This window comes from Ottowia thiooxydans DSM 14619, from assembly GCF_000422885.1.
GTDB classification, from domain to species: domain Bacteria; phylum Pseudomonadota; class Gammaproteobacteria; order Burkholderiales; family Burkholderiaceae_C; genus Ottowia; species Ottowia thiooxydans.
The window spans coordinates 112,952-343,637 of the sequence record NZ_KE383943.1; the positions used below are offsets into that span (position 1 = coordinate 112,952).

At 57.3% G+C, this 230,686-nt stretch carries 200 protein-coding genes, 3 tRNA genes and 1 pseudogene (2 of these 204 cut by a window edge); 129 read left to right on the forward strand and 75 right to left on the reverse strand.

Going from position 1 to position 230,686, the window contains the following annotated elements:
* Nucleotides 1-107 carry the start of a DUF192 domain-containing protein gene (locus tag G518_RS0129790; protein ID WP_036596705.1) on the reverse strand. It extends 367 nt beyond the left edge of the window, so the window shows 107 of its 474 coding nt (coding positions 1-107); the start codon lies at nt 105-107; its stop codon lies beyond the left edge, outside the window.
* A 161-nt stretch (nt 108-268) separates the two neighbouring features.
* Between G518_RS0129790 and icd the strand changes: the two genes are divergently transcribed.
* A complete protein-coding gene (gene icd, locus G518_RS0129795) occupies nt 269-1,522 on the forward strand; it encodes an NADP-dependent isocitrate dehydrogenase (RefSeq protein ID WP_028605587.1) in 1,254 nt (417 codons plus the stop codon).
* A 269-nt stretch (nt 1,523-1,791) separates the two neighbouring features.
* Here the strand turns inward: icd and G518_RS0129800 are convergent, their stop codons facing one another.
* Together G518_RS0129800 and G518_RS37635 are read right to left on the reverse strand one after the other, a co-directional pair.
* Nucleotides 1,792-3,945 carry a hypothetical protein gene (locus G518_RS0129800; RefSeq protein WP_028605588.1) on the reverse strand — a complete coding sequence of 718 codons (2,154 nt, stop codon included), beginning with the start codon at nt 3,943-3,945 and terminating at the stop codon, nt 1,792-1,794.
* A 517-nt stretch (nt 3,946-4,462) separates the two neighbouring features.
* Nucleotides 4,463-4,741, reverse strand: a complete 279-nt coding sequence (locus tag G518_RS37635; protein ID WP_051237555.1) for a cold-shock protein — start codon at nt 4,739-4,741, stop codon at nt 4,463-4,465.
* Between the two features lie 274 nt (nt 4,742-5,015).
* Between G518_RS37635 and clpS the strand changes: the two genes are divergently transcribed.
* The 5 genes from clpS to sbcB all read left to right on the forward strand — a co-directional run bounded on the left by clpS (nt 5,016) and on the right by sbcB (nt 11,014).
* On the forward strand, nt 5,016-5,393 hold the full coding sequence (clpS, locus tag G518_RS0129810; RefSeq protein ID WP_028605589.1) for an ATP-dependent Clp protease adapter ClpS: 378 nt from the start codon (nt 5,016-5,018) through the stop codon (nt 5,391-5,393).
* A gap of 104 nt (nt 5,394-5,497) precedes the next feature.
* Nucleotides 5,498-7,828 (forward strand): ATP-dependent Clp protease ATP-binding subunit ClpA, encoded by a 2,331-nt coding sequence (gene clpA / locus G518_RS0129815; protein WP_028605590.1) that lies wholly within the window; start codon nt 5,498-5,500, stop codon nt 7,826-7,828.
* Between the two features lie 132 nt (nt 7,829-7,960).
* The gene (locus tag G518_RS0129820) at nt 7,961-8,533 is read left to right on the forward strand and encodes a hypothetical protein (RefSeq protein WP_156909601.1); all 573 of its coding nucleotides are present in this window, start codon (nt 7,961-7,963) and stop codon (nt 8,531-8,533) included.
* Between the two features lie 84 nt (nt 8,534-8,617).
* Nucleotides 8,618-9,481, forward strand: a complete 864-nt coding sequence (locus G518_RS0129825; protein ID WP_028605592.1) for a hypothetical protein — start codon at nt 8,618-8,620, stop codon at nt 9,479-9,481.
* A gap of 87 nt (nt 9,482-9,568) precedes the next feature.
* Nucleotides 9,569-11,014, forward strand: a complete 1,446-nt coding sequence (gene sbcB / locus G518_RS0129830) for an exodeoxyribonuclease I (protein ID WP_028605593.1) — start codon at nt 9,569-9,571, stop codon at nt 11,012-11,014.
* Between the two features lie 165 nt (nt 11,015-11,179).
* Here the strand turns inward: sbcB and serB are convergent, their stop codons facing one another.
* The 3 genes from serB to mfd form a co-directional block, all read right to left on the reverse strand.
* The gene (gene serB, locus G518_RS0129835; RefSeq protein ID WP_028605594.1) at nt 11,180-11,929 is read right to left on the reverse strand and encodes a phosphoserine phosphatase SerB; all 750 of its coding nucleotides are present in this window, start codon (nt 11,927-11,929) and stop codon (nt 11,180-11,182) included.
* A 115-nt stretch (nt 11,930-12,044) separates the two neighbouring features.
* Nucleotides 12,045-12,722, reverse strand: coding sequence for a L,D-transpeptidase (locus G518_RS37640; RefSeq protein WP_156909602.1), 678 nt, complete (start codon nt 12,720-12,722; stop codon nt 12,045-12,047).
* A 31-nt stretch (nt 12,723-12,753) separates the two neighbouring features.
* The gene (gene mfd / locus G518_RS0129845) at nt 12,754-16,257 is read right to left on the reverse strand and encodes a transcription-repair coupling factor (protein WP_028605595.1); all 3,504 of its coding nucleotides are present in this window, start codon (nt 16,255-16,257) and stop codon (nt 12,754-12,756) included.
* A 226-nt stretch (nt 16,258-16,483) separates the two neighbouring features.
* Here mfd and ispD point away from each other — a divergent pair, with 226 nt between their 5' ends.
* Nucleotides 16,484-17,254 carry a 2-C-methyl-D-erythritol 4-phosphate cytidylyltransferase gene (ispD, locus tag G518_RS0129850; RefSeq protein ID WP_245598202.1) on the forward strand — a complete coding sequence of 257 codons (771 nt, stop codon included), beginning with the start codon at nt 16,484-16,486 and terminating at the stop codon, nt 17,252-17,254.
* 68 nt (nt 17,255-17,322) lie between these two features.
* Nucleotides 17,323-17,817: a 2-C-methyl-D-erythritol 2,4-cyclodiphosphate synthase gene (gene ispF, locus G518_RS0129855; RefSeq protein ID WP_028605597.1), complete on the forward strand. Its 495-nt coding sequence runs from the start codon at nt 17,323-17,325 to the stop codon at nt 17,815-17,817.
* A gap of 185 nt (nt 17,818-18,002) precedes the next feature.
* Here the strand turns inward: ispF and G518_RS37645 are convergent, their stop codons facing one another.
* Entirely contained in the window at nt 18,003-19,466 is a 1,464-nt protein-coding gene (locus tag G518_RS37645; protein ID WP_051237556.1) for a sensor histidine kinase, read from the reverse strand.
* Nucleotides 19,467-19,488: 22 nt separating this feature from the next.
* Complete coding sequence (ompR, locus tag G518_RS0129865) at nt 19,489-20,220, reverse strand: osmolarity response regulator transcription factor OmpR (RefSeq protein ID WP_028605598.1); 732 nt, start codon at nt 20,218-20,220, stop codon at nt 19,489-19,491.
* Nucleotides 20,221-20,378: 158 nt separating this feature from the next.
* On the opposite strand from ompR, the gene G518_RS0129870 reads away from it, so the two are divergent.
* The 7 genes from G518_RS0129870 to G518_RS0129900 all read left to right on the forward strand — a co-directional run bounded on the left by G518_RS0129870 (nt 20,379) and on the right by G518_RS0129900 (nt 28,445).
* Complete coding sequence (locus G518_RS0129870) at nt 20,379-20,711, forward strand: hypothetical protein (RefSeq protein WP_028605599.1); 333 nt, start codon at nt 20,379-20,381, stop codon at nt 20,709-20,711.
* A gap of 241 nt (nt 20,712-20,952) precedes the next feature.
* A complete protein-coding gene (locus tag G518_RS0129875) occupies nt 20,953-21,684 on the forward strand; it encodes an SIMPL domain-containing protein (protein ID WP_028605600.1) in 732 nt (243 codons plus the stop codon).
* Nucleotides 21,685-21,858: 174 nt separating this feature from the next.
* Nucleotides 21,859-22,797, forward strand: a complete 939-nt coding sequence (locus G518_RS0129880; protein WP_028605601.1) for an alpha/beta fold hydrolase — start codon at nt 21,859-21,861, stop codon at nt 22,795-22,797.
* A complete protein-coding gene (locus tag G518_RS0129885; RefSeq protein ID WP_028605602.1) occupies nt 22,794-25,007 on the forward strand; it encodes a RelA/SpoT family protein in 2,214 nt (737 codons plus the stop codon). The genes G518_RS0129880 and G518_RS0129885 overlap by 4 nt, the downstream gene beginning before the upstream one ends.
* Before the next feature lie 33 nt (nt 25,008-25,040).
* Nucleotides 25,041-25,117, forward strand: a tRNA-Val gene (locus G518_RS0129890).
* A gap of 271 nt (nt 25,118-25,388) precedes the next feature.
* Nucleotides 25,389-25,943, forward strand: a complete 555-nt coding sequence (locus G518_RS0129895) for a GNAT family N-acetyltransferase (RefSeq protein WP_028605603.1) — start codon at nt 25,389-25,391, stop codon at nt 25,941-25,943.
* Between the two features lie 435 nt (nt 25,944-26,378).
* A complete protein-coding gene (locus G518_RS0129900) occupies nt 26,379-28,445 on the forward strand; it encodes a hypothetical protein (RefSeq protein ID WP_156909604.1) in 2,067 nt (688 codons plus the stop codon).
* A gap of 360 nt (nt 28,446-28,805) precedes the next feature.
* Here G518_RS0129900 and G518_RS0129905 read toward each other — a convergent pair whose 3' ends face one another.
* Nucleotides 28,806-29,669 carry a LysR substrate-binding domain-containing protein gene (locus G518_RS0129905; protein ID WP_028605605.1) on the reverse strand — a complete coding sequence of 288 codons (864 nt, stop codon included), beginning with the start codon at nt 29,667-29,669 and terminating at the stop codon, nt 28,806-28,808.
* A 168-nt stretch (nt 29,670-29,837) separates the two neighbouring features.
* Here G518_RS0129905 and phnD point away from each other — a divergent pair, with 168 nt between their 5' ends.
* The 10 genes from phnD to G518_RS0129955 all read left to right on the forward strand — a co-directional run bounded on the left by phnD (nt 29,838) and on the right by G518_RS0129955 (nt 40,539).
* Complete coding sequence (gene phnD / locus G518_RS0129910; RefSeq protein ID WP_028605606.1) at nt 29,838-30,716, forward strand: phosphonate ABC transporter substrate-binding protein; 879 nt, start codon at nt 29,838-29,840, stop codon at nt 30,714-30,716.
* Nucleotides 30,713-31,540, forward strand: a complete 828-nt coding sequence (gene phnC, locus G518_RS0129915; protein WP_028605607.1) for a phosphonate ABC transporter ATP-binding protein — start codon at nt 30,713-30,715, stop codon at nt 31,538-31,540. The genes phnD and phnC overlap by 4 nt, the downstream gene beginning before the upstream one ends.
* Nucleotides 31,537-32,352 (forward strand): phosphonate ABC transporter, permease protein PhnE, encoded by an 816-nt coding sequence (phnE, locus tag G518_RS0129920; protein ID WP_028605608.1) that lies wholly within the window; start codon nt 31,537-31,539, stop codon nt 32,350-32,352. Before phnC ends, phnE begins: the two co-directional genes overlap by 4 nt.
* Complete coding sequence (gene phnA, locus G518_RS0129925; protein WP_028605609.1) at nt 32,353-33,594, forward strand: phosphonoacetate hydrolase; 1,242 nt, start codon at nt 32,353-32,355, stop codon at nt 33,592-33,594.
* 8 nt (nt 33,595-33,602) lie between these two features.
* Nucleotides 33,603-34,712, forward strand: coding sequence for an iron-containing alcohol dehydrogenase PsrA (gene psrA, locus G518_RS0129930; RefSeq protein ID WP_028605610.1), 1,110 nt, complete (start codon nt 33,603-33,605; stop codon nt 34,710-34,712).
* Nucleotides 34,709-36,154 (forward strand): phosphonoacetaldehyde dehydrogenase, encoded by a 1,446-nt coding sequence (gene phnY / locus G518_RS0129935; RefSeq protein WP_028605611.1) that lies wholly within the window; start codon nt 34,709-34,711, stop codon nt 36,152-36,154. The genes psrA and phnY overlap by 4 nt, the downstream gene beginning before the upstream one ends.
* Nucleotides 36,155-36,453: 299 nt before the next feature.
* On the forward strand, nt 36,454-36,810 hold the full coding sequence (locus tag G518_RS0129940; protein WP_028605612.1) for a PRC-barrel domain-containing protein: 357 nt from the start codon (nt 36,454-36,456) through the stop codon (nt 36,808-36,810).
* Nucleotides 36,811-36,949: 139 nt separating this feature from the next.
* A complete protein-coding gene (locus tag G518_RS37650) occupies nt 36,950-37,522 on the forward strand; it encodes a tetratricopeptide repeat protein (protein WP_051237558.1) in 573 nt (190 codons plus the stop codon).
* 123 nt (nt 37,523-37,645) lie between these two features.
* On the forward strand, nt 37,646-38,665 hold the full coding sequence (locus G518_RS0129950; RefSeq protein WP_342663792.1) for an Lnb N-terminal periplasmic domain-containing protein: 1,020 nt from the start codon (nt 37,646-37,648) through the stop codon (nt 38,663-38,665).
* Complete coding sequence (locus G518_RS0129955; protein WP_342663793.1) at nt 38,662-40,539, forward strand: esterase/lipase family protein; 1,878 nt, start codon at nt 38,662-38,664, stop codon at nt 40,537-40,539. The genes G518_RS0129950 and G518_RS0129955 overlap by 4 nt, the downstream gene beginning before the upstream one ends.
* Before the next feature lie 102 nt (nt 40,540-40,641).
* Here G518_RS0129955 and G518_RS0129960 read toward each other — a convergent pair whose 3' ends face one another.
* From G518_RS0129960 to G518_RS0129975, 4 genes are all read right to left on the reverse strand, one after another.
* Nucleotides 40,642-41,244 (reverse strand): nitroreductase family protein, encoded by a 603-nt coding sequence (locus G518_RS0129960; RefSeq protein ID WP_028605615.1) that lies wholly within the window; start codon nt 41,242-41,244, stop codon nt 40,642-40,644.
* A gap of 132 nt (nt 41,245-41,376) precedes the next feature.
* Entirely contained in the window at nt 41,377-41,889 is a 513-nt protein-coding gene (locus G518_RS0129965; RefSeq protein WP_051237559.1) for an anthrone oxygenase family protein, read from the reverse strand.
* Between the two features lie 36 nt (nt 41,890-41,925).
* Nucleotides 41,926-42,480 (reverse strand): Crp/Fnr family transcriptional regulator, encoded by a 555-nt coding sequence (locus G518_RS37655; RefSeq protein ID WP_156909605.1) that lies wholly within the window; start codon nt 42,478-42,480, stop codon nt 41,926-41,928.
* Between the two features lie 48 nt (nt 42,481-42,528).
* Nucleotides 42,529-42,789: a DUF2789 domain-containing protein gene (locus G518_RS0129975; protein ID WP_028605617.1), complete on the reverse strand. Its 261-nt coding sequence runs from the start codon at nt 42,787-42,789 to the stop codon at nt 42,529-42,531.
* Between the two features lie 627 nt (nt 42,790-43,416).
* On the opposite strand from G518_RS0129975, the gene G518_RS0129980 reads away from it, so the two are divergent.
* From G518_RS0129980 to G518_RS38935, 16 genes are all read left to right on the forward strand, one after another.
* On the forward strand, nt 43,417-44,910 hold the full coding sequence (locus G518_RS0129980; protein ID WP_028605618.1) for a mannose-1-phosphate guanylyltransferase/mannose-6-phosphate isomerase: 1,494 nt from the start codon (nt 43,417-43,419) through the stop codon (nt 44,908-44,910).
* A 4-nt stretch (nt 44,911-44,914) separates the two neighbouring features.
* Entirely contained in the window at nt 44,915-45,718 is an 804-nt protein-coding gene (locus tag G518_RS0129985) for an ABC transporter permease (RefSeq protein ID WP_028605619.1), read from the forward strand.
* The gene (locus G518_RS0129990) at nt 45,718-46,932 is read left to right on the forward strand and encodes an ABC transporter ATP-binding protein (protein ID WP_028605620.1); all 1,215 of its coding nucleotides are present in this window, start codon (nt 45,718-45,720) and stop codon (nt 46,930-46,932) included. The genes G518_RS0129985 and G518_RS0129990 overlap by 1 nt, the downstream gene beginning before the upstream one ends.
* Nucleotides 46,929-48,191, forward strand: a complete 1,263-nt coding sequence (locus tag G518_RS39640; RefSeq protein WP_084652398.1) for a class I SAM-dependent methyltransferase — start codon at nt 46,929-46,931, stop codon at nt 48,189-48,191. Before G518_RS0129990 ends, G518_RS39640 begins: the two co-directional genes overlap by 4 nt.
* A 14-nt stretch (nt 48,192-48,205) precedes the next feature.
* Nucleotides 48,206-51,925: a glycosyltransferase family 4 protein gene (locus G518_RS37665; protein ID WP_051237560.1), complete on the forward strand. Its 3,720-nt coding sequence runs from the start codon at nt 48,206-48,208 to the stop codon at nt 51,923-51,925.
* Nucleotides 51,926-52,022: 97 nt separating this feature from the next.
* Nucleotides 52,023-52,742 carry an NAD-dependent epimerase/dehydratase family protein gene (locus G518_RS0130005; RefSeq protein ID WP_028605621.1) on the forward strand — a complete coding sequence of 240 codons (720 nt, stop codon included), beginning with the start codon at nt 52,023-52,025 and terminating at the stop codon, nt 52,740-52,742.
* Nucleotides 52,732-53,664, forward strand: a complete 933-nt coding sequence (locus G518_RS0130010; protein WP_051237561.1) for a glycosyltransferase family 2 protein — start codon at nt 52,732-52,734, stop codon at nt 53,662-53,664. Before G518_RS0130005 ends, G518_RS0130010 begins: the two co-directional genes overlap by 11 nt.
* A complete protein-coding gene (locus tag G518_RS0130015; RefSeq protein WP_028605623.1) occupies nt 53,661-54,494 on the forward strand; it encodes a glycosyltransferase family 2 protein in 834 nt (277 codons plus the stop codon). Before G518_RS0130010 ends, G518_RS0130015 begins: the two co-directional genes overlap by 4 nt.
* Nucleotides 54,491-55,114, forward strand: a complete 624-nt coding sequence (locus tag G518_RS0130020; RefSeq protein ID WP_028605624.1) for a class I SAM-dependent methyltransferase — start codon at nt 54,491-54,493, stop codon at nt 55,112-55,114. Before G518_RS0130015 ends, G518_RS0130020 begins: the two co-directional genes overlap by 4 nt.
* Nucleotides 55,111-55,488, forward strand: coding sequence for a GtrA family protein (locus G518_RS0130025; protein WP_028605625.1), 378 nt, complete (start codon nt 55,111-55,113; stop codon nt 55,486-55,488). The genes G518_RS0130020 and G518_RS0130025 overlap by 4 nt, the downstream gene beginning before the upstream one ends.
* 27 nt (nt 55,489-55,515) lie before the next feature.
* Complete coding sequence (locus G518_RS37670; RefSeq protein ID WP_051237562.1) at nt 55,516-57,747, forward strand: hypothetical protein; 2,232 nt, start codon at nt 55,516-55,518, stop codon at nt 57,745-57,747.
* 657 nt (nt 57,748-58,404) lie between these two features.
* Nucleotides 58,405-58,530: a hypothetical protein gene (locus G518_RS41385; protein ID WP_281170574.1), complete on the forward strand. Its 126-nt coding sequence runs from the start codon at nt 58,405-58,407 to the stop codon at nt 58,528-58,530.
* Nucleotides 58,531-58,816: 286 nt separating this feature from the next.
* A complete protein-coding gene (locus G518_RS0130040) occupies nt 58,817-60,745 on the forward strand; it encodes a hypothetical protein (RefSeq protein WP_028605626.1) in 1,929 nt (642 codons plus the stop codon).
* 6 nt (nt 60,746-60,751) lie between these two features.
* Nucleotides 60,752-61,765, forward strand: coding sequence for a glycosyltransferase family 2 protein (locus tag G518_RS37675; RefSeq protein WP_245598204.1), 1,014 nt, complete (start codon nt 60,752-60,754; stop codon nt 61,763-61,765).
* 110 nt (nt 61,766-61,875) lie between these two features.
* Nucleotides 61,876-62,511, forward strand: coding sequence for a class I SAM-dependent methyltransferase (locus tag G518_RS39645; RefSeq protein ID WP_036596596.1), 636 nt, complete (start codon nt 61,876-61,878; stop codon nt 62,509-62,511).
* A 271-nt stretch (nt 62,512-62,782) separates the two neighbouring features.
* Nucleotides 62,783-63,379, forward strand: a complete 597-nt coding sequence (locus G518_RS38935) for a hypothetical protein (RefSeq protein ID WP_156909606.1) — start codon at nt 62,783-62,785, stop codon at nt 63,377-63,379.
* On the opposite strand, the gene G518_RS0130060 is transcribed toward G518_RS38935, so the two are convergent.
* The 4 genes from G518_RS0130060 to earP form a co-directional block, all read right to left on the reverse strand.
* A complete protein-coding gene (locus G518_RS0130060) occupies nt 63,334-64,239 on the reverse strand; it encodes an LOG family protein (protein WP_028605627.1) in 906 nt (301 codons plus the stop codon). The two genes, G518_RS38935 and G518_RS0130060, sit on opposite strands and share 46 nt — an antisense overlap.
* Before the next feature lie 295 nt (nt 64,240-64,534).
* Entirely contained in the window at nt 64,535-65,035 is a 501-nt protein-coding gene (locus tag G518_RS0130065; RefSeq protein ID WP_028605628.1) for a YcxB family protein, read from the reverse strand.
* A 180-nt stretch (nt 65,036-65,215) separates the two neighbouring features.
* Nucleotides 65,216-65,770: an elongation factor P gene (efp, locus tag G518_RS0130070; RefSeq protein WP_028605629.1), complete on the reverse strand. Its 555-nt coding sequence runs from the start codon at nt 65,768-65,770 to the stop codon at nt 65,216-65,218.
* Nucleotides 65,771-65,946: 176 nt separating this feature from the next.
* Entirely contained in the window at nt 65,947-67,071 is a 1,125-nt protein-coding gene (gene earP, locus G518_RS0130075) for an elongation factor P maturation arginine rhamnosyltransferase EarP (RefSeq protein WP_156909607.1), read from the reverse strand.
* A 31-nt stretch (nt 67,072-67,102) separates the two neighbouring features.
* Here earP and uvrC point away from each other — a divergent pair, with 31 nt between their 5' ends.
* The 6 genes from uvrC (at nt 67,103) to G518_RS37690 (ending at nt 73,420) form a co-directional block, all read left to right on the forward strand.
* Nucleotides 67,103-69,085: an excinuclease ABC subunit UvrC gene (uvrC, locus tag G518_RS0130080; protein ID WP_051237564.1), complete on the forward strand. Its 1,983-nt coding sequence runs from the start codon at nt 67,103-67,105 to the stop codon at nt 69,083-69,085.
* A 152-nt stretch (nt 69,086-69,237) separates the two neighbouring features.
* Entirely contained in the window at nt 69,238-69,804 is a 567-nt protein-coding gene (gene pgsA / locus G518_RS0130085; protein WP_028605632.1) for a CDP-diacylglycerol--glycerol-3-phosphate 3-phosphatidyltransferase, read from the forward strand.
* Nucleotides 69,801-70,703: a DMT family transporter gene (locus G518_RS0130090; RefSeq protein ID WP_028605633.1), complete on the forward strand. Its 903-nt coding sequence runs from the start codon at nt 69,801-69,803 to the stop codon at nt 70,701-70,703. The genes pgsA and G518_RS0130090 overlap by 4 nt, the downstream gene beginning before the upstream one ends.
* 252 nt (nt 70,704-70,955) lie before the next feature.
* Complete coding sequence (locus G518_RS0130095) at nt 70,956-71,228, forward strand: HU family DNA-binding protein (protein WP_028605634.1); 273 nt, start codon at nt 70,956-70,958, stop codon at nt 71,226-71,228.
* A gap of 18 nt (nt 71,229-71,246) precedes the next feature.
* Nucleotides 71,247-71,322 (forward strand) — tRNA-Val (locus G518_RS0130100).
* 154 nt (nt 71,323-71,476) lie between these two features.
* Nucleotides 71,477-73,420, forward strand: a complete 1,944-nt coding sequence (locus G518_RS37690) for a SurA N-terminal domain-containing protein (RefSeq protein ID WP_036596728.1) — start codon at nt 71,477-71,479, stop codon at nt 73,418-73,420.
* 240 nt (nt 73,421-73,660) lie between these two features.
* Here the strand turns inward: G518_RS37690 and G518_RS0130110 are convergent, their stop codons facing one another.
* Nucleotides 73,661-73,927: a PsiF family protein gene (locus G518_RS0130110; RefSeq protein WP_028605635.1), complete on the reverse strand. Its 267-nt coding sequence runs from the start codon at nt 73,925-73,927 to the stop codon at nt 73,661-73,663.
* A gap of 361 nt (nt 73,928-74,288) precedes the next feature.
* On the opposite strand from G518_RS0130110, the gene G518_RS41390 reads away from it, so the two are divergent.
* Both G518_RS41390 and G518_RS0130120 read left to right on the forward strand, forming a co-directional pair.
* Nucleotides 74,289-74,411 carry a hypothetical protein gene (locus tag G518_RS41390; protein ID WP_281170575.1) on the forward strand — a complete coding sequence of 41 codons (123 nt, stop codon included), beginning with the start codon at nt 74,289-74,291 and terminating at the stop codon, nt 74,409-74,411.
* Between the two features lie 187 nt (nt 74,412-74,598).
* Entirely contained in the window at nt 74,599-75,564 is a 966-nt protein-coding gene (locus G518_RS0130120; protein ID WP_028605636.1) for an arsenic resistance protein, read from the forward strand.
* Nucleotides 75,565-75,680: 116 nt separating this feature from the next.
* On the opposite strand, the gene G518_RS0130125 is transcribed toward G518_RS0130120, so the two are convergent.
* The 3 genes from G518_RS0130125 to G518_RS0130135 are packed head-to-tail and all read right to left on the reverse strand — an operon-like array spanning nt 75,681 to nt 79,987.
* Nucleotides 75,681-76,898, reverse strand: coding sequence for an MFS transporter (locus G518_RS0130125; protein WP_028605637.1), 1,218 nt, complete (start codon nt 76,896-76,898; stop codon nt 75,681-75,683).
* The gene (locus G518_RS0130130) at nt 76,891-77,958 is read right to left on the reverse strand and encodes a class I SAM-dependent methyltransferase (RefSeq protein WP_028605638.1); all 1,068 of its coding nucleotides are present in this window, start codon (nt 77,956-77,958) and stop codon (nt 76,891-76,893) included. The genes G518_RS0130125 and G518_RS0130130 overlap by 8 nt, the downstream gene beginning before the upstream one ends.
* 13 nt (nt 77,959-77,971) lie before the next feature.
* Entirely contained in the window at nt 77,972-79,987 is a 2,016-nt protein-coding gene (locus tag G518_RS0130135) for a TonB-dependent receptor (RefSeq protein ID WP_051237565.1), read from the reverse strand.
* Nucleotides 79,988-80,128: 141 nt separating this feature from the next.
* Between G518_RS0130135 and G518_RS37695 the strand changes: the two genes are divergently transcribed.
* Nucleotides 80,129-81,121: a helix-turn-helix domain-containing protein gene (locus G518_RS37695; protein WP_051237566.1), complete on the forward strand. Its 993-nt coding sequence runs from the start codon at nt 80,129-80,131 to the stop codon at nt 81,119-81,121.
* A gap of 28 nt (nt 81,122-81,149) precedes the next feature.
* Here the strand turns inward: G518_RS37695 and arfB are convergent, their stop codons facing one another.
* On the reverse strand, nt 81,150-81,548 hold the full coding sequence (gene arfB, locus G518_RS0130145) for an alternative ribosome rescue aminoacyl-tRNA hydrolase ArfB (RefSeq protein ID WP_028605640.1): 399 nt from the start codon (nt 81,546-81,548) through the stop codon (nt 81,150-81,152).
* A 180-nt stretch (nt 81,549-81,728) separates the two neighbouring features.
* The gene (dbpA, locus tag G518_RS0130150) at nt 81,729-83,129 is read right to left on the reverse strand and encodes an ATP-dependent RNA helicase DbpA (RefSeq protein WP_028605641.1); all 1,401 of its coding nucleotides are present in this window, start codon (nt 83,127-83,129) and stop codon (nt 81,729-81,731) included.
* A 453-nt stretch (nt 83,130-83,582) separates the two neighbouring features.
* On the opposite strand from dbpA, the gene G518_RS0130155 reads away from it, so the two are divergent.
* From G518_RS0130155 to rimO, 6 genes are all read left to right on the forward strand, one after another.
* On the forward strand, nt 83,583-84,671 hold the full coding sequence (locus G518_RS0130155) for a LacI family DNA-binding transcriptional regulator (RefSeq protein ID WP_051237567.1): 1,089 nt from the start codon (nt 83,583-83,585) through the stop codon (nt 84,669-84,671).
* A gap of 110 nt (nt 84,672-84,781) precedes the next feature.
* Entirely contained in the window at nt 84,782-86,635 is a 1,854-nt protein-coding gene (locus G518_RS0130160; protein WP_051237568.1) for a serine hydrolase domain-containing protein, read from the forward strand.
* Complete coding sequence (locus G518_RS37700) at nt 86,632-88,530, forward strand: serine hydrolase domain-containing protein (protein WP_051237569.1); 1,899 nt, start codon at nt 86,632-86,634, stop codon at nt 88,528-88,530. The genes G518_RS0130160 and G518_RS37700 overlap by 4 nt, the downstream gene beginning before the upstream one ends.
* A gap of 187 nt (nt 88,531-88,717) precedes the next feature.
* Nucleotides 88,718-89,518 (forward strand): enoyl-CoA hydratase-related protein, encoded by an 801-nt coding sequence (locus tag G518_RS0130170; RefSeq protein WP_036596600.1) that lies wholly within the window; start codon nt 88,718-88,720, stop codon nt 89,516-89,518.
* 460 nt (nt 89,519-89,978) lie between these two features.
* Nucleotides 89,979-90,494 (forward strand): polyhydroxyalkanoate synthesis repressor PhaR, encoded by a 516-nt coding sequence (phaR, locus tag G518_RS0130175; protein WP_084652400.1) that lies wholly within the window; start codon nt 89,979-89,981, stop codon nt 90,492-90,494.
* A gap of 102 nt (nt 90,495-90,596) precedes the next feature.
* The gene (gene rimO, locus G518_RS0130180; protein ID WP_028605646.1) at nt 90,597-92,003 is read left to right on the forward strand and encodes a 30S ribosomal protein S12 methylthiotransferase RimO; all 1,407 of its coding nucleotides are present in this window, start codon (nt 90,597-90,599) and stop codon (nt 92,001-92,003) included.
* Nucleotides 92,004-92,268: 265 nt separating this feature from the next.
* Here rimO and G518_RS0130185 read toward each other — a convergent pair.
* A tRNA-Leu gene (locus G518_RS0130185) sits at nt 92,269-92,353 on the reverse strand.
* 19 nt (nt 92,354-92,372) lie between these two features.
* On the opposite strand from G518_RS0130185, the gene rnr reads away from it, so the two are divergent.
* Both rnr and G518_RS0130195 read left to right on the forward strand, forming a co-directional pair.
* On the forward strand, nt 92,373-94,682 hold the full coding sequence (gene rnr / locus G518_RS0130190) for a ribonuclease R (protein WP_028605647.1): 2,310 nt from the start codon (nt 92,373-92,375) through the stop codon (nt 94,680-94,682).
* Nucleotides 94,683-94,822: 140 nt separating this feature from the next.
* Nucleotides 94,823-95,584: an SDR family oxidoreductase gene (locus G518_RS0130195; RefSeq protein ID WP_028605648.1), complete on the forward strand. Its 762-nt coding sequence runs from the start codon at nt 94,823-94,825 to the stop codon at nt 95,582-95,584.
* Nucleotides 95,585-95,736: 152 nt separating this feature from the next.
* On the opposite strand, the gene G518_RS0130200 is transcribed toward G518_RS0130195, so the two are convergent.
* Nucleotides 95,737-97,212, reverse strand: a complete 1,476-nt coding sequence (locus G518_RS0130200; RefSeq protein WP_028605649.1) for a bifunctional ADP-dependent NAD(P)H-hydrate dehydratase/NAD(P)H-hydrate epimerase — start codon at nt 97,210-97,212, stop codon at nt 95,737-95,739.
* An 89-nt stretch (nt 97,213-97,301) separates the two neighbouring features.
* Entirely contained in the window at nt 97,302-98,564 is a 1,263-nt protein-coding gene (locus G518_RS0130205; RefSeq protein WP_028605650.1) for a D-amino acid dehydrogenase, read from the reverse strand.
* Nucleotides 98,565-98,842: 278 nt separating this feature from the next.
* Between G518_RS0130205 and rpsB the strand changes: the two genes are divergently transcribed.
* The 21 genes from rpsB to G518_RS0130310 all read left to right on the forward strand — a co-directional run bounded on the left by rpsB (nt 98,843) and on the right by G518_RS0130310 (nt 122,492).
* Nucleotides 98,843-99,604 (forward strand): 30S ribosomal protein S2, encoded by a 762-nt coding sequence (gene rpsB, locus G518_RS0130210; RefSeq protein ID WP_028605651.1) that lies wholly within the window; start codon nt 98,843-98,845, stop codon nt 99,602-99,604.
* A 114-nt stretch (nt 99,605-99,718) separates the two neighbouring features.
* Complete coding sequence (gene tsf / locus G518_RS0130215; RefSeq protein ID WP_028605652.1) at nt 99,719-100,609, forward strand: translation elongation factor Ts; 891 nt, start codon at nt 99,719-99,721, stop codon at nt 100,607-100,609.
* A gap of 308 nt (nt 100,610-100,917) precedes the next feature.
* Nucleotides 100,918-101,640 carry a UMP kinase gene (pyrH, locus tag G518_RS0130220; protein ID WP_028605653.1) on the forward strand — a complete coding sequence of 241 codons (723 nt, stop codon included), beginning with the start codon at nt 100,918-100,920 and terminating at the stop codon, nt 101,638-101,640.
* 103 nt (nt 101,641-101,743) lie between these two features.
* Nucleotides 101,744-102,304, forward strand: a complete 561-nt coding sequence (gene frr, locus G518_RS0130225) for a ribosome recycling factor (RefSeq protein WP_028605654.1) — start codon at nt 101,744-101,746, stop codon at nt 102,302-102,304.
* A 47-nt stretch (nt 102,305-102,351) separates the two neighbouring features.
* Complete coding sequence (uppS, locus tag G518_RS0130230; protein WP_036596603.1) at nt 102,352-103,092, forward strand: polyprenyl diphosphate synthase; 741 nt, start codon at nt 102,352-102,354, stop codon at nt 103,090-103,092.
* Between the two features lie 8 nt (nt 103,093-103,100).
* Nucleotides 103,101-103,961 carry a phosphatidate cytidylyltransferase gene (locus G518_RS0130235; RefSeq protein ID WP_028605656.1) on the forward strand — a complete coding sequence of 287 codons (861 nt, stop codon included), beginning with the start codon at nt 103,101-103,103 and terminating at the stop codon, nt 103,959-103,961.
* Complete coding sequence (locus tag G518_RS0130240; protein ID WP_028605657.1) at nt 103,958-105,148, forward strand: 1-deoxy-D-xylulose-5-phosphate reductoisomerase; 1,191 nt, start codon at nt 103,958-103,960, stop codon at nt 105,146-105,148. The genes G518_RS0130235 and G518_RS0130240 overlap by 4 nt, the downstream gene beginning before the upstream one ends.
* Before the next feature lie 21 nt (nt 105,149-105,169).
* Nucleotides 105,170-106,546 carry an RIP metalloprotease RseP gene (gene rseP / locus G518_RS0130245; protein WP_028605658.1) on the forward strand — a complete coding sequence of 459 codons (1,377 nt, stop codon included), beginning with the start codon at nt 105,170-105,172 and terminating at the stop codon, nt 106,544-106,546.
* A 45-nt stretch (nt 106,547-106,591) separates the two neighbouring features.
* On the forward strand, nt 106,592-108,889 hold the full coding sequence (bamA, locus tag G518_RS0130250; RefSeq protein ID WP_028605659.1) for an outer membrane protein assembly factor BamA: 2,298 nt from the start codon (nt 106,592-106,594) through the stop codon (nt 108,887-108,889).
* Nucleotides 108,889-109,404 (forward strand): OmpH/Skp family outer membrane protein, encoded by a 516-nt coding sequence (locus G518_RS0130255; RefSeq protein ID WP_028605660.1) that lies wholly within the window; start codon nt 108,889-108,891, stop codon nt 109,402-109,404. The genes bamA and G518_RS0130255 overlap by 1 nt, the downstream gene beginning before the upstream one ends.
* A 5-nt stretch (nt 109,405-109,409) precedes the next feature.
* The gene (gene lpxD / locus G518_RS0130260; protein WP_028605661.1) at nt 109,410-110,390 is read left to right on the forward strand and encodes a UDP-3-O-(3-hydroxymyristoyl)glucosamine N-acyltransferase; all 981 of its coding nucleotides are present in this window, start codon (nt 109,410-109,412) and stop codon (nt 110,388-110,390) included.
* Between the two features lie 154 nt (nt 110,391-110,544).
* Entirely contained in the window at nt 110,545-110,988 is a 444-nt protein-coding gene (gene fabZ, locus G518_RS0130265; RefSeq protein ID WP_028605662.1) for a 3-hydroxyacyl-ACP dehydratase FabZ, read from the forward strand.
* 90 nt (nt 110,989-111,078) lie between these two features.
* Nucleotides 111,079-111,867 carry an acyl-ACP--UDP-N-acetylglucosamine O-acyltransferase gene (gene lpxA / locus G518_RS0130270; RefSeq protein ID WP_028605663.1) on the forward strand — a complete coding sequence of 263 codons (789 nt, stop codon included), beginning with the start codon at nt 111,079-111,081 and terminating at the stop codon, nt 111,865-111,867.
* A 43-nt stretch (nt 111,868-111,910) separates the two neighbouring features.
* On the forward strand, nt 111,911-113,119 hold the full coding sequence (lpxB, locus tag G518_RS0130275) for a lipid-A-disaccharide synthase (protein ID WP_028605664.1): 1,209 nt from the start codon (nt 111,911-111,913) through the stop codon (nt 113,117-113,119).
* On the forward strand, nt 113,091-113,720 hold the full coding sequence (gene rnhB, locus G518_RS0130280) for a ribonuclease HII (protein ID WP_028605665.1): 630 nt from the start codon (nt 113,091-113,093) through the stop codon (nt 113,718-113,720). The genes lpxB and rnhB overlap by 29 nt, the downstream gene beginning before the upstream one ends.
* A gap of 12 nt (nt 113,721-113,732) precedes the next feature.
* Nucleotides 113,733-114,518, forward strand: coding sequence for a TrmH family RNA methyltransferase (locus G518_RS0130285; RefSeq protein WP_028605666.1), 786 nt, complete (start codon nt 113,733-113,735; stop codon nt 114,516-114,518).
* Nucleotides 114,519-114,605: 87 nt separating this feature from the next.
* Nucleotides 114,606-115,601 (forward strand): Bug family tripartite tricarboxylate transporter substrate binding protein, encoded by a 996-nt coding sequence (locus tag G518_RS0130290; protein ID WP_028605667.1) that lies wholly within the window; start codon nt 114,606-114,608, stop codon nt 115,599-115,601.
* A gap of 153 nt (nt 115,602-115,754) precedes the next feature.
* Nucleotides 115,755-116,924, forward strand: a complete 1,170-nt coding sequence (gene carA, locus G518_RS0130295) for a glutamine-hydrolyzing carbamoyl-phosphate synthase small subunit (RefSeq protein ID WP_028605668.1) — start codon at nt 115,755-115,757, stop codon at nt 116,922-116,924.
* A gap of 28 nt (nt 116,925-116,952) precedes the next feature.
* Complete coding sequence (gene carB, locus G518_RS0130300; protein WP_028605669.1) at nt 116,953-120,249, forward strand: carbamoyl-phosphate synthase large subunit; 3,297 nt, start codon at nt 116,953-116,955, stop codon at nt 120,247-120,249.
* 289 nt (nt 120,250-120,538) lie between these two features.
* On the forward strand, nt 120,539-121,312 hold the full coding sequence (locus G518_RS0130305; protein WP_028605670.1) for an Lcl C-terminal domain-containing protein: 774 nt from the start codon (nt 120,539-120,541) through the stop codon (nt 121,310-121,312).
* 202 nt (nt 121,313-121,514) lie between these two features.
* Nucleotides 121,515-122,492, forward strand: a complete 978-nt coding sequence (locus G518_RS0130310) for an Lcl C-terminal domain-containing protein (protein WP_281170578.1) — start codon at nt 121,515-121,517, stop codon at nt 122,490-122,492.
* A gap of 15 nt (nt 122,493-122,507) precedes the next feature.
* Here the strand turns inward: G518_RS0130310 and G518_RS0130315 are convergent, their stop codons facing one another.
* The gene (locus tag G518_RS0130315) at nt 122,508-123,215 is read right to left on the reverse strand and encodes a carbonic anhydrase (RefSeq protein WP_028605672.1); all 708 of its coding nucleotides are present in this window, start codon (nt 123,213-123,215) and stop codon (nt 122,508-122,510) included.
* A 347-nt stretch (nt 123,216-123,562) separates the two neighbouring features.
* On the opposite strand from G518_RS0130315, the gene greA reads away from it, so the two are divergent.
* From greA to kdoO, 3 genes are read left to right on the forward strand one after another with little or no spacing between them, the layout of a single operon-like run.
* Nucleotides 123,563-124,039, forward strand: coding sequence for a transcription elongation factor GreA (gene greA / locus G518_RS0130320; RefSeq protein ID WP_028605673.1), 477 nt, complete (start codon nt 123,563-123,565; stop codon nt 124,037-124,039).
* Nucleotides 124,040-124,048: 9 nt separating this feature from the next.
* Entirely contained in the window at nt 124,049-124,504 is a 456-nt protein-coding gene (locus tag G518_RS0130325; protein ID WP_028605674.1) for a DUF4149 domain-containing protein, read from the forward strand.
* Nucleotides 124,501-125,394 carry a Kdo hydroxylase KdoO gene (kdoO, locus tag G518_RS0130330; protein ID WP_028605675.1) on the forward strand — a complete coding sequence of 298 codons (894 nt, stop codon included), beginning with the start codon at nt 124,501-124,503 and terminating at the stop codon, nt 125,392-125,394. The genes G518_RS0130325 and kdoO overlap by 4 nt, the downstream gene beginning before the upstream one ends.
* A gap of 315 nt (nt 125,395-125,709) precedes the next feature.
* On the opposite strand, the gene G518_RS0130335 is transcribed toward kdoO, so the two are convergent.
* Both G518_RS0130335 and G518_RS0130340 read right to left on the reverse strand, forming a co-directional pair.
* The gene (locus G518_RS0130335) at nt 125,710-126,435 is read right to left on the reverse strand and encodes a hypothetical protein (RefSeq protein WP_051237627.1); all 726 of its coding nucleotides are present in this window, start codon (nt 126,433-126,435) and stop codon (nt 125,710-125,712) included.
* Nucleotides 126,436-126,542: 107 nt separating this feature from the next.
* Nucleotides 126,543-127,016: a YhbY family RNA-binding protein gene (locus tag G518_RS0130340; protein ID WP_028605677.1), complete on the reverse strand. Its 474-nt coding sequence runs from the start codon at nt 127,014-127,016 to the stop codon at nt 126,543-126,545.
* Between the two features lie 20 nt (nt 127,017-127,036).
* On the opposite strand from G518_RS0130340, the gene G518_RS0130345 reads away from it, so the two are divergent.
* From G518_RS0130345 to G518_RS0130365, 5 genes are all read left to right on the forward strand, one after another.
* Nucleotides 127,037-127,714: an RlmE family RNA methyltransferase gene (locus G518_RS0130345; RefSeq protein ID WP_028605678.1), complete on the forward strand. Its 678-nt coding sequence runs from the start codon at nt 127,037-127,039 to the stop codon at nt 127,712-127,714.
* 251 nt (nt 127,715-127,965) lie between these two features.
* Nucleotides 127,966-129,882 carry an ATP-dependent zinc metalloprotease FtsH gene (gene ftsH / locus G518_RS0130350; RefSeq protein WP_028605679.1) on the forward strand — a complete coding sequence of 639 codons (1,917 nt, stop codon included), beginning with the start codon at nt 127,966-127,968 and terminating at the stop codon, nt 129,880-129,882.
* Between the two features lie 60 nt (nt 129,883-129,942).
* Entirely contained in the window at nt 129,943-130,800 is an 858-nt protein-coding gene (gene folP, locus G518_RS0130355) for a dihydropteroate synthase (protein WP_028605680.1), read from the forward strand.
* Nucleotides 130,801-130,893: 93 nt separating this feature from the next.
* Nucleotides 130,894-132,255, forward strand: coding sequence for a phosphoglucosamine mutase (glmM, locus tag G518_RS0130360; protein ID WP_028605681.1), 1,362 nt, complete (start codon nt 130,894-130,896; stop codon nt 132,253-132,255).
* 3 nt (nt 132,256-132,258) lie between these two features.
* Complete coding sequence (locus G518_RS0130365) at nt 132,259-132,759, forward strand: GNAT family N-acetyltransferase (protein WP_028605682.1); 501 nt, start codon at nt 132,259-132,261, stop codon at nt 132,757-132,759.
* Between the two features lie 182 nt (nt 132,760-132,941).
* Here the strand turns inward: G518_RS0130365 and G518_RS0130370 are convergent, their stop codons facing one another.
* From G518_RS0130370 to G518_RS0130380, 3 genes are read right to left on the reverse strand one after another with little or no spacing between them, the layout of a single operon-like run.
* Entirely contained in the window at nt 132,942-133,910 is a 969-nt protein-coding gene (locus G518_RS0130370) for a tripartite tricarboxylate transporter substrate-binding protein (protein WP_028605683.1), read from the reverse strand.
* 48 nt (nt 133,911-133,958) lie between these two features.
* A complete protein-coding gene (locus tag G518_RS0130375) occupies nt 133,959-135,389 on the reverse strand; it encodes an amidase (protein WP_028605684.1) in 1,431 nt (476 codons plus the stop codon).
* Nucleotides 135,386-135,826, reverse strand: coding sequence for a RidA family protein (locus G518_RS0130380; protein ID WP_156909608.1), 441 nt, complete (start codon nt 135,824-135,826; stop codon nt 135,386-135,388). Before G518_RS0130380 ends, G518_RS0130375 begins: the two co-directional genes overlap by 4 nt.
* A 48-nt stretch (nt 135,827-135,874) precedes the next feature.
* Between G518_RS0130380 and G518_RS0130385 the strand changes: the two genes are divergently transcribed.
* Entirely contained in the window at nt 135,875-136,780 is a 906-nt protein-coding gene (locus tag G518_RS0130385) for a LysR family transcriptional regulator (RefSeq protein ID WP_028605686.1), read from the forward strand.
* Between the two features lie 55 nt (nt 136,781-136,835).
* Here the strand turns inward: G518_RS0130385 and G518_RS0130390 are convergent, their stop codons facing one another.
* Genes G518_RS0130390 through G518_RS0130400 form a run of 3 tightly spaced genes read right to left on the reverse strand, consistent with a single transcriptional unit; the run spans nt 136,836 to nt 139,414 of the window.
* Nucleotides 136,836-137,567 (reverse strand): ABC transporter ATP-binding protein, encoded by a 732-nt coding sequence (locus G518_RS0130390; protein ID WP_028605687.1) that lies wholly within the window; start codon nt 137,565-137,567, stop codon nt 136,836-136,838.
* Between the two features lie 12 nt (nt 137,568-137,579).
* The gene (locus G518_RS0130395; RefSeq protein WP_028605688.1) at nt 137,580-138,422 is read right to left on the reverse strand and encodes an ABC transporter permease; all 843 of its coding nucleotides are present in this window, start codon (nt 138,420-138,422) and stop codon (nt 137,580-137,582) included.
* Nucleotides 138,423-138,424: 2 nt separating this feature from the next.
* Nucleotides 138,425-139,414 carry an aliphatic sulfonate ABC transporter substrate-binding protein gene (locus G518_RS0130400; protein WP_036596607.1) on the reverse strand — a complete coding sequence of 330 codons (990 nt, stop codon included), beginning with the start codon at nt 139,412-139,414 and terminating at the stop codon, nt 138,425-138,427.
* Nucleotides 139,415-139,666: 252 nt separating this feature from the next.
* Here G518_RS0130400 and G518_RS0130410 point away from each other — a divergent pair, with 252 nt between their 5' ends.
* From G518_RS0130410 to G518_RS0130445, 7 genes are all read left to right on the forward strand, one after another.
* Nucleotides 139,667-140,857 carry an amidase gene (locus tag G518_RS0130410; RefSeq protein WP_028605690.1) on the forward strand — a complete coding sequence of 397 codons (1,191 nt, stop codon included), beginning with the start codon at nt 139,667-139,669 and terminating at the stop codon, nt 140,855-140,857.
* A 161-nt stretch (nt 140,858-141,018) separates the two neighbouring features.
* Nucleotides 141,019-141,777, forward strand: coding sequence for a class I SAM-dependent methyltransferase (locus tag G518_RS0130415; RefSeq protein ID WP_028605691.1), 759 nt, complete (start codon nt 141,019-141,021; stop codon nt 141,775-141,777).
* A 39-nt stretch (nt 141,778-141,816) separates the two neighbouring features.
* Nucleotides 141,817-143,583 carry a GspE/PulE family protein gene (locus G518_RS0130420; protein WP_028605692.1) on the forward strand — a complete coding sequence of 589 codons (1,767 nt, stop codon included), beginning with the start codon at nt 141,817-141,819 and terminating at the stop codon, nt 143,581-143,583.
* Between the two features lie 216 nt (nt 143,584-143,799).
* Complete coding sequence (locus tag G518_RS0130425) at nt 143,800-144,288, forward strand: tripartite tricarboxylate transporter TctB family protein (protein WP_028605693.1); 489 nt, start codon at nt 143,800-143,802, stop codon at nt 144,286-144,288.
* Nucleotides 144,289-144,301: 13 nt separating this feature from the next.
* Nucleotides 144,302-145,816: a tripartite tricarboxylate transporter permease gene (locus G518_RS0130430; RefSeq protein WP_028605694.1), complete on the forward strand. Its 1,515-nt coding sequence runs from the start codon at nt 144,302-144,304 to the stop codon at nt 145,814-145,816.
* 276 nt (nt 145,817-146,092) lie between these two features.
* Nucleotides 146,093-146,965 (forward strand): DMT family transporter, encoded by an 873-nt coding sequence (locus G518_RS37705; RefSeq protein WP_245598224.1) that lies wholly within the window; start codon nt 146,093-146,095, stop codon nt 146,963-146,965.
* Between the two features lie 36 nt (nt 146,966-147,001).
* Entirely contained in the window at nt 147,002-147,799 is a 798-nt protein-coding gene (locus G518_RS0130445) for an SDR family oxidoreductase (RefSeq protein ID WP_028605696.1), read from the forward strand.
* Between the two features lie 251 nt (nt 147,800-148,050).
* On the opposite strand, the gene G518_RS37710 is transcribed toward G518_RS0130445, so the two are convergent.
* The 8 genes from G518_RS37710 to G518_RS0130485 all read right to left on the reverse strand — a co-directional run bounded on the left by G518_RS37710 (nt 148,051) and on the right by G518_RS0130485 (nt 155,740).
* Nucleotides 148,051-149,127 (reverse strand): beta/alpha barrel domain-containing protein, encoded by a 1,077-nt coding sequence (locus tag G518_RS37710; RefSeq protein ID WP_051237570.1) that lies wholly within the window; start codon nt 149,125-149,127, stop codon nt 148,051-148,053.
* 120 nt (nt 149,128-149,247) lie between these two features.
* Nucleotides 149,248-150,336 carry a Bug family tripartite tricarboxylate transporter substrate binding protein gene (locus tag G518_RS0130455; protein ID WP_051237571.1) on the reverse strand — a complete coding sequence of 363 codons (1,089 nt, stop codon included), beginning with the start codon at nt 150,334-150,336 and terminating at the stop codon, nt 149,248-149,250.
* Between the two features lie 23 nt (nt 150,337-150,359).
* Complete coding sequence (locus G518_RS37715) at nt 150,360-151,235, reverse strand: IclR family transcriptional regulator (RefSeq protein WP_051237572.1); 876 nt, start codon at nt 151,233-151,235, stop codon at nt 150,360-150,362.
* 15 nt (nt 151,236-151,250) lie between these two features.
* Nucleotides 151,251-152,204: a DUF6282 family protein gene (locus G518_RS0130465; RefSeq protein ID WP_028605698.1), complete on the reverse strand. Its 954-nt coding sequence runs from the start codon at nt 152,202-152,204 to the stop codon at nt 151,251-151,253.
* A gap of 18 nt (nt 152,205-152,222) precedes the next feature.
* A complete protein-coding gene (locus tag G518_RS0130470; protein ID WP_028605699.1) occupies nt 152,223-152,588 on the reverse strand; it encodes a cupin domain-containing protein in 366 nt (121 codons plus the stop codon).
* Between the two features lie 27 nt (nt 152,589-152,615).
* The gene (locus tag G518_RS0130475) at nt 152,616-153,380 is read right to left on the reverse strand and encodes an HpcH/HpaI aldolase family protein (protein WP_028605700.1); all 765 of its coding nucleotides are present in this window, start codon (nt 153,378-153,380) and stop codon (nt 152,616-152,618) included.
* Nucleotides 153,373-154,359 carry a Bug family tripartite tricarboxylate transporter substrate binding protein gene (locus G518_RS0130480; RefSeq protein ID WP_036596611.1) on the reverse strand — a complete coding sequence of 329 codons (987 nt, stop codon included), beginning with the start codon at nt 154,357-154,359 and terminating at the stop codon, nt 153,373-153,375. The genes G518_RS0130475 and G518_RS0130480 overlap by 8 nt, the downstream gene beginning before the upstream one ends.
* Nucleotides 154,360-154,810: 451 nt before the next feature.
* Complete coding sequence (locus G518_RS0130485; protein WP_051237573.1) at nt 154,811-155,740, reverse strand: DMT family transporter; 930 nt, start codon at nt 155,738-155,740, stop codon at nt 154,811-154,813.
* Nucleotides 155,741-155,810: 70 nt separating this feature from the next.
* Between G518_RS0130485 and G518_RS0130490 the strand changes: the two genes are divergently transcribed.
* The 6 genes from G518_RS0130490 to G518_RS0130515 all read left to right on the forward strand — a co-directional run bounded on the left by G518_RS0130490 (nt 155,811) and on the right by G518_RS0130515 (nt 162,000).
* Nucleotides 155,811-156,791: a quinone oxidoreductase family protein gene (locus tag G518_RS0130490; RefSeq protein ID WP_028605703.1), complete on the forward strand. Its 981-nt coding sequence runs from the start codon at nt 155,811-155,813 to the stop codon at nt 156,789-156,791.
* A 527-nt stretch (nt 156,792-157,318) separates the two neighbouring features.
* Nucleotides 157,319-158,302 carry a Bug family tripartite tricarboxylate transporter substrate binding protein gene (locus G518_RS37720; RefSeq protein ID WP_156909609.1) on the forward strand — a complete coding sequence of 328 codons (984 nt, stop codon included), beginning with the start codon at nt 157,319-157,321 and terminating at the stop codon, nt 158,300-158,302.
* 23 nt (nt 158,303-158,325) lie between these two features.
* Complete coding sequence (locus G518_RS0130500; protein WP_028605704.1) at nt 158,326-159,075, forward strand: SDR family NAD(P)-dependent oxidoreductase; 750 nt, start codon at nt 158,326-158,328, stop codon at nt 159,073-159,075.
* A gap of 20 nt (nt 159,076-159,095) precedes the next feature.
* Nucleotides 159,096-159,938, forward strand: coding sequence for a shikimate dehydrogenase family protein (locus G518_RS37725; protein ID WP_084652401.1), 843 nt, complete (start codon nt 159,096-159,098; stop codon nt 159,936-159,938).
* Between the two features lie 162 nt (nt 159,939-160,100).
* Nucleotides 160,101-161,165, forward strand: a complete 1,065-nt coding sequence (locus G518_RS0130510) for an LLM class flavin-dependent oxidoreductase (RefSeq protein WP_028605705.1) — start codon at nt 160,101-160,103, stop codon at nt 161,163-161,165.
* Nucleotides 161,166-161,199: 34 nt separating this feature from the next.
* Nucleotides 161,200-162,000, forward strand: coding sequence for a flavin reductase family protein (locus G518_RS0130515; RefSeq protein WP_028605706.1), 801 nt, complete (start codon nt 161,200-161,202; stop codon nt 161,998-162,000).
* A 66-nt stretch (nt 162,001-162,066) separates the two neighbouring features.
* Here G518_RS0130515 and G518_RS0130520 read toward each other — a convergent pair whose 3' ends face one another.
* The 4 genes from G518_RS0130520 to G518_RS37740 form a co-directional block, all read right to left on the reverse strand.
* Nucleotides 162,067-162,978 (reverse strand): LysR family transcriptional regulator, encoded by a 912-nt coding sequence (locus G518_RS0130520; RefSeq protein ID WP_028605707.1) that lies wholly within the window; start codon nt 162,976-162,978, stop codon nt 162,067-162,069.
* 210 nt (nt 162,979-163,188) lie between these two features.
* Nucleotides 163,189-164,361 carry an alpha-hydroxy acid oxidase gene (locus G518_RS37730; RefSeq protein WP_036596612.1) on the reverse strand — a complete coding sequence of 391 codons (1,173 nt, stop codon included), beginning with the start codon at nt 164,359-164,361 and terminating at the stop codon, nt 163,189-163,191.
* Nucleotides 164,358-164,792 (reverse strand): nuclear transport factor 2 family protein, encoded by a 435-nt coding sequence (locus G518_RS38940; protein ID WP_051237576.1) that lies wholly within the window; start codon nt 164,790-164,792, stop codon nt 164,358-164,360. Before G518_RS38940 ends, G518_RS37730 begins: the two co-directional genes overlap by 4 nt.
* On the reverse strand, nt 164,789-165,715 hold the full coding sequence (locus G518_RS37740) for a TauD/TfdA dioxygenase family protein (protein ID WP_051237577.1): 927 nt from the start codon (nt 165,713-165,715) through the stop codon (nt 164,789-164,791). Before G518_RS37740 ends, G518_RS38940 begins: the two co-directional genes overlap by 4 nt.
* 239 nt (nt 165,716-165,954) lie before the next feature.
* Between G518_RS37740 and G518_RS0130540 the strand changes: the two genes are divergently transcribed.
* The 3 genes from G518_RS0130540 to G518_RS0130550 all read left to right on the forward strand — a co-directional run bounded on the left by G518_RS0130540 (nt 165,955) and on the right by G518_RS0130550 (nt 168,872).
* A complete protein-coding gene (locus tag G518_RS0130540) occupies nt 165,955-166,734 on the forward strand; it encodes an SDR family NAD(P)-dependent oxidoreductase (RefSeq protein WP_036596615.1) in 780 nt (259 codons plus the stop codon).
* Nucleotides 166,734-167,735 carry a D-2-hydroxyacid dehydrogenase gene (locus G518_RS37745; protein ID WP_051237578.1) on the forward strand — a complete coding sequence of 334 codons (1,002 nt, stop codon included), beginning with the start codon at nt 166,734-166,736 and terminating at the stop codon, nt 167,733-167,735. The genes G518_RS0130540 and G518_RS37745 overlap by 1 nt, the downstream gene beginning before the upstream one ends.
* Before the next feature lie 147 nt (nt 167,736-167,882).
* Entirely contained in the window at nt 167,883-168,872 is a 990-nt protein-coding gene (locus G518_RS0130550; protein WP_028605709.1) for a Bug family tripartite tricarboxylate transporter substrate binding protein, read from the forward strand.
* Nucleotides 168,873-168,884: 12 nt separating this feature from the next.
* On the opposite strand, the gene G518_RS37750 is transcribed toward G518_RS0130550, so the two are convergent.
* The 4 genes from G518_RS37750 to G518_RS0130570 all read right to left on the reverse strand — a co-directional run bounded on the left by G518_RS37750 (nt 168,885) and on the right by G518_RS0130570 (nt 174,458).
* On the reverse strand, nt 168,885-169,802 hold the full coding sequence (locus tag G518_RS37750; RefSeq protein ID WP_051237579.1) for a LysR family transcriptional regulator: 918 nt from the start codon (nt 169,800-169,802) through the stop codon (nt 168,885-168,887).
* 43 nt (nt 169,803-169,845) lie between these two features.
* Entirely contained in the window at nt 169,846-170,361 is a 516-nt protein-coding gene (gene lspA, locus G518_RS0130560; RefSeq protein ID WP_028605710.1) for a signal peptidase II, read from the reverse strand.
* A gap of 63 nt (nt 170,362-170,424) precedes the next feature.
* Entirely contained in the window at nt 170,425-173,259 is a 2,835-nt protein-coding gene (gene ileS, locus G518_RS0130565; RefSeq protein WP_028605711.1) for an isoleucine--tRNA ligase, read from the reverse strand.
* A gap of 176 nt (nt 173,260-173,435) precedes the next feature.
* Nucleotides 173,436-174,458: a bifunctional riboflavin kinase/FAD synthetase gene (locus G518_RS0130570; RefSeq protein ID WP_028605712.1), complete on the reverse strand. Its 1,023-nt coding sequence runs from the start codon at nt 174,456-174,458 to the stop codon at nt 173,436-173,438.
* Between the two features lie 199 nt (nt 174,459-174,657).
* Here G518_RS0130570 and G518_RS0130575 point away from each other — a divergent pair, with 199 nt between their 5' ends.
* A complete protein-coding gene (locus G518_RS0130575) occupies nt 174,658-175,215 on the forward strand; it encodes an HNH endonuclease (RefSeq protein WP_028605713.1) in 558 nt (185 codons plus the stop codon).
* A 90-nt stretch (nt 175,216-175,305) separates the two neighbouring features.
* Here the strand turns inward: G518_RS0130575 and G518_RS37755 are convergent, their stop codons facing one another.
* From G518_RS37755 to G518_RS0130590, 3 genes are all read right to left on the reverse strand, one after another.
* Nucleotides 175,306-176,280 carry a tripartite tricarboxylate transporter substrate-binding protein gene (locus tag G518_RS37755; RefSeq protein ID WP_036596618.1) on the reverse strand — a complete coding sequence of 325 codons (975 nt, stop codon included), beginning with the start codon at nt 176,278-176,280 and terminating at the stop codon, nt 175,306-175,308.
* Between the two features lie 60 nt (nt 176,281-176,340).
* Nucleotides 176,341-177,495, reverse strand: coding sequence for an acetylornithine deacetylase (gene argE / locus G518_RS0130585; RefSeq protein ID WP_028605714.1), 1,155 nt, complete (start codon nt 177,493-177,495; stop codon nt 176,341-176,343).
* A gap of 198 nt (nt 177,496-177,693) precedes the next feature.
* On the reverse strand, nt 177,694-178,560 hold the full coding sequence (locus G518_RS0130590; RefSeq protein WP_028605715.1) for a LysR substrate-binding domain-containing protein: 867 nt from the start codon (nt 178,558-178,560) through the stop codon (nt 177,694-177,696).
* Between the two features lie 101 nt (nt 178,561-178,661).
* Here G518_RS0130590 and G518_RS0130595 point away from each other — a divergent pair, with 101 nt between their 5' ends.
* Both G518_RS0130595 and metC read left to right on the forward strand, forming a co-directional pair.
* Nucleotides 178,662-179,252 carry a cysteine dioxygenase family protein gene (locus tag G518_RS0130595; protein ID WP_028605716.1) on the forward strand — a complete coding sequence of 197 codons (591 nt, stop codon included), beginning with the start codon at nt 178,662-178,664 and terminating at the stop codon, nt 179,250-179,252.
* Nucleotides 179,253-179,586: 334 nt separating this feature from the next.
* A complete protein-coding gene (gene metC, locus G518_RS0130600; protein ID WP_051237580.1) occupies nt 179,587-180,768 on the forward strand; it encodes a cystathionine beta-lyase in 1,182 nt (393 codons plus the stop codon).
* Nucleotides 180,769-180,827: 59 nt separating this feature from the next.
* Here metC and mdtD read toward each other — a convergent pair whose 3' ends face one another.
* Nucleotides 180,828-182,252 carry a multidrug transporter subunit MdtD gene (mdtD, locus tag G518_RS0130605; RefSeq protein WP_028605718.1) on the reverse strand — a complete coding sequence of 475 codons (1,425 nt, stop codon included), beginning with the start codon at nt 182,250-182,252 and terminating at the stop codon, nt 180,828-180,830.
* Nucleotides 182,253-182,602: 350 nt separating this feature from the next.
* On the opposite strand from mdtD, the gene G518_RS0130610 reads away from it, so the two are divergent.
* Nucleotides 182,603-182,920 (forward strand): hypothetical protein, encoded by a 318-nt coding sequence (locus G518_RS0130610; RefSeq protein WP_028605719.1) that lies wholly within the window; start codon nt 182,603-182,605, stop codon nt 182,918-182,920.
* Between the two features lie 138 nt (nt 182,921-183,058).
* Here G518_RS0130610 and G518_RS0130615 read toward each other — a convergent pair whose 3' ends face one another.
* From G518_RS0130615 to G518_RS37760, 3 genes are read right to left on the reverse strand one after another with little or no spacing between them, the layout of a single operon-like run.
* Nucleotides 183,059-184,174, reverse strand: a complete 1,116-nt coding sequence (locus G518_RS0130615; RefSeq protein WP_028605720.1) for an acyl-CoA dehydrogenase family protein — start codon at nt 184,172-184,174, stop codon at nt 183,059-183,061.
* Nucleotides 184,175-184,214: 40 nt separating this feature from the next.
* On the reverse strand, nt 184,215-185,423 hold the full coding sequence (locus G518_RS0130620) for an acyl-CoA dehydrogenase family protein (RefSeq protein WP_028605721.1): 1,209 nt from the start codon (nt 185,421-185,423) through the stop codon (nt 184,215-184,217).
* Nucleotides 185,423-186,121 carry a YceH family protein gene (locus G518_RS37760; RefSeq protein WP_051237581.1) on the reverse strand — a complete coding sequence of 233 codons (699 nt, stop codon included), beginning with the start codon at nt 186,119-186,121 and terminating at the stop codon, nt 185,423-185,425. The genes G518_RS0130620 and G518_RS37760 overlap by 1 nt, the downstream gene beginning before the upstream one ends.
* A 31-nt stretch (nt 186,122-186,152) precedes the next feature.
* Between G518_RS37760 and purN the strand changes: the two genes are divergently transcribed.
* The 4 genes from purN to G518_RS0130645 all read left to right on the forward strand — a co-directional run bounded on the left by purN (nt 186,153) and on the right by G518_RS0130645 (nt 190,786).
* Nucleotides 186,153-186,734, forward strand: coding sequence for a phosphoribosylglycinamide formyltransferase (purN, locus tag G518_RS0130630; RefSeq protein ID WP_028605722.1), 582 nt, complete (start codon nt 186,153-186,155; stop codon nt 186,732-186,734).
* 80 nt (nt 186,735-186,814) lie between these two features.
* A complete protein-coding gene (locus G518_RS0130635; RefSeq protein WP_028605723.1) occupies nt 186,815-188,098 on the forward strand; it encodes an RsmB/NOP family class I SAM-dependent RNA methyltransferase in 1,284 nt (427 codons plus the stop codon).
* Between the two features lie 248 nt (nt 188,099-188,346).
* Nucleotides 188,347-189,567, forward strand: a complete 1,221-nt coding sequence (locus tag G518_RS0130640) for a DesA family fatty acid desaturase (protein WP_036596622.1) — start codon at nt 188,347-188,349, stop codon at nt 189,565-189,567.
* Nucleotides 189,568-189,655: 88 nt separating this feature from the next.
* Nucleotides 189,656-190,786, forward strand: a complete 1,131-nt coding sequence (locus G518_RS0130645; protein ID WP_028605725.1) for an NAD(P)/FAD-dependent oxidoreductase — start codon at nt 189,656-189,658, stop codon at nt 190,784-190,786.
* Nucleotides 190,787-190,792: 6 nt separating this feature from the next.
* Here the strand turns inward: G518_RS0130645 and G518_RS40270 are convergent, their stop codons facing one another.
* Nucleotides 190,793-190,915, reverse strand: coding sequence for a helix-turn-helix domain-containing protein (locus tag G518_RS40270; RefSeq protein ID WP_156909623.1), 123 nt, complete (start codon nt 190,913-190,915; stop codon nt 190,793-190,795).
* A 358-nt stretch (nt 190,916-191,273) separates the two neighbouring features.
* Between G518_RS40270 and G518_RS0130650 the strand changes: the two genes are divergently transcribed.
* Entirely contained in the window at nt 191,274-196,694 is a 5,421-nt protein-coding gene (locus tag G518_RS0130650; RefSeq protein ID WP_028605726.1) for an FG-GAP repeat domain-containing protein, read from the forward strand.
* A gap of 34 nt (nt 196,695-196,728) precedes the next feature.
* Nucleotides 196,729-196,956 (forward strand): annotated as a pseudogene (locus G518_RS41220) (FAD-dependent oxidoreductase); the annotation flags it as partial.
* A 95-nt stretch (nt 196,957-197,051) separates the two neighbouring features.
* On the opposite strand, the gene G518_RS0130660 reads toward G518_RS41220, so the two are convergent.
* The 3 genes from G518_RS0130660 to G518_RS0130670 form a co-directional block, all read right to left on the reverse strand.
* Nucleotides 197,052-197,681, reverse strand: a complete 630-nt coding sequence (locus G518_RS0130660) for a Crp/Fnr family transcriptional regulator (RefSeq protein ID WP_028605727.1) — start codon at nt 197,679-197,681, stop codon at nt 197,052-197,054.
* Nucleotides 197,682-197,806: 125 nt separating this feature from the next.
* A complete protein-coding gene (locus tag G518_RS0130665) occupies nt 197,807-198,451 on the reverse strand; it encodes a response regulator (protein ID WP_028605728.1) in 645 nt (214 codons plus the stop codon).
* A complete protein-coding gene (locus tag G518_RS0130670; RefSeq protein WP_028605729.1) occupies nt 198,448-200,628 on the reverse strand; it encodes a sensor histidine kinase in 2,181 nt (726 codons plus the stop codon). The genes G518_RS0130665 and G518_RS0130670 overlap by 4 nt, the downstream gene beginning before the upstream one ends.
* Before the next feature lie 496 nt (nt 200,629-201,124).
* Between G518_RS0130670 and G518_RS40560 the strand changes: the two genes are divergently transcribed.
* The 5 genes from G518_RS40560 to G518_RS0130695 all read left to right on the forward strand — a co-directional run bounded on the left by G518_RS40560 (nt 201,125) and on the right by G518_RS0130695 (nt 206,672).
* Complete coding sequence (locus tag G518_RS40560) at nt 201,125-202,012, forward strand: hypothetical protein (RefSeq protein WP_028605730.1); 888 nt, start codon at nt 201,125-201,127, stop codon at nt 202,010-202,012.
* Between the two features lie 322 nt (nt 202,013-202,334).
* Nucleotides 202,335-203,642 carry a replication-associated recombination protein A gene (locus tag G518_RS0130680; RefSeq protein WP_028605731.1) on the forward strand — a complete coding sequence of 436 codons (1,308 nt, stop codon included), beginning with the start codon at nt 202,335-202,337 and terminating at the stop codon, nt 203,640-203,642.
* A 152-nt stretch (nt 203,643-203,794) separates the two neighbouring features.
* Nucleotides 203,795-205,993 carry a hypothetical protein gene (locus G518_RS0130685; RefSeq protein ID WP_051237583.1) on the forward strand — a complete coding sequence of 733 codons (2,199 nt, stop codon included), beginning with the start codon at nt 203,795-203,797 and terminating at the stop codon, nt 205,991-205,993.
* A 95-nt stretch (nt 205,994-206,088) separates the two neighbouring features.
* Nucleotides 206,089-206,355, forward strand: coding sequence for a YlcI/YnfO family protein (locus tag G518_RS0130690; protein ID WP_028605733.1), 267 nt, complete (start codon nt 206,089-206,091; stop codon nt 206,353-206,355).
* Nucleotides 206,352-206,672: a type II toxin-antitoxin system RelE/ParE family toxin gene (locus G518_RS0130695; protein ID WP_028605734.1), complete on the forward strand. Its 321-nt coding sequence runs from the start codon at nt 206,352-206,354 to the stop codon at nt 206,670-206,672. The genes G518_RS0130690 and G518_RS0130695 overlap by 4 nt, the downstream gene beginning before the upstream one ends.
* On the opposite strand, the gene G518_RS38950 is transcribed toward G518_RS0130695, so the two are convergent.
* Nucleotides 206,641-207,696: an AraC family transcriptional regulator gene (locus tag G518_RS38950; protein ID WP_028605735.1), complete on the reverse strand. Its 1,056-nt coding sequence runs from the start codon at nt 207,694-207,696 to the stop codon at nt 206,641-206,643. The two genes, G518_RS0130695 and G518_RS38950, sit on opposite strands and share 32 nt — an antisense overlap.
* Before the next feature lie 318 nt (nt 207,697-208,014).
* On the opposite strand from G518_RS38950, the gene G518_RS0130705 reads away from it, so the two are divergent.
* From G518_RS0130705 to G518_RS0130720, 4 genes are read left to right on the forward strand one after another with little or no spacing between them, the layout of a single operon-like run.
* Complete coding sequence (locus tag G518_RS0130705) at nt 208,015-208,944, forward strand: branched-chain amino acid ABC transporter permease (RefSeq protein WP_028605736.1); 930 nt, start codon at nt 208,015-208,017, stop codon at nt 208,942-208,944.
* Between the two features lie 11 nt (nt 208,945-208,955).
* The gene (locus tag G518_RS0130710; protein WP_028605737.1) at nt 208,956-210,149 is read left to right on the forward strand and encodes an ABC transporter permease subunit; all 1,194 of its coding nucleotides are present in this window, start codon (nt 208,956-208,958) and stop codon (nt 210,147-210,149) included.
* A 5-nt stretch (nt 210,150-210,154) separates the two neighbouring features.
* Nucleotides 210,155-210,928: an ABC transporter ATP-binding protein gene (locus G518_RS0130715; RefSeq protein ID WP_028605738.1), complete on the forward strand. Its 774-nt coding sequence runs from the start codon at nt 210,155-210,157 to the stop codon at nt 210,926-210,928.
* 54 nt (nt 210,929-210,982) lie between these two features.
* Nucleotides 210,983-211,699, forward strand: a complete 717-nt coding sequence (locus tag G518_RS0130720) for an ABC transporter ATP-binding protein (RefSeq protein ID WP_028605739.1) — start codon at nt 210,983-210,985, stop codon at nt 211,697-211,699.
* A 48-nt stretch (nt 211,700-211,747) separates the two neighbouring features.
* Here the strand turns inward: G518_RS0130720 and ribD are convergent, their stop codons facing one another.
* The gene (gene ribD / locus G518_RS0130725) at nt 211,748-212,869 is read right to left on the reverse strand and encodes a bifunctional diaminohydroxyphosphoribosylaminopyrimidine deaminase/5-amino-6-(5-phosphoribosylamino)uracil reductase RibD (protein WP_036596625.1); all 1,122 of its coding nucleotides are present in this window, start codon (nt 212,867-212,869) and stop codon (nt 211,748-211,750) included.
* Between the two features lie 84 nt (nt 212,870-212,953).
* On the opposite strand from ribD, the gene hemH reads away from it, so the two are divergent.
* Nucleotides 212,954-213,961, forward strand: a complete 1,008-nt coding sequence (gene hemH / locus G518_RS37775) for a ferrochelatase (protein WP_036596758.1) — start codon at nt 212,954-212,956, stop codon at nt 213,959-213,961.
* Nucleotides 213,962-213,996: 35 nt separating this feature from the next.
* Here the strand turns inward: hemH and G518_RS0130735 are convergent, their stop codons facing one another.
* From G518_RS0130735 to G518_RS0130765, 7 genes are all read right to left on the reverse strand, one after another.
* Complete coding sequence (locus tag G518_RS0130735) at nt 213,997-214,878, reverse strand: alpha/beta fold hydrolase (RefSeq protein ID WP_036596627.1); 882 nt, start codon at nt 214,876-214,878, stop codon at nt 213,997-213,999.
* Nucleotides 214,879-214,917: 39 nt separating this feature from the next.
* A complete protein-coding gene (locus G518_RS0130740; RefSeq protein WP_028605742.1) occupies nt 214,918-215,991 on the reverse strand; it encodes a branched-chain amino acid ABC transporter permease in 1,074 nt (357 codons plus the stop codon).
* A gap of 34 nt (nt 215,992-216,025) precedes the next feature.
* Nucleotides 216,026-217,009, reverse strand: a complete 984-nt coding sequence (locus tag G518_RS0130745) for a branched-chain amino acid ABC transporter permease (protein ID WP_028605743.1) — start codon at nt 217,007-217,009, stop codon at nt 216,026-216,028.
* Between the two features lie 52 nt (nt 217,010-217,061).
* On the reverse strand, nt 217,062-217,787 hold the full coding sequence (locus G518_RS0130750; protein WP_028605744.1) for an ABC transporter ATP-binding protein: 726 nt from the start codon (nt 217,785-217,787) through the stop codon (nt 217,062-217,064).
* The gene (locus tag G518_RS0130755) at nt 217,784-218,569 is read right to left on the reverse strand and encodes an ABC transporter ATP-binding protein (protein ID WP_028605745.1); all 786 of its coding nucleotides are present in this window, start codon (nt 218,567-218,569) and stop codon (nt 217,784-217,786) included. The genes G518_RS0130750 and G518_RS0130755 overlap by 4 nt, the downstream gene beginning before the upstream one ends.
* 192 nt (nt 218,570-218,761) lie before the next feature.
* On the reverse strand, nt 218,762-219,961 hold the full coding sequence (locus G518_RS0130760; RefSeq protein WP_028605746.1) for a substrate-binding domain-containing protein: 1,200 nt from the start codon (nt 219,959-219,961) through the stop codon (nt 218,762-218,764).
* A 183-nt stretch (nt 219,962-220,144) separates the two neighbouring features.
* Nucleotides 220,145-221,629, reverse strand: coding sequence for a sigma-54 interaction domain-containing protein (locus tag G518_RS0130765; protein WP_028605747.1), 1,485 nt, complete (start codon nt 221,627-221,629; stop codon nt 220,145-220,147).
* 364 nt (nt 221,630-221,993) lie between these two features.
* Between G518_RS0130765 and G518_RS0130775 the strand changes: the two genes are divergently transcribed.
* Together G518_RS0130775 and G518_RS0130780 are read left to right on the forward strand one after the other, a co-directional pair.
* Entirely contained in the window at nt 221,994-222,602 is a 609-nt protein-coding gene (locus tag G518_RS0130775; RefSeq protein WP_051237585.1) for a DUF2239 family protein, read from the forward strand.
* Nucleotides 222,599-223,999, forward strand: a complete 1,401-nt coding sequence (locus G518_RS0130780) for an MATE family efflux transporter (protein ID WP_084652404.1) — start codon at nt 222,599-222,601, stop codon at nt 223,997-223,999. The genes G518_RS0130775 and G518_RS0130780 overlap by 4 nt, the downstream gene beginning before the upstream one ends.
* 222 nt (nt 224,000-224,221) lie before the next feature.
* Here G518_RS0130780 and G518_RS0130785 read toward each other — a convergent pair whose 3' ends face one another.
* Nucleotides 224,222-225,277: a zinc-dependent alcohol dehydrogenase family protein gene (locus G518_RS0130785; RefSeq protein ID WP_028605750.1), complete on the reverse strand. Its 1,056-nt coding sequence runs from the start codon at nt 225,275-225,277 to the stop codon at nt 224,222-224,224.
* A gap of 118 nt (nt 225,278-225,395) precedes the next feature.
* On the opposite strand from G518_RS0130785, the gene G518_RS0130790 reads away from it, so the two are divergent.
* Nucleotides 225,396-226,328 (forward strand): LysR family transcriptional regulator, encoded by a 933-nt coding sequence (locus G518_RS0130790; protein WP_028605751.1) that lies wholly within the window; start codon nt 225,396-225,398, stop codon nt 226,326-226,328.
* Nucleotides 226,329-226,439: 111 nt separating this feature from the next.
* On the opposite strand, the gene G518_RS0130795 is transcribed toward G518_RS0130790, so the two are convergent.
* The 3 genes from G518_RS0130795 to G518_RS0130805 form a co-directional block, all read right to left on the reverse strand.
* A complete protein-coding gene (locus tag G518_RS0130795; protein WP_028605752.1) occupies nt 226,440-227,933 on the reverse strand; it encodes a tripartite tricarboxylate transporter permease in 1,494 nt (497 codons plus the stop codon).
* A gap of 12 nt (nt 227,934-227,945) precedes the next feature.
* Nucleotides 227,946-228,506, reverse strand: a complete 561-nt coding sequence (locus G518_RS0130800; RefSeq protein WP_084652405.1) for a tripartite tricarboxylate transporter TctB family protein — start codon at nt 228,504-228,506, stop codon at nt 227,946-227,948.
* 315 nt (nt 228,507-228,821) lie between these two features.
* Nucleotides 228,822-229,784, reverse strand: a complete 963-nt coding sequence (locus tag G518_RS0130805; protein ID WP_028605754.1) for a Bug family tripartite tricarboxylate transporter substrate binding protein — start codon at nt 229,782-229,784, stop codon at nt 228,822-228,824.
* A 190-nt stretch (nt 229,785-229,974) separates the two neighbouring features.
* On the opposite strand from G518_RS0130805, the gene G518_RS0130810 reads away from it, so the two are divergent.
* Nucleotides 229,975-230,403: an RNA-binding S4 domain-containing protein gene (locus G518_RS0130810; protein WP_036596760.1), complete on the forward strand. Its 429-nt coding sequence runs from the start codon at nt 229,975-229,977 to the stop codon at nt 230,401-230,403.
* A gap of 8 nt (nt 230,404-230,411) precedes the next feature.
* On the forward strand, nt 230,412-230,686 hold the 5' portion of the coding sequence (locus G518_RS0130815) for an alpha/beta fold hydrolase (RefSeq protein WP_028605756.1). The gene runs 610 nt beyond the window's last position; only the first 275 of its 885 coding nucleotides appear in the window; it begins with the start codon at nt 230,412-230,414; its stop codon lies off the right edge, out of view.

Consider the following 230,686-nt stretch of genomic DNA (forward strand, 5'->3'; position numbering starts at 1 on the left):
GGAAGTTCCAGCTGGGGATTGCCCACAGGCTCGCGTTGCGCGAGAGCCGGCAGGGTGGCCACCAGGCTGGCTGCGGCCAGTATGAAACTGCGGAGAAGAGTAATCATGTGGATCATCTAGGAAATGATGGTCTGTTCAGGCCATGCACGGGTTTGCTGTCACTCCAGGCTGCATTGTGGCGGCTAGAATCATTTTTCTTCGGCGGGTCTCGTTAAGAGTACGGGCTTGCCGCCAGTGGCTCACTGCCAGCATAGCGGAGACAGCAAGCATGTACCAGCACATCAAGGTCCCCCAGGACGGCGAAAAAATCACCGTCAACCCGGATTTCACGCTCAACGTTCCCGATCATCCCATTATTCCTTTTATCGAGGGAGACGGAACCGGTGCAGACATCACTCCGGTGATGATCAAAGTCGTTGATGCCGCGATCGAAAAAGCCTACGCAGGCCGTCGCAAAATCCACTGGATGGAGGTCTACGCTGGCGAGAAATCCACGCGCGTTTATGGTCCTGATGAATGGCTGCCGCAGGAAACGCTTCATGCCGTGCGCGACTATGTCGTTTCCATCAAAGGACCATTGACCACGCCTGTGGGTGGGGGCATTCGTTCCTTGAACGTCGCGCTGCGCCAGGAGCTCGATCTGTACGTCTGCCTGCGGCCCGTACAGTACTTTGAGGGTGTGCCTTCGCCGGTCAAAGAGCCGCAGAAGGTCAATATGGTGATCTTCCGTGAAAACTCTGAAGACATCTACGCCGGGATTGAGTACGAGGCCAAAAGCCCGAAGGCCATCAAACTGATCGAATTCCTCACCAAGGAAATGGGTGTCACCAAGATTCGCTTTCCTGAAACTTCCGGAATTGGCATCAAGCCGGTGTCCATCGAGGGCACTGAGCGCTTGATGCGCAAGGCCATCCAGTACGCCATCGACAACGGCAAGCCCAGCGTGACCATCGTGCACAAGGGCAACATCATGAAATACACCGAAGGTGGTTTCCGTGATTGGGCTTACGCCTTGGCGCAAAAAGAGTTTGGTGCCGTGCCGATCGATGGCGGCCCCTGGTGCAAATTCAAGAATCCCAAGACTGGCGCAGACATCGTCATCAAAGACGCCATAGCGGATGCCTTTCTGCAGCAAATTCTTTTACGCCCGGTGGAATACAGCGTCATCGCCACTCTGAACCTCAATGGCGACTATATTTCCGATGCTCTGGCCGCACAGGTGGGCGGCATTGGTATTGCCCCCGGCGCCAACATGAGCGATAGCGTGGCCTGCTTTGAAGCCACACACGGTACCGCCCCCAAGTATGCCGGCAAGGATTATGTGAACCCCGGTTCCGAAATTCTCTCCGCCGAGATGATGCTGCGCCACATGGGCTGGACAGAAGCCGCCGACTTGATCATTACCAGCATGGAGCGCGCCATCGACAGCAAGCACGTCACCTACGACTTCGCGCGTCTGATGGACGGTGCCACGCAGGTCAGCTGCTCGGGTTTCGGGCAGGTGATGATCGATCACATGTAATTGCACGTGTTCCCGGCGCGCCGGGTTTGTGCAAGACCTCACTTCCTCTGGTCGTGGGGTTTTTTAATGTCTGCTGTTGTTTGAGGGCGCAGTGGAAGGCAGCCCGGCTGGGGCCACCAAGCTCCGGTGGGGCAGGCGGTGCAAAAAAAAGCCACCTCTAAGGATGGCTATTTTTTCGCTGTGTTCGCCTCATAGGCACCGTGTGCGTGCCGTAGATCTCATCAACGTGTACGCGGCTTAGTGCGTGGCCCGTAACACCGTGCGGAGGTTCAACCCCCTGTGCGACGACGCACGCGCGCCATACCAAACACACCCAGCAAGGATGCAAGCGAGCCGAGGCCCAACCAGCCCAGCACCGGGACTGGTGCATGCGATGGTGGTGATACGGTCACGGTTGCTGTCGTGCAGACCGACTCATTCGGCGCTGCCAGGCAGACGTTGTATTGGTAGGTCACCGGCGAAGTGAGCCCGCTGGCTGGTGGCGTGTAGGTGCAGACACCAGTAGCACAGGCGACTGTACCGACTGGCGGAGGCGTTGCCACAGTCACCGAGTTTGGATCGACCGTGCCCATGATTCCGGTGTCGTTGGTGGTCACCGTGGTCACGCCGGGGCTCGTGTTGGTTAGCAAGGTCACGGCATCGTCGGTGGCCACAATCGTGGGCGGCGGTGTCACGGTGACCGTGGCGGTGGTGCAGACCGATGCGCTCGGTGCCTCCAGGCAGACTTCGTATTGATAAGTCACTGGCGCGGTGAGCCCACCGGTCGGCGGTGTGTAGGTACATACGCCTGCGGCACAGGCGACCGTGCCGACTGTAGGTGGCGTTGCCACTTTCACCGAGTTTGGATCGATGGTGCCCATGATGCCGGTGTCGTTGGTAGTCACCGGAGTCACACCTGGGCTGGTGTTGGTCGGCAAGGTCACAGCGTCATCTGTTGCCACAATCGTGGGCGGCGGCGTGACTGTCACCGTTGCGGTGGTGCAGATGGTGCCGTTCGGAGGGGTGAGGCAGACGCTGTATTGATAGTCTACCGGTGCCAGGAGTCCGCCAGCCGGTGGCGTGTAAGTGCAGACCCCCGCAACGCATGCAACACTGCCTGCTGGAGGCTGCAGAGCCACGGTCACCGAGTTCGGGTCAACGGTTCCCCCTACACCACTGTCATTGGTGGTGACGGTAGTAGCGCCCGTACTCGTAGACGTTGACAGGGTCAGTGAGTCGTTACTCGCAGTAATTGTGGGCGGTGCCAGACTGACTGTGGCCGTATTGTTGGTGGTGATGGGGTCAGTAGGGCTAGTTGTGGTGGGCAGTGCGCTGATGGTGTGTGTGTCTGGCGTTGTCACACCAGGGCCCGTCCAGGACACGCTGTAGACCGCTGTTTGTCCGGAAAGCAAAGCTTGGTTGGGGTTGTTGATGACACCCGCGCCCGACGACGCGTTGCAAGCGCCCGCCGGATTTTGAAGCGTACAAGTCCATGTGACCGTACCAGGGGGTACCGTCGTCGGCAGTCCGTCTGAAATGATGGCGGTCGTTGGATCTGGTCCGTTGTTATACACATCGAATGTGTAGTTGTAGTTGTTTTCAGTGCCGGCGGGTGTTGGGGTGGCCGACACTGTGCTTGCCGACACAACAATCTCCGCCAGGGCCTCGCGGCTCATTGTGAACAAGGTGTCGTCCCATGAAGCCCTGCCATCGGTGTTGCCGCTTGCGCGGTGCAGATAAAACCGCAGGGTGTAGGCGGTCCCTGGCTGCAGCGTAAGGCCTGGACCGGGGCCATCTTGATTCCGCACGAATTCAAAACTTGTGCCAAGGCTCGTTCGTACATCAGCGAGGCTTGCTATCTCCCCGCCAACGTGGTTGCCGCTCCCGTCTACGATGTAAGCGGCGTAGCCAAATGCACGGGGATTACTATTGCCGTTCTGATTCCAGCGCTGTGCAGTGGTGATCAAATTGATGTAGAACTTTGCGGCGGAGGCTGTTGTATCCGCGTAGTACATCGTACCCGTCGTAAACGGGAACTCGATGTACTGATTTTCGGCAATTGCCATCGCGGCGGATACGTTGGTCGGCGACAGCCCATTAATTATCTGAAAGTCTTGAAGTGCGGGGTCCGGGCTCAGGGAGGTCGTCATCGACGGCGCAACCCTCTGTGCACTGGTGCTCGCCAGAAAAGTCGTGTCGTGCGTGTCGGTGATTGCGTAGTTGGTCACCTGTGAAGCGGTGGTCGATCCGGGGTACCAGTCCTGATTTAGCGTGCCTCTCGGCATGTTGCTCATCCAGCCGGCTGTCCATCCGCTGAAGCCGAAAAATGTGGCGGGCGCGTAAATGAATTGCTCCGCAAAGCTGGGACCTGATGCAGTAGCTAATAAGAATGTGCCAAGGATCAGTTTAAACCGCTGGACTAAACCAAAACGCTTCGAATTCATGTAAAGGGTCTCCTGGATTGCACCAGTGTAATCGAATGTAAATAAGTGATTTACATAGCCTTTATTGGAGCGGGTGGCGCCGAGGCTGGCATTGTTCCCGCTGGCGACGAGTATTCAGGTCGCGGCCGTGTCTCAGGAGCTATGTATACAGGAGTTAAGTCTACTATCGGCGTTCCTCAGTGGTGAGGTGCCTATTGGTGTGATTTTTCGCATATGCGAGAAGGCATTGCGCGACACTCTTGTGATGGCCCACTGTTCGCGGCCGCTGGTTTGCTGGCTGTGTTGCTCTCCTGACCACGCAGCAGAGCCCATCCACCGCATAGAAGCTGGGTATACCAGCTCCACCTCGGTTGCAGGATTTGGCTTGATTTCTTAGAGCGTCCCGCTGCTTGAACGCGAGGTCATGCGGCGAGATTGACCTACAGCGTCATCACGATCGCTCAATAACTCAGACTCGAAAAAACCAAAAACACCTTGTTAGGGTGTTTCCTTACAAGGCGTGTTGAATGCCTTAGGTTTAAACCCCGGCCTCGACTTGCGCATCTCCGCCAGGGGCGCTTGCCGTCGCTTCGGTCGGTGTCGGGGTGTCTGAATGCTCAGCCTGAATATGGAGCGCCAGCAGGCCTTTGGGCCCCTGATCCAGCTCAAAACTCACCCGGGAGCCTTCCTTGAGTGTCTTGAACCCATCCATCTCAATCGCCGAGAAATGGGCGAAGGCGTCGGGGCCGCCCCCGTCGGGCTCGATGAAGCCGAACCCCTTTAGGTCATTGAACCACTTGACTTTTCCGCTGGGCATACCCTGTCTCCTTTACTGCCGTTCTTATTAGTACAAGTTTGCGTAACAGCTTCGCACTTGTCAACATTTGGCAACTAATTGCTTTTTGGGGCCTAAAAGTGGCACGGCCCTTGCATTTCTCTGGAGTGATCCTCATTTCCTTTAAAACACGTTCAAGTGACTCATGGGTACCTGTTGTTTTCATTCAGGACACGTTCTAAGCCTCAGGCGTTGAATCAAATCTTCCGTCCCATTGTTTCCACGCATTCGGTGTGGCATCAGCCAGCCCGATAAAATGATTTTCATGGCCACATCCATTCCGATCAGACCTCCGGGTCAACCTGCCCCCCCCGCACCCGCTCAACCTCCGGAGCGGGGTGGTGATGTTGTTTTGGAGCGTGTTCCCCAGAAAGTCAAGCCACCGCAGATGCACCAGGTGCTGATGCTTAACGATGATTTCACCCCCATGGAATTCGTCGTGGTCGTGATTCAGGAGTTTTTTAACAAGGACCGTGAATCAGCCACCCAGATCATGCTCAAGATCCACCTCGACGGAAAGGCTGTTTGCGGCGTGTATTCACGCGACGTAGCAGCCACCAAAGTTGATCAGGTCATGGACGCAGCCCGGCAATCCGGGCACCCCTTGCAGTGCGTCAGCGAGCCCGTTGATTAACGGACTGTTGAATATCACCGAACTTCCCCCATTTTTGATTATCGAAACGCCGAGACACTATTGCAGATCGGTAGTAAGGTAACGGCGTAAACAAGGAAACCATCATGATTGCCCAGGAACTGGAAGTCAGCCTGCACATGGCCTTTGTCGAGGCACGGCAACAGCGCCATGAATTCATCACAGTCGAGCATTTGCTGCTCGCCCTGCTGGATAACCCCAGCGCGGCGGAAGTTTTGCGCGCCTGCTCGGCCAATATTGACGATTTGCGCAAGTCGCTTGCCAATTTCATCAAGGACAACACCCCTCAGGTGGCCGGCACCGACGATGTGGACACTCAGCCTACGTTGGGTTTCCAGCGTGTGATTCAGCGTGCCATCATGCACGTGCAGTCCACCGGCAATGGCAAGAAGGAAGTCACTGGCGCGAACGTGCTTGTGGCGATCTTCGGCGAGAAAGACTCGCACGCCGTGTATTACCTCCACCAGCAAGGCGTCACGCGCCTCGACGTGGTCAACTTCATTGCCCACGGCATTCGCAAGAGCGATCCGCCAGAAGCCGCCAAGCCGGCTGAAGGCCAGCCCGGTGCGAGCGAGGGCGAGGAAAGCAGTGAGAAGAATGAAAAAGCTTCTCCGCTGGAGCAGTACACCCAAAACCTGAACCAGGCGGCCAAGGAAGGCAAGATCGACCCTCTGATCGGGCGCGACTACGAAGTTGAACGCACTATTCAGATTCTGTGCCGCCGCCGTAAGAACAACCCACTGTTGGTGGGCGAAGCAGGCGTTGGCAAGACCGCCATCGCCGAGGGCCTGGCCTGGCGCATCACGGAAGGCAGCGTTCCGGAAATCCTAGCTGAGGCCAATGTTTACTCGCTCGATATGGGCGCGTTGCTGGCAGGTACAAAGTACCGTGGGGATTTCGAACAGCGGCTCAAGGGCGTTCTGAAGAACCTCAAAGACAAGCCCAATGCCATCTTGTTCATCGATGAAATCCACACGCTCATCGGGGCCGGTGCGGCTTCGGGCGGTACGCTGGATGCCTCGAACCTGCTGAAACCCGCTCTTTCCAGCGGCCAGCTCAAGTGCATCGGCGCGACGACCTTCACGGAGTACCGCGGTATCTTTGAAAAAGATGCGGCACTTTCACGGCGCTTCCAGAAGGTGGATGTGGTGGAGCCCACCGTTTCTGAAACTGTGGACATTCTCAAGGGCCTGAAATCCCGGTTTGAGGAGCACCACAGTGTCAAGTACGCTCTGGCTGCCTTGCAGGCTGCGGCCGAGCTTTCGGCCAAGTACATCACGGACCGTCATTTGCCTGACAAGGCCATTGACGTCATTGATGAGGCTGGCGCCGCGCAGCGTATTGCCCTGGCGTCCAAACGCAAGAAAACCATTGGCAAAGCCGAGATCGAAGAGATCGTGGCCAAAATTGCACGCATTCCTCCGGCCAATGTCAGCAATGACGACCGCAGCAAGCTGCAAACGCTGGAGCGCGATCTCAAATCGGTCGTGTTCGGTCAAGACCAGGCGCTGGATGTGCTGGCCTCCGCCGTAAAAATGGCGCGCTCAGGCTTGGGTAAAGGCGACAAACCAATTGGTTCGTTCCTGTTCTCTGGCCCCACAGGCGTCGGCAAGACCGAAGCTGCCCGGCAGTTGGCCTACATCATGGGTGTCGATCTGATCCGCTTCGACATGTCAGAGTACATGGAGCGTCACGCCGTCAGCCGTTTGATCGGTGCGCCTCCCGGCTATGTTGGTTTTGACCAAGGCGGTCTTTTGACCGAGGCCGTCACCAAGAAACCGCATGCCGTGCTACTGCTCGATGAGATCGAGAAGGCTCATCCGGACATCTTCAACGTGCTGCTCCAGGTGATGGACCATGGCACCCTGACCGACAACAACGGACGCAAGGCCGACTTCCGCAACATCATCGTCATCATGACGACGAATGCGGGCGCCGAGACCATGAACAAGGCGACCATTGGCTTCACCAACCCGCGGCAAGCGGGCGACGAGATGGCCGATATCAAACGCCTGTTCACACCTGAGTTCCGTAACCGGCTGGACGCCATTGTGGGCTTCAAGGCGCTGAACGAGCAGGTCATCTTGCGCGTAGTCGATAAGTTCCTGCTCCAGCTTGAGCAGCAACTGGCTGAGAAAAAGGTCGATGTCACGTTCAGCGACAAGCTGCGCAAGTACCTGGCCAAGAAAGGCTTTGATCCCCTGATGGGCGCACGCCCTATGCAGAGGCTCATTCAGGACACTATCCGCAAGGCACTGGCAGACGAGTTGCTCTTCGGCCGCCTGACGGACGGTGGGCGCCTGAGTGTGGATCTGGACGATAAAGACGAAGTGCTGCTCGACATTACCCCTACTCCCAAACGGGATCGGGCGCGTGCTGAGCCTGCGGAGCCAGAAGAGGAAGTCGCGGCGGATTAAGGTTTTCCCTTGATCTCCATGAAAGCCGGTCAGTTCAGCTGACCGGCTTTTTTCTTGGTGTCCGCATACCAGCCTCCCTGTAGCATTGACGATGTTCGCAGCAACAGCGGCTGCATTTTTAAGGATCAGGGCGTGAAACTAAACCAGGGCATGACTTTCGCAGCGGTATGCACCAGCCTAGGCGTGGCGTTGATGGTATTTAGCGCCACCAGCGGCGCCGAATCCCGCAGCGACCGGGACATTACGGCCAAGGCGCCTCGCGTATTTTCAGTGCAGGCCAAAGGCTCCACATGGGAGCTTGGCGATGATGAACTGGATAGTGACGGTGATCCCCGATTCACACTGGATCACCGGGCGACGAGCGGTGACATCAGTTTCACGCTGCAAGAACAGAAACTGGAAAATGACCCGCCCCGACACAATGCATTTTGGCGAGCCTACGTTAAGGGCGCCAAGAAGCGACTGGCGGTTTTTGTTGAAGTGCCCGTACCGCCCGAACTCAAGATGCCGCTCGGCTTTGAATGCCACGCCAGCGAAGAACCATTAATCAAGAAAGACGTACTGGAAGTCACCCATATAACTTGCACCACCGCTCGCTCAAAAACGCATGTCCTGCTGCACATCTGGTTAGACAAGGAGATAGAGTGGAAAAAGTATGCGGCTGACGTGAATGACTTGCTGGCCATGGTGACACCGAAGCAGTAAAGACCGCTTCCTGGTTGTCTCAAGGTCGCAGGGCAATGCCCGCCTGTGGCACCATCGACTCTTCAAATTACCCCAAGTCTCTCCATGCTGGATGACCAAGCCTTGCGCCAGATGCACCCCGTCGTGATGACGCCTAGTCACGACGGCAAGTACTTCCACAACTACGTGCTGTCTTTGCTGAACTTCAGCCACGTTTGTGGAGGGGTGGGGATGCCCCTGCAGGTCTACCTCACGCACGGCGAAAGCCTTGTGACGCGGGCGCGGAACAACGCAGTAGCGGAATTCCTGGCGAATCCGACATGGACGCACTTGTTCTGGATTGATTCGGACATTGGTTTTTCCCCTGAGGCCGCCTTGCGCTTATTGCGTTCGGGCTACGACGTGGCTGCTGGCGTGTATCCGCTCAAATGGCAGGGCTGGCCCGATGGTGACCCTTCAACCCGCCTGAGTCGCGAGGAATACGAATTGCGGAGCCGGCGGTATACGGCCAATACCAAGCGGGGTGAGAAGCCAGACCGCGTGGACTTGAAGGTCCAGGAAGATGGCTTCATGGAAATGGAAGAAGCGCCGACCGGCTTCATGGTCATCAAGCGCAGTGTGTTCGAACGCATGATGGCGGCCTATCCGGATCTGCAATACGTACCGGACTCTCGCGGCACCGTTGACCGCGGCCTGCACTACCTTTTCTTTGACACGAGCGTTGACCCTGTTTCCCGCCACTATCTCTCCGAGGACTACCACTTCTGCCGATTGTGGAACCGCCTGGGAGGCAAGGTGTATGTGGACGCTTGCTCCAATCTCTCACACCAAGGGGCGAAGCTGTTTACAGGCAACTTTGCTCAGACCTTGGCAGGCGCGCCAGAACTGGCGGTCGGTGCGCCAGCGGGTAGTTTGCTTCATACATTCGGCCTGGAACACTTGCGTACCAATCCGCCCGGTCCTGCGTGATGCTGTAAAAAGCACACGGCGCTTGATGGCTTCATTGGTCGGCATCACTACAGTTCACGTCCCTTTACCGCTTGAATAGAACATCGAATGAGTCAGCTCACTTTTCTCTGGCACGACTACGAGACCTTTGGGGTCAATCCGCGCCGCAATCGGCCATCGCAGTTTGCTGCTGTGCGCACGGATGCGGAGCTGAACGAGATCGGCGAGCCCATGATGTGGTACTGCCAGCCGCCAATCGACGCATTGCCTGAGCCCGAGGCCTGCCTCATCACCGGCATTACGCCTCAGCAGTGCCTGGAGCAGGGCATGCCTGAGCATGAGTTCGCGGCCAGGATCAACGCCGCTCTTGCCGAGCCCGGTACCGTGGGTGTTGGCTACAACTCCATCCGCTTTGATGATGAGGTGACACGGCATCTTTTTTGGCGCAACCTCCGCGATCCCTATGCGCGTGAATGGCAAAACGATTGCGGACGTTGGGATCTGCTTGATGTGGTCCGATGCGCCCACGCACTGCGCCCCGAAGGCATCCAGTGGCCCAAGGGCGAGGATGGCCTGACTTCATTCAAGCTGGAGCGGCTCAGTGCTGCCAATGGCCTTTTGCATGAGGCCGCGCATGACGCGCTTTCCGACGTGCGTGCCACCATCGCGCTGGCGCGTCTTTTGCGTCAAGCCAATGAGAAATTGTTCGATTTCTGCCTTTCTCTACACAAGAAAGACCGTGTAGCCCAGGAGCTGCGCTTGCCAACTACGCTGGCCAATGCGCGGCCGTTTTTGCATGTCTCGGGCATGTTCGGCTCCGCACGCGGTTGCTTGGCCCTCATGGCGCCCTTGGCCATGCACCCGAGCAACAAGAATGAGCTGCTCGCCTGGGACTTGTCCGCCGATCCTTCCGAGTTGGCCGACATGAAACCGGAGATCATTCGCCAACGCATGTTTTCTGCAGCAGCGGATTTGCCTGAAGGGATGACTCGCTTACCCATCAAGAGCGTGCACCTGAATAAATCGCCCATCGTCATCAATAACCTCAAAATCCTGAGCCCGGAGTTGGCAGCTCGTTGGGGAATTGACATGGCCAGCGCTGAACGGAACTTCGAGCGCTTGCGGGCACTGCCTGACATGAGCGCACTCTGGCCGCAGATCTATACGCGGCCAAAAAGCACAGAGCCCGTGGACGTGGATGAAGATCTCTACGGTGGTTTTGTTGGTAGCGGTGATCGCCGCCGCCTGGACGGACTACTGCGCCTACCTCCGGCCGAGCTGGCGTTGGCTCGCACGGGTTTCGATGATGCGCGCCTGGGCGAATTGCTGTTTCGCTACCGCGCTCGTAACTTTCCAGAAACTCTAAACGAAGCAGATACAGAGCGCTGGCGTGCTCATCGTGCGGCAAGATTGATTGATGGAGAAGGCGGCGCGCTGACTGTGCAAGGCTTGTTCGATCGTATCGACGCGCTCAGCGAGACGGTAGAGGATGAACGCGGGCAGGGCGTTTTAGAGGCTCTGTATGAGTGGGGGGAACATGTTGCGCCTGAATGATTCAAGGCGTGCCACACGCTAACCCTGGCACGAGGTTCAGTGGTTTCTGTCAAGTAGTGAGTAGCGTTGAAACCAGGAACACCTTCTGAGCTTGTCGAAGCCTCTCGCAGTGCTTCGACAGGTGTCAAGCTCGAAGGGTGTTTATCTAACGAACACCATTCAGAATTAAACGCGCGCCACTTCCAGCAACCGATTCAACCCGCCTGAATTGATCGCCACCATGGCCTTTTCGCGCACCGCAGGCTTGGCGTGGTAAGCCACGGACAGACCCGCCACGCTCATCATGGGCAGATCGTTGGCGCCATCACCCATGGCTATTGCCTGCTTGGGATCAATGCCAAGTTGTGCGCAAGTGTGAAGCAGCATCTTCTGCTTTTCTTCGCCATCGCAGATGTCACCCCAAGGCTGATCGACCATCCGGCCTGTGAGCACGCCGTTCTCTACTTCCAGCACATTGGAGCGCGTGGAATCGATCCCCAGGCGGTCTCGGATCCTATCGGTGAAGAAGGTGAAGCCACCTGAGACCAACAGGGTCTTCAGCCCTGCTGCCTGACAGGCCGCCACCAACTCGGCTGCGCCGGGGTTGAGCTGCAGGCGCTCGTCATACACCTGCTGCATGTGGGCCACTGTCACGCCTTTGAGCAGAGCCACCCGGCGGCGCAGGCTTTCCTTGTAGTCCGTGATCTCTCCGCGCATGGCGGCTTCGGTGATGGCCGCCACTTCAGTCTTGCGGCCTGCTGCATCGGCAATTTCATCCACGCACTCGATGTTGATGAGCGTGGAGTCCATGTCGAACGCAATCAGTCGGAAGTCCTTCAGATTCAGCGGCGGAGCGAAGCCTTGGCAGACAAGCCCATCCGTGTCTGAAGCCTGGAGGGCGTTTGCTTGAAGTGCGGAATTTGGCGAGTTGGTCATGTTGCAGTCAATCAGGTAGCTCAATCTTCCCCGATTATCCATGTCGAACCAGAAAACGTGAGTCTGGATAGATCGTCAACGCACTTGATGAGACGTCCTGCGAGTGCTCATTTTTTCAGCGATTCCTGGGCCTTCGATAAGCATCGGTGGCAAAAGGAAATACCTCCGAGACTGTTTTTCCCTCAGGCAGCACGTAGATCACACCTGGGCGCTTCCCGAACATGGGCTGGATGTGCTTGTCGTAGAAGTCTGCCGGAACATTCACACAGCCATATGAAATACGGTTGTCCGCCACATCTGCTGAGGCCAGCCGCTTGGTGCGGTTTTCGCCCGGTACGTTACGTACCCGATGAATAGACATTGCCGAGTCGTAATCGAGCCAGACAATGTCTTCTCCGCTGAGGTTCCGGCCTGCTTCAGTGACAAAGCGGCCGCTCGCCGTGATCTTTTCGTGCGGGCGTACCTGGTTCAAAGGTCGCGTACCGATGTCGGCAGGTGCTACGTCTCCCCGCGCCTGCCCCACCAACACCGGGCTACGGTCCAATAGCCGGCCTTGTGCATCGAACACCCAAAGAGTTGCTCGTGGTTTGTCGACGACTCCGAATGAGCGCCCTTGCGCATCATCCGATCGAATGACGTCGGCAGCGAAATCCTGTATCAACGAGGGTTGTTCGGCAATTTCCACCGCCCATCCACTTGCACCGAAGCCCAGCAGGCACAAGCACAACAGAGCTTGAGCAAGCTTCAAGGCTGGCTTTTTCCTGGAGGTTTGCCCGGAAGGGATGAAGTACATGTCGCCAATTCTTTAAGAAAGTAAACAGGTCTTAAGCCGCTACGGTCGTGGGTTTCCCCAGGTTCCTCAACACGTCTCGAACCATTTGAGCACGCGCATTGGGTTCAGGCAACTCACGCTCAATCCGCAACTTGTCATTGCCCGCCAGCTTGATGTGCCGGTTCTTCTGGATCATTTGGATGATGGCCATCTGATCGATGGGCGGGTTCGGTTTGAAGGTGATGCTGATGGCGTTCGGCCCCGCATCCACTTTTTGCACGCCATAAGGCTGTGAAAGCACACGCAGGCGGTGCACATCGATCAGCGTCTGAGCCTGCGCCGGAAGCTTGCCGAAACGATCGACAATCTCTTCCAGCAATGAATCGATCTGCTCGTTGGTCTTGGCCGTGGCCAGCTTTTTGTAGAACGACAGGCGCAAGTGCACGTCTCCACAGTAGTCGTTGGGCAGCAGGGCAGGCGCATGCAGGTTGATCTCAGTCGTGGCTTGCAGCGGGCTGAGCAAATCCGGCTCTTTACCGGCTTTGAGGCTATTGACGGCCTCAGACAGCATCTCGTTGTAGAGCTGAAATCCAATCTCCATCATGTTGCCGCTCTGGTTTTCGCCCAGAACCTCGCCCGCACCCCTGATTTCGAGATCGTGCATGGCCAGGTAGAAGCCACTGCCCAGCTCTTCCATTTGCTGAATGGCGTCCAGCCTCTGGGATGCCGCCTTGGTGAGCCCGTCGATCTCAGGCACCATCAGATAGGCATAGGCTTGGTGGTGGCTGCGCCCCACGCGGCCACGCAGCTGGTGCAACTGCGCCAGGCCAAACTTGTCGGCTCTGGCGATTACGATGGTGTTCGCGGTGGGCACATCGATGCCCGTCTCGATGATGGTTGAGCACAGGAGCACGTTGAAGCGCTGCGCCACGAAGTCGCGCATCACGCGTTCAAGTTCGCGCTCAGGCATTTGCCCGTGGGCGATGGCGATGCGTGCCTCAGGCAAGAATTTCTCGAGCGCTTGGCGGCGGTTTTCAATCGTCTCCACCTCGTTGTGCAAGAAATACACCTGCCCGCCGCGCTTCAATTCGCGCAGCACCGCTTCGCGGATCACACCCGTACCCTCATTGCGCACAAAGGTCTTGATGGACAGCCGCCGCTGCGGCGCGGTGGCGATCACACTCAGATCGCGCAGGCCTTCAAGGGCCATGCCCATGGTGCGCGGAATCGGTGTGGCCGTCAGCGTAAGCACGTCGATTTCTGCGCGCAACTGCTTCATGGCCTCTTTGTGGCGCACGCCAAAACGATGTTCCTCATCGATGATCAGCAGGCCAAGGTTCTTGAACTTGGTCTTTTCGGAGAGCAGTTTGTGCGTGCCCACCACGATATCCACACCGCCATCGGAAATACCCTTGAGGGCGGCGGTCACTTCCTTGGCAGAACGGAAGCGGCTGATCTCCGCCACTTTCACCGGCCATTTGGCAAAACGGTCTTGCAGGGTTTGATAGTGCTGCTCCGCCAGCAAGGTGGTGGGGGCGAGAAACGCTACTTGTTTGCCGCCCGTCACAGCTACAAAGGCAGCGCGCAGAGCCACCTCGGTCTTGCCGAAACCGACATCACCGCACACCAGCCTATCCATTGGCTGCGGGCTGATCATGTCCTGGATGACCGCATGAATAGCGGCCTTTTGATCCGCAGTTTCCTCAAACCCGAAATCGGCCGCGAACTGCTCGTAATCTTGCGGAGAGTAACGGAACGCGTGGCCTTGGCGGGCCGCACGGCGAGCGTAGATGTTCAGAAGCTCCGCTGCAGCATCGCGCACCTGTTCGGCCGCCTTGCGCCTGGCTTTTTCCCATTGACCGCTTCCCAGCTTGTGCAGCGGGGCTTCATCGGCCGAAACGCCGGTATAGCGACCAATCAGGTGCAACTGCGATACCGGCACGTACAGCACGGCATCGCCTGCATATTCGAGATGCAGAAATTCCTGCACGGCGGGGGAGCCATCAGGGTTCTTGCCCCCTAGATCCATGTTCACCAACCCGCGGTAGCGTCCGATGCCGTGCTGGGTATGGACTACTGGGTCACCCACCTTGAGCTCACTCAGATCCTTGATGAGCGCCTCAACGTCGCTCACCTGTTCCTGCTTCTTGCGCCTGCGTGTGCTGGAGCCGGTAGCGAATAATTCGGTTTCCGTGACCAGGTCGATGCCGCCCTCGATCCACGCAAAGCCCTGGGCCAGGGCCGCTTTGGCGATGCCGATTTTCTCGTCGCGCGTGGCTTCGAATTCCGCGAGCGAATCGAAGGCAGGGGGATTCAGGCCTGAAGCGCGCAGGAAGTCCAGCAAGCTCTCTCTGCGGCCATCACTCTCGGCGAGCAGCAGTACCCGCTGAGGCGCGGTGGCAATGTGAGCGTGGAGCCGCGCCAGAGGATCGTCGGCTCCCCGTGCTACCGTGAGAGGGGGAAGCACCTCGAATTCGGCAAAGGCGCTGCCGCCTTCATCGGAAGAATGCCCTTGAAGCGGCGTGGCCGCCGTCAAGGAGGGGCGCAATGCCAGCTGCGCATGCGGTTTAGCCGCTAAATAGAAGCCTTCAGCATCCAGAAACAGTGTTTCGGGCGGAAGCACCGGACGCTCCGGATCGCCCTGTGCCAACCGGGAGCGCTCACGGGTATCTTGCCAAAACTGCTGGAATGAGGCTTCAAGATCGCCGTGGAGGGCTAACGTGGCGCCTTCTCCAAGATAGTCGAATACGGTGGCAGTCTGATCAAAGAACAGCGGCAGGTAGTATTCAATGCCCGCCGTGGCCACACCATTTCCCATATCTTTGTAAATACGGCTTTTGGTGGGGTCGCCTTCGAGCAGTTCGCGCCAGCGGTTGCGGAATTTGGCCCGCGCGGGCTCATCCATCGGAAATTCCCGGCCCGGTAGCAGTCGTACCTCAGGCACTGGAAAGAGGCTGCGCTGAGTGTCTGGGTCGAAGCTGCGGATGGAATCGATTTCGTCGTCAAACAGATCCACCCTATAGGGCATGAGGCTGCCCATCGGGAAAAGATCGATCAGGCCGCCGCGCACGGCGTATTCACCAGGCGCCGAAACCTGCGTCACATGCGTGTACCCGGCCAGCGTCAGCTGCGATTTGAGTGCTGCCTCATCCAGCTTCTGCCCAGTCTTGAAGTGAAAGGTGTAGCCGGCCATGAACTCTGGCGGCGCAAGGCGATATAGCGCGGTGGTGGCTGGCACGAACACCACATCCGCTTCGCGCTGTCTGATCGCCCACAACGTGGCCAGGCGCTCGCTGATCAGGTCCTGGTGAGGGGAGAAGCTGTCGTAGGGAAGCGTTTCCCAGTCTGGAAACATGGCCGTGCGCAAGTCAGGGCCAAAAAATGCCAGTTCGTCCTGAAGTCGCCTGGCGTCGGCGGGATCAGCTGTGAAGATCGCGGTCAGTCGGCCGGCAGCTTTTTCCTGCCGCGCCAATTGCGCCAGCATTAAAGCATCGGCCGAGCCTGGGGGGCGAGGCAAGGTAAAGCGCTTGCCTGGGGTAAGTTTGGGCAGATCCATGGGTGCGGGAAGAAACGACAAAACCCCCGGCCAGGCTGGACGGAGGTATAAGCTCGAATTTTACGGAATCGCGCAAGAACGTGTTGGCCGTACAAGTTACTGTCCAAGAACGAGCGCGCCATGCTCAGGCGGTCGGCCACTTGGGCCAACCGCGCGCTATGTGCGGAGTCTGGCGTTTTCAAGATTCATCAGGGGCGGCTTGCCTCTATAGTTCAGTATGAGCGCCATGGAAATGCAACCGGAAAATCCGATCACCCGTACGAACGACCCCCGAAAATGCTATGCGCTCCTCCCGTGCGCCGGGGTTGGTTCGCGCGCGGGCACTGCTCAGCCCAAGCAGTACCAACCAGTAGCCGGCCAGCCCATGGTGGTTCACACCTTGCAAGCTTTTGCGGTCGTAGAACGTATTGCGCACGTCTTGGTAGTGGTTGCGGCGGGCGATCCTTTTTTCGAAACACTCCACCTGCCGGTGCCAGGAGGCGGTCAGACTCGGAGCGCTGATAGTCTCCTGGTCGCTGATTGTGGCGGCCAGACCCGCGCGGAGAGCGTCTTCAACGGTTTGGAGTGGCTGCTGGCGCAAGGCGCTAACGCGGGCGATTGGGTGTTGGTCCATGATGCGGCGCGCTGTCTCATCACGCCGGCTCAGATCAATGCCTTGATCGATGCTTGCCTGCCAGACTCCGTGGGCGGCTTATTGGCGCTTCCGCTGCCCGACACGCTCAAGGACGAGCAAAGCGGCCGAGTGAGCGCTACCATCGACCGTAGCCGCAAGTGGCTGGCGCAAACCCCCCAGATGTTCCCCATTGGTGCACTCAGACAAGCTTTGGTTTCGCATGCCGCCACGGGGTTTTCCGGTATTACCGATGAATCCAGTGCGATCGAGGCGGCAGGCCGGCACCCGTTGCTCGTCGCTGGCAGTGCGAGTAATTTCAAGGTGACTTATCCTGAGGATTTCGCTCTGGCTGAAGCTGTTCTGGCTGCCCGGGCAGACTCTTAAATTATTCCTTCATCTCTCCATACTGCAGGGGAGTGAATCACACGCTTCTCTCGGAAAAGAATTCACAAATGAACGTTAGCCCCAATCCCCCCTTTCGTATCGGCGAAGGCTGGGACGTGCACGCCATGGTTCCAGGTCGTGAGCTGATACTTGGCGGTGTGCTCATTCCTCACACGCACGGCCTTCTTGGTCATTCGGACGCAGATGCCCTGTTGCATGCCATCACCGACGCACTGCTGGGCGCGGCAGGTCTGGGAGACATCGGGCGGCATTTTCCGGACACAGACCCAGCGTTCAAAGGCGCAGACTCTGCGGCCCTGCTGGCTGAGGCTGGGCGACGCGTGCGTCAAAACGGCTGGCATATTGGCAACGTTGATAGCACGATCGTTGCACAGGCCCCACGCCTTGCGCCGTACATTGAGGCCATGCGCCAGCGAATCGCCGAAGTGCTGGGAGTCGCGCCAGCGCAGATCAATGTGAAAGCCAAGACCGCCGAACGTCTGGGGCCGGTGGGGCAGGGCGCGGCGATCGAGGCGCGTGCTGCCGTGCTTATTTTTTCCTAGGCGCTGACTCTGCCACGCGCGCTTAGAGCCTGTTCAAAGTCTCCTCGCGGTCCCCTTGCGCCCGAACAACCGCGTCTGCGGCGTTGAAAATACTCGCGATACCACAAGGTATCCCTGCGTTTTTCGCCTTGCAGCCACAGCTTTTCGAACACAATGGCCCTCGCGCAGAGACTTTGAACAGGCTCTTAGCGCTTTTTCTTCTGAGCCGAGCGCTGGTCCGCGGCTTGTTGCAGGCGAATGGTGGCTACCAACCCCCCGCTGGAGCTATTGCTCAGCACCAGGGTGCCGCCCATGTGCCCAACCATCTTCGTGACAATGGATAAACCCAATCCAGCGCCAGTGGCGGAGGTGCGGGCAGTATCGCCGCGAAAGAATGGACGGGTGAGTTGGGGAAGCATTTCCTTGCGTACACCAGGGCCGTAGTCGCGAACCCGCAGCGTTACCCAGTGCTCGCGGGCGGCCGCGATGATATGCACGTGCGTGACGCCTGTTTCGGGGCTCTGCCCATAACGGCGCGCATTCTCGAGCAGGTTGGAGAGCACGCGTGAAAGCTCAATTTCGTCGGCCATCACACGCAACTCGGCCGGCACCTCAATTTTGACGTGCATGTCTTCGCGCGAGGTAAAGGGCAAAACACTCGCGGCGACAACATGCGCTAACGGTATCGCTTCCAGATTGACATGGTCGGGCCGGGCGTAGTCAAGGAACTTGCCAATGATGGTGTCGACCTGCGCGATGTCTCCCGCCATGTGCTCGCGGGCTTCGGGGTCGGGCACACTCATCTCGGTTTCCAGGCGCAACCGCGCCAAAGGTGTGCGCAGATCGTGCGAAATACCGGCTAGCATCTCGGCGCGGTTTTGTTCGATCATCGACAGCTGATCTGCCATCCGATTGAAGCCGATATTGACCGCACGTACTTCGCTTGAGAGCACACCCTCATCTAGCCGGCCTTGCAGATAATCACCATCGCGTACGCGTGCCGCGGCAATGGACAAGAGGCGCAGCGGCCGATTGATCAGGCGGGCGAGCAGTGCCGCACCAATGAGCGAAAGCACGCCGAGCGAGGCCAACCACAACAGCCAGGTACTGCCGCCCAACAGAGCTCCAATGCGTGAGCGGTCCATCAGCAGCCAATAGGAGTCGCCCTCAATACTGAAGCCGACCCAGAGGCCGGGTTCGTTATTGACACTACCTGCCACGACCGTACCGGGGCCAAGCCGTGCAATCAATTCGCGGCTCATGCGTTGCTCAAGTTCGGTATGTGCAAACAGGTCGAACTTGTCCCCGGGCTCATGCGGAAGAATGCGAACCTTCTCCTGGTCCGCCAATGTCTTGATGAGCGAGACCCTGGCAATTGAATCGGAGTGCACCAGGGCTGCACGGGATAGATTCACCAGCGAGGCCACTTGCCTGGCGTTGTCTATCACACGAGGTTCGTACTCTAGCGTGCGAAAGAGCTGATACCAGCCCACGGAGGTACCTAGCAGCAAAAGGCTTAGCAGGAAAAACGTTCGCCAAAACAGGCTGAAGCCTCCTCTGGCGATTCCTGAAGAAGGCCCCCCGTCCAAAGGGGCGTTCAGCGAATCCAACGGAGATGCCTCCGGCTCATGCGAGACGCTGGATTCGTAAAAATCGGATGCCGCCGCCATTGGACTGCCTCAATGACCAGTGTCAGCCGGCACCATCGGGTACGAAGACGTAGCCGACCCCCCAGACTGTCTGAATGTAGCGTGGGCTCGCGGCATCGTGCTCGATCAGCTTGCGCAAGCGGGATATTTGCACGTCAAGGCTTCGATCAAACGGTTCGAACTCCCGGCCACGAGCCAGTTGGGCCAATTTCTCGCGTGAAAGCGGCTGGCGAGGGTGGCGCACCAGAGCTTTGAGCATCGCAAATTCACCCGTGGTGAGTGAAATTTCTTCGCCATTTTTGTGCAGAGTCCGGGCGCCCAGGTCGAACTGGAAGGGTCCGAAGGCCACGCTTTCGTTCTCTGCGGAAGGCGCGCCAGGGGCCTCCTGTGGGGGGCGGCGTCGCAAAACGGCGTGAACGCGTGCCAGCAGTTCACGTGGGTTGAATGGTTTGCCCAGATAGTCATCAGCTCCTACCTCCAGCCCCACGATGCGATCTACATCCTCGCCTTTGGCAGTGAGCATGATGATGGGCGTCTTGTCTCCCGTCGCCCGTAAGCGGCGGCATACTGAAAGACCATCTTCACCTGGCATCATCAGATCAAGCACGATCAGATCGATCGTGTCACGCAGCATGATGCGTGAAAGCGCCTTGGCGTCTTCCGCCACTATCACTTCAAAGCCTTCCTGCGACAGGTAACGCCGCAGCAAGTCACGGATTCGGGCATCGTCATCAACGACGGCAATCTTGTCGGTTCGGTGTGCAACCTGGCTCATAGGTGTCCTCGGTCGAATTTGTAACAGGCCCATTGTTACAGTGAAATCCTCAGCATTTGGGGTTTTCCCTTGCAGGTTTTCATAGAGTTACAAATGTTGCCCTACCCAGGGCACTTTAAGAGGAAAAATACGCAGGCTTATGCGAAAGTTCTAGTGTTATGACAAACAAAGTCGTTAATGTTTTCGTAAGTGCCGCTGCGTTGGCCCCGATGGCCATGGCGCAGCCTATGGGGGAGTCCGCTTTGAACACGCCACATTCGCAAGAGCAGGCGGCGCAATTTCAGCCTATTCATCGAAGCGCTTTGTGGACAGCAGTGCAGACTCTTCAGCGCGAGGTCAACGTAGAGCCGGCCTTGGAAGGGCGTCGGCTCACACCTGCGGAGCGGTCCGAATTAAGAGATCAGGTGCGCCGCGCAGCCGGACAAGCGGAATCGAGCCGCAGCTCCGGCGAAGTTCTCACCGGACCAGACGGCTTTTCCGCACGGCGCTGAATTCCTTCACAGAACGCGGGAATTTTTACCGCGTACTCTGTCTCTAATCTTCCTCCCGCATTCGTTAATTCTCTTCTCTATGCTCGTGGATGGTTGTGCGCATTGCGGCGTGCCCACAACACGAGTCATTTCATTCTTTTCATGAACGGATCACGAAGTGAAAAAAATCCCCTACGCTTTCCCGCTTCGCGAGGTTCGCTGCTCCCCGACGGAGCGATTTCGTCTTGGGAGCGCCCCGGCGATGAAAATTAACCTTGGCCTTCGCCCGCTCCTGCTGGGCCTCGCGCTTTTTACTTCCGCAGCAGTCGCACACGCGCAGGGTTCACCTTTGGCTCTAAATTCCTCTCAGAACGTATTCCATCTTTCTGCCGCCGGTCAGGTAGAAGTGGTGCAAGATACCTTGATGCTTTCACTGGTCGCCACGCGTGAGGGGTCGGAGGCCGCTGGCGTACAGGCTGAGTTGCGCAAGGCGCTGGATAGCGCGCTCGCCGAAGTCAAAAAATCTGCGCAAGCGGGAGACATGAATGTCAGCACCGGTACTTTCAGTGTCAATCCTCGCTACGGCAAGGAAGGCAAAATCAATGGTTGGCAAGGTCGGGCTGAGCTGATTTTGGAAGGCCGCGATTTCCCACGCATTACCCAGGCGGCGGCACGTGCCACGTCCATGCCTATTGGCAATATCGCCTTTGGCCTTAGCCGCGAGCAGCGTGCCAAGGTGCAGACCGAAGCCCAGGTTCAGGCCATAGAGCGCTTCAAGGCACGGGCGGCTGAGATCACCAAGGCTTTTGGATTTGCAGGCTATGGCTTGCGCGAGGTCACGGTCGATGCCAGCGACTCGGGCTTCCCAGGCCCACGTCCGATGGCTATGGAGGCACGCGCCTTCTCAAAGTCAGCTGATGCCGCGCCAGTGGCGGTAGAGCCTGGAAAGAGCCTTGTGCAGGTCACCGTGTCGGGGTCAGTTCAGGCACGGTAAGGCCTGATCTGACTCTGTGCGCGCCAATCACCCTTCGAGGGAAGGGGCACCGGCGACGCAGATGGACGGAGAAGGGGTAGCTTTGCCCATTTTTGGCCTCAACAGAGTCCCCTGGATAAAACGGCCTCGGCAATTGAATTACGATTCCGAGACGCTAGTTAATTTCGCCTCATCATGACCGAGCCCACACTTCATCACGTTCCCTGCTCAGATTCCTCTGGGGGGCATCGAATGGCCTGGTGGCAATGGGGCGACCCAACGGCATCGCGCCTGGTGGTTTGCGTGCACGGCCTCTCACGCCAGGGGCGCGATTTTGATGTAGTGGCACGGGCGCTCCTCCAGCGAGCTGCAGACACGGGCCAACCACTGCGCGTGGTTTGCCCTGACGTTGTGGGCCGAGGCGAGAGCGATTGGCTGAAAGACCCTATGGGCTACCAGTTCGTCACGTACGTAGGCGATATGCTGGCCATGCTTTCGCAGCTACACCGCAGCGCACCCTTGGACACGCTCGACTGGGTAGGAACCAGCATGGGCGGCATTATTGGTCTTTCGCTGGCGGGCATGCCCAAGCTACCTCTGCCGGTGCCCATTCGCCGCTTGATACTCAACGATGTGGGTCCCGCTATCGAATGGGCGGCTTTGGAGCGGATTGGCCAGTATCTGGGCAGGAGCGGTACTTTCGCGACTATCGAGCAAGCTGCCGAGGCCATGCGTGCCGTCTCTACCAGCTTTGGACCGCACACCGATGAGCAGTGGCTCGCCCTCTCTCGCCCCATGCTCAAAGCCCTTCCTGAGGGCGGCTTTCGTTTGCACTATGACCCAGCCATTGCCGTACCTTTCGCCCATGTCACGCAAGAGGCATCGGTACAAGGGGAAGCCGCGCTGTGGCAGATTTACGATCAGATTACGGCCGAAACCCTGGTGTTGCGTGGTGCGGATTCCGATCTGCTTTCAGTCGCCACTTCGCAAGCCATGCAAAAACGGGGGCCACAAGCGCGCGTAGTGGAGTTTGCCGGTGTCGGCCACGCGCCTACCCTCGTGGCGCTTGACCAGGTGCTTACGGTGCTTGATTTTCTGTTGCCGGCCTCTACTGATACGCCTCAGCCTTCATGAAGCAGACGCCCACTCTCTCGCCGGGCCCCGGCCAACCCGTTGCCGACGTCATTACGGCCACGACACGAGCCATGCCTTCCCAGGAGGGCGTACGGGCGCGTGCCCGTGCATTTGCGGAGCCGCTCATCGGAGATGAAGTCGCCGGTTCCGGAGAGAACCTGCTGGCCCATGCGGATGCCGTGGCCAATATTTTGGCGGAAATCGGTGGCTCGGAAGCCATGCAGGCGGCTATCTATCTCAGCTACGCAAGCCCCCAGCTCAATCGTCCAACGGAAGTGATCGGCAAGGCTTTTGGCGACAGCTTTGCCCGGTTGGCGGTGGAAACCGCCAACCTGGAGCGCGTGCAGCAGCGTTCACGAGCAAGCCGGCACGAACTCTCAGCAGATTCCGATCAGGCCGGCCAGCAGACCGAGAACGTGCGCAAGATGCTGCTGGCCTTCAGCCGCGATTTGCGCGTGGTGTTGCTGAGGTTGGCCTCACGTCTGCAAACGCTGCGTCATTGCGCGGCTTGCCGGCAACCGCCGTCGCCCAGCCTGCTGCGCGAGTCGCACGAGATCTTTGCTCCGTTGGCCAATCGGCTGGGCATCTGGCAGATCAAATGGGAGATGGAAGATCTTATCTTCCGGGCCCAGGAGCCGGACACCTATAAGCTCGTCGCTTCATTGCTGGACGAGCGCCGTGTAGAGCGTGAGGCTGCCATGGCGCAGCGGCGCGACTACATAGAAACCACGCTACGTGCTCAAGGTATCGCCGCTCAAGTGTCTGGGCGGCCCAAGCACATCTCCAGCATCGTGAGGAAGATGCGTGGGAAGGCGCTGGATTTCAATCAGGTGTTTGATGTGCGCGCGTTGCGGGTACTGGTACCCACCGTGGCTGATTGCTACGCAACGCTTGGCTGGGTGCACGAGCACTACACCCCGGTTCCAGACGAATTCGACGATTACATCGCGCGACCCAAGATTAACGGCTATCAGTCTTTGCACACCGTCGTGCGTGATGAAGATGAACTTGCCTGGGAAATACAGATTCGTACGCCCGAGATGCACCAGCACGCAGAACATGGCGTTGCCGCGCACTGGGCTTACAAGGAGGCCGGTACCAAAGGCTATACAGGCGTCTCTGCAGCCAGCGAATACGACGCCAAGATCGCCGTGCTGCGCCAGTTGCTGGCGTGGGAGCGTGACCTGACGGGTGGTGAGCCACAACAGGGCTTGTTCGATGAACACATTTATGTGCTCACACCCGAGGCGGCTATTGTCGAATTGCCGGCGGGTGGCACACCTGTCGATTTCGCCTATACGCTGCATACCGAATTGGGCCATCGTTGCAGGGGCGCGAGGGTGGATGGCGTGATGGTGCCGCTTAACACCCCGCTTCAGAACGGCCAGACGGTGGAAGTCAACGCGGCCAAGGAGGGCGGGCCCTCGCGCGACTGGCTGAACGCTGATCTGCATTACCTTGCCAGCGCTCGAGCCAAGGCCAAGGTGCGCGCCTGGTTCAACGCCCAGTACACCAGGGAAACGGTGGCTCGCGGGCGAGAGATGGTCGAGAAGCTTTTGCAGCGAGAAGGACGCACAGCGCTATCGCTCGAGCAGTTGGCGACGGACCTTGGTTTCAAAACAGCGGACAACCTGTTTGAGACGGTAGGCAAAGACGAGTTCTCACTGCGCAATATCGAGACCGTTCTTCGTCCACCTGAGCCTCAACCCGATCCAGACGAGCAGGTGCTGCTGCGCAAACCACGCCCTGCCAGCTCTACGCGAGGCGGCGTATTGGTGGTGGGCCTGGATTCCTTGCTCACTCAGCCGGCACGCTGCTGTAAACCCGCACCACCAGATGACATTGCGGGCTTCGTCACCCGTGGCCGGGGCGTTAGCGTACACAGACGAGATTGCTCCAACTTCCGCGACCTGATGTCGCGTGACCCTGATCGTGTGATTGAAGTGGGCTGGAGCGATTCCGCCGCGCGTCAGAGCCTGGCTTACCCCGTGGACGTGGCGGTAGAAGCCACGGACCGCCAAGGCTTGTTGCGAGACATCTCCGACGTTTTCGCCCGAGAAAAAATGAACGTGATCGGCGTGAAGACCCAGTCCGTCAAGGGCTGGGCGTGGATGACGTTCACCGTCGAAGTGGCCGATACCCAGCGCCTTGCGCAGGTGCTGCGTACGGTGCATGACGTGCCGGGGGTGCGGGTGGCTAAACGGCGCTGAAGCTATGCTATACTCGATGGCTTCGAATCTTTCAGGCGCGTAGCTCAGCTGGTTAGAGCACCACCTTGACATGGTGGGGGTCGTTGGTTCGAGTCCAATCGCGCCTACCAACTAACCATTGGTATAAAAGCCTTCTAGGTCAATGACTTAGGAGGCTTTTTCTATGGGCGGGGGTTTTGTCACCTCATCGATGAACTCCGCTTCGTGGGCATTTCCAGGTCTCTAGAAGCTCTCGCAACATGCCTACTGGACAAGTAATTGCGGGAATATCCCGCATTTCGGAGTACTACAGCATGCGGCCGAGCATCCCATCTTGACGGGCATGTGCGTTGGAGCAATGGGCTAGACTTCGGCCGTCGACCAAAAGGTGGCCCTCCAAAAATGCCCTTTCCCACACTAACAACGGATCGATTGATCCTGCGTCAAACGAGCTTGGCTGATGTGGACAGTCTGTTCCGCATGTTTTCAGATCCTGCCGTTGTTGAGTTCTATGACATCGAGGCACTTCAGAACAGAGTGCAAGCCGAAGAAATTATCGATCTTCATCACAGGCTTTTTGAAAGCAAGCGGGGCGTTCGCTGGGGTATTGCGTTACGTGAGTCCGGAACGCTAGTTGGGACTGCCGGCTTTTTCGGGAAAATTGAAGCCTATTCGTCTGCGCTCTTGGGCTACGACCTTTCTCCTGTGCAATGGAGAAAAGGAATTATGGTCGAAGCGTTGCGCGCTATTTTGAACTATGGCTTTTCCCAGTATGGGTTGAATCGCATTCAAGCCACCACAGACTTGGATAGCTCGCGTTCGATTGCCACACTCAAGCGGGTGGGCTTCCAAGAAGAAGGCGTTCTTCGCGAGTCCGGTTTCTGGAAAGGGCAGTTTCACGATGTCCGCTGCTTTTCATTGCTTCGCTCCGAGTGGACAACAAATCGGCCCCTATGAGGCAAATCCCGCATCGCTCGCCAGCAGCACCGAGGCACTTATGGCGCATCACGAATCTACGTTTTACCCGCCTCGGTCTGCTACCGCTCACGGGCGTGCCAACATGGAGCCGACGCTCTTATTCATCGCTGAAGATGCATTTCAGATCACCGGCTTCGGTTCCATTCTTGTCCCTGCTCCATCAGCAGATGCCGGTGGCCAACACTACGCGTCGGCGACCCGATCCTCTTGCCGAAAGCTATCGCCCAGGAACAGATCTCGGTAGGTATCTGGGTTCTCTGATTGCACGCGCGGGTGTTGACTAACCCGTCGCTCCAGCCGGCTGCCTCCCGCAGCGCTGAGTTTCAACAGTAACTCGTATTAATCCGAGAAGTATTAAATTTATATAAATCTAATAATGCTACGACAAAAAAATCACTCGTTACTTCATCTTTATTGTTGTTTGCTTTCGCGGCAATCATTTCTTATGCGTTGCACAAACCCGCCCTGACGGAGTTGTCTAAAAATGGGCTGTTGTGGCCGATCACTTCGAGTCATCAAGAGGGTATAAGTTTATCTACATATGGGAAATGGTTCTTTTATGCGCCGTACCACTATCTAACAGATGCATTTTCCGGTCAAATTCAGGTATTTTATAATTTTGCATCTGATTTGATAATAAATGGATTGGCAAAGCTTTTCTCAGGACCTGCGGCAACAGTGCAGGCAACAATTTATGCGCCCTTGTTGTCATTCTCATTTATTGTTTTAGGATTTCTATCTTTAAACTCGGTATTTAATAACAAGGCCTTATCGTTAGTAATAACATTAGTGGCTTTGCTTGGATCTAACTCCTATCCATATGCATTGGCGAGTCGAGAATGGGCAGGTATTGACGCATTGCTTCATGTTCCGTTCCATGCGCTAGGGCTGGCTACGGGGCAAAGTCTTGGCTGGGTGCTTTTTATACCTGCGATATGCACTTTATATAAAGCCAGAGAAACCAATAAATATTCCTGGATGCTCGCTAGTGGCGCCGTGCTTGGATTGTTATTTCACGTCCACACATTGACATTCATAAATATTTTTTTCATTCATGTTTTTTACTCGATTTTTGAAGTCGTAAAAAATGAAAAATCAAAAAATAGAAAAATATGCATTTTTGTATTTTATACGGCTGCCATTTTAATCACATTTTTCATTAATAATTCGCGAATGAGCTTGGGAAATGCGTTGATGCTGGGCATCGGGTTCACTATTGCAAATGCATTGATTGAGAAGAAGTGGAAATTCTATTTCGTCACCTATGCCACGTCAATGATTGTGGCGCTCCCATTTATATGGTATTTAATAAGCCATAGGCATCAATTGCCAATAGATGCGGCAACGGGCTCCGAAATTGGCCCAATTGAATTGCTGAAGTTCTATTGTCTATATGTAGTTGCTTTGATGGTTTTGGTTTTTGTAAAAAAAGATTCGAATATATCAAATTGGCTGTTTGCGGTTTTTTTTGCCACTCTATTGCTAAGCTTCAATGCGTCCTGGGGATGGGGCAACCATCCGTACAGGTTTGCCATTCATCTCATATTCCCGCTTTCTATTGCACTTGGTTGGTGTATTTTTATAAAATCTCATGTGGTTGTGAGAGCTTTATTGGCTATTTGGCTGATCATAATGATCGGAGCCAACGCGTATGATGTATTTAACTGGAAGAGAATATATCAAAACTACACAATAGGCACAGTGCAAGAGGCGGAATTTTATAAATCCGTGCACAGCAATACAAATTCCAATCCAGGGCTAATAATCAATCCACCGGAATTTCAATACCCAATTGGATCGACACAGTCTGCCATGATATTGAGTTATTCGAGCAATCCAGGGCTAATACCTGACTATCGATATATGCTTGAAAGTTCGATATTCAAAAACAGGATGGATATATTTTGCAACTTATTTCCAAGTTACCCGCATTTTAATTACCATACAGGACTGCGTTCGTGTGGTATACCATTTGATGAATCGTCAGTTGTCATGAAAAATCAGTACCTTAAGAACACAATACTGGATCTATATTCTGTAAGGCATGTGGCTTCTGCTGGAGAGCCATTCGGAGGGATAGTCAGGTCATCAATTCAGAAGTATGGATGGCGAACTATAGCTACCGCCCCGGGAGGATTTGAGCTTGTGGAACCTCGTATGCTTGAGAAAGATGACGTTCTGCGATTGCATTTTTCATTTGCCAGCGATGGAAAAAAATCGATTAAGACGACGGTCGAAAAATCAGGGGCCTACACGTTAGTATTGGCCAGTAGAAATCTAGATGATCTAAATACGTCGGAAATATTAAAAAACGCAAAAATCAAAGGCCACTGGCTAGTAAATTCTTCGAATTTAGATGCTGGCCATCAAGACATTCCATTGAATGAAGAGTTAATTGATTTAATTTCAAAAGATGGAATATATTTTATTGCGTTAATTAATTCGAAAAAGATTAATGAATATTTCGAAATTAATTTTTAAATATTTATCGAATTCGAGATTTTTTTGCGGCATCTAATAAATGCTCATTGATAGCGAATTTTTGATGTTGCGCTCGTATCCCCGTTCCCTTTCAAACGGTCCTCCGCTGGGTGCTGGGTTTCTTGGTGGGCTTCGCCTGTTGGCCTTGCGCTGTATTTCGCGCTGCGGCTGCCCACGACACTGCGCTATTTAATTTTTTAGACACGCACGAAGGCCCAAAAAGCCAGTCATAGCAGCTAATAGGCCGAGTCCCCAACTACCTAACGCTGGCGCCGCCGCGGACGACATTCTGGTCGGTGAGAAGCCTAACTCACGTATCTACGTTTAACTGGCCTCGCTCTGCTGCCGTCCGCCGCAGGCCTAGGAGCCGCTCCCAATAATTTCAAAAAAAGCACGGATCAATCGCATGTCGCGACGTTCGGCCAAGCAGACTACGTGCGCGTAGGTTTTAATTTGAACGTCATTGATGCGGACAGCGTGCAAGCCCGCGCCAGGCACGTATTCGACTTCAGACACTGCTGCAATCCCCAAGCCCTGTACGACAGCTTCGCGGATGATCTCTCTACTGGCGACTTCCATCACCACGGTCGGTTGAACGCCTGCTCCCTTCAGGGCCAACTCGATAGCCTTGCGTGTGGTGGAGCCCTGCTCGCGAAGGATGAGTTTTTCACCCTGAAGCTCCACAGTGCGAATGCTGCGCCGACGCGCAAATCGGTGTTCTGCATTACAGAAGATCACGATAGGGTGCTCGCTGTAGGGTACTGAAACAAAGCGCTTGTCTTTAAGCACTTGCGCGAGCACGCCGACGTCAGCTGAATAATCGAGCAGGCGGGTCAACACATCCTCGGAGTTGCCGGTGCTCACCGAGATGTTGATGGCCGGGTAGTGGTGGTTAAAGGCCGCCAGCATCTTGGTGACATGCGAGGGACCTACCGCAGCCACGCGCAGATGCCCTGAGCGCAATTCCCCGGCGTCCCGTAATACCTGCACAGCCTCCAGCTCCAACCCAAACATCTGCCGAGACAGCTGCAACAGGCGTTCGCCAATTTCCGTGGGCCGTATGCGCCGCCCAGTGCGATGGAAAAGCTCCACCTTATACAGCTCCTCCAGCTGCCGGACCTGTGTAGTCACCGTGGGTTGGCTCACATGAAGAGATTGCGCGGCCCGCGTGAAGCTGCCTTCTGTCGCCACGGCATGGAAGGACCGTAACTGTGTCAAACGCATGACATTTGCCTCCGTGTTATCCCGGGTGAACTATAGGTTAAATGAATGAAATGGTGAAAAAAATTGAATTTGCCAGATAGTGCTGTAGCGCCGACAGTAGCGGCATGCGTCGAGCCTAGCGCGGCATACGCACAAAAGAGGTTCACATTCAACCCATAGGAGACTCCCATGAAATTCACGCGCCGATCTGTGCTGGCTGGCACATCGATGTTGCTGGCTCCACCCCTTTTGAGTCTGGGCGCCGCCGCTCAGACGGCCAACGTCCTGAACGTGGGCCTGATTCCTTCAGAGGACTCGCGAGCCATGATCTCCAACAGCCAGGCCATGATGGATATGCTGTCCAAATCGCTGGGCATGCCCGTCAAACCATTCGTGGCCGCGGACTACAACGGTGTGATTGAGGCCCTGCGTTCCAAGCGGCTCGATGTGGCCTACCTGGGCCCGTTCTCGTATGTGATGGGAACGACCGTGGCTCCCATTGAGGCCTTCGCCGTAGCCGAGACCAAGAAGGCCGGTCGGGCTTTCTACCATTCGCTAGTCATAGCCCGTAAAGACAGCGGGATCAAGACCGTGGCCGACCTCAAGGGCAAGACCTTCGCCTTTGTAGACCCTACCTCCACCTCGGGCCACTTGTTTCCCAAAGCTGGCCTCATGAAGGACGGGTTCAACACAGAAAAGGACTTTGGCCGGGTCATCTTCTCGGGCTCGCACGACTCAAACGCCGTGGCAGTTCAGAACAAGAAGATAGACGCCGTGGCGATTGCCGACCGCATTCTCGACGCTGCTATCGCCAAGGGTCTGGCCAAGCGCGAAGACTTGGTGGTTGTCTGGAAGTCGGACCCAATTCCCGAGTCACCCACTGTGTGGCGAAGGGACCTTGATCCGGTGCTCAAGAAGCGGGTGCAAGCCGCCTTCCTGGATGTGAAAGACATCCCTTGGTCGGATCAGGGAATGCTCAACGGCTTCCACCCTACCAACGACAAGGCCTACGACATCATTCGCGAGACGGCCAAGATACTTAACCTCGATTTGAAGGCCATGAAATGATCAAGATCCGTGGTCTGAACAAGCGCTATGGGGACTTCGATGCGCTGAAAGGCATCGATCTGGACGTGGCCCCCGGAGAGTTCCTGGTCGTCCTGGGCCCCTCGGGTGCCGGAAAGTCGACTCTGCTGCGTTGCGTCAACCGCCTGACTGAACCCACGAGCGGTGAGATCCACATCGACGGCCAGCGAGTAGAGCGAGGCGGCAGGAGCCTGCGCGCGCTGCGCCGTCAGGTGGCGATGATTTTCCAGCACTACAACGTGGTGCCGCGCCTGTCGGTGCAGAAGAACGTGTTGACGGGCCGCATGGGCGCTGTGCCTGCGGTGTTGTCGTGGTTCCAGTGGTTCCCGCGCAAGGACGTAGCCATCGCGCTCGAATGCCTGCGACGCGTGGAGTTGCAGGAAAAGGCCGAGCTGCGCACTGACACCCTCTCGGGTGGGCAGAAGCAGCGGGTGGGCATTGCCCGCGCGCTGGCGCAGCAGCCTAAGGTCATTCTCGCCGACGAGCCCGTCGCCAGCCTGGACCCGAAGACCTCGCGCACGGTGTTGAACTACCTCAAGCAGGCCAGTCGCGAGTTGGGTATCACCGTGGTTTGCAACCTGCACCAAATCGATTACGCGCGCGAGTTCGGCGAGCGCATTGTGGGTGTATCAGGCGGGCGCATCGTCTATGACGGTGGGCCAGAGGGTCTCACGGACGAGGTGCTGCGACGAATCTACCCCGGACTTGACGAGGGCGAAGACCGGAGCCGCGTCACAGCTGTCTCGTCGGTCAGCGCCGCTGCGCCGGCGCTGCGTCAATTGGAACTTGAGGAGGCAGGAGCATGAACGTCGGTTCTTACACCTTTTTAGTGGCCCGACCTAGCGGCGGGCTCGGCTGGTGGCCGCGCATCGGCATCAGCGCGCTATTTCTCAGTGTGTTGTGGTGGGCAGCGCAAGGCGCTCAAGTGAGCTTCGGTGAGCTGGGTAAAGGCCTGCCGTGGATCGGGGATTTCATGGGGCGCATGCTGCCACCCAATTGGGCGTTTCTGGACAAGCTGATCGGCCCTGCGATTGAAACTGTGCAGATTGCCGTGTGGGGCACCCTGCTAGCAGTGATCCTGGCGGTGCCAGTATGTTTCTTCGCAGCGCGCAACCTTACGCCCAACGTCGTGGTCTACCAACTCACGCGGCAGCTTTTCAACTTCACGCGCGGCGTCAACGAGATCATCCTGGCGTTGGTGTTTGTGGCCGCCGTGGGGCTGGGGCCGTTTCCGGGTGTGCTGGCTCTGGCGGTGCATGGTGCGGGCATGCTTGGAAAATTCTTCGCTGAGTCTATTGAAGAAATTGACCAGGGGCCGATTGAGGCATTGCGTTCCACTGGGGCTGGTCCCATTCAGACCATCATTTTTGCAGTGCTGCCCCAAGTGGTGACCGCATGGATCGCTGTAATTCTCTATCGCTTCGAGACCAATCTGCGCCAAGCCACCGTGCTGGGCATGGTTGGGGCGGGCGGCATCGGTTTCGAACTGGTAGGCAGCATGAAGCTGTTTCAGTACCAGGACACCGCTACTTGCATCGTAGTGATCATCGCGATGGTGATGGTGGCCGACTACATCTCGACCCGGCTGCGTGCCTGGATTCAAAAAGGAGCCCGTTAAATGAATGCCGTTATTGATACCGTGCAGGCCAATGGTCGGCACTACGCCTGGCCAGTTCAACCCGTCGTTGTGGTCTGTGTGGATGGTTGTGAGCCGGACTACGTGTCGCAAGCCATTCAGGCCGGAGTCGCGCCCTATCTGGCACGTATGGTGGCACAGGGCAGTTCGCTGACCGGGGATTGTGTGGTGCCCAGCTTTACGAATCCGAACAATGTGTCCATCGTGACCGGAGTGCCCCCTTCGGTGCATGGCATCTGCGGCAACTACTTCTACGATGTAGCTGCTGACCGCGAGGTCATGATGAACGACCCTGAGTACTTGCGCGCCCCCACGCTGCTGGCTGCCTTTGCCGATGCCGGCGCGCTGGTGGCCGCCGTGACGGCCAAGGACAAGTTGCGCACCATGCTTGGCCATGGCCTCAAGGGCATCTGCTTTTCGGCCGAAAAGGCTGACAAGGCCACACTGGCCGAGTGCGGCATTGACAACGTGCTGGAGTTGGTTGGCAAGCCTGTGCCCTCGGTGTATAGCGCTGATCTCAGCGAGTTCGTTTTTGCAGCCGGGGTGCGCCTGCTGGAGACCCGACGCCCTGATCTGATTTATCTCTCCACCACCGACTATGTGCAGCACAAGTGTGCACCCGGTACACCGGAGGCGAATGCGTTTTACGCGATGATGGACAGTTACCTCGCCAAGCTTGATGCGCTGGGCGCGGTCATCGGTCTCACGGCCGACCATGGCATGAGCCCAAAAACTGATGCGGCGGGGAACCCACGCGTCGTCTACCTGCAGCAGGAGTTGGATGAAAAACTAGGTGCTGCCAGCACGCGGGTGATTCTTCCCATCACAGATCCGTACGTGGTGCACCATGGTGCGCTCGGCTCCTTCGCGACCATCTACGTGAATGCCGGTGCCACGCTGGAAGGCGTGAGTAGTGCGCTGAAGGCCCTGCCCGGCGTGGAGGTGGTTCTGACTCGCGAGCAGGCTGCACAGCGCTTTGAACTGGCGGGTGACCGCATTGGCGATCTAGTGGTGGTCTCGGACCATCTCACAGTACTGGGCACCAGTGCCGCCCGGCACGACCTGAGCGGCTTGACTGTGCCCCTGCGATCGCATGGCGGTATCTCCGAGCAGAAGGTGCCTCTGCTGTTCAATCGCCCCCTGCAGGGCGTTGAGCCTAGTCGGCGCCTGCGCAATTTTGACGTGTTCGACCTTGCGCTGAACCACGTTCCTTCCCCAGCTTAGAGGTCGTTATGACACATGAATACTTCAACCCCGTACGCACCGTCTACGGGGCAGGGGCACTGTCGTCTCTGCCAGATCTGATGGGGGGGCGTCGGGCACTTTTGGTCACCTTTCCTGAAGCCCGCGAGCTCGGTTTGGCCGCACGCATCGAAGCTCTGCTTGGCGACCAACTGACTGGGGTGATCGACGATGTGCGGCCCAATCCTGACGTGGCCGAGCTGGATGCGCTGTACAACGCCTTCTGGTCCGGTGGCAGTGCAGGGGCTGACGTGATCATTGCGGTGGGCGGTGGCAGCGCCATCGATACCGCCAAGGCTCTTATGGTGGCAACGCCTAGCGGCCGCTTCAGTGAACTGGTGACGTTGCTGGCCTCTGGCACAGCTTTTACGCCGCCACATGCTAAGACACTGATTGCCGTGCCCACCACCGCCGGAACCGGTAGCGAAGTGACACCCTGGGCCACAGTGTGGGACCGCGAAGCGCAGAAAAAGTACTCGCTGCATCTGCCGCAGACCTGGCCCACCATAGCGCTGATCGACCCCGAGCTCATGTTGTCGTTGCCCGCATCGGTCACGCTACAAAGCGGATTGGATGCGCTGTCGCACGCGCTGGAATCGATCTGGAACGTGAACGCCAATCCCGTGTCCGACACCTTTGCCGTGGCTGCAGTGCATGAAATTCTTGAGGCTTTGCCGCAGCTCATGAAACACCTGGATGACGTAACGCTTCGTGGGCGCATGGCCCTGGCGGCTCTGAAAGCTGGTATGGCGTTCTCGAATACGCGCACTGCCTTGGCGCATTCAATCTCTTATGAGATGACGCTGCGCTATGGCCTGCCGCACGGCATCGCCTGCAGCTTTCCACTGCCCATGGTGTTGGAGCGGGCCATCGGCCAGAGTCAGGAGCGCGACGCCGTGCTGAAGCGCGCACTAGGCGAGCTGTCTGACGCACCCGGGCGGCTGGCGCGTTTTATCGAGCAACTGGGTGTGCGAACGAGTTTTGCGGACTATGGGGTGAGCGCCGACCAGGCACGCCAGTTAGTGGCCTACGCACTGACAGGCGCACGCGGCAAGAACTTCATTGGAACCACGCAAGAATCACTCAAGGAGGCAGCATGAGTTGCATCATGGAAAGCGCGGACTTCCGCGCGGAGGCATTGCGCATCGGCGGTGCCAGGGTGCGCACCGCGCGCACGATTGATGTCATGAACCCCTACAGCGGAGAGCGGGTGGGCACAGTGGGGATGGCCAGCGTGGAGGATGTGCGTCGGGCGATAGACATCGCCAAGGCTTATGTTCCAACGCTGTCGCGTTACGAGCGCTCGGCCATTCTCAATCGGGCCGCTGTGTTGCTGCGTGAACGTACGGAAGAGGCGTCGAATATCATCACAGCGGAGTCGGGCTTGTGCAAGAAGGACAGCCTCTACGAGATCGGGCGAGTGGCCGATGTGCTGAACTTCGGCGCCAACGAGGCCTTGCGCGACGATGGTCAAGTGTTCTCCTGCGACCTCACTCCGCACGGCAAGAAACGCAAGGTAATCACCATGCGCGAGCCGTTGCTCGGAGTCATTACGGCGATCACGCCCTTTAACCACCCCATGAATCAGGTAGCGCATAAGGTGGTGCCAGCCGTGGCCACTAACAACCGCATGGTGCTCAAGCCTTCGGAGAAGGTGCCTCTGTCGGCCTACTATTTTGCCGATCTGCTGTACGAGGCAGGCCTGCCCATGGAGATGCTGCAGGTGGTGACTGGTGATCCCCGGGAGATTGCTGACGAGCTGCTGACCCACCACCATGTGGACTTGGTCACCTTCACGGGTGGGGTATCGATCGGCAAGTACATTGCTTCGAAGGCGGGCTACCGGCGCATGGTGCTGGAGCTAGGCGGTAATGACCCGCTCATTGTGATGGACGATGCTGACCTGGACAAGGCCAGCGACTTGGCGGTACAGGGCTCGTACAAGAACTCGGGCCAACGCTGTACAGCGGTCAAGCGCCTGCTGGTGCACGAGAAGGTAGTGACCGAATTCACCGAGCGCGTCGTGGCCAAGACCCAGGCATGGCGCTATGGCAACCCCATGGACAAGACTAACGAGATGGGGACGGTGATCGATACGGCGGCAGCGCGCCACTTCGAGACGGTCGTGAATGAGGCAATCGCCCAAGGCGCACGCCTGCTGGTGGGCAATGCGCGCGAGGGGGCTCTGTATTCCCCCACTGTGCTGGACAACGTGCGGCCGGAGATGACTGTGGTGCGTGAGGAGACCTTTGGCCCCGTGTCTCCCATCATCAGTTTCTGCGATATTGACGAGGCAATCCGGATCTCCAACGGCACCGCGTATGGGTTGTCTTCCGGCGTCTGCACCAATCGTCTGGACGATATGACCCGATTTGCCAAGGAGCTTCATGTTGGCACAGTTAACCTGTGGGAAGTTCCCGGTTACCGGATCGAGTTGACACCGTTTGGCGGCATCAAGGATTCGGGTCTCGGCTACAAGGAAGGGGTGCAGGAGGCGATGAAGTCGTTCACCAACTGCAAGACCTTCACTATGCCTTGGTAACTCTACGCATGAATGCATCGATGAAGTAGTGCCCTGACATATCCCGCGCGACGTCACTGATGGAACACAAATTGCTGCTAAGGCGTCGCTCGCGCAGGGTAGGGTGCATATATCCCCTGGGCGGTGATGCTTGATAAGGAAATTGTCGCCACGCCCGCTTGGATCATGTCCTACGTTGTTGTGACGATGATGCCTACCCCGGATGGGGGGTGGGCTGGATAGCATGAAAGCATGGAGCAACCCAAGGCTTAGCAAGCCTTGGATTTGCCCTTTCAACCCAGGCTATACAGGAGCGCCACATGACTATGCCCAACACAATTTCCAGCGTTATTTCTTCAGATCGCGTTCAAGGAACGAACGTTTACAACCCCGAAGGAGAGAAGCTAGGTTCCATTGAAAACCTTCAAATTGACAAACTTTCGGGGAAGGTGCGCTATGCGGTTATGGAGTTCGGTGGATTCCTGGGTATGGGTACCGATGTATATCCCCTACCTTGGGAAACGTTGAAGTACGACACTGGCCTTGGAGGCTACGTGGTGGGGCTGACCAAGGATCAACTTGAAGGCGCTCCGCGTTATGGACGGGCGGTTCCCCAGGAGTACGATGAAGCTTATGGACGCCGTGTGAACGAGCACTACGGAGTTCCTTGGATCTAACGACAAGTCCTTCAGGACAAATTCAACGGCCCGCCTCGTGCGGGCTTTTTGTCGGACTCCTTTTGGTGAGGTATCGTTGCGTGGCGGTTTGCTCCTGAGGGTTGCGCTGCTGTCCGTTGATCTGGAGATTGAACACTCAATGCGAATTAGAAGATCATTTGCCACTTTGGCGTTTGTAGTAAGCGGCATTTTGATGCCTGTCTTTGTGGCGCATGCAACCGGGAGCCAAGCTCCAACGGTGGTGGATGGGCCCTCGCTTGACCGGATTTTGAGAGCTGCTGATCAGGGCAATCCACAAGCGCAACTCGCTGCGGGTGACGCGCATATGCTGGGAGAAGGGGGTATTGCCCAAGACCGCAAGCAGGCTTTGGTGTGGTACAGGAAAGCGGCACTTCAAGGCCACACACCCGCACAACGCAGGCTTGGCTATCTTTACAGCAATGGCGAAGCAGTAGAGCGAGACGAAGCAGAGTCGCTGCGTTGGTATCTCATGGCTGCAGAGCTTGGTGACGCTCAGGCGCAGCGTGTTGTTGGCCTGATTTACGGCAAGGAAGGAAATCTCCACGAGGCCTATTTCTGGACATCTCTCGCTGTTCGAAAAGGAAATCTTGAAGCGGTCAAGGCCAAGGACTACATCGCCTCAAAACTCTCGACGCTACAGAAAGCGGAGGTTCAGAAACGTGTGGCAGCTTGGAAACCTAAGCCGAGCTAGCTTGACTTATTTCAACCGAGGCCCGGCCGTGAGGATCTTCGGGAGTCCAAAGCCCTCGCATCGCGCACCGGTGGTCTTTGTTCGACCCAAAGTCGTCGATTTTTGCGATGATCTGCATTGATGATGAAATTTTCGAAAGCGCTGGGGCGATGCCTGCTGACCTTGCTGGTTCTGCTGACCGCGGCCTGGGTGGTGCTTGCGCTGCACTACTGTTTGCCTTGGTCACCGGTCGGCAAGCTCGCTGCTTGCGTGCTGTGGGGCGCCTTCGCGTTGGCCGCTATCGCGCTGCTGTGGCGTGGCGGCGTTGGCCGGGCGCTGCTGGCTTATGGGGTGGCTTTCGCCATGTTGCTGGGCTGGTGGGCGCGCATTGAGCCCTCGGACAGCCGCGCCTGGACTGATGATGTTTCGCGCCACCTTCAGGCCAGCCAGGCAGGTAGCGTAGTTACGCTGGGCAATGTGCGGAACTTCGACTGGCGTGGTGACACCGATTACACGCCGCGCTGGGAAAGTCGGCGCTATGACCTGGATCGGCTGCGTTCGGTGGACGTCGCGCTTTCGTACTGGATGGGTCCAGCTATAGCCCATACGCTGGTCTCGTTCGGTTTCGACGACGGGCAGGGCGGTACCGAGCAGGTGGCCTTTTCCATCGAGATCCGCAAGGAACGGGGAGAGTCATTCTCGGCCATCGCCGGATTCTTTAAGCAGTTCGAGCTTAGTCTGATCGCCGCCGACGAGCGCGATATCCTTCGAGTGCGAACCAACGTGCGGGGCGAAGATCTCTATCTGTATCGCGTGGCCATGCCGCCTGCAGCCATGCGATCGCTGTTTCTGGCCTACATCGCCGAGGCCGACGCGCTGGCGCGCCAGCCGCGCTTCTACGACACGCTTACAGCCAACTGCACCACCATCGTCTATGAGATGGCGCAGACTATCGTCGGCGGCCTGCCCTTGGACTGGCGACTGCTGGCCTCTGGTTATCTGCCCGAATACCTGAACGACGTAGGTGCCCTGGTCCCCGGCCATGCGCTGTCCACGCTGCGCAGCGCAGGCCGTATCACCGATCGCGCGCAGGCAGCCAATGCCGACCCGCGCTTCTCGCAGGCTATCCGGCGTGGTGTGCCAAGCATAGAGGCCACCCCATGATGCGCCGCGGTGTGGCGGGACTGGCGTTTCTCGCTGCCGTGGCGCTGCTCGCTGGCTGTGCCGGCGTGACCGTCACTTCCGTCTCGCCGGTCAAGTACATCGCCGAGCGCCGCGGCGATGCGCTCACCACAGGCAGGCTGAGCGAGACGGCGCAGGAAAGCCTGCGCGTGGTCGGTATCGAGGATTGCCGCGAGCGACCCGTCGCCTGCCGCGAAACCTTGCTCGCCTCGGCGGGGCTCAGCGACGAACAGCGGCTCTCGGCCTTGGCCGAACTGTGGATTGAGGCCGCGTTGGCCGCCGATGCCGCGCAGGTGCCGGAGGACATCGCCCTGGAGGCCTGGCTGGAAACCGCGCGGCATGCCTACGCGTACCTGTTCCACACCACGCGCCGGCCAGGCCAACGTGCCTTCGAGGACCGGCAAACCCAGGTGCGCGACTATTACAACTACGCTGTGCAGCGAACGGTCACCCGGCTGTTCCCCAGCTTTAGAGCGAGCCCCGAACTGATAAACGGCGCGCCGATTGGCGCAGGTGGCTGGCGCGTCGAGGCACATTCGGGCGACTTCGAATTGACCGAGGTCACTCACTTGCCCGAGGAACTGGTTGCCGCCTCTTCATTGCGTTTTACAGGTTTGCGAAATACCTACCGGCGCGACGGTTTCGGCTCCGAACTGGTAGCGGTGATGTCGCCGCCCGGGTCGGGCGTCAGCGCGGAGCAGCCGTTCGATGAGATGCGGTTTCCGGTCTTTACGGCGTTGCTGTCGTTCGAGGGCCGTACGCTGGCTGAGGTACTGGCCACACGCCAAGCCAAGGTGGTGCTGTATGACCCATACCGGAGCGCTCAGGTGACGCTGGCTGGCGAAACGGTGCCGCTGGCCGCCAACTTCACTGCAGGCTACGGTTTGTGGCTGGCTCGCTCAGGATTTGCCAGGCAGTCGCTGCGCACCCTGTTCGGCATGGCAGACGGCATCGTACGGCCGCGCATCGAAATGATGCAGCCCTACGACCCGAATCGGCGCACTATTGTCATGCTGCATGGTCTGGCCAGTAGCCCAGAGGCCTGGATCAACGTGGCCAACGAAGTACTGGGCGATGAACTGCTGCGTCGCAACTACCAGATCTGGCAGGTTTACTACCCTACCAATGCGCCGATCGCGCTGAACCAGAAGACCATTCGTGAGGCGTTGCTGCAGACGCTGGCTCATTTCGACCCTGGCGGACAGGCGCGCGCCTCACAAGAGATGGTGCTGGTGGGCCATAGCATGGGCGGCGTGTTGGCGCGCCTTATGGTGTCGTCAGCCGGCGACAACTTGTGGCCTACGCTGCCGGTTTTGCCGGACGGCACAGATGAATCGGGCCGCGCCGAGCGCGTGCGTCAGCGGCTGACGCCCTATCTGGCCTTTGAGCCGCTGTCCCAGGTCACGCGCGCGATCTTTATCGCCGCACCACATCGCGGCACACCGTTCGCGGGCAATGAACTGGTGCGCCGCCTCGCAAACTTCTTGACCCTGCCCTTGGCCATGCTGGAGTACCTCGGCGACATCAACGCGATGTTTACCCGGCCCGGGCCAAACGGCAACGAGCCTGGGCTCCAGCGCATTCCGAACAGCATCGACAACCTGCGCGACACAGACCCGTTTGTGCGAGCCGCGGCCGAGCTACCGATCGGCCCGCATGTGCGCTACCACTCCATCATCGGCCAGTCCGACCCCAAGTTGCCGCTGGTGGATTCCAGCGACGGCATCGTGCCTTATGGCAGCGCGCACCTGACGGGCGCCGCATCAGAGCGCGTGGTGCCATCGGGGCACAGCGTGCAGGAACACCCGCTGGCAATCCTTGAGATTCGGCGCATCCTGCGAGAACAGTTGCAGTGACTGGTACGTTGCTAGCGTTACCCGCTTGTAGTTATGGCGCTGGCGTGATGCGTGTTCTTGTAGGTCGTCGGTTACAAGCCCGACGACCTTCCGGGATGGCGCTCAGCGAATCGTTTTGAATCGCGCTTCGTCCGCGATGAACGTTTTCTCGGCGAATGGTTTCTCGTTAGAACCGAAGGGCATCTGTGCGCGCAGTTTCCATGCAACAGGTATGTCCCAGGTGCGGCTCACTTCCGCATCAATTAGCGGCGCGTAGTGCTGCAAGCTGGCTCCTATGCCGGCTTCTGCCAATGCGGTCCAGACGGCAAATTGCGCCATGCCAGCAGAGTGTTCGGAGAAGATCGGGAAGTTATCGGCATACAGCGGAAATTTTTGCTGGAGTTCCTTGAGCGTGTCTTGATCTTCATAGAACAGCACCGTGCCTGCACCAGCTGCAAATGAATCCATTTTCGCGTCGGTGGATGCGAATGCATCTGCCGGCACCATGGGGCGCAGCGTTTCTTTGGTAATGTTTTTCCAGAGCTTCTCGCTGGCTGCACCGAAAAGTATGACGGCGCGCGAACTTTGGGAATTGAATGACGACGGCGCCAGACGGATGGCTTGGCGAATGAGGGCGTCCACATCTGCTTCTGGCAGGGGCAGATTTTTTCCCAGTGCGTATTGGGTGCGGCGCGCGGTGAAAAGGGCGATGGCGTGATGGCTCATGAAGGTGCTTCTAAAGGGATGAAAACCCTGTCAATATATTGCACTGCAACAAAATTTGCTTTGCCTAAGGGTTTTCAGTTTCGCCACCGGCAGCATTGGCATTTCCTTGGAGTTCTGCACGATCTAAGAGCGTCATCCACGCCGCTCGTCAATCAGGCGCAAACTTAACAAGCCAAGGCTGACGGCAAACAGAATCGTGCTCAGGAAGGCACGCACAAGATTGGCTCGGTTCCAGGCATCACGCGTCTCATTCCAGTCCATTGGTAGCGTGGCTGGGGCCCAGGATTCGATGAAATAGTTCAAAGGCAGATTCACTTCCCGGGTGAAAAGCACAATGCCCAGCGCATACGCGAGCACCACGCCAGCATGAAGCCCCCACCACCTGCGCCTGCATTCCTTGCAGGCACTCAGCAAGGTGAGCGAGCCGAGAATCAACGGGCCAAAAAAGGCGGAGAAAAATAGAGCGTGTCGAACGTTCCTGTTGAGGGCTGATTGCATCAGCGCATAGGTGGGACCGTCTAGCTCGTGCGTGGCAAGGTTGACATTGGCGCTATAAGTGGCAAAGAAGCCGGCCATTAGCCCGAGGACGAAAACAGTGGCGGCTTGCAGAAACAGGGAGAATTTTCGCGAAAGTAGGGCGTTCATGGGCGCCCAATGTAGGGGCCGCTATGGCGTGCCGCCTTAACCCTGGTTCAGGCGACGGCGGATGCGTGAAAGCGCTACGTCAGTAACACCCAGGTAGGAGGCCAATTGTCGTAGTGGGATACGCTCGGCCCAGTCGGGATGCTGAAGTTTCAAATCTTGGTAGCGTTGGGTCGCTGTACGCTGCAAGAAATGCTGCTCGCGCTGCATCTTTTCTTGCAACAGATTAGCTAACACGCCGCGCTCGAACGTCTGCCAACGCGCAAAATCTTGCACAACCCCCTGCCAGCGAGTCCAGGGTAATGCCCAGACCAGGCTATCTTCCACGGCCTCGACCCAGAACCCGATGGGCTCACTGGCCAGCGCAGGCGTCACCGGCCAGAACAGGGCGCCATCGAGATAGAAGTTCTTGTTGGCAGAGTGGCCGTCGCGGTCCAGATAAAACAGACGCAGAACGCCACGCTCAATCCACCACAGGTTTTCCCATAGATCGCCCGCGCGCATCAAAGCTTCGCCTCTACCCAGAGCAATGCAGCGAGCTTGGCGACTCAATGCATCGGCAGCCGGGGGCAATGGCCCGAGTGTTTCGCTCAAATGGTGAGCCAAACTGGAAGGGCTCGTCAGCACGTTCTGAGGCGGTCGTTAGATCGACTGAGTTTGCCGTTTCACCGCGTCTTCGTGGAGCGACTCGTTCAATTGGTCCACCACTGTGGTCCAGGCCGCATCCGCTTTGATTTGCTCGGTAAGGAACTGGCGCTGCGCCTCATTCCAATAGGGCGCATCTGCAAGGGCGACGTCGCTGTTCAGTTGGTGTGATTTGATGAAATCTGCTATGGCTTGGTCGCTCTCATCCAGCCCGAGCTGAAGGAACAAATTACTCATCCGGGGGACTGCTCTATCCATCAGTACTCCAAAGTTGAAAGCATAGTCACTGGGACCCACTTTCTAGGTCAAAAGTGCATGGTACCGTGCCATGGTATGCGTACTTCCGTACTTTGGAAGTTTTGGTGTCCTGCTCCGGGATTGGTTGAGCAAAAAAGCTCTGGGAGTAGGGGCTCGCCCGAACACTGCACGCGGGCGGTTTTTGGGATTAAAGCCACGCGAATAAGGGATCGTGACGAGACACGGTTGGATGCGCTACAAAGGACAGCTTCCAAGAAATACAGAGAAAAGATCTCTTTTTTCGGGGAATGGAATGTTCTTGGGCAGACCGAATGAAACACGATGTAAAGAGTCGATATCTGCCAGTTCTTACCTGTGTATGGCGCAGGCGAGTGTATTCGGATGGATAGAATCAAAGCGTGTTAAGTACGGATCTGTTCCGGTGTGCCGTGTTGTCTGGTCTTTTTCTCCCTGACGCTGTCAATTCAGTGAGGTGGAGTTTTGATCAGAGGTACTTTAACGAAAAGCCCGAGGGAGCTTTGAAATCCCCGATGTAGTGAAGCGAGGAGGAGTGTTTTTCCTCGCCGCCTAGCCAAATGCATTTCATGTCCGTTGCGCGGGGGGCGAGCGGACATCGTTAATCTTTATATGAAGCATCCTGAACTGATTCCCGTCATCCTATGCGGTGGTAGCGGCACACGCCTTTGGCCTTTGTCGCGTGAGTCCTATCCCAAGCAGTTTTTGGCGCTCCATGGTGCAGGTCAGTCTACGATGCTGCAGCAGACAGCCCTTCGCGTTAAGGGGGTGAATGCCGCGGTTCCGTTATCGGGTCGTCCCTTTGTCATTTGCAATGCCGAGCATCGGTTTCTCACTGCGCAGCAGTTGGCTGAAGTGGGTATTGACCACCCTCGAATAGTGCTCGAGCCCAAAGGGAGAAACACCGCGCCTGCCCTGACACTAGCAGCCCTCGCGGCCTGGTCTAAAGACACCCCCGAAGACGATCCCGTACTGATCGTCATGCCTGCGGACCACGTCATTGATGATGAGCCAGCTTTTTGCCAAGCCGTGGAGACAGCTTGGACAGCGGCTGCGCAGGGCGCCATGGTCACTTTTGGTGTTGTGGCTGACCGCCCTGAGACGGGCTATGGGTACATTCAACAAGCTGAGGGAGACGAAGGCGGTATTCGCTCCATTCGTAGTTTTGCTGAAAAGCCTGATGCGCAAACCGCTCAACGCTATCTGCAAGAGGGCGGATATTTTTGGAACAGTGGTTTGTTCGTCGTGCGTGCGAGTGTGTGGATAGCTGCCATGGAGCGTTTCCGACCAGACATCCTGGTAGCCTGCCGCAGCGCCATGGAAAACGCCACGATAGACATGGATTTCATTCGGCCGGACCCAGAAGTCTTTTCCGCCTGCCCCTCTGATTCAATCGATTACGCGGTGATGGAGCGCCTGCCAACCGACCATGCCAGCGGGATTTCTGCGCGGGTGGTTCCCTTGCAGGCTGGCTGGTCAGACGTGGGTGCTTGGGATGCCCTGTGGCAAGTACTCGACCATGATCTGCAAGGCAACGCCGCCCTGGGTGAAACACTCAGCATGGATTCCCGTAACAGTCTATTGGTCTCCAACGGACGCTTGGTGGTTGGCGTGGGGCTGGACGATGTCGTAGTAGTTGAAACACCTGATGCGGTGCTGGTGGCTGCGAAGTCGCAGACGCAAGACGTTAAAGCGGTGGTTGCCGAGCTCAAGAAACGGGGGCAAGGACTGGCGGAGTCCCACCGGAAAGTGCATAGGCCCTGGGGGTGGTATGACTCCATCGATCGCGGCGAGCGCTTTCAAGTCAAACGCATCGTTGTCAATCCTGGGGCGAGCCTGAGCCTTCAAATGCACCACCATCGTGCTGAGCACTGGATTGTGGTCAAAGGGACCGCCGAGGTCACCAATGGCGAGAAAGTCATGCTGCTTTCGGAAAACGAATCCACCTTCATTCCGATTGGACACGTTCATCGGCTGGCTAATCCCGGGAAAGTGCCACTCGAAATCATCGAAGTGCAATCGGGTAGCTATCTGGGAGAAGATGACATCGTACGGTTCGAAGACACCTATGGCCGAAGCTCAAAAGCCGACGCTGTGAAGGGCTAAAAGCTTGCCTGGACTTCAAATATTCAAGGCGCTGTGGCTGTATCGTAACTTCGTCTGGAGCAGCGTGTTGCGCGAGTTCCATGCCAAGTACCGTGAATCTTTGCTGGGCGCCTTTTGGTCAGTGGCCAACCCGTTGACCATGATCGTCATCTATACCGTTATTTTTGGGCAGCTGATGCGGCCCACTTTGGCCGGTCACGAAAAAACGCCGTTTGCGTTCAGCATCTTTCTGTGCGCAGGGGTGATTACCTGGGGCCTGTTCTCGGAGATGTTGTCGCGCTTGAGCAATGTGTTTCTTGAGCATGGCAACCTGATTAAAAAGGCCAAGTTCCCACGCATTTGCCTGCCGGCCATCGTTACGGTCTCTGCACTTCTGAACTTCGCCATTATTTTTACGCTGTACCTGGCCTTTTTGGCGGTAATTGGTCATTGGCCTGGCTGGGCGCTGCTGGCGGTTATCCCCCTCCTCGCATTGCAAATCCTGTTTGCGCTGGGGCTGGGGATTTTCCTGGGTACCCTCAATGTATTTTTCCGTGACGTTGGGCAGCTCACGGGCATCGTCTTGCAGTTCTGGTTCTGGCTTACCCCGGTGGTGTACACGTTTACGGCTTTACCAGAGTCGGCCCGCGCTGTATTGCAGTACAACCCGCTGATTCCGCTAATAACTGCATATCAAACGGTTTTCCTTGATAAAACCATGCCCCATTTCAGCGCGCTCTGGCCTTTGCTGGTGCTCAGCATTTTCTTTTTGGCACTTGGCGCATATTTCTTCCTGGCTCGTGTGGGCGAACTGGTGGACGAACTCTGATGGGTGCACTCACCGTATCCAACCTCGGCAAAGCCTACAAGCGCTATCCCGGCAAATGGGCGCGAGCACTAGAGTGGTTCACTGGCCGCGAACAGCACCAAAAAACCTGGGTTTTGCGTGACATCAACTTCACCATTCAACCAGGCGAAGCCGTGGGCATCATCGGAGTCAACGGCGCTGGCAAAAGCACTTTGTTGAAAATCATTACCGGCACCACCCAGCCCACGGCGGGGAGCGTCACTGCCCAAGGGCGGGTGGCCGCATTGTTAGAGCTGGGCATGGGTTTTCACCCGGATTTTACTGGCCGGCAAAACGTGTATATGGCGGGGCAACTGCTGGGGCTACGCAGTGAAGAAATCACTGCGTGTATGGGCGAAATAGAAGCTTTTGCAGAGATTGGTAACTACATCGACCGCCCGGTGCGTATGTATTCCAGCGGAATGCAGATGCGCTTGGCGTTTAGCGTGGCCACAGCTGTGCGCCCAGATTTGCTCATTGTGGATGAAGCGTTGTCCGTGGGAGATGCCTACTTTCAGCACAAGAGCTTTGGCAAGATTCGAGAATTCCGTGAACAAGGTACGACCTTGCTTATCGTGTCGCATGACCGCACCGCTATCCAAAGCTTGTGTGATCGAGCTATTTTGCTTGAACGAGGCTTTGTCATCAAAGATGGGCCACCTGAAGAAATCATGGATTTCTACAACGCCCTCATTGCCGAGCGCGAGAACGCTACTGTCGAAGTCAAGCGGCGTGAAGATGGCCGCGTGCAGACAACATCAGGTTCAGGCGAGGCCCGGGTCGAATCCATAGAGCTGTGCAACGAAAAAGGTGAAACCGTCGAGTACGTCAACGTGGGCGAGTCAGTGCGCCTGCAAGTTGAAATCCGCCTGCACGCCGATCTGCCGGAGCTTGTGTTTGGCTACATGATCAAAGACCGTCTGGGCCAGCCGGTGTTTGGCACCAATACGCACCACCTGAAAGTGGAAATGACGCAGTTAAAGAAAGATGAACTGCTGAGGCTGGCGTTCGCCTTCCCCGCCAACATGGGACTGGGTTCGTACTCCGTTTCTACCGCCCTGCATGTGGGCCCAACCCATCTGAGTGGAAACATTGAATGGAGCGATCTGGTGCTGATGTTCAACGTGATCAACCTCAACCGCGCTCCGTTTGTGGGCGTGAGCTGGATTCCACCGGAAGTTGAGTTCCAAAGATGAGTTCAATCGACTTTTATCGTGCATTTGAAGAGCGGTATCGTGGCTCGCGCGAATTGATTCGCAAGCGCCAGGAAGCTTATCTGCCATTTATTGAGCCGTTGCGGGCGATTTATCAACCGACGACTGCCGTGGACCTTGGGTGTGGTCGGGGCGAATGGCTTGAGTTGCTGCAGGGCGCCGGTTTTCAGGCCGAAGGCGTCGATCTTGACGCCGGGATGCTTGCCGCTTGCACGGAACTCGGCTTGTCGGTGAACTTGGCCGAGGCCGTTGCCCACCTGGAATCCCTTGGTGACGAATCTCAGTGCATTGTGTCCGGGTTCCACATCGTCGAGCATATTTCGTTCGACCAACTTCAAGCGCTTGTGATGCACTCGCTTCGGGTGTTAAAGCCGGGTGGTTTGCTTATTCTTGAGACACCGAATCCTGAAAATCTGGTGGTTGGCACCAGTAGTTTTTATCTAGATCCCACGCACCTGCGGCCGATCCCTCCCTTGCTGTTGGCTTTCCTACCCGAGCATCATGGCTTCGCGCGTGTCCATACCGTACGACTGCAGGAGTCGCAGGAACTACACCAGCAAAACGATATCTCCTTGATGGATGTGCTCGGCGGTGTCAGCCCCGACTACGCCGTGGTAGCCCAAAAAGCGGGTGTTCCTGAAATCATGGCTGGCTTTGACGCCGCGTTTGCCACACATTACGGCATCGAGCTGAACGCGCTTTCAGGGCGGTACGATGGCACGCTGCAACGGAGAATGAGTGCGCTGGACCAGCGTATCGCGAACGCTGAAGCACAGGCGGGTGGAATGGTTGATGCCCTGAGGCGCATCACCGCACTGCAAGACCGCCTGCTAGAAGCCAACACACAGCTGACGCGCTTGCAGGAGCAAGAACAGCGTGCCGCAGCTGCAGCAGCGAATGCCAACTATCAACAAAAAAAACGTATCGATGAGCTGAGCTCCACCGCGGACCAATTATTGCAACGTGCTGGCGTACTGGAGGCCGAGCGCGATGCCCTGCGGCAAAGCGCCTCTTGGCGGATCACCGCACCCTTGCGCGTTGTTTTAGCATGGCTTCAGCATTTTGGGCTCGCTTTGAGGGGCGGCGCGAATCGTAGTACTGCGGTGCCCGGTGCGTCTGTGGATTCACTGCAGGTAGTGCGAGTTGATGCGCTCTCAACGCCAAAGTTGGACGACCTCACACCCCATGCCCGCCGGATTCATGCCGATCTTCAGGCAACGATTAAGAATAATAGAGAATAGAGGAGGAACAGTTGATGCGTATCGTCATCGACATGCAGGGCGCACAGACGGAAAGCCGTTTTCGCGGTATAGGCCGCTACACCTTGGCCTTCGCACAGGCGGTGGTTCGCAATCGCGGCGAGCATGAAGTCGTCCTGGCCTTGAGTGGTTTGTTCCCCGACGCCATCGAACCCATTCGAGCGGCATTTGATGGCCTGTTGCCGCAAGAAAATATCCGTCTATGGTCCGCCCCCGGTCCAGTCAGCGCCGAGCACTCTGGTAACGACGACCGCCGTGAGACGGCGAAGCTGATTCGCGAGGCCTTTCTGGCCAGCCTGCAGCCGGACGTGATCCACATCACCAGCCTGTTCGAAGGCTATGCCGACGACGCCGTGACCAGCATCGGCGAATTCGACGCAGATACGCCGGTCAGTGTCACTCTGTACGATCTCATCCCATTGTTGAATCCGGGGCAATACCTCACGCCCAACCCGCGCTACGCCAGCAGCTATGAACGAAAAATAGCGTTCCTGCGCCGGGCCACGTTGATGCTGGCGATTTCGGAACACGCCCGGCAAGAGGGCGTAGATGCGCTGGAGGGGAGCTCTGGCCCAATTACCAATGTCGGCACGGCCATTGGTGATGAATTTCACCCGGTTGACGTCACGCCGGAGCGATCGGAGAGCTTGCTTAACAGGATAGGAGCCACACGCGCAGTAGTGCTCTACACAGGCGGGGCCGACGAACGCAAAAACCTGTCTCGCCTGATCGAGGCCTGGGCGAATTTGCCCGTGTCATTGCGCCAGACCCACCAACTACTCTTTGCAGGGAGAATGCCCCAAAGCAGTGTCGTCGAGCTGCGGCAAATTGCGCATCGCCACGGGCTGCTGGACGACGAGCTGCTGTTCAGTGGCTATGTGAGTGATGAAGAGCTGGTGCAGCTGTACAACCTGTGCAAACTTTACGTATTCCCTTCATGGCATGAAGGGTTTGGACTGCCTGTTTTGGAGGCAATGGCCTGCGGCGCGCCGGTCATCGGGGCCAACACCACCAGCCTGCCGGAAGTCATAGGCCTGGAAGCGGCTTTGTTTGACCCGTTTAAGGTCACGTCCATTCGCGACAAGATCCAGGCAGCTCTGACCGACGAGGCATTTCTAGGCGCGTTACGTACCCATGGTCTCGCGCAAAGCAAGCGGTTCTCCTGGGACGCCACAGCACAGCGAGCCATTGCAGCCTGGGAGGGGGTGGTAGCGTCCACTGCAAGGGGAAAGATCGCTTTGCCCTGCATTGGTGATCACATGCACAAAAATCTGCTCAACGCCATCACTCGTCACCTCGGGGTAGTTGAGGATCAAGCACTGGTTGCGCTCGCTGCGCATCTAGCTCAGAACGAAAATGCTGGTATCGAACGTCAACTGTTGGTTGATATCTCTGAACTTTGCCAGCGCGATGCGGCTACTGGTGTCCAGCGTGTCGTGCGTAGCTACCTTCACCACTTGCTGCGAGATCCGCCTCGCGGTTTTAGAGTGCAGCCGGTATATGCCACACAGACCGACGGCTACCGCTATGCCCAAGCGTACATCGCGAAAATGCTGGATCAGTCAAGGCCAATCGATAAGGACGCACCCATTCGCTGGAAGCGCGGGGACCTTTTCTTCGGACTGGATATGCAGCACCATGTCCAACTTGCGCATGCGGGCACCTACGCCCAAATGCGGCGAGAGGGCGTAATTGTCAAGTTTCTGGTCTATGACCTGCTACCTATCCAACTGGCAGATTTCTTTAAGGACAACAACGCGAAGGCATTGCACGAGCAATGGCTGACGATGATCGCGTCGCAGGATGAAGCGATCTGCATTTCGAAGGCCACCGCCGACGCCTATGAGGATTGGATATCCCGCAACGAGATAAAGGCCGCAACCCGGTTTTCTACAGACTGGGTACACATGGGGGCAGACCTTGAAGGCTCAAACCCTTCTGTTGGTTTACCGCAGGACGCGGCAGGCATCCTGGAGATCCTGAGCTCTCGACCCACCTTTCTCACCGTGTCCACGCTTGAGCCTCGCAAGGCGCAAGGGCAAATTCTCGATGCTGTCGAAGAGCTTTGGGCCCGTGGTACCGACGTGAATCTTGTGTTCGTCGGTCAACAAGGATGGAAAATCGACGCGTTGGTCGATCGCATCGCTATTCACCCTGAGAACGGGAAACGTCTGTTCTGGCTTAAGGGTATTAGCGATGAATACCTTGGCCACGTCTATCAGGCCAGCGCCTGTTTGGTGGCCGCGAGCATTAACGAAGGGTATGGACTTCCACTGATCGAGGCCGCAAGGTACGGCACGCCCGTTATCGCGCGAGATATCCCTGTCTTTCGCGAGGTGGCCGCTGAGTCAGCGTTCTACTTCAACGGCGAAACAGGTGAACAACTGGCCTCTGCGCTACTCGAATGGCTGGAACTTCATCGCAGCGGTAGTGCGCCGCTGTCAATCGATATGCGCTGGTCGACCTGGCAACAGAGTACAGAATCGCTGAAAGCTGCTCTGATCGAACGGCATTATCCTCGGCACCAGCTGTTGGTCGATATCTCTGAATTGGCGCAGCGGGACGCACGAACCGGTATTCAGCGCGTGGTCCGCAGCATTCTGAGTGAGTGGGTAAAACACCCACCTCAAGGGTTCAGTGTGGAACCAGTTTACGCCACCATCGATCAACCGTACCGATATGCTCGGAAATTTACTGCGCGATTCATGGGCGATTCAGAGGTAGAAATTTCCGACGAACCTATTGATTATCAAGCAGGAGATGTCTTTCTTGGACTTGATTTAAATCATATTGTTCCAAAAGTGCATGAAAATTATCTGCGAGGCCTGGATCTCGCAGGGGTTAATGTGCAGTTTCTAGTGTACGACTTACTGCCGATTCAATTTCCGGAGTTTTGGGGGCACACAAACCCGGTCCACCTGGTAGTCGCGGATTGGATGAAACTAGTTGCCAGCTTTGGAGGCGTCGTTTGCATATCGGAAAATGTTGCACACGAGTTTTCAAGTTGGATGAAAAGAAATAACGTAGAGCGCAAAAGAGAAATAAACATTCGTTGGTTTCATCTTGGAGCTGACCACGAAAATTCAGTTCCAAGCCAAGGCCTGCCTGAAAATGCGGACTCCTTCTTGTTGGCCATAAAAAAATGTACGAGCTTTCTTATGGTGGGGACATTGGAGCCTCGAAAAGGGCATCAGCAAGTCCTTGACGCATTTGAGATTCTGTGGAAAACCGAATCAAATATAAGTCTGGTCATCGTTGGGAAGCAGGGCTGGATGGTCGAGGATTTGGTGGACCGTATTCGTACCCATAAGGAATTGGGGAAACGTCTTTTCTGGCTAGACAGCATCAGCGATGAATACCTCGAACAAATCTATGCGTCTAGCAGTTGCTTAATTGCCGCGTCTTATGGAGAGGGCTTTGGTCTTCCATTGATTGAAGCTGCGCAGCATAAACTTCCTGTCATGGCAAGAGATATTCCAGTGTTTCGCGAGGTCGCGGGAGAACACGCCTTCTATTTTGCCTCCGAAAAATCAGAGGAGATGGCAGTGAGTTTGGGAATATGGCTTGCGCTGTTCAATAATGGGCAACACCCAAGATCAGATTTGATGCCATGGTTAACATGGAAAGAGAGTTCCTTGCAACTTGCGCGAATTATTTCCGGCGATTATAAAAATCTAGAGATTGCTCACACATATTCGATAATGAGCGACGCGTAGTTCAGTGAATAAGGCAATGCAAACCGAGGCGTGAGCGCTAGCAAAATTCGTCGCGACACAATTAGTCAATTCGCTGCTATATACCACCTGAATTTAGATGTTTAGAGTAAAAAATTTTATTGTCATTGGTAATGGGATGATTGCCAATGAATTCGTGGAAAACGCTGACAAAGGGCTTTCATTTTGCCTCTATGCAGCGGGCGTGTCAAATTCACAATGCAGAGATGCGAAGGAGTTTGAACGGGATGCAGAGCGCTTATATGAAGCGCTGCAACTGATCCCGAAGGACTTGCCGCTTTTTTATATTAGTACCTGCTCTATAAATGATGCACCTCTTCCTCTGAGCCAGTACATAGCGCATAAAGTACGTATGGAGAAAATGGTTCTGAGTCGTCCTAACGCTCGAATCATCAGGCTGACGCAGGTTGCAGGAGTTTCTCCTAATCCTCATACGCTACTCAATCATATATTTAACAAAATTAAAAATAAAGAGTCCATTTCAGTATGGAGAAACTCCACGCGGAATCTCATAGACGTAAAAGACGTTCGAAGGATCGTGTTGGATATTATTCGTGATGTTCCCATTGAAGAAATCCCAAGTATTGTGAATGTGGCAAATACTTGTGAAATTTCGATTATGGAATTGATAGATAAATTCGAATCAGTATTGGGTATCCCCGCCAGGAGGGAGATTACGGATGCGGGTGATGAAATGAAAGTAAACGTCGATTGGATTCGCCCGATCCTGGTTCGTGGCGGGATAAATTTCGATCGCGGCTATATAGAGAATATGATTAGACACTACTATGCTGAATAATAATTTAAAACTATCAATTGTTGTTCCTGTGTATCGCAGTGAAAAAATATTACATCTATTGGCAGAACGAATCGACTCCGTTTTTGGAGGCTCCAACCCGCAAATGGAGTTGATCCTTGTGGATGATCGAAGCCCTGACGATAGCTGGAGGGTGATAGAGGAACTCTCTCGAACGTATGGATTCGTCCGAGGCGTTCAATTAAGCCGAAACGCAGGTCAGCATAATGCCATCATGGCAGGGTTATCCGTCAGCGTTGGGGAAATTGTTGTTCTAATGGATGATGACCTACAGCACCCACCTGAGGATATACCGCGACTAGTGGCAGAAATTGAGAAAGGAAATGATGTCTGCTACACGCATTATAGAAATCGTAAGCACGAAGCGTGGAAGAAATGGGGTAGCCGATTTAATGACAAGGTTGCCAACTTATTGTTAAACAAACCGGATTGGCTATATCTTTCATCATTCAAAGCTTTGCACCGCCGAGTGGTGGACGAAGTAAAAAAATATAGTGGGCCATACGCATACGTTGACGGATTGATTTTAGGTGTTACAGATAGGATTGCTAGTATAGATATCGACCATGGAAATCGGCATAGCGGTGCGGGAAATTATAATCTGAAAACGTCTATCTCACTATGGCTGAAAATGGCCACCAGTTTTTCAGTTTTCCCTTTAAGACTGGCAACATTTGTGGGATTGATTCTCGCGGCAATAAGTGCACTGATAGCAATATTTATTATTCTTAGAAAAATTTTTCACCCGGACGTTCCCGCTGGATGGTCTTCCCTGATTGTTGTAACGCTATTCATGGGAGGCATTCAGATGGCCTTTCTCGGGCTGTTAGGCGAGTATTTAGGAAGGGCTTATCTGAATCTTAATAAAAAACCTCAGTTTGTTATTAGGCAAATTACAAAATGACGTTGAAACACGAACCATTGGTCTCGATACTCGTCCCTACATATAATGGGGCGAAATACATACGTGCAACGCTCGAGTCTGTTCAGAGTCAGACCTATACGAATTGGGAAGTGATCGTCATGGACGATGCTTCGAATGACGACACAATTGATATTGTTAAAAGTATTGCTGAACCGCGAATTAAGATATTTGATAAAAATGAAAATTTGGGTGCTCAGGGGAATTGGAACCGAGGTTTAAAACAAATTTCCGGTGAGTACTTTAAACTGTTGCCGCAAGATGATCTACTTAGTACGGACTGTCTAGAAGCTCAAGTTCGTGTATTTGCTGAAGATAAAGATCAGTCTATATCTCTTGTTTTTTCAAGCCGCCAAGTGATTGGGCCAAATGGTGATAGCCGGATGATTCGTGGTTTCGGAAGCAGTCCTTCCGGGAGAATCCCTTCTAAGGAAATCGTCCGAAAAAGTATCCGCGCTGGCGGAAATTTAGTAGGAGAGCCTGGAAGCGGTCTAATGAGGGCTGCATTGGTTAATAAAATTGGACCCTATTCATCGGAGTTCCCATATGTTATTGATCTTGATTATTGGATCCGAGCGCTGAAACATGGCGATGGGTTCTATATTGCGAGACCATTGACGTGTTTTCGAGTTTCCCTTGGGGCTTGGAGCGTCAAGTTGGGGAACAAGCAGGTTGAAGACTATCGAAGGCTAGCGGAGAAGGTTTATAGAGACGGTGATTCGGGTATATCACCTCTCGAATTGAAGCTAGGCGTTCTTCGCTCGCGTATAAATTCCTGGCTTCGCTTTGCATACTACAGATTTCTGACATGACCACTACTGAAGAAAAAGATGAGTACGGTAGCGACTATGCCGCCTGGCAAGTCGATCGCTCAAACAGTTTTGTTCGGAGGCTGATCAAAGGGTTTTATATCCGTAAAGTTCTTTCCGAAATCGATGGACCAACAATAGACTTCGGATGCGGCGCGGGTCAAATTTTAAGAAAATTACCCAAACAATCGGTCGGGTTGGAGGTCAACAAATCTTTGGTTGAGTTGCACCGCCAACGGGGACTAGATGTCCGATTTTACGATGCGTTTGCGGACGATTTTTCTTTCTCTTTATTAACGCCCGGTTTTTACAAAACGCTTGTGATTTCACACGTGCTCGAGCATTTTGAAAATGCTGATGAGATTTTAAGAAGACTATGCAAAGGCGCATTGCTTCTTGGGCTAAATAAGATCGTAATCGTCGTGCCAGGAAAGGTGGGTTATGAATCTGATGCGACACATAGAACGTATATTGATGCTGGTTGGGTTGATCGTCATAACCTGCGGCGGGTTGAAAGCTATGCGATTGAAAAGCTGAATTACTTTCCTGTCAATCAACCTTCATTTGGGGATCGGTTTATTTACAACGAGATGCACTTGGTGTATTCGATTGAATCTAAATGATTAACCTGAGCCAAATCGATATACGGCAAATTTTAAGATTCCTGATGGTGGGAGGGCTAAATACAGCCTTCAGCTATTTTGTATATAGCCTGGCATTGTATGTTGGCTTGAATTTTATTTGGGCCAATCTGTGTGCAGTTGTTTGCGGGATACTTGTGAGTTTCAGGACGCAAGGGAAAATAGTTTTTAAGAAAACAGGCTCATACGCATTTATTCGCTATATCGGTTTTTGGTTCGTAATTTGGATTTTAAACATTTCATTGATTTGGGTTATAAAGCAATATATTAATGATCCATATGTGGCAGGGGCACTGGCTCTTGGCCCAATTGTAATTGCCTCGTACTTTATCCAGAAGTATTGGGTTTTTGCGTAAACCAAATTTATTTGTCTTGAATTTTGTATGAGCGCGAGTGCAACAAAAAATATCAATCCAGTATCGGTGTTGATAAAGGAATTGTGGATTTGGTTGCCAGTAGCTGTTTTCGTTTTTTTTCTGGCTAGCATCTTAATGAGCGGTTGGGAAGCAGGAATAATTCCCAATATTGAATACCCGTATTCATTTATTGAGGATTCGCAAGGAGTTATAAATGTAGTGAAAAGAGCGATCGAAGAGCCATGGTTTTTTCAAAATTGGAGAAGCGGCTATCCTTTCGGTTCTAATCACCTGGATTTTCCGAGCAGTGATACCGGGTCGATTGCCCTTCTCAAGTTAGTTGGATTTATCTTCGATGACTCATTTGTTGCTGCTTACAATTTGTATTTTTTGCTGAGTTTTTCGATAATTTTTACTTCCACGTATGTCGTGATCCGAGTACTTGGAGTTGATGTCTTATACGCTTGTGCAGCCGGCATTACATATGCGTTCGCATCATTTCACTTTCAACGTCTTCCTCACTATTTCTATATTTCTTTCTTTTTTGTCCCGATATTTTTTTACTGGGTATTTAGAATTATCGGCGTTGAAACTCAAAGCACGGAAAAAGACTTGACGTTAAAGGAGTGCGTATGGGGAGCCATCATGCTCTTTATTTCCACTTTCTTTGGCGCGTATTACGCCTGTTTTGAATTACTCTGCCTGGCATTTGCCTTGATTTTCATATATTTCAAATGGGGGTTTGGTCGGAGATTTTTATATTGCGCCGGCGCGATGGTTTTTGTTATATCTGGTTTGTTAGTGAACCTCGCTCCTGCTTTGGAATACAGAAAAGAGTTTGGCACTAACTCTGCTGTTGCCGCGCGTCTTATGGGGGAGTCCGAAGTATACGGGCTGAAGATTTCTCAGATGTTAATGCCGCGGGTAGACCACAGAAGTGAATCTCTATCCGGAATTGCTAAGACTTATATGGCCAGTTTCCCGCTGGTGAATGAAAATCATACAGCTAATTTAGGGGTAATTGGTGTAACAGGATTCTCGCTTTCGGTGATTTTTGTCGTCGCCTTGTTGGCTGGTCGAAAGATTGATAATCGAATTCTGTTGCCGAGTGCATTTATAATATTCTTGACAGCCTTCGCCACAGTTGGTGGTGGGGCTGCAATTTTTTCATTGTTGGTGAGTAGTCAAATCAGAGGGTGGAATCGAATAAGTATTTTCATACTATTCCTGGCAATATTTGTATTTTATTTTACATTGACGCGATTTGTTGATAAGTATTTTAGCGACGGAAAAATCAAGAATCTTGTAGCGTTTTGCATTTCTATAAGTCTTTGCGCAATCGCGCTTTACGATCAAACGGTATCCCCCTGCGTCGATTGCGCTAAACAAGATAGACTGGTTTTTCATAAGGAACAGAGCTTTGTGAAAGAAATGGAGAAGCAGCTTCCACCTGGCGCTGCAGTTTACCAATTACCCTACTTATCTTTTCCGGAGTCTGGCGGCATTAACCGATTAGATGACTATGATTTACTTGTTCCGTTCTTTTTATCACGTGATCTGAAGTTCAGTTTCGGTGGAATGAAAGGCCGGCCTGGCGAAGAGTTTTTCTCGCAAATTTCAGTCCTGCCGATTGAGGATCAGGTTGCCGTTGTTAAAAAATTGGGTTTCTCCGCAATATATATTGATCGCCGTGGATATGTTGACGGCGCAGAAAAGCTGGAAGCAAGATTAAGAGAATTGCCAAATATTGAGTTCTTGTTGGAGGATCCTGGAGTGCGTTCCGTCTATAGAATTACTGATCCAAGTCCGCTTGTAGAAGCTGGGACTAATCCAGAAATTATTTTGAAGATGGCAGGTTTTAGTTCGACGCCAAATTTTAGTTTCCTAGGTGAAGCCCTTGGAACATTGCCACGGCAGATTGGTGTGTTCGACGGCAAGTCAATAGCGACAGATGGGCGACCTGGATTCGCGCTGTTTGGTCCTTACAAAAAACTGAAGGCAGGACGCTATAACTTAAAGGTATTCGGGACCGTTAAACATGTTGGCGGTGCATGGGTTGATATCGTTGGGCTGTCAGATGAAACCAAAGTGTTTGAATCCGATTTCAAGGTTTCAGCTTTAGATGAGCCCCATGTTTTGGTGGATCAAAATTTTTCTCTCAAGAAAGATATTTCGAAGTTGGAAGTGCGATTTTTTGCCACAGAATCTAGTGATTTCAAAATCACGGGCTACGAAATTACCGAAGATCGACAAAGGTGACGTTTTCACCACCATTGATACTTCGTTGACCCCTCAGACCGCTTTGTTTTGAACTCGCCCGGCCCGATGCCGGGGGGCGACGATGCCCGACTGCCAGACGCACTCGAAGCCGGCTGCTGCCACATCTAGACGAGCCATCTGGAGCGCGACGGCTCCATTCGGTGGCGGATGTTTCGCGAGATTTCTTGTAACTCCAGTGCTGTCCAGGCTGCAATGCTTCAGTAGTTGAGCCGCGAGGGTGAGAGCGAACTTCCGATTCCCGCCTTCGCCGTCATCAACCCTTCCGCTCAGCGTTGCAGATACGAGCCTCGCAAGTGCTTTCTATAGCTTGAGTAGCGCCCGGACTTTTCGCTTGGTCACGCCGGTTTTTTTGCGGCCTTTTCTGACTCGGCGTATTCGGTCACAACTTATGGCCTCTCATGGAACCAGCGCACGTTACGAAACGTGCGCCGCATAGGGCGGGAGGGACAGCGGAAGCTCTACAGCTCAAGCGCTCCGGAGACGGATTGCTGCAATGCGTGCGACGTTAGGAATGCTTGTTTTGCATACAGGCGTTGCTATCAAGCTTAAAGCTAATTAGGCTCCAGGGCTGCGAGCGAGTACCCAGCGCACGTGTGCGACGGCTGTAGATTTGAACGGCCAACTGGAAAGGGCACCATGTTGGTGAACAGCAACCAGGCCGAACCAACGACGCCATTTGTGGATTCGAACATCATGGCCTGGATGAGGGTACCCGGACTTTGCACGTCGTTGATCGACGCAAGGTACTACTTTGGTATGTGAAAGTAACAGTCCTGACGATTTCCAGTGTTCAAGACAATAATCCCTTTTCAGAAAATACACCGCGTTGAATTCTGTCAACGCTTATTTGAGCAAAGACTGCCTACTGAATCGAGTGCCGGCTACCAAAATGCTGCTAAGCGTGATGAGTAAGAAATGCGTGCAATTCTTGCTTCGGTTTTGTGGCACCCGCGTTAGTTTGGGCACTCTGCAGGAGCCAGCAGAGTTTTCTGTCTTCGTAATCTTACAATTAAATTTACTAAATATAGAGTAGCGGGTAAAGAATTTAATGAGTTATAAGAGCAAGAGTGGTTTTTATATATCAGCGGTTCTGCTATTTATAGTAGCCGTTGCTATAAAGGTTTTGTACATAAATACTGCGGAAAGCTCTTATAACGCGGAAGAGCTGCCATTGGCTGCAATGAGCTTGGCTGCATCGCAATCCACATTGGCCGACATCGCAGTCACCAGACTTTATGGTACGCTGAACATAACGTCCGCTATCTCCATGGCAGCGTTGGGATTCAATGTGTGGGGAGTGAAGCTTCCTAATATAATATTTTTCTTCGCGACTATTTATTTTCTAACAGCCTTTTCTCTAAATTATTTCAAATTTAGTCATAAGTGCTTTGCTCTGTTTCCCGCTGCGTTGTTATGTCTGGGGCCACCGGTTATTCAGATATGGGGCATGAAAAATAGAGGCGGATTCATTGAAAATATATTTGCTCTCACACTGTGTTTATGGATTTGCTCGCGTTCAGATAAAAAGAGTGTAAGCGATTTTGAGAAATTTGCTATAGCCATAATTATCGGATTAGCCACTTGGTCGCAGCCGATGGGTGTTATTTGGGGGGCATGCTTTTTCGTCTACTTTTTTGGAAAGGACGTTTTTCAAAACGATCCCAAAGTTATCATAAAAAGTGTTCTCACCCAAATAGCAGGATTTGTGTTGGGTATCTTGCCGCTGATCGCTCTGAATTTCCTGTTTGATTTCAGAACTATAAACTTTATTGAGGCTGGTGAAGCGATCGGAGGTGTTGACTTAGGGCACATGGGGCGATTTCAACAATTGGTTCTGGATGGCGTTCCTCGCCTCTTAGGATTGAAAGAGCAGTGGCATTCAAATTGGATACTTCCTATGCCATTGTCTTTGATGATGTATACGTTGTTCCTTGCACCCGTCGTCATTGGTTGTTGGAATATCGTTGTGCGTTCCTTTCGGTATCGCGAGATAAATATTGGCCTTCTTGTCATCAGCGTTGGAGGCGCAATTCTTTTAGCAAATGTTTTATCCTCGTGGGGGAACTTTCAATTGGAGCCTCGCCGGCTACTGCTCCTCTATGTGCCGCTGGCGATATTGATATCATATGGCTTGAAAGATAGTAAAAAGTTGCTATGGATATACATTGTTGCGTGGGTTGGCTTTAATATTTTTTCCAACTACACGTATATATCTAGGAATATTAATGGATTTTCAAGCGTTGTCTATAGATCCATGAAAGACGTTGCGGTGTTCTTGGAGGAAGAGAAGGTGTCGGGGGTTTATACGGACATTTGGACTGGAGGCCGAATCACATTTGAGACTGGCGGACGTGTACCATGGTTTCGATCCATCTACCAGGTTACAAGTTATGGTTACGTAGGCGACGATAAGGTTGCCTACAATGAAGCGATGGTTTTTGACGTCGAAACAAGAGCGGGTGTTTTATCGAAAGAACGATTTTTGAAGGATCTAAGTGGATCAGATATTTCTTGTCGTAGCAAAGAAATATCAGGGGTTTATGTGGTATATAAATGTAGTCGAGATTTTAGATTCAGTGATATTGGCTTTGCGCCAAGCGTTAAGGGCGGAATTGCCTTTGAAGGCGATGCATCGGGTGATGATATTAAGGTATTGGCCGGAAAGAAAGTCGGTGAAAAAATCGTTGCTGACGGTAGCGCTGGTTATTTGATCTATGGGCCATATGCGAAATTGCTCGCCGGTAGATATGAGGTGCTCATTTCTGGGGCCGGCTCAAGTGGCTTTGTTATGGATATCGTTTCCGACCAAGGAGAGCGGGAGTATTTCAAACATCAACAATCCGGCGCACTGGGGAATGGTATTCTATTAAGACAGGAGTTCTCACTTCCAAATCCCGTTATGGATTTTGAAGTTCGAGTGCATGTGCCTGCTGAATCTGATTTGGAAATATCGGGTTATAAAATCATAAAAAAATGATATGACTTGGAGGGTATTATTGGATTTTTAGCCGTTGAATTTGTGAAAAAATTAGTTATTCAAATACCTTGTTTTAACGAGGCAGAAACTTTGTCGATAGCGCTATCTGCACTTCCGCGGAAGGTTGGCGGCTTTGACATCGTAGAGTGGCTGGTCATCGATGACGGCAGCATCGACGAGACTGTGGCCGTCGCGCGGGCCTATGGCGTAGATCACGTTGTACGGCACGCTCGAAATCAGGGGTTGGCACGGGCTTTCATGACCGGGCTCGACGCTTGCTTGCACCTGGGCGCTGATGTGATAGTCAACACTGACGCTGATAACCAGTACTGTGCTGACGATATCCCAGCCTTGGTGCAACCGATTCTTGAACAGCGCGCAGAAATCGTTGTCGGTGCCAGGCCAATCGAGACAATCGCACACTTTTCGCCGCTCAAGAAGGCGCTGCAGAAGCTGGGTAGTTGGGTTGTGCGGTTCGCCAGCAATACCGACATACCGGATGCACCCAGTGGATTTCGCGCTATGAGTCGCAGCGCTGCTCAGCGTTTAATGGTGTTTAACGATTACACATACACACTGGAGACCATTATCCAGGCCGGCCAGAAAAACATGGCTATCGTTTCAGTACCTGTTCGCGTTAATGATGATTTGCGCCCCTCCCGTTTGGTCAAAAGCATTCCTTCGTACATCAAGCGGAGTATTGTTACGATCGTGCGTATTTTTATAATATATAGACCATTTAGGTTCTTTGGGACGATTGGCATCACACTGTTTGGTTTTGGATTTTTGCTGGGGCTGCGGTTTTTGTGGTTGTATCTTGAAGGGCAAGGCAGTGGTCATGTGCAATCGCTAATACTAGCTGCATTGTTGATGGGTATGGGATTTCAAGCAATATTAATTGCGTTTATTGCCGATCTGCTCGCTGCGAATAGAAAGCTTACTGAAGATATTCGGTCTCGTCAAATCGAAGACAGGGTTCATCTAACTGGATCGAATATCTCGAGAAATAGTGATAAATGACTTTGGTAAGGCGTCTGAATTGCAAGCGAAAATCTGTACAGGTTTTTGTGTCAAAATCGATTTGCATAAATTCCTGTGCAGATGCCCATAGTTATTGATCAGTGTTGATTATGAAAATATCTAAAGGTCAAGTTGAAGAGGGAATTGTTGTAGGTAACAATTTTGATAAGTATGGGTCCGTGAATCCGCTTGTTCGTTTGATTATGCGGGGCTTCCACGATGCATTGGATGAGCTTTCAAAGAAGGTGGTACCAACATCAATCCACGAAGTCGGGTGTGGTGAGGGATATTGGGCCTTGCGTTGGGTCGCAGAAGGGATTGATGTGAGAGGCAGTGACTTCTCGGTCAAAGTTATTGAGATCGCGAAGCTAAATGCAAAAGCTCAGGGAGTTAATCCTCAAATTTTTTCGTCTAAAAGTATTTATGATCTTCGTACGGAGCGAGATGCTGCTGATCTGGTTGTGTGCTGCGAGGTCCTTGAGCACTTGGAAGACCCTAGAGCTGCGCTAAAGGTTCTGCGGGAAATATCTAAGCCGTATGTCATCCTCAGCGTGCCTAGAGAGCCAATATGGTGTGGGCTTAATATGGCTAGAGGCAAGTATGTTCGCGGTCTGGGAAATACTCCGGGACACATTCAGCACTGGAACAGTCGTGCGTTTGTGCGGCTTGTTTCTGAGTATTTCGACGTATTGGAAGTGAGGAAGCCACTGCCTTGGACGATGCTGCTCGCCCGAACACGAAAATAATATGTCTGAGAGGCTGAGAAAGTCACTTCATCTCCTCGGTGCTGCGCTTGGACTGGCAGGCGTGTTGTTTGTGGCGTTTCGACTCCACACCTATTCACAGTCCATAGAGGTAGGTCGGTTTAGTAAGGTCCAATGGTTTTACTGGCTTGGACTCGCATTTATTTACGGTGCAGGAAATTTGTTGTTAGCCCGAGCGTGGTGGCATCAGCTGAAATATGTGGGAGTCTCAACGGAATGGAGTTGGGCAAGGCGCACATATGGCATATCCCAGTTGGGTAAGTACATTCCTGGCAATGTCTTTCACCTCGCCGGTAGGCAAGCCCTTGGACTGGCGGCCGGGATACCTGCCCGGCCACTCGCGCAATCTATGGCGTGGGAGCTTGGCCTGATTGCGATGGTGGGAGCTTCCTTCGCAATTTTGGCTGCGCCGCTGCTGTTTACCGTGGTCGACCTGCGTGCTGGAGTTCTAGTATTCTTGGCAGGGGTTTGTACGCTTTGGTGGCTGGCGCGCTATGCTTTGGCAGCTTCCATGGCTACAGCTTTGCTTTGGCAGTTTGCATTCCTCGCCGTTTCAGGAGCGACTTTTGCGGGCATGCTTTCGCTGCTCATCGGCTTTGAAAGCTTGCTATCCCTGCTTCCTGCAATAGTCGGAGCTTATGTGGTCGCGTGGCTCGCGGGTCTGCTCACGCCGGGCGCGCCGGCAGGCATTGGTGTAAGAGAAGCTGTGCTGCTCTACCTGCTCTCTCATGCGGTAGCGCCTGCGGATCTTGTGACTGCGGTTGTATTGGGTCGAGGCGCAACTGTCCTGGGCGATTTGGGGTTTTATTTGGTTTGCGCAGCAGCAAGACCTGCGGTCGGCAGATCATAGAAGTCCCTCACGACAGCCCACGCTTCGGCCGCTGTATCTACTTTGGTAAACAGGTTGAGATCTTCCGGGGAAATAGCCCCTTCGTCCATCAGCACGTCAAGCTGTAGCACTCGGCTCCAGTAGTCTCTTCCGCACAAGACGATGGGAACAGGTTTGGCTTTCTTGGTTTGCACCAGGGTGAGTACTTCAAAAAGCTCATCGAGGGTACCGAATCCCCCTGGGAACACGACCAACGCTTTTGCACGCATCACAAAGTGCATTTTGCGCAGAGCAAAGTAGTGAAACTTGAAGCTCAGGTTCGGAGTGACGTAGGGATTGGCGGTCTGCTCGTGCGGCAAAGCGATGTTGAGACCGACCGAAGGCACGCCCACGTCGTGCGATCCACGATTGGCAGCTTCCATCACTCCGGGGCCGCCTCCGGTACAGATGAACAATTTTTCTTCTTGTGGGAGCGGCAGGCTGTGGGTCGCCACCAGGCGCCCGAATTCTCTCGCATGTTCATAGTAGGCTGATGTGCGGACCGCACGCTCGGCCAGCGCGAGGGCTTGCGGGTCGTTTTGCGTGCGGGCCACTTCTAGTTGGGCCTGTGCAACATCTGGGGCCACGAAGCGGGCGCCGCCGTAGACTACGACGGTATTGTGTATGCCCGCAGCCTGTAAGCCCATCTCCGTCTTGAGCAGTTCGAGCTGAAAGCGGATTCCTCGGGTTTCTCGGCGCAGCAGAAATTCAGGGTCCGCAAACGCCAGGCGATAGGCGTCGGGCTCCAGGGGTTCTCCGTGGTCCGAGTGCGCTTGCAGCTCGGCCCATGCGTCTGCCAGAGGTGAGCTTGTGGCTGCCTTGATATCTTCAGTGGTGTCCATATTCGCTATGATAAGAGAAGCTAAAAGACCAATGCCATTAATACTCTGAACGAGTATTGGCCTGTAATCTGAGCGGGAGGGCGCTGTCAACTGCGTGGGCTATTGATGCGGCCTTATGAAGTTTGAAGTCCGTTCGCACCGAAAGGCGTCTCAGCCCCTCGACAAGCTCCGAGCGAACCCTTAATACATCACCCGAGCCGGACCAATAACTCAGCGGGTGCTTTGCGCAGGCTTTTTGGTCAGCTTCGGGATGGGCATTTAGTGTGGGCTGGCAGTGCGTAAGGTATTGGCTCGCTCAGATGGCCGGCCCGACGTGTTGAGTCAGCGCTGTTTTCAGGCGGTTCAGATCGAAGCCTTGTGTGACGACGGTGGTCGGCACAACGTAATAGAGGCGCGGCATGGGATAAATCAGCACGTAGTTTGGGCTGTAGCGCCACTTTAGAATTTTGTCCCAAGAAAGGCGTCCTTGACCGTCTACGGAGGAAAACCGAAGACCATCTTCGTGCAATGACACCGTTTGCTCTTCCTGGATGGATTTGTAGCGCCGGTAGTTTCCGCGCAACTGCCAAGGGATGATGGCGCTGTAGATGGCAAGCCCAAAAACCAGGCCGCCGAGAATGCCTCCTGCCGCTGCGGCACGCAGGTTAGCCGGGCCCCAGACGGCGACTCCTAGCAGCAGCACAAGCAATTGAGCCAATCCAGCCCATTGGCGCTTGGTTGGGCGGGAGAACAAGGCTCCGGCTCTTACGTAGTCACGCTCAGTCAAGCGGAACCGCGCCTGTGTCGTCTCAGTCATTGCTCAATTCTATCCGTGGAGCCGAAAGCACCTGGTGGGTCGAGCACTGCAAAAAAGCTTGAGTTTCGTTGGAGCCTGTGACTGCGCGTCGGCCCTGATTGACGCGGAGTTTGCCAACAAAAAAGGCCCCTTGCGGAGCCTTTGCTTGTACGGAGCGTTTCCGTGTAGTTCGTTTGGTGTTCAGACGCGCTTGCGGTATTCGCCAGTACGAGTGTCAATCTCGATCCTGTCGCCTTGAGCAACAAACAGAGGCACTGGAATTTCAAAGCCGGTGGCAATCTTGGCTGGCTTGAGGACCTTGCCGGAGGTGTCGCCTTTGACGGCTGGCTCAGTCCATGTGACTTCACGCTCTACAGACGTAGGCAGTTCAACAGAGATGGCTTTTCCGTCGTAGAACACGACGTCAACGGACATGCCGTCTTCGAGGTAGTTCAGCGCGTCAGTCATGTTCTCGGCTTCAACTTCATACTGGTTGAAGTCGGCGTCCATGAAGACGTACATGGGGTCGGCGAAATAGGAGTAGGTGCACTCCTTGTGTTCGAGGATGACCTGATCCATCTTGTCGTCTGCTTTGAAGACAACTTCCGTGCCCATGTTATTGAGCAGGGCTTTGAGCTTCATACGGACCGTGGATGAGCCGCGGCCTCCGCGAGCATATTCGGTGCGAAGGACGATCATCGGATCTTTGCCGTGCATGATGACGTTGCCGGCGCGGATTTCCTGGGCGATTTTCATAGCGGTATTCCAGTGAGTAAATGGTGAGCAGCGCTGCTCGTGCACTGGGGGCTGTACATTGATCCGGGCGCGCGCAGCGGAGCGAGGAAACGCAAACATGACCACCTATGTACGCACCAATTAGTAATCGGTAAGCGCGCCAAGGCAACCTGGCATTTTTCGCAAAGCCTTTAATTCTATCGCTTTTCTGCCACAAAGTTAAGCAATTGAGTGGCCAAGTCATCCTGAGCGAGAAGTCGTTGGCGTGCCAATAGCGTGCACTCTTGCCAGGCGATGAGGTTCGGATCAGGGAGTTGTGCATCATGGACTTCATTCCAGACGCTGTGAAATTGGCGCAATGATTCAGGCGCACTCAGCCAGTCGAGGAGTGCCTCAAGCTTGGCATGATGGGCGTTGTCATCCTGGGGGTAGATCTGCCATATGAATGGCTTTGCAGCCCACAGCGCTCGCACGAGAGAGTCCTCTCCGCGAACAAAATTCAAATCGCATGCCCACAACAATTCGTCGTAAGCGCTTTGCGGCAAATGCGGAAGATAGGAGAGTGATAACGATCCCAGTTTGCTGGGTGGTGTCTGCGCGTCTATTGAGCTACCCATCACAGACTCAACCGCCGCCCTTGCGCGGCCGGGCGTCACGAGCAGGCGGGTGGGCTCAGGGCTTCTTGCCAACTGGGTCAGCCAGGCGCCAAGCGCTGCCGGTTCATAGCAAAAAAGCGACACCAGCCTTTCACCCTGCCATTCGATTCCCTTATCGGCCAGCCATCCTGTCCGGTTAAATGCACTCTGGCGCGCCGGCAAATCCGGTTCGCGTAAGAGGCCGCCCGTGCTCGGAGTAAATCCGGGGAAGAAAAACCACTTGGTTTGGCCGACCCCTGGCCCTTGCAGGACGGGCGAAGGCAAGCGGTGCATTCGCTCCACATAGCCCTCGGCGCTGAGGTACTCCAGGTTGATCCATGTGGGCGCAGGAGAATGTTCTGGAGCGGCGCCGGTGAAGTGAGCGATGAACTCATAGGGGATTTCACATCCGAACGCTTCAATCCAGACGTCCGCTACGGGCAAGTCCACCAATCCGTTGGGGAGGAAGGGCTGACTCCAGTGAAGTACCTGCACCCCGGGCCAGCGGCCCTCCAAGGCAGCCGGAGCCATCCAGGACAGGGCACGCGCATCGTCGGCCCACAGTCTCACTCTATGCCCACGTGCGGCCAACTGAGCCGTCAGGCGCCAGCACACACCCAGGTCGCCATGGTTGTCTACTACGCGGCAGAAGATGTCCCAAGTAAGGGGAAAAACGTTGATTGGCACGCGCTGGATTGTGCCGCCATAAACTCAGCTCATGAGCGACCTTCCGCCACCATCCGATTTACCGGCCCCCGCCGAGCCATTGTCACCCCATAGCCCGGAGCTTCTGGCGCAGGTGGCAGGGTTGCCTGGTTTGCCCGGCGTGTACCGTTATTACGACGCCGCTGACCAGGTGTTGTATGTGGGCAAAGCGCGCAATCTGAAAAAACGCGTATCCAGCTATTTCCAGAAAAACCACGGCGGAACTCGCATTGGCCACATGGTGGGCAAGATCGAGCGGCTCGAGACCACTGTGGTGCGGTCAGAGGCGGAGGCGTTGATTCTTGAGAACAATCTCATCAAGACGCTCGCGCCGCGCTACAACATTATTTTTCGCGACGATAAAAGCTATCCCTACCTCAAGATCACGGGGAACGGCCTGAAAACTCCGGAGGATCCTGGTGTTGGTTCGCCGGCGCCCGATGCCTTTGCACGCGTGGCTTACTACCGCGGCGCCACGGATAGACGCCACCGATATTTCGGCCCTTATCCGGGTGCGTGGGCCGTGAAGGAAACGATTTTGCTTCTGCAGAAGGTGTTTCGCCTTCGCACCTGTGAGGACACGGTGTTTGCAAACCGCACACGCCCCTGCCTGCTCTATCAGATCAAACGCTGTACGGCACCCTGTGTGCGCCACATAGGGGTGCAGGAGTACGCCGAGGATGTTCGCCACGCGGAACAGTTCTTACGTGGTGAGACGCAAACGGTGCTGCAAACACTCGAAAACCGAATGATGGCGCATTCGGCTGCACTGGAGTTTGAGCACGCGGCGGAAATACGCAACCAGATGCAGGCGCTGTCCCGTGTGCTGCATCAGCAGGCGGTGGAGGTGGGGTCTGATGCGGATGCAGACATCCTGGCTGTGAAGGTGCAAGGAGGCCGCGCTTGCGTCAATTTGGCGATGGTGCGGGGGGGGCGTCATCTGGGCGACCGGGCCTATTTTCCCGCCCACGTGGAAGATGCTCAGGCTTTGGTGACCGAGCGTGGGGATGAGGAGGCGCCAACTGTGGAGGCGCACGTGCTTGAGGCCTTCATTGCTCAGCACTACCTTGGGGTGCCAGCGCCTGAATCACTGATTACGAGCGAGGCGGTGAGCCCCTTGTTGATCAGGGCGCTGGGAGACCAGACAGGAACGAAGATCAGCGCCCAGCATGCACCGCGCGGCCAGCGCCGGGTCTGGCTGGAGATGGCGCAGCAAAACGCAGCGTTGCAACTGGCGCGGCTGCTGGCAGAGGAGGGTTCGCAACAGGCACGTACCCGCGCGTTGGTGGAGGCACTTGATTTGGCGCCTGACAACATCGATCAACTTCGTATCGAGTGTTTCGACATCAGCCACACGGCAGGGGAGGCCACGCAAGCCAGCTGTGTGGTGTTCCAGGGGCATCGCATGCAGGCTGCGGAATACCGGCGCTACAAGATTGAAGGCATCACGCCTGGCGACGACTACGCGGCCATGCGGCAGGTGCTGCAGCGCCGCTACAGCAAGATATCTGAGGCGATGCAGGCCGTGGACGCCGCAAGCCATGTTCGCATGCCCGATCTCGTTCTGGTGGATGGTGGCAAGGGGCAGGTGACGATGGCGCGTGAAGTATTTGCCGCGCTGGGCCTGGATTTATCTCTCATCGTCGGCGTGAAGAAGGGGGAGGGGCGCAAAGTGGGTCTGGAGGAGCTGGTGTTTGCTGACGGGCGTGAAACCGTTTATTTAGGCATGGACTCCGCCGCGTTGATGTTGGTAGCGCAGATTCGAGACGAGGCACACCGTTTTGCTATCACGGGCATGCGCGCTCAGCGTGCCCGTGTCCGCGTAGGTGGCAGCCGAATCGAGGAAATTGCCGGCATTGGCCCCAAACGTCGTGCGCGTTTGCTGCAGCGCTTTGGTGGCGTGCGGGGCGTGGAGGCCGCGAGCATTGAAGATCTGGCCACGGTTGAAGGAATTTCCCATCAACTGGCCGAAGAGATATACCGCGCGCTGCACTAGGAGCCTGCTCTAAGAATCTGTTCAAAGGGCTTCGCAAGAATACGAACACGTGCTTTGGCCTGATGAGCGAGAAGTGGCTTTTTCTCACCGATTAGTCATTGTGATGCCAAGCTCGCGCACATTGTCTCGGTAGCCGTGCCACAATCGACCGAATGTTTTTCACGATTCCGACGATCATGACCTGGACGCGCATAGTCGCGATCCCACTCATCGTTGGTGTGTTTTACCTGCCTTTGCTGGCTGAGACTCGTAATCTCGTGGCCACCGTGATGTTCATCGTTTTCGCATGGACAGATTGGCTTGATGGCTATCTTGCACGGAAACTGAATCAAACGTCTTCTTTCGGGGCGTTTCTTGATCCCGTGGCAGACAAGTTCCTGGTGTGCGCCTCACTCCTGGTGTTGGTTCACCTGCAGCGTGCCGATGTGTTTGTGGCGCTCATCATCATCGGGCGCGAGATCGCCATTTCCGCGCTGCGTGAGTGGATGGCAAAAATTGGCGCCAGCAAGAGTGTGGCTGTGCACATGCTCGGCAAGGCCAAGACCACGGTACAGATGGTGGCCATTCCATTTCTGCTCTATGACGGGCGCCTGTTTGGCGTGATCGATACGCATGTTTGGGGGACGGTGCTGATCTGGGTGGCCGCCGTTCTTACTGTGTGGTCTATGGTCTATTACCTGCAGAAGGCCTTGCCTGAAATTCGCGCACGTGTGAAATGAAGTCTATCGATGGCCAAGCGCTGATCCGCAGTATGCCGGCGGTGTTCGTGCTGATATGGGCTACGGGCTTTATCGTGGCGCGCTACGCGATGCCGTACGCACCGCCATTTACTTTCCTTCTGCTGCGCTATCTTCTGTCCATTGGATGTTTCGTCATCTGGATTGCGGTGTCTGGCGTGCGTTGGCCGCAGACTGGCGTGGAGTGGATTCATCTTGGCGTGGTGGGCGTGCTGATGCACGGTCTTTATCTTGGTGGCGTGTGGGCGGCCGTCAAGGGCGGTATGGGTTCCGGGCTGTCGTCGCTTATTGTGGGTATACAACCGGTACTGACCGCTATTTGGCTCTCAGCCGCTGCAGGCAGCGGCCATCGCGTCAACGGCCGGCAATGGGTGGGGCTGATACTGGGGTTCGCAGGCTTGGTGTTGGTGGTATGGCGCAAGCTCACCAGCGGAAGCCCGGGCGATCACGTGACGGCGGTCAACATGGCATGGGCGCTTGTCGCGCTCGTGGCGATTACGGCCGGCACGCTGTATCAGAAACGATTTGTGAAGCCGTGTGATGTGCGCAGCGCCAATGCGGTGCAATTAATGGCTGCCGCAGTGCTGACGGCGCCTCTGGCATGGCTGGAGCCGGAGTCAGTGCATTGGAATGCCCAGGTAGTGGGCGCTATGGCGTGGTCAGTTCTGGGACTCACGCTGGGCGGGAGTTCGCTTCTGTATCTGCTTATTCAGCGTGGTGCGGCGGCTTCCGTGGCCAGTCTGATGTACCTGGTGCCGCCCACCACCGCGCTTATTGCTTGGACTTTGTTCGACGAGCCGATCACACTGGCTACAGTTTTAGGCACAGCATTGACTGCGGTGGGCGTCAGTCTCGTGGTGCGGCCTGCGAAAGCAGCGTGAACTTATGCGATATGGTGTTGCTAAGGCGCATAAGCCGTCGTTCAGCGGCGGTGAGGCCGACAATTCAGTCTAGAATGCAACGCTCGCTGGCATTTCAGCGTTCGCTGGCGAATTTCGCTGACGAGCGTTAGCGTATTGTCGTCAGCGCTTATATGGCAGGCCAAGCGACCAGGGCCAAGGCGTATAGCACGTCTTGAAAGCATTTGAAGTCGCTTGACCAGATTCACAATTCTTGAGAAGAGGGGCACCTTTGTGAACAAAACCGAGCTGATCGAACACATCGCCAAAAACGCGGATATTTCAAAGGCTGCGGCAACTCGCGCTCTTGAGGCTACAATCGGCGCTGTCAAGACTACCTTGCGTAAAGGCGGTACAGTTTCGTTAGTTGGTTTCGGCACTTTTGCAGTCGGCAAGCGCGCGGCGCGCGCGGGCCGCAACCCACGTACTGGCGCTGCGATTAAAATCAAAGCAGCCAAGGTACCTAAGTTCCGTCCGGGCAAGGCCCTGAAGGATGCATTGAACTAATTCCGGCATCATCCGGTGGGGTGCTTAGCTCAGTTGGTAGAGCGGCGCCCTTACAAGGCGTAGGTCGGCGGTTCGAGCCCGTCAGCACCCACCACCCCCACCAGTTGAATCAAGGCGAACATTGGTTCGCCTTTTTTGTCGCCAGGCCATCTCAAGAAAATTGCACCGTCGGAGGGTGCAAACGTCGCGAAGCGATGGGGAGCTTGGGAGCCTTTTTCGTTTTTGGCCAGCCAGACAGAGTTTCGTGCATGTTCAATTTCGTTCGTAACAACACCAAGATCATGATGGTGGTCTTGTTCCTACTGGTCATCCCTTCGTTCGCGTTGGTTGGCCTCGATGGGTACACCAGTTTTAACGAGAGAGGCAACAAGGTTGCGCGCGTTGATGGCAAAGACATCACGCAGACCGAATGGGACAATGTCCATCGGCAAGAGATCGAGCGTGTGCGCGCCTCCAATCCGAATGTTGATGTGGCGCAGCTCGATACGCCGGCAATGAAATACGCCACGCTCGAGCGGATGGTGCGAGACCGCGTTCTGGCTGCTGCTGCCAACGCCGAGCATCTTTCAGCCACGGACCAGCGTTTAGCGACAGAACTCCAAAACGATGCTTCCATCGCATCGCTGCGCAAGCCCGATGGAACCCTCGATATGGAGATGTACCGTCAGCTTCTGGCGCGCCAAGGCTTGACTCCAGAAGGATTTGAAGCCAATGTTCGGGCGGAACTCTCTGCACGCCAAGTGTTGGGCACTGTGATGACCAGCGGAGTGGCAAGTCAGGCCCAGTCAGATGTTGCGCTGGGCGCCTTTCTGGAGCAGCGTGAAGTGCAGGTAGCCCGTTTCTCGCCCGCCGATTTTGCCAGCAAAATTAATCCAACTGAGGCAGATTTAGAAGGCTTCTACAAGGCGCATGCAGATCGGTATCAGGCACCTGAGGCGGCTAGCGTCGAATACATCGTTCTCGATTTGGCCAGTGTCAAGAAAGCGGTTGCCTTGAGCGAGCAGGATCTCAAAACCTACTACGATCAGAACGCAGCCAGCTTTGGTACCAAGGAAGAACGGCGTGCGAGCCATATCCTGGTCATCGCCTCCAGAGATGCTTCCGCCGCTGACCGCGAGAAGGCGAAAGCCAAGGCGCAGGAGTTGTTGGCTGAAGTGCGAAAAACACCGGGTAGTTTTGCTGCAGTTGCCAAACGGGCCTCCCAGGATGATATGAGCGCTCCGAGTGGGGGCGACCTCGGGTTTTTCCAAAGCGACAAAGGTCTTGATCCGGCTATCAACAAGGCTGCATTCGGCTTGGCCAAAAAGGGCGATGTCAGCGACGTTGTAGAGAGCGAATTCGGCTATCACATCGTTGAGCTGACGGATATCAAGCCAGCGGTGATCCCGACTTTCCAGGAATTGCGTGCCAAGCTTGAAGACCAATTGCGCACAGAGCAAGCGCAGCGTCAATTTAGCGAGTTGGCAGACACCTTCACCAACGGGGTGTTCGAGCAAGCGGACAGTCTCAAGCCCATCGCTGAGAAGCTCAAGCTGCCTATCCAGACGGCTAGCAACATTGCCCGCACGCCGGCTCCTGGTGCGAGCGGGCCTTTGGCATCTCCTAAGTTTCTCTCAGCGCTTTTCTCTTCTGAATCGCTGAGCAAGAAGCGCAATACGGAAGCCATTGAAGTCGGTCCGAACCAATTGGCCGCTGGCCGTGTGACTCAATATACCGCTGCCCACGCTCGCCCATTCGCGGAAGTGAAGAGCGAGGTGCAAGCCAGATACATCAGCGTGCGCGGGGCGGAGATGGCGCGCAAGGAAGGTGAAGCTCGTTTGGCCGCTTGGCGCGCCCAGCCGGCTAGTGCGACTACTTTGCCTGCTCCAATTGTGATTTCGCGCGAAAACCCGCAAGAACAGCCTGCGGTGTTGTTGGAGGCTGTGCTGCGAGCAGACGCCACCAAGCCTCCCGTTTTTGTGGGCGTAGATTTGGGTCAAGCAGGCTACGCAGTAGCCCGGGTGAATAAGATTGTCCCGAGAGCGGTTTCTGCGGCTGACGCAGCGGCCCAAGAGCGCTTGCGCTATGAGCAGCTCTGGGGATCGGCTGAAGCCAAAGCTTATTACGACTTGCTGAAAACCCGCTTCAAAGGCGAGATACTCGTACCGGCCGTGACCGCAGGGATTCCGGGCGCTGCGAGAGCTCCGCAGTAACAGCGCTAACTTCCTGGGACCGAACTTGGTCTAAAAAAAGCCACCTTGAAAGGTGGCTTTTTTGCCTCTGAACCGTCTCATTCCGAATTGCGTTGAATCGATAAATAAACACCGTTCGGGCTGCCCGGAGCCTGTCGAAGGGGCGAAGCCTCGCGCTATGGATGCCTATCTTGTGGGGTCAGCACCGTTCACGCGTAATAGGGCGGTCCCGTACCAGTTCGATCCCAGTGTTTCAGTGAACTAGCCCTTGCTCAAGCATTGAGACATGAATGCCTTGCGCTCATCGCCCTTTTTACCGGTTGCATCTACGTTGCAGATTTTCATTTTTTCCTGCTGCGCTTTCCGGCCATCGGAGAGGCAAGACTTCATGAAAGCTTTCCGTTCATCACCTTTTTTACCCGTAGCAGAGGTGTTGCAGGACTTCATGACGTTTTGCTGCGAGTTGGCGGCGAATGTCGGGCTAGCGAACGCAGTTGCAATGGCCGCCAGGATCAGGAACTTACGCATGGAGATCTCCAGATTAGGCCCAAAGTTGGGCGCACCAGTTTATAGGCGGAATTCTCGTTTTCCAAGCGTCGCGTGGAATGGGGTGCGGTCTTTTCACACGCCGTTCGCGTTATTTGCGCACCTGCTGATCGCTCTTGGTCTGCTGGTCAGCACGCCCGCGTTTGCTGAGGTTTATCGCTGCGGGAACAAATATCAGTCTTTCGCATGTTCTGACGGGCAAGTAGTCGATGTTCGGAGCCCGGTTTCTACCGCTCCTACAACTCCTACGGCTTCGGCAGATACGTCAGTGGTGTTCTTATGTAAGCGTTACAGCGGAAGGCGCTTCTGGGCGAGTCGGCCATGCGATCAATATGAGCGTTCCATGCTTGAACGCCAGGTGCGTGTGCCTGCCGGCCTGAAGTGGAAAGAAAAGCTCGCCTACGCCACTCGCGAGCGACACAAGGCTGACGCTTTGCAAACGCCGCCCGGGCTAGTCAAGCGGTGACGGTTTTGTTTTTGACGCTAGTCGAGCATCAGTCGAAGGGAGCACCGATAGGCAAGTTTCCTGGTTTTAGGAGAAAAGCGGGAGGTACTGGCGTATAAGGCAAATCGAGCGCTAATTTGGCCCACTCGCGTCACCCACTACTCCTACAGTGCCTTCCACCTTCATCCATTAACCCTTTTCAGTAGTCATGCCCGACGTCCGAGAGCGCCTGGAGACACATCAGGTCCTAATCTATTTCACCGCGATTGGCGCTGCAGCGCTGTGCGCCTTGGCTCTGCCGGACACCAGGAGCCTGGAGCCCTTGGTGAACCCCGCGCTTGCGTTCATGTTGTTCGTGACGTTCCTTCAGGTGCCTATGTCTGAATTGACGCGGGCATTCTCCCGTATTAGATTCATAGGCGCCTTGCTGTGTGCAAACTTTGTCGCCATACCTCTCGTCGTGGCTGGGCTGCTCCGATTCGTTCCGGACGAACCCCTGGTTCGGCTTGGTGTGGCACTGGTGCTTTTAGCTCCGTGCATTGACTATGTGGTGACCTTCTCCCATCTGGGACGAGCCGATGCGAAGCTGTTGCTGGCCGCGACGCCCGTATTGTTGATTTTCCAGATGGTGCTGTTGCCGGTGTATCTTGGGCTGTTGCAGGTAGATGGTTCTGGGGGACTGGTTCGCTTTGGGCCATTTCTAGACGCGCTCTTGTGGCTTATCTTGGCCCCGCTGGTGTTGGCTGCGCTGCTGCAAAAATGGGCGATCCGTAGCTCGGTAGGCCGTGACATTTCTATTCGCCTCGGGCTTGCGCCGGTACCAGCGACAGCACTGGTTCTTTTTATCGTGGTGGCGGCGGTGATGCCTCAGATGGGAGCTGCCTTGGAGACGGCTGTGCGCGTGATGCCTGTCTACCTGGCGTTTTCTGCCATCGCTCCTCTGGTGGGCTGGTGGGTTGCGCGAGGGTTCGGCTTGGCGGCTCCCGCAGGGCGATCAGTTGCATTCAGTGCTGCCACACGAAACTCTTTGGTGGTTCTCCCACTTGCGCTCGCTGTGCCGGGCGCCGTTCCCATATTGCCGGCCATCATCGTCGCTCAGACCATGGTCGAACTGGTGAGTGAACTGATTTATATCCGCCTTATTCCTAAACTTGGCCAGGCCCATGCTCGTTAGCCATGAGGGCTCCGCGCCCAGCCGAGCGGGCTTCGGAATGCTTGTTTGGGCGCATGACAATGAGGTGCCTGAGAAGCTTTGAACGCCAGCCTAGCTTGCTATGCTATCTTGAACGCTTATGTGTCAGGCAGATCCTTGGCTCGCCACACGCAAAGAAAACACACGCCTAGCATGGCAATGGCCAGGCTGGTCAGAAGCCCCGTTCGACCTATTTGGTCTAGCAGGAGCCCGCCTATGGCGGGCACCAGCAGACGACTAAGTGAGAACAGGCTTGATTGCAGGCCGTAATCTGTCGCGGCTGCATTCTGCCTTGCAAAGTGCATGGTGAGACCAAAGGCCAGCGCAGCGATGTAGCCCATGGCGATCGCGACGCACGCGGCCGAGGCGATGATGAATGAAGGCGCTGGCCGCGATGTGGCAGCTAGTGCCAAGGCGCTTAGTGCAGCAAAGCCTAGCCATGCGCCGGCCAGAACAGCGCGCCGCAGGCCAATGCGGCGTGCCAGGTATACGGCGGTGACGCTGGACGCCGCTGCGGCCAATCCGCCCCCCACTCCTACGATCTGGGCTACGCGCTGGGCATCGAAGCCCAGATCCAGCATCAGCGGCTTGAGGTAGAACCACGCCGTCCCTACAAACGGAAAATAGAGCATCAGCAGCGCCGTCCATGTCCGCGCGCCGGGTTGGGCCAGGTAGTTTTGAAAGTCCTTTAAAGCGGAGCTGGGCGCGCGTGGCGACGAGTACAAAGGCCCGGACTGATCGCGAGTACTCATCGCGGCCAGTAACAGGGCACCTATCACGAGCATGCCTGCGAGTGCCACGAAGGGCGCGCGCCACCCCCATTGCAATTGGACCATCAGCATCACGCCTCCGCCCACGATCGCTCCCAGTGACAGGGCCGCAGAACGCAAGCCGCCTGCCCGGAGGCGCTCGTCAGAGGGAAGGTAGCGGATGGCGAGTGCATTGATGGGGATGTCCGCCCAAGTTGCCAACCAAGCGGCAGCGAAGGCTAGTGCGAACAACTGCAGGGGGCTTGCGAGCAAGTCGCTCCAGCCGATCAGCAGCAGGATGGCTGCCAGTGACAAGATCAGGAAGAATGCCCAAGCACGGTAACCGCGCTGAGGAGTCGCCCCACGTTCCATTGGCCTGGCCAGCAGGAACTTGAAAACGGCGGGCAATCCGGCCAGCTGGAACAAACCGATGTCCACGCCGGACCAGCCGTGTTGGCGCATCAAAAGTGGCAGGCCCAACCAAAGATAGACGCTAGGCGCGGTCAAAGCCAGGTTTAGCCAGGCGAACAGCGCTTGCAGGCCGATGAGGCGGGTACGTTCAGACATTGCTGGTCTCTGAGCGTTCTGATGCCTGTGGCTTACGACCCACTACAACCTGCACCGGCGACATGGGGAAATCTCCTGAAGCGAAGCTGTTGATGCCAATAAATCCTGCGTCTGCCATGAGCGCCGCGGTCGTGCCTTCGGGCACCACATGACGACCCACCATACGCATGGGCAGGTAGAAAGGCATCACCCTTGCGGCTTCTTCGGCTGTGGGCGGAAGCTCCGCGTGCACGAAGATGAACAAACCGCCTGGCGCCATAGCTGCCATCACTTTGGCGAGCACAGCCTGGATGTCAGGCACGAAGTGCAATACCGAGGAACACCACACCAGGTCATAGTTTTCACCTAGTGAATCGACAGCCACGTCGCCTCCCTGTGCGCTCAGGCGTCTGGAGAGGCCTGAAGAGTCGATGTTCTCCTGCGCCACGAGGGCCGTCTCCGGCCAGTCGAAAACAACCCCGCTCAGATTGGGAAGGTGGCGCGCAAGTTCGATCGCAATCCATCCAGGGCCACCACCAAGGTCCAGCAAGCGGCGAGAAGCTTGGGCTTGAGGCAATTGGCCCACAATACTCAGGGCGCCGGCTGCACTGATGGTGCGTTGCTCCTGCCCAATTTGTGCACGTGCTGCGGCAGCCCATCCGGCGCCGGTGGCTGACTGAAAAGCGGATTGGGGTAGTTGAGGGCCTTGCTGAACATGGGCACGCAAGCGGCTCGCCATGCCGCGTAGCGACGTGAGTCTGTAGCGCCATGCATCACCGCAATATCCGGGCGCCTCGCGTACCAAAAATTCACGGGCTGTGGCGCTAAGTTCATACAGATCAGGCTCTGCGTCGTGTCGCTGGCGCCGCAACAGTCCCATGCTCCAGAGCAGCTCCAGTAGATGGCTGGTGTTCAGGGGGTGTAGGTCACGGCGAGCTGCCAGCTCGGCTGCCGTCGAAGGTTCAGTGAGCGCGTCGAAGAGTTTTAATTCCAAGGCCGCATCCAGGGCTTCGGCGCGTACCGCCGAGGCTGCCAGGTCCCAGCAGGTGTTCAAGGGGTGGAGGGGTAGGTTATTGCTCATGTCTATGCCTTTTTCACAGCCGCCATGTCAGCCGCACACCGAATTCGCGCGGGGGACTGTAGACGGTGACAATGCCGTTTTGGTAGCCCACGGCGTCGTAGCGTTTGTTGGTGGCATTTCGGACGTAGCCACTGATTTCCCAAGGTCCAAAGCTACGCCCTGCTTGCAGATTGACCATTCCATAGCCGTTGCGGCTGTACCGGTTGGCTGCGTCCAGATAGACCTTGCCTACGCCGTACATCTGAGCTTGCACATGCCATTTCGCGGGCGCGTCGTAGCGGAGACTTACATGGCCCGACGCATCGGGTGCAAACGGGTTGCGGTTTCCGTCGTAGATGTTGGTACCGTCCTGGAAACGGTCAAAACGTGTGCGGTTGAGCGCGAGACCGGATTTCAATTGCCAGCCCTGGCCCATGACCCAGTCCAGCTCAAACTCCGCGCCCGTGGAATGGCCAGAAGCCGCGTTGGTGATGTAGACCATGCCGGGCATGGGCATTTGCTGCACCTGCATCTGGCGCATCTGCATGTAATAGAGCGCGGCCGAGTAGCGTAGGCGCTGACCGGCTAAGGTGCCTTTGATCCCGATCTCGAACGAACGCAGCTTTTCTGGCGTGTAGGCGGCGTAGTCAGCTGCGGGCACGAAGACGTTGAAACCACCCGTGCGCACGCCCTGGCTGATGCTGGCATAGGCCTGCGTCGAGGGCGTGAATTGGTATTGCAGGGCGAGTTTGGGCGAGACGCTCGTGTTACCTGCAGACTGGCTGGCGCTTCCAGTGGGTGTGAAATCGATCTCGGTGCGCTCCACACGTGCACCTGCTTCCAGGGTCCATTGGGGCCCGAGAGGAATCGTCCAGTTGGTGAACAGAGCGGTGCTTTGGCCGCGCAAGGAGGCCGCTGATCGGGACACTGCTGCGGGAAGCTTTTGCGTGTTGAGCAAGTCGTGGTCGTCGCGGTCGGCATACAGGCCCACCAGCCATCGGGAGGTGCCCGCCCGGCCTTCGAGCCGAAGCTCCTGAGAAAGGTTACTGAAACGGTGGTTGCGGGCTATGTAGAGCATCTCAGCGGGCTGGAAGTCTGTGTCCTGCTGGATGCGGTCGTGAAAGCTGTTGTAGGCGGTGATTGAACGAAGCTTGATACCCCCGCCAAATTCATGGGCTACATCCAGTGCCAGGGTGTCACCGGTGGAGCGGTTCCAGCTTGGTGTGTTCGAGCGGACCGTGACACGGGGGGAGGAGGGCGATCCCCATAGTGCCGCGCCATCGTGGAATTCCTGCCGCGCAAAGCGCAATGTGGCGTCTGTGCGGGTGTCGGGTGTCCAACGCAGTGCCAGCTTGACATTGCGGCGCTCGCGATCGTCTTCGCGTTGGCCAGTCGTTAAGTTGTTGATGAATCCGTCCTGCTGGCGCCACTCGCCGGAGATGCTGGCGTACAAGGTGTCCTTCACCAGGGGACGGCTTAAGCTGAAGCGCAGCGCGCGGCCGGAGCGGCTGGATAGTTCGGTTGACAAGGCAGCACGCGGGGTGTTGTCTGGTTTGCGCGTGTGGATGCTGATCACACCGGCTTCGGCGTTGCGCCCGTAGAGCGTTGACTGGGGTCCCCGCATTACCTCCACGCGCTCAAGGTCCAGCAATCCGTCGTCGAAACCTTGGGCCATCAAGGTGGGCACGCCATCCACCAGCAACAGTGTGGACGACGAGAACGAGAAAAACTGTGCTGAGACGCCACGCATGACAGGGGAGTTAACACCCCCCTGGCCGAACGGCTGGAAGGTCAAACCTGGCGTGATCTGCTCCAGAGATTCGAGTCTTGTGACGCCTTCTGCCTCAAGCGACTCGCCATCATGCATCGTCACGCTGGCCGCTATGGCATCCAATGCTTGAGATTGTTTCCCCACAGTCACTGTGACGGTGGGGAGTGTCTTTTCTTCAGGAGAGTCCGAGGGTTGTGCCTGAGCCGCAGGGCTGAGACCAGCGATAGCCAAGGCACCAAGGATGCCAGGAAGGCGGTAGGAAAACGGATGTCGAGTCATGAAGGAGTTCTTTCTTGCGGTGCAAAGTCTGCTGCTGGGAAGCCCTTCTGAGTTTGGTTTTAAATGAGAATGTTTATCATTTGATTTATTCTGCGGTTAGACCAATTTCTTCTGCATTCGGTCCGCCCAAACTAATTGCCGATGAACGACCGCTCTCTCAACACTGCACACTCTCGTCAAGAAATGCCGGATTCAGCCAGTGCGGGATGGGTACGTTTGCCCGCAGTTGGAGCGACGGCTGGCAGTACCGTGGATCGATTGCAGATTGAGCCTGGCCTTGCAGTCGTGCGTTCCAGCTTCCTGTCGCAGCGAGATGTTCGGGAAGTGAACGCCAACTTGCCTGAGCGAGGTGTACTGGTGCTGACCTTTGGTCTGGACGGGCGATCGCTCTACCAGAGCGCGGAGGGTGAGCGATTGGGGTTTGCCGCAGGTTTTACGACGGCGGCAGCGTTCATGGGTAGCGCTGGCGAGCGACGCTATGCGGCGGGCGAGCGGGTCGTTCAGTTGCGCTTGTTGATTGACGAACAAGCGGTGACGCAGTGGCTTGGACGAGACATCTGCGCAAGGCTTATGCCTGCGTGCGGAGTGCGTTCGCTGGCAACTGCACGAACTTCTGCTGCCAGCGCCAGCCACGCGCAGGCGCTTTACCGAAATTCAGATGCCACTGGCTTGGCGGCGTTGGATTGTCGAATCCATGCCCTTAGCCTGCTGGTAGAGGAGATCCGGGCGCTCGGGTTGTCTTCCCAGGTGCCTGCGCAGCAACCCCGTAAGCCCGATCAAGACCGGTTGGCCCGCGCGCGAGATCTGATGCGCATGCAGTTGGATCGCCCTCTCACCGTGGCGTACCTGAGCGCCGAGGTGGGTATGAGCGAGACACGCTTTAAGGCAGGGTTTCGAGATGCATTTGGCGTTCCACCCGGACAAATGTTGCTGCAATTGCGGATGGAACGAGCCCGGGTGCTGCTGGAAGGCGGCTGTCAGGTGGCTCAGGCCGCTTGGCAAGTCGGCTATGCACATCCGGGAAACTTCAGTACGGCGTTTGCACGGTATTTTGGCCGTGCCCCAACGCGGCATGTGGCATCGAGCGCAGCCGCGGTGAAAGGTCTTGAGGACGCGGTAGTGTCGAAGGGGTGAACTCAGGCGTTGAAGCGCAGCGACAAGTCTATTCGTCTACCTTGCGGCGCGTGGCCTTGACCTGTGAGCGCTGAGACTTGCCTTCCAGCCGGCGCTGTTTTGACCCATAGGTGGGTTTCGTCGGGCGGCGAATCTCCGGGACCTGCGCCGCCTCTGTCACGATGCCTTGCAAGCGTTCCAAAGCTATCGACCTGTTCTGCTCCTGGGTTCGGGCAGATTGGGACTTCAATAACAGAATGCCTTCCTTGGTGACCCTCCGGCCAGGCAAGGCCAGCAAACGTTCCTTCAACGCCAATGGGAGCGAGGAAGCTCGGATGTCGAAGCGCAGGTGGACCGCAGTGGAGACCTTGTTGACGTTCTGACCGCCCGGGCCTTGCGCCCTGATGGCCGTGATCTCGACCTCGTTTTCCTCCACCCAGCAAGCCATGACTAGTGTCCTGACACAGAGGTATCGGAACAAGATGAAAGTGATGGATTCGTTCCCAGGCCTAGGCGCAAACCGCAGCCATAGCCGTAGCTATGGAGACGAATTGCGCTGCAGGCGTAGGCAACGACGGCATGGGTGCGAAGACGCGCTTGCATGTTTCGATACCTCTGGGTCGGGGTGCTAATCTTTCAGCAGTCGCGCCTTCACGGAACGCCCCTTGATGCGTCCCTCGTTCAGGCGCCTGACGACCTCATGGGCGATGTCTCGCCCTACGGCTACGTAGGTGGCGAATTCGTTGATATCGATCTTACCGACCTGCTCACGGGTGTAGCCGAGGTCGGCCGTGAGCGCGCCCAGCACGTCTCCCGGGCGGATTTTGTCCTTGCGCCCAGCTTGAATGTGGACAGTTGTCATAGCGGGCAACAGGCGCTCACCTGGCGTTGGGGTGAGGTCCGCAAGCGGATACCAGACCGAAGCGTGCCCCTGCAACTGTTCGATGCGGCCAACCGCGCCCATCTCATCCATGGATGAGAGGCTGAGTGCCAGGCCGGTCTCCCCAGCGCGGCCAGTACGGCCAATACGGTGCACGTGCGCTTCCGGGTCTGGTGAGATATCTACATTTATCACGGCAGCAAGACCCGCTACGTCAAGCCCACGCGCTGCGACATCCGTGGCGACCAGAATCGAGCAGCTCCCGTTGGCGAAGCGCACCAGCACTTGATCACGGTCTCGCTGCTCCAGCTCGCCATGCAGCGCGAGCGCACTATAGCCCTGTGCCTGCAGCATCTCGGCCAGCGCGCGGCAACGTGCCTTGGTGTTGCAGAAAGCAAGCGTGCTCGCTGGCCGGAAATGTTCCAGCAATCGAGCGACTGCGGGTAGTCTCTGGTCTTCGCGCACCTCGTACCAGCGCTGCTCAATCTGACCCTTGTCGTGACGCGTCTCTACCTTCACCGTCACGGGGTCACGCAGGAACTGGGCAGCGAGTTTAGCGATGCCCTCCGGGTAGGTTGCCGAGAACAGCAGGGTCTGCCGTTGCGCGGGGCATTGGCGAGCGATCTTCTTGATGTCGTCAACAAAACCCATGTCCAACATGCGGTCCGCTTCGTCCAGCACGAGCGTCGCAAGCGAGTCGAGCTTCAAGTGGCCGCGATCAAGGTGATCCATCAAGCGCCCTGGAGTGCCAACGACCACATGGGCGCCTCGCTCCAAGCTGGCAGTTTGCCCGCGTAAAGGAACGCCGCCGGAGAGCGCGACGACCTTGATGTTGTCTTCCGCACGTGCCAAACGCCTGATCTCCATGGTGACCTGATCAGCCAATTCACGGGTAGGGCACAGCACCAGCGCTTGCACAGCGAAGCTGCGTGCATCAAGCTTGGCCAGCAAAGCCAGCGCGAAAGCAGCGGTTTTACCGCTACCTGTCTTGGCCTGAGCGATCAGATCGCGCCCTTGCAACGCGGGAGGGAGGCTGGCGGCCTGGATGGCCGTCATCTCAAGGTAGCCAAGCCGCCGCAGGTTGTCCTGAGCAGCAGGGGAAAGAGGGAGTTTTTCGAAACTATTGGACGATGCAGGGAGAAGAGTCATCCCGGCATCTTAAGCACAGAAGCAGATCGATTCCACCTTAGAACGTGTTCATGATCTTTTCGGGGCCCTGAAAAGATCATGAACACGTTCTAAGAGGCTGCGGGAATTGCAGAACCCACATCAAAAGTGGATTAACGCGGCAGACCGCCCGGGGTCAGTGATCTGGCGTTGTGAGGGGTTTTGCAGAGGTTCCCTAGGCGAATGCGTGGCGGCGGCATTCAAGGCAGGGCCGTTGCACGAACCGATCGGCGGATATAAGCAGGGCAAAATGCAAAGAAAAGTCTGACAAGTCTCAGCATGTTATGAGTTCTTGAGCTATGAATAGCTTTAGCGTTATATATGCTCGCGATATCGCCCCAAGTGCCTGCGGCTTGGCCTTCTAATCTGCGGCGCACCGCGTGGCGCAGGCTTGTCCAAAGCCGCCCTTGTTTAAATTGTCGATTTCAAGAGAAGATGAAGTCATCGCGCACCGTTTCCACGAGAGCCACTGAACCCGTGGAGAAAGCCCTTGCCCGCGAAGGCAAGCAAGTAACCACGCCTCAACGCAGACCTACGCAACGCGACATTGCAATTGCCACGGGTATGTCGCAGACGGCTGTTTCTTTGGCGCTCAATGATGTGGAGTCTTCGACCGTCTCCCGGGAAGCGCGTGCCCGTATTCTTCGCGCAGCCGAGAAAATGGGATATGTGCCCAATCGCATGGCCCGTAACCTCCAGTCAACGCGCACTCACACACTGGCTTGCGTGGTGCCTGATCTGACCAACCCAGCGTATCCCGCGTTGATCAGAGGGTTTCAGTCTGCCGCCGAAGCGGCGGGTTACGACACCATGATTTTTGATACGGACGGTACGTTAGAGAGGGAGAAGCGCGCACTCCATTGGTTGGCACAAGGTCACGTGGATGGCGTGATGGCCGTGTTCTTTCATGTGAACGAAGCTGCGGTGCTGAAGGCCGTGCGGACAGGAATGCCCGTAGTGCAGATGGAAAGCCAAACCTATCGTCCCTCCAAGATTATTGACAAGGTCTACATCAATAATGCAGCTGCGGTCCAGGCCATGACGCAATTGCTGTTGGGCAAAGGGCATCAGCGCATCGTCATGCTTTCCTGCCATAAAGGCCCTGGTGCTGAACGCGAACGAGGCTTTCGTGAGGCTATGCGCGGTGCCGGCTTTCCCGCTCGGATCATTGAGGCGGAAGACTTCACGCAGGCTGCGGGCGAGCGCGCCATAACGACTGCGTTGGCTGCTGGGTCCCAATTCAGCGCCGTCCTCGCAGCCAACGATCTACTGGCCATAGGAGCCATGGCAGCCTTGCGAGTTTCAGGAAAGCGTATTCCGGAAGACGTGGCGTTGGCTGGATTTGATGACATTCCCGCAGCGCAACTATTGCACCCGGCATTGACCACGGTGCGCAGAGACGAACAGGACATTGGCCGTTTCGTAGCGGAGCTGCTCGTTGCGCGGTTGGGGGGATCAGATTCGGATCTACCCGGGCGCGGCTTCGAGATGACATATCAATTGATCACGCGTGAATCGACGTAGTTTTTCATTTGCATATAATACGTATTATGTTTTAATGAGTGAAATAGTCCACTAACTTGCCGGTCCTGCACGTGTGACGGGGTTGTGGTGATTTATCTACGGAATTTTTCATGACCATATCGGCTGACGACATGATGAGCGCTCCCACTCCCGGCGTGAGCCGACGCGATTACCTGACCTGGTTAGCCGCGAGCGCTGCAGTCCCCTTCATGGCAGGGTGCGGTGGAGAGGGGAGTGATTCCAAACCTGGCGAAGACCCGGAATCGGTGCGCTGGTTTCGCGATACCGTTCGCACGGCATTAAACCGCCCGGGCATCAATGTGACCGCAGTGTCTGTTGCGTTGATGGTGGATGACCGTGTGGTGTGGGCTGAAGCCTTTGGCTATGCGGATCGAGAGAAGGGGGTTCAGAGCACGCCAGACATGCGTGTGAACATTGGTTCTGTAGCCAAGATTTTCGCTGCGTTAGCGGTCATGATCTTGCGCGATCGCGGAAGGCTCACCCTGGATCAGCCTTTGGCCCAGTTGCTTCCCGCGTTTCACATGCTCTCTCCTGGATTCAATCGCATCACGGTACGGCATTTGATCTCGCATGCCAGCGGAGTTCCGGGCACCAACGCACGCAATGTCTTCAACTTCACGCCTAAGCTCGATTACGCGCAAGATGCCTTGCGGGCGCTGGCCAATTCACGCCTGAAGCATGAGCCGGGTGAGTTGTCGGTCTATTGCAATGATGGCTTCACCATGGTGGAGTTGCTCGTGCGCGAGCTCACCGGGCTTTCCTACCCCGAATTTATCCAGAAGGAAATTCTGGATCCTCTGGGAATGAGTTTGAGCGGCTATGCGCTGACACCCGCTGCCGAAGGTACGTTCGTACACCCTCATTACGAGGGAAGGCGCCTGCAACAGGAAATGCCCGCAGCATTCGCTACTGGCGGGGTCGTGAGCACGCCTACTGACATGATGAAGCTCGCGCGCATGCTGATCGATCAAGGCGTCTTCAACGGAAAACGGATCGTTTCTGCGGAAGGCATTCGGGACATGGGTATCGATCAGGGCCCGCTCGCCCGCATCAACCTCACGCCTTCCAATGTTCGTGTGGGTCTGGGGTGGGACTCCGTGAAACAACTGGGCATGGAAGCCGCAGGCCTGAATGCATGGTCCAAGAACGGTGGTACTACCTTTTTCCTGACTGAATTCATCGTTTTGCCTGGAGCTCGAATGGCCATGATGGTGAACGGAAATGGCCACGACTATGCCTCGCTGCTGCTGGCTGAAGGCTTGTTGCTTCGTACTGCGGTTGAACGCAAGAAAATCCAGAAGGTTCCTGCTGCGGTGCAGCTCAAGGTGCCGCCTCTTTTGTCGCCCGCTCCTGATCGCACAGACCTGGCTGGTGTGTACGCCTGCCATACCTCGCCTTTTCAAGTGCTCGCTGGGAGCGATGGTTCGCTGACGCTGCGCAGATTAGGTGAGGACGGCTGGGTACTGGTTCAAGCAGGTTTGCGTGCGCGAACTGATGGCCACTGGTGGGCCGACACCGAGTCGACTCGCTGCTACCGCTTTGCATTCACTGAAGGGCGCCGCTATCTGGTACAGCGCGAGATTTCTTCCAGCGGCTTGTATTGGAACGAAAATCCACTTGGGGAATGGTTGCCGCCTCTGGACACTCCATTACCGAAAGCCTGGCAAGACCGGGTGGGAAGCAAGTGGATTTGCACCAACGATACATCCGTGTTGCGAGAATTTGGCCCGCTCACATGGGAGATCAATGCGCTATCCGAAATGCCGGGCTACCTGATGTGGGACCACGACCAATTGCTCCGCGTCATCAATGACAACGAGGCTGGTATGACCGTGAAAATCCCGGTCAACGCCGGCCGCGACCTGGTTGAATGGAAAATAGTCATCGAGGGCGGGAAGGAGCAGCTTCAAAGCGGTGGTTTTGTATTTGAGCGGATGGCATGACGTACTCAAACTTGAAATCGAATGCAGGCTCGGGCGTGTCGCGCCGCCTTTGTTTGGGCTTGCCTCTCGCGGGCTTGGCCGCACCCTGGTTGCAGGCCTGCGGCGGTAGCTCCGATGACAAGGCGCCTGCCCCTCCTGATTGGGCTGATTCAAAAGCGGTCCAATGGGGCAGAGAGAGTATTCGCGCGGCGCTGGCCAGGCCCGGCGCCGCCACGACGGCGATCTCCGTAGCCTTGTTCGCGGATGACCGTGTAGTTTGGCGCGAGGCTTTTGGGTATGCCGACCGCGAGAAAGGCGTACCCGCTACGGTGGAGACGATCTTCAACGTTGGCTCTGTTTCCAAGGTGGTGACCACCTTGGCCGTGCTGATATTGCGAGATCGCTCAAAGTTGAAACTCGATCAACCGCTGTTCGAGTTGCTTCCGAGCTTCCGTATGCTCTCGCCGCAATTCACACGGATCACTGTGCGGCACCTGCTTTCTCACAGCTCAGGTTTTCCTGGCAACAACATGCGGGATAACGGTACATTCGCGCCGTACCTCGGCTATGCAGAAGATACGCAGAAGGCTCTTGAACGTTCGCACCTCAAGCATGAGCCAGGCGAACTCGCCGTTTATTGCAACGATGGGTTCACCATAGTGGAACGCCTCGTCGAAGCGATTGATGGCCGGACATTCCCTGAGTTCGTTCAGCAGGAGATATTTACCCCCCTTGAGATGCACTCGGCTGGTTACCCGGTGAAACCATCCCCGGAAGGCAGCTATGTGCACCCGTACTTCAAGGGCCGGAGCCTGCCGCAGGAAATGTCGACGCCATTCGCGACCGGCGGGATTTTCACCAACGCCGCGGACATGTTGAAATTTGGGCAGATGTTGATCGATCACGGCGTTTACCGAGGCAGACGCATAGTCTCGGCCGAAGCCATTCAGGAGATGGCTGTCAATCAGAGCGTGCGTACAGCGATCAACCCCGCCGCTGAATCCTGGAAGTGGGGCCTCGGATGGGATTCAGTTCAACAAGCGGGCATGAACGCGGGAGGCGTGCGCGCCTGGAGCAAGAACGGTGGCACAACCTTTTTTGCCAGCGAGTTCTTTGTTTTGCCAGAGCTTCGAATGGCGATGTTGATTGTCGGAAGCGGACACGACTACGAATCGGGCAAGCTTGCAGAAGGTTTGCTCCTCAGGGCGGCTGTGGAGCGCGGGGCGGTTCCAGGTTTGCCTAATCCTTTGGCCCCTGTGATTCCACCAGTCGCGGTGCCAACACCGCTCTCGGCTCCTGGCACAGCGGCGCGCCCCGGGGTTTATGCCAGTTCCACCCCGCCCTTGCAGGTGACTTCGGAGCTCGACGGATCAATCGCTCTGCTCAGTTGGGATGGTTCAGCCTGGGCAGCGTTACATGGCCCGCTACGCTCGCGTACCGATGGCAACTGGTGGGCAGAAGGGAATTCCCAGGTGAACTACCGTTTCCAGACGGTGGGAGAGCGTCACTACCTTATCCGCCGGGAGCTCACAGGTAATGCCCTGAGCTGGGGTGAATCACCGATAGGGGAATGGTTACCGCCTGAGAGTGCACCATTGCCCGCTGCCTGGAAGGCCCGATTGCCTAGCGAATGGCGGTTTGCCAATGACTCTCCAGAATCGGTGACGAGACTGTTCTCTCCCATTGTCTGGCGCATGGCTGAACTGGATGCGGCGCCGGGATACCTCCTCCTGGAGAATCAACTGCTGCGCATCACGAGCGATGACCAGGCGGGCATGGTGGTCAAGATTCCCGGCGTCAATGGGCGAGATTTGTTCGAGATAAGTATGGTGAAGGTGGATGTCCAAGGGGTGCAATCCGAGCAACTGCATCTTGGCAGCGTGATATTTGAGCGATACCCATCCGATACCCCGTAGGCGGCCCAGCTTGCTGAGCAAGTGCATCCCAGTCACGGGCTCCTCGGCCTCACGATGACGCTTGCGCGACGCCGTAAGAGTCGCGAGCATGTTCTTATTGCCGGGGCAAAGGTGTCACACGAGTTCCAGGCAAGCCTCGTGACAAAGGCACCGGAGTTTTTTAAAACCGTCGATTGAGGAGATTTGCATGAGTTCAACCCCATCCACAGATACCGCGAATGACTTGCTGGTAGAGCGTCAAGGCGCTGTGATGCGCATCACCTTGAACCGTCCGCAGCGTCGCAACGCATTGACTGACGATGTTCTGCTGCGGCTAGGTGCTGCTGTGCGGGAAGCCAATGCCGATCGCAGCGTGCGTGTCATTGTGCTCACCGGGGCCGGCGACAAAGCCTTCTGCGCTGGCGCTGACCTCACGCCTGGAGATACGCCCTTCAAACCAGATTTCACTCGCATGCAGTTGCCGCTGGCCGACTTGGCCCGCGCCGTGCACGACTGTCAGGTGCCCATCATTGGGCGTATCAATGGCGTTTGCATGGCAGGTGGGCTGGGCTTGTTCGGCCTCTGCGACATGGCGATCGCTGTGGAGGAGGCGCGCTTCGGTATGCCCGAAGTCAAGATTGGCATTTTCCCCATGCAAATCCTCACTATCTTGCGTGACCTGATCCCCCCGCGTTTTCTAAATCAGATGTGCCTTACCGGCCAACCTATAGATTCGAAAACCGCCTTCTCTCTTGGGCTGCTGAACAAGGTGGTGCCCGCGGCAGAACTTGATACCGCCGTAGAGGCGCTCGTGGCGGATGTCTTGGCGGTTTCGCCACTGGCTGTGCGCCGTGGCAAGTACGCCATGCATGCGGTAGAGGCGATGTCGTTCCACGAAATGATGGCGTTCACAGAAAGCAATATCTCCGCCATGATCCAGACTGAGGATGCACGCGAAGGCCTTGCCGCCTTCAACGGCAAGCGCCCACCGGTGTGGACGGGCCGCTGAAGCAGTCTTGATGGCTGGCGCTCAAAATGTGTGGATGAGTCTGGTGTGAGGGAGCTTTTCACACCTTTTGACGGTGGTAGCTCGATTGCGAGCTCGCCCCGTGCTCGCTCGATGCGTCTCGCGGAATGGCTCTTTCCTGTAGCGAACCACCCGCGAGAAAAACCCTTTTGTGTGCGGTTTGTGGGTGTGACTCAGGGAAAGCCTTCTCCCGAACTCTGATCGCCTCATCCTAGAATGGGTCTCAGAGCATGTTTGCGATCTCCTTGCGGGGCCACCTAGCATCGCCATACCCTTCGGGCCGCGCTCGAAAATCCGCGTCTGCCGTGTTGAAAGTCCTCGCGATACCAGTAAGTGTCGCTGCGGATTTCGATTTGCACCCTCGGCTTTTCGAACTTAGGGGCCCTTTCTACAGGGATCGTAAACGCTTCAAGGCAGTATCGCTTAAGGGATTTTTGACTTCATGACATCAAGTACCAAGCCATCCGATGCGCCGGGCGAGGCCGCAGGCGCCGCCGACGCCGTGCAGCAGCGAATCATCAAGAAATATCCGAACCGTCGCTTGTACGATACGCGTACCTCCTCCTACATCACGTTGGCTGAGGTGCGCAAGCTGGTGATGGCCGCTGAGCCGTTCGTGGTGCGCGATGCCAAGAGCGGGGACGATCTCACTCGCAGCATCCTTTTGCAGATCATTCTGGAAGAAGAGGCTGGCGGGGCGCCCATGTTCAGTGAAGCGGTGCTTGCCAACATCATTCGCTTCTACGGCCACTCCATGCAAGCGTTCATGGGCACCTACCTGGAAAAGAACATCCAGTCTCTCATGGAAGTTCAGGCCAAGCTCGCGGAGCAATCACCGGTCATGCAAGGCATGATGGGCAGCTATCTGGAGCAATCGAAGAGCGCTTTTGCGCAGATGCAGGAGCAGATGCAAAAGCAGACCGAGCAAGTTATGACCGCTTTCGGAATGAAGCGCTGAGCAGCCTGCGGAGTTACCGGTCAGAGGCGCTGTGCAAGTCTTCGGTTGGCGATTGGAGCGGTTTCTCTATCGCTAGGCCAGCTAGGCTGCGACAATCAGGGCATGAGTGAAATTTCCACGCCGGCACCGCGTATAGGCTTCGTTAGCCTAGGATGCCCCAAAGCCTTGACTGATTCGGAGCTGATCCTGACGCAGCTTTCAGCAGAAGGCTATCAAACCAGCAAGACCTTCGAAGGCGCTGATCTCGTCATCGTCAACACCTGCGGCTTCATCGATGACGCCGTTAAGGAGAGCCTGGACACCATCGGAGAAGCGCTTGCTGTTAACGGCAAAGTGGTTGTCACGGGTTGCCTGGGCGCTAAAACCGTACCTGGCAGCGATTCGGCTGATGGCGACTCCCACAATTTGGTGAAATCGCTGCATCCTTCCGTGTTGGCCGTGACCGGCCCCCACGCTACACAGGAGGTGATGGACGCAGTGCATCTGCATTGCCCGAAACCCCATGATCCATTTTTGGACTTGATTCCAGGCGCTTTTGGCGAAGCGGGCTTGAAGCTCACGCCGCGCCACTATGCCTATCTGAAGATCAGCGAAGGCTGTAATCACCGCTGTACCTTCTGCATCATCCCCTCCATGCGCGGCGATCTGGTCAGCCGGCCCATTGGTGATGTCCTGAAAGAGGCGCGAGCCTTGTTCGAGGGTGGCGTGAAGGAGTTGCTGGTTATCAGCCAGGACACTTCTGCCTATGGCGTGGATGTGAAGTACCGCACCGGCTTCTGGGATGGTCGCCCGGTGAAGACGCGCATGTTTGAGCTTGTTCAGGCGCTTTCGGATCTGGCTGAGCCGCATGGTGCCTGGGTGCGCTTGCACTACGTCTATCCCTACCCCAGTGTCGATGAAATCGTGCCGCTCATGGCCGAAGGCAAGGTACTTCCCTATCTGGATGTACCCCTGCAGCACAGCCATCCGGACGTGTTGCGCCGCATGAAACGGCCAGCCAGTGGTGAGAAAAACCTGGAACGTATTGCCCGCTGGCGCGAGCTTTGCCCGGAATTGGTGATTCGCTCCACCTTCATTGCCGGGTTCCCGGGTGAAACGGAGCAGGAGTTCGAACATCTGCTGGATTTCGTTCGCGAGGCGCGCATTGACCGTGCAGGATGCTTCGCCTATTCCCCCGTGGAGGGCGCTACCGCCAACGCACTACCCGGCATGCTGCCACCAGAGCTGCGTGAAGAGCGGAGAGCGCGTTTCATGAAAGTGGCGGAAGAGGTATCTACCGCCAAGCTGCGCGAGCGAGTGGGCGCCACCATGCAGGTGTTGGTGGATTCCGCACCTGCGCTGGGTCGGCGCGGAGGTGTGGGCCGAAGCTACGCTGACGCCCCGGAAATTGATGGTATCGTGCAATTGCTGCCACCCGAGAAGATCAGCAAACAGCTCAAGGTGGGAGAGTTCACGCGGGCACGCATTGTGGGCACCCAGGGGCATGACCTGGTGGCTCTGCCCATATGAGTTTGACGATGAGGCGTTTTGGCGCCTTTTCTGCAGGCGGGGAGGGCGAACAGCATGCGAGCCCAAGCTGCTTCGCAGTGATTCGCGAATGTTCAGGCCTGCTGCACTCATCCGGATTCAAGGCTGCCTTGCAAAAGCAAGCAATCTTGAGCCTCCTGAAGAGTGTGAAATTAAGCAGGCAACAAAAAAGCCACCCGAAGGCGGCTTTTTTTAAGAGGAAATCTGCATATGTCAGATTTCCAGTGTCATTACCCAACATAATCGTTGGTGCCCAGGAGAGGACTCGAACCTCCACGGAGTTACCCGCTAGTACCTGAAACTAGTGCGTCTACCAATTCCGCCACCTGGGCATTTCAGGAAAGAACGCAATTGTATATCAAAAAAACTGAGCCATCCGGCTTGTTGGATGAAATTGAAGGAACGGTGCAAGGTCACCGTGACGGCCATGGTTTCGTAACCCGCGACGACGGGGAGCCAGACATCTATCTAGCTCCCAATGAAATGCGAGCGGTGCTGCATCGAGATCGCGTCAAGGTGCGGGTGGTACGACAGGATCGGCGTGGCCGGCCCGAAGGGCGTGTTGTAGAGATTGTGGAGAGGCCACCGCATCCCATCATTGGGCGTTTGCTCAATGAAGCTGGCCTGTGGTTGGTAGCGCCGGAAGACAAGCGCTATGGCCAGGACGTGATGATTCCAAAGAGCGGCATCGGGCAAGCCAAGCCGGGCCAGGTGGTGGTGGTCGAACTGACCGAACCCCCCGCGCTCTATGGTCAGCCCGTGGGCCGCGTGAAGGAAGTGCTGGGCGAAGTGGATGACCCCGGCATGGAAATCGAAATAGCCGTGCGCAAGTACAGCGTGCCACATGAATTTTCTGATGCAGCTATCGGCGAGGCCAGGTCGCTTCCGGATCAGGTGCGCCCAGAAGACAAGCGCGGCCGGGTTGATCTGACCGATGTGGCGCTGGTCACCATCGATGGCGAGGATGCGCGCGATTTTGACGATGCCGTGTATTGCGAACCCGCCAAGGTGGGGCGCGGTAAAGGCTGGCGCTTGTTGGTCGCCATCGCTGATGTGAGCCACTATGTGCAGACCGGTCATCCGCTGGATGTCGATGCCTACGACCGCGCTACCAGTGTGTATTTTCCGCGCCGCGTGATTCCCATGCTGCCTGAGAAGCTGAGCAATGGCTTGTGTTCTCTCAACCCTGAGGTAGAGCGCCTTTGTATGGTGTGTGACATGCTTGTCACCGCCAAGGGTGAAGTGCATGCCTATCAGTTTTACCCCGCGGTGATGTGGAGCCATGCACGCTTCACCTATACCGAAGTGGCCGCGATTTTGGCCAATACGCGTGGGCCCGAGGCCAGCAAGCGCAAGGCGCGCGTTCAGGACCTGATCAACCTGCATGACGTGTTCCGCGCGCTCTTGAAGAGCCGCGCTGCGCGCGGTGCGGTGGACTTCGAGACTACAGAAACGCAGATCGTCTGTGATGACAACGGCCGCATTGAGAAAATCGTGCCGCGTACCCGCAACGATGCGCACAAACTGATCGAAGAATGCATGCTGGCTGCCAACGTATGCAGCGCAGATTTCATAGAGCAGGGCAAGCACGCTGGCCTGTTCCGTGTGCACGAAGGCCCCACTCCTGAAAAGCAGGAAACCCTTCGCAGCTACCTGAAGGTGCTGGGCTTGGGCCTGACCATCGGTGATGTACCCAAGCCTAGTGAGTTTCAGCACATAGCCGAAGCCACAAAGGAGCGCCCCGACGCGCCGCAAATCCACATGATGCTGCTGCGCTCGATGAGCCAAGCCATCTACTCGCCGCACAACAGTGGCCATTTTGGCCTGGCCTACGAAGCCTACACGCACTTCACCAGCCCGATCCGGCGTTATCCCGATCTCCTGGTGCATCGCGTGATCAAGGCCATCTTGAGCAAACGCCGCTATCAGTTGCCGGAATTGCCGACGCCTGGCGAGGCGCACGAGAAGCTCAGCCGCCGTTTGCAAAAGAACAATGCATCCCGCAATCGCGGCAGCACGGAACCGCCTAAACGTGCATCTGCCGAGATGCTGGCCTGGGAAGCAGCGGGCTTGCACTGCAGTGCCAACGAACGCCGTGCCGATGAGGCCAGCCGTGACGTCGAAGCCTGGCTGAAGTGCAAGTACATGCGCGAGCACCTGGGTGAAGAGTTTGGGGGAGCGGTGAGCGCTGCCACGAGCTTCGGGCTGTTCGTGACGCTGGATGAGCTCTACGTGGAGGGCCTGGTACACATCACTGAACTGGGAGGCGAATACTTCCGCTTCGATGAAGTGCGTCAGGAACTGCGCGGTGAACGCACGGGCATCCGCTACGGTGTGGGCACCCGAGTTCGCGTGCAGGTCAGCCGGGTCGATCTGGACGGTCGCAAGATCGATTTTCGTCTGGTGAACGATGGGGAGGATCTCACCTCCCGTGCGATGCGAGACAAAGGCGTGCCGCAGTCGGGTGAGCGGGGTACGTCCGCGAAAGCATCTACCAAGCGCAGTGCGCGCAAGCCCCGGGACCATGAAAGAAGCGAAGGCGCTGACTCCTCCGCTGCCAATGCACGCCACCATCCTTCGCCCATTCAGGCGCTAAAAGCATCTGTGAAGAAAGCCGCTGCTCAAGCCAGGGGCGGTAAACAAAAAAAATCAAGGCGCTGAACGCGGGTTTGCCGCAGGTCCTGAGCTATTGATCCGGCCCGGTGATGTATTAACCGTTTGCCCTGAGGTTCGAAGGGCTTAGCCCCTTCGCAGGGCGAACGAAATTTAAACTTCACAAGGCCGCATCAATAATGTCAACCATGAGCAAGCACCCCTCACTCAAAACCGCCATCGTCACTGGAGCCGGCACCGGCATAGGTAAGGCAACAGCACTGGCTTTGCTGGCCGATGGCTGGCAAGTTGTGTTGGCTGGCCGGCGTGCAGAAGTCCTCCAGCAAACCATAGACGAATCGCAAGCCGGTGCGCGCGCCTTGGCCGTGCCCACGGATGTGGCTGACCCCGCCGCTGTGGCACACCTCTTTGAATCTACCGTTCAAGCATTCGGCAGGGTTGATTTGCTTTTCAACAATGCCGGTACGGGCGCTCCTGCGGTTCCGCTGGAGGATCTCACTGTGGAGCAGTGGCGCTCAGTGGTGGATGTCAATCTGAGCGGTATGTTCTATTGTTTGCAGGCGGCTTTTCGGGTCATGAAGGTGCAGGCCCCTCGTGGGGGCCGCATTATCAACAACGGCTCGATTGCAGCGTATGCACCTCGTCCTCATTCCATCGCTTATTCGGCCACCAAGCACGCGGTGTCAGGGCTCACGAAAGCCGCCTCACTCGATGGTCGCGCCCATGACATCGCTGTCGGCCAGATTGACATTGGCAATGCCGCTACGCAGATGACTGGCCCTATGGCTGCCGGCATCTTGCAAGCCAACGGCCAGACGATGGAAGAGCCCCGCATGGATGTTGCCATCGTTGGCCAATCGGTGGTCTATATGGCCAATCTGCCCCTGCAGGCCAACGTGCTATTTCATACGGTGATGGCCACCAAGATGCCGTTCGTGGGGCGAGGGTAGCAGGAACGTATCTGTACTCCAAATCAGGAGCTTTGGCGTCCCGCTGTGTCCTGTCTTGCGGGTGGCGTGCAGTGATACGTCGAATGCCGAGCAGGGCCCGGCGGTCCCAACGAATGTTCTTCGTTATTCTTCTGCAGTCTGCTTCCGGCCTTTCAGGACGGAGTTGCCAATCTTTCCGCCGTGAGAGGCAAGCCATACGGCCATACATCCGCAAAATGTCCGTGTTGCCATACGGCAGTGCGAGCAGCGCTGAACGCATCTACTCCTGCTGCCAGACGCGCGCCAATCATGCCGGCTAGGACATCGCCTGTACCGGCGGTGGCCAATCGAGCATTTCCGGTGGGGTTGATGTAGGGGAGTTGGTCTGGCGCTGCAATGACGCTGCCGGAGCCTTTCAGGACTACCGTGGCGCGGAATCGCTGGGCTAATTCACGTGCACATGCCAAGCGGTCCGCCTGCACTTCAGCCGTGGTGCACGCCAAGAGGCGAGCAGCCTCCAGCGGGTGAGGGGTCAAGACCGTCGCTTGCCCGTGTGAGCTCCGGTTTGCGAGGCTGGCTTGCAGGGCGGGGTCGCGAGCAATGGCGTTCAAGGCATCCGCATCCAACACCAGGCGGGGAGCTGCGGCCAGAAGTGCGGGGAGTACCTTAACCACTGCTTCGCCACCGCCGCAACCACAAACCGAGGTGAGCGCTGAAAGATCGAGCGCATCGAAGCGGCGGAACATCAGGGCCGGGGCGGTGGGGTCCGCCAGCAGATCAAAATCACCGAGTAGGCTGACGTAGACGCGTCCGGCGCCAGCAGACAGGGCGGAGCGAGCGGCGAGGAGGGCGGCGCCGCGCATGGAGATACCGTGAGAGGCGTCACTTTCACCCCCGATCACGGCCACATCGCCCCAAGTGCCTTTGTGGCTGGCATGCGGGCGGGTAGCTTGCGACCCGGGTGGATTGAGCAGCGCCACTGGAGCTTCTGCGGGGGATATGCCCAGTTCGTCGAACCACAGCGTGCCGCAGGCGTCTCGCCCGTGCATGGTGAAGAGGCCGGGCTTCAGTGTGAGGAGGCTGAGGGTGTGGTGGCGTGGAGGGCCGGCATCTGTGTGCCAGGGGATATGGGCTGAGCCGGTGTCGACATTCAGGCCGGTCGGCGCATCCACGGCCAAACGCTGCGCGGGGCCAGTAGCCATGCAGGCAAGCCATTCGGCCATACGGCCCTGCGCTGGGCGCGCCGCGCCAATGCCCAGGAGTGCGTCGATACACAGGTCATCCGCATCGAGTTTTGGGGGCTCTTCGGCAAAGTGCACGCCGGCATCGCGCGCGCGTACCCAAGAGGCGCGTGCGTCTGTCGGGGTGCTTTCCGCATTGCCCAACCAGGTCACCACCGGGTTGAGGCCCCAGCGGCGCAGGTGCATCGCGGCCTCCAACCCATCTCCCCCGTTGTTGCCGGGGCCGCAGGCAACCCAAATGGTGCGAGCATGTGGTGCTAGAGCGAGTGCAAGCCGCGCTACCGCCAAGCCAGCGCGTTGCATCAGGGTGTGGGCAGGCAGTTGGGCTGCAGCAGCTTGCTCTATGCGACGGGTAGCTGCGGTGTCATGCAGCGGGTGCATCTCATGGGCGTGGATCAGGCGCGGCATGGCGATCATTGTGCACCGCCGGCGTTCCAGTCCACCTCAAAATGACTTTCTTTGAATGCGCCCTTAGGTCCCGGACGGGAATGGCGAGACTATTTGCCGTGTCCCATGATGCGCTCCAGCCCTAAACCTTCGATGTCGATGGCTGGCGCCCGCCCTCCGATCTGATCGGCTAGCACCCTGGCCGATCCGCAGGCTAGGGTCCAGCCGCTGGCGCCATGCCCCAGGTTGAGCCACAGGCCGGGGATTCCGCTGGAGCCGAGTACCGGCGGGCCATCGGGCAGGGCAGGGCTCGCGCCCTTCCAGACCTGCACGCCCTTGGACAGGCGACCGGCTGCGGGAAACCAATCGGCCAGCACCTTGTAGAGCTTTCGTATGGCACCATCATCTATGTGGCCTGGCCTGCCTCCGATTTCCGAGGCGCCCGCCACGCGCACGCGCTGCCCCAATCGGGTGATGGCTACTTTGTAGTGTTCGTCCGTCACGCCGCTGCGGGGGGCGTTGATGGACTCAGGGATATGGGCGCTGACTGAATAGCCATATACAGGGCGAAGCGGCAGGCGGATACCCAGGGGCCCCAGCAGGGCGGCCGATTGCACGCCCGCACAGAGCACTATGGCGTCAAAACGCCTCGGTGAGTCCGCGTTCGTGATCCGCAGCGTTGCTGGCTGGGTGGGGTCGATGCTCGCGACCGCTGTACTGAATTCGAAGCGTGCGCCCAGTTGCTCCGCTGCATCGCGCAAGATGATGGCAAATTGACGGCAGTTAGCAACTTCGTCCTGCGGAAAGTAGACGGCGCCCGCAAGATCCGTATGCGGGTGCAGCGCAGGTTCCAACTGGCGTGCCTCACTGGGGCTGATTTCGTGGAATGGCACGGCGAGCTCGCGCAATGCGATCAAGGCGGGCTGAATTTGCCGGCGGTCTTTCTCGCTGCGCAGCAGCACCATATGTCCGTCGCTGCGGTCGAAGGTGTAGGCCATGCTGGCGGAAACCTCGCGCATCCGCTGCTGGCTGTAGATCGCCAATCGGAGTAATCGGCTTTGGTTGGCTGCAAAATTGCCAGAGCGGCAGGCCGTGAGCCAGCGGCGCATCCACCCGAGGTCAGCGGCGTGCAAGGGACGCGCCATACGGAGCGGGGCGTTGCTGGTCAGGATGTGGCGGCCAAGCTTGCCTGCCATGCCAGGAGCTGTCCAGGGGGCCACGCAACCAGTTGAGAGAATTCCGGCATTGGCGAAGCTGGCCTCTTCACCGATGCTGGTGTGCCGTTCGAATACCGTGACCGCATGCCCATCCGCAGCCAGCTCGTATGCGGTGGTCACGCCGATAATGCCGGCGCCGAGGATGGCGATGTTCATGGAGTCGAGGCCAAAGAGTGGAGCGATGCCGCGCCTGCAGCGATCGTCAGAAAGGGGTGGGTTTCGGGGTGCGCGGGCGCAGGCTATAATCGACGGGTTTCGCTGATGCACCGCTTAAATTGCGGCGCTTGGCAAGACAAATCGCAAACCAGTCCCCACAAGGTGTTGCCGCCGGTTACTCAAAGGATCTCCGCAAACGGATCTCCATTCGAGGCTACCGATGAAAGCGGCGATGAGCGGGCTGGATTTTAGACCTAACCTTTGTTAAAGGAATTCTCATGTCCGTCACTATGCGTGAAATGCTGGAAGCCGGTGTCCACTTCGGTCACCAAACCCGCTTCTGGAACCCCAAGATGGCTCCGTTCATCTTCGGTCATCGCAACAAAATCCACATCATCAACCTGGAAAAATCGTTGCCGATGTTCCAGGAGGCGCAGAAGTTTGCGCGTCAGTTGGCTGCCAACCGCGGCACGATCCTGATGGTGGGTACCAAGCGCCAAGCCCGTGACATCGTGGCCGAAGAAGCTCGCCGTGCTGGCGTGCCTTTCGTCGAGCAGCGCTGGTTGGGCGGCATGCTGACCAACTTCAAAACCGTGAAGACTTCCATCAAGCGCCTGAAAGACATGAAGGCACAGCAGGAAGCCGGTCTTGAAAGCATGAGCAAGAAAGAACAGCTCACGTTCTCACGTGAAATGGCCAAGCTCGAGCGTGATATTGGTGGCATTCAAGACATGGGCGCGCTGCCTGATGCCATTTTCATCATCGATGTCGGCTTCCATAAGATTGCTGTCTCCGAAGCGAAGAAATTGGGTATCCCACTGATTGGCGTGGTTGATACCAACCATTCGCCTGAAGGCATCGACTACGTGATTCCAGGTAACGATGACTCTTCCAAAGCTGTGACGCTCTACGCTCGTGGCATCGCTGACGCCATTCTTGAAGGCCGTGCCAACGCCGTCAATGACGTGGTCAAGGCTGTAGCTGCCACCGCTGAAGGCGATGATGAGTTCGTCGAAGTCGAGGACGGCACCGCCGCCTGATCTGACGAGTTCGGAAACAGGGGCGTATAGCGCCCCTTTTTTCTTGTTTTGTTAAATTTTTAGCGTCGGCGGTCTTATGGAGCCGGCGCCTTACCGAAAGACTGGAGCAAACCGATGGCAGCAATTACCGCAAGCATGGTCGCCGAACTGCGCGCCAAGACCGACGCGCCCATGATGGAGTGCAAGAAAGCCCTGACCGAAGCCGAAGGCGATATGGTTAAGGCTGAAGAGCTGTTGCGCGTCAAGCTTGGCACCAAAGCCGGCAAAGCCGCTTCCCGCGTGACCGCTGAAGGCGTGGTAACCGCTTCGATCAATGGCACCACTGGCGCCGTGGTTGAAGTCAACTGCGAAACCGATTTCGTGACCAAGAACGACAGTTTCCTGGCGCTGGCGCAAGGCGCTGCCGATCTGGTGGCTGCACACAACCCGGCTGATGTGGCCGCTCTGGGTGCCCTGCCTTTCACATTGGGTGAATTTGGCCCTACGCTTGAAGACGTGCGCGTTGGCATGATCGGCAAAATTGGCGAAAACATGAGCTTTCGCCGTTTCGTTCGCAAATCTGGTGGCGGAAAGCTCGCCTCGTACCTGCACGGAACCCGCATTGGCGTTCTGGTCGAATTCGAAGGTGATGAAACTGCCGCACGCGACGTTGCCATGCACGTGGCTGCCATGAAGCCAGTGTCGCTCGCCAGCAGCGATGTGCCGGTCGAATTGATCGAAAAAGAGCGCAGTGTGGCGACCGCCAAGGCCCAGGAATCTGGAAAACCTGCCGATATCGCTGCCAAAATGATCGAAGGCTCAGTGGCGAAATACCTCAAAGAGGTCTCGTTGCTCAATCAGCCCTTCGTGAAGAACGACAAGCAAACTGTCGAGCAGATGCTCAAAGAGCGCGCTACTACTGTCAAGGGCTTCACGCTCTTCGTGGTGGGCGAGGGCATTGAGAAGAAGCAAGACGATTTCGCCGCTGAAGTTGCCGCACAAGTGGCCGCTGCACAAAAAGCGTAACTCGCTGCGGCGCTGAAGCGCAGTCCCCCTCTCGTCAGGGGCGCAGCCCGCAGGCTTTGCGAAGCCTGCCCCGCGGCAGCAAGTCATTGGCTTGCTGCCGCAGCCATCTGGTTTTTTGACTCCCACTCCTGCTTTCGCTATCGTGATAGTTAAAGCGAGTTGGAGTGCTCTGCTGACGTCAGCCAGCGCCGCCTGATTCGGATCCCCCTCTTGTTTTTCGCAGAGGACCCTCTTGCCGGCCTGGTTCAGAGCTTTTTGAATCCATCCCTAGTAGACTACTGCACCGTTGCATTTCCCGGAGCCTGCCGATGACCAAAGCCAAACCCGCCCATAAGCGCATTTTGCTCAAGCTTTCAGGTGAGGCGTTGATGGGAGATGATGCGTTCGGCATCAATCGAGCCACCATCGAGCGCATCGTGCGTGAGATCGCTGAAGTGACGCACATGGGTGTGCAGGTGGCGGTCGTCATAGGCGGTGGAAATATATTTCGTGGAGTGGCGGGTGGCTCGGTTGGAATGGACCGTGCGACTGCAGACTACATGGGTATGCTGGCCACCGTCATGAACGCGTTGGCGCTTGCGGACGCCATGAACAAGAATGGCCTCACGGCCCGTGTCATGTCCGCCATTGCAATCGAGCAGGTGGTTGAGCCATATGTACGGCCTAAGGCGCTGCAGTACCTGGAAGAGGGCAAAGTAGTGGTGTTTGCGGCGGGTACCGGCAATCCTTTCTTCACAACCGATACCGCCGCAGCGCTGCGGGGTGCGGAAATTGGTGCAGAATTGGTACTAAAGGCTACCAAGGTGGATGGTGTTTACACCGCCGATCCCCATAAAGACCCCACAGCAACGCGTTACGCGACACTGACTTTCGACGAAGCCATGAGCCGCAACCTGGGCATCATGGACGCCACTGCGTTTGCCCTTTGCCGTGACCAGAAACTCCCGATCAAGGTGTTTTCGATTTTCAAACCGGGCGCGCTCAAGAGCGTGGTGATGGGTGGAGACGAAGGCACCTTGGTGCACGTGTAGAACTTACGAACAGGGTTCGCCCAGCCGTTTCAGCGGCGTGGCCGCTGCCGAGCTCTCGCGCCGGCTGTAGCGCATGGCGATAATCCCGCATGGAGAAACTCATATGACAATTGCCGACATCAAGCAAACCACGCAAGGCAAGATGGATCAATCCATTGCCGCCTTCAAGAACAACCTGACCAAGATCCGCACTGGCCGTGCGAATCCCGCTCTCTTGGACACCATCCACGTGGAGTACTACGGCAACCACGTGCCTTTGTCTCAGGTAGCCAATGTGTCCTTGATCGATGCGCGCACCATCAGTGTGCAGCCATGGGAAAAAGGTATGGGCGCCAAGATCGAGAAAGCCATCCGCGAGAGCGAGCTGGGTTTGAACCCGGCGAGCATGGGCGACCTGATTCGTGTGCCGATGCCCATGATGAGCGAAGAGCGTCGCAAGGAAATGACGAAGATCGTGCGTCAGGAAGGCGAAGCGGCCAAAGTATCCATCCGCAACCTCCGCCGCGATGCCAATGAGGCCGTAAAGAAGCTTGTGAAAGACAAGGAAGCTTCCGAGGACGATCAGAAGCGCGCAGAGGGCGAAGTGCAGAAAGCCACTGACCGGCACATTGCTGAAATTGATGCGTTGGTGGTCGCCAAGGAACAGGACATCCTGGCTGTCTAAAAAGGCGTGAAAGAATCCTTCATATTCCTCATGTCCACCTCTCCCGCATGAAAAAATCTCGCCCGCAACTTCCATCCGTGCCGCACCACGTTGCCATCGTGATGGATGGGAATGGGCGTTGGGCGCACCGTCGCCTTCTGCCGAGAGTCGCTGGGCATCGACAAGGGGTGGAATCGCTACGCCGGTGCATTCGCGCCTGTGCGGAGCGTGGTGTGAAGGTGCTCACGGTGTTCGCCTTCTCGTCCGAAAACTGGAACCGTCCTTCCGATGAGGTGAGCGGGCTGATGGATTTGCTCGCCACTGCGCTAACGCGGGAAGTACCGGAGCTCAAGAGTGCCGGTATTCGCCTGCACTTTGTCGGCAGCCGAACCGGGCTATCGGATCGCGTGCGCGCTGGGCTAACGGCTGGAGAGGCCGAGACAGCGGACAATTCGGGCATGGTGCTTAACGTGTGTTTCAACTATGGTGGGCGCTGGGATATCGCTCAGGCCGCCGCACGTGTGGCTGAGGCGGGCGAGCCGATGACCGAAGAATCGCTCGGCCGTGCCATGGCGCTGGCGCATGTGCCGGATCCCGATTTGCTGATCCGCACCGGTGGAGAGCAGCGAATCAGTAATTTTCTGCTGTGGCAGTGTGCCTACAGTGAGTTGTTCTTCAGCGATCACCTCTGGCCTGAGTTTGACGAGGCTGCGCTTGATGATGCGCTGATGGCGTTTGCTCAGCGTGAACGGCGCTTTGGAAAAACTTCCGCGCAGGTGGCTCCTAACCGCTCCCAGGCGCTTGCCTGAGCTTACGCATGCTCAAGCAACGCATCATTACGGCCCTGATCCTGCTGGCAATCCTCCTGCCGGCCCTGTTTGCTCAATCTCCTGCGCCTTTCGTCGCTTTGTCCCTGGTGCTGATCGCCGCTGCTGCATGGGAGTGGTCGCGCCTGATTGGCTGGAGAGGCATCACGGCTCTGGCTACTGGCGCGCTGTGTGCTGTCATTTGCGGAGCACTGTGGTGGGGTGGCGCTCTGGAGCAACCCGTGCCGCTCTTGTGGCTGGCGGCTACGGCGATGGGTGTTCCGGGCGGCGCCTGGCTTATTCAAAGAGGCGTTCCCGGCTGGTCTAAGCTGGGACGCGGCCTGCGCTGGTTTGGCGGTATTGCGGTGCTTTGCACAGCATGGTTGGCTCTGGCCCAGGCGCGCATCATTGGGGTCAATTTCCTGCTGTCCATTCTCACTCTGGTTTGGGCCGCAGACGTGTTCGCGTACTTTTTTGGCCGCGGAATGGGCGGGAAAATTACGCGCTACAAGCTGGCACCCTCCATCAGTCCAGGCAAGAGCTGGGAAGGTGTATGGGGAGGCATGCTGGGCGTGTTGCTGGTGGCGCTGGTGTGGGTTTGGATCGATCGTGCTTATTCGATCGAAGTCCCCAGCCTGTACACCCGTCTTTTGGAGCGCGGCGGATGGTTCCTGCTCGCAGGCTGCTTGTTTTTGTCCGCCATGAGTGTGGTGGGTGATTTGGTTGAGTCGCTGGTTAAGCGCAGTGCGGGAGCGAAAGACTCAAGCGGGTTGCTGCCGGGCCATGGCGGCGTGCTCGATCGCATAGACGCGCTTTTACCGGTGCTTCCGCTTGCCATGATGTTGGTTTCCGTGGGTAAGGGTTTGGCGTGAAGACAGGTCAGAAGCAGCGCGTTGCTATTTTGGGATCCACCGGATCCATAGGCACCAATACCCTGGACGTCATTGCCCGCCATCCGGAAAGGTTCGAAGTGGCGGCGCTCACCGCAGCGACCCAGGTTGACGTCATGCTGGCGCAGGTGGCGCGCTTCAAGCCCCGTATTGCGATCATGGCGAGCGAAGAGCATGGCCGTGCCTTGGCAGAAAAAATCAAGCAAAGCGGTTTACCTACTGTGGTGGCAGCAGGTCCGGCTGCCATAGAAAGCATCGCTAGCGACGAAAACATTGATACCGTCATGGCGGCCATCGTCGGTGCTGCCGGCTTGGCTCCGTGTCTTGCTGCCGCACGTGCGGGTAAGCGCTTGCTGCTCGCCAACAAGGAAGCCTTGGTGGTGGGGGGCCAGTTGTTCATGCACGCTGTGCGTGACGGCGGCGCCACGTTGCTGCCGATAGATAGCGAACATTCCGCGATCTTCCAATGCCTGCCGGAAGACCCTGCTACATGGTCTGCCCGCATCGACCGCATTCATCTCACCTCTTCGGGTGGGCCTTTTCGGCAACTGCCCTTGTCCGAGCTTGCAAGTGTGACGCCAGAGCAAGCCTGTGCGCATCCAAATTTTGCGATGGGCAGGAAAATCTCGGTCGATTCAGCCACCATGATGAACAAGGCGCTTGAGGTGATTGAAGCTCGGTGGTTGTTTGATCTCGCGCCTGAGCAGATCGAAGTGGTGGTCCATCCGCAGCAGATCATTCACTCGATGGTCGAATTCACTGACGCCTCGGTGTTGGCGCAGTTGGGCACCCCGGACATGCGCGTGCCCATCGCTTACGGACTTTCCTGGCCGGAACGGATCGAAAGCGGTGCGGCGCGGCTGGATTTTTCCCGACTCGCGGGCTTGCATTTCGAAGCTCCCAGCCGCGAGCAATTTCCAGGTCTTTTTCTGTCCTGGGACGCTCTGCAAGCACCGGAAGGCACGACCGCCGTGCTGAACGCAGCCAACGAGATTGCTGTGGCCGCGTTTCTGGAGCGGCGGATAGGATTTGCCGACATCCATGCGGTCAATGCATCCACACTGGCTGATGTCGTACCAACCGCTTTGGCATCCCTGACGGATCTGCTTGGGTTGGATGCAGCGGCGCGGCGCGCTGCTGAAGCCGAAGTTCGTCGCCGTACGCGCTGATTGAATGCTGAGGTTTCATCCATGTTGCTAACTTTGATTGCCTTTTTCGTCGCGCTTGGAGTGCTGATTGCCGTGCACGAGTGGGGCCACTACCGCATGGCGGTGGCTTGCGGCGTCAAGGTGCTGCGTTTCTCGGTAGGCTTTGGCCGCCCCCTGGCGCGTTGGCGTCCCAAGAACCAACGGCCGGGCCAGGATACCGAGTTCGTTCTTGGCGCACTTCCTCTCGGTGGCTATGTGAAGATGCTCGATGAGCGCGAAGCGCCGGTGGACCCCGAGGACCGACATTTAGCGTTCAACACCCAGCCCCTGCGATCTCGCGCCCTGATTGTGGCCGCGGGGCCCGTGGCCAATCTGGTCCTGGCGGCGCTGCTCTATGCGCTCGTGAATTGGATCGGTGTGGATGAACCGAGGGCTGTGTTGGCTCCTCCTGTGGCGGGTTCGATCGCAGAGCGCGCGGGCTTAAGTGGCGGGGAACTGGTGCGCCGTGCGGCATTGGCCGGTGATGAGCTAGAGCCCATGGCCTCGTTTGAAAGCCTGCGATGGATTTTGACTCGCGGCGCTCTCGACCGCCGTGATGTCATGCTGGAGGTCGCGCAGAGCGAAGAAGGGCGTGGTCGCGAATTGCTCTTGCCCCTCTCCGGGCTGGATGTGAACGAGGTTGACGCACGGTTATTCCGCAGTATTGGGATCACTTCGCCCCTTACCCGGCCGGAGATTGGCGAGTTGTCTGATACCGGCGCTGCGCGTCGGGCGGGCTTGCAGCCACGTGATCTAGTGCGCAAGATCGGCAACACCGTCATCGCAGATGGTCAGCAATTGCGCGAGTTGATCCGCGCCTCCGCCAAGGATGGCCCGCCGCCTGCCACGGTGTGGCAAATTGAGCGGGCCGGCCGAGAGCTTTCAATAGAAGTGCAGCCAGAGCTCAAGGAAGAGGGCGGGCAGCGAATTGGCCGCATAGGTGCCTACGTGGGGGGCGCGCCGGATATGACCTTGGTGCGGCTTGGCCCCCTGGATGGCTTGTGGGCGGGTGTTTCGCGAGTTTGGGAGGTCTCCGCGCTATCCCTTCGGCTGCTTGGCCGGATGGTGACGGGAGAGCTTTCTCTCAAGAACCTGAGCGGGCCCATCGCCATTGCCGACTACGCCGGTAAATCGGCCAGTTTAGGTTTGACTTACTATCTAGCCTTTCTCGCTTTCATCAGCGTCAGCCTGGGTGTACTCAACCTGTTGCCTATTCCTGTCCTCGACGGCGGACACCTGATGTATTATCTTTGGGAGATGGTCACGGGCAAGCCCGTTTCCGGTGTCTGGCTCGATCGCCTTCAATACGTGGGTATGTTTTTGCTGCTATCCATGATGGCGATCGCGATGTACAACGATGTCGCCAACCGCCTAGGCTGATTCTTTTCCCGGTCTGTTCTGAACCCGGCTCCAATACACTTGCTCATGAAGTTACTAGCTCACCATTTACGCTTGCGCACCGTGGCCTCGTTCGTTTCGCTAGCCTTTGCCGCACAAATGGCTTGGGCGGTTGATCCGTTCACCGTCGCAGATATCCGGGTCGAAGGGCTTCAGCGCGTCGAACCCGGCACCGTTTTCGCATCTATGCCCGTGCGCGTAGGCGAAACTTACAACGATGACAAGGGCACTTCGGCGATCCGTTCGCTGTTTGCCCTGGGCCTTTTTACCGATGTTCGGCTTGAGGTCAATGGCAACGTTCTGGTCGTGATTGTGCAAGAGCGCCCGACCGTCGCTTCCGTAGAGTTCGCGGGAAACAAGGAATTCAGCAAGGAAATTCTGCAGGGCGCCCTGCGCGATGCCGGCCTCGCTGCCGGACGCCCCTACGATAAGGCGCTGGCCGATCGTGCTGAGCAAGAGCTCAAGCGCCAATACATCAACCGCAGCCTCTACGGTGCAGAAATCGTCACCACGGTGACGCCAACCGAGCGCAATCAGGTCAATCTGACGTTCAACGTCACCGAAGGGCGTACGGCACGCATTAAAGATATCGACATCGTCGGCAACAAGGCGTTCTCCACGGGCACCCTCAAGGATTTGTTCGATCTGGACACCGGTGGCTGGATGAGCTGGTACAGCAAGAGCGATCAGTATTCACGCGCCAAGCTGAACGCTGATCTGGAGGCTTTGCGCTCCTACTACCTTGCACGTGGCTATCTTGATTTCAGTATTGACTCCACCCAGGTGGCCATGTCGCCTGACAAGGAGTCCATCTCCATCACCGTGAACATCACCGAGGGTGATCGGTTTGTCGTCTCCGGTATCTCACTGGGTGGAAATTACCTGGAAAAAGAAGATGAGTTCAAGTCGCTCATCACCATCAAGCCAGGGGAGGCTTACAACGCCGACCAAGTGGCGCAAACCGTCAAGGCATTTACTGATCACTTCGGAAACTACGGCTTTGCGTTCGCTAGCGTAGAACCTCGTCCGGAGGTGGACCGTGCGAACAATCGGGTGGCCATCGTGCTGCAGGCTGATCCTTCCCGCAGGGCCTATGTGCGGCGTATCAATATTCAGGGCAATGCCAAGACCCGCGACGAAGTGGTCCGGCGCGAATTTCGTCAATTCGAATCTTCCTGGTATGACGCAGAGAAGATCAAGCTCTCCCGTGACCGAGTCGACCGTCTGGGCTACTTCACCGAGCTTTCCATTACCTCCGCCGAGGTGCCAGGCGCTCCAGATCAGGTGGATCTGACCGTTGAGCTGAAGGAAAAACCCACGGGCAGTATTTCCGTTGGCGCGGGCTACTCGTCCGCTGAAAAAGTATCGTTGACCTTCGGTCTCACGCAAGACAACCTGTTCGGCTCCGGCAACCGGCTGGATCTGCAGCTCAATACCGGCAAATACAACCGCACGGCCGTGGTGAGCGCAACGGATCCCTACTTCACGGCCAACGGCATCTCCCGCACGGTGGATCTGTTCTACAAGAGCCAGAAGCCCTATCAAGATCAGGGCGGAAATTACACGCTGATCACTATGGGTGGTGGCTTGAAATTTGGCGTGCCGTTGACCGAGCTGGATACCCTCTACGTGGGCATCAACGCTGAGCGCACGCGGATTAATCCCGGCACCAACATTCCGGCTGCTTACCTGGCCTACGCGGAGCGCTTTGGCTACTCGAGCACGTCTTTCCCCTTTACCTTGGGCTGGTCGCGCGATTCACGTGACAGCGCACTGGCGCCTAACGCTGGCCGCTATCAGCGCTTGTTAGGAGAGTTGGGTCTGCTGGGTGACGCGCGTTACTTCAAGGCCAACTATCAGTATCAACAATACATTCCGCTCTCCAAGCGCTATACCTTGGCATTTAACGGCGAAGTGGGCTGGGGCAAGGGCTTGAGCGGCAGGCCATTCCCGGTGTTCAAGAATTTCTATTCCGGCGGCCTTGGCTCCGTTCGTGGGTACGAGCAATCCACGCTGGGTCCGCGCGACGTGACCGGCGCCTTCATCGGCGGAACGCGCAAGGTGACTCTCAATACGGAGTTCATCACGCCTTTCCCTGGCGTAGGTAATGACCGAACCCTTCGGCTGTTTGGTTTCGTCGATATCGGCGGCTTGTATGGTGAGGGTGAGAAGCTGAGCGCATCTGGATTGCGCGCTTCCACCGGCATCGGCTTTAGCTGGATATCTCCACTCGGGCCGCTGCGTTTTGCTTTTGCCGTGCCAATTCGCAAACAGCCGGGCGATAGAATCCAAAAATTGCAATTCCAGATCGGGACCTCGTTTTGATGAAGTTGACATTCCGTTGCGTGACAGTTGCGGCGATGGCCTGCGCCGCTTTGATGGCGCACCCGGCCATGGCCCAGGAGAACGTGCGCATCGGGTTCGTGAACACGGACCGCATGCTGCGTGAGGCTACTCCCGCCAAAGCGGCGCAAACCAAGCTGGAGCAGGAGTTCTCTCGCCGGGAAAAAGAGCTTGATACGGCTGGTGCGGCCCTGAAAACCGCCTCCGATCGTTTCGAGCGTGAGTCACCCACACTGAACGATACCCAGCGTCAAACGCGTCAGCGTCAGTTGGTGGATCAAGACCGCGAGTTTCAGCGGCGTCGTCGCGAATTCCAGGAAGATCTGAATTCACGTAAGAGTGAAGAGCTTCAACAAGTGCTGGACCGCGCCAATCGCGTGGTGCGGCAGGTTGCGGAAGCCGAGAAGTACGACGTTATCCTCCAGGAAGCGGTGTATATCAACCCCCGTCTGGACATCACCGATAAGGTGATCAAGGCGCTGAACAGCGCCAAGTGAGCCTGGTGAGTTTGAGAGTCGGCGCCATCGTCGAAGCCCTCGGCGGAGAGCTGTTTGGTGACTCAGAGCGCATCGTCACGCGTCTAGCCCCGCTGGAAAATGCGGAAGCCAGCGAGCTCAGCTATCTGGTTAATCCGAAGCTTGCGCACCTGCTGACCAAGACCCGCGCCGGCTGCGTGGTGGTCGCACCTGCGCAAGCCGAAGAAGCCAAACAGCGTGGCGACTGTATCGTCACCTCAGATCCTCATCTTTACTTCGCACGGATTACCCAGTTGTGGAAGAAGGTGAGTGGCCGTGTTCCTTCTCCGGGTGTTCACCCGAGCGCCGTAGTCGAAGAGGGCGCTTGGATTGACGCCAGTGCGAGCGTGGGTGCGCTCTGCTTTATCGGACGCGGCGCGCGAATCGGCGCCAACACGGTGTTGAAGGAACGCGTCACATTGGCCGAAGACTGCGTGATTGGCGAGCGCTGCCTGATCCAGAGCGGGGCCGTCATCGGTGGTGATGGGTTCGGTTTCGCCCACCATGAGGGTGCGTGGATCAAGATTGAGCAGCTCGGGGCCGTTCGGATAGGCGACGACGTGGAAATTGGCGCCAACACCTGCATAGATCGTGGCGCCTTGGATGACACTGTGATCGAAGACGGCGTCAAGCTCGACAACCTGATTCAGATCGGGCACAACACACACATTGGCAAGCACACTGCGATGGCCGGTTGCGTGGGCGTAGCCGGTAGCGCGCGAATTGGTGCGCACTGCACAGTGGGGGGGGCTGGCATGATTCTCGGGCACCTCACCATCGCCGATAACGTGCACATATCTTCGGCCTCAATCGTCACCCGCTCCATCCTCAAGCCTGGGCACTACACCGGCTTCTTCCCGATTGACGAGAACGCGGCCTGGGAAAAGAACGCCGCCACACTCAAGAATATTCACAGCCTGCGTGAACGGCTCAAACGTCTCGAGGCCCTGTTCCCCAAAGATCGCTAAGGTCCAGGCTAGGGCGTGAACACGTCCTGGTGTCTTTGCGAGGGTAGACCTCGGGATGATCGTCAACACGCGCTCATGGGCTGGGGCATGGCTTGTGCACTGCGGGCGTCTGTACAATCCCTCCCCAATGGCTAACCCTATCGAAGCAACGGGTATGTTGGATATCCATCAGATCCTTACCAAACTGCCGCACCGCTACCCTTTCCTTCTGGTCGATCGAGTACTCGATGTAGATCTGCAGGCAAAGACGCTGCGTGCGCTTAAAAACGTGACGGTCAATGAACCCTTCTTCGGAGGACATTTTCCGAAAAGACCCGTCATGCCTGGCGTCCTGATCCTTGAAGCCCTGGCGCAAGCTTCGGCTCTGCTTTCCTTCCAGACTGAAGGGATCACGCTCGACGACGACACCGTTTTCTACTTCGTAGGGATCGATGGCGCGCGTTTCAAGCGCCCTGTGGAGCCTGGTGATCAACTTGTTTTGCACGCGGCCCTCGATCGTGTGCGCGCTGGCATCTACAAATTCAATTGCAAAGCCACCGTAGGAGAAGGCATGGCTTGCGAAGCAACGCTCATGTGCACCATGAGAAAGGTCAAATGACCGCTCTCGTGTCGTCATCCCCGCCTCGGGGGATGGCTAAGGGCGGTTGGCTCTTCGCCGAGTGAGTGGTGGCACATCGTACTGATTGATATGCAGCAGATCCATCCCACCGCCCTGATCGATCCCCAGGCAGATCTCCATGAGAGTGTGGCCGTAGGTGCCTACAGCATCATCGGCCCGAACGTACGCATCGGTGCGGGTACCACGATTGGCCCCCACTGCGTCATCGAAGGACACACCACGCTGGGTCAAGGTAACCAGATTTTCCAGTTCGCCAGTATTGGCGCTGCCCCGCAGGATAAAAAATACCGCGGCGAACCCACGCGGCTGGAAATCGGCGATGGCAATACCATTCGCGAGTTCGTCACCATCAACACGGGTACCGTGCAAGACACGGGAGTGACCCGTCTGGGCGACGACAACTGGATCATGGCCTACGTGCACATTGCACACGATTGCCATCTGGGTAACCATATCATCATGGCCAACGCGGCGACGCTGGGCGGACATGTGCATCTGGACGATTGGGTGTTCGTCGGTGGTTTAACGGGCATTCACCAGTTTGTGCGCGTGGGTGCCCATGCCATGACGGGTTTTCAAACCCGGCTGTCACAGGATCTACCTCCTTTCGTCACGGCGGCAGGCAATCCCGCCGAAGCGCAAAGCATCAATGCGGAGGGGCTCAAGCGCCGTGGTTATTCTGCGGAGCGCATCACCCTGATCAAGCAGATGCACCGCTTGCTCTATCGCAAGGGTTTGACACTGGAAGCGGCTCGCCAGCAAATCGATGCGCTGCGCGGTGAATTGGCAGATGCAGATGCGGATATCGCTTTGATGCAGGATTTTTTGACCAACGCTTCTCGCGGAATCGTTCGTTGATTTGACAAAAGGCCGCAATAGGCCGGACCTGGGTTAGACATAAATGAGTGCATCACCAACGATCTCCATGGTGGCCGGTGAGCCATCTGGTGACCTGCTGGCTGGTTTGCTATTGAAAAGCTTGCGCAAGCGCTGGCCCGACTTACGCGCCAGTGGCATTGGCGGTGCGCACATGGCCGCGCAAGGCTTCGAGGCTTGGTGGCCCGTTGAGAAGCTTTCAGTGCGGGGTTATTTGGAAGTGTTGCCGCGCTTACCCGAATTGCTCCGGATCCGTCGCCAATTGACCCACCGACTGCTTGATGAGCGGCCAGACCTCTTCATAGGCGTTGACGCGCCGGATTTCAACTTTTCCCTGGAAACAAGCCTCAAGAGCGCGGGCTTGAAGACTTTGCATTTCATCAGCCCGTCGTTCTGGGCCTGGCGTCCAGAGAAATTGCTCAAGCTGAAGGCGGGTGCTGATCACGTTCTGTGCTTATTCCCGTTCGAACCAGAACTGCTTGCCGTCCACGGTATTGACGCGACTTATGTAGGCCATCCCTTGGCGAGCGTGATTCCCTTGGTGCCAGATCGGCTCGCGGCGCGGCGAGAGTTGAGCCTATCGGAAAACGACCCAGTCATCGCGTTGCTGCCTGGGAGCCGCGCGGCTGAAATCAAACATTTGCTACCCAGATTCCTGGGTGCCGCTGCGTTGATCAGGCAGGAGCGGCCCACGGCAAAGTTCGTCCTGCCCGCAGTTCCTCATTTGGTGAAAGACATCGAGCGGGCGGCGCAAGCCAGTGGATTGGGATCCGCTTTGCGGGTTGTGCGAGGCCAGTCGCATGCCGTGCTCGCGGCGTGTGATGCAACGCTGATCGCCAGTGGCACCGCCACGCTGGAAGCTGCGCTATTCAAACGGCCCATGGTCATTGCTTATGCCATGCCGGGTATCAGCTATCGCATGATGCGTAAAAAGCGTCAGTTGCCATGGATTGGGTTGCCCAACGTGCTGTGCGCTCCGCGCGAATGGCTCCAGCGGCCTGCGCAAGTGCCGGCGCATGTTTTTGCTGATCGCCGCGACGCCCCATTCGTCGTGCCTGAACTGGTGCAAGACGCGGCCACGCCGCAGGCACTGGCGGCAGAGATACTGCAATGGTTGGTGGCACCTGAGAAAATTCTCGCCATCGAACAGCGCTTTACTGCGCTGCACCTCGAACTGCAACGAGACACCGCTCGTTTGGCCACAGATGCCGTCGAAACGCTTCTTGCACGCTGAGCAGCGCGCCCTCGCCTGGGACACTCCAGGGCTGGTTGCCGGGGTGGACGAGGCCGGACGCGGCCCTTTGGCCGGGCCAGTGGTCGCTGCAGCCGTAATCCTCAATCCCCTTCGGCCCATCCTGGGGCTGGCCGATTCGAAGCAGCTCAGTGCGAAGCGCCGTGAATTGCTTCACGACGAAATTCATGCCAAGGCGCTGTGCTGCTCCATAGCTCAGGCAAGCGTGGAGGAAATCGATAGTCTCAATATCTTGCAGGCCACGTTGCTGGCCATGCGGCGCGCCGTAGAAGGCCTGCGTCTGCCGCCAGTGAAGGTGCTGATTGATGGCAATCAATTGCCAAAACTCCCCGTGCTGGCCGAGGCGGTGGTTGGCGGAGATGCCCTCGTGGCAGAGATTTCCGCTGCCTCCATACTTGCCAAGGTTTACCGCGATCGCTGGTGTGTGCAAGTGGATGCGGATTGGCCGGTCTACGGGTTCGCTGCGCACAAGGGCTATGGCACGGCCGCGCACCTGGCTGCTCTGCGTGCACATGGGGCCTGCCTTCACCACCGACGTTCGTTTTCTCCGGTGGCGCGGGTTCTCGCTGGCGAACAGATCTGAGGGCAATGATTGATGACCTACCAAAACCTGCCTGAACCCACACGCATCACCTCGCGCGACAACCCTCTGATGAAGGATTTCAAGCGATTGGCGCAGGACAACGGCGCCTATCGTAAGCAGGCAAGAGTGTGGATCGAGGGTGATCACTTGTGCCGCGCCGCACTGGAGCGAGGGGTGACTCCTGCTATGGCGGTCTTTACGGAGGCCTGCTGGCTATCCGCGGGTCCGTACCGACTGCGGGCGCCGGGCAAAAATATTGTCATCGACAACTCGCTGATGGCACACGTGAGCGGACTCGAATCGCCTGCTCAGATGGCCTATGTTCTGGATTTGCCAGTGGTAGAGGCCTTACTGCCGGACGTGCCCACCATCGTCCTTGATCGCGTGCAGGATGCGGGTAATGTGGGATCAATCCTGCGCAGTGCCGCGGCGTTCGGGTTCCAACAAGTAGCGGCTCTAAAGGCAACGGCCCTTCTCTGGTCGCCTAAAGTGCTGCGCGCTGGCATGGGTGCGCACTTTGGTTTGAAACTGCTGGAGGGGCTGGCGCCAGAGGATCTGACGGCACTTCGTGTTCCACTCCTGGTGACCAGCTCTCATGAAGGTGATTACCTGCATCGGGGCACCTTGCCCTGGCCCTGTGCATGGGTGATGGGCCATGAAGGGCAGGGGGTTAGCGCAGAGTTGGCTGCCCGGGCAACCCGCGCAGTACGCATCGGTCAGCCCGGCGGTGAAGAATCCCTGAACGTGGCCGCAGCTGCGGCCATTTGCATGCACGCCAGCGCTGTCTCTCGCGCCTGATCTCTCTACGAGCGCGATGAAATGCGCGCGGGGTTGGGGTAGATAATGTCTGTGCGATCCCCATACCCATATCAAGAGGAGACTCACATGCCATCCAACGTCATAGCGCGCCGCCATTTTCTTCAAGCCGGCGCAGCCGGGTTAGGGTCCCTTCATGCTTGGTCGCTAGCGCAAGATGCCTGGCCAAGTCGGCCGCTGCGCCTGGTCGTTCCGTTTGCGCCAGGCGGGAGTTCAGAAATCGTGGCCCGCGCGGTTGCCGCCGAAATGGCCAAGACTATCGGGCAAAACGTGGTGGTGGATAACAAACCTGGCGCTGCTGGGAACATTGCCATGCAAGAGGTGGCAAACAGTACGGACGAGCACACGATGATCCTCGGCCATATCGGCACGCTCGCCGTAAATCCCTATATTTTTGCCAAGCTGCCGTACGACACTAACCGCGATTTCGCGCCGATCACCTTGTTCTCAAAGGTGCCCAGCCTCTACGTGGTGAATCCCGAGCTCCCGGTGAAAAACATCAAGGAGTTTGTCGCTTATGCCAAGGCTAAACCCGGCCAGTTGAATTATGGGTCGGCCGGAAACGGCAGCGCCGGGCATTTGGCCATGGAATATTTGAAGATGGTGAGCAACACCTTCATGTTGCACGTGCCTTACCGCGGAACTGGCCCTATGTTGACCGACTTGATGGCAGGGCGCCTGCAGGCTGCCTCCGTAGGAGCGCCAGCGCTGCTGTCGTTCATCAAAGCTGGAAAACTGCGCTGCATTGGAACTGGCACCGCGCAACGCCTGCCGCAGATGCCAGATGTGCCCACGGTGGCTGAGCAAGGCTATCCCGGTTTCGAGATGACGCAGTGGTATGGGCTGATGGCCCCGAAAAAATGGCAACCCGCTCATCTGGCCAAGCTGGAAACCGAAGCTATCAAGGCTACGCGTAGCACCCTGGTCAAGGACAAGCTGGCGCAGGAAACGGCACTGGCTGTGGGTAACACCAGCGCCGAATTCAACTCCTTCATCCAAGCTGAGCAAAAGCGCTGGAGCGCAGTGATCGCCCGGGCGCAGATTAAGCCTGAAGGTCTAGGTTGACGCCTCTTGGCGGCGGCCGGCGGCTATAATCAGGAGCTTTTCTCGAAACAGCGTCGCCGACCGCAGCCAAGGCATCAAATCCTATCCGAGAGTTCCCGCGTTCATGACGCGGGCGCGGCATGCGCAGGCGACCGTAACTACCCGGAGAACCCTGTGCTTTCGTCACTCGAGGGGAAATTCCCGCCCGCCATTCTCGCCCTCGCCGACGGCAGCGTATTCATCGGTCAGTCTATTGGAGCCGCAGGGTCCACTGTTGGTGAGGTGGTGTTCAACACCTCCCTTACCGGCTACCAGGAAATCCTTACCGATCCAAGCTACTGCCAGCAGATCGTTACGCTGACCTATCCGCACATCGGCAACTACGGCGTCAATCCCGAAGACGTCGAGTCGAACAAGGTGCAGGCCGCTGGCCTCATCGTGCGAGATCTCCCGCTGCTTCACAGCAACTTCCGCGCTGACCGTTCCTTGAGCCAATACCTCAAGGATGAAGGCACGATTGCCATTGCCGGCATTGATACGCGCCAACTCACCCGCTTGCTGCGCACCAAAGGTGCCCAAAACGGAGCCATCTCCGCCTTGGCTGTTGGCGAAACCGTCACGCAGGCTCACATTGATGCTGCCTTGTCGGCCGCTCGTGCCGCACCATCCATGGCCGGGCTGGACCTCGCCAAGGTAGTCACGACGTCCGCACCATATGAGTGGAACCAGACCGAATGGGTGCTGGGCAGAGGCTACGGCAAGCAAGATGCTCCACGCTTCAAGGTTGTGGCCTACGATTTCGGCGTCAAGTTCAACATCTTGCGCATGCTGGCTGAGCGCGGCTGCCAAATCACCGTGGTGCCGGCCCAAACGTCTGCTGCCGAGGTGCTGGCCATGAAACCTGATGGTGTTTTCTTGTCCAACGGCCCAGGTGACCCTGAGCCTTGCGATTACGCCATTGAAGCCACTCGCGCCATCGTAGCCTCGGGCATGCCTACTTTTGGCATCTGCCTGGGCCACCAGATCATGGCGCTGGCAGCAGGTGCCAAGACCTTCAAGATGGATAACAGCCACCACGGTGCCAACCACCCCGTGAAGGAGTTGGCTGATGGCCGCGTGAGCATTACCAGCCAAAACCATGGTTTTGCGGTCGATATGGCCTCTTTGCCTGATACGCTGGAAGCTACCCACATCAGCCTGTTCGACGGCACGCTTCAAGGTCTGGCGTTCAAAGATCGCCCTGCGTTTTGCTTCCAAGGCCACCCCGAAGCCTCTCCTGGCCCGCGCGACATCGGTTACCTGTTCGACCGCTTCACTGACCTGATGGTCAAAGCGCGCGGTTGAAGGCCATATACCTTTTCAGACTGTTTCCATGTCCAAAAGAACAGACCTAGACACTATTCTCATCATCGGCGCGGGCCCTATTGTTATTGGGCAAGCGTGCGAGTTCGACTACTCCGGCGTGCAAGCCTGCAAGGCATTGCGCGAAGAGGGCTACCAGGTGGTGCTGATCAACAGCAACCCGGCCACCATCATGACCGACCCAGCCACGGCGGATGTAACCTACATCGAGCCCATTACCTGGCAGACGGTGGAGAAAATCATTGCCAAGGAGCGTGCACGGCGCCCTGGCGGCTTCGCTATCTTGCCGACCATGGGCGGGCAGACCGCGCTGAACTGCGCTTTGGATCTGTGGCGCAACGGTGTGCTGGCCAAATACAACGTAGAGTTGATTGGTGCCACGCCCGAAGCTATCGACAAGGCCGAAGACCGCCTGAAATTCAAAGAAGCCATGACCAAGATTGGTCTGGGCTCCGCCCGTTCCGGGATTGCGCACAACATGGAAGAAGCCTGGACCGTGCAGAAGATGGTGGGTTTCCCCACCGTCATTCGCCCCAGCTTCACGCTGGGCGGCACGGGTGGCGGCATCGCCTACAACCCCGAGGAGTTCGAAACCATCTGCAAGCGCGGCCTGGAAGCCTCGCCTACAAGTGAGCTTTTGATCGAAGAGTCTCTGCTCGGCTGGAAAGAGTATGAGATGGAAGTGGTGCGCGATAAGGCGGACAACTGCATCATCGTTTGCTCCATTGAGAACCTGGACCCGATGGGCGTGCACACAGGTGACTCCATCACCGTGGCACCCGCACAGACGCTCACTGACAAAGAATACCAGTTGATGCGTGATGCCAGCCTGGCAGTGTTGCGCGAGATTGGTGTGGACACTGGTGGCTCCAACGTGCAGTTCTCGGTCAACCCGAAAGACGGCCGCATGATCGTGATCGAGATGAACCCGCGCGTGTCGCGTTCATCGGCGCTCGCCTCCAAGGCTACGGGTTTCCCTATTGCCAAGATCGCTGCCAAACTGGCGGTGGGCTATACGCTCGACGAGCTGCGCAACGAGATCACCGGTGGTGCCACGCCAGCCAGCTTCGAGCCCAGCATTGATTACGTGGTTACCAAGATCCCACGTTTTGCGTTCGAAAAATTCCCTACCGCTGATAACCGCTTGACCACGCAGATGAAGAGCGTTGGAGAGGTCATGGCGATTGGCCGAACCTTCCAGGAGTCGTTCCAGAAGGCTTTGCGCGGCCTGGAAGTCGGCGTCGATGGCATGAATGAAAAAACCCAGGACCGCGAGATCCTGGAAAAAGAGTTGGGCGAGCCCGGTCCGGACCGCATTTGGTACGTAGGGGACGCATTCGCCGCTGGCTGGTCCCTGGACGAAGTGCATGCCATTACCAAGATCGACAAGTGGTTCCTCGTGCAAATCGAGGAGATCATCAAGATTGAGCTGGAGCTGGATCAATTCACCGAGCAGCACGGCGAGCGGGCGCTTGCCAAGCTCTCCAAGGACGAGTTGCTGACGCTGAAGAAAAAGGGTTTTTCCGATCGCCGTCTGGCCAAACTGCTCAAGACCACCGACAAGTCGATCCGCGAGGCACGCAAGGCTTTGAATGTGCGCCCGGTCTATAAGCGTGTGGACACCTGCGCTGCGGAGTTCGCCACCAACACCGCCTACATGTACTCGACCTATGAAAGCGAGTGCGAAGCTGAGCCCACGAGCAACAAGAAAATCATGGTGCTGGGCGGTGGTCCTAACCGCATTGGCCAGGGCATTGAATTCGACTATTGTTGCGTGCACGCCGCCCTTGCCATGCGCGAGGACGGGTATGAAACCATCATGGTCAACTGCAACCCTGAAACGGTTTCCACTGACTACGACACCTCTGACCGCCTCTACTTCGAACCGCTCACGTTGGAAGACGTGCTCGAAATCGTTGAGAAGGAAAAACCCGTTGGTGTGATCGTTCAGTACGGCGGCCAGACTCCTTTGAAGTTGGCACTGGGCCTGGAAGCTGAGGGCGTGCCCATCATCGGCACCAGCCCTGACATGATCGATGCGGCTGAAGACCGCGAGCGCTTCCAGAAGCTTCTGCATGAGCTGGGTCTACGCCAACCTCCTAACGCCACCGCCCGCGCCGAAGGCGAAGCGCTGGAGAAGGCTGCTGAGCTGGGATACCCGTTGGTGGTGCGGCCCTCCTATGTGCTGGGCGGCCGCGCCATGGAAATTGTCCATGAGCAGCGTGATCTTGAGCGTTACATGCGCGAGGCGGTGAAGGTCAGCAATGATTCCCCCGTACTGCTGGACCGCTTCCTCTCAGACGCCATCGAATGCGATGTGGATGCCATTCGTGATGCCTCGGGCCGTGTGTTTATTGGCGGTGTGATGGAACATATCGAGCAGGCTGGTGTGCACTCAGGCGACTCGGGTTGTTCATTGCCTCCGTATTACTTGAAACAGCCCACGATTGATGAACTCAAGCGCCAAACGGCTGCCATGGCCGAGGCATTGAACGTAGTGGGTCTGATGAACGTTCAGTTCGCCATTCAGGAAAAACCTCAGGCGGATGGCACCAAGCTGGACGTCATCTACGTGCTTGAGGTCAACCCGCGCGCCAGCCGCACCGTGCCCTTTGTCAGCAAGGCCACGGGCATCCAACTGGCCAAAGTGGCTGCCCGCTGCATGGCTGGGCAAACGCTGGATCAGCAGGGTATTGGCAAGGAAGTGACACCGCCTTATTTCAGCGTGAAGGAAGCCGTTTTCCCGTTCGTCAAGTTTCCTGGCGTAGACACCATCTTGGGCCCTGAGATGAAGTCCACAGGGGAAGTGATGGGCGTTGGCAAGACTTTTGGCGAAGCCTACATCAAGGCGCAAATGGGCGCAGGAGAGCGCCTGCCGCGGGCATTGAAGGCTGATGGCACGCCAGCCGGCAAAGTGTTTCTCACCGTGAAGAATGCAGATAAACCGACGGCAGTGAAAATTGCGCGAGACTTGGTGTCCATGGGGTTCAAACTCATTGCGTCACGCGGTACCGCTGCTGCTATTGAGTCTGCAGGCGTGGCGTGTGAGACTGTCAACAAGGTAACCGAAGGCCGCCCTCACATTGTGGACATGCTCAAGAACAGCGAAATCGCCTTGGTCATCAACACCGTGGAAGAACGCCGCAACGCCATCGCTGACAGCCGAGCCATCCGTACCAGTGCGTTGTTGGCACGCGTGCCAACCATCACGACCATTGCAGGTGCTGAAGCCGCCGTGGAAGGTATGAGGTTTATGGACAAGCTGGCTGTGGTGTCAGTGCAGGAAATGCACGAGCAACTGACCTAGAAGTCGTCAAAAGCCTGACCATGGCCTAAGAGCGCATACGCGCTCTTAGGCCATTTTTCTTGGGTAGCCTTGTACCGCTGAATGAAGAAGTACAGAATTATTTAAACTAAAGATCTCATTTTTAGTTTTGCAATCGCTATAATCGCGCCCTTTCGCTGCTCCGCGGCGATTTAGTTAGCCGCGCGCTTTCTTGAAGCGCCCACGCTGGCCCTTTCGAGCCTGCGCGTTGCGGCCTTGCTTCCCTCCATTAGTTCATTCAACCTGGCTCGTTTGACGCGCCGGGATTTCTTTGGCTTATTTTTTCTCCAATCACTTTTTTATGATTCTTTTGTGTTCATTTTTTAGAGGTTTTTTTCCGGTCTTCCTGGCTTTTCTGACGATCACCGCGGCTTGTGCCAACCCGATCAACGACACGGGCATCGATTTTTCTCTTCCTGCGGAAGCTAGTGTGGATGGCCAGGACGCGCGATATGGGCGCGATGCGGCGGCTAATAAGGGTGTATTGCCCAAGATAGGGAGCAGCGCAGGCTCCATCGCTGATAATGCTAATGGTTTCGATTTCACCAAGATCAGCTCGACCGGCAGCGCGCTGCCGGCAAGCGCTGAGTTAGGTGGCGGACTTGATGATTGGGCATGTACCTACGACAACCATACCGGGCGTATGTGGGAGGTCAAGGTCAACCACGCCTGGCATTTGCGCTACATGGAGCATCTCTATACCTCGCGCCCGAGCCAGGAGAGCAAGGAGGGCAAATGCCACGAGCAGGGGCGCTGTGACGCTGGGGCCTTTGTTCGTGCCGTCAATGCTGTCAGCTTATGCGGTCATGCCGACTGGCGCCTTCCTACGCAAAGTGAGCTCAGAAATCTGGTGGATAGAGGGCGCCATGGCCCGGCAATTGACCCCAAGTACTTTCCCAACACGCCGGCGCAGACCTATTGGTCAAGCACACAAAGGCCGGAGGCGATCCCTGCCGTCTGGGTGACAGATTTCGACAGTGGGGCCGGTGACTGGGATCGTGCGGCAAACGCCAACCGTATTCGGTTGGTGCGATCTGCCCAGTGATGCTCACGCGGGACGCTTGTCATCGCCGGGGCTCTTCAACTCTTTACCCTCTACCCACCTCATGATCCAGATACGCCTTTTTCTTTTGTTGCTGCTTGCCGCGGGCGCTTCATATTCTCCGCTTGCGCACGCTCGGCAAACCTGCTCGGCGGAGCTGTCTCACGCCACACCGAACATGGACTTCGAAGATGCCGGTCCAGGCATGGTTCTTCACAAGGCCACGGGCCTGATTTGGAAGCGCTGTGTGGAAGGTATGACGTGGAATGGCTCACGCTGCGCGGATACACCTGCCATGTTTACCTGGTCAGGCGGCTTCAAAAGAGTTGCTGCCGTCAGCCAAGCCACCCCGTACGCGAGAAGGCTCGAGGCCATTCAACCGAATCTCGGGGGGCTCGGGTGGTGGTTTGGGGTAGCGACGGCTCCGCTGAAGGTGCCTTCTCAATTTATGGAGAGTCTCGGGGCTTCGGACTGGAGATTGCCCAACATCAATGAGTTGCTGTCAATCCAGGAACCGAAATGTCATTCGCCGGCCGTTAATACGGATCAATTTCCTGATTCTCACACGGGATTTTGGTCAGACTTGTTCGCTCCAAACCAGGCGCATATGAGGTTGTTTTGGTCAGCATCAGTGGTTGCAAATGCCAAGGATTCGGCGTGGGCAGTAGACTTTACAGGTGGAGATGATTTTCCCGTTCATTCCGGCGGGATGGCGATGGTTCGGCTCGTTCGCGGCGGGAGCGGCTTTCAGAACTTCCATGCCAAAGCCTCCCCCACCCCCTCTTTCCGCCAACTTGACGGACCAGCGCCGCCAGTAACTGAGCCAGCGCCTATTCAGGATTCTGTGGTGCAGTCCGAAGCCACGCTAGTGCCAGAGCCTCAGCTCGGGATCCTGTCAGAAGGGCCTTTATCCGAACCTATACCGGAGCCTCTGTCCGGCACGGTGTCTCTGCTTCCACCAGAGCCCTTGCTGGCAAATCAAATCGTTTTGGACCTCACTGCTGATCACCAAACCCCAAGTGCGGCGCCTATCGAAGCGGCAGCCGGGCTGCACAGCGAGCCGACGCGTCAGTCTCTTCAGAGCGTGGAGATCGCATCAGTCCCCAGTTTGGGTGAATGGGGGGTGATGATGCTGAGTCTGCTGGCATTGCTCGCCGGTGCACGTCGTTTGCGAAACCGTTAAGCCAAGGCCGGAGGATCAGGCGCTGATCCAATGAATACGCCCTGTCCGCACATCGTGCAGGCCACCGGCTAGAACCAGTTGGCGCTGTTCGACTCGTCGGCGCAGCATCTCGCTGCGCGAGGTTAGTCTGGCGATGGCGTCGCGCACGTTCTGTTCGGTCAGGCGCCCTACTAGCTCAGCATTACTGGAGTTGGCCACCCCTTTGTAATCCAGTTTTTCGAGTGACGGCCGAATTTGGGCGATGACACCGGTCAGCAAACCAGCTTTGACGTTGTCCACGGCTCCTTTCATGGCGCCGCAGTCGCTATGCCCCAGCACCACGATCGCCCGGGCGCCGGAGATCTCGGTTGCGAACTCCAGGCTGCCGATGATGTCATCGTTGACGAAATTGCCCGCAATTCGAGCTGCGAAGATATCGCCGAGGCGTTGGTCGAAAATCAATTCTGGTGATGCACGACTATCGATGCAACCTACGATGGCTGCGAAAGGTGCTTGTCCGCTGGACGTCTCGTGCACCTGCTTGCGCAGGTCGCAGTGAATGGATTTTCCGGAAACGAATCGCTCGTTGCCTTGCCTTAGCAAAGCGAGCGCTTCATCAGGCTTGATTTGCCCTTGTGACTGCTTTGTTTGTACAGCGCAAGTTTGCCGAGCGCTCGCCTTGCTTGCCAGCAAGATGGAGGACGCTGCGAGGACGGCCTTAAGAGAATTTCTCCGGTTGAGCATGCGAGGATCTCCAATGAAAATGCTGAAATTTCAGCTGGTTTAAATCCGAGGGCATGCTCAAAACACCGCATCACTCGAGCGTGCGTTAGCTAACGTGTAAATTGAATCATAAAGTATCTTTTTGAGTTTGTCAGACTTTTGATTGCATTTTTTCGATTGCACCCGCTAAATCCGTTCAACGCTTATGTCCCCCGTCCCCGCCCCCATCGCACGGAAATACGGCCGTTATGGGTGTGGGCAGGAGCCCCCAGGCAGGGGCAATAGACATCCAGTGCATAATTACGAAACAGATACCGCCGAGGGGAAACGCTCGGCGGTTTCGCATTTGTGCAAGGAAAACTTAAGACATGGTCACCATTCCCATTACCAAGCGCGGTGCTGAAAAACTCAAGACCGAGCTCCACCGCCTGAAAACCAAAGATCGTCCCGAAGTTATCAACGCCATCGCCGAAGCGCGTGCGCAAGGTGACTTGAGCGAGAACGCTGAATACGACGCTGCCAAAGACCGTCAGGGCTTTATTGAGGGGCGTATCAAGGAAGTTGAAGGCAAGCTGTCTGCCGCGCAAATTATTGACCCGACCACCCTGGATGCGGATGGCAAGGTGGTTTTTGGTGCTACGGTGGAGCTTGAGGAAGAGGATTCCGGAGAAAAGGTCACTTATCAGATCGTCGGCGAGGATGAAGCCGATCTGAAACAAGGCTTGATCAATATCTCCAGCCCCATCGCTCGTGCGCTCATAGGCAAAGAGGAGGGCGATACAGCCGCGGTGCAAGCACCCGGTGGGGTAAAGCATTACGAGATCATCGCGGTCAAATACGCCTGATCTTCAGCCATGATCGCACGCGTGTCTCTATTCTCCGCCGCCCTATGGTGGGGTAGTTTGAGTGCAGTGGGTTTTCTCGTGGTGCCAATGCTGTTCGTGCACATGCCGAGTCCTGCTATTGCAGGGCGAATGGCCGCCAAACTGTTTGCAGCTCAAACCTGGCTTTCAGTGGCCTGTGGCGTGGTTTTGATGCTGATCAACCAGCGGCGGGCACGAGCGCCTAACATGGATAGCTTGGATGCGCCGCGTACAAGTATCCAAGGTTTGGATGCCTCCATGCTCTTCATCATTTTTGGCCTTTTGATGGCCTTGCTGATTGAGTACGGGGTGGCGCCACGCATTGTGGCCCGTGAAAATCTTCGCCTATGGCACAGTGCGGGTACTGTGATGTACGGCCTTCAGTGGCTTTGCGCCGCGGTGGTGTTATGGCGCACGGTTAATGACCCTCAAAAACCACTTGCATGAACTCACCCATTGTCGAAATCGGTCTCACCGATTGGAGTCAAGCGCACCCCGAGCCTGAATGGACGCGTGCGGTGGAGGCCGGCAAAGTGCTGTATTTTCCCAAACTGGGTTTTCAGCTTCAGCCGCAGGAGCAAGCGCTGCTGCGCGAGGAGTTGCTGAAGGCCGGAACGCGCAACGTCAGCCTGGGTGCAGATGGTCTGCTCAAGGGTGCTGCCGGGAACGAGCAAGAGCAGCAGGCATTGGCTGAGATGGTTGGCCGATTTCGTCAGCAGGCGCTGCAATTGGTGGATGACCTGTTGCCGGAATACAAAGGTCTGCTTCGCTTGGCGCCCACCAGTTTCAGGCCAAAGCAGGTGGAAAATCGTGCGCAGTCGGTGCGGGCTGATGACCGGCGCATGCACGTAGATGCCTTTCCATCACGCCCCAATTATGGTGAGCGCATATTGCGCGTGTTCACGAACCTCAATCCCCAAGGGGCGCCACGAGTATGGCGCCTGGGCGATGATTTCGAGGCCGTGGCGCGGCAGTTTATGCCCCGGGCCAAACCGTACCGCCTTTGGCAGGCTAAAGTGCTCAAGGCCTTGCATGTGACCAAGTCGCTGCGCAGCGAATACGATCATCTGATGCTTCAAATGCATGATCTGATGAAGTTCGATGAGACCTATCAGAAAAGCGGTACACAAACGACGATGCCGTTTCCGCCAGGCAGCGTGTGGGTGTGCTTTTCAGATCAAGCTACGCACGCGGTCATGAGTGGCCAGTACATGATGGAGCAAACGCTGTATCTACCCCCTGGCCACGAAGTAGATCCGGCATCAAGTCCGTTGGCCATTCTCACGCGGTTGGCGGGAAGGCCACTGGTAGGTGTGGGGGCAGGAAAAGCGCTTTGAAGTCGGCGTGGGCCTATAGATCGTCAACACGTACTTAGAGCCTGTTCAAAGTCTCCTCGCGGTCCCATTGCGCCCGTTGCACGGCGCCCGAACAACCGCGTCTGCGGCGCTGCCTACGCCGGCCGCGAAAATACTCGCGATACCCACAAGGTATCCCTGCGTTTTTCGTCGCATGGGCGCACCCCTTGCAGCCACAGCTTTTCAAACGCAATGGCCCTCGCGCAGAGACTTTGAACAGGCTCTTAGAGCCTCAACACGCGCTTCGCGTTGGAGGCTCAGCGGAAAAGCGCGCTTGGGGCCACGAGCGGGAGCGCTCTATTCGCTTTTCCAGGCGTCCGCCACCCAAAGCGCTGGTTTGATGTGCGCGAAGCGCTTGTTTCGCTTGCCAGCCAGAGCGTCCGGCGGGTTCACTTCACCGTGAAAAATCACAATGCGCGCCTCTTGCGGAATGCTTGGTGCTTTCCAATAATTCGTGGGCCAAGGGGGAATGCTGTGATACTTGAAGCTTGGGCACCACTTGGCGGGCCAGTAGCTGAGCTTGCCTTGTTTGTGCAGAGCGTGTGAGAGATACTCCTGCTCGTTGCGGTATTCGCGCTGGACCTCCGCCATATGGCCGCGGAAATAGGCCAGAACGTCGGCGTGCGCGCCAAGCGTGAAGCGGTATACCGAGGAATTTCCTACGATGCGCTCGCCAAAGCGCCAGAATCGCGGGTAATCGTGGATGATGAGGAATTCGCCCGGTTGGGTGAAAAAATCATCCAGGCTTCCCACGATCACGACGTCCAGATCGAGAAACAGCGCTGTGCCCTGCAGGCCATACAGATCCGCCTCAAAGGTGGTGAGCTTCTTCCACGCACCATCCCTTTGACCTGGCTTCAGGTGCAAATCAAGCTGAGGAATAGGGCGGCACATCACCTCCGGCCTGATGCCGTTGGTGTCGTCCGTGAGGCAGAGCAGTTGAAAATCGCCTGTCAGATGACGTCGCACCATGCCATAAAGCCGGTTGACGTATTCGGGGCCGTATTTCGTCCCCCATTTCATGCACAGGATGTAGCGCATGCTCTTGGATGCTGACTCGCCCCCATTCGAAGTTGGGGACGCTTTGGGCGCTCCGGCGTAGCCCTGAGACCCGATCGGATCGGAGGGCATCAGTCCAGGCGTCCTCTCTTGACAGATTTCTGTGCGGGGCTGGCGCGCTTGACCTTCCCGCCCGGTGTGAGACGCTGGTTGCCCAGGACTCGCAGCACCTTCACTTCAGGGCGCTGGCCACCGCGCTTGCTGTATTTCAAGACCTTCACATCCTTGGGGCCGGCCATACGATCTTCATCGACAGCACGGGCTTTTTCAACCTTTGGCCGCCATAGCACCAGCAATTTGCCAATATGCTGGATGGGAGCCGCATCCAGTTCTCCGGCTAGCTGGTGGTAGATCAACTCGCGCGCGGCGCGGTCGTCTCCCAGCACGCGAATCTTGATGAGGCCATGGGCATTCAGGGCCGCATTGACCTCTTTATGTACAGCGGGAGTGAGGCCATCGCTGCCGATCATCACAACTGGATCGAGGTGATGGGCTTCGGAGCGGTGCGCCTTACGTTGCGCTGGCGTGAGTTCGATTTGAGGCATGGTCGTATTATCGGCGGTACATGAAAGTAAAAACCAAAAGCAAGAAAGTCAATAAAGCGTGGCTGAACGACCACGTGAACGACCCCTACGTCAAATTGGCGCTAAGGGAGGGTTATCGCGCCCGTGCTGCCTATAAGCTCAAAGAGATCGATGAGGCCCTGCACCTGATCAAACCTGGCTACCTGGTGGTGGATCTGGGGAGTGCGCCTGGGGCCTGGAGTCAATATCTTCGGCGAAAACTCTCGCCGTCAGGAGCGGCAGTAGGCGAATTGAACGGCACCATCATTGCACTGGATTTGTTGCCTATGGAGCCGATCGAAGGCGTGACCTTTATTCAGGGCGATTTTCACACACCGGAAGTACTGGCCCAACTGCAGCAGGCCATAGCCGGGCGCACGGTGGATATAGTGGTCTCCGATATGGCTCCCAACCTCTCGGGGATCGAATCGAGCGACGCTGCCCGCATTGCAGCCCTGGTGGAACTGGCGATGGACTTCTCACAGACACATATGAAGCCGGACGGGGCATTGGTCGTCAAGTTGTTCCATGGCAGTGGATACAGTCAACTGGTGAAGCTGTTCAAGGACACCTTTCGCGTGGTCAAACCTCTAAAGCCCAAAGCCTCGCGCGATAAGTCTTCCGAAACTTTCTTGATTGGCATGGGCTTGAAGAAGCTTCCGGGCGCGCGGCCATCATGATGTAAGTCAAGAGTTTTCCCGCGAAATAGCGAAAAACTCAGCAAATAGTTACAAATACGAAGCGTGCCGAGGGGGTTCATGGAGGAACAGGATGCTGTGCGTGTCTTGAAACCTCTAAAATGGGCACCACATGCTCGGCATTGCCGGATTTTTTGCCATCGGGCTGCCCCTAGGCAAAAACGTCCCATCAGGGACAGCAAACCTCGCTTGGCGAGAATGTTGGGGCTTTTTTTCGACTGGAGCGTAAGGCCTTGAAGAATCAGTGGTTCTCGAAGATCGCCGTCTGGATGGTCATTGCCATGGTGTTGTTCACCGTGTTCAAGCAATTCGATGGCGGCCGCATGGCCAATGCCAATCACATCGCTTATTCCGATTTCCTGGAAGAAGTGCGTAATAACCGCGTCAAGAGCGCCACCATTCAGGAGGGGCAGGGCGGTACCGATATCGTCGCCGTGATGAATGATGATCGGCGCGTCCGCACGCAAGCAACCTTCCTCGACAGAGGTTTGGTGGGTGATTTGATCAATCACAGCGTCAAATTTGACGTCAAGCCCCGTGAAGAAGGCTCCCTTCTCATGACCTTGCTGGTTAGCTGGGGCCCCATGCTCCTGCTGATTGGCGTGTGGGTTTACTTCATGCGCCAGATGCAAGGCGGCGGCAAGGGCGGAGCATTCAGCTTCGGCAAGTCCAAAGCGCGCATGCTGGACGAAAACACCAACCCGGTCACGTTTGCAGACGTCGCGGGCTGCGATGAGGCTAAGGAAGAGGTCAAGGAAGTCGTCGACTTCTTGAAAGATCCTCAGAAATTCCAGAAGCTAGGCGGTCGCATTCCGCGTGGTTTGCTTCTGGTTGGCCCTCCTGGTACTGGTAAGACGCTGCTGGCCAAGTCGATCGCAGGCGAAGCCAAGGTGCCTTTTTTCAGTATCTCCGGATCTGATTTCGTCGAAATGTTCGTGGGCGTGGGCGCTGCCCGGGTACGCGATATGTTCGAGAACGCCAAGAAAAATGCACCCTGCATCATCTTCATTGATGAAATTGATGCCGTAGGCCGCCAACGTGGTGCGGGCTTGGGCGGTGGCAACGATGAGCGCGAACAAACTCTCAACCAGATGTTGGTCGAGATGGATGGTTTTGAGACCAACCTTGGCGTGATTGTGGTCGCAGCTACCAACCGGCCTGACATTCTCGATGCCGCCTTGCTCCGCCCAGGTCGCTTTGACAGGCAGGTCTACGTCACGCTGCCTGATATCCGCGGCCGTGAGCAGATCTTGAACGTGCACATGCGCAAGATTCCTATTGGCCAGGACGTGAGCCCCAGCATCATTGCGCGCGGTACGCCCGGCATGAGCGGTGCTGATCTGGCCAACCTCTGCAACGAAGCCGCGTTGATGGCTGCACGCCGCAGTGCTCGTGTGGTCGAGATGCAGGATTTTGAGCGCGCCAAAGACAAGATCCTCATGGGCCCAGAGCGCAAGAGTATGGTCATGCCTGAGGAAGAGCGTCGTAACACGGCCTACCATGAGAGCGGGCACGCTCTTATCGGCAAGCTGCTGCCCAAGTGTGATCCCGTGCACAAGGTTACGATCATCCCTCGTGGTCGCGCTCTTGGTGTGACCATGAGCCTGCCTGAGCAAGATCGCTACAGCTACGACAAGGAATTCATGCTGAACCAGATCAGCATGCTCTTTGGCGGCCGTATCGCTGAAGAAGTGTTCATGAACCAGATGACCACCGGAGCCAGCAATGACTTCGAGCGGGCTACTAACCTGGCACGCGATATGGTCATGAAATACGGCATGAGTGTGGCGCTGGGCCCTATGGTCTATGCCGAAAACGAAGGCGAAGTGTTTCTAGGCCGCAGCGTGACCAAGACCACCAGTATTTCGGAAGAAACCTTGCAAAAGGTGGATGCTGAGGTGCGGCGCATCATTGATGAGCAATACTCGCTGGCGCGCAAACTGATCGAGGATAACCAAGACAAAATGCACGCTATGGCCAAGGCCTTGCTGGATTGGGAGACCATCGACCGCGAGCAGCTGGACGACATCATGGCTGGTCGCGAGCCTCGCCCACCCAAGGACTTCACGCCGCGTACGCCGTCAGCACCTGGCAGCGGCGGCACGCCACCAGCGGCTAAGCCCGTCGATCCGGCGCCTACCGTGGCCTGATTGGGTTCTAGAAGATACAGCGGGGCTTAGGCCCCGCTTTTTTATTTGCGAGACACGTTTATGCAGTGGAAAACCACGCGCTTTGAAATCGATCTGAGCGAGCCACGCGTGATGGGCATCGTCAACGTGACGCCAGATTCGTTTTCCGACGGCGGCCAGCATGCTGACACCCTTTCGGCCCTTCGCCACTGCGAGAAAATGCTGCGGGAGGGCGCCCACCTGCTGGATATAGGGGGGGAATCCACGCGCCCGGGTAGTCCGGCGGTGCCGCTGGACTCAGAGCTTTCACGGGTGGTTCCGGTAGTGCGAGAGGCCGTGAAGCTCGGCGTACCTATTTCTGTCGACACTTATAAGCCGGAGGTCATGGCTGCAGTGCTGGATCTGGGGGCTGATGTGATCAATGACATCTGGGGCTTGCGTAGGCAAAGCACATCAAACCACCCCAGCGCTTTGGAAGTAGTGGCAAGCCATCCGGGCTGCGGAGTTTGCCTGATGCACATGCACCGTGATCCGCAGTCCATGCAGGTAAAACCCATGGATGGGGATGCGGTGCCTCAAGTGCGGCAGTTTCTGGAGCAGGCCGCGCAAGCGCTTGTGGCGCGGGGTGTGACCAGAAACCGAATCGTGCTGGATCCGGGGATTGGCTTCGGAAAGACGGTGGCTCAGAACTTCTCTCTTCTGGCGCGTCAGCAGGAGCTGCTGGCCGCCGGATTTCCCTTGCTGGTGGGCTGGTCCCGCAAGTCTTCTATTGCGGCTGCGCTGCAGGGCAGTGCGCCTGAACTACCTGCGCCGTCTGAACGGGTGATTGGTAGCGTTGCTGCGGCGCTATTGGCAGCAGAGAGAGGGGCACATGTGCTGCGCGTACACGATGTGCACGAGACGGTGCAGGCGCTGAGAATTTTGAGTTCCGTGATTTGACTCACGCTTCTCGCCAGTCGCCTTGCGGGATAATCGGTGGGGGATCTGAAAACTATTGAGTTAATAACTGCTGTTGCAGGCAGTACAAGAATAATGAGCCGAAAATACTTTGGAACCGATGGCATTCGCGGCACCGTGGGGAAGCCACCCATCACGCCGGATTTTGTGCTTCGGCTTGGGCATGCTGTGGGCCGAGTGCTCAAACGGCATGAGTCAAACCCCACAGTCTTGATAGGTAAAGATACGCGGATATCTGGCTACATGCTGGAAAGTGCTCTTGAATCAGGGCTAAATTCTGCGGGGGTCGATGTGGTGTTGTTGGGCCCGGTGCCCACTCCTGCTGTGGCCTATCTCACGCGCACACAAAGGGCCAGTCTGGGTGCTGTCATCAGTGCCAGCCACAACGCCTATCCTGACAACGGCATCAAGTTTTTCAGCGCCAGCGGTGCCAAGTTGCCAGATGACTGGGAGCGCGAGGTTGAAGCCATGCTGGACGAGCCAGCAGAGTGGGCCGATTCAGCCAATCTGGGTCGTGCGCGGCGATTGGCTGACGCAGATGGTCGTTATATCGAATTTTGCAAAAGTACCTTTAGCAATGATCTCACCTTGCGGGGCATGAAGATCGTTGTTGACGGCGCGCATGGTGCGGCCTATCAGATTGCGCCCAAGGTGTTCCATGAGCTGGGCGCGGATGTGGTTGCCATTGGGTGTGCCCCTGATGGCCTGAACATCAATGATGGCGTGGGTGCAACGCATACTGAGGCGCTGATTCGCGCAGTGGCCGCTCATCAGGCCGACTATGGCATTGCCCTGGATGGTGATGCTGATCGCCTGCAATTGGTAGACGCCACGGGGCGCCTGTATAACGGCGATGAATTGCTCTATCTCCTGGCGGCTGACCGCCTTGGACGCGATGCAGCTTTGCGTGGCGCCTCCAGAAGCCCTCAGCTAGCGGGTGTGGTGGGCACACTGATGACCAACAAGGCGGTAGAAGTCGGACTTAGGAAGCTGGGCCTGGAGTTCGTGCGCGCCAAAGTGGGGGATCGCTATGTGTTGGAAGAGTTGTCGCGCCGGAACTGGATTCTTGGTGGCGAAGGCTCCGGTCATTTGCTGGTACTGGATAAGCACACCACGGGAGATGGCATCGTCTCTGCCCTGCAGGTGCTGCAGGCATGTGCCGATAGCGGTAAAACTGCGGCTGAGCTCCTTGCGGGCGTCGCTCTCTTTCCTCAAGTGCTGATCAATGTGCGTCTGCGGGCTGAGCAGGATTGGAAGAGCAACAAGCGCTTGGCAGACGAGACGTTTGCCGTGGAGTCCGAGCTGGGAGACAGCGGGCGCGTGCTGATTCGTCCGAGCGGTACCGAGCCCCTGCTGCGCATCATGGTGGAGGCGCAGGAGCCGGTGCAGGCGCAAGCTTGTGCTGAGAGATTGGTCGCGACTGTTCAGGCGGCCTGAAGCATGCCGGACGCAGTGATTGTGGCGCTGGCTAATTACCAGATCCCATGCGATGCTCAGGCCATCGTCACCTTGCTGAACGAATACGCAAGCGAGCCTGCTGGGGGCTCAGAACCACTTTCGCACGCTGTGAAAGAGCGGCTAGTGAGCGAGATGGCCACCCGGCCGCATCTGTTCTCAGTATTGGCGTGGGATGGCCAGGGAGATTCCCGGCGCGCAGTAGGGCTCATCAATTGCGTGGAGGGCTTTTCCACTTTTATGGCGCGGCCCTTGGTCAACATCCATGATGTGGTGGTGAGCGCGAGCCACAGGCAGCGAGGAGTCGCGCAGGCGATGTTCGAATACGTGGAGCGCGAAGCACACCGTCGCGGCGCCTGCAAGCTGACCCTGGAAGTACTCGCCGGCAACACCTCTGCGCGGCGCCTGTACCAGAAGCAAGGTTTCGCGCCTTACGCGCTCGACCCGGCCTGGGGCGACGCCATGATGTGGCAGAAAAAAATATAGTTCGATTGTTTTTTTATTGCCGGGCCGCCCCAAAATTAAAAAGCACCCCCTCGGGGGGCAGCGGACCTCGCGAAGTGGGGGAGCGTGGGTGCCTTGTTTCATCGCAGGGCCGCTCCCAAGATGAAATGCGGCCCCCTCGGGGGGCAGCGGACCACGCGAAGCGGGGAAGCGTGGGGGCCTATCTAGTCTGCGCTGAACCCGGATGCTTTCACCACGGGCCCCCAACGGCCTAAATCGTCGCGGATGGCCTGAGTCAAGGTGGAGCCGGGTGAGGGGTCGGGATTGCTGCCGAGCTTCTGCAGCGCTTCCTGCACCTCCGGCGCCGCAGAGACTTTAATGGCCGCGGCTTCCAATTGCCGCACGGTGGCATCCGATGTGGAATTGGCCACGAACAGACCAGTCCATTCCAGATGGTTGAACTCGTTGTAGCCAAGCTCTTGCAGAGTGGGCACGTTGGGCAGGCGATCACTGCGCCGTGAACCATTGATCGCGAGAACCTTCACGCGCTTACCGTGATACTGAACCATGTCGGCCACAGGCAAAATCCCGGCCGCGATCTGGCCGCCCAGCAAGTCCTGCGTGAGTGGTGCGGTACCCCGATAGGGCACCGACACGAGCTTCGTGCGGGTGATTTCGCCCAAGCGGTATCCGATGAACTGCGGCAGGCTTCCAGGCGCTGGCACGCCATAGTTGGCATGCTTTTCATCGGCCTTCGCCAGCTCGAGCCATTCTTTCAAGGTATTGGCCGGACTGGAAATGGGGACCGTAATCCCTTCGTTGAAGCTGGATAACCGCGCGACCGGCTTGAAATCTTTCGCGCCGTCATACCGCACGCTTTTCATGGTGAGGGGTGCCATCACCATCATGTGGGTGGTACCCAGCAACACGGTCAGGCCATCGCCTGGTTGCGTTTTCACATAATCTGCTGCGATGGCGCCGCCAGCACCGCTGCGGTTGTCTACCACCACAGCCACATCAAGTTCGTTCTTGAGCTTGTCCGTCAGGGTGCGGGCCAGAACGTCCGCAGAGCCACCCGCAGGGAAACCCACCACCAGACGGAGCGGGCCCCGGCCTGGCGGAATCTGCGCGAGTACGGGACTGGTCGACGCCAGCGGGATCAATGCGGAAGCGAGCAGGTGACGTCGTTTCATGGGGAAGTCCTTTCGATGAGGGGATATCTACGTTTTATGAGCGCGGTCTTAGAGGAGCGGTGCGGTCCGGTGAAACCAAGGCCAGGCACGTTCAATCTCAGCGGATAGTTGGAGCAAGGTAGCGTCCTCTCCGAAGCGGCCCACCAATTGCACGCCCAGAGGCAAGCCATCTGATGTCCAGTGCAGCGGCAAACTGATTGCGGGTTGTCCCGTGGCATTGAACGCGCCAGTAAACGGGATGAATTCGGAGGCAGCCTTCTGAAACTCCGTCAGCGAAAGGGTTTGTGTGGAGAGCGTGCCCAGCTCCACTGGGGGCGAGCCTAGTGTGGGTGTGAGCAGTACGTCAACGCTTTCAAAGAAATGCGCGATCTTGCGCACTTCCTGGTTGATTCGCGGGAACTGGCTCGCGTAATCCACCCCACTGATGTTTTGGCTTAGACGGATGGCTTCCCAGGTTACTCGCTCCAACTCGTCCTCGCGGGCAGGGCGCCCGAGCACGGCTTCCCGAGCCTGCAGCTGGGCTGCCAAGCCCGTGAGCAGCAGTATTCCGGTGGCTGCGCTGAGAGCACCAGGATCGAAATCTGGCATACCAGGCTCGACTTCGTGGCCCATATCCTCGAGGTGCTTCGCTGTTCCCAGCACGGCGGCTTCGCATTCCGGATGCACAGACGCGTTTCGGAAGGTGCGTGTGGTGAAGGCAATCCGCAGTTTTCGCGGCGGCTGGGCGATGAGCTTCAGGAACGGCTCTGCGGGGCGCGGGGTGTAGTAGGGCGCTCCCACATCTGGGCCAGCGGTGGCATCGAGCAAGGCTGCGCAGTCGCGAATGGATCGCGTGACCGCATGTTCGTGGCTCAAGCCGTGGGTTGCGTCACCTCGGTGGGGGCCGGTAGGTAGAAGGCCACGCGTGGGCTTGAGCCCGACCAGGCCGTTGCAAGCCGCAGGGATGCGGATGGAGCCGCCACTGTCCGTGGCGTGGGACGCAGGCAGAATGCCGGCAGCCACGGCGGCCGCAGCCCCACCACTGGAGCCTCCAGCGATCCGGCTCAAGCTCCAGGGGTTTCGTGTGGGGCCGGCCAGAGCTGTTTCAGTTGAGGGGCTCATGCCGAACTCGGAAGACGCCGTGCGTCCCAGAATTCTCAAGCCAGCGCGACGCAGGCGTACGACCGTTTCACTGTCAAAATCGAGCCGGTGATCCGCAAACAAGCGGCTGCCGTGTGCGAGCGGCATACCTTTTACGGGGGCATGCAGATCCTTGATGAAATAAGGCACACCTCCCAGCGGCCCTGTCGCAGGCGCCTTGCGCGCGTCTGCCACGGCTGCTTCATCCAGGTAGGTCACCGCGTTGATACGGGGATTGACCGTATGCAGCCGCTCAAGTGCAGCCTCAAGAACTTCGTTCTGGTGTAGCTCGCCGCTGCGGATGGCCTCGGCCAAGCCCAAGGCATCGAAGGCTCGGTATTCATCGAAACTCAAACTCATGAGCGATCTCCTGCAACTGCCATGACTTCAATTTCCAGGCGGCCGCCCAAGGCCAAGCCGTTGGCACCGAATGCGCTGCGGGCTGGGTAAGGCGGCGAGAAGAACTGGGTGTAGATCGCGTTGAAGGCTGGCCAGTCGGCCATGTCGGCGAGCATGACTGTGCACTTCACCACGTGTTGCATGGAAAAGCCATGATGCTCCAGTGCTTGCTGCACGTTGCGCAGCGCCTGCTCGGATTCTGCTTCGATGCCTCCGGGCGCCAGGTTCAAGCCACCCGGCAAGGTACCCATTTGGCCCGAAAGATACAGAGTGTCATCTACACGGACGATTTCAGAAAACGGCAGCCCCAGTTGGTTGAATGCAGGGGAGTTGAGGTGCTGAATACGCGGCATGTTGTCCCATTTCGCTATTTCGAGCTTTAACTCTACGCTGCTCATAGTGTTTGAACAAATATCATTTTTTGAATCTAGCCATACAATTAAGTGATGGATATGGATAGCCGTCGTTTGCACTATTTCGTTCGGATTGCGGATGCAGGAAGCCTGGGTCGGGCGACGCAGAGCTTGCATGTGGCGCAGCCCGCCTTGTCTCGCCAAATGCAATTGCTGGAAGATGAGATTGGGGCGGCGCTTTTCGAGCGCACCGCGCGTGGCATGCAACTGACGGCGGCGGGGCGCAGTCTTTATACGGATGCCAAACGGCTGCTAGCCGACGGCCAACAAGCACTGCGGCGTGCCCGTTTGGCGGCCAGTGGCCGCCTGGGGCACCTCAAAGTGGGGTTTTCTGAAATTTACTTGTGGCATCCGCAGGCCTTGTCGGCTTTGCGCCAATGCCGAGCGCAGCATGAAGGGGTGACCTACACCTTGGAGACCAAGCTTTCAGGTGCCATCACAGAACGCTTGCGCTCTGGCCATATTGATTTGGCACTGGCTTACAGCGGTCAGATAGATGAGGGATCAGAGCTGCGCCATGTGCCATGGTTCACGGATGAATATCGCTTGGCGGTGCCCGCGGATTCCCGGTTTTGCACTAACCCGCCTTCGCGGCTGGCCGAATTGGATGGGGAAGACTTTATCCTGTTTGGCCGGGAGCAATCCCCCCGTATGCACGACATGATCATGGCCCATTTCCACGACCGAGGATTTACCCCTCGTATCGTGCAGGTGGGCACGTCCCACTACACCGTCATGGCGCTGGTGGCCGCCGGTCTGGGGTGCAGCGTGATGCCGCTTAGCGCTGCTTCGCGCGTGCCCAGAGGGGTGCGCCTTGTTGCTGTCCCAGACATGGCGCTGTACACCCCCATCCATGCCATCTGGCGGGTAGATTCAGAGACGCCTTTGCTGAAACGCTTCGTTGATTTACTCACTTCAGAGCCCGTGCCGGAGCATTAAACCTTCGGTTGAGTGCCCGGCGCGAGGAGGCGTTGGACTGGATCCCCCTGAATGGTCAGAATGCGTGTGCCGAACGCAGCGATTTCAGTACCTGCACGCGCAGTTCTGCCAGTGCAATGTCCGTTCTATCCCTCGGCCGAGCCAGATCGATATCCAGAATTTCATGGATCCTTCCAGGCCCGGCCCCCATGATCAAGGTCTGGTCAGCCAGAAACAAGGCTTCATCGATATCGTGCGTGACCACCATGACTGCGATGCGATGCTGCTGGGTTAAGGTGAGTGCCAGTTCTTGCAACGCAATGCGGGTGAATGCATCTACTGCACTGAACGGCTCATCCATCAGCAAAATTCGAGGTTTCGAATAGAGACCGCGTGCGATAGCGACCCGTTGTGCCATGCCACCCGACAACTGCTTCGGCAAGGCATGCCCCCAATCTTTCAAGCCCACCTCTTCCAGCAACTGGCCTATCAAGGCTTGGTCTGCATTGGCGCCATCGCGAAATCCCACATTCTGGGCCACCGTGAGCCACGGCATCAGGCGTGGCTCCTGAAAGACGATAGCGATGTCTTCTCGCGTTAGCGCATGTGACTCCGGATACTGGACGGTACCTTGAAAGTCCTTGTCCAACCCCGCAGCGATGCGAAGCAAAGTGCTTTTTCCGCAGCCACTTGGGCCAAGCAAAGTTACCACCTGGTTTTCGTGCAACGCCACATCGACCGAGTCTAGGATGACGTGGGCACCGAACGCCTTGCGCTGAACATGGATGTGCATTAGAGGATCTGTCATGTACATACCTCTTCAAGCGTTGTCGCCAGCGAAAGCATCACGCCAATGCAAAGTACGTTGCTCCACGTACTTGAGCGCCGTGTCACTGACCTTGCCCATCACCGCAAGCGTAATGATGGCGACCAGCACCAGATCCGGACGCGACACCTCCCGACCATCAGTCAGCAGGTAGCCGATGCCCTGGGTGGCCGCAAGCAACTCCGCGGCTACAACGCACAGCCAGGACATCGACAGTCCATTGCGAAGCCCTGTAAACAAGTGCGGTTGCGCCGCCGGCAAGAAGATCCTTCGAGCTCGCTCCAAGCTCGGTAAGTTGTACATCTCTCCCACTTCGACCAGCTTTCGATCCACGTTGCGGATGCCCGCTACAAGGCTCATGTAAACCGGGAAAAACGCTCCTATAGCGATGAGCACCACCTTGGATGTCTCGTCAATTCCCAGCCACATCAGCAACAGTGGCACCCAGGCAAGACTGGGAATAGCCCGCAATGCCTGAAAAGTGGGCTCCAGGTAGTCTTCTGCACGCTTGTTGAGGCCAACCAATGCACCCACAAGCAGTGCCGCAGTGGCTCCTATACCGAAGCCCAGCAACACCCTCGTGGAGCTGGCCAACACGTGCTTCCACAATGCGCCTTGCGCCAGATGCTCAAACGTTGCCAGCAATTCGCTGGGTGCTGGCATGAGGTGAGAGGCAATCAAGCCGGTTCGCACCACGATCTCGAGGATGGCGATGATCATCAGTGGTACCACCAGCCCGCGCAAACGTGCGCCGCGCCGCTTGGTGACGGAAGTGTCGGCCGGCTCCGCTTGGTCAGGTGAATCGGCCGCGACCAGACCCTTCACGGTGGATGCCACGGCTATCGCTTTGCCGTGACTTCGAGGGCCAGCGCGGGTTCAATCAAGCTGCCAAGAGCCTTCTGCGCATCTGCGCCAGGCTTCAGAATTCCCTCTTGCAAAAGCAACGGAATGATGGAGCCCACGGCATCGCGGTGCGCAGCGCCGGGCACCGGGTCCGTGAAGTCATAGCGCCCCAGTTGGAGACTGACGACGTCCACAGGCAGTTTGGTTTCAGCGGCCAGAATCGCAGCGGCTTCTTTCGGATTTGCGAGTATCCACACACGTGCACGTTCATAGGTTTTCAACACATCGCGTACAGCATCAGGATGCTCTTTCAAAAAGCGCTCTGTGGTGTTGAGAAAGTTGGCATCCCTGAATGCCTTATTGCGGTAGACAAAACGTGCACCGGCTGCCTCTGCGGCCGCGAGGTGAGGATCCAAACCGGCCCACACATCTACACGCCCCTGCTCCAGCGCGGTACGACCGTCAGGATGCTGCAAGTGGACAATTTCGATATCCGAAACTTTCAACTGATTGGCATCGAGCGAGCGCAGCAGGAAGAAGTAGGGGTTCGTTCCTTTTGTTGCCGCGACCTTCTTGCCCTTGATGTCCGCCGGGGTTTTGATGTTGGAGTCTTTGGATACGACCAGCGCACTGGTCTCGGACCAGAGGTAGTTGTAGATGGCCTTGATGGGTTGGCCGTTTGCGCGACTGACCAGCGCCGAGATGGCCGCACTCACCGCGAACTGGGTCGCACCGCTGTTGATGAATTCCAGAGAGTTGTTGCTGCCGCGTGAGAACACCCACTTGATGGTGGTGCCCTGAGGCTTGAAGGTTTCTTCCAACCACCCCTTATTCTTGATGATCACACTTTCGGGCGCCCAATACGCATAGTCGAGCCCGATCTCCTTTGGTGCCTGAGCGTGCGCTGCTGAAGAAAACGTCAGGGTAGCGGCAAGCCCCGCGACAACGTAGATGGACTTCAGCAAGTTAGGCAGCGGTAATTTCATGGTTCAGAGCCCGTTCGAGGGCTGTTCATTAGAGGGGGTGAGCTTGGTACGAGGCGCCTCGTATCCCAAGGTGCCAGCGTCAGAGGATTCAGATGCAGATGCGAAATTCGCTTGCATCAATCCTTCAGGAAAGATGAGTTTTAAGTTTAGGTGGCACCTGCGCGATCCTTCGGAACCGTTTCGAATATGCAAGCGCGTTTTTCGGTTTTCAGTTGTGCAGCGCGGCGTATCGTCGCCAATACAATGAACTTCATGTTGTTGGCTCAAGATCATGCGCATGCCTTCATGCCCTATCCGGCGGTGCCACTCACACACCAGGACCACGGCACCATGGCAGGCTTTACCTTCGCTGTGAAAGATCTGTTCGATGTGGGCGGCTATCCCACTAGTGCTGGGAGCCCATTGATGCTTGCCGCTTCTGGCATCAAGAGTCGCACTGCGCTGCCTGTGCTGCAGTTGCTGCAGGCTGGGGCCAGGTTCGTCGGCAAGACCATCACGGATGAACTCGCTTATTCTCTGAATGGGCGCAACATTCACTTCGGCACGCCGCGCAATGGCGCGGCGCCCGACCGCATTCCTGGTGGCTCATCGTCCGGTTCTGCATCGGCCGTGTCGCATGGACTTTGCGACATTGCGCTGGGCACCGACACAGGCGGCTCAGTCCGAGCCCCCGCGAGCCACTGCGGTCTTTTCGGTTTGCGGCCCACCCACGGTCGGATATCGCTTTCGGATTGCGTGGCATTGGCGCCAAGCCTCGACACCGGCGGCGTCTTTGCGCGTGATGCCACGCACCTTCGCATCGCTTCCAAAGTGCTGTTGGGATCGGATCCGAAACCCCTCAAGGGCGTACGGCTGCTGCGTGCAGTAGACACGTTCGCCTTGCTCTCGCCCAGTGCCGAGCAAGCCTTGCTACCGAGTGTGGTGAGATTGCAGGCCACCCATGGCCCCATACAGGATGTTTTTCTGGGCGAGCCATCGCTGGATGCATTGCACTGGGCGTTTCGGCGCATACAGGCCGATGAGGCTTGGCAAACACACCGTGATTTTTTGTCACGCCACCGCCCTCCCATCGAATCAGGCGCTGCGGAACGCTTCGCATGGGGAGCGACTTTGGATGCCGAGCAACTCTCTGCGGATCGCCGCCTTCGCCAGAGGTTCCGTGCCCAACTGGGCGATCTCCTGGGCGACGACGGCGTGATCATTCTTCCGACGATGCCGGATGTAGCTCCATTGCTTTCGGCCGACGGGCCCGAACTGGAGTCTTATCGCTATCGCGCTGTGCAACTGCTCTGCATTGCGGGGCTCGCAGGCTTTCCGCAGGTGACCTTACCCGCGGGACGTGTGAACGGCGCTCCACTTGGTTTGTCGCTCATGGGACCTGCGGGGTCTGACCTGGGCTTGGTGGAATTGGTCGAGGATGAGGGCTTGATCAATCTCCTGTGAGGCCGGATGGCTTTCGGTAATCGATACCGAGGGCTAGACCTAGACGTGGCGGGCTGAACATCGTGGCGGGCGTGACTTTCTGTACGTATGCTTGTTCCTTGGAGCCGGTTCAGTGATCTATTCGTGGTCACTCCTTGTGCGCAAGCCATAATGTTTGGATCGTGAAATCCAATCAATCAGCGGCCTCCAGTGAGGTCAATCTCTCCGAGTGCGATGGCATTCGGTATCTGCACTTGGGCACCGAGTGGATCCAGGGGTCTATGCGCATCGCAGCCCCCTACGACCTCGATCTTGAGTATGTACAGCGCATGATGGCCTGGCTGCTATTTATGCCCCCAGAATCTGTTAAAGGGCGTCACGCCATGCAACTGGGCTTGGGGGCTGGCGCTATTTCCAAGTTTTGCTACAAGAAATTGAGCATGACTTGTACGGCGATTGAAATCAATGGACGCGTCGCGGATGTCTGTCGTGCGTGGTTGCGTTTGCCACCAGAAAGTGAACGATTTCGTGTGGTCATTGCGGATGCCGGGCACGAAATCCAGAGTGATGAGTGGCAGGGCACTGTGGATGCGCTGGCGGTTGACTTATACGACGAAGACGCTGCAGCGCCTATGCTCGATAGTGCGGACTTCTACGCTGACTGCCGCCGCTTGCTCACGGAAGACGGCAGCATGACGGTGAATTTGTTCGGCCGCTCTGCCAGCTTCGAGCGCAGCCTGGCACGCATCTCCGAGGCTTTCGGCGCAGATGCCGTGTGGGCGTTCAAACCTACGCGGGAAGGTAATACCGTGGTGCTTGCTCAACGCACGCCTATGCGGCCCAAGCGGGATGTGCTTACCCTGCGCGCGGAAGCGATCGAGGCACGGTGGCAATTGCCGGCACGCAAGTGGTTGAAGGTTTTCAAGGCTCTGGAAAAATGATCTCTCCCTTGTGCTTGCTTGTTTTCTCCGGAGGGTTCTATGGCTGAACAGCGCTATCGTGGTTTTGTGCAGTGGCGTCATCTGGTGGAGTGGATGCAGGAAGATGGGGTGATCACTGCAGCCGTGGCGGAGCAGACCATCGCGCGGTGTTCCCAGGCAGAGAGCGCGCAGCCCGCCTTAGTGCGGCTTGCGGCAGTGGGGATAGAGTCCGCTGCAGACGGCAGGCCGCTGGAGGTGGAGCAGCTCACGCAATACCTGGCGCGCAGAGCCGGCCTTGAGTATTTGCGTATCGATCCGCTGAAGGTGGATGCTGGCAAGGTGGCTGATGCCATGAGTGCGGTCTACGCGGAGCGCCACAAGATCTTGCCGGTGCAATTGTCGCCAGGAGAAGTGGTGGTGGCCACCAGCGAGCCATTCATTGATGACTGGGTTGCGGAGGTGGAGCGTCAGGCTAAGCGCCCCGTGCGCCGTGTGGTGGCCAATCCGGCTGAGATCAAACGCTACACGGCGGAGTTTTTCGCGCTCGCAAAGTCGGTACGAGCAGCGCAAAAAAATGGTGGATCCGCGGTCACTGCCAGCTTTGAACAGTTGGTGGAGTTGGGGAAAACTGGCCGGCAACTGGATGCGAACGATCAAGGCGTGATCCAGGTGGTGGATTGGCTCTGGCAGTACGCGTTCGATCAGCGGGCCAGCGATATCCACCTGGAGCCGCGGCGCGAGCAAGGTGTGATTCGTTTTCGCATCGATGGTGTGCTGCACCCGGTTTATCAGGTGCCACCCGGGGTGATGAACGCCATCACTGCACGCATCAAACTGCTGGGGCGCATGGACGTCGTCGAAAAGCGCCGTCCACAGGATGGCCGCATCAAGACGCGCAACCCGCGTGGAGATGAGATCGAGATGCGCCTATCGACCCTGCCCACCGCTTTTGGGGAAAAGCTGGTGATGCGTATCTTCGATCCCGACACCGCAGTCAAAGACTTGTCAGCGCTTGGCTTCACTGAGCACGATGCAGTGCGTTGGCAAGCGTTGGTGGAGCGTCCCTACGGAATCATCTTGGTGACGGGGCCTACGGGGTCAGGAAAAACCACAACCTTGTATTCCACGCTGCGACGTGTGGCCACAGAGGAAGTGAACGTCAGCACCATCGAAGACCCGATCGAAAACATCGACTCGCGCCTGAATCAGACCCAGGTGCAACCACAGCTGAATTTTGGATTTGCTGAAGGGGTGCGTGCCTTGATGCGGCAAGATCCGGACATCATCATGATCGGTGAAATTCGCGATCTGGAAACCGCTGAGATGGCTGTGCAAGCCGCTCTTACAGGGCACCTTGTGTTCACCACTCTGCATACGAACGACGCGCCTTCCGCGCTCACGCGATTGATGGAGTTGGGTGTTCCGTCCTACCTGCTGAGCGCCACAGTGCTGGGCGTGCTGGCGCAACGCCTGGTGCGCGTGCTCTGCAAGGAGTGTCGTGCAGCAGATGAGAACGCTTCAGCGGACATCCTGTCGGAAGCCATCAAGCCCTGGAAGCCCAATCAAGGCAGCTACAAACCCTTTAAGCCCGTGGGCTGCGTGGAGTGCCGCATGACGGGCTTCAGAGGGCGAATGGGCATCTATGAGTTGCTCACGGTGAGTGAAGCTTTCAAGTCGCAACTGCAGGAATCAGTGAGCCTTTCGCAGTTGCGCAAGCAAGCGATCGCTGATGGCATGCGCCCTCTGCGACTGGCCGGCGCTCGCCGCGCTGCCGAAGGGTTCACCACGCTGGAAGAAGTCATCTCGGCGACACCGCCTTTGGTGTGATTTTTTCTGCCCGCTGCAACGCTTGCCAAGCTTCGCGTCGCCCGTGCGGGAGCTCAATGTCTCTCTGTTTCCTGTCCCATAGTTGTTACTGGCGCAGCGTCAATCACATCGACCCCTAGGGAAACCCCGGGGGCCATGTAGGTGAAACCCACATGGTTACGGGCGTTTCGAGTCGTCACAATGCGGCTTCGTGCAACCTAATAGGGGAGACGACTCGTGAGCATTAAGAGTCAGAAAGATTTTTTCTCAGGGCTTCTGTACATGGTGATTGGCATAGCCTTCGCCTGGGGAGCTACCAACTACACCATCGGTGACGGTGCCCGCATGGGCCCAGGTTACTTTCCACTTCTTCTTGGTTGTGTGCTGACCGTCATTGGCGCCGCCGTAGCCTTCAAGGCTCTGGTGGTGGAAACGGCGGACGGCGAACGCATCGGGAAGTTTGCCTGGAAGCCATTGTTTTTCATCATCGGGGCCAACTTGTTGTTCGGCATCTTGCTGGGCGGCATGCCAAGTCTGGGTATCCCGGCCATGGGCATGATTGCAGCCATCTACGTGCTCACGATCGTGGCTGCCATGGCGAGCAAGGAGTTCAAGTGGGTTGAGGTCTTGATCCTCGGCACAGTTTTGGCGATCGGTAGCTGGTTCGCATTCGTATGGGGCCTGAAGCTTCAGTTCCAGGTTTGGCCGAGCTTCATCGGCGGTTGAAAGGATCAACGAAATGGCGGAACTTTTTGAACATCTATCACTGGGTTTCAGCGTGGCATTCACGCTGCAAAACTTACTCTACTGCTTCATCGGCTGTGTTCTCGGTACGCTGATTGGCGTGCTCCCCGGTGTGGGCCCCGTAGCCACCATCGCCATGTTGCTGCCTGCAACGTACGCCTTGCCACCAGTGGCTGCGCTGATCATGTTGGCGGGTATCTACTACGGCGCTCAGTACGGCGGCTCCACCACTGCTATTTTGGTGAACTTGCCAGGCGAATCGTCATCCGTGGTAACGGTGATTGATGGCTACCAGATGGCCCGCAAGGGTCGGGCGGGGCCAGCACTGGCTGCAGCCGGTATCGGTTCGTTCTTCGCAGGCTGCGTAGGCACGCTGATTCTGGCTGGGTTTGCCATTCCACTGACTGAAGTCGCATTCAAGTTCGGCCCAGCCGAATACTTCTCGCTCATGATCTTGGGCTTGATTGGCGCTGTGGTGTTGGCTTCTGGCTCACTGATCAAAGCGATTGGCATGATCGTGTTGGGTCTGCTGCTGGGCTTGGTGGGTACTGACGTGAACTCCGGCGTGGCCCGCTTCTCGTTTGATATCCCTGAACTGACTGACGGCATCGGCTTCATCGTCATCGCCATGGGTGTGTTTGGATACGGAGAGATCATTTCCAACTTGTCCATGCCTGATGAGCATCGTGAGGTGTTCACTGGCAAGGTGAAGCATCTGTATCCCAGCAAAGAAGACTGGAAACGCATGATTCCGGCCATTCTTCGTGGAACCGTGATCGGCTCGACGCTCGGCATCTTGCCAGGCGGTGGTGCTCTGCTGTCAGCCTTTGCTGCCTACACGCTGGAGAAAAAGACCAAGCTCAAGCCCGGTGAAGTGCCGTTTGGCAAGGGTAACATTCGCGGCGTTGCAGCCCCTGAATCGGCCAACAACGCAGGTTCACAAACCTCGTTTATTCCTCTGCTGACCCTGGGTATTCCACCTAACGCCGTGATGGCGCTGATGGTTGGTGCCATGACCATCCACAACATCCAGCCTGGCCCTCAGGTGATGACAAGCAACCCGGAACTGTTCTGGGGCCTGATTGCTTCCATGTGGATCGGCAACGCCATGCTGATTATCTTGAACCTGCCGCTCATCGGTATGTGGATCAAGCTGCTCACAGTGCCTTACCGTTGGTTGTTCCCCGCCATTGTGCTGTTCTGCGCGATCGGCGTGTACTCTACTAACAACAACACCTGGGATGTGTGGATGGTGGGCTGGTTCGGCATCATCGGCTACATCTTTATCAAACTCGGAATGGAACCGGCTCCCTTGCTGCTAGGCTTCATTTTGGGCCCGATGATGGAAGAGAACTTGCGGCGAGCGCTGTTGCTATCGCGCGGCGATTGGAGTGTGCTGGTCACCAGACCTCTGTCTGCAAGCTTGCTCGCCGTGGCCGCATTGCTCTTGATCATCGTGTTGCTACCAGCGGTGAAATCCAAGCGCGAAGAAGCCTTCGTCGAGGATTGACGAGGCTTACCTCAAAAAAATGGCACCTTCGGGTGCCATTTTTTTTGCCTTCTCCTATCGTGCCGTCCCTCCACGCAAAAGGTCACCGCCGGGAGCGGCCTTCGCTGCGCAAATCCGCGGACAATCTACTGCACACGGCGTTGCAGTGACTCGCCAAACGGCTGGATATTGCTGCCCTTTGCCCTTTGCCCTTTTCTCTGAGCTCGAAGGCATCTCTTTTACGTTTGCCATGGAATGACTGCTTTGAAAAATGATGCGTACGCTCGAGCTGGCCTGATGACGGGCTTGATATTGGCGGCCGTTGGCGCCATTGGGTTCGCCGGCAAGGCCATCATCGTCAAGCTGGCCTATCGCTATGGTGTCGATCCGGTCACACTCATCATGTACCGCATGTTGTTTGCCCTGCCGTTTTTTATCATCATGGTCTGGTGGGCTGGGCGTGGCAAAGAGCCATTGAGCCGCCGTGATTGGCTGGGAGTCTACGGACTCGGTTTTTTCGGCTATTACTTGTCGAGCATGCTTGATTTTCTGGGGCTGCAATACATTACGGCCAGTCTGGAACGCCTGATTCTGTATCTCACTCCCACCATGGTGATTGCACTCAACTGGATACTGAAAGGTAGGCGCGTCAAATTGCCAGAGATCCTGGCCGCATCGGTAAGCTATGCCGGTGCGTTGCTGGTGTTTGGGGTGGAGCTGCGCTTGGTGCCGGGAACCGGCACCGCGTTGGGGGCGTTCCTGGTGTTTCTCTCCACCTGCACCTATGCGATCTATCTTTTTTACAGCGGTGAGTTTGTTAAACGCCTGGGTGCTTTGCGTTTGGTGGGGTTGGCGACGACAGTGGCATGCATCTGTTGTATCGTGCAATTTTTTCTGCTTCGACCCCTGTCCGCAGCGGTGGTAGCACCCGAGGTACTCTGGCTTTCCTTCCTCAACGGCACGCTTTGTACGGCAGTGCCTGTGCTGCTGATGATGATGGGCGTCGAGCGGCTCGGGCCTGATCTGGCTTCGCAAGTTGGCATGATCGGTCCTTTGGCTACCATTGGCATGGGAATCGTTTTTCTAGGCGAGCCTTTCACGCCTTCGTTGGCTGCCGGCACGGTTCTCGTGATGGTGGGCATTTACATGTTCACCCGGACACGCCGGTGAAGGTTTTCCATCAATTTTTTGAGAAGGAGTGCTCAAATGGATCTGGGTATTGCGAATAAATGGGCGCTGGTATGTGGCGCTAGCAAGGGACTTGGCCTGGGTTGCGCTGCGGCGCTGGTGGGTGAGGGTGTCAACGTGGTAATGGTGGCTCGTGGCCAAGAGGCGCTAGATGCCGCAGCTGCGCGATTGAGGGCGGGCGCTGTGGGCGGCAAGCCGATAGAGATCATCACGGTGCCAGCTGACATCACTACAGTTGAAGGCCGAGCTGCCGTATTCGCTGTGCGTCAAGATTTCGATATCGTGGTCACCAATGCAGGCGGCCCACCTTCAGGGGATTTTCGGGATTGGGATCGTGAGGCTTGGATCAAGGCCGTTGATGCCAATATGCTGACCCCTATTGAGTTGATCAAGGCGGTGGTTGACGGTATGGCCGCACGCGGGTTCGGCCGAATCGTCAATATCACCTCTAGCGCGGTGAAGGCGCCTATTGATATCCTGGGTTTGTCCAATGGTGCGCGTTCGGGTCTGACGGGTTTTGTGGCCGGTGTGGCACGCAATCCGCAATTAGCTTCCAAGGGCGTCACCATCAACAACCTTCTGCCAGGCAAATTCGATACGGATCGTCTTGCGAGCATCTATCAGGCTTCTGCAGAGAAAACGAGTCAGTCGATCGACGCGGTCCGTGCCGTAGCGCAGAAACAGGTCCCCGCGCAACGCTTCGGTACACCGCAAGAGTTCGGTGCGATTTGCGCGTTCCTGTGCAGCCAGCAAGCAGGCTACCTGACAGGGCAGAACATCATGCCGGACGGCGGTTTGTACCCCGGGGCGTTTTAGAACGTCACGATCGATTTGCGGCTAATCGATATAAACCGTTCCCACGCTTGTCAGCCTGAACGGTTTATTTTTTTGCAAGCAAATTGGTCCTAGTGTCGTGAATTGGAAGTTCGCTGAACAAATCCGTCGAGAATCGGCGCCATGCGGCGTCACAACTCCTCGCGATACCACTCGGTATCACTGCGGTTTGTTCCTTGCCTGACACCGATTTCGACAGATTTGTTTTTTCAACGAACTTCCAACTCACGACACTAGTAAGGATTTTCGGAACGAGCGCCCGCTTCGACCGGTGGGCAGAACTTCCGCCAGATCTCGGGCCGGTCAACCTGTTCTGCATAGCTTTGAAGTTGATCTGCGGCCAAGCCGGTTAGTTGTTTCGCACTGATGCCTTGGGCGTCGAGGTAATCGCTCAGCTCTTCTACGCATTGGGTCAGCGCCGAATAGCCGCGCATGAGCACAAGCGAAGCCAGCTCAACTGCGTAGGCCCCAGAAAGCAAGAACCGTGCAACATCCAAGCCACTTCGGGCGCCGTTGGTTGCAAGAATCGGGAATTGCGGGCCCAGGCGTTTTCTGGCCAAGGCCACGCAGCGTGCGGTGAGTGGCAGTGCCCACGCTCCGCCCAAGGCTGCCGAAGTGTTCAAAAGCGGCTTGTGGGTCTCAAGGTCAGGCAGGAAGCCCATGAAACGGCCCATGAGCACGACCGCGTCAGCGCCACTGTTCCTCGCGGCGTCCGCCAGCAAAGCGGGGTTCTCGCTTTGCCCCGTGAGTTTGATCCAAAGGGGTATGCTCACGGCCTCTCGCAGGCGCTTGACGATAGTTTCGATCCGGCTGGCATCGCGCTCTAGAACGATGGCGCCTTTGGCCGCTTCGTCTCCGTGCGGCGCGCCGATGTTGACCTCCAATACCCTGAAGCCCATTTTCTGAACCACCTGGGCATAGGCTACGCACTGATCCAGGTCGCTCAATATCAGGCTCGGTATGACGTAGCAGTCTGCGACGGCGGCTTCTCGGTCGAGGAAGATCAGCTCTTGCATCCAGTCCTCGAAGGATTTTTGTATTAGTCCGGAGCGACAGAAGATAGAGGCATCCTGGGGAGCATTGAAATCCCATGGGACTGGTTTCCAGTCGGTTCCAACCATCCGGTAGTCGGTTTTGTCCAGCTGTGATTTAGCCGCCAAGGATTCATTGACGGACTTGGCCACCACAGCGCCAACGCCGCTGGCAATGGCGGCACGAATTCCTTCGGCTGTCATGGTGTGCTCGCCCGAGCTACAGATGACGGGGTTTTTCAATTCCAGGCCGGAAATGTGAATGCGGAGGTCTGCCACGGTGATGTTTCCTTGCTTTGAACACACTCTGAGAACGGCGATGTGGGCGCTGAACTATGCATCGCCGCCACAAGTCGCCACGATGCTCCCGTAGGGCATCGTGATATCTGCACCGATCTCTTAGTCCAGCTTCACACCAGCGTCTTTGATGCGCTGCTGGGAAACCACTCGATCGCGCTCCAGGAATTTTGCGAATTCCTCAGGCGTTTCTCCGAGCACGTCATAACCATTGGGCTGCACGTACTTTGCGACATAGGCTTTGTCGTTGCTGATCTGTTTGATCGCTTTACTGAGGGTATCGATGACCGCCCTTGGCGTGCCCTTGGGTACGGAGACACCCATGTAAAAGCCTGCGTTCAGATCCGGATAACCAAGCTCTTTGAAGGTCGGAACATCCGGCAAGGCAGCGATCCTGCTTTGGCCGGAGATGGCCAAAACTTTGAGCTTCCCACTGCTCACATAAGGCGTGGCTGCAGTCACCCCCGCAAACATGGCATCAATGTTTCCTGCCAGCAGATCCTGCAATGCTGGGCCAATCCCTTTGTAAGGGATGTTCTTGACGTCAAATCCGCCCGCCTTTTTCAGCGCTTCAAATGAGAGGTGGGTCGTGCTGCCTGGGCTTGAAGATCCGTAGTTGTGCTTGCTGCTATCTTTTTTCATAAGAGCTATGAACTCTTTCAGATTGGAGACAGGAAGCCCTCCTTTGACAATCAACGCCATGTTGACGTCTACGATGCGAGAGACCGGAATCAGGTCGCGATAGGGGTCGTAGGGCAGCTTCGAATACAGAAAGGGGTTGAGCGATAACGACGCATCTGTGGCAAGGAGTGCGGTATAGCCATCTGGCTGAGCTTTGGAGACTGCATCTGCTCCAATGATTTCGTTGGCGCCGCCTTTGTTGTCGATGATCACCGGTTGTCCGAGCGTGGCGCCAAGGCGCTCGCCGAACGCCCGGGCCAGTGCATCAATAGGCCCGCCTGGTGGGTAAGGCACCACGATTTTGATAGGGCGCACTGGATACGACTGCGCATGGAGTGCCGGCGACATGCCCCCTGCTGCCAACGCAATGGCCACACCCAGTGTGCGAACAACGGCGCGCCGCCGGGGCGCCGCCGAGGCACTGCTGAGAGAGCTTGTGCTGTCATGTTTGGCTGAAACTTGAGAATCAGCTTCAGAGTTCGTTGGCAGAAAGTGGCCAGATGTTTTCATTTCGTTGTCTTTCGAGGGATGGGTTATGGGTCTTGTCGGTTCTGGCTTTCGAGGGTTGGTCTCGAGGACTTACCACGTGCCAGTTGTCTCACCGCTTTGGGCATTTCGAATCCGTTGTCTGCATAAATGGAGCATCCGAATTGCTCAGACAGTGCGGCGGCGCACCCCCTCAGAAGGCTCGATACCTCACCTGCCGATGAGGCGGCAGGCAGGTGCTGTATCGAACCCACGATGGAGATGATGCCGATCAGCTCGTCGGGGGATCTGAGAATGGGTGCTGCCACGGTATTGATACCTGTCAGCACTTCGTCTGGCGCTTCCTCTATCAGCTGCTTGCGAATAAGCGCCAGCCGTTCTTGAATCACGCCGACATCGGTCAAAGAGGCTGGGGTAGGCTTGGCCAAGGCACCGCCTAACAACCGCGTTCTCTGGGCTGCGCTGGCATAGGCTAGTGCAATCCGGCCTTGCGCCGAGCAATGCGCGAGCGGCCGGTTCCCGGGTTTGACCGTGATGCTGACGCTGCTTTCATTGTCCACAGCATCAATCACAAGTGCTTCGCCGTTCAAGGGTATGGAAAGCAGTGCGCTTTGGCCCGTGGTTGAACGCAGCAGGTGTAGGTACGGAGCCGCAATCGCACGGATATTGAACTGCACTCCGGCCCGTTCACCCAGGTGGAACAGTTTCCAGCCCAGGCGGTATTTCTCCGATTTCTGCTCCTGATCCACGAATCCGAATTGCCGCAGCGATGTCAGATTGCGGTGGACACGCGCCTTGGTTTGGCCGAGGAGCCTGGAGAGCTCCGTGACTCCGAGCGGACCAGAAGCGGCCCCCAACTCGTCCAGCAAATTGGCAATAAGTGCGACTGAATCAAGTGGAGCTGGGCCTTCGGAGTCTGTCATTTTGGTGCTGTGAATTTAGGTTGATAGGTTGAGGCCAACGAGCGAAGCGGCGTTGGTAGACACCATCTTGCGCACATCGGCTTCCCCATAGCCTAAATCCAGACAGGTTTCGATGACATTTCGGAAACCATCGACTAGGCGGGGGTTTCCCAATTGACCGAGGTCTGAGCCCAGAATGGTCCGGTCAACGGTACCCGCCACGATCATCGCTTGCAGCTCGACCGGGTCGTAGAACTTGAACTTGGACCCAGGGACAAACATGCACATGGAATGCTCGACATACACCCCCATGCCAACCAGACGCTTGATGTCGTCCAGTGTGGCGTCGATCACGTACGTGGGGTGATTGCAAAGCAAGCGAGTCACGCCCCGGCGCTTGGCTTCTTCGAACAACGGCCAGATCTCGGAGATATGAAGGTGCCCGGACGACAGGACGATGTCGTTTTCGGCAATCATGTCCAGGATGGGCAGCACCTCAGGCAAGAGCTTGCCTTGATCGTCCAGGACGGTCAGTGGGGTGGGCTCAAGCATCGCCTTTTTTGTCTGAGGAAACTTGTCTTTGAATTCCTCGTCTTTTTTGTGGTGATCGAGGTGGTTCTTGGATGAAAAGGTGGGCATCCAAACGAGCTTGGCACCTAGTTTGATCCCATGCTCGACCGCATAGATGTTCAAGCCACCCGTGGTGTTATTGAGGGGAACACCCGAGAGCAGCGTGACTTTAAGGTGGGCAAACCGCTTGTTCAGCAGTTCCGTCACGGGAGTTGCGGAGTAGTAATGGTCCTTAATTAGCAAGGCTCGCATACCGACCGAGCTGGCCTCTTCCATGGCGTCGCAATGATCGAAGTAGCGAGGCATGACGGAGGGGCCGCTGTGACAATGAAGATCTACCGCCCCTTCAAGCAAGCGGTTTGGCAGCCCAGGGTCAGTCTCGCGCCACTGTTTGTTGGCTTCGGAAATGATGTTTGACATGTTTGGTACTCCCGAAAATTAATCTTTGAACTCTGCTGCCTGATACTCGACCAGATGGCGGTAGTCATCCCGGATGGGAGAGAAGACGTCGAGATTGAGCGCGACCTCATCGCCAATGGGTTCGACGTAGTGCATGGTGTGCGCAGGAACGCGAACAATGCAGCCTGGGGTCATTTCGAACACCTCGTCGCCAACGTGATAGTTCATGCGCCCCTGCACGCAGATGGCGATCTGCTCAAAGTCATGCTTGTGCGGACGGACCTGGATTCTGGGTTGTACCCAGTTCATCACCATGATCACGTTTTCACCGCGGAAGCCGCAGCGCTCAATGCCTTCGCGAACGAACTCACGAGGCAAGGTATTCCAATCAATCATTTGAGTCATAGCTGCATTCCTGGTGAAAATTGAAGATCAGTGGGTAGCAATTAATTGAGATTGCACGGAGGCAGCCTGCGCGCGAAGGTACGATTGGTCGGACCCGATCAAGAACAGGCTCACACCTGACTCCTTCCAACGCGAAATTTCGCGTGCGTCCGGTAGGAAAATGCCAACCGGTTTTTTCGCCGCATCACATGCTCGGCAGATGCGCTCGGTTGCCGCGCTCACGGCAGGGTGAGCAATGTCGCCCACCCCCAAGGAAACAGCGAGGTCAGCGCGACCTATAAGGAAGCCGTCCGCTCCCTCCACGTTGACCAGGCTCTCAAGGCAGTCGAGCGCAGAGGCGTCTTCGATCTGAAAGATCAATGTGGTTTCACGGTCTGCTTCGGCGATCAATTCACCCATCCCGATAAGTCCGTAAGCGCCAGCACGAGGCGAATTGGAGAAACCGCGTGTGCCGTTTCTGTAATGCGCACTACGGACAACTTCGCTCATCCCTTGTGGGTTCACAGCGTGAGGAATGATCAATCCGGTAGCGCCCATATCGAGAACGCGCAGTACGGTGGAGGAATGGCTGTCAGGAATGCGAACCAGGGCGGGCTTCTGATTCGCCCTGGCTGCGAGCATGCAAACGTCCAATGCCTGGGCATCGAAAGGCGCGTGTTCCGCGTCGAGCACCAAGTAGTCGAGTGGCGTGGATGCCAGGACTTCGACCACTTGATGGCTTGGCGTCTTGACGAACGTGCCGACCAAGGCTTGCCGCGCCTGAAGCGCTGCGCGAAACGAAGGCTTAGTCAAGTTTGATCCCCAGCTCTTTGATGCGCCGCCCAGAGACTTCCTTGTCTTGCTTCATATAGGCAAGAAATTGCTCCGGCGTATCGCCAATCGTTTCGTAGCCGTACGGTTCGACGTTCTTTTCAAGGAAAGCTTTGTCGGCAAGCGCCTTGCGTATATCGGCTGCAATCTTGTCAACCACGGGCTTTGGGGTGCCTGCAGGGGCAGCCAGGCCCAGATAGAGATTGGCGACGACTTTGGGGTAGCCTGCTTCTGCGAACGTGGGGACATCGGGGAGTGATTTCGCCCGCTTGGTCCCTGCGATCGCCAGAACCTTGACTTTGCCTGTGGGCATTTGGGAAATCGCTGCAGTGGCTCCCGCAATCATGGCGTCGATGGAGTTGCCCAGCATGTCCTGCATGGCCGGTGCTATGCCTTTGTACGGCACATGCAGCATGTCAAATCCAGCCTCCTTTTTAATGCTCTCCATAGCAAGGTGGGTAGTTCCTCCCGCGCCAGCGGATCCGTAGCTGTGTTTGTTGCCTTCCTTCTTCATCAGGGACACGAAGTCCTTCAGCGTGGGCGTGCCCAGCGCGCTGCGAGTGATGAGGACCATATTGAAGTAGACGGCACGTGTGACTGGAGCCAGATCCTTGTCCGCGTCGTACGGCATCTTGGAGTAAAGGAAAGCGTTCTGCGTGAACGCCGCTTCCGAGCCAAGTAGCAAGGTGTAGCCGTCTGCGGGAGATTTGGTGACCGCCTGAGCCGCAATGATCTCGTTGGCGCCCGGCCGGTTGTCGATGATGACCGGCTGCTTCCAGATGGCGCCCAGTGTCTCGCCAAGGCCGCGGGCAAAGTTATCGACAGGCGCCCCGGCAGGGTAGGGAACCATGATTCGCACAGGCTTGTTCGGAAAGGTCTGCGCGCTTGAATTCGTGATGCTCAAGATGCCAAAAGCCGCGACGAGCGCGCATTTCAACATGCCGTTGACTTGTCCCCACATGAATTGTCTCCTTGTATTCGTCTCGTTGACAGGGATAGTGTATCGCTGATTGGAACAAGATGGCAATGATTTTTGTGATGACTCCGCTTGCCTGATAGCAAATCCTGATGGGGGGCAGCGTGCGGTGTGTGCTTGTAAGAGGCTCGGCCCGCTCTGTTCAGGGCGTTTTCTGAAGAGCCTTGGTCCTTTTTTAGGGCGCGCTGCTCCGCCATCGCTCAAAGCTTTACTGGGGCAGTGAGGATCTATCGGGCGTGAACCGGGTACAGGTTTCGGCGCGCATTTACTTTTCCGTCATCCGGAGATGGCCGGCCACGCGCGCAGGCGGGGTATTCATACACCGCACCCAGATCTCCGCATGCGCGCTATCTCGCTCCTACCGAGGCGTTCTCAGCGTTAGGAGGTCACTCCGTGGGAACGGGAGAAGGTGAATGCTGCTCAGGCACTCAAGCCTTCACTTCCGGGATGACACCACGATCCCCGCCACAATCAGCAAGAAGGCTATGGCGTGATATGCGCGAGGCGCTTCACCCAGGACCAGGGCCGAAAGTACCGCAGCAAATATGGGCGTGAGATTCGAGAAGAAACCTGCCACCACGGGGCCGGCCTGTTGTACGGCCATACCCCACCAGCGATAAGCCAGTACCGCGGGGCCAATCGAAACGAACAGCAGTACTCCCAATAAAGGCAATCCCCAGTCCACCTTCACGTCTGTCAATCCGAACTCGCCAGCAGCCAGCAGTCCGGACCAGCCGACGCCGAAAACCAGTTGAGCCAGCAGGAACGCAGAGCTATCTCCTCGAATGTCTTTGGGTTCTGTTCCCCTGGCCAGGAGCCACGAGTACCAAGCCCAGGAGATGGTGGCCATCAACATGTACAGATCGCCGGGCACCAACTGAAGCGAAGTCAGTTGACTCAGACTACCCCGTGCCAGGATGGTGGCTACGCCGGCAATAGACAACCCGGCTCCCACCATCTGCCAGCGGTTCACCTTCATACCGAAGAAGAAGTGACCCAACGCCAACGACCACAATGGTCCGCTGGAGCCGACGAGCGTGACGTTGAGCGGCGTTGACGTATGCAAGGCCAGATATTGCAGTGCGTTGTACAAGCCCGTGCCCACAAGTCCGAGCAAGGCAAACCGTCGCCAGTGCTGCCAAAGCCCGCTGTTGGATCGCAAGACCCAACTTGCCAGGGGAAGCAGAATGAGAAACGCGATGGTCCAGCGAAAGAAATTGAGTAGCAGGGGGGGAATCAGCGGTACCGCCAGGCGTCCAGCAACTGCATTGCCTGCCCAAAGCAAGGGCGAGAGAACCAGGAGGGAAACTGTCAGGGGGGTAAGTCGTTCGAACTTGTGCACCCCTCTATCCTGCCACGCCTGCATCCCCTCGGCTGCGTGGCTTGGCAAAGCATGGCAATATTCCTGCTTTTCTGCCCTTGGGAGTAGCGTAGTCATGCCGTTAACCGTACAGATCAGCCAACCCGGCGGTCCTGAAGAAATGCGTTTGGTTGATTTGCCGGTGGGTGAACCGGGTCCCGGGCAGATCCGGATTCGCCACAAGGCCATTGGCCTTAACTTCATTGATGTCTATCAGCGCACTGGCTTATACAGCCTGCCGATGCCCCTGTCCCTGGGCATGGAAGGCTCTGGCATCATAGAAGCGGTGGGTGAGGGCGTAAGCCATCTGCAGGTGGGCGACCGTGCGGCCTATGCCGGGCATCCGCCAGGCAGTTACAGTGAAGCGCGCGTCATGCCCGCCTTGCCGGTGTGCAAGCTACCTGATGGCATCAGCTTCGAAACCGGTGCGGCCATGATGCTCAAAGGTCTCACAGCCCAGTATCTGTTGCGCAAGACGCTTCCTTCAGAGGGCCTTCAAGCAGGGGATCATGTGCTGTGGCACGCCGCCGCAGGTGGCGTTGGCTTGATTGCCTGCCAGTGGGCCAAATCGCTCGGCTACCAACTCATCGCCACTGCCGGGTCAGAAGAGAAGTGCCAGCTTGCCCTGGCCAATGGCGCGGCACACGCGATCAACTACAGAACTGAAGATTTTGCAGCGCGTGTGAAGGAAATCACCGGAGGCAAGGGCGTGAAGGTGGTCTACGACTCGGTGGGCAAAGACACCTGGGAGAAATCTCTCGAATGCCTTCGCCCATTTGGTCTCATGGCCAGCTTCGGCAACGCGAGTGGTCCGGTGCCGCCGTTCTCGCCAGCCGTTTTGGTCGCCAAATCCTTGTATGTGACACGCGCCGGGTTGTTTACCCACATTGCGACACGTGAAGGTTGTCAAAAAATGGCGGACGATTTGTTTGATGTGGTGGGCTCCGGCAAGGTGAAGATTCACATCGATCAGCGCTTTCCTCTCGCGCAGGTGCAGGACGCGCACCGTGCACTGGAAGCAAGGAAAACGACAGGGTCCACTATTCTGACGGTGTAGGCGTTCGCTTGCGAGGGGTCGCGGATCTCATTACCCTGCGACACCCATCGCCTTTGAAGGATTGATCGCTTCTTCGCTAGGCCATCTTCATGGTTTCCAGTTTGCAATACCTCCTCGCCTGGGCCTGGCGCTCCCGGCGCATCCGCGTACCTGAGCATCCGAGCATCTGAGCGCTTGCAAGAGGAGATGCTCGTCTGCGGAGGTCCAACGCTGTGCGAAGCCGTAACACCTCCTTTGCGGAACTTGCACAACACCGGAAAGTAACCCGCTCCTATACTCATTCGAGACTTTAGGCAACGCTGAACAGGTTCTCGAAAGTGCGGCAGCTCTGGGCTCCGGCGGTTGGAGGAGTGCCCGGTTTTAACCGGGAAAGCTCTCGCGATACGTTCCGGCATTCCTTCGAATTTCGCTCCAGCATTCCGGCATGCTCGCGTCTGCGAGAACCCATTTGGCACCACCCTGAGAAAGCGTTTGCGCGTCTGCACCGGAGATCCGCGAATTCAACAATTAAAGAATCGGAGACATCAATGAAAATATGTTCAGGCTTGGCTGGCTTGGCACTTCTTGCCACCGCGTTCACCTCGTTTACCGCATCTGCGCAGAGCCCATCGAGTCTGTCCGCGCAACCCATCAAGATCGTTGTAGCGTTTGCTCCAGGGGGCGGAACTGATCTTTACGCCCGCCTGATCTCCAACGAATTGGCCAAGCGCGGCACCTCGATCGTCGTCGAGAACAAGCCCGGCGGAAGTGGCGTGATCGCTGCGAGCACCGTGGCTCGCGCCAAGCCCGATGGCCATACGCTTCTTTTCTCCTCTCTCGGACTCCTGGTCAGCAACACCGTATTGGTGGACAAGCTCCCATACGATCCGCAGAAAGAGTTGAGAGGTGTGACCCATATTGGCTCGCAACCCACGATCATCGTCGCGCGCAGCGACGCCCCTTTCAAGGACATTCGCGGCCTGGTGGCTTACGCCAAGGAGCATCCTGAAAAAGTCAATCGTGGATCTCCAGGGGCGGCAATCATTACCAACCTGGCACCCGTCGCCTTCGAATCCAAGTACGGATTCAAGACCACTCACGTGCCCTTCAACGGCGATACCCCTGGCCTGACGGCACTCTTGGGTGGACAGATTGATATCGTAGGTACAGGCCCTTCCGGACCCATGCCCTATATACGTGAGGGCCGTATGAAATTGCTCGGGGTCATGGGGGACAAGCGGCTTTCTCAATTCCCTGAAGTCGAGACGTTTAAGGAACAAGGCTACGAATTTGACGGGAGCATCTGGTATGGATTGTCTGCTCCCGCAGGCACGCCAAACGAGATAGTCAAGGAGCTGAACAAGATTTTCAACGACGTGCTGAACGACCCCGCTTTTCGTACAAGAGCGGCGGAAATGGGCATAGAGGCCAAAGGCGGCACGCCCGCAGAGTACGACGCCTATGTCCGCTCCGAAGCGGATAGGTGGGTACCTCAGTTGCGCAAGATCCAGCAGGCGGTGTCGGTTCGATGAGCTGGGCTGAAAAAGGAGGGCTCATGTTTGACGACACCATTGCCCTGGTGAGCGGTGCAAGCCAAGGGATAGGGCTGGCTTGCGTGAAAAGGCTCCTCCAAGCCGGCTGCCGCGTAGCCATGGCAGACATCGCGCTTGCGTCCGCTCAAGCGGCGATAGATCAAATGGAGATCGCCCCAGACCGTTGCCGTGCTTTTCAACTCGATGTCCGTGACGCCGCCCAATGCGCCAGTGTCGTAGCGCAGGTGCGAGCGATCTGGGGGCCACTGGGAATTCTTGTCAACAATGCGGGAGTCAGTGGTCGAAAGGACTGCATGGAGGGGGAGGCGCTTTCAGCCGAGGTGGATCGGCTCATGGACGTCAACGTCAAGGGCGTGCTGAACCTTTCCATGGCCAGTGCTGATGACCTCAAGGCCACTCGTGGCGCCATTGTCAACGTCGCTTCGCTCACCTCCTTTGTCGCCACGCGGGCCCACATCGCGTATGGCGCATCCAAGGGCGCAGTGGCTCAACTGACCAAGTTTCTGGCACGTGACTTGGGGCCTTTTGGTGTCCGCGTCAATGCGGTCGCTCCAGGTTTGGTCATGACCCCGCTTACCCAGCATATTGCAAGCAATCCGGAACACCTGCGGAATATGGTTGAGCGGACTTTCCTGAAGGTGCCTGCGCAACCAGACGATATTGCCGGGCCCGTGGTGTTCTTGGCCTCAGCTATGGCGGCACATGTCACGGGCGTTGTCTTGCCCGTGGATGGTGGTTATCTTGCCAATTAACCGACAGGACTGATTGCGAGATGGCTATGAAGATCACGGGAACAACGCGCATTCGGTTCATTCTTGGCGACCCGGTGCAGCAGATCATTGCATCGCACAACTCCAACCTGCGCTATGAAGCAGATGGCTTGGACGTGGCGGTGTGCCCGCTCCACGTGAGAGCCGAGGATCTTGAAACAGTCGTTCAAAGTATCCGATGCATGCATAACGTCATTGGCTTTGGGATCACCATTCCGCACAAGATCGCCATCTTGCCCTTGCTGGATTCTCTGACTGAGCGCGCCGCGCTGATCGGTTCCGTCAATACAATTGCCCGCCGCCCTGATGGCAGTCTTCTCGGGGATAACGTTGATGGTCAGGGATATCTTGATGGCTTGACCCGGGACGGTGTCGATGTCCGTGGCCTGCGGGTCCTGCAGTTCGGCGCGGGTGGAGCGGGCCGTGCCGTGGCGTTTTCCCTCGCATCTGCAGGGGCGGCAGAACTCGTGATTCGAAATCGGAACATGGAGCGTGCGATTGCACTTGCTCAAGATGTTGCCAGAGCCTATCCCGCATGCATGGTACGCGCGAGCGACCTGGTGGCTGAAGACGATGTTCGCCAAGCGGAGATCATTGTCAACACGACGTCCCAAGGCATGCACGCCGAAGACGCGTGCCTTTTTGACTACTCAGTGCTGGCTGCTCATCAGGTGGTCTCCGACATCATCATGGTGCCCGAACTCACGCCCTTGCTGAAAGCTGGCAAGGATGCCGGATGTCTCGTGGCCTACGGAAAGCGAATGACCGAGGCCCAGTACCCGTTGGTCTGCGCCTTGCTTGGGATCGACAGACCTCATCAGGTCCACGGAGGTGCTGAGGTGTGACGAGCAGCGAATACAGAGCTTTCTTGCCTTACTGATGCGATAGCCGCACTGCGACCCAGCACGCTGAAATCCGCGAGGCTGGGAGTGCAGCGACATACGGCCTTGCTTATCGACGTTTCTATTCCCATCGGCTTAGCCGAGGCTATTTCCTGGAGATTTGACATGGAATTTGGAGTTTTCACCCTAGCGCAGCAGCGCGGCTATCACCAGACCTCCGCGGAGGTCATCCACAACTCAATTGAACAGACGGTGGCCGCTGAAAAAGCGGGATTTGACGCAGCCTGGTACGCGGAGCATCACTTCAACAACTATTCGTTGTCACCATCACCGCTGATGACCATAGCGCATGCGGCCGGCAAGACATCCACGATTCGGCTCGGAACCGCTGTCTGCATTCTGCCTCTCTATCATCCCGCCCGATTCCTCGCGGAAGTCGGTTTCGTCGATACGGTGTCGGGCGGACGGCTGGAGCTGGGTGTGGGTTCGGGCTATCAGCAGTTTGAGTTTGAGCGTTTTGGAACAAACCTGGAAGACGCCCCCGCGATCTACAACGAGTTTCTCGATCTATTACCCAAGGCGCTTTCCCAGAGCATTTTTTCCTATTCCGGGAAGCATCTCCATATTCCGCCAAGTGCCATCGCCGTTCGTTGCGTTCAAAAGCCCATGCCTCCGCTTTGGGTCACTTCCGGAAATCCCGTCACGCTCGGACGTGCCGTGCGCGAGGGGCACAACCTGTTTGTGACTGCGTTACTGGGAGGCGCGGATGCGCTGGCCAATTTGCGAGGCCGGCTGGAGAAGATTGCGGAAGACAATGGCAAGGACTTGGACCGTGACGTGAAATTCGGGCTCCTGCGTTGTGGCTACGCTTCAGACAATCCCGCGGAGATCAACTCCTATCTGGAAAATGCACGGTTCCAGCGCCGTCTTTCGGAGAGCCTGAAGTACCGGAGGCAGCAATCCGATGATGGCTACCTGATTCAGGAGGTTCCTTCCGAAACGGATCTCAGCCTGGAACAGATGCGGGAAAACTTGCCGGTCGGCTCGGTCAATGAAGTGATCGACAAGTTGCTCGCCGAGATCAGTATCTTGCGGCCCAAGCACATTGCCTGGCAGACCCAACTGGGTGACTTTGATCAGAAAACCATGCTCAAGCAGATCGATCTCTGGGGGGAGCGGATCATTCCTGTGGTCCGCAAGGAAGTCGAGCGCATGGCTGCCACCGCATAAACAGGGATCTTGACCAGATCAAAGGAGAGTAAGCATGCGTGTTCACCTGACCAATTCGGGCAATGTGGTGCTCCGTGAGGCGTTGGATGCAGACCGGCTGGATGTTCTGATCGATAAGCAATCAGAACAGAGGTTGACCCGCACCATCGCCAAGATAGGTCGCCGCGAGGATGAGCATCACCTCTTGCTCGCACCCGCGGTCGTACGCTTTGTCAGTGGTCTGGCGGGAGATCCAGCCTGGGAGGCTGGTTTTGAGAAAGTGCTCTCAAAGGCCGTATTGGCGGGTCAACTGACGGCCGAAGGCTATCTGCGTGTGCGATTCGATATGAGGATCGCAACGGAGGAAGTGACGATTGACGAGTTTCGTGCGGCGATGAGATCTCTACCCGGAGGGATCAGCATTGTCACCACAGGGGCCGGAGAGGAAGCCTCGGGCATCGTGGTGTCGAGTCTGACCTCCATATCCGCAGAGCCGCCCCTGATTTGCTTTTTTATCAACCAGGAGTCCTCGTGCTATCCGACCTTGGTCAAGAGTGGCTACTTTGCCGCCAATGTGCTGGGTCAAGGGCATTCAGATGTCATGGACGCATTTCTCCGGCGACCGCAAGGCAGGGAGCGCTTCACGGTAGGACGATGGCGTGAAGGTCATGAACGGGTCCTCGTGCTTGAAGACGCGCTGGCCAGCATGGAGTGCGATACCGTATTTACGCAGCAGATAGGAACGCACCGTATGGTCGTCGGAAAAATTCGGAGGACACGGTGCGAATCCTCAGTTCCACTGGTGCATTTCAATTCTCATACGCACCTTCTTGCCGGTGCTCACATGCCAAACTGAGGGTTTGAAGATGAGGGTCTCGCCTGGCCGGCGCCTACCGTTCTCTTCGGTAAGCCCTGAGCCGTATTACATGCCCTCCGTGGCTCTCAGCTCCTCGGAGATGAAGTCGATGAACGCCCTGACTTTCATGGGTAAGGCATCGCTGCGACGAAATACCGCGTAGATGCCGTTGGCAATTGAAGTCACCACGAAGCGGTATTCCGGTAGCAGGCGTACAAGACTGCCGTCAACAATGGATGAGCGCACGGTTGCCCCGAACAGCAAGGCTACTCCGGCGCCCCCGATAGCAGCCACGCGAAGTACTTCGCCGCTATTGGAGCTGATGACGCCTTTCACGGGGAGTTCACGGGAGACCCCCATCTCATCAAAATAGTGCCAGGGGACGACCCCGGAATCGCGCTGGTAGGTGAGGCAGCGCACGTTCATCAAGTCAGAGGGATGCTGAATATGAGCGTGTGCTTGCGCGAACGCGGGGCTCGCCACGAGTATCTCGTCGCTGCTGGCCAGACGCTTGATGATGAAGTTCGAATCATCGGAAACGCCGGTCCGGATATCAATGTCGAAACCGTGTTCGACCAGGTTCACCGGGTGCTCAGACAGTTCATGCTCGATCTGCAGACCGGGATAACGTTCCACGAACTTAGGTAACAAGGGCGCGATCAGCCTCAGCCCGGTTTGAGTCCTCGAATGAATCCGCAGGCGTCCTTCTGGCATGTCGGTAGCTTCTTTCGCCACTGCCTTCGCTTCATCTATGGCTTCAATGGCGCGCTGAGCGTGGCGAAGAAACTTGCTGCCGGCTTCGGTCGCCTTGAGAGTGCGGCTGGTGCGATCCAGGAGTTGCACACCCAACTCAGCCTCCAGCGCACTGATTCGGCGCGATATGGTCGCCGGCGACAGCCCAAGTGCCCGAGCCGCTTCCGACAAGCTCTTCTTGCGCATGGCCAGGGCAAAGATCTTGAGCGTTTGGAATTCTTTCATCGCGTTCGCTGCAAAGGAGGTGTTCCAAAAATGAATGGACTTGCGCTCTTGGGCACTGATACTATTTCTTGCGCACCGACTGTGCAACTAACGGAAGGGGACATCAAGTGGGTGCGTCTTGCGCGTCTGGTGCGAGCGGTATGGCGATATTGTCTGGTTTCCGTCAAGACTGAATGTCTGAATAATTTGGTGTGGGATGCATGCCGATTTTCAATTTTCGTGACCTTGAGACATACGCACGAGGTTTTGCGGACCGAGTGCTGCGCACGAGGCCACGCCCAGCAGCGCCAGATCTCGATCTATCTCGGCCTTCAGGAGAGAAATGGCATGTCGCACGCCATCTTCACCTGCCACGGCTGCCGCATAGTTGAACGGCCTTCCAACCAACACCATTCTGGCCCCCAGGGAAAGAGCCTTGAGTATGTCGGTTCCTCGTCTGAACCCACCGTCTACAAGGATGGGGTATTGAGAGCCCACGGCCGCAACTACTTGCTCCAATACGGCAAGTGCAGGCACAGCGCCGTCAAGTTGCCTGCCACCATGGTTAGACAGGATCACGGCGTCCACACCAAGGGCCTGCGCCTGGAGAGCGTCGTCCACGTGCAAGACGCCTTTAATGACTAACCGGCCACGCCAGCGCTGGCGAATGCGATCTATGTGGGACCAACTGAAACGCTCACGGCTTGCCAGGTCTCGTACCGCCTTTGAGGAAATGAGCGAAGCACCGCGCACAGGATGTGTGTTCTCGAAATGTGGCACTCCGTGAAACAGCAATGTGCGAAGGAACGTACCCCAGAGCCATCGAGGCCGGCTCAAACCTTGCCAGGCCAGGCGCGCACTCGGCCTGAGCGGTGCAGTGAATCCTGCACGGACATTGTTTTCCCGATTGGCCGGAACGGGAACATCCACTGTGATCATCAGTACTTCGAAGCCGGCGCCTTCTATGCGGTCCAACATGGCATCAATGCGCGCGTCCTCTGCGGGTAGATACGCCTGAAACCAGGTGCCAGGGCATTGCCGACCCACCTCTTCCAACGCGATCAAGGAGGCGCTGCTCATCACAGAGACGATGCCGGCTTCCATGGCGGCCCTGGCCAGCACCAGATCTCCACGGTAAGCCGAGAGCGCGTTGATCCCCATCGGTGCGATGCCAAAGGCGCTAGCGTAGGTTTTTCCAAAGAGCTCGACCTGCTGTGAGCGCGTCGGCATATCGCGCAGCACGCGGGTGACAAACCCATATTCATTCAGGATGGTGCGGTTGGAGTGGAACGACCGGCCTTCCTCTGACGCACCAGAGACGTAGCCAAAGACTGGTCTCGGTAGATGGCGTTTGGCGGCAGCTTCGAAATCACCAAGCGCTAGAAAGCGCCCTAAACGGCTCATGCGCTGCTTCGTGAGAAAAGGGTGCTACTTTGCTTTTTGAGCAAGACCCATTCCCCATTATTTCCCCGCTGGAGCAGGTCCTGGACAGACGTGATGGCCAACATGCTTCCTTCCATTGGCGAGGCAGCGGCAAGCGCGTTTTCAGAGTCTGCATCATGACGAAAGACCTGAAGCAAGTATCTTGCTTTGATCTGTGACTCTTCGCCAGCATCGAAATGGAGGTTGCTGATCAGGTGTGCTGACCGCCGTCCAACTGGTCGTTGGGCCAGCGCAGCGTTCACTGCATCAGGTCCTCTCAGTTCGGCACCTTGCCGATGCCATACGCCATCCGCCGCAAACATGGCACCTACCGAGCCGGAGTCGATGCCGTCCAATAGAGCGTAGAAGCGGGAAATGGTTTGTGCGCACCCCTGAAAGGCTTCAATGCTCATGATTGGGCAGACACAGTTGCAGTGGCGCCAAGCACGTCGCGCACAAACGCCTGGTCGAACACCTTATCAGCCATCACCTGGCAACGCTTGATCAGCCGGTGCTCATGGGGTCCGTAGTCCGCTACCGCGTTGTGCAGTGTTGAAATGTGATCCCACATCAGGATATCGCCTTTTGTCCAGCGATGGGTGTAGACATATTTTTCCTGTAGCTGATGGCGAAAGAGTTCGTCCAGCAATTCATCGCTTTCTTTTTCGGGAAGCTCGTTGATTCGAATCGCGTACCCCGGGTTGCAATACAACACCTTTCGGCCAGTGATGGGGTGCGTCAGGAATATGGGGTGCACTGAGGGTGGGCGCTTGGCGCGTTCCTGAGGGGTGAGCGGAGCCCGCGCGCTTCCGGGCCGACGGCGCATTTCTTCCCAGAATTTGTTGAAATCGTGGGTTGCAGTCAGCCCCTCTAGCCGCTGCTTCAAGTCATTGGAGAGATCGTCGTATGCCGCGTACATGTTGGCAAACAGGGTATCGCCCAGCGCCTTGCCGTCGCGATGTGGCACTTCCAGGGCATACAGCACATTGGTAAACCCGACCAACTGGTTGTAGGACATGTCGGTGTGCCAATCCTGCCCGGCATCACCTATGCCGATAGGAACTCCATCGCGGACGATGTTCGAGAGAATGCTGACTTCCGGGACGCCTGGTTCATACGGGCCTTTCTCAGATAAGCCCTTTTGCAGCATGCCAAAACGGGCCGAGAAGTCACGCAGATCGGCGGGTGTGATTGATTGAGTCGGAAAGCGTAGCAGGCTGTGCTCGCCCAGTGCTGTGAACAATGTTGAAAAATCTTTATCGGACAGGGGGCGAGACAAATCGAGGCCTATAACGTCTGCGCCAGTCCCTCCAGCATTTCTTCTGATATCCAACATGCGTATGTTCCATAGTGATTGCGAATGAGGCAAATGCTATGGGCCGCACACGGTTGCGGATTACCTGCCTCGGCAATCTCACGTTTCCACTCCGGAAATGAAAACCCCAAATGCGGCGATATTTGGAGGGTTTGGTTTCCTATCGAGAAACCTCATATTCCCGATCGAGGTGATTCGCTCGTGTGAATCGTTTTTAGACTCAGGCTTGACGTTAAAGGCTTTGAATTCAAGGAAGTGCAATGGCAGAAGGAAAATTGGCGGTAATTCTGGGCGGCGGCAACGGCATTGGTGCAGCGACGGCTCGTCTGATGAAGTCGCGCGGGTGGCGGGTGGCTGTGGCCGACCTTTCACTGCCTGATGCGCAAAAGCTTGCCAATGAGTTGGACAGCCCTGCCTACGGCATTGATGTGAGCGATCTGCAAGGGGTCGAAGCACTGGCTTCCGAAATTGAGGAGCACCACGGGCCTGTGCAATCTCTCGTGGTTTGCGCGGCGATGTTTCAGGAAAGGTATGCCCCTGATGCCTTCCCCATGGATGTCTTTAGCAAGATCTTGCGAGTCAATATTGAAGGCACCTTCTTTGCAAATCGTGTGTTTGGAACCCGCATGGCCAAACGCGGAAGCGGCAGCATCGTGAATGTGGCTTCTGTGAATGGCCTTAAGTCGTCTCCCACGCATGCGTACGGGCCCTCCAAGGCCGCTGTCATCAACATCACGCGTAACCTCGCAGGGCAATGGGGGCGATCTGGGGTTCGGGTGAATTCGGTATCACCGGGCGCTACCCTGGTTGCCAGGGTGCTGGCGCGGCCTCCTGGCCGCTATAGCGCAGATATTGAAAACCAACTGGCCCTCGGACGCCGTATTCAACCCGAAGAGGTGGCTGAAGGCATTGAATTCCTGGCTTCTGACCGGGCATCTGCCATTACCGGCATAGATCTTCCCATCGATGCCGGCTCGCTGACCGCAAGTGGTTGGACGCTTTATGGCGGTGTGCCACCTTCAATTGCCGAGGTGGGCTGATGCACGTTCTTGTGACCGCCGGTTTCGCACACCATCATGCCGATGCGGTGCGCAAGATCGTCAAGGATCCATGCGACTTGGTCGTCTTCGATCCGCTGACCAATGTGATTCCCCCGGATCTGGAGCGCGTGGAGGTCGCGTTCTTATCACTGGATTTGATGGGAGGGCGAGACGCTGAAGGTGGCCATCCTAGATTGCGTGCGTTCTCCCGAGTGGCCAATCAGACATCTGCCTTGCGATGGATCCACACACAAGCCGCCGGTGCAGACCGAGAGGTGCTCCAGAACGCCATGAAACGTGGTGCGGTGGTCTCCACTTCTTCTGGTGCAAGTTCGCAGGCCGTCGCGCACACAGCCATAGCAGGGATGCTGGCACTTGCGCGAAATGTGCCGCACTGGGTTCGCTCTCAAGACGGAAAAGTCTGGGGAACTCCACATCGGGATCACTGGTCGCCGGATATCGACGGAACCCAGGCTCTGATTGTGGGAACAGGTCCTATTGGACAAGCTATCGCCCGCATCACCAATGCCATGGGCATGAAGGTCGCTGGCGTTCGCCGAAGCGCACAGCCGCTACCAGCGTTTCATGAGATGTTCGAGTTCAGCCAGATCGAGGATGTGTTGCCTCGCACGGACTGGTTGTTCCTTGCCTGTCCGCTGACTGCTCAAACCCATTCGCTGGTCGACGCTTCCTTTCTGGAGCGTCTTCCAACGGGCGCACACATCGTTAACGTGGCTAGAGGCGAGGTGATCGTAGAGGATGCGGTACGCGCCGCCCTGGTCAACGGGCAGTTAGCGGGCTACTACAGCGACGTCTTCATTGGTGAGCCTGTGCCTGCTAGCTCGGACTGGTGGGACACCCCCGGAGTCTTGATGTCACCCCATCTTGGTGCGACCTCTACAGGCTATGGGCCAAGAACAGTGGAGATCTTCCTCGACAACCTCCGCCGATACGTTGCCGGAACAGAGCTACGCAACGTGGTCAAGCCGCCCAAGGTGTGATCCTGTAGGGCACGGCGAGGCTGTGCAAACCCGGGATGAGCGCGGAGACGGCTGCCACGCTGCTCATCACTGACAAAGTCGATAAGGCCATTGATTTCATATCTTGATTCTCTGAACCTAGTCCTATTTACCCACAAAGGAGACAATATGCGTAGAACTTTCCTCAAAGCCATTCCTGCTGCCATGTGCGCATCCATCGTTGCACCCAGTCTGCTGACAAGCCGAATGGCCAATGCCAATGAAGCTGCATGGCCCACCAAGCCCATTCGGTTGATGGTGCCTGCTGCACCCGGAGCTGGCCCGGATTCGACCGCACGCATCATTGCTCACACGGTCTCTGAACGACTGGGCCAGCCCATCATCGTGGAGAACAAGCCCGGCGGATCGGGAACAGTCGCGGCCAGTCTTGGCATGCTGGCGCCAGCTGACGGCTACACCTTTATCTACTGCATTCCTTCGACTCAAATCATGCCGCCGAAGTCGGTTCGTTACGATCCAGTCAACGACCTGATCCCCGTGAGCCTGGCCGTCACCGCATCGTTCATCCTCGTGGTGAACCCCACACTGCCCTATAAGAGCGTCCGGGAGCTGATAGACGCTGCGCGCGCCAATCCAGGAAAGATCAATTTCGGTAGCTCGGGTACTGGAACCTTCGGGCATTTGCTCGGTGCTTCGTTTGGCTTGTCGACCGATATTGACCTCATGCATGTGCCGTTCACCAGTGAGCCACCGGTCACTAACGCCATCATTGGAGGGGAAATCCAGATGGCTTTCATCAGCTCTGGGGTTTCCTTGCCGCTCATCCAATCTGGAAAGCTGCGCGCACTTGGAGTTTCATCAGGCAAACGGATGCCGGGTATGCCTGACAACATTCCTCTCATCGCCGAAACCGTTCCTGGCTACGACATGGTGACGTACAACTACCTCGCAGCCAAGGCGGGCACTCCACGCCACATTGTGGAGAAAATGAACAAAGCCATCAACACGACCATGTCAGACCCTGCGGTGCGGGAACGCTTTACGTCCCGAGGCCTTAATCCGGGGGGTGGATCTCCGGAAGATATGGGGAAGATCATTGCCGCGCAGCGTGTCAAGTTGAGTGAGCTTCTACAAAGAGCCAACATCGTGCTCTCCTGATCCAGGCGTTCTTCAGGCTTGCCCCGTCCAGGACCGTGTGGCGGGGCTGTGCGCCCATTCCTTGAGGAAATCCAGCAGGCAGCGCACACGCAGCGGCAGATTGCGGCGTGTCGAATACAGGGCGTAGATCGCTGCCTTGGCTTGGGGTGTGCATTCGGGCAAGACCACCTCCAGTAAGCCGGTCTCAATTTCGCGAGACACCATATAAATGGGATGCATGGAGATGCCGCAGCCCAAGATGGCGGCTTGCTTGAGGGCATCTCCCATGTTGGACTTCAGAGATCCTCGCACGCGTACTGATTGAGGCGGATCTCCATTGAAGTTCCAGATGCTGCTCTGGGCTTTGAGGGTGTGCACCAAGCAGTTGTGCCGTTCGAGATGGCGCACATCGCGCGGTCGGCCATAGCGCTTCAGATAGGCAGGGGATGCGACCAGAACCTGCGGGCTGGACATCAGGGGCAAAGCTACGCTACTGGTGTCTTCCAGCGAAGGCAGAATTCGGATGGACAGATCCAGCGACTCTGAGACACTGGAGGTTCTTTCATCGTCAAACATGACGATGACCTCTATCTCGGGATACCGCTCGGTAAAACGCGTGACTGCCGGGATCAGATGGTAAGTGCCAAACGATGGTGGCGTGCCAATCCGGATGATGCCTTTGGGAGAGCGTGTCGACTCCCTCACCTCAGAAGTCATCGACTCATAGGACTCCAGCAGGTTGGTCGACGCCTCAAGTACACGGCGGCCTGCTTCGGTCATGGTGACCTGCTTGGCCGACCGGTTAAGCAATTGGGCGCCCATGGTCGCTTCAAGCCAGGCGACCTGTTTCGTGACCGTGCTTTTGGCCACCGAGAGCTTCATGGCGGCACGCGCAAAACTACCCGCGTTGGCAACTTCCAGAAAAACCTGCAAACAAGCTAAGCGGTCCATAGGGTGTTCTCGATTGAGGCGCTCCGTTGGCGATGCGCGAAGCCTAGCTGCTTTTTTTCACCCGCCGCAACTCATCCACGATCAAGCCAATGGCGCCCACGGTGATCGCTGCATCTGCCACGTTGAAGGCTGGAAAGTGCCCGCGATAGAAGAGAGGGCTCAGAAACGACCAGTGAAAATCAAGGAAGTCCACCACGTAGCCGTGGAGTAGTCGGTCTATGACGTTCCCAACCGCGCCGCCCAAGATCATGCTGAGGCTGAAGGAGAACAGCTTTTGCCCCGGATGGGAGCGCAGCAACCACAAAATGAACAGCACTGCCACGGTGGCAAGGCCAACGAAGAACCAGCGTTGCCAGCCGCTTGCGCCGGCCAGGAAGGAAAACGCTGCACCCGTGTTGTGGGCACGTACGACGTTGAAGAATGTGGTCACATAGGTGCTGTCTCCGAGCTGGTAGTTGCCCAGGATCAGTTGCTTGGTGAACTGATCCAGAATCGCTATCACCGCAGCCAGCGCCAACCATAGCGCAAGCGAAACACCATTTGTTTTGATCCGCGCCATATCAGTGATGCCTTACTACTAGTAGGCTAATGGACCTGATGCTCGATTGAGCCATGAATTTGTTCATGCCACCGTCCTGCTTTCTCCAGCGCCGAACAGGTTGGTGATGCAACGCCCACACAGTGCCGGGTGCTCGGCATGCTGGCCGACATCAGGAACGTAGTGCCAGCAGCGGTCGCACTTGGCATCTTTCGAGACAGTGGCCGCCACCGAAAGCGCGTCTCCTGATGCCAATGTGACGGCTGACGTGATGAACACAAACTTGAGGTCGTCTCCCAGGCTTGCGAGCAGCGCGTGGTCGTCGGCTGCTGCTGTGATCACCACGTTCGCCTGCAATGAGGAGCCCACCGTACCCTGAGTGCGCAGTGTTTCGATGTCCTTGTTCACCAGTTCGCGGATCTGCCGAATGCGCGCCCACTTGCCGAGCAACGCAGCCTCAGGGTCATTGAACTTCCAGAACTCCTCCAGAAAAACTGAGTCGCTAGCGCCGACCAGTTTCCAGGTTTCCTCTGCGGTGAAGCTGAGGAAGGGAGCCATCCAACGCACCATGGCTTGAGTGAGTTGCCACAGTGTCGTTTGCGCGCTGCGGCGAGCTAGCGAGCCGGGTGCAGTGGTGTAGAGGCGGTCTTTCAACACGTCGAGGTAGAAGCCGCCCAGGTCTTCTGAGCAGAAAAGCTGCAGCTTCGCGACGACAGGGTGGAACTCATACACCTCGTAATGCCCCAGCACTTCCTGTTGGAACTCAGCGGCGCGCCCCAGCATCCAGCGGTCGATCTCCAGGAGTTGATCAGCCGGTACGCTGTCCTTGGTTGCGTCGAAATCGTTGGTATTGGCCAACAAAAAGCGCAGGGTGTTGCGGATACGGCGATAGGCGTCAATCACGCGCGCCATGATCTTGTCGTCGCCTGCGATATCGCCAGAGTAATCGCTCGCAGCTACCCACAGGCGGAGGATCTCGGCGCCCCATTTTTTGTTGGCTTCTTGCAGATTGATGCCGTTGCCGAGCGATTTGCTCATCTTGCGGCCTTGCGCATCAACCGTGAAGCCGTGCGTTAGCAAGCTGCGGTAAGGCGCGCGGCCCCGGATCGCCGAAGCCAGCAGCAGCGAAGAATGGAACCAGCCGCGATGCTGGTCATGGCCTTCGAGGTACATGTCTGCCTCGGGTCCACTCGTATGGTGCTCGTTCGGGTGCGTACCGCACAGTACGTGGTCAAAGGTGGAGCCAGAGTCGAACCATACCTCCAGGATGTCGTTGCCCTTGGTATAAAGCTTGGCGTCTTCGTCTCCCAGGATTTCCTCGGCGGTGACGCGGCTCCAGGCCTCAATGCCGCCCTGATCGATGATGTCGGCCGCTTGATCCAGGATTTCCATCGTGCGCGGGTGCAACTCGTCGGTTTCCTTGTGCAGGAAGAACGCAATCGGCACGCCCCAGGCGCGCTGGCGGCTGATCACCCAGTCTGGACGGCCGGAGATCATGTCGCGCAGGCGAGTCTTTCCTGACGGCGGGAAGAACGTGGTCTCTTCAATGGCACGCAGTGCCGTGGTGCGCAGGGTTTCTGGCGCCTTGTCCTTGGTGAACACGCCTTCGCCTTCATCCATGCGTACGAACCATTGGGAGGCCGCTCGGTAGATGACAGGAGATTTGTGGCGCCAGCAATGCGGGTAGCTGTGCATGATGGTGCTGGTGGCGAACAAGCGGCCAGCCTCATCCAGGGTCTTGATGATGACGGGCACAGCCTTCCAGATGTCCAGGCCGCCGAAGAGCGGGAAGTCGCTCGCGTAGCTGCCTCCACCTTGCACGGGATTGAGGATGTCCGCATGGGCCAGGCCATGGGCGACGCAGGAGTTGAAATCCTCAATACCGTAGGCAGGTGCCGAGTGCACGATACCTGTACCGTCGGTATCGGTGGCGTAATCGGCCAGGTACACAGGCGCAAGGCGCTTGTAGCCTTCATTCACGTCGTACAGGGGGTGCTTGAATTCAAGGCCGCCGAGTTTGTCGCCCATCGCCTTGGCAATGATGTGACCTTCCAGCCCAAAGCGCTTCAGGCTGTCTTCGACGCGGGCCGTGGCCAGCACCAACAGACCTTTGGGTGTGTCCACCAGCGCATATTCGAGGTGCGGGCCCAGATTGAGGGCCTGGTTGGCGGGGATGGTCCAGGCGGTGGTGGTCCAGATGACGATGAAGGCAGGCTTGTCCAGCTGCTTCAGGCCAAAGGCGCCAGCAAGCTTGGCGGGGTCTGCGGCCTCAAACGCCACATCGACCGTGTTGCTCTTCTTGTCCTGGTATTCGATTTCAGCTTCTGCCAGGGCCGAAGCGCAGTCAAAGCACCAGTACACGGGCTTCAGGCCCCGGTAAACAAAACCGCGTTCGATGAGACGCTTGAACACGCGCAGCTCGCCCGCTTCGTTCGCCTTGTTCATCGTCTTGTAAGGGTTGTCCCACTCGCCCAAGACCCCCACGCGTTTGAAATCCTCCATTTGCAGGCCAATCTGCTCGGTGGCGTAGGCGCGGCCTTTGGCCTGCATCTCATCGCGCGAGAGCTTGCGGCCATAGAGCTTTTCGATCTGGTTTTCGATCGGCAGGCCATGGCAATCCCAACCTGGAACGTAATGCGCATCCATCCCATTGAGCTGGCGCGTTTTGACGATCATGTCTTTCAGGATCTTGTTGACCGCGTGCCCTGCATGCAACTGACCATTGGCGTAGGGTGGACCGTCATGAAGGATGAACTTTTCTCTTCCGGCGCGGGCTTGGCGCAGCCGCTTGTAAAGCCCCATGTCCTCCCATTCCTTGAGCCACCCTGGCTCGCGTTTGGGAAGATCACCTCGCATGGGGAACGGGGTGTCGGGCAGATTGAGAGTCTTGCGGTAGTCGGTCTTGGTCTCGGTGTTCATTGTGCGAAAACCTCGGGAAAAATTGGGAGAGGATCAGGCGTTTGGAAGCGGCTGACCCGAATACTTGAAGTCGAGCCACTGCGCGGATGGAGCGTGTGCAGTGGGCTGTTGAATGTGAAGCGGGTGTGGAGCGGGGCGTTGGAGCGGACTAGGCAGTGGGGGCGTCCGCCGCCCCTTCAAATTCGTGATGGGGGCGCCGCCAGCCAGGCACGCGCGTCAGCGCAATCGCGTGCTATACCCTCAGTCAGGGCCGCGAGGCTGTGATAGCGCAATTCGTCGTGCAGTTTGTGCAGCAAGTCCACACGGATGATTTTACCGTAGGCCCCCTCCGCTCCCAGATGGGCGGGCCAGTCCAGCACATGTGTTTCCAGCAATACCCTGCCGCCGTTCACGTCGTTGGGGTCCAGGGAGGGGCGCACGCCGAGGTTGGCCACGCCGGCCAGCGGCTTGGCGTCCAGGCCATGCACCTCCACGACGAAGATGCCGCTGGCCGCTGGATTCCAGGCGTGGGCGCGGCGGGAAAAGCGCAGGTTTAGCGTGCGAAAGCCATCGGCGCGGCCGGGTGCCGTTTCAGCCAGGGCCCGGCCGAGCTTGCGTCCGTGGACCACATGGCCGCTGATGGAGTAGGGGCGCCCCAGTAGCCCGGCGGCGTCATCCAGATTGCCTGCGGCCAGGGCTTCACGAACTTCTGATGAAGACACGCGCAGGCCATGCACCTCATAGCTCATCATGCGCGCCACATCGAAGCCATGGCGCCGCCCGGCCGCGTCAAGCATGGCGTAGTCGCCTGCTCGCTTGGCACCAAAGCGGAAATCGTCACCCACCAGCACGTAGCGTACGCCCAGGCCAGCCAGTAGAACTTCTTCGATGAATTTTTCCGGTGTTTGGCTCGCCAGCGCGGCATTGAACGGCAGAACCAAGGTCTGATCGACGCCGCAGCGCGCAAGTTCGGTCAGTTTGTCGCGCAGCGTGGCGATGCGCGGTGGTGCGAGATCGGGCTGATTCAGGGCTGCGGCGAAATAATCTCTCGGATGCGGCTCGAAGGTCATCACGCAACTGGGTACACCACGATGCGCAGCCTCGTTCTTCAACAAAGCCAGCATGGCCTGATGACCTCGGTGTACGCCATCGAAGTTGCCAATCGTGAGGGCGCATCCCGGTGCGATGCCGGGGTGGCGCAGGCCGCGGTAGATTTTCATCGGAGGAACATCGGGAGAAATATGCTTTTGATAGCGTGCTGAGCAACACCCATGCAGACCAGACGCGAAAACGTCATGAGAACTAGCGTATATTGTGACCTGAATGCCAGAGGCAAGTGGTTGAATGCAAATGTCAACGATCTGCGACTGGCTCACGCTGTCGGTTCATTGGCTCATTTGCTGGTTGAAGGAGGCGTTAGTGAAGGTCTTGAAGCTTTCTGCCCAGGGCTTGCCGCAATCCTGGATCTCGCTTGAACAAGCGGTGATCCACTATGCTGCGGAAGAGGTGCGTTGGGAGGCCGGGGCGAGAGTGGCTGTTTTTCATGGCGGCCACAATGCGGTCACCGGAGAGCAGTCGATCATCACAGTCAACAGCATCATAGGCACGCGCGGCGTGCCCACCATCAACCCTTTCGATTTACGCCCAGGCCTCACCAACAGCAAGCTGTTTGCGCGCGACCGCAGCATCTGCGCTTATTGCGGGGACCATTTGTCTGAGCCTGATCTCACGCGCGAACACATCATTCCTTTGGCCCAGAAAGGTTTGGACATCTGGATGAACGTGGTCACCGCCTGCCGTGCCTGCAATCATCGCAAAAGCAACCGAACGCCAGAACAGGCACGCATGCCTTTGCTCTACACCCCGTATGTGCCCAGCCTTTGGGAAGATTTCATTTTGCGAAACCGCCGAATTCTGGCGGATCAGATGGAATTCCTGATGGCTCACCTACCCAAGAGTTCGCGATTACACGGGTGAGCACCTTCTAAGGGCAGTGCCACTTAGTGTCACTTCTGGGTGTGTTCAGGATCTATTCGGGTTCCGAATAGATCAAAACCCCATAGCGGCTTACTGATTGATCTCTTTCAGGAGTTGGGGCGTCAATACCGATTTGTATCTCTCAATGTCTTTCAAGATGTAGTCTTTAAACTCGGTGGTCGGTACATCGCGCTCAACGGCGCCATCTTTTCGAATCACAGACTGAACATTCGGGGCAGCCAAGGCCATGCTCAGATGGCGCGATAGTGTTTTGATCACATCGGGCGGTGTGCGTGCGGGTGCAACCAGCCCATACCACTGCTCAACTTCTACATTCACCCCAGACTCCAAAAATGTGGGCACTTCCGGAAGGGCTGGGTTTCGCTTAGGGCTGCCAATCGCGAGCAATCGCAGCTGTTTCTGCCGGACCTGGCCAATGAGAGGGGAGGCGGTTGTGAGGAAGGAGTCCACAGAGCCTCCCATCATGTCTGTGATCGCTGGGCCAGATCCACGATACGGCACGTGAAGCAACTCCACTTTGGCGGCTTGCTTGACCATTTCCATATCCAGGTGACCTGCACCGCCGGTTCCCGTGGAGGCGTAGGTCATGGGTTTGCTTTTCGCCGCTGTAAGCAACTCCTGAATGGTTTTATGTGGTGAGCTGTGCGCTACAAAAACACCGATAGGGGATTCAAGAATCAGCCCGACAGGCTCGAAGTCCTGAGGTACTTTGTATGACAACGATGTGCCACGGACTGCCTGGGCCACTGCAAAGTTTCCGCTCATAGCCAAAAGAAGCGTGTAGCCGTCTGGCCGTGATTTGGCCACCACATCTGCGGCGATATTTCCGCCCGCACCCGCCCGGTTTTCCACGACCACCGTCTGACCTAGGCTTTTGCTCATCTCTTGCGCTATCAGCCGCCCATAGAGATCTCCGCCCCCGCCTGGAGGAAATCCAACGACGAGTTTAATGGGCTGTTCTGGATATGCGGCCAAGGCAGCGCCTGTGACCATAATGCATGCAGCAAAAAATGTTCCGAATCTGAATTTTTTTATAGTTGGCATCTATCTATCTCCTGAATTAACTGGTTGTCGCTGGTTTTAAGAATGGTCGGATTTTTATATTCAACTGGAGTGGTGTTGAAATAGATCGGCTAAAAAGTCAGTGCACAGCGACATTTGAGAGAGTTCAAGAAACTCGTCCGGTTTATGAGCCTGCTCGATGCTCCCAGGCCCACAGATAACCGTGGTTATCCCGGCCTGTTGATAAATTCCGCCTTCTGTCATGAAACCAACGTGTGGCCCAATCCCTTGAGCGCCTCGGCGATGAGAAAGGAGGGCGGCAAACTCTGAATTGCTTTGCGCATGAAGGGCCGGGTTGTCGCTCAATTTTTCAAACTGCAGATCCGTATCCTGGGATTTCGCGCGCATGCGCGGCAATACGGAGTTGGTTCCGAAATCTTCAATTTGAGAGAAAATTTTGTCTGGGTCGCTTTGCGGGAGGTAGCGGTACCCAAAGGTGAAGTTGCATTGGCTTGGCACAATGTTTCGTGCCATACCGCCCTCAATCAGGCTCGTTTGAAGCATGTCGTAGGGGGTGTCGTAGCCTGTTTCTGGAAACTTCTGGGTTTGCAGGGTATCGGCCAACTCTTCAATTTTGCTTATGACAGACGCGGCATAGTGAATGGCATTGACACCCTCATTAGCCATAGAGGCATGGGCGGCCTTTCCTTTTACGCAGCATCTATAGTTGCGACTGCCTTTATGAGATTGCACGATCCGCATGCTGGTGGGCTCTCCCACGACACACATGGCAGGGGTCAAGTCTCGTTCTTTCATCGCAGTCAGGAGGGTTCGGACGCCCTTGCAACCGACTTCCTCGTCATATGTGAACGCCAGGTGTATGGGTTTTTTCAATGCCTTTATGTCCAGGTTTTCAACACAGAACATCGTTGCAGCGATAAACCCCTTCATATCGCATGAGCCACGGCCGTACAGCTTTCCATCCCGAATGCTGGCCTGAAACGGATCGCTCGCCCAGATTTGACCATCCACGGGAACGACGTCCGTATGGCCAGATATCAGCAGTCCGCCCTTCGTTTCAGGTCCGATGGTGGCGAACAGATTCGCTTTTGTCTTCGTATCATCAAAACTCAGCCAAGACTCTATGCCCTTATCGGATAAGCGTTCCTGGAGCCAATAGATGAGGGGAAGATTGGTATTGCGGGAGATCGTTGGAAACGCGATCAGTCGCGACAGAATATCTATGCTTTCTCTCATTAATCCCCCACAGCAACCACTGCGCTTAATCCAACAATAGTTTTATGCTAGCTCTTCCTGAGCCGTGCAACAATTTAAAAGTTGCACCATATGCATAAAAATCGCTAATGTTTTCGTGGGAACGAGAGGGGTTGTCCGCGCCGCACAGCGGTCAGCACCTCCTGGAGGAGGGCGCTTATGCTCTTGCCTTGCTAGAAACTAGAAACGCCCCGCAGTGGGATGCAGCCAACCGCGCAGGTGCTCGAACGCGTGTCGAGTGAGGGGGCTCACCACGTTGCTGCGAACGTACAGCCGATAAATCAGGTCCGGCAGAGGGGGCAGGCCATCCGCTGTTCCCAGAACGCGAAGGGTCGAGTCCAGTTGCTCGACACCACGGCATGTGACCCCGAGCCCTGCGCGCAAAGCTGCACGTATGCCTACCAAGCTGGTGGAGTTGGATCTTGGAGTCCATGCCACTCCCGCAGCGTCGAGCGCGTCTTGTCCCATTTTCCGAAAGATGCTGGGGCCGTCGGCCTCAATCAGGGGGATTGGCTTGGCGGCGTCGTGTATGTAAGACGTGCCACATAGCCATACCGTTGGCGTATTGCGTAGCACGATGCCTTCAAACTCGGATTCAGTCCGGTTGCTGATGGTCATGTCGAGCTCGCTGCGCTTGAGCGCCTCCATGAGGAACGGGCTGCGGCCTATCTGGATCTCAAGCTGAAGATTCGGCAAATTGCGTGAAACCTCGGCCAACAGCGGTGGCAGCATGGTGTCAGCCATATCGTGAGGAGCGCCGATTCGCAGCACGCCCTCCACATTTCCGCGCCGCAAACTCTGCATCGCCTCGTCGTTGACCGCGAGCATGTGGCGTGCGTATGTCAGTAAGCGCTCGCCCTGCTGTGTGAGGCGTTTCTGGCGCCCATGCTTCAGGAAAAGAGGATGCCCAATTTGTTCCTCGAGCCTTTGCATTTGCTGCGTGATGGCAGACTGCGTGCGCCCTAGCTGGACGGCGGCGGCGGCAAAGCTGCCGTGCGCAACGATTGCAACGAGCGAGCGAAGCAGTTCAAGGTCAAAGGTAGACATCCATTAATTGTATTGAAGTATTTTTCTGGATATCTAAATTGCTTGTGTGGGATGGCGCGAATATATTCAGTGAGGATTTCGTCAATAAGGAGTAATGGATCGTGCCCACTTTGTCAGAACAACGCCACCAGGCAGTAGTTGCCTCGATTTCCGAGATGAAGCGTGCAGTGGAAGGGCGAGATGCCACACGCGAAAATCTGGTGCCGGTGCTGACTGCGCTGGAGAATCTGGCTTCCGAGAAAGCGCTTTGGGACGAAGAAACGTTTCCCGCACCCGAGGAAGGCGAACATCAAGCTCGCTACCTGATCGCCGAGGACGCTGACAAGAGCTTTGCTCTCTACCTCAACGTGATGCGGCCAGGCAAGAAAATCGTTCCGCACAATCACACGACCTGGGCCTGTATTGCGGCAGTCGATGGGACTGAGGTCAATCGCGTCTACGACCGAACCGACGACCGTAGCGTTGCGGGGGTAGGCACTTTGAAGGAAACCGCTTTGGTCGTGGTCGCTCCTGGCGTCGGGATCGCGTTGATGCCGGAGGACATCCATTCGGTAGAGATCGTGGGCGATCAGGTCATTCGCCACTTGCACATGTATGGGCGGGCGTTGGAGACGCTCAATTCGCGGACTGGCTATGACCTGGCGGCCGGCACATATCAAACCATGGGAATCGGGGTCCAGACCCGTCGCTAGGAGCGTGCTCGGCCCAAAACGCCGTCAACCGACCTTTCCTTTAGCCTTGGCTCACTAGTCCGCCCGTTGTTCATCGTCTGCACTACTGCCCTCAAATCGACCGTGATTGCCATTTCATGACATCTTTTCTAAGCCCTTGCACTTTGAAATCGTGGCTGCATGACGGGGAAGAGATAGCGTTGCTCGATGTGAGGGAACATGATCTCGCTTGGGAAACGTGTTTGGTCGCTCAACTAGATGATTTGGAGCGTCAGGCTTTTCGCTTGCCGCTAATCGAGGCATCGCACGGCCGAGGGTCGACGCGAGCCTTCTTTTAAAGCGGGAGTTGGTTTTTATGGCGAAATCTTCATCGTTGCAAACTCGTTTGCTACACGCGGGAAAATCCGCTGCCTTTTCAGGCGGAACTGCAGTCAATCCGCCGCTGGTGAGAGCCAGCACCGTACTCTTTTCCAGTGCCGCCGAGCAACGCGATATGCGCTCGCGTCGCGGCAGTGAGAGGATTTTCAGCTATGGCGCGCGCGGCACGCCCACGACTTTTGCGCTGGAAGATGTCATCAGCGAACTGGAAGGCGCGTGGCGCACGCGGTTGTTCCCTACCGGACTGGCGGCTATCGGGATGGCACTACTGTCCTATCTGAAACCGGGGGATCATTTTCTAATGGCCGACAGCGTGTACGAGCCGGCTCGCGCGTTGGCGCAGGGCTTTCTCAAGCGCTATGGGATTGCCTGTACTTTCTTCGCGGCAGATGGCAAAGATCTGCAAGAGAAATGGCAGGAGAACACCCGGCTGGTCTATGTGGAATGTCCTGGGTCGCTGGTTTACGAAATGTGTGACTTGCCGGCTCTGGCCGCTTACGCTCACGCACGTGGTGCATTGGTCGCCGCAGACAACACATGGGGATCTGGCGTGCAGTATCAGCCACTCTCGCTCGGCGCGGACATCTCCATCATGGCCGCCACCAAGTATTTGTCAGGTCATTCTGATGTGATGATGGGCAGCGTAGCCACCACACAGGATGCCTGGGCTGCGCTGGCTGATTGCTGCGACGCTTTCGGCATGACTGTGAGTCCGGACGACGCTTGGCTCGTGATGAGAGGCGTGCGAACTATGGCTGCCCGGCTTCAGATGCACGAACGCCACGCCCTGCAGATCGCACACTGGTTGCAGGCCAGGCCCGAAGTGGCCACTGTATTTTGCCCGGCGCTGCCGGAGCATCCAGGGCACGATCTTTGGAAGCGAGATTGTTCAGGAACCAATGGGCTGATTTCCTTTGAGCTGAATCGAGGAACAGATAGCGCCGCCGTTGATCGACTCATAGATGGTTTGAAGCTTTTCGGAATCGGTGCTTCCTGGGGAGGCTACGAAAGCCTGGTCGCTATCTCTAACATGAACAAGGCGCGCACGGTGACGGACTGGAGCATGCGTGGGCCTGTGATTCGTCTGCATATCGGCCTGGAAGATCCTGCAGAACTCATTGCAGATCTCGAAGCGGGTTTCGCAGCCATCCAAACCTAAGCGGGCTTCACTCTGATCGTGTTGATCTCAGCCCGCGTGGTTTTTAGTGTGAACACGCCCTAGCTTGGCTCGCCTGCGTCGTGCGCAGGTGTTGCCGGCTTACCGGTTTCATCGCTCAGTTGCCAGAAGATCCAGGCGGTCCATGCAGTGATGAGGCCGATGCAGGCGAAAGTGGCGCGAAACGCGTTCAGTGCTTCGCGCGGGTCAGGGGTGCCGAACCAACCTTGAAACAGTGCCAGCAGTGCAGCAGCTACGGTCACGCCCAGACTCATGGAGAGCATTTGCACCATGGAAAGCATGCCGTTTCCACTGCTGGCGCGCGCGGCATCCAGGTCTTTCAAGGTCACGGTGTTCATGGCTGTGAACTGCATCGAATTGACGGCTCCGAAGCACGCCATTTGCAGCACGCGTAGCCACAGCGGCTGTTCGGGCGACATCAGTGCGAAGCTGGCCATGAGCGCTCCCAGCAACAGGGTGTTTCCGGCTAACACCTTCCGATAGCCGAATCGTTTGATGATGCGAGTGGTGGAGCGCTTCATGACCATGCTCGCCATCGCCACTGGCAGCATCAACATCCCGGCTTGTGCCGGGCTGTAGCCCATACTCAGTTGCATGGTGAGTGGAATCAGGTAGGGCATGGCACTGGAGCCGATGCGCGCGAACAAGTTACCCAGCAACCCAACGCGAAAGCTCTGCATTTCAAACAGACGCGGCGAAAACAGCGGCGCTGGGTGCTTGAGTGCATGTAACCAGTAGGCGGCCAACGCGGCGAGACCTCCCAGCAGGAGCACCAGCACAGTGACTTGGCGTAAACCCAGGCTGGACAGGCCATCCATCGAAATTGAAATAGCCAGCATGGAGCCGGTCAGCAGGAGGTAGCCCGAGAGGTCAAACCGTTGCAGATCGCTGCCGCGCAGATTGGGCATCCAGCGCAGAGTAGCCAGTGCGCCAATGATGCCGACCGGAAGATTGATGAGAAATATCCAGTGCCAGGAAAGCGTTTCAACAATCCAGCCACCCAGTGTGGGCCCGATCAAGGGGCCGATCAATCCGGGGATGGCGACGAAGCTCATGGCATCCAGAAATTTTTCCCGGGGAATGGCGCGTAGAACGGTTAATCGCCCTACGGGCAACAGCATGGCACCACCCGCGCCTTGTAATACGCGGGCCGCCACCAATTGATCCAGTTGTGTCGACGCCGCACACGCCGCTGAACCGAGAGTGAAAAGCACGATGGCGCCAAAAAAGACCCGCTGCGTGCCAAACCGATCGGACAGCCAACCGGAGGCCGGAATCAGCGCCGCCATGGTCAGGGCGTAAGCCACTACCACCATTTGCATGCGCAGGGGGCTTTCGCCCAGATTCCGCGCCATGCTGGGCAAGGCCGTGTTGACGATGGTTCCATCCAGCGTCTGCATAAAAAACCCTATGGCGACCAGCCAAAGCAGGACGCGGGGGGAATGGGTTGGGGCAGAGATGGGCATGAGCAGGCCGCAAAGAGGGCAGCTGTTGATGATAGCCAGGGCTTGCGCGTTGTTTGCAGCTTGTGAGCCTGAACGACAGCTTTTACGCTTTCGCTGTCTTTCACTGTGCGCTTCCGGAACTTTTTAAGTTCCCGATATTTTGTTTCCTAAATGGAAAAAGTCTTGTTCCAAGCTGGGGGTTTTAAACACCCCTCTCTGAGCGCAAACTACGTCTTACGGAGCCGGCCACAAGCCTTCCAGGTGAAAGCCCTCTCCGCGGTGAGACCGGAAAATTGAATCGGACTCAGCGAAGAGTAGGTCGCCAGATCGGCGACCTCGCTAAACGAAGATTGAACTCAAAGGAAAGAATCATGCAAATCAAAAATATCGCCATCGCCACTTTGCTGACCGCCGTTTTCGCTGGCAACGCTTTCGCAGCACAGCCAGCTTCGGGTGAAGGGCCGCTGTTTTTGAATGAAGGGGTGAGCACCAGCACACTGACACGTGAGGCTGTTCGTCAGGAAGCCATTGCCAACCCACCAGCCACTGATGGCTACACAGCTGTAGCTTACACAGGCGTTGCCCGCAAGGCTGCTCCTGCCAGCGCACTTACCCGTTCAGAAGTGCGTGAGAACACCCGCGAAGCGATTGCCCATGGCTTCCGCGTGAAAAGCGGCGAAATGAGCTGAGCTCCTGGAGCGTTCTTTTAGGAGGTTGTCCAGGCGCTTGTAGCCGGGCTCCTCCTAGCGACCAGAGGTAGGTCGCGCAAACAAAAACGAGATGCTCATGCATCTCGTTTTTGCGTTATGGCCTAGCTTTTGGCCTGATCAGGCAAACACGCCTGCCGTAGCGACCATGCGTGTCGACACTTCGCCCAAGTGATGCATCGTGTCGCCGTAGGTCATTTCAAGTTGTGTGAGTTTCTTGAAATAATGGCTGCCGATGTATTCGTCGGTCACGCCGATGCCGCCATGCAACTGTACCGACTGCTGGCTGACAAATCGCATGGATTGTCCCAACTGTACTTTTGCGCGTGAGAGTGCTTGCCTCCGTTCGGTAGCAGCCGCGCCCAGCTTCAGGCTGGCGTAATAGCTCATGCTTCGGGCTAACTCGAGCTGCATTTTCATATCAGCTACTCGATGACGCAGAGCCTGGAAGCTGGCAATCGTGACGCCGAACTGCTTGCGCTGGTTCATGTAGTCAACGGTAAGCGCGAGCGTTTTCTCCATGGCGCCCACGCCTTCAGCACAAACGCTGGCGATGCCCACATCGACCGCATGCGCGAGCGCCACCAAACCGTCGGTAGTGATGAGTTGAGCTGGCGCATTGTCCAGTTTCACGTCGGCTGCGCGTGCCTCATCTTGAGCCGGGTAGCCGCGCGTGTTCACGCCCTGGGCTGTGCGCTCCACCAGGAAAAGAGCGAGCTTTCCGTCCAGCACCGCGGGCACCAGGAAGGCATCCGCGTGATCCCCCACTGGTACGATATTTTTCAGGCCGGTGATGGCGTAACCTGAGCCAGTTTTACTGGCGTGGGCTTCGCAAACATCGAGCCGGTAGCGCGCCTTGCGCTCCTGATGGGCAAGCACTACCAGCGCCTCACCACTGGCAATCCGAGGTAGCCATTGCTCCTTCAAGTCAGCAGGGCCATAAGCCTGGATAACGGCACTGGCGACAAACGCCTGAGCCAGTGGCTCGCAAACTATGCCGCGCCCCAGCTCTTCCATCACCACCATGGCCTCTACAGGGCCCATGCCCAGGCCACCGTGCTCTTCGCTGACGTAGATGCCGGCGAGGCCTAGTTCGGCCAGCTCGGTGTACACCTTGCGGTCGAAACCGCCTGCCTTTACAACCTTGCCGCGTTGTTCGAAGTCGTAGCTTTTCTCGACCCATTTAGCAACGGCGTCTCGAAGGGCTTGTTGGTCGTCGGAGAAATCGAAGTCCATGTTTCTCTGCCTTTGATCTGTTTCAGTATGTCAAGCGGCTTCAGCCGAGAACCGTTTGCGCAACGATGTTGCGTTGCACTTCGTTGGATCCACCGTAGATGGTGGTCTTGCGGTAGTTGAAGTAGTTTGGTGCCAGAGGCGCATTGGCCACGTCGCCGCCGGGAAAGCCCTGCAGGCCAGCGGCGGCGGATTGGTCTCCTTGCCAACCAGCTTCCATGGCTTCAAAGATGAAGGGCAGGCTGTAGGGGCCTGCGGCAAGCATCATCAGTTCCGTGTAGCGCTGCTGGATCTCGCTGCCCTTAATTTTGAGCAAGCCAGCGATATCAAGTGAATTTTTGCCTGACTTTTCAGCTGACAGTACCCGCAGCACCAGCATCTCCAGCGCAACCACGTCGACTTCGAGCAGCGCGATCTGATCTCTAAAGCACTGGTCTTCGTACACGCCTTCGGCTTGCGCGATGTGCTTCAAACGCTCCAATTCACGCTTGGCGCGGTTCACATCTGCAATATTGGTGCGTTCATGGCTGAGCAAGTGCTTGGCGTAGGTCCAGCCCTTGTTTTCCTCGCCAATCAGGTTTTCCACTGGCACCTCGACGTTGTCAAAAAACACGTCGTTCACCTCGCATTCGCCATCGAGCAGCTTGATCGGCCGCACGCTGACGCCGGGAGATTTCATGTCAATCAGCAGGAAGGAAATACCTGTTTGCGGCTTGCCTTCAGTGCTGGTGCGCACCAGATTGAACATCCATTCGCCGTATTGGCCGAGGGTTGTCCAGGTCTTTTGCCCGTTCACGATGTATTTGTCACCTTGGCGTTCGGCCTTGGTGCGCACGGAAGCCAGGTCAGAGCCAGAGCCTGGCTCGCTGTAACCCTGGCTCCACCACACCTCGCCGCTGGCGATACCGGGCAGGAAACGTTCCTGCTGGGCTTTGTTGCCGAAAGCCATGATGACGGGCGCCACCATCACCGGGCCAAACGGCACGATGCGCGGTGCACCGGCCATGGCCAGTTCTTCCTCGAACAGGTGTTTTTGAACGGCGTTCCAGCCCGGACCACCGAACTGCGCAGGCCAGCCATAGCCGAGCCAGCCTTTTTTGCCAAGAATCTTGGCCCATCGCTGCAGGTCATCGCGAGTTAGACGCAGGGCGTTGTGCACCTTGTCCGAAATCTCTTTCGGCAGGGCCTCTTTGACCCAGGCGCGAATTTCTTCGCGAAATCGTTGTTCTTCAGGGGTAAATGCGAGATCCATCAGTTTGTCTCCGTGTGGTCTTCGTTTGTAGCATGAGTCGGTGATGGGGGCGTCAAGCCAAGTTCTGCATACAGGCCTGCCACCATGGTCTTGAGCGCAGAAACCTCTGCTTCCAAGGCTGAAACTCGTTCATTCATGCCACTGGCTGCTACGCCAGCGCTTACTCTTGCATAGCCAGGCACTTCTTCGTTGACGGGCCCGCAAAGAAGATGCGCCCAGCGATCCTCGCGCGTGCCGGGTGCGCGGGGCAGCCTCACTACAAGCGGCCCGCCTTTTTCCTCCGAGCGTTCTCGCAACTCGTCGAGAAAGCCCTCCACTGAGGAGATATCGGCAAATCGATACCAGCGGTCGGAGTTGATGCGCAATTCTCCCGCCGTTTGCGGCCCCCGCAGCATCAGCAGCCCCAGCAACACGGCAGATTGCTCGGGCACTCCCACGCCGCGCTGGAAGTTGTGTTCATGGCGTGCCACCCGCCCGCCGCTGGCTTCACGTACCAGGCCGAGCGTGCGCAGGTCATCCAGCGCCTCCTGGGCTTCACCCTCGCTGACATTCATCACCGGCTCGCGGCTGGTTTTCTGATTGCAGCCCGTCACCACACCGTTTAGCGACAGTGGATAGGTGTCCGGGACGGTGCGCGCTTTTTCCATCAAAGTGGCCAGCACGCGCGCTTCTATGGGGGTCAGATGGCGAAGGCTCATTCGACAAGCATAATCGCCCGGCAAAGACTCCATGAAAAACATCGTCATTCTGATATCTGGCACAGGCTCCAACATGGCTGCCATCGTGCGTGCTGCTGAACACGAGCGCTGGTCTGAGCGCCTGGGCGTTCGTGTGGCGGCTGTGATCAGCAACCGGCCAGACGCCATGGGCCTTCGAATGGCCAGCGACTCAGGCATTGCAACAGCAGTAGTTGATCACAAAGCCTATGAGGGGCGAGAAGCGTTCGATGCGGCTCTGCGTGCCACAATTGATGCTTATGACCCTGCATTGCTGGTGTTGGCCGGTTTCATGCGCATTCTTACTCCGGCGTTCGTAGCTCAGTATGCGGGACGCATCGTCAACATTCATCCTTCGCTGCTGCCGGCCTTCCCAGGGCTGCACACGCACCAGCGCGCTATAGATGCAGGCTGCCGCGTGGCGGGCGTCAGCGTGCATCTGGTCACGGCGGAACTCGATCACGGGCCTATCTTGGCGCAGGCTGCAGTGCCTGTGCTAACCGGCGATACCGCTGATACGCTGGCGGCTCGAGTATTGAGTCAGGAGCATTTGATTTACCCGCGCGCGGTGGCTGATTTGCTGCAAACCTTATAAATACTTTTTAAAAGAATTAAAAAGTATTCACAAATGGACGTATTTTGAATGCGATCCATGCATTAAAGAGTTATTGACGAATGTCTCCCAAGGTTCTCCTTTCCTCTACCACCGAGCTATTGCGGCTGGCGCTGACGTTCGCGCACCCGTTCGACGCCGTGGTGCAGCGTTTCTTTCGTGAGCAGCGCACCCTTGGTCCGCGCGAGCGAGCGGTGGTGGCTGACGCCGCTTATGCCGTGCTGCGCCGCAAGCGCTGGTTTGATCACTTGGCAAACAGCGGCAAGGGACCGCGCGAGCGGCGTCTGGCGCTTCTGGCCCTTGCGCTGCAAGAGCCGGAGGATGCCAGTCGGTGGGCCTCCCTTCTGGAGGGCGATGAGCCCGATTGGTTAGTGCGCGCCGTACAGGCTGCAAAAGCGCCTCTGTCTGAGTGGCCCGCGGAGTGCCGCCACAATCTGCCTGATTGGCTGGTGGAGCGTTTGCAAGCTCAGGTGGGTGAAGAGTTCCTGCCTCTGGCCGATGCTTTACTGACGACCGCGCCGCTTGACTTGCGCGTCAACGTCCTGAAGGAAAAGCGCCCTCAGGTCATAGCGGAGCTGGCGGACCAGGCCATTGAATGCATGCCCACCGCCTATTCGCCCTGGGGCTTGCGTTTGCAAGGTAAGCCTTCGCTTGCCAAGCTGGATGCATACCAGCGAGGCGCTATTGAAGTCCAGGACGAAGGCTCTCAACTGCTGGCGCTGCTGCTCGATGCGCGCCGTGGCGAGATGGTCGCAGATTTTTGCGCCGGTGCCGGGGGCAAAACCCTCGCCATTGGTGTCGCTATGCGAAATACCGGAAGGCTATATGCCTTCGACACTTCGGCCCATCGGCTGCAGGCGCTTCAGCCGCGTCTGGCCAAGAGCGGGCTGGATATTGTTTATCCCAGCGCCATTGCCCATGAGCGAGATGAGCGTCTTGCTCGCCTGGCTGGCAAGATGGACCGCGTACTGGTGGATGCGCCGTGCTCGGGCCTTGGCACGCTTCGTCGAAGCCCGGACCTGAAGTGGCGCACGTCCCTGGCTGAGGTGCAAGCGCTGCAGCAGCGTCAACTCGTCATCCTTTCGGCGGCGGCGCGCCTTCTCAAGCCTGGTGGCAGGCTGATTTATGCCACTTGCAGCCTTCTTGAGGAAGAGAACGAAGCTTTGGCGCTGTCGTTTGGCGCGGCCAACAGAGGCTTCTCGCCGCTGGGCGTGGCTGAAGTCCTGAACGGCTTGCGAGTTTCTCAGGCCGAAAACCTTTGCTCCTCAGATGGCCAATACCTTCGCTTGTGGCCCCACCGGCATGGCACGGATGGTTTTTTTGCGGCCGCCTGGACTCGTCATTAATTGCGTACGTTCGTGCTTTTCATTGATTTTTCTCATCAAATGCTGCAAATCTGATGTAAATGCGGGAGCAAAGTCTTCTTCTGGTCATGGAATAGGTTTATTCCCGAGAGATAAACTTATAAAATAGAACTTTTCTGGCAGGCATTGCTCCAAACGCGGGAATGCAGATTTTTATGTCAGCCCGCGCCGGTGGCGTACCTTGATCCTCGCTGGCGGCGAGAATCGTTTTGTAAAGACCCCCTTTTTTTATGACGCTTCTTTTCGACTCTCCGTTGGTGAATGGCGCTCTGGACGTGCTGGCTAACGGCGTACTTGATTTTTCCTGGTGGCAAGTGCTGCTGGTTGGGCTGCTGTTCACGCACATCACCATTGCCAGCGTGACCATCTATTTGCACAGGCATTCTGCGCACCGCTCACTGGATCTGCATCCTGCAGTCCAACATTTCTTCCGCTTCTGGCTGTGGATGACCACAGGCATGACCACCAAGGCGTGGACAGCGATTCACCGCAAGCACCACGCAAAGTGCGAGCAGGAGGAGGATCCCCACAGTCCGCAGATTTACGGCCTGAAGAAAGTCATGTGGGAAGGTGCGGAACTCTACCGGGCTGAGTCCAAGAACCAAGATACCCTGAACCGGTATGGTCATGGGACGCCAGACGATTGGCTCGAACGCAATGTCTACCTCAAGCACTCGGTGGTGGGCATTAGCCTGATGATGATCATTAACGTGACACTCTTCGGTGCTCTGGGCGCTGCGGTGTGGGCTATGCAGATGGCATGGATTCCGTTCTGGGCCGCTGGTGTGGTCAACGGCATCGGTCACTTTTGGGGTTATCGCAACTTCGAGGCGCAAGACGCCAGCACCAATTTGACCCCCTGGGGCATCATCATCGGTGGTGAAGAGTTGCATAACAATCACCATACCTATCCCACTTCGGCCAAGTTTTCGGTCAAGCCTTATGAGTTTGATGTGGGCTGGCTCTATATCACCTTGCTCTCCAGTGTAGGTTTGGCTAAAGCCAAGAAAACCGCACCTCGCCTGGCTTACGGTGAAGTGCGTCCTGTGGCTGATGAGAAAACGCTGGAAGCCGTTATTGCACATCGCTACGAAGTGATGGCAGGGTACGCTCGCCAGATGCGCGATCAGCTTGCCAAAGAAGTGGCCGCACTGAAAGCCGGTGCCGTGGATGCCCAAATCGTTAAGGCTGCCACGCGCTGGCTGCACCGCGACGCAGAAAAAGTGCCTGCAGCTGCTGCAGAGAAGCTCACACAAGCTCGTGCCGCCTGGCCGGTGCTGGACAAAATGGTCACCATGCGCGAGGAACTGCGCCAGATCTGGTTGAACACTGGTCGCAATCGCGAGCAGCTCACGGGTGATCTGCAAGCTTGGTGCAAGCGCGCTGAGGAAAGCGGTATTGCGGAGTTGCGTGAGTTCTCCATGAAGCTGCGAGCAGTTCGCGTGGCCTGATTCACGCCCTCGCAAAGCGTTGACGTTCTCAAAAGCCCGGCTTGCCGGGCTTTTGTTTTTTCCGGCATTGGCATGCCAGAATCTCAGGATGAATAGCTTTGACATTGTCATCATCGGCGCAGGTATGGCGGGGGCTTCGCTTGCGTGGCGATTGGCGGGACGGGGATCGTCCGTGCTCCTGCTTGAGCGCGAAGCGCAGCCGGGCTATCACAGCACGGGTCGGTCTGCGGCTTTGTTCATGGAGAGTTATGGCCCGCCTCAAGTGCGCGCATTGACACGCGCCAGCAGAAGCTTTTTTCTCCACCCCCCGCTGGGGTTTACCGATGCGCAGCTGATGCACCCTCGTGGGGCGATGCATGTGGCCATGCATGGTCAGGAAGCCGCGCTGGCGGCGCTGCATGATGAGCTGATTGGTGCTTGCCCCGATCTTCAAACGCTAGATGCTGCGCAAATCCTGGAACGTGTTCCGGTACTGCGCCCGGATCTTGTGGCCAGCGCTTTGTACGACCCTCACGCCCAGGACATGGACGTAGATGCCATTCATCAAGGGTTTTTGCGCGGTGCTCGGGCAGGGGGAGTGATCTTGCAGACCGGCAGGGCTCCAGTGCGAGCTGTGTACGAGAGAGGGCTCTGGTCCATACAGTTTGAAACTGGAGAGCCAGTTCAAGCGGCTCGCGTGGTCAACGCCGCTGGCGCCTGGGCCGATGAGGTAGCGAGCTTGTTTGGCGCCGCCCCCATCAATATAGAACCTCGCCGGCGCAGTGCTTTCACCTTCAGTCCACCAGAAGGTGTCAATGCGTCTACCTGGCCTGCGGTGATCAGTGTGAGTGATGGTTGGTATCTCAAGCCCGATGCCGGACAGATACTGGGGTCTCCAGGCAATGCTGACCCAGTAGCGCCACATGACGTGCAGCCTGAGGAGCTGGACATTGCAATAGGCATCTATAGCATTGAGGAGGCGACCTCACTCACTATTCGCCGGCCCGCCAGCACTTGGGCCGGGCTGCGCAGTTTCGTAGCTGATGGCGAGATGGTGATTGGCTTCGATGACGTTTGTCCTGGATTTTTCTGGCTAGCCGCGCAGGGCGGGTACGGCATTCAGAGCGCTGCGGGTGCGAGCCAGTTGGCTGCGGCGCTGCTTGAGGAACGTGAACTGCCTCGGGAGCTGGTGGAGCAGGGTGTCGATCCTGCTGCGGTATCGGTCTTGCGCATGCGCTAGAGATGATCAGAGACCGGCCAGCGCGCGCAACCCATTCAGGTCCAAAAGATCCAATATACGCCCCGAACCGCTGATGAGTTGACGCTCACGCAAGTGGCGCAGCACCCGAGAAAGTGTTTCAGGGGCAATTTCCGGCGTTAGCCAGTGGGTCGAGTTCTAGCACTGCGCAACTGGCTTGGAGCCACGAAGGCCCCTCCACCATACCCATGCGATGAGTCGGTCATCGCCCTCCACCATGCCGAGTGCAACTCGTCCGGCATATCAAATTAAGGAGTGTTCAGACCAGTTGCTGGAGCCGCATCAAGGGGCTCGCCCAGATCCCTATACCAAGTTTCGGCCTATCCCGCAATGCGCCGATTGGGGGTTGCGTGTGTTAACGAAGTCTCCAAGAATGTGTTCAAAAATACATTTATTGACTAAGAGGCGTCTTCGCAAAACGATGACCATGTTTTGGAGCGGCTCGCGCTCGTTGCCCGTGGGGACTCTTATGCTTATGCGACTTCTGAACCGTGCCAAACCCTTCAGCACGCTGCTGGCAGGTGCGCTGATCTGGATGGCATCATGCACGTGGGCATGGGCTGCAGTGGTCAGCTACGACATCTTGCTGGACACCGATGCCAATTCGGCCACTGGGTGTACGGTCTCCACGCCGAAAGGAAATTTTCAGGGCGTCGAGCAGATCTTCTCCACGCAGGTCATCACCAGCACCACGGGTGCCAGCGTCACTGGAGTGACGCGTAGCGCCTGCGCCAGCGGTACATTCAGTGCGCCCCAGACCGTTGATGTTGGCGGCTGGCCAGTAGGCTTCGGTCTTGGTGTCGATGGCGTGGCTATCATCGAGACTTATGCTCCCCTGGCCTTGCTAGGCACCAGCGGCAACGTGCGCGCCGGCGTCGTTTCCCGCAGTGGGGATGATAGCGACGCCATCCTGGGGGTGGAACTCACGCTGGGCTCCGGCATCGGTACCGTTCCCATCCCCACCATCACACCACCCGTGCTGCTGCTGCTGGCCGCCGCCATCGCTTGGCTGGCTGGGCGCATGGTACGCCGGCGCGGGCTGGCTTCGGTGCTCATGCTGGGGTTCGTGCTCGCGGGGTCGGCCGGTGTCGTCTGGGCCGCCACCATCGCGCTCGATGGTTTGGCTGGAGATTGGGCTGGCCAGCAACCGCGAGCGACCGCGCCCAAGGGCGATGCACCTGTCAACGTAGACCTCACTGCTTTGTGGTTCACAAAAGATGGCACGCGGGCGTACTTCCGCATTGATGCCGATGTAGTGGTTGCAGCACCCGCCCTGACACTGGGTCCCTTGCCCGACCGCAGCATTCCGGCGGGCCAGCCTTGGTCACTGCGGCTGGCGGCTGATGCAACCGACCCCACCGCCAGCCTGAACTACCAGATCACACAAGGCCCGGCCGGCGCGCAATTGGCGCCCGAGCCCATGCTGCGCTGGACGCCCACCCCGGGCCAGGCTGGCACGGTGCACTCCTTCACCGTGGCCGCCACGGATGGCACGCGCACCGCGCAGGCCACCTTCAACGTCACGGTCACCGCGCCGGTCAACCAACCCCCCGCGATCGACGATCAGGTCGATGAAGAAATCCCCGTGGGCAGTCAGTTCCAGCGTGCCATCAGCGCCAGCGACCCGGAGGGCGCCGCTGTCACTCTCACGCTGCAGAGCGGCCCGCCCGGTGCCAGCTTGAGCGGCACCACCCTGAGCTGGGGCGCCAATAGCCAACCCGATGAAACCGCCTTCGTCCTGCGGGCCAGCGATCCGCAAGGCGCCAGCAGCACGGCCCGCTTCTTCGTGCGCACACTACCGTCCGCGCCGCCCCTGGCGTTGAATGACGAATACACCGTGCGTCTGGGTCAGACGTTCACCCTCCCCGCCACAGGCGTGTTGAGCAATGATGTTGCCCCCTCTGGCGGCACGCTCACAGCAGGCAGAATCAGCAATCCCGACAAGGGCACCCTCAACGCCTTCAACGCCGACGGCAGCTTCACTTATCAGGCGCCTGCTGCGCTGCCGCCTGCACCGCCTTTCAAGATGGCGCTGGATTGGAGCGATCCGACGACTGGCGGCCTCCATGCCGACAGTGTTGTGGTCGCTGACCTGAATGGTGACGGCGTGCCTGATATCGTTCGCGCCGATTCGGCGTTCCAAAGACAAACGATCGCCTACAACGGGGCGAACGGATCAAAGATGTGGGAAACCGGGTGGCCTTTCTCGGGAATTGCTTCGGATTGCCAACTCTTCTTGGGTGGTAAACCGGTTCCTGTTGTCGCAGACATCGATGACAACGGCACACCGGAGGTGATGTTCCCAGTGGATTGCGGGCGTGATCACCCCACCATTAATTCAGGGGTGTTCAAGCGGGTGATCGCGCTGAACGGTGTGGATGGTACAGTGCGCTGGCTTTCTGATCAGATTGGCGATGGCACGCCTCCAGGCGATAGCGCGCTGCTCAACTACACCACATTGACGGTGAGTCGGCTAGAAGCCGGTGGCCCGGTGCTGGTGATGGGCGCGCACACCGAGTTGGATCCAAGCCCCAATACGGCCTGCCAATATATCGGCGGTGAAGTCGCACACAAGCGTTGCCGCCGCGTATTCGGGCTGGACGGGCGAGACGGCAGTCTTGTGCGCAACTGGTATGCCCCCGCCCCCGACTACACCGCCAGTTGGCCCGGGTATCGCACAACTAGCAACGGTATGTTCGAACCACCGTTCGTGTCTGATATTGATGGCGACGGGCACATCGAAATCCTGTACGAAGGCACCCTGTGGCGCGAAAACGGCACCTTCAACGGCACACTGGTGCGCCATTTTGACGGCACCATCACCGGCACGCCACAGCGCCGCGGCAGCCAGCAGTTCGGCGTGGGTGATCTTGACGGCGACGGCCGCGCCGAAATCGTCATTGCTGATCAAAACAACAGCCTGGTGCGGGCGCAACGTCCAGATGGCAGCCTGCTGTGGGAGACGGAGGTGAGCCACTGCTCATTCAGCTGCGTCGTGAGCATCGCCGACGTCGATGGAGATGGCGCTGCCGATGTGCTACTGGCGGGCGGAGCTCGGATAACCTTGCTCGATGGACTCGGACGAGTGCGGTGGGCCAGGAGCTTTATCGCCAACTATCCCCTTCAATGGTCCTATGGTTGCGCCAACCGTCCGGCCGTCTATGACCTGGATGGCGACGGTGTGCCAGAGGTGGTCGTCCGGGTCAGCAAGTACATCCGCGCGCTGCGGGGGGACACGGGCGAACTACTCGACGAATTGGAGATTCCTACTCCGAGTGGTAGTCTGAACCAAACCGCCTGTGGCTATTCAACGTCGGACGTCCGGGTTGTCGATCAGCGCGGTGATGGCGCGGCGCGGCTGGTATTTCCAAGTGCGTACGGCTTTGGCTTCGCGGTGCTCAAGAGCGCCAACGATCCATGGATGCCAGTACGCAAGCGCTATGGCTCCTGGGTCGATCAGCCCGGTGCGGTGACCGATAGTGGCCACGTGAATGTGGCTGGCCCCGCCCCCGGCATGGGTGGCCGCCCCAACGTGTTCGGCCAGCAGGTTCAGCAGGCCACGCGGGCCGATCTGCGCAACCGCGAACGCACATCGTTCACATACGAGGCCCGTGCCGGCACCCTGGCATCTGCGCCCGCCACCGTGCGCCTGAACCTGCTGCCGTCCAACGGTAAGCCACGCATCACCTCCGTGCCGCCAATGGCCTGGCAGGCTGGGGCACCCGCCAATTTCAGCTACAACCTGGCGGCAGTCGATCCCGATGCGGGCGACACCCTGACCTGGAGCATCGTGAGCTATGAGCCCATCAGTGCTGATAATCGTTATCAGCCCGTCATCAACCCCAGCACCGGCGCGATGACCCAAAACTATGCATCGAGTGAGCAGTACCTGTACACCGTGCGCGTCACCGACAGCCAAGGGGCTTACGCGGATCAGATGTTCAGCGTCAACTTCAGTGCTGCCGCGCGGGTGGCGGTCCCGAACGTGGTCGGCCAGAGCCGGAATGCCGCCTTCGCTTCACTGGCCGCCGTAAGGTTGTTGCCCGGTACCCTGAGCGAGCAGTTCAGCGACAACGTTCCGGTCGGAACAGTGATGATCCAAACGCCCGCCAGCGGCCAGGCTTCCGTCGGCGCCGGCATCCACCTGACCTTCTCCAAAGGCCCCGAGCCGCGCCCGGTGCCCAACGTAGTCGGCTCCCGGTTGGAGGCTGCAGGTGTCCTGCTGCCCACTCCCTTCTCGCTGGGCACTGTGAACCATGTCTATAGCAGCACCGTGGAGCAGGGGCGCATCCTCTCGCAACTTCCCGCGGCTGGTGAGCAAGCCGTACCCGGCGCGGTGGCGGTCACTGTCTCTGGCGGCACCGGCCTTTCGCTGCACCTGAACCGTGACTACAGCAGTGCCGATCTGCCGATTACCTTCACCGCGAAGGCGACCGCCCCCGATGGCAGCGCTCAATCGCTTCCATCGCCGATCAACTACAGCGTGACCGAGCTGATCACCCTGAGCGCTGGCCCGTTGCCGACCGTCAGCGGCAACCAGATCATCTTCGGCAACTCTACGCGCGGCAGTTTCCGCTTGACCGCCAGCGGCGGCGGGCGCACCACCAGTATCAACTTTGCCGTCGGCCCGCCAGCGGCGGGCGGCGAAGCATCGCCGATGGTCGAATACGTGCAGCTGATGCAAACCCTGCAAGGTGTGTACGACCTGATGGAGCAGGCTAAGGGGCAGGACGTGCCCACCGCCCGGGCGCTGCTCACGCAGGCGGTCAACCTGTGGCGCAGCTTCGACCGCGACGCGCTGCGGCTGACTTCGCCGATGGTGATTGAGGGAGGGTTCCTGCCCACGTTGGCTGACTTGACTGCCGCTGGCGTGGTGCCGGGGCCGCAGGATGCGCTCAATAAGCAAATGCTGCGCGAGAGCATCGCACCGCTGAAGGCGCTCACAGCCGGTTTGCGTGAAAGGAACACGCCGCTGACGCAGATCGACCTACTCGGTGCGGCCTTCGATACCAAGGCGCGGCGGGTCAGCGGCCTGGTGCCCAGCGAGTACGGCACCGTGCAGGCGGCGCCCGAATACACGCTGATCGTCTCTCACGCCATTCCTGACATGATGGATGCGTTGATGAACGACTTTGGCGAAGGGCTGGGTATCGGCCGTGAAACACGCCCGTTCCCGCTACTGAAGTCGTCGCTGGTGGAATCGTTGACCACTCTGGCGATTGACCAGGCGCTCTCCAAAGCCATGCCGCTGCTCGACAGCGCCAAGAAGTACGCCAGGGACATCCTCGGCCAAGCCGCTTATGGCGCGGCTGCAGTGGCGCTGGCCAACCATGCACGGCAGTTTCTGGGCGCACAGGAATTGATCGCGGTCGGCTCGGGTGCGTCGATGTCTATGCACGTGTTCGAATCGCCCTGGGCGTTCATCGAGGCCAGGGGGTTGGAGTGGGAATACACCGATCTCAATACGGTGGTGCTGCTCGGCCCGGATCTGTTGTCTGCCGCTTCCGACGCGGTCGACAAGATCAAGGCGGCCTGGAAAGCCACGCCGGGCAGCGCCTATACGAGTTCGAGCCAGATCAAGAAAGACATGAAGGAGTTGAAGGGCGCATTGCAGGGCGTGGTCGATGCCGCTGGTGCCGCTGCGGAAGTGGCTCAGCGCAGCTTCCAGGGCACTGACGAGGAGGCCGAAGCCTGCCTGTTCGACAGCCACCCGGATTGCACGCAACTGCTGTTCTCAGATGGCTTTGATTCGGTCTACCACTACACCGGCCCGACGGGAGGTACCGGCCTGGGCGGCCTGCCGGTGCCCATTACCTTCATCGTGCGCAACAACGTGAGCGGGCAACTCTACATCAGCACGCCGGTGTTCCTGCCCACGCCCAAGCCTTGATGAATTCAATGTAACCTGCACCCAATTGGACAGCACCTGGGCCGGGCTTCGCAGTTCCGTGCCTGATGGTGAGATCGTCATTGGTTTCGACGACGTCTGCCCAGGGTTTTTCTGACTGGCCGCGCAGGGCGGGTACGGCATTCAAAGCGCTGCGGGTGCGAGTCAGTTGGCTGCGGCGCTGCTTGAGGAGCGTGAACTCCCGCCGGAACTGGTGGAGCAGGGTGTCGATCCAGCCGCCGTCTCGGTGTTGCGCATGCGCTAGGAGGCTGTCGGACTTGGAGCGCCAATAGCGAAAATGGACCGCTGCGGTCCATTTGCTGCCGGCGATTTCCAAGTCCGATATTCTCCTGGAGAGGATCAGGGACCAGCCAGCGCGCGCAACCCATTCAGGTCTAAAAGATCCAGTACACGCCCCGATCCGCTGATGAGGTGGCGCTCGCGCAGATGGCGCAATACGCGCGAAAGCGTTTCAGGGGCAATTCCAAGTTGCGCCGCAATAGTGCACTTGCGCTGGCGTAGCAGCACGGCGAGCTTGTCGGGAGCGCCCGCAGTGGGTTCCGCATGGCGCAACAGCCATTCGGCGCAACGAGCTTCGGCGTCTTTGGCCAGGCGGCTGATGACGAGTTCAGCTTGCTGCCGATGCGCGAGTGACACATCACGCAGCACGGTCAACGCAGCGGGGGGAAGCTCTGCCAGACCGGCTTCGAAAGATTTCAGTGGCACGCGTTGCACTTGTACGCTGGTTTCGGCCACGGCGTCAGCCATGGGCGCAAGACCGAGTACGGCGCAACTGGCATTGAGCCACGATGGCCCCTCCACCATGCCCATTCGATGCGCCAAGGCATCTCCATCCACCATGCCCAGCGCAACGCGACCGGTAGCAAGATAGAGCACTTCCGACGTGGCGTCCGCACGTCGCATCAGCTGGGTGCCCGCCGGTAGTGTGCAGGTTTCACCCGGCCAGTCAAAAGACCTTAGGTTCAGCATGCCCCGACTTTGACGCGCGAAGCGGTTGGCGGCATTGATTCATATCAACTCGAACAATGATGTTTGCCTTGATCCGCTGGCAAGGCTTCAAATGTGAGCGTTGAACCGACTCTTTGAACGCGTTTTCAGGCCAGCCCCATGCCTCGTGCCCGCAGGGCTGCTTCCGCGCGGCTGCTGATATTGAGCTTGCGGTAGATGTTCTTGACGTGATCGCCCACTGTATGCCGGGATATGCCCAGCATTTCCCCGATGTCCGCGATACGCACGCCCTGGGCCAACAATCCCAAAACCTCGCGCTCCCTGGCACTGAGTTCCTCCTCTCCGGCAACAGCAGGCTGTGCAAGAGCGTGGGGCAGCTGAAAGTGGCGCAGCAGTCGCCGCGCGATGGCCGGCGATAGTGGTGGTTGGCCCTGCACAATGCCCCTCAACTGTGAAGCCAACCAGGGGATCGGGTGGTCCTTGAGCAGATATCCTTGCGCCCCGGCCTGCAGTGCCTGAAAAAGGTTCTCGTCATCGTCGTGAATGGTGGAGACCACGATGGCGCATGCGGGTTGGCGTTGGGCCAGCTGGAGAATGACGTCGCGGCCATGCCCATCGCCTAGAGACAAATCCACCAGTGCCAGCTCGAATGGCTGTGTCTCGATCAAAGCCAAGGCCTCGCGCACGCTGCGAGCCGTGGCGCAACGGACACCTTCAAAGGCCGTCTGAGTGGCGGCTTCGACGATGGCGAGTGCATCAGGTAAATCGTCTACGAGTAGTGCCTGCCTCATGAATGCTCCTGCGCGAGTAGCAGGGGCATCCGAACCATTAGTTCGGCCTGGCCCTGCACCGAAGTTCCAGTGTGGAGCTCACCACCATAGGCCTGCAATCGATGGCGCATGCCCTGTAGCCCACGGCCTTCAACCCAGCGGCTTGGTTCACCTACTGCGCCGTCGTTACGCAGGGTCAGGCTCAACTCGTTCGATATCAGGGCGATGGCAATTTCAATATGGTTCGGTCGCGCGTGGCGCAATGCGTTGGTCAGTCCTTCGCGCAGTGCACGCTCAATCACTGCCTTCTGGCGCGAAGGCAGGGTAGGAAGGGCATGACCCAAATCTGCGCTCCAGATTAACGCTACCTGGGCTGCCTCACAGCGCGCGCCGGCCTCGGCGCGCCAATCGGCGATGGCATCAGCCAGGGGCGTGTCCTGGGCATCCATGACGTGCAAAGCTGTACGCAGATCATGCATGGCGGCGCGTGCGAGCTCCGCCAATTCTGGGGACCCGGCGCGATGGATCAGCATGAGCAGGCGCGCGCCTACGTCGTCGTGCATGTCTCGCGCAATGCGGCGTCGTTCCTCGCTGGCCCCGCGCTCATAAGCGTCCCTGCTGGTTTGCGCCTGGTCCATCAGTTGGCACAAGCCATTCAAAAAGCCGGCATCTTTTGAGGAAAACAGGCGTTGTCCCCGGGAGGCGTAGCTCAAGCGCCTGGCGGCGATGCCACCGCAGGCGGGCACTTCAAGAGTGAGGCCTGTGTTGTTCAGTGTGGCTTGCTTGCCCGTGAAATCACTGCTTTCCAATTGCATGGGGTCATGAATACGGCGCAGAAGATCGTCCCACAGCGTTTCCTGTGTGGGACGAGAAGGTTGGAATGCGATGCGCACCACATCCGGCATCAGCTCTTGTACCTGGAGAGCCGGGCGGTGAGTGACCCGTTGCCACAACCATTGCCGCGCAGGAAAGTACAGCGCACCGCAAATCCAGAGCGACGCACCCAATGCAGTGCCTGCAGACCAATCGAGCAACACGATGAGCAGAGCGTCGACACCCACCACCGCCAATGCGCCGCCTATCCATAGCAGCATGCGCCAGGCCCATTCGTCGAGATCGAATAGACGATAGCGGCGCAGGCCGAGCGCGATGCCCACGTAGATGAGCAGAAAGAACCCGAATGCATAGCCCTGAGGAAGCGGAGCAAGCCATCCCAAAACTGCCGTGGCGATGATGAGCAAGATAAAAAGCCCACTGCCGGCAAGCAGTGAAAGACTGAGCCAGCGCAGGCTGGCGCGGGCCAGCGCATTCCCCCGGTTTCCATGCCACTGCAGGGCTGCCAGAGTGAGGGCTTGCAGCAGCATGGCGATGATCGCCGCGTGGCGACCCCAATGAGGGCTGGGTGTCAACCGCAGGAAGTCAGCCAGACACCACAGATTGAACACCACAAATGGCCAAACAATGTGCACGGGGCGCACCAGGGGCTTGGGATGCAGGAGAAAAATGCACCCTAGTGCGACACCGAATTGGGCCGTGCCGATGTAGTTCATCTGGCTGAGCCATTGGAACAACGAGCCCGGCAGTGCTAACTCTCGCGTGCTGTAGATAGCGGCTGGCATGACAAAGACTGGAAACGCGAGTCCTGTGATTCCAAACATGCGCGCTCCCCAGTCTTGAGGTCGCAGCACCCAGACCCAGCATGCGATCAAGCAGCCAGCGATCGAGACCGCTATCTGAAACCAGAACAGCAAGGGTAGATCGCTCAAGCCCCGTTGACGTGGCTTGATCACTGTAGTTTGTGGAGTGGCTTTTGGTGAGGATTGCCACTGCAACTCTACGGTAGGGCCGGTCAATATCCCGGCCATGGTGTCCTGGCGGGAAAGGAAGGTGTCCAGGCGGTCGTAAGTAGGCAGCATGTCCGGCTCCTCCATCACGTCCTCGGCGTTGAGTGCAAGAGCACTGCGCGCTGGCGAGGCGATGGAGATCAGCCGCGCCCCAACCGGAATGGGTTCAATTTGGCTGTCTGCAATGGTCACTATGTCGCCAGGCCCCGCTGCCAACCGCAATCCCATGGAAGGTGCCTTCAAGGACAGCCCCACCGCGAGCGCCATGGCCACCAGGCAATACGCCAGCGCTGCAAAAAGCCAAAGGGAAGGCGGTTGACTTGTCGAGGGTGAGCTCGGAGCTGCTGCTTGCATCTAACGGGGCTTCGGAAGTGGCGCTTGTTGGCTATCTGGCTTTGATGGATAGCGGATGCAGATTGAATTTTCTGTTAAAGAAATATTTAGATACAAAAAACTATCTTCTACACATTCGCAGACTGACGCAATCCCGCGTACGCGGGATTGCGGGGCGTGGCGAGACTTCCAAGAATACACGTATCGATACATGTTGAGTAAAAAAGGTGCATTCATGATGAGAGCTTCACTTCGTTTTAATCTTGGTCCTACATCCCCATTACGTTGGCTGGCGGTGCTAGCCTTGGTTGTTGGCGTGACTGCCTGTGGCGGCGACGGTGATTCCGAGACGACGACCCCTACGACCCCTACGACCCCTACGACTCCTACGACTCCTACGACTCCTACGACTCCTACGACTCCTACGACTCCCACGACTCCCACGACTCCCACGACTCCCACGACGCCTACGACGCCTACGACGCCTACGACGCCTACGCCGTCAGCCCTGAAGGGTATGGCCGCGATTGATACGCCGATTGCAGGCGGCAAGGTAGAGTTACTCTGCCAAGGAGCGTCCGTTGCGTTGAGTACCGTGACGTCGGCGGCAGGCGCGTGGCAGATCGACACTACAGGCCAGTCGCTTCCCTGCGCTGTCAAGATCACCGGCGGCAGTTTGTCGACCGGGCAGTCCTACCATTCAGCCGTTCTGGCGTTCGACAACATCAACATCACGCCCCTGACCGACCTTATGGTGGCGAGCGCCTCGGGGAAACTCCCAGCCGTCTGGTGGAGCGGCAATGGCCCGTCCGATCTATCCGGGCTGACGCCGGCTGCGCTTGAAAAAGCGCTGGTTGCTCTGCGTACCGGCTTGGGGCTTGATGCGCTCAAGAGTCTCGATCCGCTCACCGCTCAGTTCACTCCGGTAGCCAAGGACAAGCTGCACGACATACTGCAAGCTTTCCGCCTTGCCTTGTCACAAACCGGCATCGATTACTCTGGGCTCTTGTCCTCGGCTGCGTCCGGCAGCTTTGTGGTGCCTGAAAGCTTCCGCATCTCGCTGGCCAATAACTATTCCACAATCGTCAACGGCCCAAGCACCGACATTCCTGGCCCAGGTGGCAACTACACCCTGACGCTGAATGTCACCGCAAGCGGTATGAGCATGGCGCCAATCAGTATTGCCAATGTGCCTAAGCCATCCTCGCAGGCCGAATTTTGCGGTTGGGTGAATGATCCCGCCAGCAATGTGTCGCTGAGCCAGGTGAATAGTGGCGGCGCCGGCAGCATCACCATCAACAGCTGTTCGTTCAGCGGAAACGTTGGCCAGGTGAGCGCGACCATGACGATCACTTCGCCCATCTCCATGACGGTCCCCTACAGCGTGACTTACACGTATAACTAAAGTGCTGTGTTCAAGCGGGTGCAGGCCGAATTGACGCCCACCTGCAGCCTCGTACCGCCGTCTGGCCCTTAGCCAATCGGCGTATGGCATTGCAGGCAGTGGTTTTCAATAATGCAAGTGTGGAAACCTCAAATTCAAGTCGGCGTTCTTCATTTGGGTTTTGCGAGGTGGAGTGTCGATCTGGGATCGCCAGGCTTTGGCTTGGCGGTCCCAGGGAAGACCTCTACTGAGCAGCGGGGGATGGGACTCGAGAGCGAGTCAACCCGTTACGGTCATTGTGTCGCGGGCGGTCGATGGGAGTGCGGGCCAGCTAATATCGGGCATGCCTGATCTGTTTGCACAGGAGCCTACCGCCCCTCTCGCTGAAGCCCTTCGCCCCAAGACCCTGGACGAAGTCATTGGCCAGTCGCATCTGCTGGGGGAGGGGAAGCCGCTTCGGCTGGCCTTCCTGTCGGGAAAGGCCCACTCCATGATCTTCTGGGGCCCTCCAGGTGTGGGCAAGACCACCCTGGCACGGCTCACGGCCACCGCCTTCAAGTGTGAATTCATCGCCTTGTCGGCTGTCTTGTCTGGTGTCAAAGACATCAGAGAAGCCATGGAACAGGCGAGGCAATATCTCGCCCAAGGCAAGAACACCATCTTGTTCGTGGACGAAATCCACAGGTTCAACAAGTCTCAACAAGATGCTCTGTTGCCTCATGTGGAGTCCGGGTTGTTCACCTTTATTGGAGCGACCACTGAGAACCCTTCTTTTGAGGTCAATTCTGCGCTGCTGTCGCGTGCTCAGGTTTATGTTCTGAAGTCGCTGACGGATGAAGAATTGAAGCTTTTGCTCAAGAGGGCTACGGAAGAACATGCCCTTGGTGATCTTCAGTTTGAAGACCTAGCCGTTGATACTTTGGTCGGCTATGCAGACGGTGATGCAAGAAGGTTCTTGAACCTGCTGGAACAGACAAGCACAGCAGCGAAAGCTTCAGGTATCACGGAGATCACTGCCGAATTCTTGCAGAACGCTTTGACCTTGAACAGTCGACGTTTTGACAAGGGCGGGGACAATTTCTACGACCAGATTTCGGCTCTACACAAGTCCGTGCGGGGATCACACCCAGACGCTGCCCTCTACTGGCTCACCCGCATGTTGGACGGTGGGGCCGACGCAAGGTATCTGGCACGGCGCATCGTTCGCATGGCTTGGGAAGACATTGGGCTCGCCGATCCAAGGGCCATGCAAATAGCTAACGATGCTGCCTTGACCTATGAGCGACTTGGAAGTCCTGAAGGTGAGTTGGCTTTGGGGCAGGCTGTGATCTACCTCGCTGTTGCTGCGAAGAGCAATGCTGGGTACAACGCCTACAACCAAGCCAAAGCCTTCGTGAAGCAGGACAAGAGCCGTGAGGTCCCTGTTCACCTGCGAAATGCTCCAACGAAGTTGATGAAGGAGTTGGGATACGGCCATGAGTATCGGTATGCTCATGATGAACCTAACGCTTATGCTGCTGGTGAAACATACCTGCCTGACGGCATAGAGGAACCTGGTTGGTACCAACCGGTGCCCAGGGGGCTGGAGGCGAAGATTGGCGAAAAGCTCGCGACCTTGAAGAAGTGGGACGAGCAAGCGCGCGAAGACTAAACGAATCCCTCATGCTCGCCTTGACCGCCAAAAAACACCAGCGCGGGTAAGTGGAACGTATCACCGCAACTTGGGACGCCTCCTCACCACCCGGGGCTTACGAAATCCCTGGTGCTTACGTACATTAAGAACAATTAGCGTAGGAGACTTCCATGAGTGTTTCGTATCCATCAGGAAAAAGCCGTTTTCCGAGTTCTTTGTTGCGCACCGGCATGGCATTGGTGGTTGCATTCACCCTGGTTGCCTGCGGCGGCGAGGATGACCCACCGTGGAAGGGCATGGACTGGGTGGAAGGGGTTGGATGGGTCGCCCCAGGTGGAACCTCCGGATATAGCTGGGTCGAAGGCCAGGGTTGGGTTTATTGGGCAGCCAGTGGCGGTGTTGGCAGCGGGCCCGGTGCTGGCTCGCAGGCCGTGGCCTGCAAGGACTATGACGGCAACCCCATGATGGTGAACCCCAAGACCATCACCATTAACAATAACTCAGACATCGAGACGATTTACCCAGTCGTGGCGACGAGCTCCAATGAAGTGAACGAATGGGTTCAGGCGTGCCTGCGAACCACTGAACCGTATCCTACGAAACTCGTCTATAAACTTTATGTTAATGAAGGCAAAGGAATTCCGCCGGGATCCTCTGCAACCATCACACTGCCTTTGTATAGCGAGATCTCCGCAGGTAACTACATTACCTGGTGGAATGGCGGCCGCATGATGCTGGCTGATAAAAATGATCAGTTGCGAAATAAGGATGATACGAAGGTCGATACGCCTGCAAGCGTGAGCTGTTATGGGGAGGGCGTGGGGTGTGATTTAACCACTTACTCCAGCACGAATCAATTTCCAGAAAATATATATGGTCAACTCTCGGAATTCACATTCGGTGATTCTATTTTGACCGCAGGACAATCGACTCGCTTATTGAAACCGGAAAACGTAGGGTATAACATTTCTTACGTGGACCATGTCTACATGCCTGTAGCTATTGCACCAAGAGGCAATCCCTACATTGGTTATAGCGGCTCAGTCCAGCCAGCAGCTCAGTTCAGGAGCAAGCTGGAAGAATTCCTGGGTGTGAATGGCTCTGCTTCCCCCGCACTCGGTCAAGGATGGCCGGTTTACAACCTGCATAAGGTGAAACTACCGGGGGGTTACAACATATTTGCCCAGAGAACCGGGACACTTCATCCTGACGATGATGTGCCAGTCAAGCCATCAGGCACGAACCCTCCTGTACTCACGGTGTGGTCCTGCATGCAGGGGCAATGCACTGATGCGGAGAAGAAATCACTTCGCTATGGCGAGGCTGTCCAGCGCATTCAGAACCTGTGGGGATCGTGTGTCAGCTGGGATGGCGAGAACATCAGCGGCTATGTCACCGAACAGGTGGTCTGCCCTCAGGAAATGAAGGACAAGATGACTGCCATCAAGCAGTTCTTCATGGAAAATCATAAGAACTACCTGAAAATTACAGCTGACGGCCAATGTAAAAGTAAAACTCCGGTTAAGCCCAGTTTCAATTATTGGGAAGCCATGATGCATATTTATGGATGGGTGCCCTTCAATGAGGGTTGCAATGCCAATCTCAATGCATTAGCGGGCACCAGTATTCCAGGCTGGGATCATTCGAAATTGCAGTCCATGTATATTAATGATATGCAATACAACTACCAGCAAGCTGAAGTCATTGCGAATCCAAAATTAACGTTCAACCCCTACGTCAAGCTGATACATGATGGCCTCCAGATGAATGCCTACGGATTCTCTGTGGATGATGCCGTTGGTTTCATGAGTGAGTTGGGCGATGGGTTGGTCTTCACCGTGGGCGGACCCAGGGGCCTGGAAAACCAGAAGCAGTTCAATGATGCGGATGGGTTTTCCGTGGCGATTGGTGTGCCAGCGATCCTTGATGGCCGTGCCAACAAACCGCTGATCAAAAAATATGGTGTTTGTTCGCTGAATCAGAGTGCATCGGACCCTAACTGCCTCGATGACAAGCAAGATGTTTTCATGCCAGGCAATAGCCAGATCGCCGGTTTCAAAGTCGGTTCGGTAGAGTCCTATCCGGTCAAGGTGCGCTTCACAGACGTTGATGACAATGTCTACACGTTCATCGTCAAGGAAAAATTCGCAGCATGTACGCAGAGCATGCCTGTCTCGGCTTGCCCCTCCAACAAACCGAGCATTTTTGACAAGCAAGACCCGCAAACTTGCTCGGTGACGAACAGCAAGGGAGAAACGCACGCCAAGTCACATGATTGGTGTGTGAACGCCAACCCGAATCAGCAGCGGGAAAAGCAGCTCACCAAGAATTACCTGAGCTTCCCTGTACCGGTAGGTTACGCGCTCTAAAGCCAGGCAGGTAGAAGGAGATGGCCGGTTAAATCGAACCAGGGGGCGGACGGGTCGCTCCTGCGTTTGAATCACAAATGCAATACAATTTTGCAATGAAATCCGCCACCATTCCTCCTGTCCGCGTTGAGCCTGCGTTGCGTCAGGAGATGGAGCTTTCTTTGGAGCACAACGAGAGCTTGGCATCCCTGGTCGAAACTGCTGTGCGCAATGAAGTGAGCCGCAGACAAGCGAAGGTCGAATTCACACGCCGAGGTCTTGCATCGATAGAGCACACCGTGGCTGCAGGCGACGGCATTACTGCAGAGAACCTTATTGCCAAGCTTGAAGCCAAACTAGCCGCAGCGAAGCTGCGTGCATGAGTCAGTATCAGGTGATCTTCAGCCAAGAGGCGGCTGAAGATTTGGAACGTCAGTTCGATCACATCCTCGCGCGTGAGCTGGGAAGTCCCACTGGAGACCTGGGCATCCCCGCCCGAGCCATTGAATCGATACGGCAAGCCTGCAGCTTTCTGCAGCACAGCCCGTTCAGCTGCCGCAAAGCCGGGCCTAGCTCATTCATCAGGGAGTTGATCATTACTTTCGGCGGATCCGGGTATGTGGCTCTTTTTGAGATACACGACGCATCCACTGTGATCATTGGTGCGATCAGGCATCAACGGGAAAGCGATTTCCACTAGGAGACGCCGAACTGGTCCGAGCTCGCTGATGCCACTCTGAAGGCAACATTCCGAACCGCCTCCGAAACAGCTTGCTGAAACCCGATTGATCGGCGAAGCCGCAGCGCCACGCCAGAGATCCCACATGCAGGCGGTCGGTCTGCTCGATCAGGCCCTTGGCGCGCTGAAGGCGCAATTCCCTCAAGGTACCCATTACAGTTTCGTTTCGCGAAGCGAATGCCGCATACAGACGCGTGCGGGAGCAATTCGCCCCCTGGGCTACGGCGGCAACATCCAAATCATGCCGGTGTGCTTGCTGCTCCATGAAGCGCAGTGCTGCGGTGTGCCTGCCTGCATCCAGGTTCCACTCGGAATCGAAATCATCAGATTTCATTCCGTGCCGGCCAAGGTTGCGAAGCATCAATAAGGCCAAGGACCGGGTGTTTTCCAGCAGGTCCGCGAACTCATTGTTGTCCAGGCCTTGCGGTTGGCGCATCAAAGCCGTGAGATGGTTGAACTGGCTGGTAAGGGCTGGGGCCAGCGTGCCGCGCTCTAAGCCGATTGGCAGGGGATTGGGATCACACCCCAATGCTGCAATGACTTCGCTGCGGGGGAGGGCAAGGAATGCCTCACGGGAGTTGTGATCCCAGCGATAGCTGCCCATCTTGCGGGGGTCATAAAGTCCCAGGCTACCAGGGCCGATGCGTTGTTGTTCTCCCGCCGCGCCATCTCGCAACACTTCCCCTCCTTGGACCAGTGTGAGTATGACCATATCTGGTGCATGCGAGAGACGATCCGGTGCTGCACGCATTTCATAGGCAGAAGAGCGCATGGAGCCAAAAATGCCGTTGGGGCCGCGCAGCATGCGCAACTCTGCATCCAGCGCTACATCAGGAGAGGGGGGCAGCATTTCCACCCACTGGTGCGCACGTTCGCGCCACGCGTCAAAGCGCACATCCGGCTCCACGTCGTGAGAAGAGATGCATTCCAGTATGCATGGTGGAGGGGAAGATGCGGGCATGACGCCGATGGTATGACGAGGCATGGTATTTGCAAGCATTGAGCTAAGTACAAGCGATAGCTCCAAAAGGGTGCATCGCTGCGATTGCCTGATACCTATAAGTAGCGATTGCAGCCAGAGCGTTCCAATTCGAGAAAGATATTTTGCAATCGCAAGGGAAAACCCTCGCGATATGCGGCTATTTGAGCACTCTCTCTCAAATCCTCTCAGCTAGAATTTTTTTGTGAAGGGTGCCGAGGTGTCCTTGAGTGAGTAAGTGGCGCTGCCCACAAGGTAGCTAGGCCACATGATCGAAAACGAAACAGGCCCCGGCGATCTCGGCGGCACATAAGAAAGACCTTCATGGATATATTGCTTCAGCAGATCATCAACGGTCTGGTTCTGGGTAGCATGTACGCCTTGATAGCGCTGGGCTACACCATGGTGTATGGCATCATCCAGCTCATCAACTTCGCGCACGGCGAGGTCCTCATGATAGGAGCGCTCACTGCATGGACCTCCATTGGCATCATGCAGTCTCACATGTCCGGTGCTCCTGGCTGGGTGATGCTCCTCCTGGCTTTGCTGATCGCTTGTGCGGTGGCGGCTACGCTCAATTTCGTCATAGAGAAAATCGCCTATAGGCGGCTGCGAAATAGCCCCAGGCTGGCCCCGCTGATCACGGCTATCGGAATGTCGATCCTGCTGCAAACGCTGGCCATGATCATCTGGAAGCCCAATTACAAGCCGTTTCCTACGCTGCTGCCGAGCGAGCCTTTCCTGATTGGAGGAGCGGTTATTACCTGGACCCAGATCATGGTATTGAGCGTGACCGCAGTCTCGCTTGCCATACTGATGTGGGTGGTTCACTACACCAAGCTGGGCCGGGCCATGCGGGCTACGGCGGAGAACCCCCGCGTGGCGGGGTTGATGGGCGTCAAGCCTGATATGGTGATTTCGGCCACCTTCATCATTGGCGCCATATTGGCGGCGATTGCAGGGGTAATGTACGCCTCTAACTACGGCACAGTACAGCACACCATGGGTTTCCTGCCAGGGCTGAAAGCCTTTACCGCTGCAGTGTTTGGAGGCATTGGCAATCTGGCGGGTGCGGTCATCGGTGGCCTGCTCCTGGGTCTGATCGAGGCCATCGGTTCGGGCTACCTTGGGGTGCTCACGGGTGGTCTGCTGGGGAGCCACTACACCGACATTTTCGCGTTCATCGTGCTGATCATCATTCTGACCTTGCGTCCCTCCGGGCTGCTTGGTGAGCGTGTGGCCGATAGAGCGTGACGGGGGCTGCCATGACACAAAAGAACAAGATCATTGTCTTTGTCCTCTGCGGAATCGGCATCCTCATTCTGCCGCTTTTCTTGCAGCAGTTTGGTAATGCCTGGGTGCGTATCCTGGATCTGGCATTGCTCTACGTGATGCTGGCGCTGGGCTTGAACATTGTGGTGGGCTACGCCGGCCTGCTGGATCTGGGGTATGTGGCTTTCTTTGCGGTTGGCGCGTATCTCTATGCGCTGCTGGCGTCACCCCATCTGACCTCCACGTTTCCAGTGATCGCCGCCATGTTTCCCAATGGCTTCCACACCTCCTTATGGATGGTGATTCCGTTGGCGCTGGTGCTGGCCGCCGGGGTGGGGGTTCTGCTGGGTGTGCCGGTGCTGAAGCTGCGTGGTGATTACCTGGCCATTGTCACGCTGGGCTTTGGCGAGATCATCCGTATCTTTCTAAACAACCTGGATCATCCCTACAACATTACCAATGGTCCCAAGGGGGTGAGCCAGATAGATTCAGTGAAGTTCTTCGGGCTGGATCTGGGCAAACCTCTCACCATTGGTGGCTTCGAGATCGCCTCGGTCACGCTGTACTACTACCTCTTCCTGGTGCTGGTGATCCTCACCATCATCATTTGCTCACGCCTTCAGGACTCGCGTATTGGACGCGCCTGGATGGCTATCCGGGAAGATGAGATCGCGGCCAAGGCCATGGGCCTGAATACGCGAAATCTGAAGCTACTGGCCTTTGGTATGGGGGCGTCGTTCGGAGGCGTTTCGGGTGCCATGTTCGCAGCGTTCCAGGGCTTCGTTTCGCCTGAGTCATTCAGCCTGATGGAATCCGTGATGATCGTCGCCATGGTGGTACTGGGCGGGCTGGGCCATCTGCCGGGTGTGGTTTTGGGGGCTTTGCTACTGGCTGCGCTTCCAGAGGTGTTGCGGTATGTGGCAGGGCCTTTGCAAGGTATGACCGATGGCCGGCTCGATGCGTCCATCTTGCGCCAACTCCTGATTGCCTTGGCCATGATCATCATCATGCTGCTGCGCCCACGTGGCCTGTGGCCTACGCCCGAGCATGGCAAGGCGCGCAAAACGCCTTCTGATGGCGGCATGGTGCAGCCGACTTCCGCACAGCAAGACCCGCCCGGTATCGAGTTTCCGGGGGACGCGGTGCCTGGAAATGTTGAAAACCGGCAATTCCCTGTCAATCCGTAAAGATTATGAGTACCGATATTGTTCTCAAAGTACAGGGCGTTTCCAAGCGTTTTGGAGGCCTGCAAGCGTTGTCTGATGTGGGCATCACCATCGAACGTGGCCAAATCTACGGTTTGATCGGCCCCAATGGCGCCGGCAAGACCACCTTCTTTAATGTGCTCACGGGGCTTTATACCCCTGACAGCGGCAGCTTCGAGCTGGCCGGAAAGCCCTATAAGCCCAGTGCGGTGCATCAGGTGGCCAAGGCTGGCATTGCGCGAACATTTCAAAATATCCGGTTGTTCTCGGAAATGACAGCCCTTGAAAACGTCATGGTCGGCAGGCACGTGCGCACGCGTTCCGGTCTGATGGGAGCCATATTCCGTACCAGTGGTTTCAAGGCTGAAGAAGCAGCCATTGAACGGCGCGCACGGGAGTTGCTTGATTACGTGGGCATCTCGAAATACGCCGACTACAAATCGCGCACCCTTTCCTACGGCGACCAGCGAAGGCTGGAGATCGCCCGCGCATTGGCGACTGATCCACAGCTCATCGCGCTAGACGAACCTGCAGCCGGGATGAACGCCACAGAGAAAGTGATGCTGCGCGAATTGATTGATCGCATCCGCAAGGACAACCGCACCATTTTGTTGATCGAGCACGACGTCAAGCTCGTCATGGGACTGTGCAACCGTGTCACGGTGCTCGACTACGGTAAGTGCATTGCAGAGGGCACGCCGCAGGAAGTGCAGAAAAACGAAAAAGTAATTGAAGCGTACCTGGGCACGGAAAGCCATTGATGAAAAGACCTGTTCCTGGGCCTGCGGGCGGCACTTCTAGATTGGATTCCTGATATGGCACAAACTTTACTCAAAGTGTCTGGCCTGAAGGTGGCGTATGGCGGCATTCAGGCTGTAAAAGGCGTGGATTTCGAGGTGCGCGAAGGCGAATTGGTTTCGTTGATCGGCTCCAATGGCGCCGGCAAGACCACCACCATGAAGGCCATCACGGGTACACTGCCGCTCAATGCCGGCGATATCGAATACATGGGCAAAAGCATCAAGGGCCGAGGCCCTTGGGATCTGGTCAAGGAAGGCTTGGCCATGGTGCCGGAGGGGCGCGGTGTGTTCACACGCATGAGCATCACAGAGAACCTGATGATGGGCGCCTACATACGGGATGACAAAGCCGGCATTGCATCGGATGTTGAGAAGATTTTCACCATCTTCCCTCGTCTGCGCGAGCGCAAGGATCAACTGGCGGGCACCATGTCCGGCGGTGAACAGCAGATGCTGGCCATGGGCCGTGCATTGATGAGCCGGCCCAAGCTGCTGCTGCTTGACGAGCCTTCCATGGGCCTGTCTCCCATCATGGTAGATAAGGTGTTTGAGGTGGTTCGTGATGTCTACGCCCAAGGCGTGACCATCTTGCTGGTGGAGCAGAACGCCAGCCGGGCACTGGCGCTGGCAGATCGTGGCTACGTCATGGAATCAGGCTTGATCAACACCACTGGTCTGGGCAAAGATCTTTTGAATGACCCGAAAGTCCGGGCGGCGTATCTAGGGGAATAGCACTAGGGCGTGTTCATCATGGGCTATGAAGACGTTTGATGGCTTTGCTCAAAACTGCTCGCGTCCTGCCACCCGGGTGCGAAAGCGCATATCCGCTCCCACGCGGCTAGCTTCCACCCATTCCAGTGCCACGCCCTGTGTCAGCTCGGTGAATGGACCAAGGGCTGCGATGCCCGCACCGTCGCCCAGTAACAGCGGAGCCTGGTAGATCAAAAGCTCGTCTACCTGCCCCTCGCGCAATAGTGATCCGTTGAGTTTGTAGCCTGCCTCCACGTGCAGCTCGTTGACTTCACGACGTCCTAGATCGCGTAGCACCGCGGCCAGATCTACCTTGCCGCCTTGGTTCGGCAGCACGATCACTTGCGCGCCCAGCTTGATCAGAGCTTCCTGGCGGGCGGAATCCTGGCTGGCGGTGTAAATCAAGATGCGCCGCTCAGCCACACTCCATAGCCGTGCGGCAGGGGGTGTTTCAAGGCGACTGTCTACGATAACCAAGGCCGGTTGCCGGGTAACGCCTGGAACCCGGGCGTCCAGTCGGGGGTCGTCTTCCAGCACGGTGCCGATGCCTGTCAAGATGGCGCAAGCGCGTGCTCGCCAGAGGTGCCCATCTTCACGTGCCGCCGCAGAAGTGATCCATTGGCTGCGTTTGTTCGGCAACGCGGTTCGGCCGTCTAGCGAGGTGGCTGCCTTCATGCGGACCCATGGAATACCGCGCACCATACGGCTGAAAAACCCGATGTTCATCTCGCGCGCCTCGAGCGCGCCCGGTCCCACTTCGACTTCCACCCCCGCTGCGCGCAAGCGCGCAAAGCCGTTGCCTCCCACCTTGGGATTGGGATCTTGCAGGGAAGCGACTACGCGCTTCACACCCGCAGAGATCAGTGCCTCACAACAAGGCCCGGTACGGCCATGGTGGGAGCAAGGCTCCAACGTCACGTAGGCCGTGGATCCAGCCACCGCGTGGCCTTTAGCTGCCGCGTCGCGCAGCGCCATGACTTCCGCATGCGCCTGACCGACGGGCTGTGTAAATCCTTGCCCCAACACCGCACCGTCGGGGCCTACCAGCACGCAACCCACCGCAGGGTTTGGGGGGCAATCCAGCCGTGCGCGCCTTGCCAGTTCCAGCGCCTGAACCATAGGGGCATCCACAGATGATGCGTCAGCTTGCATGGGCTTGAATCCTCCGAATAATCAAAAATAGTAGCACGAGGTAACGTACCGTGGCCGAGGTTACGGCATAGAGGACAATAGGGGATGCTTTTTAAACCAGAACCTGCGGTCAGCAACGCGCAGGCGCCGCACACCGGAGTGCTGCTTTGCAACCTCGGTACCCCCGATGAGCCCACCTCTTCCGCAGTGCGGCGCTACCTCGCTGAATTCCTGAGCGACCCCCGTGTAGTCGAAATCCCGCCTCTGGTGTGGAAGCCCATACTTCATGGCGTGATTTTGCGCACGCGGCCTTCCAAATCGGCTGAAAAGTACCGCAAGGTATGGACTCCAGAAGGCTCCCCACTGGCCGTATGGACAGCCAAGCAGGCTGTGATGCTTCGGGGCTACCTTGGCGAACGTGGTCACCGTGTCACCGTGCGGCACGCCATGCGTTATGGCAATCCTTCCATGGCTTCCATGCTGGACGAGCTGAAGGCCGAGGGTTGCACACGCGTGCTGGTCGTGCCGCTCTATCCCCAGTATGCCGGCTCCACCACCGGCAGTGTCATTGATGCCGTGTGCAGTTGGTCGAGCCGTGTGCGGCATGTGCCGGAACTTCACTTTATCAACCGTTTTCACGATGACCCGGGCTATATCCGTGCACTCGCCCGCCAGGTGAGCAACCACTGGATGAGCCATGGCCGGCCCAACAAACTGGTGATGAGCTTTCACGGCATACCTGAGCGCTCCATCAAGCTGGGTGATCCGTATCAGGCTGAGTGCCTGGAAACGGCACGCCTCCTGGCTGAGCGGTTGGCGTTGAAAAGCGACGAATTTGTGGTCTGCTTTCAATCACGTTTCGGTAAAGCCAAGTGGCTGGAACCCTACACAGACAAAACCCTGCACAGACTGGCGCAGGAAGGCGTTGCGCGGGTGGATGTGGTGTGTCCTGGCTTCGTGAGCGATTGCCTGGAAACCCTTGAGGAAATCGCCATTGAAGGCAAAGAGACCTTCCTGGAGGCCGGCGGGCAGGAGTTTCATTACATTCCTTGCCTCAACGATAACTCGGCATGGATAGTAGCGCTCGCTGAGCTGGTTCAGGAAAAGCTCTAAGACCTGCGGTGTTTTGAGGCGCCGTGCAACGGGCGTTAAGGCGCTCTGAGTCGTTCGATAAAGCCGCTCACCAATTCGAGCTGTGCCGGCACATTCAGCGCTGGCGCATGGCCGCAATTCGGCACCTCAACCGCCTCCAGTTGACCACGTGACCCAGGCCCGCGCCGAGCCATCTGATCAGCAGTTTCACGCAGAACCAAATCAGAATCGACACCCCGCAACAGCAGCACCGGCAGTTGCAGCGCATCGTAGTGCGGCCAGATCAGATAGTCGTCAGGGTGATGGTCAAACTGGCCGGTTATGGCCGGATCGTAGTGCGGTGCGACGCGACCATCGGCCATTCGCCTTACGGAGGTCTCTGTCAAACGGCGCCACTGCGTGTCGGTCAGAAATCCGTAGGGCTTGTAGGCGGCTCTGAAGAACGCCTCCAAATCTGCCATGGTGGAAAACTGGGGCGGATTTCCCGCGTACTGCTTGATACGCTCAATGGCAGATTGCGCCAATTGAGGCGCGTTGTCGTTGAGTACCAAGCTTTGGATGCGTTCCTTCAGCAGTGGTTCAAAGAAGCCTGATGCGCCCACCGTGCCTATGGCGCCTCCCATGGAGGTGCCCACCCAATGGCACCGCTCAATACCCAGTTGCACGAGCAGCTCGCGAGCGATGCGGGCGTAAAAGGCCAGGCAGTACTCGTCTTTCGGGTTCGACGCCCACTGCGACAAGCCGCGGCCAATGGTGTCTGGGCAAATGACTCGAAACCCTCGCGCTGAGAGATGCTCCGCGAGTTCGTCCATGTCTCGACCGGTGCGCGCCAATCCATGCCATGCGACCACGGTGCCGCGTGCGCTGCCAACGGGTTGCCAGTCTGTGAAATGGATTTCACGGCCAGCACAATTCAGATATTCGGAAGAGAATTTCATGGGAATTTCGGGGCGATCACAAGTGTTCAATGACTGCTTTTAAGTCTTACGAAGGCTGGCGCGGGCACGCAGCCTGCCTACTACGCCGGTGGGGAAGTAGTACACCGAAAGCACGAAGAGCAGGCCCATCCAGAGCAGCCAGCGATCGGGCGAGAGCAGGGCGGGCAGCAGCGGAATGCCCGCCGCAGCCTCACCTCCCAGGCGCAGTAAATCCTGCAGGTAGCTTTGCGCCACCACGAACAGCACTGAGCCAATCACGGCCCCGTAGACCGTACCCATGCCACCGATGACCACAATCAGCAGCACGTCCATCATGATCTCGAAGCTGAGCGAAGTGTCTGGCCCGTTGTAGCGCAGCCAGAGTGCGAGCATGCAGCCGGCGAGCGTGGCGAACAAGGCAGAGAGCACAGAAGAGAGCGTGCGGTAGACCACCACGCGGTATCCGATGGCCTCTGCGCGGAACTCGTTTTCACGAATGGCTTGGAGCACCCGCCCGAATGGTGAGTTGACGATGCGCAGCATCACCAGCACCAGCACTACGCACGCGACGAACAGCAGGTAGTAGCAGAGCAGCCTGCCATCGAGTGAGGCACCCATGAACGGCTCTTCGCTGAATTCGAAGGCGGGTGATAGCAGCTCCGGAACCTTGAAGGTGAGGCCATCTTCGCCGCCGGTGAACTCCGAGAGCTGAGAGGCCAGTGTCTGGAAAGCAGCGGCCACGGCTAGCGTGATCATGGCAAAGAAGATCGCCCGCACCCTGAGCGAGAACAAGCCCACCGCAAGCGACAGCAACAGCGAAAGCAATAGTGCACCGCCTACGCCCACAGCGAGGGCTCCCCAAGTGGGACCCAGGCGCGTGGTGGCAATAGCGATGCCGTAGGCACCAATACCAAAGAACATCGTGTGCGCGAAGCTGACGATACCCGTATAGCCGAGCAGCAGATCGAACGCGACCACCAGTACGATGAACACGAGAATCTTCGCCGCGACATTGAGAGCCTTCACGCCGGGGAAAATGAAAGGCGCCAAGGCCAGACCCAGCGTAATGGCGATAAGAATCAGGGCGAGCAGCTTGCTGCGCGGCAGATCGTGGGAGAGCAGGCGGCTCAGCATGGCGTGGTGTCCTGGTGAGTAGGTTGCGAAGAGTTCATCGGTTCGTCACCGGGTAGACGCCCTGGGGGCGCCACAGCAAAATGCCCACCATCAGCGCGATATTGGAAAACAGGGCTACCTTGGGTGCCAGGAATCCGGTGTAGTTGGCCATCAACCCCACCATCAGCGCGCCAATCAAGGCGCCCCCTGTAGAGCCCAGGCCGCCAATGATGATGACGATGAAGATCAGCACATTCACCTGTGCGCCCATCTGCGGTGTCACGTTCTGTTGGTAAAGGCCCCACATCACACCACCCAGGCCCGCCAACGCGCTGCCAGCCACGAATACGCCCACGAACAAGCGCTTGATCCTGTAGCCAAGAGACTCCACCATTTCGCGGTCTTGCACACCGGCGCGAATGAGCAGGCCCACTTTGGTGCGGGAGAGCGTCCAGGCCAGCAGAGAGAAAACCACCAAGCCCACGATCACAGCCACTACGCGGTACTTCTCCACTGCAGCTTCACCGATCAACCATGAACCTTGCATGCCAGTGGGAAGAGGCAGTGGTATCTGCTGCGGTCCCCAGATAACTTTGATCAGCTCTTCGCCGATGATCATGCCGCCCATGGTGATCAGGATTTGCTTCAGGTGTTGCCCATAGACCGGCCGCACAATGAAACGCTCGAAAGCCAGGCCAAGGGCGCCTGCCACCAGCATGGCTACCACCATGGCTGGCAGCACCGCCATCAGATTGCGCCAGATGTCGCCGGAGCCTGTCCAGTCGCCCATCAGCCCGAGCACGCTGGTCGCCACGAAAGCCCCCAGTGCGATGAACACGCCATGGCCGAAGTTAAGCACGTCCATCAAGCCGAAAACCAGCGTGAGGCCGGAGGCGATGATGAAAATGATCATGCCCATCGCCAAGCCCGCCACGGTAAGTGTGAGCCAGGTGGAAGGGGAGCCTATCAACGGCAGGGCCAGCACCATCAGCACGGGAACCAGCAGCAAGGGTTTGAAATCGACATCACGCATGTTCATACAAGGCCTCCTTGAAATGGCGTCGATACGGGGCATGAATGCGAGCGCTCGGTCATAGTGCGAGGCCTAGTAAAGATTGCTGTAAGGCTTCGTCTTGAGCGAGGGCCTGCATGCTGCCCGCGTGCACCACGCGGCCGTTGTCCATCACCGCGACGGTGTCACCCAGGCGCTTGGCGAAGTTGATGTTTTGCTCCACCAGCAAGATGGTCACGCCGCTTTGCTTGAGCTGCTGGAAAGCTTCAATCATGTTGTTGATGATGCTGGGCGCCAGGCCTTTGCTGGGTTCATCGACGATCAGCAACTCGCGCGGCTCGACGATGGCGCGGCTGACTGCCAGCATCTGCTTTTGGCCGCCTGAGAGTTTGCCGGCCGGGTGGTTCCAGAACTTCTCCACTGCTGGAAAGAGCTTGAAGATCCACTGCAGGCGCTCCTGATCCATCTGTTCGGCATTGCGGGCGCTACGCGCGGCCAGCAGCATGTTTTCTTTCACTGTGAGATCGGAAAACACGCCCATGTTTTCTGGCACATAGGCAATGCCCAGGTGGGCGATTTGTGGGGTCTGTTTCGTGGAGATGTCCTGTCCGCCGAATGTGATGCGACCTTGTGAGGCTTGCCACAGGCCCATGATGGTGCGCAAGGTGGTGGTCTTGCCTGCGCCGTTGCGGCCCAGTAGCATCGTGAGTTGGCCACGTGGCACGACAAGATCAACACCGTGCAAGATGTGATACGCGCCAATGTGGGTGTGAACGCCTTCTAGCGTGATCAGGTTGTCGCTCATGCGGACACTCCTTGCGGCGCATCTTGTGGCTTGTCTTGTTCCTTGCTCACGCCCAGGTAGGCCTCCTGCACCACAGGCGAGGCAATGACCTCTGCCGGGTCACCATCTGCCACGAGCGTGCCATTGGTCAATACGATGATGCGGTCGGCCAGTTCGCGCACGACGTCCATTTTGTGTTCCACCAGCAAGATGATCTTGGTTCGGTCTTTCTTGAGCTCGCGGATCAGATTCAGGATCACGGGCGCTTCGTCATGGCTCATGCCGGCGGTGGGCTCGTCGAACATGTAGACCTTCGGATCGAGCGCCATCAAGAGTGCTACCTCCAGCTTGCGCTGGTCACCATGCGGCAAGCTGGCCACGGGCATATGCTGCTTGTCAGCCATGGCCACGGATTCAAGCAGCGCGAGGGCGCGTTGTGTGAGCTCGCTGTGGTCGCTCCAGATGCGAAAGAGGTTCAGGCCCACGTTCTGCACCGCTTGCACCGCCAAGCGTACGTTTTCCAGCACGCTGAGATTGGGGAACAGGTTGGTGAGCTGAAACGCGCGGCCAAGGCCGGCCTTGGTGCGAGCAGAGGGCGACAAGCCGGAAAGCTCTTGCCCTCCCAAGTACACGCTGCCTGCACTGGCCTTGAGCTGGCCTGAGATCAGGTTGAAATACGTGGTCTTGCCGGCACCGTTGGGGCCAACGATGGCGGTGAGCGTACCTGGCTCGAAGCGGCACGTGACCGCATTGACGGCCACGTGGCCGCCGAAGCGGATGGTGAGGTCTCGGGTTTCAAGCATGCGGAAAATGGATTCAGCGTTGAACGTTGGATGTAGTGGGCATGGGTAGTCCCTCTCCCGTCTGCAGGAGTGCCTGTGTCAGGTGAGGGCGTGCAGCGCCTCACGGAGAAAATCAGTTGGAGGTCTGGCCTCGCCCTATGCCGTCACCTAGCCCTCTCCTGCGCGCAGGAGAAGGCGGGCGGCGTTTGGCGCTCAGCGCTTGTTCCTGATTGGAACGTTCATCTCTTCAGGCTTGATCTCGCGCACCAGCTCCGGCACGCCCCAGGTGAACGCTGGGTCGTTCTTGATCTTGAAGTGGTACATGCTCTGCATGGCTTGATGATCTTCCTTGCGGAAAGTCATTTTGCCCTTGGGCGTGTCGAAGCTCATGCCTTCCATGGTGCTGATGAGCTTGTTCGTATTGGTGTCGCCACCGGTTTTCTTCAGCGCAGTGACCAGTGCCATCGCTGCCGAGAAGCCGCCGGCAGTGAAGAAGTCAGGCGGTGTCTTGTAGGCTTTGTAGTGCGCGGCCACCATGGCGTCGTTGACCGGGTTCTTCGGGATGCCGAAGTAGTAGTAGGTCGCCCCTTCCATGCCAGGGAAGTTCTTGTAGGCCGCCATGGCCGGCAGGATGTTGCCGCCAGTGAAAACATCGATGTCGTAGCGCTTCTTGAGATCTTGCGCTGCGAGGGCATTGAATGGAGGCACACCGCCGGCCCAGATCACTTCAATGGCTTTGCGGCCTGGTTTGCTTTTGAGCGCATCGACTACGCGCTGGATGCCGGCTGTGAAATCAGTAGTGTTCTGTGGAAGGTACTCTTCGTGGGTGATCTTGGCGTGCTTCAGGTTGTCCTTGAATGCTTTTACACCGTCGCGTCCAAATGCATAGTCCTGGGCCAGAGTGGCTACCGAGACACCGTCCTTGTCCATGGCTACCGCATTGCTGATGGCGTCCTGGCTGGAGTTGCGGCCAGTGCGGAAGATGTACTTATTCCATTTGTCGCCGGTAATCGAATCTGCCACGGCAGGCTCAACCAGCAGGATTTTTTTGTATTCCTCTGCCACTGGCAGCATGGCCAATGCCACGCCTGAAGAAGTAGGGCCGACGGCCAAATCTACCTTGTCATCTGCATAGGCTGCGGCCAGCAGGCTCTTGCCCAAATCGGGCTTGCCCTGGTCGTCCTTCTCAAGCACGGTGATCTTTTTACCGTTCACCGTCATGGTGCCGCCGGTGGCGTATTCCAGTCCCATCATCAGACCGGCCTGCGTTTGCTTGCCATAGGCCTCCAGTGGGCCGGTCTTGCTGTAAACGTGGGCGATCTTGATCGTGCCCGATTGTGCGAGGGCGGGTGCAGCCGCGGCGGCTGTCAAAGAGGCCACCACGGCGAGGGAGATGAGATTGCGGCGCTTCATGAGAATGTCTCCTGGAAAAAATATTCTGCTAGCGTTAACGCATAAGGCGTGCCAAAAATTAAGTGATTGATTTGTATAGTTATTTTTTCAATCTCAATTTTATTTTTCTTGGTTTGTCTGTTTTTAAGACAAAATTAGTGTCTGATATAAAGACAATTGTCTGAATTTTATTCAGGGTTGTCCCTAGTTTTGATCAAGGCGTTCGTACAGTTTTGCTCTGGAAATGCCGAGAAGGCGGGCGGTGGCCAGCTTGTTTCCGCCTGTGGATTTCATGGCTGCACCTATGGCGCGTTGCTCCAGTTCTTTCACCTGTTCTGACAAAGGCCGCAGCAGCGCGCCAGCGTCGGGTGTCGGGGGGGACGGGAGTAGGGCGGGCTGAACGTATGACAAGCCTGAATCACGCAGCACCGCTTCCATCAAGCCTGCATCAATCTGGTCTGAATCATTGCGTAGAGCGGCTTGTTCCAGCACATTGCGCAGTTCACGAATGTTGCCGCGCCACGCTTGTGCTGCCAGCAGGGCCAGGGCGCTCTCGGTCAATTCAGGCGGTGCTGTGCCACGGTGCCCCATGTCTTCGCCCAGTGCTTCAACCAAGGCCGGGATGTCGCTGCGCCGCTCGCGCAGCGGGGGCACCCTGATCGGAAGCACGTTCAACCTGTAATACAGATCTTCCCTGAAGGTCCCTGCCGCCACCAATGCGGAGAGATCGCGGCTGGTGGCAGCAATCAACCTGGCGTCAAAAGGAATCAGTTGGTTGCTGCCCAGGGGCTCTATTTCGCCTTCTTGTAGCGCCCGCAGAAGCTTGGCTTGCAAGCTGAGAGGCATGTCCCCTATTTCGTCCAGAAACAGCGTGCCGCCGTCTGCCAGTTTGAATTTGCCAATACGCCCCTTGCGTTCAGCGCCCGTGTATGCCCCGGCGGCCACGCCGAAAAACTCAGCCTCTAGCAAGGTATCCGGCACCGCTGCGATGTTGATGCTGACTAACGGCCCTTGCGCACGCGAAGACGCCGCGTGAATGGCATGGGCCAGCAACTCCTTGCCGGTGCCGGTTTCGCCCAGCAACAAGACCGGGCTGCGCGATTGCGCTGCGCGCCGTGCCTGCCGCTTGACTTCCACCGCAGCCGGGCTGGCGCCAATGAAGCTTGCAAATGTATAGCGCGATTGCCTTTCCGCACGTGGACCTGCGCCCCTTTGTGCAGCCAGCTCGCGGCGCGCGTCATCCAGGTCTTGCTGCAGTCGCGCGAACTTCGCGATCAGCGGTTGCAGGTTGGTGGTGGGTTGATCGAACAGGACGATACCCAACACCCCAATGACTTCGCCTGCGTCGTCGCGCAGAGGAATGCGGCTCACCACGAAGGTGCCCGCTCGGTTGGTGAGCAGGTCGATCAAAATGGGTCGCCCGGTGCTGAGCACTTGGTCCATCTGCGTGTTCTGCACCACGCTGGAGACTGGGCTACCAATGAACTCCTCCTCACTCGCAAAACCCAGAGCCGGTAGAAAGCGACGGTATTGGTCATTGATCCAGACCACACGCGCACTGCGGTCAACCAAAATCATGCCCTCGCTGGCACCTGCAAACAGATCGAACATGGATCGGGCCGCCAGCTCCAGGATGCTGGCCACATCGCGCGGCAGGCTTGAGTCTGTGGGGTCAGTCAATGCTTGCATTAGCGAAGTGTCCGCCCTGGGGGTCCGCCCGACAGAAGGCGTTGAAGCGAGACGAGCGAAAAATGAGGGCAGCGCCGTGATACCGGCAAACCCATAACGGGGCTGTGGGGGCAGCAGGCAGTACCGCGATAGACTGGTTTTTCACGCGATCCAGCCGACGATCCTTTTGCTGCGCAGGCTCCTGGACCTGCGCTTCGCGCCTTCCTGGCACCTTGCGAGTCCACGTAAATCTTGAATGCAGGTGACATGAAAGGGCTCCTGGAGAGAATCAATTTTGGCATCGTACCCCCAGCATTCGAGGCGCCCTTCAGCAATTTTCTTTACTACCCGGGTTAAATTAATAAACCCGGGTACAATGCGCCCTATGACGAATATAGATTCAGAAACGCCGCAGGTCGAGCGTTCATACACCGCCTTTCTTGGTAGCCGCCGTTTAGCGCAGGGTTCACTTGCGGATGTAGCGCAAGCGCTGTCTGCACCGAACGCCGCTGACGCGCCAATCCTCGTATTCAACGATCTCACTGGCGAGCTCGTGGACGCACCCCCCGGGCCGGAACAACTGGCTAAGCTGGATGTGAATGCCTTACCAACCGCGCCTTCATCGGCCGCCGCCGCTCCGGCGGTTGGCCGTCCCCGGCTTGGTGTGGTGGCGCGCGAGGTCACGTTATTGCCACGTCACTGGCAATGGCTTTCGGCTCAACCGGGCGGTGCTTCGGCTGCACTTCGCAGGTTGGTGGAAGAGGCACGGCGTACGCATGCGGAGCGGGACGCGCAGCGAGCAGCCACGGAGCGGGCTTACCGGTTCATGAGCGCGATAGCGGGACATGAAGCTGGATTTGAAGAAGCCGCGCGTGCTCTTTTCGCGCATGATGAGTTGGGATTTTCAGCCCGCATTGACTCCTGGCCGCCAGATGTACGAGCGCATCTGACATCCTTGGCTCAAGACGCTTTCAAGAGCGAGGCCCGCTCATGAACGCTCCTCAAAAACCCCAAAGCGCTGGCGCTGGATCCTCGCGTTCGCTTTCTTCTGGACGCCCGCTGTGGCGCACTTACCTGGCCTTCCTGGGGCCCATGGTGGTGGCCAACATACTGCAATCTCTTTCGGGCAGCATCAACGGCATCTACATCGGGCAGATGCTGGGTACCCAGGCCTTGGCCGCGGTCGCTGGCATGTTCCCGGTGGTGTTCTTTTTCATAGCGCTGGTGATTGGCATCGGAGCTGGCGCATCGGTACTGATCGGTCAGGCATGGGGCGCGCGCCAAGTTGAAAAGGTGAAAGCGATCGCCGGCACGGCTTTGGCCTTGGGGGCCTTGATCGGCTTGGTGGGCGCTGTGCTGGGCAGCATATTTACACGTCCCGCGCTAGCCGCTCTGGGTACTCCGGTCGAGGTGCTCGGAGATGCCGTTGCCTATGCGCGGGTGTTGATGATCAGCATGCCTTTGCTGCTCGTGTTTATTCTCTACACGCAACTATTGCGCGGGGTGGGTGACACGGTTACGCCGCTGTATGCGCTGCTGCTGTCCACTGGCGTGGGGTTGCTGCTGACGCCAGCATTGATCCGAGGCTGGGGTGGGTTGCCTCAATTGGGCGTGGTGAGTGCAGCGGTGGCCGGTCTGGTGTCGTTCGTGGTCTCGCTGAGTTTTCTATGCGTGTATTTGCTCCGGCGCCGGCATGCGCTCGCGCCTGATGCGGAGTTGCTGCGCGCGCTACGCATCGACCCAGCGTTGCTCAAAGCAGTGCTGCGCATTGGTGTGCCCACGGGTGTGCAGATGGTGACGATTTCCGCTGCTGAGCTGGCTATTTTGAGCCTGGTCAACCAGTACGGTTCTTCGGCTACTGCAGCTTATGGCGCAGTCAATCAAGTGGTCAATTATGTGCAGTTCCCGGCGCTTTCCATTGCGATCACCGCGTCGATTCTGGGGGCGCAGGCTATTGGCGCTGGGCGCCCAGAGTTATTGGGCAGGATCGTGCGTACCGGCCTGTGGATGAATCTGGCGGTAACGGGCGGGCTCGTGCTGCTGGGTTATGCGCTCGCGCATTGGGTGCTCGGCTTCTTCCTCACGGACAAACCCGTGCTCGAGATGGCGACGCATCTTCTGCGCATCATGCTCTGGAGCAGTCTCGTCTTCGGTATGCAGGCGGTGATTGCCGGAATCATGCGTGCCAGTGGCACGGTGGTGGTGCCGGTAGCTATCGCAGTGGGGTGCATTTTGCTGGTGCAGTTGCCAGCGGCGAATCTACTTAGTGCGCGTTACGGGCTGGAGGGCGTTTGGATGGCTTATCCGGTGGTCTTTGTGACCATGCTGGTTTTGCAAAGCGCTTTTTATCTGCTGGTGTGGCGGCACAAGAAGGTGACTCGCCTCGTCTAGGTTCCTGTCCAACTTGGAGCGCCGAAAGCGAAAATGGACCACTGCGGTTCATTTGCAGGGGGCCACCTGCAAGTTAGACGTGTCCCTGGGCCGATTTCCCGCGTGCCAATCAGTTTTTGGTTGGCACGCCCTGCCTCTACGACAGTCTTTGAAAGGCAGGGAGCATGAGGTGATTCCACGGCGATGGCCATCCGTCACGTTCAGGTGCCCGGATGAGGGGCTTCAACCGACGATCCGGGTCTCTTCTTCGCCCACCTTGATGACCAGCTTACCGAATGGCCCTGATTCGAGGTGTGTAAAGGCTTCAGGAGCGTCGGTGAACGAAAACACCTTGTCGATCACCGGCTGGATGCCGTGCCGATCAATGACCTGGTTCATCTCCTCGAATGCACGCCGGTGTCCCACAGAAATACCCCGCAGGGTGGCGCACCGAAGCTGAAGAGGAATAGCTGGCATACGGATCTCCGTATCGTCCATGAAACCGATCTGCGAGATATGCCCTGAGCCAGCCAGTGCTTCAACCGAGTGTCGCAGGTTATCCCCACCCACCAATTCCAGCACTTGGTCGACGCCTTCGCCACCAGTCAGTTCTAGCACTGCTTGCGCCCAAGCCGGAGCGTAGGTGGTGTTGATGCCGGCCCATGCACCCAGCGCTTTTGCACGAGCCAGTTTGTCATCGCTTCGTGAGGTCACGATCACGCGCGCGCCCAGCGCTTTCGCAATCTGCAGGCCGAATAGCGATACGCCTCCAGTACCTTGGACCAGCACCGTTTGTCCCTGACGCAGCCGTCCAGCTTCTACCAAGGCGAACCAGGCGGTGAGGGCCGCAACGGGTAAGGTGGAGGCTTCTTCGTCCGATAGGGACGAGGGGGCAGTGACAGCCACCTCTTCCGAAAGCACGACATACTCGGCCAGCATGCCGGGAAGAGGCCCCCCCAGTGACAAACCATGCTCGCGTATCGCCCTGGGGGGCTCACCATCAAGCCACTGCGTCCAGAAGTTTCCCATCACGCGGTCGCCGACCTTGAAGCGAGTGGTTTGTGAGCCTAGTTCAATCACTTCTCCGGCCATGTCGGAAATCGGGACGAAAGGCATTGGAGGTGGTTCCGGCAGCAGTTCGCCGTTAACTACGAGTTTGTCCCTGTAATTCAACGAAACCGCCGCCACTTTGATCAGCACTTCGTGGGCGGCAGGGCGCGGCACAGGTCGTTCCACAAGTTCCAGGTTTTCCAGCCCGAAGGTCGGCAATTGCCAGACCTGCATGGATTTGATCGTCATATTCTGAATTCCTTGCTCTTCGAAATATCAAGGTTTTCAGTTTATTGGCGATTAATTTGCGTAGGTTGCGATAATTTTTTAATAAACTGACCACTAAAATTCTTCAATAATCTCCACCATGACGACCTACAGTGCATCCCATCTCCAAGGCATCACCGTGTTTGTACAGGCCGTTGAGGCTGGCAGCTTCACCGCGGCTGCCCTGAGGATTGGCCTTTCCAAGTCAGCGGTAGGAAAGAGCGTGGCGACACTTGAGGAGCGATTGGGCGTGCGCCTGCTTGATCGAACCACCCGGCGGCTCGCGCTTACTGAAGAGGGGGCTGATTTTTATCAAAGCTGCCTGCGTGTGCTCGCCGAGCTGGACTATGCAGAGTCGCGCGCTGCCTCACGCCGTAGGGAGGTATCGGGAGTCCTGCGGATTAGTTTGCCTGTGACCTTCGGAAGACGATGGGTGATGCCTGTGCTGAGCAAACTTGTCCGGCAACATTCGAAGCTCGAGCTGGACGTGTCATTTTCGGATCGAGCGGTGGATCTGCTGGAAGAGAATATTGACTTGGTGGTGCGTCTGGGTGATCCGGGCAACAGTGCGTTTCTTTCTGCGCGCAACCTCGGGCTCCAAAGGTCAGTCGTCTGCGGCTCGCCCGCCTACTTTGCGCAAAACGGTTGCCCAGCATCCATTGGTGATCTTCTGGATCATGACTGCATCACCTTTGGACAAGGTGGATACGTGTTTCCCTGGAAGCTGCCGGATAGCGAAGGGTGTTCCGTGAGCGTCAAGATCAAAGGGCGTCACACTATCAGCGATGGTGATGCGTTGCGCGCCGCGGTGCTGGACGGCCTGGGCATTGGGCAGTTCCCTACATGGCTTGTGGCGGATGAATTGAGGGCCGGCACGCTTCAAACGGCTCTTTCCCCTCAAGGGGTTGAAGGCTCACCGATTCACGTACTTTGGCCGGTTACGCGGGATCTTGCGCCCAAAATCAGGGCGGTGGTCGATGAGCTCGTACTGGCGTTTAGCCCTGCCGCGCCCTGGGAAAAAGATCTGGCCTGAATTGACCGCTAGAAATTTCAGGCCTCCACCGTCCAAGCGCGACAGTCAAGGACCAGAAGGCCCTCTTTCAGGCCCCGCCTGCCTCGCCAAGCGGGCTAGCGGGGGCCATTCTCAAGCCTTCGCCGCGCGCCGCTTCAGCAGCCGTGGCAGGATCAGGATCGAGGCAATAACGATCAGCAGGAAGATCGACAGAGGCCGCTCTACGAAGACGGTCCATTTGCCTTCGCCAATCGAAAGCGCATTGCGCATTTGCGCTTCGGCGAGCGGCCCAAGGATCATGCCGACTACCACAGGCGCTGTCGGGAAGTCAAAGCGCCGCATCACTACGCCAATCACACCAATCGCATAGAGCAAGAAGACATCGAAGGCGCTCTGGCGCATGCCATAGGCACCCACGGTGGCGAAAATCAGGATACCCGCGTAAAGCTGCGGTTTTGGGATTTTCAGCAACTTGACCCAGAGGCCCACCAAAGGCAGGTTCAGCACCAGCAGCATGACGTTGCCGATGTAGAGGGAGGCGATCAGCGCCCACACCAAACCGGCAGAACTGGTGAAAAGCTGCGGGCCTGGCTGGATGCCGTAGTTCTGGAACGCGCCAAGCAAGATGGCTGTGGTGTTGCTGGTGGGAATGCCCAAGGTCAGCAACGGAATCAGCGCCGCAGTCACCGTGGCGTTGTTAGCGGCTTCAGGGCCGGCCACGCCTTCAATAGCACCCTTGGTTCCAAACTCAGCTTTGTCTTCGCCTTTGGCCAGCTTCTTTTCCGTGGCGTAGCTCAGGAAAGTGGGAATCTCTGTACCACCGGCTGGAATGCAGCCGAAAGGCGTTCCGATCGCCGTGCCGCGCAACCACGCGGGGATGGAGCGCTTCCAGTCGCGCGCGGTCATGTGCACTTTGCTGAAGCGATTCTGAGATTCAACCACCTTGCCTTCGAACAGCACCGCGTGCAGCACTTCGGCGACAGCGAAAAGGCCCACCGCGACAAGCACGATTTCTATGCCGTCCAGCAACTCAGGAACACCGCCCGTGTATCTTGGCTGGCCGCTGATCTGATCCATGCCTACCAAGCCCACTGCCAGGCCGATGAACAGAGCAGTGAGGCCACGCACTGTGCTTTTTCCGAGGACCGCACTCACGGTGGTAAAGGCCAGCACCATCAACAGGAAATACTCTGGTGGGCCGAGCCGAACAGCGTATTCAGCCACCACAGGGGCGAACAAGGTGACCACGATCGTGGCGATCGTGCCTGCCACAAATGAGCCTATGGCTGCTGTGGCAAGCGCTGAGCCGGCACGGCCGTTCTTGGCCATTTTGTTGCCTTCCATCGCGGTCACCATGCTGGCGGTCTCGCCGGGCGTGTTGAGCAAAATGGAGGTTGTGGAGCCACCATACATGGCGCCGTAGTAGATGCCCGCGAAGAAGATCATCGAGGCGGTGATGTCCACCTTCGCGGTAATAGGTAGCAGCATGGCCACCGTGGTGGCAGGGCCTATGCCCGGCAGCACGCCTACCGCTGTGCCCAGCGCGCACCCAAATAGCGCCCACAGCAAGTTCACAAGCGTAAACGCCGTGCCGAAGCCTTGCATCAATTGATTAAGCGTATCCATGGCGGGTCTTCCTCAGAGCCAGCCGGTGCCTGTGAGGCCCGGGAGATTGATGGCCAAGAACTTGGTGAACATCCAATACACCGGCGCGGCTATCGCCAATCCAGTGATGATGTCCACCACCCAGGTGTTGCCTTTCTGGCCATAGGCGCGGCGCAGGCCTTGCACGGCCAGCACGTAGCACAGCGCGCAACTCAGAATGAAGCCCAAGGTAGTGATCAGCGCGGCGTTCAAAAGCAATCCGGCTGAGACCCACACAAAGCCCCCCCAGTCTGGCGCGGCTTGATCGGGCGCTTCTTCCATGGAGCGAAATCCGCCGGTGCGCGACTCCCACACCATGAAGCCGCCGCACACCAGCAGCGCAATGGCAACCACCCACGGCAGGAAGTTGGAGCCCACGCCGCCGTAGCCAGCCTCGGAGGAAATGCTGATGGCGCCCACGCCTAGTCCAATGCCTATCAGCATGACGACGGCCCCCAGCACGGTCTCCCAGAGTAGTGTGGTCCGGCCGGGTCGCGCGGGAGGTGGATGGTCTGGACGCAGTTCGGGAATGATGTTTGGCAGCGGGCTGGTCATGGTGACGGCGCTTTTTATGAGTATTTAGAAATAAACTGCAGAACCAAGGGAGAGGAGGCATGAAACCCCAAAGGTCCGAGCGTTCGAAGACGGGCCATTTCCGTAGCCTTTATGACCTGTCACTCATCAACAAGTCCACAAGCAGAGCAGCAGAAAATGTCCGCGCTGGAACGTCTCTCGCTTTCGATGTATTTCATCGCACGCGACTTGTAAGGTCGGGATCCAAAAGTCCGCTAAACAAGTTTGCCAAGCATCAGGGCCACATGGCGCCGGTCTTGACGAGCTTGCTTGACAGCGGACTTCCGGCTCAAGACATTACGTGGTCATGCCCGATTTGGCCATGACGGCGCGCAGCGAGGCAAAGTCGTCATCGACGAACTTGCCAAAAGTATCGCCAGTGAGAACCGCCGATGTCCAGTCGTTCTTCTTGAGCGATTCGGCCCACGACGCTGATTTGGTCGTGGCTACGACGAGATCAGTCAATGTTTTGCGCTGGGCAGGCGTAATGCCGGGGGCCGCAAAGACGCCACGCCAATTGCCTAGCTCTACGTCGATTCCCTGCTCTTTGAGCGTAGGAACATTGACGCTGGACAGGCGCTGAGCCGAAGTCACCGCGATCGGTTTCATCTTGCCAGTTTGGATGTATTCCGCGAACTCGCTATAACCGGATCCACCCACAGTGACGTTACCGCCCAGAATGGCCGCCGTCGCTTCACCGCCTCCCCGGAACGCCACGTAGTTGATCTTGGAAGGATCAACGCCGACCTTCTGAGCAATCATGGCTGCCGCAATATGCTCCGTGGATCCACGCGAGCCACCACCCCATTTGACGCTTCCGGGGTCTTTCTTGAGCTGCGCCACCACATCAGCCATGGTCTTGAATGGCGAATTGGATGGCAGCACGAACACGTTGTACTCAGTCGTCAGGCGTGCGATGGGCGTGCACTGCATCAGGTTCAGCGGAGATTTCGAGGTAATCAACCCGCCCAGCATCACGGCGCCCATCACCATCAGCGAATTGGGGTCACCTTTGGAACCACTCAGGAATTGGGCCAAGCCCAAGGCGCCAGCAGCGCCGCCTTTGTTGTCGTATGTGACGGTATCGGCTTGCTTTGAGTCCAGGATGGCCCTGCCAAGCGCACGGCCAGTGGTATCCCAGCCGCCACCAGGGTTGGCAGGGATCAGCAGTTTGAGATTGGGTGCAGCCATTGCCGGAAGTGGCAGGGCACCTGCGGCGGCAAGGGCAGCCAAGGATTTGAGAAAAGTATCACGACGCATGGGGATTGGCCTCCTACAACAACAAGATGATTTATCCACCCGTGATCATCCTCCAACCAGCCCCTGTTCTGAAGGACATGCTGATAGGGGGAAACCCGCGAGATGTAGATGAATGTTTTCCTTATTTATGGGGGGCGTAAGCGGTTTGCTTGCAAGCGCGCCACTTCACATCGCGGTAGCATCTATCCTGATGGCGGAAATTCTCACTAAGCAACGCATTGATAAATGGCTCTGGGCCGCGCGTTTTTACAAAACGCGCGCGCTGGCCGTGGAGCAACTGGACAATGGCCGTGTGGAGATCAATGGCCTGGTAGCCAAGCCTGCGCGGGAAGTCAAGGCGGGCGACACCGTTCGCTTTCGCCGGGGCGCGGATGAGCTGACGGTGATAGTCCAAGCCTTAAGCGCCATGCGCGGGCCCGCACCCATTGCACAGCTGCTTTATGAGGAGACCGTCGCCAGTTCGGCCGCTCGTGCGGAAAATGCCTCCGCACGCAGGCTAGCTCCCGAACCAGCCAATACTATCGAGCAGGGCCGACCCACCAAGCGTGACCGGCGTGCATTGGATCAACAACGTGGTTGGGGCGATCGCTGGTCGGCCTCGATGGACGATGAACCTTGAAACCCCCCATGTCTGAAGTCATCGAGCTCGAAGTCCCTGTCATGCTTTCCTTGCAAGAGCGCGCACGTTTAGCCCAGGGTCGCCGTATGGTCACGCCCTGTGGCGAAGGTGAAATCGTCTGGCATGCGTGGGGAGTGCGGCGTGAGGGCGTGCCGCCGCTGGTGCTGTTTCATGGGGGCAGCGGCTCGTGGACGCACTGGGTGAAGAACATATTGGCGCTGATTGATGCCGGGCGCTGGGTGTTGGCGGTCGATCTGCCTGGCTTTGGGGATTCTCTTCCGCC

Excerpts from the sequence above, each read along its gene's own strand:
- G518_RS0130670 (WP_028605729.1), bottom strand. The coding sequence starts at position 200,628 with ATGCAAGCAGCAGCTCCGAGCTCACCCTCGACAAGTCAACCGCCTTCC.
- G518_RS37760 (WP_051237581.1), bottom strand. The coding sequence starts at position 186,121 with ATGAGCCTTCGCCATCTGACCCCCATAGAAGCGCGCGTGCTGGCCACT.
- G518_RS0129990 (WP_028605620.1), top strand. The coding sequence starts at position 45,718 with ATGGGTGCACTCACCGTATCCAACCTCGGCAAAGCCTACAAGCGCTAT.
- G518_RS0130775 (WP_051237585.1), top strand. The coding sequence starts at position 221,994 with ATGACGAATATAGATTCAGAAACGCCGCAGGTCGAGCGTTCATACACC.
- glmM (WP_028605681.1), top strand. The coding sequence starts at position 130,894 with ATGAGCCGAAAATACTTTGGAACCGATGGCATTCGCGGCACCGTGGGG.
- ribD (WP_036596625.1), bottom strand. The coding sequence starts at position 212,869 with ATGCAAGCTGACGCATCATCTGTGGATGCCCCTATGGTTCAGGCGCTG.
- ispF (WP_028605597.1), top strand. The coding sequence starts at position 17,323 with ATGAACGTTAGCCCCAATCCCCCCTTTCGTATCGGCGAAGGCTGGGAC.
- G518_RS0130130 (WP_028605638.1), bottom strand. The coding sequence starts at position 77,958 with ATGAGCAATAACCTACCCCTCCACCCCTTGAACACCTGCTGGGACCTG.
- G518_RS0130805 (WP_028605754.1), bottom strand. The coding sequence starts at position 229,784 with ATGCGTCGTGATACTTTTCTCAAATCCTTGGCTGCCCTTGCCGCCGCA.
- G518_RS0130155 (WP_051237567.1), top strand. The coding sequence starts at position 83,583 with ATGAAGTCATCGCGCACCGTTTCCACGAGAGCCACTGAACCCGTGGAG.
- rpsB (WP_028605651.1), top strand. The coding sequence starts at position 98,843 with ATGTCCGTCACTATGCGTGAAATGCTGGAAGCCGGTGTCCACTTCGGT.
- G518_RS0130790 (WP_028605751.1), top strand. The coding sequence starts at position 225,396 with ATGACGACCTACAGTGCATCCCATCTCCAAGGCATCACCGTGTTTGTA.
- G518_RS0130290 (WP_028605667.1), top strand. The coding sequence starts at position 114,606 with ATGCCATCCAACGTCATAGCGCGCCGCCATTTTCTTCAAGCCGGCGCA.
- G518_RS0130465 (WP_028605698.1), bottom strand. The coding sequence starts at position 152,204 with ATGTCAAACATCATTTCCGAAGCCAACAAACAGTGGCGCGAGACTGAC.
- G518_RS41390 (WP_281170575.1), top strand. The coding sequence starts at position 74,289 with ATGCTTGAACGCCAGGTGCGTGTGCCTGCCGGCCTGAAGTGGAAAGAA.
- G518_RS0130715 (WP_028605738.1), top strand. The coding sequence starts at position 210,155 with ATGAGTACCGATATTGTTCTCAAAGTACAGGGCGTTTCCAAGCGTTTT.
- G518_RS0130590 (WP_028605715.1), bottom strand. The coding sequence starts at position 178,560 with ATGTCTACCTTTGACCTTGAACTGCTTCGCTCGCTCGTTGCAATCGTT.
- G518_RS0130795 (WP_028605752.1), bottom strand. The coding sequence starts at position 227,933 with ATGGATACGCTTAATCAATTGATGCAAGGCTTCGGCACGGCGTTTACG.
- G518_RS37635 (WP_051237555.1), bottom strand. The coding sequence starts at position 4,741 with ATGCCCAGCGGAAAAGTCAAGTGGTTCAATGACCTAAAGGGGTTCGGC.
- G518_RS0130690 (WP_028605733.1), top strand. The coding sequence starts at position 206,089 with ATGAAATCCGCCACCATTCCTCCTGTCCGCGTTGAGCCTGCGTTGCGT.
- uvrC (WP_051237564.1), top strand. The coding sequence starts at position 67,103 with ATGAGCGACCTTCCGCCACCATCCGATTTACCGGCCCCCGCCGAGCCA.
- G518_RS38950 (WP_028605735.1), bottom strand. The coding sequence starts at position 207,696 with ATGCCTCGTCATACCATCGGCGTCATGCCCGCATCTTCCCCTCCACCA.
- metC (WP_051237580.1), top strand. The coding sequence starts at position 179,587 with ATGGCGAAATCTTCATCGTTGCAAACTCGTTTGCTACACGCGGGAAAA.
- G518_RS0129980 (WP_028605618.1), top strand. The coding sequence starts at position 43,417 with ATGAAGCATCCTGAACTGATTCCCGTCATCCTATGCGGTGGTAGCGGC.
- lspA (WP_028605710.1), bottom strand. The coding sequence starts at position 170,361 with ATGGCGCGGATCAAAACAAATGGTGTTTCGCTTGCGCTATGGTTGGCG.
- G518_RS0130285 (WP_028605666.1), top strand. The coding sequence starts at position 113,733 with ATGACCTACCAAAACCTGCCTGAACCCACACGCATCACCTCGCGCGAC.
- greA (WP_028605673.1), top strand. The coding sequence starts at position 123,563 with ATGGTCACCATTCCCATTACCAAGCGCGGTGCTGAAAAACTCAAGACC.
- G518_RS0130375 (WP_028605684.1), bottom strand. The coding sequence starts at position 135,389 with ATGAGTTTGAGTTTCGATGAATACCGAGCCTTCGATGCCTTGGGCTTG.
- G518_RS0130740 (WP_028605742.1), bottom strand. The coding sequence starts at position 215,991 with ATGCTGAGCCGCCTGCTCTCCCACGATCTGCCGCGCAGCAAGCTGCTC.
- clpS (WP_028605589.1), top strand. The coding sequence starts at position 5,016 with ATGATTTTCATGGCCACATCCATTCCGATCAGACCTCCGGGTCAACCT.
- G518_RS0130160 (WP_051237568.1), top strand. The coding sequence starts at position 84,782 with ATGACCATATCGGCTGACGACATGATGAGCGCTCCCACTCCCGGCGTG.
- pgsA (WP_028605632.1), top strand. The coding sequence starts at position 69,238 with ATGTTTTTCACGATTCCGACGATCATGACCTGGACGCGCATAGTCGCG.
- G518_RS0130470 (WP_028605699.1), bottom strand. The coding sequence starts at position 152,588 with ATGACTCAAATGATTGATTGGAATACCTTGCCTCGTGAGTTCGTTCGC.
- G518_RS0130515 (WP_028605706.1), top strand. The coding sequence starts at position 161,200 with ATGCGTGTTCACCTGACCAATTCGGGCAATGTGGTGCTCCGTGAGGCG.
- G518_RS0130025 (WP_028605625.1), top strand. The coding sequence starts at position 55,111 with ATGATTAACCTGAGCCAAATCGATATACGGCAAATTTTAAGATTCCTG.
- pyrH (WP_028605653.1), top strand. The coding sequence starts at position 100,918 with ATGACCAAAGCCAAACCCGCCCATAAGCGCATTTTGCTCAAGCTTTCA.
- icd (WP_028605587.1), top strand. The coding sequence starts at position 269 with ATGTACCAGCACATCAAGGTCCCCCAGGACGGCGAAAAAATCACCGTC.
- G518_RS0130745 (WP_028605743.1), bottom strand. The coding sequence starts at position 217,009 with ATGAACATGCGTGATGTCGATTTCAAACCCTTGCTGCTGGTTCCCGTG.
- G518_RS0129950 (WP_342663792.1), top strand. The coding sequence starts at position 37,646 with ATGAAATTTTCGAAAGCGCTGGGGCGATGCCTGCTGACCTTGCTGGTT.
- G518_RS0130340 (WP_028605677.1), bottom strand. The coding sequence starts at position 127,016 with ATGCCTCAAATCGAACTCACGCCAGCGCAACGTAAGGCGCACCGCTCC.
- G518_RS0130090 (WP_028605633.1), top strand. The coding sequence starts at position 69,801 with ATGAAGTCTATCGATGGCCAAGCGCTGATCCGCAGTATGCCGGCGGTG.
- G518_RS37690 (WP_036596728.1), top strand. The coding sequence starts at position 71,477 with ATGTTCAATTTCGTTCGTAACAACACCAAGATCATGATGGTGGTCTTG.
- G518_RS0130785 (WP_028605750.1), bottom strand. The coding sequence starts at position 225,277 with ATGACGATCAAATCCATGCAGGTCTGGCAATTGCCGACCTTCGGGCTG.
- G518_RS0129880 (WP_028605601.1), top strand. The coding sequence starts at position 21,859 with ATGACCGAGCCCACACTTCATCACGTTCCCTGCTCAGATTCCTCTGGG.
- G518_RS0130570 (WP_028605712.1), bottom strand. The coding sequence starts at position 174,458 with ATGAAAATCTACCGCGGCCTGCGCCACCCCGGCATCGCACCGGGATGC.
- kdoO (WP_028605675.1), top strand. The coding sequence starts at position 124,501 with ATGAACTCACCCATTGTCGAAATCGGTCTCACCGATTGGAGTCAAGCG.
- G518_RS0130135 (WP_051237565.1), bottom strand. The coding sequence starts at position 79,987 with ATGACTCGACATCCGTTTTCCTACCGCCTTCCTGGCATCCTTGGTGCC.
- G518_RS0130385 (WP_028605686.1), top strand. The coding sequence starts at position 135,875 with ATGGATATGGATAGCCGTCGTTTGCACTATTTCGTTCGGATTGCGGAT.
- G518_RS0130780 (WP_084652404.1), top strand. The coding sequence starts at position 222,599 with ATGAACGCTCCTCAAAAACCCCAAAGCGCTGGCGCTGGATCCTCGCGT.
- G518_RS0130065 (WP_028605628.1), bottom strand. The coding sequence starts at position 65,035 with ATGACTGAGACGACACAGGCGCGGTTCCGCTTGACTGAGCGTGACTAC.
- psrA (WP_028605610.1), top strand. The coding sequence starts at position 33,603 with ATGACACATGAATACTTCAACCCCGTACGCACCGTCTACGGGGCAGGG.
- rimO (WP_028605646.1), top strand. The coding sequence starts at position 90,597 with ATGAGTGAAATTTCCACGCCGGCACCGCGTATAGGCTTCGTTAGCCTA.
- G518_RS0129940 (WP_028605612.1), top strand. The coding sequence starts at position 36,454 with ATGACTATGCCCAACACAATTTCCAGCGTTATTTCTTCAGATCGCGTT.
- G518_RS0130420 (WP_028605692.1), top strand. The coding sequence starts at position 141,817 with ATGGCTGAACAGCGCTATCGTGGTTTTGTGCAGTGGCGTCATCTGGTG.
- G518_RS0130255 (WP_028605660.1), top strand. The coding sequence starts at position 108,889 with ATGAAGTTGACATTCCGTTGCGTGACAGTTGCGGCGATGGCCTGCGCC.
- G518_RS0130765 (WP_028605747.1), bottom strand. The coding sequence starts at position 221,629 with ATGCAAGCATTGACTGACCCCACAGACTCAAGCCTGCCGCGCGATGTG.
- G518_RS0130010 (WP_051237561.1), top strand. The coding sequence starts at position 52,732 with ATGCTGAATAATAATTTAAAACTATCAATTGTTGTTCCTGTGTATCGC.
- G518_RS0130685 (WP_051237583.1), top strand. The coding sequence starts at position 203,795 with ATGAGTGTTTCGTATCCATCAGGAAAAAGCCGTTTTCCGAGTTCTTTG.
- lpxB (WP_028605664.1), top strand. The coding sequence starts at position 111,911 with ATGAGTGCATCACCAACGATCTCCATGGTGGCCGGTGAGCCATCTGGT.
- G518_RS0130390 (WP_028605687.1), bottom strand. The coding sequence starts at position 137,567 with ATGACAGATCCTCTAATGCACATCCATGTTCAGCGCAAGGCGTTCGGT.
- purN (WP_028605722.1), top strand. The coding sequence starts at position 186,153 with ATGAAAAACATCGTCATTCTGATATCTGGCACAGGCTCCAACATGGCT.
- G518_RS41385 (WP_281170574.1), top strand. The coding sequence starts at position 58,405 with ATGTTGGTGAACAGCAACCAGGCCGAACCAACGACGCCATTTGTGGAT.
- argE (WP_028605714.1), bottom strand. The coding sequence starts at position 177,495 with ATGAGAGAAAGCATAGATATTCTGTCGCGACTGATCGCGTTTCCAACG.
- phaR (WP_084652400.1), top strand. The coding sequence starts at position 89,979 with ATGACATCAAGTACCAAGCCATCCGATGCGCCGGGCGAGGCCGCAGGC.
- G518_RS0130365 (WP_028605682.1), top strand. The coding sequence starts at position 132,259 with ATGCCGGACGCAGTGATTGTGGCGCTGGCTAATTACCAGATCCCATGC.
- G518_RS0130455 (WP_051237571.1), bottom strand. The coding sequence starts at position 150,336 with ATGAAAACATCTGGCCACTTTCTGCCAACGAACTCTGAAGCTGATTCT.
- G518_RS0130695 (WP_028605734.1), top strand. The coding sequence starts at position 206,352 with ATGAGTCAGTATCAGGTGATCTTCAGCCAAGAGGCGGCTGAAGATTTG.
- arfB (WP_028605640.1), bottom strand. The coding sequence starts at position 81,548 with ATGGCTTGCTGGGTGGAGGAAAACGAGGTCGAGATCACGGCCATCAGG.
- G518_RS0130120 (WP_028605636.1), top strand. The coding sequence starts at position 74,599 with ATGCCCGACGTCCGAGAGCGCCTGGAGACACATCAGGTCCTAATCTAT.
- G518_RS0130445 (WP_028605696.1), top strand. The coding sequence starts at position 147,002 with ATGGATCTGGGTATTGCGAATAAATGGGCGCTGGTATGTGGCGCTAGC.
- G518_RS39645 (WP_036596596.1), top strand. The coding sequence starts at position 61,876 with ATGAAAATATCTAAAGGTCAAGTTGAAGAGGGAATTGTTGTAGGTAAC.
- G518_RS37640 (WP_156909602.1), bottom strand. The coding sequence starts at position 12,722 with ATGTACTTCATCCCTTCCGGGCAAACCTCCAGGAAAAAGCCAGCCTTG.
- G518_RS0129955 (WP_342663793.1), top strand. The coding sequence starts at position 38,662 with ATGATGCGCCGCGGTGTGGCGGGACTGGCGTTTCTCGCTGCCGTGGCG.
- G518_RS0129875 (WP_028605600.1), top strand. The coding sequence starts at position 20,953 with ATGAAAATTAACCTTGGCCTTCGCCCGCTCCTGCTGGGCCTCGCGCTT.
- rnhB (WP_028605665.1), top strand. The coding sequence starts at position 113,091 with ATGCCGTCGAAACGCTTCTTGCACGCTGAGCAGCGCGCCCTCGCCTGG.
- G518_RS0130705 (WP_028605736.1), top strand. The coding sequence starts at position 208,015 with ATGGATATATTGCTTCAGCAGATCATCAACGGTCTGGTTCTGGGTAGC.
- phnE (WP_028605608.1), top strand. The coding sequence starts at position 31,537 with ATGAACGTCGGTTCTTACACCTTTTTAGTGGCCCGACCTAGCGGCGGG.
- G518_RS0130005 (WP_028605621.1), top strand. The coding sequence starts at position 52,023 with ATGTTTAGAGTAAAAAATTTTATTGTCATTGGTAATGGGATGATTGCC.
- G518_RS0130620 (WP_028605721.1), bottom strand. The coding sequence starts at position 185,423 with ATGGATCTCGCATTTACCCCTGAAGAACAACGATTTCGCGAAGAAATT.
- frr (WP_028605654.1), top strand. The coding sequence starts at position 101,744 with ATGACAATTGCCGACATCAAGCAAACCACGCAAGGCAAGATGGATCAA.
- mfd (WP_028605595.1), bottom strand. The coding sequence starts at position 16,257 with ATGGATCTGCCCAAACTTACCCCAGGCAAGCGCTTTACCTTGCCTCGC.
- fabZ (WP_028605662.1), top strand. The coding sequence starts at position 110,545 with ATGTTGGATATCCATCAGATCCTTACCAAACTGCCGCACCGCTACCCT.
- ompR (WP_028605598.1), bottom strand. The coding sequence starts at position 20,220 with ATGAGCCAGGTTGCACACCGAACCGACAAGATTGCCGTCGTTGATGAC.
- G518_RS37670 (WP_051237562.1), top strand. The coding sequence starts at position 55,516 with ATGAGCGCGAGTGCAACAAAAAATATCAATCCAGTATCGGTGTTGATA.
- G518_RS0130235 (WP_028605656.1), top strand. The coding sequence starts at position 103,101 with ATGCTCAAGCAACGCATCATTACGGCCCTGATCCTGCTGGCAATCCTC.
- G518_RS37665 (WP_051237560.1), top strand. The coding sequence starts at position 48,206 with ATGCGTATCGTCATCGACATGCAGGGCGCACAGACGGAAAGCCGTTTT.
- G518_RS0130645 (WP_028605725.1), top strand. The coding sequence starts at position 189,656 with ATGAATAGCTTTGACATTGTCATCATCGGCGCAGGTATGGCGGGGGCT.
- G518_RS0130640 (WP_036596622.1), top strand. The coding sequence starts at position 188,347 with ATGACGCTTCTTTTCGACTCTCCGTTGGTGAATGGCGCTCTGGACGTG.
- carB (WP_028605669.1), top strand. The coding sequence starts at position 116,953 with ATGTCCAAAAGAACAGACCTAGACACTATTCTCATCATCGGCGCGGGC.
- G518_RS0130325 (WP_028605674.1), top strand. The coding sequence starts at position 124,049 with ATGATCGCACGCGTGTCTCTATTCTCCGCCGCCCTATGGTGGGGTAGT.
- ileS (WP_028605711.1), bottom strand. The coding sequence starts at position 173,259 with ATGAACACCGAGACCAAGACCGACTACCGCAAGACTCTCAATCTGCCC.
- G518_RS37745 (WP_051237578.1), top strand. The coding sequence starts at position 166,734 with ATGCACGTTCTTGTGACCGCCGGTTTCGCACACCATCATGCCGATGCG.
- G518_RS37715 (WP_051237572.1), bottom strand. The coding sequence starts at position 151,235 with ATGACAGACTCCGAAGGCCCAGCTCCACTTGATTCAGTCGCACTTATT.
- G518_RS0130205 (WP_028605650.1), bottom strand. The coding sequence starts at position 98,564 with ATGAACATCGCCATCCTCGGCGCCGGCATTATCGGCGTGACCACCGCA.
- G518_RS0130060 (WP_028605627.1), bottom strand. The coding sequence starts at position 64,239 with ATGGACACCACTGAAGATATCAAGGCAGCCACAAGCTCACCTCTGGCA.
- G518_RS0130735 (WP_036596627.1), bottom strand. The coding sequence starts at position 214,878 with ATGAAATTCTCTTCCGAATATCTGAATTGTGCTGGCCGTGAAATCCAT.
- G518_RS0130810 (WP_036596760.1), top strand. The coding sequence starts at position 229,975 with ATGGCGGAAATTCTCACTAAGCAACGCATTGATAAATGGCTCTGGGCC.
- G518_RS0130020 (WP_028605624.1), top strand. The coding sequence starts at position 54,491 with ATGACCACTACTGAAGAAAAAGATGAGTACGGTAGCGACTATGCCGCC.
- G518_RS0130510 (WP_028605705.1), top strand. The coding sequence starts at position 160,101 with ATGGAATTTGGAGTTTTCACCCTAGCGCAGCAGCGCGGCTATCACCAG.
- G518_RS0129975 (WP_028605617.1), bottom strand. The coding sequence starts at position 42,789 with ATGGATAGAGCAGTCCCCCGGATGAGTAATTTGTTCCTTCAGCTCGGG.
- G518_RS0130720 (WP_028605739.1), top strand. The coding sequence starts at position 210,983 with ATGGCACAAACTTTACTCAAAGTGTCTGGCCTGAAGGTGGCGTATGGC.
- G518_RS0130520 (WP_028605707.1), bottom strand. The coding sequence starts at position 162,978 with ATGAAAGAATTCCAAACGCTCAAGATCTTTGCCCTGGCCATGCGCAAG.
- G518_RS0130485 (WP_051237573.1), bottom strand. The coding sequence starts at position 155,740 with ATGCAGGCGTGGCAGGATAGAGGGGTGCACAAGTTCGAACGACTTACC.
- G518_RS0130540 (WP_036596615.1), top strand. The coding sequence starts at position 165,955 with ATGGCAGAAGGAAAATTGGCGGTAATTCTGGGCGGCGGCAACGGCATT.
- G518_RS37645 (WP_051237556.1), bottom strand. The coding sequence starts at position 19,466 with ATGGCGGCGGCATCCGATTTTTACGAATCCAGCGTCTCGCATGAGCCG.
- G518_RS37740 (WP_051237577.1), bottom strand. The coding sequence starts at position 165,715 with ATGTTGGATATCAGAAGAAATGCTGGAGGGACTGGCGCAGACGTTATA.
- G518_RS37750 (WP_051237579.1), bottom strand. The coding sequence starts at position 169,802 with ATGGACCGCTTAGCTTGTTTGCAGGTTTTTCTGGAAGTTGCCAACGCG.
- dbpA (WP_028605641.1), bottom strand. The coding sequence starts at position 83,129 with ATGACTCTTCTCCCTGCATCGTCCAATAGTTTCGAAAAACTCCCTCTT.
- G518_RS0129905 (WP_028605605.1), bottom strand. The coding sequence starts at position 29,669 with ATGCGTTTGACACAGTTACGGTCCTTCCATGCCGTGGCGACAGAAGGC.
- G518_RS0130635 (WP_028605723.1), top strand. The coding sequence starts at position 186,815 with ATGTCTCCCAAGGTTCTCCTTTCCTCTACCACCGAGCTATTGCGGCTG.
- G518_RS0130015 (WP_028605623.1), top strand. The coding sequence starts at position 53,661 with ATGACGTTGAAACACGAACCATTGGTCTCGATACTCGTCCCTACATAT.
- G518_RS0130335 (WP_051237627.1), bottom strand. The coding sequence starts at position 126,435 with ATGAAATGGGGGACGAAATACGGCCCCGAATACGTCAACCGGCTTTAT.
- phnD (WP_028605606.1), top strand. The coding sequence starts at position 29,838 with ATGAAATTCACGCGCCGATCTGTGCTGGCTGGCACATCGATGTTGCTG.
- G518_RS0130550 (WP_028605709.1), top strand. The coding sequence starts at position 167,883 with ATGCGTAGAACTTTCCTCAAAGCCATTCCTGCTGCCATGTGCGCATCC.
- G518_RS0130345 (WP_028605678.1), top strand. The coding sequence starts at position 127,037 with ATGAAAGTAAAAACCAAAAGCAAGAAAGTCAATAAAGCGTGGCTGAAC.
- G518_RS0130610 (WP_028605719.1), top strand. The coding sequence starts at position 182,603 with ATGCAAATCAAAAATATCGCCATCGCCACTTTGCTGACCGCCGTTTTC.
- G518_RS0130125 (WP_028605637.1), bottom strand. The coding sequence starts at position 76,898 with ATGTCTGAACGTACCCGCCTCATCGGCCTGCAAGCGCTGTTCGCCTGG.
- efp (WP_028605629.1), bottom strand. The coding sequence starts at position 65,770 with ATGAAAATCGCCCAGGAAATCCGCGCCGGCAACGTCATCATGCACGGC.
- G518_RS0130500 (WP_028605704.1), top strand. The coding sequence starts at position 158,326 with ATGTTTGACGACACCATTGCCCTGGTGAGCGGTGCAAGCCAAGGGATA.
- G518_RS0129885 (WP_028605602.1), top strand. The coding sequence starts at position 22,794 with ATGAAGCAGACGCCCACTCTCTCGCCGGGCCCCGGCCAACCCGTTGCC.
- phnC (WP_028605607.1), top strand. The coding sequence starts at position 30,713 with ATGATCAAGATCCGTGGTCTGAACAAGCGCTATGGGGACTTCGATGCG.
- G518_RS0130430 (WP_028605694.1), top strand. The coding sequence starts at position 144,302 with ATGGCGGAACTTTTTGAACATCTATCACTGGGTTTCAGCGTGGCATTC.
- G518_RS37720 (WP_156909609.1), top strand. The coding sequence starts at position 157,319 with ATGAAAATATGTTCAGGCTTGGCTGGCTTGGCACTTCTTGCCACCGCG.
- uppS (WP_036596603.1), top strand. The coding sequence starts at position 102,352 with ATGAAAAAATCTCGCCCGCAACTTCCATCCGTGCCGCACCACGTTGCC.
- phnA (WP_028605609.1), top strand. The coding sequence starts at position 32,353 with ATGAATGCCGTTATTGATACCGTGCAGGCCAATGGTCGGCACTACGCC.
- folP (WP_028605680.1), top strand. The coding sequence starts at position 129,943 with ATGCAGTGGAAAACCACGCGCTTTGAAATCGATCTGAGCGAGCCACGC.
- G518_RS37695 (WP_051237566.1), top strand. The coding sequence starts at position 80,129 with ATGAACGACCGCTCTCTCAACACTGCACACTCTCGTCAAGAAATGCCG.
- rseP (WP_028605658.1), top strand. The coding sequence starts at position 105,170 with ATGTTGCTAACTTTGATTGCCTTTTTCGTCGCGCTTGGAGTGCTGATT.
- G518_RS0130380 (WP_156909608.1), bottom strand. The coding sequence starts at position 135,826 with ATGAGCAGCGTAGAGTTAAAGCTCGAAATAGCGAAATGGGACAACATG.
- mdtD (WP_028605718.1), bottom strand. The coding sequence starts at position 182,252 with ATGCCCATCTCTGCCCCAACCCATTCCCCCCGCGTCCTGCTTTGGCTG.
- G518_RS37705 (WP_245598224.1), top strand. The coding sequence starts at position 146,093 with ATGACGGGCTTGATATTGGCGGCCGTTGGCGCCATTGGGTTCGCCGGC.
- G518_RS0130400 (WP_036596607.1), bottom strand. The coding sequence starts at position 139,414 with ATGAAATTACCGCTGCCTAACTTGCTGAAGTCCATCTACGTTGTCGCG.
- G518_RS37730 (WP_036596612.1), bottom strand. The coding sequence starts at position 164,361 with ATGAGCCGTTTAGGGCGCTTTCTAGCGCTTGGTGATTTCGAAGCTGCC.
- G518_RS0130370 (WP_028605683.1), bottom strand. The coding sequence starts at position 133,910 with ATGAAACGACGTCACCTGCTCGCTTCCGCATTGATCCCGCTGGCGTCG.
- G518_RS0130480 (WP_036596611.1), bottom strand. The coding sequence starts at position 154,359 with ATGTGGGGACAAGTCAACGGCATGTTGAAATGCGCGCTCGTCGCGGCT.
- G518_RS37700 (WP_051237569.1), top strand. The coding sequence starts at position 86,632 with ATGACGTACTCAAACTTGAAATCGAATGCAGGCTCGGGCGTGTCGCGC.
- G518_RS0130750 (WP_028605744.1), bottom strand. The coding sequence starts at position 217,787 with ATGAGCGACAACCTGATCACGCTAGAAGGCGTTCACACCCACATTGGC.
- G518_RS0130040 (WP_028605626.1), top strand. The coding sequence starts at position 58,817 with ATGAGTTATAAGAGCAAGAGTGGTTTTTATATATCAGCGGTTCTGCTA.
- G518_RS0130660 (WP_028605727.1), bottom strand. The coding sequence starts at position 197,681 with ATGCTGAACCTAAGGTCTTTTGACTGGCCGGGTGAAACCTGCACACTA.
- G518_RS0130490 (WP_028605703.1), top strand. The coding sequence starts at position 155,811 with ATGCCGTTAACCGTACAGATCAGCCAACCCGGCGGTCCTGAAGAAATG.
- serB (WP_028605594.1), bottom strand. The coding sequence starts at position 11,929 with ATGACCAACTCGCCAAATTCCGCACTTCAAGCAAACGCCCTCCAGGCT.
- G518_RS0130200 (WP_028605649.1), bottom strand. The coding sequence starts at position 97,212 with ATGCCGCGCCTGATCCACGCCCATGAGATGCACCCGCTGCATGACACC.
- G518_RS37755 (WP_036596618.1), bottom strand. The coding sequence starts at position 176,280 with ATGCCAACTATAAAAAAATTCAGATTCGGAACATTTTTTGCTGCATGC.
- G518_RS0130170 (WP_036596600.1), top strand. The coding sequence starts at position 88,718 with ATGAGTTCAACCCCATCCACAGATACCGCGAATGACTTGCTGGTAGAG.
- hemH (WP_036596758.1), top strand. The coding sequence starts at position 212,954 with ATGCTTTTTAAACCAGAACCTGCGGTCAGCAACGCGCAGGCGCCGCAC.
- G518_RS0130800 (WP_084652405.1), bottom strand. The coding sequence starts at position 228,506 with ATGACCAGCCCGCTGCCAAACATCATTCCCGAACTGCGTCCAGACCAT.
- G518_RS0130410 (WP_028605690.1), top strand. The coding sequence starts at position 139,667 with ATGTTGTTGGCTCAAGATCATGCGCATGCCTTCATGCCCTATCCGGCG.
- sbcB (WP_028605593.1), top strand. The coding sequence starts at position 9,569 with ATGAGTCAGCTCACTTTTCTCTGGCACGACTACGAGACCTTTGGGGTC.
- ispD (WP_245598202.1), top strand. The coding sequence starts at position 16,484 with ATGGAAATGCAACCGGAAAATCCGATCACCCGTACGAACGACCCCCGA.
- G518_RS38940 (WP_051237576.1), bottom strand. The coding sequence starts at position 164,792 with ATGAGCATTGAAGCCTTTCAGGGGTGCGCACAAACCATTTCCCGCTTC.
- G518_RS40560 (WP_028605730.1), top strand. The coding sequence starts at position 201,125 with ATGGCCGCGATTGATACGCCGATTGCAGGCGGCAAGGTAGAGTTACTC.
- G518_RS0130315 (WP_028605672.1), bottom strand. The coding sequence starts at position 123,215 with ATGCTCAACCGGAGAAATTCTCTTAAGGCCGTCCTCGCAGCGTCCTCC.
- tsf (WP_028605652.1), top strand. The coding sequence starts at position 99,719 with ATGGCAGCAATTACCGCAAGCATGGTCGCCGAACTGCGCGCCAAGACC.
- G518_RS0129965 (WP_051237559.1), bottom strand. The coding sequence starts at position 41,889 with ATGAACGCCCTACTTTCGCGAAAATTCTCCCTGTTTCTGCAAGCCGCC.
- G518_RS0130760 (WP_028605746.1), bottom strand. The coding sequence starts at position 219,961 with ATGAAGCGCCGCAATCTCATCTCCCTCGCCGTGGTGGCCTCTTTGACA.
- G518_RS0129870 (WP_028605599.1), top strand. The coding sequence starts at position 20,379 with ATGACAAACAAAGTCGTTAATGTTTTCGTAAGTGCCGCTGCGTTGGCC.
- G518_RS37725 (WP_084652401.1), top strand. The coding sequence starts at position 159,096 with ATGGCTATGAAGATCACGGGAACAACGCGCATTCGGTTCATTCTTGGC.
- G518_RS0130650 (WP_028605726.1), top strand. The coding sequence starts at position 191,274 with ATGCTTATGCGACTTCTGAACCGTGCCAAACCCTTCAGCACGCTGCTG.
- bamA (WP_028605659.1), top strand. The coding sequence starts at position 106,592 with ATGAAGTTACTAGCTCACCATTTACGCTTGCGCACCGTGGCCTCGTTC.
- G518_RS0129895 (WP_028605603.1), top strand. The coding sequence starts at position 25,389 with ATGCCCTTTCCCACACTAACAACGGATCGATTGATCCTGCGTCAAACG.
- G518_RS0130665 (WP_028605728.1), bottom strand. The coding sequence starts at position 198,451 with ATGAGGCAGGCACTACTCGTAGACGATTTACCTGATGCACTCGCCATC.
- G518_RS0130615 (WP_028605720.1), bottom strand. The coding sequence starts at position 184,174 with ATGGACTTCGATTTCTCCGACGACCAACAAGCCCTTCGAGACGCCGTT.
- G518_RS39640 (WP_084652398.1), top strand. The coding sequence starts at position 46,929 with ATGAGTTCAATCGACTTTTATCGTGCATTTGAAGAGCGGTATCGTGGC.
- G518_RS0130710 (WP_028605737.1), top strand. The coding sequence starts at position 208,956 with ATGACACAAAAGAACAAGATCATTGTCTTTGTCCTCTGCGGAATCGGC.
- G518_RS0129825 (WP_028605592.1), top strand. The coding sequence starts at position 8,618 with ATGCTGGATGACCAAGCCTTGCGCCAGATGCACCCCGTCGTGATGACG.
- phnY (WP_028605611.1), top strand. The coding sequence starts at position 34,709 with ATGAGTTGCATCATGGAAAGCGCGGACTTCCGCGCGGAGGCATTGCGC.
- G518_RS37650 (WP_051237558.1), top strand. The coding sequence starts at position 36,950 with ATGCGAATTAGAAGATCATTTGCCACTTTGGCGTTTGTAGTAAGCGGC.
- G518_RS0129960 (WP_028605615.1), bottom strand. The coding sequence starts at position 41,244 with ATGAGCCATCACGCCATCGCCCTTTTCACCGCGCGCCGCACCCAATAC.
- G518_RS0130195 (WP_028605648.1), top strand. The coding sequence starts at position 94,823 with ATGAGCAAGCACCCCTCACTCAAAACCGCCATCGTCACTGGAGCCGGC.
- G518_RS0130310 (WP_281170578.1), top strand. The coding sequence starts at position 121,515 with ATGGTTCTTCACAAGGCCACGGGCCTGATTTGGAAGCGCTGTGTGGAA.
- G518_RS0130110 (WP_028605635.1), bottom strand. The coding sequence starts at position 73,927 with ATGCGTAAGTTCCTGATCCTGGCGGCCATTGCAACTGCGTTCGCTAGC.
- G518_RS0129800 (WP_028605588.1), bottom strand. The coding sequence starts at position 3,945 with ATGAATTCGAAGCGTTTTGGTTTAGTCCAGCGGTTTAAACTGATCCTT.
- G518_RS0130680 (WP_028605731.1), top strand. The coding sequence starts at position 202,335 with ATGCCTGATCTGTTTGCACAGGAGCCTACCGCCCCTCTCGCTGAAGCC.
- clpA (WP_028605590.1), top strand. The coding sequence starts at position 5,498 with ATGATTGCCCAGGAACTGGAAGTCAGCCTGCACATGGCCTTTGTCGAG.
- lpxA (WP_028605663.1), top strand. The coding sequence starts at position 111,079 with ATGCAGCAGATCCATCCCACCGCCCTGATCGATCCCCAGGCAGATCTC.
- G518_RS0130755 (WP_028605745.1), bottom strand. The coding sequence starts at position 218,569 with ATGCTTGAAACCCGAGACCTCACCATCCGCTTCGGCGGCCACGTGGCC.